We start from the raw sequence: 214,376 nt of genomic DNA on the forward strand, positions 1-214,376 counted from the left end.
CCCCCCCCCCCCCCCCCCCCCCCCCCCCCCCCCCCCCCCCCCCCCCCCCCCCCCCCCCCCCCCCCCCGCTCCTACAAAGAATCCCCTTTTTGCAGGAGCATCTATGTCCAATCCAAAGAAAGCCGCGCCAGAACCTCACGCCGAGGCCTCGCGAATCCGTGAAGGCTTGCCCTTCCCGCTGGGTGCGACCTGGGATGGTCTGGGGGTCAACTTTGCCTTGTTTTCCGCCAACGCCACCAAAGTCGAACTGTGCATCTTCGACGATGCCGGCGAGGTCGAACTCGAACGTATCGAACTGCCGGAATACACCGACGAGATCTACCACGGCTACTTGCCCGACGCCCACCCAGGGCTGATTTACGGCTACCGTGTCTATGGCCCCTACGACCCGGCCAACGGTCATCGGTTCAACCACAACAAATTGCTGATCGACCCCTATGCAAAACAACTGGTCGGCCAGCTGAAATGGTCCGAAGCGTTGTTCGGCTACACCATCGGGCATCCTGACGCCGATTTGAGTTTCGATGAACGCGACAGCGCACCGTTTGTCCCCAAGTGCAAGGTGATCGACCCGGCTCACACCTGGGGCAACGACCATCGCGTCAGTGTGCCGTGGGACAAGACGATCATTTATGAAACCCATGTGCGCGGCATCAGCATGCGCCACCCTTCGGTCCCCGAGAACGTGCGTGGCACCTTCGCCGGGTTGATGGTCGATGACGTGCTGGAACACATTCGCAAGCTCGGGGTGTCGTCGGTGGAGTTGCTGCCGATCCACGCTTTCGTGAACGACCAGCACCTGCTGCACAAAGGCATGACCAATTACTGGGGCTACAACAGCATCGCCTTCTTTGCCCCGGATCCGCGTTACCTGGCCAGCGGCAAAATCGCCGAGTTCAAGGAGATGGTCGCGCACCTGCACGAAGCCAATCTGGAAGTGATCCTCGATGTGGTCTACAACCACACCGCCGAGGGCAACGAACAAGGGCCGACCCTGTCCATGCGCGGCATCGACAACGCCTCGTATTACCGCTTGATGCCTGATGACAAGCGTTACTACATCAACGATTCCGGCACCGGCAACACCCTCGATTTGAGTCACCCTTGCGTGCTGCAAATGGTCACCGACTCCTTGCGCTATTGGGCCACGGAAATGCACGTGGACGGTTTCCGCTTCGACCTGGCGACCATCCTCGGCCGCTACCATGAAGGCTTCGACGAACGTCACAGCTTCCTCGTGGCCTGCCGCCAGGACCCGGTGCTGCGCCAGGTGAAGATGATCGCCGAGCCATGGGATTGCGGCCCCGGCGGTTATCAGGTCGGCGGTTTTCCACCGGGCTGGGTCGAGTGGAACGACAAGTTCCGCGACACCGTGCGCGCGTTCTGGAAAGGCGATGACGGCCAACTGGCCGACTTCGCCAGCCGCATGACGGCGTCCGGCGAGATGTTCAATCAGCGCGGCCGACGGCCCTATGCCTCGTTGAACTTCATCACTGCCCATGACGGCTTCACCCTCAATGACCTGGTGTCGTACAACGACAAGCACAACGAAGCCAACGACGAGAACAATCAGGACGGCAGCAATAACAACCTGTCCTGGAACCACGGCGTCGAAGGCCCGACTGACGATCCGGAAATCAATGAACTGCGTCAGCGGCAAATGCGCAATTTCTTCGCCACGCTGCTGCTGTCCCAAGGCACCCCGATGCTGGTGGCCGGCGACGAGTTCGCCCGGACCCAGGAAGGCAACAACAACGCCTATTGCCAGGACAGCGACATCGGCTGGGTCAATTGGGACCTGAGCGAAGACGGCAAGGCCCTGCTCAAGTTCGTCAAGCGCCTGATCAAGTTGCGCCTGGCCTATCCGATCCTGCGTCGCGGACGCTTCCTGGTGGGTAATTACAACGAGGACATCGGCGTCAAGGACGTGACCTGGCTCGCCCCGGATGGAAGTGAAATGTCCATCGAGCAGTGGGAAGAACCGCACGGCCGCTGCCTCGGCATGTTGATGGACGGCCGCGCCCAGGAAACCGGTATCCGCCGCAAAGGCGGTAACGCAACCCTGTTGCTGGTGGTCAACGCGCACCACGACATCGTCAACTTCACCTTGCCGGAAGTGCCGGACGGCTATCACTGGACGTGCATGGTCGACACCAATCAACCGTCGATTCGCGGACAGGAACGCTTCGAGTTCGGGCACGAGTACTCCGTCACCGGTCGTTCGCTGCTGCTGTTCGAATTGCAGCATGAGGAAGAAGAGTGAAATGGACCTTCAAGCGTTTCTCACTCGCCAGCCACCGGACTACGCCGATACTCAGGCGCTAGGCCGGTGCCTGCGGGCGTTGGTGGAGGCCGGGCTTGATCAGCTTCCGCTGCCAGGCAGTGGCCAGACGCTGGAACGCTTCCAGCGGTTGGCCGAGGTCGGCGGGCATGACCTCGGGTTATGCAAGTTGTACGAAGGCCATACCGATGCGCTGGCGATCATCCAGCAGTTGGGTGGCTCGCCGACACCGGGCAGCACGTGGGGGATGTGGGCCGCTGAACCGCCAAACGCCCGGGTGCGCGTCCGTCCGCAGGGACACATGGTCGAGTTGAACGGGCGCAAGGCCTGGTGCTCGGGCGCGGCGGTGTTGAGTCATGCGCTGCTCACGGCCTGGGATCATCAGGACTGCCAGCAATTGGTCGCGGTGGCGCTGGATCAACCCGGCGTGACCGTGACCGATCAAGGCTGGCAAGCGGTCGGCATGGGCGCCTCCGGCAGCGTCGAAGTGCTGTTCGAAGGCGCCGAGGGCCAAGCCATCGGTTCACCCGGCGATTACCTGAATCGGCCCGGTTTTTGGCAGGGCGGCATCGGCATTGCCGCCTGCTGGTACGGCGCGGCGCAAAGCATTGCCGAACGCCTGCGCAGCCATTGCGCGCACCATGAAGAACCCCACGCCCTCGCTCACCTCGGTGCCGTCGACAGTGCGCTGCATGCCGCCGCCGAGGTCTTGCGGGTCAGTGCACTGATGATCGACGCCGCCCCGCTGGACGACGCCGAATTGCTGGCCCGGCGCGCCCGTGCGGTGGTGGAACACACCGCCGAACAGGTCATGTTGCATGTCGGCCACGCCCTCGGCGCGGGTCCCTACTGTAGGGATCGGCAGTTCGCCCGATTGATCGCCGACCTGCCGGTGTTCCTGCGCCAAAGCCACGCCGAACGCGACCTCGCCGCCCTCGGCCAAACCGTCATTACCGGAACATGGACGTTATGAAAACCAATCCTATCGTCGGCCAGGGCACGCCGCTTCATCGGTGGCAGACCTCCAGCCACCTGGCGCAGTTACCGGTGATCGATATCCTGAGCCTGGTGCCGGAAGGTGCCCGCGCAGTGATCATCGCCCCGCACCCGGATGACGAAGTGCTGGGCTGCGGCGGTTTCCTGCAATTGCTCGCCGCCGCCGGTCGGCCCTTGCAACTGATCTCGGTCACCGATGGCAGCGCCAGCCATCCCGGCTCCGAGCGCTGGCCGGTGGAGCGCCTGAGCGCGGTGCGGCCACAGGAATCGGTCGAAGCCTTGCGACGTCTCGGTGTGCCCCTGCACAGCCTGAAATGGCTGCGCGGTGGATTCAAAGACAGCCAGGTCGCTGATCGAGAAAGCGAGCTGAGCGAGTTCATCGAACGTCACTTGCACCCCAACGACGTGGTATTCACCACGTGGCGCGAGGACGGCCATTGCGACCACGAAGCCGTGGGCCGGGCCAGCGCCACAGCGGCAAGACGAGCGGGTGCGACCGTCTATGAATTGCCCGTATGGACTTGGCACTGGGCGACACCTGAAGACAGTTTCGTGCCGTGGCACCGGGCGCGAAAAATCCTCCTGGCCCCGCACCTGGTCGCGCGCAAACGCCACGCGATCCACGCCTTTGCCAGCCAGTTGGAGGGTGACCCGCACATCGGCTTGCCGCCCGTGCTGGCGCCCTATGTGCTGGAACGGCTGCTGCAACCGTTCGAAGTGGTGTTTGTATGAGCGTCGACGACCGCTATTTCGACGGTCTTTTTACCGGCAACGATGATCCCTGGTCGTTCCGTCAGCGCTGGTACGAACAGCGCAAACGCGCAATCACCCTCGCCGCAATGCCCCGCCCTCACTACCGGGCGATCTTTGAGCCCGGCTGCGCCAACGGCGAGTTGAGCTTTGAGCTGGCCAGCCGCTGCGATCGTCTGCTGTGTTGCGACACCGCCGCCGCAGCCGTGACGCTGGCTCGCACCCGACTCGGCCCGTTCGACCACGCCGAAGTCCGCCACAGCCGCTTGCCTGCCGATTGGCCGGACGAGAAATTCGACCTGATCGTGCTCAGCGAGGTCGGCTACTACCTCGACGCCGATGATCTGAAACGCCTGATCGAACAGGCCGCACAATCGCTGACCGCCGACGGCCAACTGCTGGCCTGCCACTGGCGCCCGCCCATCGACGACTGTCCGTTGAACGCCCGGCAAGTCCATGACTTGCTCCACGAACATTTGCATTTGCCGCGACTGGCCCTGCATCAGGAAGCGGATTTTCTACTGGAACTCTGGAGTCGTGAACCACGCTCCGTGGCGGCTCTGGAGGGTTTGCGATGATCGGCATTCTGATCCCCGCGCATAACGAAGAAGACTTGCTCGAAGACTGCCTTGAGGCGGCCCTGCTCGCCGCGCAACACGAGCGGCTGGGCGGTGAAACCGTCGAGGTATTGGTGGTGCTCGACAGTTGCACCGACCGGTCCTCGGAGATCGTCAGCGCCTATCCGGTGCACAGTCTGGCGATCGAGGCACGCAACGTCGGTCAGGCTCGCGCCGCAGGCGCACGGTTTCTGCTGGAGCGCGGGGCACGCTGGATATCCTGTTCCGATGCCGACAGCCGTGTGGCGCACGATTGGCTGGTGGCGCAACTGGCCCTCGACGTCGATGCGGTGTGCGGCACGGTCACGGTGGAGGCGTGGCACGAGGCGTTCGATGAGTCGGCTCAGATTCGCTATCACCAGCACTATCAGGCCCGCGAAGGTCATCGGCACATTCATGGAGCCAATCTGGGCATCAGTGCTGACGCCTATCAGCGCGCCGGCGGTTTCGAACCGCTGGCCTGTGACGAAGATGTGCAACTGGTGCGACAACTCGAACGCTGTGGCGCAAACATAGCCTGGAGCCATCGCCCGCAAGTGCTGACCAGTGCTCGGCTGGACAGTCGCGCACGCGGTGGTTTCGGCGATTATTTGCGAGACCTGGTACAGCCTGGTTAAAAAATACCGTCTCAGATGCCAGCACCACGCGACGAATAGCGAGACTTGAGCAATACTCTCCTCGCGGCAATCCAGGGTATGGAGCGCTGCACATTGCTCTCAAACAGAACAAGGACGTAGCCCGATGAAACCCGTTTCCCTCATCGAAAGCAGCTTGCCGGGACAGGTCTGGAACAGCGCCCGGCAACTGGACAACATCCCCGTCATCAACACCGAGACCCTGGTCCCCACTGGCGCGCGTGCCGTGGTCATTGCGCCGCATCCTGGCGATGAAGTGGTCATGTGTGGAGGCTTGCTTCAGCTCCTATCCTCGTTGGGTCATCCCCTGCAATTGATCTCGATCACCGATGGCAGCGCCAGCCATCCGGGCTCGCAACAGTGGTCAGAGAAACGCCTGAGTGTGTTTCGCGGCCAGGAAAGCGTCGAAGCCTTGCGCCGGCTCGGTTTGCCGATGCACAGCCTGAAGTGGATTCGCGGCGGCTTTACCGACAACGCCCTGGCCAAGCATGAAACCCAATTGACCCAATTCATCGCCCGTTATTTGCGCCCCGGCGATGTGGTGTTCACTACCTGGCGCGAAGACGGCACCTGCGATCATGACGCCGTCGGCCGCGCCAGCGCCAATGCGGCGAGCATGGTCGGCGCGACGATCAACGAACTGCCGGTCTGGGCCTGGCACTGGCCGACCCGAGATCAAGGACTCTTTCCCTGGCATCGTGCGCGCAAAGTACGCCTCGACACCTGGACCGTCGCGCGCAAAAGCCACGCCACCCACGCCTACGCCAGCCAGCTCGACGGCGAACCGGCCATCGGCATCGCGCCACTGCTGCCCCGGGTGATATTGGAGCGCATGCGTTTGCCCTATGAAGTTGTCTTTGTCTGACCCAATTCCCCATCCAACCCAATCCCTGCGGGAGCGAGCCTGCTCGCGATATCGTTGGGTCAGTCGACATCCATGCTGGATGTCACTCCGCGATCGCGAGCAGGCTCGCTCCCACATGGAATGGGTGTCGCTCAAACTGAACTGCCCGCCGCTGCATCAGTCGCATGCATAAGCAGCCCAGATTCAGAGGAGTGAACGTGACCAGCGATTCCGAGCAGCGAGCCGTTGAATCAGTGCCCTTGGACTCGCCCCCGGCGATTCATCGATTGAGGGTGCTGACGGTCAACACCCACAAAGGGTTTACCGCCCTCAATCGGCGTTTCATCCTTCCGGAGCTGCGAGAAGCGGTGCGCAGTACGTCGGCCGATCTTGTATTCCTGCAGGAAGTGGTCGGCGAGCACGATCGGCATTCCTCCCGTTACAACGACTGGCCGCAGACCTCGCAATACGAGTTCCTGGCCGACAGCATGTGGAGCGATTTCGCCTACGGTCGCAACGCCGTTTACCCCAACGGCCATCATGGCAACGCGCTGCTATCGAAATACCCGATTCGCGAACACCGCAATCTCGATGTCTCGATCACCGGCCCCGAACGCCGCGGCTTGCTGCACTGCGTACTGGACGTGCCGGGGCACGCTGAAGTCCATGCGATCTGCGTGCACTTGAGCTTGCTGGAAAGTCATCGCCAGTTGCAGCTGCAACTGCTCTGCCTACTGCTCGAATCCCTGCCCGACGATGCGCCGGTCATCATCGCCGGCGACTTCAACGACTGGCAGCTGCAAGGCAACGCCGCCCTCTCCCGTCGCAATTACCTGCACGAAGCCTTCGAACGCCACAATGGCCGCCCGGCGAAAACCTACCCGGCGCGCTTTCCGCTACTGCGCCTGGACCGGGTCTACCTGCGCAACGCCAGCAGCCACAACCCGCGAATTCTCGGCAATAAACCCTGGACGCACCTGTCGGACCACTTGCCGTTGGCGGTGGAAGTGCACCTCTGAGCGATCAATGCATCAAGGTGCGTTGACCACAACATAGGTCACATTGCTGCCCTGATACTGCGGCTGGTACCAGGTTGAACCGCACTGCATGTACACCGTGTTGTATTGCATGACCTGCACGCAACTGGTGGGCATTTGTGCCGGCGTCAGGATCGAGCCAACCACCGCGGCTGTCACCGCGACCGTTGCGGTCACGGCCGCCGCCGTGGCGATCGGATGATAGTGATCGTCGTAGCCATAGCGGCCATGCCCGTCGACATCAATGTCGACGTCGCGATTGTTGTTGATGTTGACGTTACGAGTGCTGTTGTTGATGTTGGTACGGTTGCCGACAGTGTTCCCGGCATTGACCCGGCTGCCTGAGTTCACCCGATTGCCCGCATTGACGTTGCTCGCGCGCGGCGGGGTATTGATCCGCTGCGCCCGCTGGGCATTGGGGGCTGGCGCACGGTTGACTGACGCCCTTGCCTGCCCCTGGCCCCGTGGCCGGGCATCCGCTTCGGCGATCAGGCCGACAGTCAGCACTGCGGCAGAGGCTAGCGATACAAACAGGCTCCACGACATTGTCCGGTTCATGTCATTCCCCTCCCTGATCAACGGCTTTCTTCAGCGCAATCGCCACATCACCCTTGGCCGGTTTGAAGGTGAACATCGACTCCTGGAGGCCAGGCTTCAGGTTCCAGTGATACACCGCGCTGTATTCCGGAAAGCTTTGCTCATCGGTGGTGGTAATCACCAGTTTGCACGGCAGTGGCTTCTCGGACCGTGTGATCCACAATTGCCAGTCGACGCCCTCCTGCCGAAAGGCCAAGTGATCACAGAGTTGGCCCTTGATCGTCGACGGTCCCACGTACAGGGCTTCCTTGAGTGCATCGATCTGGGCCTGATCGCTGCCAAACAGAAACAAGTCTTCCATGGGGATCTGGATCCCGTAATGGTTTTCGATCATGTGCAGGGTTTCGGACACCCTGGGTGGGGCATCCACCGTGGTGTAGTACTTGAGGTACGGTGAGTACTGGGTCAGTTTCTTGCCGTTATAGAAGAACTCTCGCGTTCGGACATCGCCTTCTGTCCGGGCGTACATTCGGTCATGCCCCAGCACTTTCAGGGTAGTGGAAGCCTCGGACTTGATCTTCTGCCCGGTCTCCAGGACGGTATCCAGGGTCACTTCGGCATCTACCTGAAACTTCGACAGGCTGCGCAGGTAGTTGCCCATATCGATCAGCTTATCGACCACCTGCGGATTGATGATCGGGGTGGCGTCCGCCGCCGGTGCCTCTTCGGCGCGAGCCCCTGGGGCAAGGAGCAGGGGAAACATCAGGCAGAAAACACTGGGTTGGGTTTTCATCGATTTTGCTCCTGTCCCTGCGCCGGGCTGCCGCCCGAAACCTTGTGGCTGAATGTTCAGCCTAGTTGCGGCCAGTCCTGTTCGCCAGACAGACAAACCGATGTGAGGACAGCGATTCCCTTGCGTTCATTTCAGCGCAGCATTACTGACAGAATCGAGACATGGACATCGTCGGGCCAGCAGGCCCTGAACACCGTCCGGACAGACCGGTAGCCCACTATCCAAAGGCTCTGGCCCGAGGGTTTTTTGACGATTTTTCGAACAAACAAGTACTTAGATGCGCGGCAAAAATCAGTCACTTGCGAGCACTAAAATTCCATTACCGCCCATCGGCCATTTTCTTGACGCATTGTCAAGGGTCTTCTTAGCTTCACGTTACTACCCCCGGAAATCCACCAGGGGCAAACCTCCAGACACCCGCGAAATCGGGCGGCCAGCGGCTTGCCTCAATCCATTCGGTCGCCCCTCATTCGGGGTAGGAGAGACGCCAAAGCGAGATACGGCATGCGATTGCAAGGTAGACCCCCATGAAAACTTCATTCACCCAACAAGAGATCAAAATCACTTTTTGCACTGTCTCGAGTTCTCTGCTGCTGTGTTCGTCCATGGAGGTGCAAGCCGGCCACGCAGAGGATGAAACCGCCCCCTGGTATCGCCAGGATGTTCCGGCAATGACCTTGCCCACGATACACATCACCGCCCCCTACCCCGGCCATTTCAGCGCCGCCTCCGATACACGAAGTTCTCGCCTGACCATCGAAGATGCCGCGCCTTCGACCTGGGACCAGTTGTACGGACAGGCATCGCGACAAGCACAGACCGATGTAATGACCCAGGGGTTTTCCAGCCCTGGCAGCACCGAATTCAAAGGTCCGGCGATCCTGACCCTGCAAAGCGGTAGCGGCCATACCCAACGGGTCGGACTGATCGGCGGGATGACGCAGTTACAAGGCAACAGCAACGGCCTGTTGACCAGTCGCGCCCTCGCCGCCCCCGAGACCGACACCCTCAACCTTCAAGGCCAGAGCCTCGGCGCCTACTGGAGCCTGACCGGGCCACAAGGCTGGCACGTGGATCTGTCGGCCAGTGGTGGACGGGTCGCCGGTTTCAGCCGTAACGACCAGGGCGCGCGGATAGCAACCGAAGGCAGTGCGGTGACGTTGTCGGTGGAAGGCGGATTTCCGATTGGGGTCAGCGAAAACTGGGTAGTCGAACCACAAGCGCAGTTGATCAATCAGCGCATCACGCTGGATACGCCTTATGCCGGTTCAAGTAATGCATCGTCCAGCGACCTGACGTCCTGGAGCGGCCGGGTCGGCGCAAGGTTGAAAGGTAGTTACGACATCAACGGCCTGGGAGTCGAACCCTATGTGCGGACCAACTTGTGGCACACCGTGTACACCGGCAACACCGTGTCCCTCGATCAGGTCGACAAGATCAGCAGCAGTCGCAACTCATCGACGGTCGAAGTGGGGTTGGGGCTGGTTGCCAGAGTCACGCCCGCGGTGAGTTTCTACGTCAGCGCCGATTACAGCAGTGATGTGGATGAAAATGATTTGAATGGCTTGATCGGGAGTCTGGGTGTGCGGATGCGGTGGTGAAGTGATCGTTCCCACGCTCCGCGTGGGAATGCCTCCAGTGGCGCTCTGCGTCACATCGTAGGGACGCTCTGCGTCCCGAGGCTGCATTCCCACGCGGAGCGTGGGGAACGATCATGTCGGAGCGAGCCTGCTCGTGATGGGAGAGACCCCGTACTGGATCAACCCTCAGGACTCAGGATCAACACCGCCAACGGTGGCAGATTCAACACCAGTGAAATGTTCTGGCCATGGCTCGGCTCTTCCTCGGTAAACGCCCCGCCGCTGTTGCCATAATTGGACCCGGCATACATCGCCGCGTCGCTGTTGATCACCTCGCCCCAGCGCCCGGCGAACGGTACGCCGATGCGATAGGCCTGACGCGGCACCGGCGTGAAGTTCGCCACCACCAACACCGGCCGCCCTTCCTTGCTCCAACGCAGGAACGCGTAAACGCTGTTGATCGCATCATCGCCGATCAACCACTGGAAGCCTTGCGGCGCGTCGTCCTGGTCATGCATCGCCGGCTCTTCGCGGTACAGCCGATTGAGGTCGCCGACGAGTTTCTGCACACCCTTGTGTTCGGAGTATTGCAGCAGGTACCAGTCCAGTTGCTGATCGTGATTCCACTCGCGCCACTGGCCGAACTCGCAACCCATGAACAGCAGTTTCTTGCCCGGGTGCGCCCACATGAAGCTCAAATAGGCCCGCAGGTTGGCAAATTTCTGCCAGCGGTCGCCAGGCATCTTGTCGATCAGCGAGTGCTTGCCGTGCACCACTTCATCGTGGGAGATCGGCAGGATGAAACGCTCGGACCAGGCATACACCAGGCCGAAACTCAGCTCGTTGTGGTGATGGGCGCGGTACACCGGATCCTGTTGGATGTAATGCAGCGAATCGTGCATCCAGCCCATGTTCCATTTGTAGTCAAAGCCCAGCCCGCCCTGTTGCGTGCTCTGGCTGACACCCGGCCACGCGGTGGATTCCTCGGCAATCACCAGCGCACCGGGCGCTTCGATGTTGACCACGTCGTTGAGGTGACGCAGGAAGTCGATGGCTTCGAGGTTCTCGCGACCGCCGTGACGGTTTGGCACCCATTCCCCGGCCTTGCGCGAGTAATCGCGATAGAGCATCGACGCCACGGCATCGACCCGCAGGCCATCGACGTGGAAATGCTTGAGCCAGTGCAGCGCCGAGGCCAGCATGTAGCCGTGCACTTCGGTGCGGCCCAGGTTATAGATCAGCGTGTCCCAGTCCTGATGGAAACCTTCCTGCGGATTGCCGTATTCGTACAACGCGGTGCCATCGAATTGCGCCAGGCCGTGGGTATCGGTGGGGAAATGCGCCGGCACCCAATCGAGGATCACGCCGATGTCAGCCTGGTGACAGGCGTTGACGAAGGCGGCGAAGTCATCCGGCGAACCATAACGGGCGCTCGGGGCGAATTGCGACAGCAACTGGTAACCCCAGGAACCGCCGAACGGGTGTTCCATGATCGGCATCAGCTCGATGTGGGTGAAGCCCAGTTCCTTCACATAAGGAATCAGCCGCTCGCCCAGTTCGTGCCAGGTGTACTGGCGCGCCACTTCACCCAGATCGTCCAGCTCGCATTGCCACGAGCCGGCGTGCAACTCGTAGATAGACAGCGGCGCACTCGGCAGATGCCGCTCGCCACGAGACTCCATCCACGCCTGATCCTGCCAGTCGATGTTCAACGGTGAGGCGACTTTGGACGCGGTATCCGGCGGCAGCGAGGTGGCCAATGCCATCGGGTCAGCCTTGAGCGGCAGAATCCCGTGGGCGCCGAGGATTTCGTATTTGTAGGTTTCCCCTGCCTGCAAACGCGGGATGAACACTTCCCAGACCCCGGTGGGATGGCGCAAACGCATCGGGTGCCGACGACCGTCCCAGTTGTTGAAGTCACCAACCACCGACACCCGTTTGGCATTCGGCGCCCACACGGCGAAACGCACGCCGTCGACGCCGTCCACCGTCTTCAGCTGCGCGCCGAGGCAGGCGCTGAGGTCGCGATGATTGCCTTCGGCGAACAGGTACAAGTCCATTTCGCCGAGTAATGGGCCAAAGCTGTAAGGGTCCTCGGAAACCTGTTCGCCACCGGCCCAACGGGTGCGCAAAAGATACGGCTGCGCCCGATCGAAGTGCCCGACAAACAGGCCCGGCGTCTGGGTGGCTTCAAGGTTGCCGAGTTCTTCCCCGGAGTCCCTGGCCAGTACCTGCACGCTCAGCGCGTCTGGCAGATACGCTCGAATGAATTGTCCGCCGGCGTCATCGCCGTGGGGGCCGAGAATTGCAAAAGGGTCGTGATGTTCGGCGCGTACCAGCGCGTCGATATCCCGCGATCTGGGCAGCAACGCTTCTTTAGCGTGACCCTGTTCCTTGTTCGAGAAACTCATGACTACTCTCCACCAAGCTCGGAAAAGGGTTTAAGCCCACTCAATAATCCATACAAACCGTGCAATGGCACCGGCAACCACGTGGGGCGATTTTCAGCCTCATAAGCCACCTCATACGCCGCCTTCTCCAGCCCGAACAACGCCAACGCGGCGTCCTCGCCTTCCGGATCTTGCCACGCATGAGCAAGACTAGCTGCCGCCAGCCGATAAGCGTCGACAAATGCCTGTTTTGCTTCATTCAAATAACGGTCGGCTACCCGTTGCCGTGCCGCTCGGGCTTCGGCGGTGTTGTCGACGTTATGCACGTTGATCGCCATCGCCGCGGCGTAATCGAAGGAGCGCAACACGCCACTGACATCTTTGTACGGGCTGTGCTTGCCGCGTCGCTCGCTCAGCGGCCGTGCCGGCTCGCCTTCGAAGTCGATCAAGAAGGCGTCGCCCTTGATCACCAGCACCTGACCCAGGTGCAAGTCGCCGTGGACGCGAATGCGCAAACCACCGACGGCTTTTTCGCCCAGGTCCTGGACATGACTGAGGATGGCTTTTTTGTTGTCCAGTAAACGAGTGACCAGCGCTTTGTCCGCCGGGTTCAGTTCGCTTTGATGCTGTTTGAGCAACTTCAGCGAGTGCTCCAGTTGCGCCGCGACGTCCTTGGCCGAGGCCAGGGCCTCTTTTTGCGTGGTGACCTGCGGGGCGAAGTCCGGGTCATCGGTCGGGGCCGCCAGCACCTGGTGCATCTCACCCAGCCGTTGGCCGAGCATGCCGGCGAAGTCTTTGAGCTCACCCAGTGCGTTGTAGTGCTGCTCCTGCTCGGACATGGCGTCGGCCAGTTCGTCGCGCAGTGCCCGTTCGAGGTTGTTCTGGGTCCATTCCCAGGCATCGCCCTGATTGCTCAAATAGCCTTGGGCAATCATCAGCAGATTGTCCTCGCCCTTGGCGTCGCGGCGAACCACCGACCCCAGCAGCGGCGAGATGTTGCTAAAACCGGCGTTGGTCAGATAGGCGCTCATTTCCAGTTCCGGGTGCACGCCCGAGGCGACCTTGCGGATCAGCTTCAGCACCAGGCTGCTGCCAATCACCACCGAACTGTTGGACTGCTCGGCCGACAGGTAGCGCACTTCGGATTCGGCCGTCAGGCCCAGTTTGGCCAGCTCCTCGGTCGGTTCGAAACGGATCTCGCCGCCATCGGAAGGCAACACGGTGTTTTCCTGCATGCCTCGCAGCACCGCGCGGATGAAGTTTTCCAGGCTGAACGCATCGGTGATCAACCCCACCTGAGGGCCACGTCGCACTCGAGACAGCGCCAATTGCTGCGGCAGCGCCGGCCCGACCTGATCATCGGCAATGAAGCCGAAAGGCAACTGGTAACGGCTGGTCTGGCCGCCGCTGGTGACTTCGATTTCACTCAAAAGCACCGGATGCTGCGCATCGCCGAAGCGCACGCCATAGACCAGGTTGACCTTCTCGATGGCCGCGTCCTTGCCGGCGAACCAGCGACGGTTTTGCAGCCAGTTCGGCAAGATGCCCTGCTCCAGCGTGCCGCGTGACGGCGCTTCGAGCAGTTCTTCCATGCGTTTTTTCAACACCAGGGTGGTGAAATCCGGCAGGCTTTGCGCCGGTTCTACGTGCCAGCTGGGCATTTGATTCTCCGCAGCAAGTCCAAACCAATAAAAGCCGTAAGGCGCCAGCGTCAGGAGGAAATTCAACTGGCCGATCGGCGGGAAGGCGTTACCCCCGAGCATCTCCACCGGCACCATACCGGCGTAAGCCGACAGGTCCAGCTCCGCCGCTTGCGCACTGCGCGATACGTTGGCCACACACAGGATGATTTCGTATTTGCCGTCCGGCCCGTCGTATTCACGGGTGTAGGCCAGAATTCGCCGGTTGCTCGGCGAGAGCATTTTCAGCGTGCCACGCCCGAAGGCCTTGGACTGCTTACGAACGGCGAGCATGCGCCGGGTCCAGTTCAGCAGCGAATGCGGGTCGCCGGCCTGGGTCTCGACATTGACCGACAGGTACCCGTATTGCGGGTCCATGATCGGCGGCAGTACCAGGCTCGCCGGGTCGGCGCGGGAAAAACCGCCGTTACGGTCGATCGACCACTGCATGGGCGTGCGTACGCCGTCACGGTCGCCGAGGTAGATGTTGTCGCCCATGCCGATTTCATCGCCGTAATACATCGTCGGTGTGCCCGGCATCGACAGCAGCAGACTGTTGAGCAGTTCCACCCGACGGCGATCCCGTTCCATCAACGGTGCGAGGCGGCGGCGAATACCGAGGTTGATCCGCGCCCGACGGTCGGCCGCGTAGTAGTTCCACAGGTAATCGCGCTCCTTGTCGGTGACCATTTCCAGGGTCAACTCATCGTGGTTGCGCAGGAAAATCGCCCACTGACAGTTGGCCGGGATCTCCGGAGTCTGGCGCAGGATGTCGGTGATCGGGAAACGATCTTCCTGGGCCAGCGCCATGTACATGCGCGGCATCAACGGGAAGTGAAAGGCCATGTGGCATTCATCACCGTTGAGGCCTTTTTTATCGGTGTCACCGAAGTACAGCTGCGTGTCTTCCGGCCATTGATTGGCCTCGGCCAGAAGCATGCGGTCTGGATAGTTGGCATCGATCTCGGCACGGATCTGCTTGAGGACGTCGTGGGTCTCGGGCAGGTTTTCGTTGTTGGTGCCGTCGCGCTCGATCAGGTAGGGAATCGCGTCCAGGCGCAGGCCGTCGATGCCCATGTCGAGCCAGTAGCGCATCACCGACAGCACCGCTTTCATGACTTGCGGGTTGTCGAAGTTGAGGTCTGGCTGGTGCGAATAGAACCGGTGCCAGAAGTACTGGCCGGCGACCGGGTCCCAGGTCCAGTTGGACTTTTCGGTGTCGAGAAAGATGATCCGGGTGCCGTCGTATTTGTGGTCATCGTCGGACCAGACGTAGAAGTCCCGCGCCGCCGAACCGGGTTTGGCTTTTCGTGCGCGCTGGAACCAGGCGTGCTGGTCGGAGGTGTGGTTGATGACCAGCTCGGTAATCACCCGCAGGCCGCGTTTGTGGGCCTCAGAAATGAAACGTTTGGCGTCGGCCATGGTGCCGTAATCGGGGTGGACGCCACGGTATTCGGCAATGTCGTAGCCATCATCGCGCCGTGGCGACGGATAGAACGGCAAGAGCCAGATGGTGTTGACGCCGAGGTCGGCAATGTAATCGAGTTTGGCGATAAGGCCGGGAAAGTCGCCGATCCCGTCGTTGTTGGAGTCGAAAAAAGACTTAACGTGAACCTGGTAGATCACCGCATCCTTGTACCAGAGCGGATCCTTGATAAAGGTGGCTGCCTTGGGTTTCTTCGCCATTTGAAACTCCTGTTGAATTCAGTGCAGCCCCTGAGCCGAACGCCTACCTGTGGCGAGGGAGCTTGCTCCCGCTCGGCTGCGAAGCAGTCGCAAAACCTGTAAATCAGTTGACCCTGAAAAAACAGGGCCGCTGCGCGCCACAGCGGGAGCAAGCTCCCTCGCCACAAAAGTTCATCCCATCGCAAATCTGGGGGGCTTCAAGAAGTTGTGATTCGCCAGATACCGAACGGTTGATGCGCCGGGTCGATTCGCATGAACTGATACTTGCCGTACCAGGTCCAGCGATGGCCGCTCATCAAGTCTTCACCCTGAGTGCTGGCGTCATCGGGCAAGCCCATTTCCCACAGAGGCAATTCAAAATTCGCTTCCTGGACGTTATGCGGATCGAGGCTGACGGCCACCAGAATGAAGTTGCTGCCATCCGCGCTGCGTTTGCCGAAGTACAGAATGTTGTCGTTCCACGCGTTGTAGACCTTCAGGCCCAGGTGCGTGTGCAGTGCCGGGTTTTGCCGGCGGATGCGGTTGAGCTGGGCGATCTCGGCGATGATGTTGCCCGGCGCGGTAAAGTCCCGTGGGCGGATCTCGTATTTCTCGGAATTGAGGTATTCCTCTTTGCCCGGTACCGGCGCGGCTTCACAGAGTTCGAAGCCCGAATACATGCCCCACAGACCCGAGCCCATGGTCGCCAGCGCCGCGCGGATGAGAAAGCCGGCGCGTCCGGATTCATGCAGAAACGCGGGGTTGATGTCCGGCGTGTTGACGAAGAAATTCGGCCGGTAGCATTCGCGCCATGGCGACTCGTTGAGTTCGGTGAAATAGGTCGCCAGTTCCCGCTTGGTATTGCGCCAGGTGAAGTAGGTGTAACTCTGGGAGTAACCGACCTTGCCCAGCCGCGCCATCATCGCCGGCGTGGTAAAGGCCTCCGCCAGGAAGATCACCTCGGGATACAACGCCCGCACATCGGCGATCAGCCATTGCCAGAACGGCAGCGGCTTGGTGTGAGGGTTGTCGACACGAAAGATCTTCACGCCCTCTTCGACCCAACCGACCACAATGTCCCGCAGCTCGACCCACAGGCTGGGAATTGCATCGCTGGCATAGAAATCGACGTTGACGATGTCCTGGTACTTTTTCGGCGGGTTCTCGGCGTATTTGATCGTGCCGTCCGGGCGCCAGTTGAACCAGCCCGGGTGCTGTTTGAGCCACGGGTGATCCTGGGAACACTGGATCGCGAAATCGAGGGCAATTTCCAGTCCGTAATCCGCCGCCGCTGCCACCAGTCGACGAAAGTCTTCGCGGGTGCCGAGTTCGGAGTGAATCGCCTCGTGCCCGCCCTCTTCGCTGCCGATGGCATACGGGCTGCCCGGATCGTCGGGGCCGGCGCTCAGTGAATTGTTCGGGCCTTTGCGGAAGCTGCGTCCGATGGGATGAATGGGCGGGAAATACAGCACGTCGAAACCCATGTCCTGAATCATCGCCAACCGAGCATGCACGTCGTTGAACGTGCCGTGACGGTTTGGATCGTCGGTGATCGAGCGCGGAAACAACTCATACCAGCTGGCGAACTGGGCGAGCTCGCGCTCGACGTCCAGCGGAAATTCAGGACTGAGGCTCAAGTAGGCACGGTGATCGGCCTGAGCCATCAGGTCCGCACTGCGCTGGTGCAGAAACAAGGTGACTTGCTCGGCTTCGAGCAACCCGGACAATTCATGGTGCAACGCCGCCAGGTCTTCGCTCAGCGGCCCTTCCGAGCGCTCGGCCGCCTGTTTCACCTGATTGCGCCCTTCCTGCAACTCCAGGCTGATGGGCACGCCGGCAATGTGTTTCTTCTCGATCTCGTATAGAAAGCTGGCGTACTGATCGATCCAGGCTTCGATACAAAAGACGTAGCGGCCTTGATCCTCAACGCGGAACTGCCCTTCCCAGCCGTTATTGCCGAGTTCGGTCATGACCTCACTCTGCCAGGCCTCGTCGCCGTCGGCACGCCAGCGTATGCGTACGGCCAGTTTGTCGTGGCCGTCGGCGAACACTTTGCTGGTCACCACCACGTCCTGGCCCACCACGGCCTTGGCCGCGAACTGCCCGCCATCCAGAGTCGGCATCACGCTTTCAATCGCGATGCGCGGCAGCAGTAGCGCCTGTGACAGTGGCATATGAGGGTTGTAGTTCAGCTCTGTCGGTTTTTCAGCAGTCATCGAGCATCTCTCCTTAACGCCCCATGGACGCTCTTGTGTCTGGTCGTCTTTCACACGAAACCCGTCGGTCCCGAAATGAACTCACTTAGGTTCCGAGCGACAAGCGCGGGGAAAAGTTCACGCCCATTTGCTGCGGAATCAAATCCCTTGCGTGACGGTCAACTCACTTAAGCACGACTTACGCCATGTGCCACTGGAGGCTTCAACGATGAGTATTCCAATCCCTGCCGAGACACCCGATCCGAACATCGACACCCCGACCATTCCGCCGACCGAACCGCAACCGGTGCCTGAGAAGGAACCGCCTGGCACTACGCCGCCACCCCGGGAAGAACCACCGAGCACGATGCCGCCGGTGATCGTCTCGCCTGAGTGACGATGGCGATCTAGGGTCGTTCCTGCTCGTCTTTGTCCCTGTCGAGCATTTGCACGATCCTCGGCATCACGCTGAAAATCGCCAACGCCAGCAGCGTACTAAACACCGCCGTCGCCTCGCGGCCCAGCCCGGCCGAGACACCGATGGCGGCGGTCAGCCATAAACCGGCGGCGGTGGTCAGGCCTTTTACGTGGCCTTCATCGCCCTCCTGGTTTTTCAGAATGGTGCCGGCGCCGAGGAAGCCGATCCCGGCGATCACGCCTTGCACCACCCGGCTCATGGCATCGGCCTGGGAGCCGGACATCTGTGGCACCAGCACAAACAACGCAGCTCCCAGCGCTACCAGCATGTGCGTACGCACACCGGCGGCCTTGCCCTTTTGCTCACGCTCGAAACCCAGAATGCCGCCCAGGATCGCAGCCATCAGTAATCTCACGGTTATACGCGTCAGTTGTGACGCATCGCCGATGTCGGCGAACTCCGCTTGCAGCGTTACCCAAACCTCATGCCACCAGGCGTTCATGGTGCAATCCTTGTGATTGATCGTTATGGGAGGATGGACCGCGCCGACCATTAATCGGTTGCACAGAACGATGTCCGTCGGATGCGCCCTAACAGTTTAGAACCCGCTAAAAAAAGGACATCGCCATGACTGTGCGCATCGAAAGCCAGACCTGCTTCTTCATCACCGAGAACGGCGAAGAAATTCGTCTGTGCCCCGACGTCACGATCATCACCGACTCGGAAAAAGCCATGTCGGCGGTGGAACTCAACGGCCAGCGCGTGTACATCACCGAAGCAGAAGCCGATGCATTGACCGTAGCAGGCGCAGTGGACGGCCGTAAGCATTTGAAGGCTACCGACAGTGATTCGGTGATTTGACTGACCCCGATCAACAAGCCCCGCAGGCGCCTGATATAAGCGTCTGCGCCCTGCTGTGACGGGGTGCATCAAGTTGTCGCAGGCAGCGGATCAATCCCCATCTGATCCGCTTTTTATTGCAATACCTGAGTCTGTTATGCAAACAGATCGCTGGTCATAGTGCTCATGCCTGATGGAGGCTGATGAGCGAAAGACCATGAGCGAAAGAATCCCCGTCCGAATCGTAGAACCTGCCTCATTTATAAAAACCGAGCCTTTGCGTCCAAAGATAAAGGCCAAGTCCAGCGACAACCTGATTCACACCCGCAGCTTCACCGGCCTGTTCCGCACATTGCGCCTGAGCGGTGCGGGCGTTCTGTTTTTGCTGTTCTTCGGCACCGTGTGGCTCAACTGGGGTGACCGTCAGGCGGTGCTCTGGGACCTTTCCGAAAGCAAATTCCACATCTTCGGCGCAACTTTCTGGCCCCAGGACTTCATCCTGCTTTCGGCGCTGCTGATCATCGCCGCGTTCGGACTGTTCGCGATCACCGTGTTCGCCGGCAGGGTCTGGTGCGGCTACACCTGCCCACAGAGTTCCTGGACCTGGATCTTCATGTGGTGCGAGAAGATCACCGAAGGCGAACGCAACCAGCGCATCAAGCTGCAAGCCGCGCCGTGGGGCCTGAACAAACTTATTCGCCGCTCGGCCAAGCACACACTGTGGCTGGCCATCAGTCTGCTCACCGGGCTGACCTTTGTGGGGTATTTCACGCCGATCCGGCCCTTGGCCGAAGAGCTGCTGACCTTGCAGATGGGCGGTGTCAGTCTGTTCTGGGTGCTGTTTTTCACCGGCGCGACTTACATCAACGCCGGCTGGCTGCGTGAAGCGGTGTGCATGCACATGTGCCCGTATGCGCGGTTCCAGAGCGTGATGTTCGACAAGGACACTCTGACCATTTCCTACGACTTCGCCCGCGGTGAAAACCGTGGCCCGCGCAAACGCGAGGTGAAACCAGCCGAGGTGGGCCTGGGTGATTGCATCGATTGCCAGCTGTGCGTGCAAGTCTGCCCGACCGGGATCGACATACGCGACGGCTTGCAAATGGAGTGCATCGGCTGCGCGGCGTGTATCGACGCCTGCGATTCGGTCATGGACAAAATGGGCTATGCCCGTGGCTTGATCAGCTATACCTCGGAGCATGAGTTGCAAGGGGGCAAGACTCATCTGCTACGGCCGCGGCTGATCGGTTACACCGCGGTGCTGCTGGTGATGATCGGCGCCCTCGCCCTGGCGTTGGTCGAGCGGTCGATGGTGTCGCTGGACGTGAGCAAGGACCGCGGCCTGTTCCGAGAGAACAGCCAGGGGCAGATCGAAAACATCTACAGCTTGAAGGTCATCAACAAGACCCAGCTGCGTCAGGACTATCGGCTGAGCCTGGTGGACGGCGAAGGCTTCGTGCTGCAAGGCAAGACCGAGCTGAGCCTGGCGCCGGGTGAGATTGTCGATGTACCGGTGTCAGTGGCCATGACCGCCGAACGCCCCAGCAGCAGCTCGCAGACGATCAGTTTCAAGATTGCCGACAGCGACGAACCGGACATCTATAGCGTGGCCAAGAGCCGGTTTGTTGCGCCGATGAACCGTTGATCCCTTAGACTGCGGTGCTGCCATTCGCGGGCAAGCCTCGCTCCTACGGTTTCGTGCTGACTGTAGGAGCGGTGCTTGCCCGCGAAGAAGTCACCTCGATTTCACTGAAAAACACCAATCCAGGCACTCGATGAAACGCTACGAAAAATTCGCCGAAGACATCGCTGAACTGATTCGCTCCGGCGTCCTGGGCCCTGGCCAGCGCGTGCCGTCGGTGCGCTATGCCAGCCAGACTTACGGGGTCAGCCCGTCCACGGTATTCCAGGCCTACTACCTGCTCGAACGCCGTGGCCTGATCCGCGCCCGGCCGCGTTCCGGCTATTTCGTCAACACGCATGCGCCGAGCCCGTTCTCGGAGCCGGTGATCAGCAGCCAGGTCAATGAATCCACCGAAGTCGACGTCAGCGAGCTAGTGTTTTCGGTCCTCGACTCGATCAAGGACCCGACCACCGTGCCCTTCGGCTCGGCCTTTCCCAGCCCGACCCTGTTCCCGTTGCAGCGCCTGTCCCGCTCCCTGGCCAGCGCCGCACGGGACATGGACCCGCGCATGGTCGTCACCGACATGTCGCCGGGCAACCCGCAACTGCGGCGCCAGATTGCCCTGCGCTACATGGTCGGCGGCCTGATGTTGCCGATGGAAGAACTGCTGATTACCAACGGCGCGCTGGAAGCCCTCAACCTGTGCCTGCAAGCGGTCACCGAACCCGGCGACCTGGTGGCCATTGAAGCGCCAGCGTTCTATGCCTGCCTGCAAATCCTGGAACGGCTGAAACTCAAAGCCGTCGAGATCCCGGTGCACCCGCGCGACGGTATCGACCTGGGCGTGCTCGCGCAAACCCTGGAGCGCCACCCGATCAAGGCCTGCTGGTGCATGACCAGTTTCCAGAACCCGATGGGCGCGACCATGCCCGAGGCGAAGAAGCAGGAGCTGGTCGAGCTGTTGCGCAGCCACCAGGTGCCGCTGATCGAGGACGACGTCTACGCCGAACTCTATTACGGCCAGCAGGCGCCGAAACCGGCCAAGGCGTTTGATACCGAAGGGCTGGTGATGCATTGCGGTTCCTTCGCCAAGAGCCTCGCCCCCGGCTACCGCATCGGCTGGGTCGCCGCCGGGCGATATGCGCAGAAGATCGAACGGCTGAAACTGATGACTTCGCTGTGCGCCTCGATGCCGGCCCAGGCCGCTATCGCCGATTACCTGCAACACGGCGGCTACGACCGGCACCTGCGCAAACTGCGCTACGCCCTGGAAGAACAGCAAAGCGCCATGCTCGCCGCCATCGCCCGCTATTTTCCGGCGCAGACACGTGTCAGCCAACCGGCCGGCGGCTACTTCCTGTGGCTGGAACTGCCGCCGCAGATGGATTCGCTGAAGTTGTTCCAGATGGCACTGGCGCAAGGCATCAGCATCGCGCCGGGGCCGATCTTTTCACCGACGCAGCGGTTCAGGAATTGTATCCGGCTGAATTATGGCAGCCCTTGGACCGAGGATTCGGAGAAGGCGATGGAGACGTTGGGGCGGATAGTGCGGTCGTTCTGAAGCGTTGATGTCGTTTGGGCTACCGTCATCGCGAGCAGGCTCGCCCCCACAGGAATTTAGTGTCGTTCACAAATACTGTGTTCACATCAATCCACTGTGGAAGCGAGCCTGCTCGCGAAGGGGCCGGGCCGGACAATACAAATCTTAAGGATTAACGCCCACCGCCCAGGTCGACAAAAGTCCCGGTCGCATAAGAAGCCTTGTCCGACAGCAACCAGATAATCGCCTCAGCCACTTCGTCCGGCCGTCCACCGCGGGCCATCGGGATCGCCGATTCCAGCTTGCTGACCCGATCCGGATCACCGCTCAGCGCATGGAAGTCGGTGTAAATAAAGCCTGGCCGCACCGCGTTGACGCGAATGCCTTCGCCCGCCACTTCCTTGGACAGGCCGATGGTGAAACTGTCCAGCGCGCCTTTTGACGCTGCGTAATCCACGTATTCGTTGGGTGAACCCAGACGTGAGGCTACAGAGGACACATTGACGATGCTGCCGCCCTGCCCGCCATGCTTGGGCGACATGCGCATGATCGCGTGCTTGGCGCAGAGGATCGGTGCCAGGACATTGGTCTTGAGCGTTTTGAGAATGCGGAACTCGGACATTTCGTCGACGCGGGATTTTTGACCCACGGTGCCTGCATTATTCACCAGCGCCGTGACGCGACCCAGTTCGGTGTCCACGCGGTGGAACAGACTGATCACTTCGTCTTCGATGCTGACGTCGGCACGCACGAGAATGGCTTGAGCACCCAGAGCCCGAACTTGCTCCAGGACGCTTTGTGCAGCCGATTCGTCGGACTGATAGTTGATACAGACCCGATAACCAAGCCCTGCAGCCAACAGCGCGGTTGCCGCGCCGATACCACGGCCGCCGCCGGTGATGACAATGACTTTGTCCATGTTGACTTCCCCTTCACGCGTAAGCAATCGGGGGCAAGAATAACCTCCATTGCCGGCTTTTGCATGGACTCACATCAACTGAACTCGCCAACGCTGTGTGCATTGGGGTCTCTGTAGACGCCGTCGCCCCTCACGATCAGGCAGGTTCGACAGCGGCCACAGGCACCCATCGTTCACCACGAACTATGTCGGCCATGAAGCGATCCGCCGGCAGCGGGTGCCCGAGCAGGTAGCCCTGCAACGAATCGCAACCGAGTTTGGTCAGGAAGTCTTGCTGGACACCGGTCTCGACGCCTTCGGCGACAATGCGCAAGCCCAGCGCCTGGCCGAGCGCGACGATGGCGGACACGATGGCGGCGTCGTCACTGTCGTGTTCCAGATCGCGGACAAAACCGCGGTCGATCTTCAGCTCATTGGCCGGCAGGCGCTTGAGGTACATCAAGCTCGAATAACCCGTGCCGAAGTCATCGATGGACAGATCGACGCCCATTTCCGAAAGTTCCTGAAGCACCGTCATGCTCGCATCGGCATCGCTCATGGCGGTGGTTTCGGTGATTTCAAGGGTCAGGCTATTGGCCGGCAACTGATGCCGGGCCAAGGCGTTGGAGACGCTCTTGACCAGGCCCGTATGGCAGAACTGCAACGCCGAGAGGTTCACCGCAATGCGCCAGTCGGTGTAGCCGAGCACGTACCACTCGCGCATCTGGCGGCAGGCTTCGTTCAGCACCCATTCACCAATGGGAATGATCAGCCCGGTCCTTTCCGCCAGCTCGATAAACTTGTCCGGCAGCAGCATGCCCTGGGTCGGATGCTCCCAACGCAGCAACGCCTCAGCACCCACCGGACGACCATTGCCGGCGTCGAACTTGGGTTGGTAATAGAGGCTGAACTGCTGCTGATCGAGAGCATTGCGCAAATCCTGGAGCAGTTGCAGCTGTTTGCGCGCGTTGCTGTTCATCGAGGCGTCGAAGAAGCTGTAGCCGTTTTTCCCGGCGCCCTTGGCGTGGTACATCGCAGCGTCGGCGTTCATCAGCAATTCCTGGGCGGTCTGGCCGTTGCCCGGGTACAGCGCGATGCCAAGGCTGGCGGAAATCTGCAGGTCTTGCTCGGCGACCCGGAACGAACTGCCGATCAGCCCGACCTGCCGCGCGGCGACGTTCAGCGCGTCATTTGGCTCGCCGAGGCGTACCAGCAGGACGAATTCATCGCCGCCGATCCGCGCCAAGGTGTCCTGACTGCGCATGTCTTCGCGCAGACGTAAACCGACCTCGCGCAACAACTGATCGCCCATGTGGTGGCCGAAGGCATCGTTGACCGGTTTGAAGCCGTCGAGGTCGATAAACATCAGCGCAAAGCAACCGCCCTGCTCCTGAACCTTGGACATGGCCTGTTCGATACGGTCGGCCAGCAACATGCGATTGGGCAAGCCGGTCAGGGTGTCGTGCAGGGCCAGTTGGGTCAGTTCACGATTGGCTTGCGTCAACGAGCGCGCAAGATCCGCGGTACGGGCTTCCAGACGCGCATCGAGAACCGAGGTCAACAAGGCGATGCTCAACACCGCAAGCGTGGTGATCAGCACCAGGTTGTCGAGGCCTTTGCCGTTCAAGCCGCTGAGGGCGGCCCCACAGAAACTGCCGTCCGGGAAGCGTGCCGCGGCCATTCCGGTGTAATGCATGCCGACGATGGCCAGGCCCATGATCACCGCCGCACCGGCGCGAAACAGGCCCACATACGGCGTGTGCTGGCGCAGGCGGAAGGCGATCCATAACGCGGCGCCGGAAGCACCGACGGCGATGAGCAGCGATGCACCAAACAGCGTCGGGTCGTAATCGATGCCCGGCTGCATGCGCATGGCGGCCATGCCGGTGTAATGCATGGCACTGATCCCGGCGCCCATGATCAGCGCGCCGAACGCCAGTTGCCAGGACGGCAACCGGGGCTGACTGACCAGCCACAGGGCAAAACCGCAGGACAGGATCGCGGTCAACAGCGACAGGGACGTAAGGCTGAAGTCGTAACCCAGATCGATGGGCAAGGTGAACGCGAGCATGCCGATAAAGTGCATCGACCACACACCCACGCCCATGGCAAAGGCGCCGCCCGCGGTCCAAAGGAACACGGCACGGCCCTTGGCGGTGGCAATGCGTTCGGTCAGGTCGAGCGCGGTATAGGAGGCGAGAATCGCTACACAGAGCGAAATGATAACCAGCGTGGGGGAATAGCTACCGATGAGCATGTGACTTCTCGCGATCGCCCCCCGTACTGCTTCCGTTCTCGGCAGGGCAAATCGGGCGATTGTACTGATTGCGCAAAAGAACGCACTGACAAAGTAATCAAATGGCCATCAACCCGATGAAACGCTTGTTTGATCGCCCCAAAGGCTCAAGTTGATCGTTCCCAGGCTCTGCGTGGGAACGCAGCCTGGGACGCTCCGTGTCCCGTGTCAGGCCAGACGTGGAGCGTTCAGTAAGGCATTCCTACGCGGAGCGTGGGAACGATCAACAAAGGGGTTGGGTGTCAGGGCTATTTGTTTTCGCTGACTTGAAGCGCCCCGTCCCAACCACCGCCCAGCGCTGCAATCAACTGCACACTGGCGATCAAGCGGCTCTGTAACAGACTCAACACGTTACGTTCGTTATTCAACGCCGTGGCCTGGATGACCACCACGTCCAGGTAAGCAATCAACCCGGCCTTGTATTGATTTCGCGTCAACCGCAGGGATTCACGCGCAGCATCCAGTGCTTCCTGGCGCACGCCGGCTTCGTCTTCCAGCACCTTGAGCTGCACCAGATAGTTTTCCACCTCGCGGAAACCATCGAGCACGGTCTGGCGGTACTTGGCGACCGTTTCGTCGTAGGCCGCTTCACTGCGATCGACCTCGGCCGAACGCTGGCCGCCATCAAACAGGGTCATGGCCAGTTGCGGCCCTACCGACCAGAAGCGGTTCGGCACGCTGATCCAGTTGGCATAGGTGCTGCTGCTGTAACCGCCGTTCAGGCTCAGGGTCAGGTCCGGGTAGTAGGCGGCCTTGGCCACGCCGATGTTGGCGTTGGCCGCCATCACCGAACGCTCGGCGGAAGCGATGTCCGGGCGACGTTCGAGCAGCTGCGACGGCAGGCCCAGCGGCACTTCAGGCAATGCCGGGATGGTCTTGGTTTCGGCCAGGTTGAACTCGGCGGGTGGTAGCCCGATCAGCACGGCGATGGCGTTCTCGAACTGGGCACGCTGCCAGATCAGGTCGACCATGTCCGCCTGGGTGCTTTTAAGCTGGGTCTGCGCCTGGGCCACCGCGTCCTTGCCGGAGACACCGGCGCGGTACTGGTTTTCGGTCATTTTCAGCGAGCGCTGATAGGCCTCGACGGTCGCTTCCAACAGGCGTTTCTGTTCGTCGATCACCCGCAATTGCAGGTAGTTCTGCACCAGCTCCGATTGCTGGCTCAGGCGCATCGCTGCCAGGTCGGCGAAGCTGGCTTCGGCGTTGGCAGTGTCGGCTTCCAGGCCTCGGCGCAATTTGCCCCAGATATCCGCCTCCCAACTAACCCCGGCCTGCGCAGTGTAGGTGTCGCGAATCCCGCTGGAGGAACTAGTCAGGCTCGAACTGCTGCTGCCGGTGCCCTGGCTGGAACGATTTTTCCCGACTGTAAGGTCCACCGTCGGAAAAAACGCGCCCCGGGCACTGCGCACCAAGGCTTGGGCCTGACGGTACTGGGCTTCAGACTGGGCGACAGTCTGGTTGGAGCGGTTGAGTTTTTCGATCAGGCCGTTGAGCTGCTGATCGCCATACAACTCCCACCAGGCACCACGGGCCAGTGAATCACTCGGGCTGGCCTGACGCCAGCCGGCGGCTTCCTTGTATTGCACCGGCGCGGCGGCTGGCGGGCGCTGGTAGTCCGGGCCGACAGCGCAAGCGCTGAGCATCGCCACGCACAGCGCCAGGCTCAACAAACGCGAGCCCCGGGCGGCTGCCAGCGGCGTGGCCAGATTGATAAGCGAACGGTCAGTCATAGCGGAGTTTCCAGAGCAGCATCGGTACGCACGCCACGCCATTTGTTGAAGCGATGGCGCAGTTTGTCGAGATAGAGGTAAACCACCGGGGTGGTGTAAAGGGTCAGCACCTGGCTGAAAATCAGCCCGCCGATGATGGTCAGGCCCAGCGGCTGACGCATTTCCGCGCCTTCGGCACGGCCCAACAGCAACGGCAACGCGCCGAGGATCGCCGCCAGGGTGGTCATCAGAATCGGCCGCAGACGTTGCAGACAGGCACTGCGAATCGACTCCAGCGGTGCCAGGCCCTGCTGGCGCTCCAGTTGCAGCGCGAGGTCGATCATCAGGATGGCGTTTTTCTTGACCACGCCGATCAGCAGGAACAGCCCGAGCAACGAAATCAGGCTGAACTCGCCGCCCAGCGCGTAGATCGACAGCAACGCGCCAACCCCGGCCGACGGCAATGTCGACAAAATGGTCAGCGGATGAATGTAGCTTTCGTACAGCACGCCCAGCACCAGATAGACCGCCACCAGCGCGCCGAGAATCATCCACGGCTGGCTCTTCTGGGTGGCGGCGAAGGCATCGGCGGTGCCGGCCATTTTCGCAATGACATCTTCCGGCAGGCCCACCTTGGCAACTGCGCGCTCGATGGCGGCGCTGCCCTGCTCCACCGTGACGCCTTCCGCCATGTCGAAGGCAATGCTTTCGGAGGCGAACTGGCCTTCATGGCTGACCCGGTCATCTTCCAGACTGTTTTCATAGTGCGCGATGGTCGACAGCGGAATTCTCGCGCCGTCAGCGGTGATCACTTGCACCTGCTTGAGCGTGATCGGGTCCTGGGCGTATTTCGGATTGACCTCCATCACCACCTGGTATTGGTTGAGGCTGTCGTAAATCGTCGAGATCTGCCGCTGGCTGTAGGCGTTGTTCAACACCGAGGTGACCATGTCCATGTCGACCCCCAAGCGTTTCGCCTGATCGCGGTCGACGATCAGCGTCACTTGCTGGGCGCCCCGACCTTCACGGGCATCGATCGCCGTCAGCTCTGGCAACGCTTTCAATGCGGCGACGACTTTCGGGTACCACTGGCGCAATGCGCCCAGATCACCGCTTTGCAAGATGTAGGAATACTGCGCCGTGGTCTGTTCACGCCCCCCGCCGAACTGCAAGTCCTGGTCCGCCATCAGCATCAACTGCGCACCAGGGACTTTGGGCATTTCCTTGCGCAGGCGCTCGATGACTTTCTGCGCGGAAATGTTGCGTTCCTTGATCGGCTTCAAGCGCACCAGCATGAAGGCGTTGTTGGTGCCGTTGGTGCCGCCGATGAACCCGGCGACGCTTTGCACCGCATCGTCCTTGAGCACGGCACGGCGGAACGTTTCCATTTTCGGCTGCATGACGCTGAACGACAGACCGTCGTCGCCGCGCACGAAACCGATGAGCTGGCCGGTGTCCTGTTGCGGCATAAACGTTTTAGGAACAACGACATACAACGCAATGTTAACGCCGACTGTCACGATCAGGCTGAGCAAGGTCAGCCGGCGGTGACGCAGCACCCAGTCGAGGCTGGTAGCGTATTTTCCGACCATCCACTCGTTGGCCCGCTGGCTCCAGCGCTGCAAACGGTTTTCCTGCCCCGGCGTGTGCGGCTTGAGCCAACGGGCGCAGAGCATCGGCGTCAGCGTCAGCGAGACCACCAGCGAGACCACGATGGACGCTGCCAAGGTGATGGAAAACTCACGGAACAGGCTTTCGACAATCCCGCCCATGAACAGGATCGACAGGAACACCGCCACCAGCGAGACGTTCATCGACAGTAACGTGAAGCCGACTTCCTCAGCGCCGAGGTAGGCGGCCTTCATCGGCGGCACGCCTTCATCGATGTGCCGGGAAATGTTCTCCAACACCACGATGGCGTCGTCCACCACCAGCCCGGTGGCCAGGATCAGCGCCATCAGTGACAGGTTGTTCAGGGAGAACCCGTACAGGTACATCACCGCAAACGTGCCGACCAGCGACACCGGCACCGCCAGGGTCGGAATCAGTGAGGCGCGGAAGTTACCGAGGAACAGGAACACCACCAGAATCACCAGCGCCACGGCGATCAGCAGGGTCATTTCCGCTTCGTGCAACGTCGCCTTGATCACCGGCGAGCGGTCCATCGCCAGGTTCAGCTTGACGCTGGCCGGCAGCACCGCCTGCAACGCCGGCAGCTGAGCCTTGATTTCGTTGACCGTCTCGATGATGTTCGCACCGGCCTGGCGGTTGATCACCAGCAGCACCGCCGCGTCATTGTTGAAGAAGCCGCTGTTGTAACGGTCCTCGACGCCATCGCTGACCTTGGCCACGTCTTTCAGGCGCAATGCCGCGCCGTCGGCGTAGTGGATGATCAGCGATTCGTAATCCTTGGCCTTTTCCAGTTGATCGTTGGCCTGCACCTGCCACAGCCGCTGGCCGTCTTCGACCGAGCCCTTGGGCCGGCGCACGTTGGCATTGGCGATGGTGTTGCGCACATCGTCCAGGGCCACGCCGTACTGGTTGAGCGCCTGGGGTTCGAGTTCGATGCGCACCGCCGGCAGGGAGCTGCCGCCGATCTGCACCTCACCGACGCCCTGCACCTGGGACAGGCTCTGGGACAGGATCGTCGAGGCCAAATCATAGAGCTGGCCTTTTTCCAGCACGTCGGAGGTCAGCGACAGCACCATGATCGGCGCCTGGGACGGGTTGACCTTCTTATAGGTCGGCATGCTGCGCATCCCGCTCGGCAGCAGGTTGCGCGAGGCGTTGATCGCCGCTTGCACTTCCCGGGCCGCACCGTTGATGTCGCGGTCGAGGTCGAACTGCAAAATCACCCGGGTCGAGCCCTGGCTGGAGCGGCTGCTCATGGTGTTGACGCCGGCGATGGCGCCGAAGGAGCGCTCAAGCGGCGTGGCCACGGTCGAGGCCATAACCTCAGGGCTGGCGCCGGGCAAGCTGGCCTGGACCACGATCACCGGGAAATCCATCTGCGGCAACGGCGACACCGGCAACAGGCCGAAGCTCACGCCGCCCAGCAGCATGATCGCCAGGCTCAGCAGCATGGTCGCGACCGGCCGCTTGATGAAAGGTCCGGACAGGTTCATGGCTGCTCTACCGCTTCCGCGGCTTCAGACTTGCGACCCCAGCGCCGACCGAGACGGTCGAAATACAGGTAGATCACCGGCGTGGTGAACAACGTCAGCACCTGACTCAGCAGCAAACCGCCGACCATCACCAGGCCCAACGGCTGGCGCAATTCAGCGCCGGAACCGGTGGCCAGCATCAACGGCACCGCACCAAACAATGCCGCCAGGGTAGTCATCAGGATGGGCCTGAAACGCAGCAGCGCCGCTTGATAAATCGCGGTTTCCGGGTCCATGCCCTGATTGCGCTCGGCGTCGAGGGCGAAGTCGATCATCATGATCGCGTTCTTTTTCACGATGCCGATCAGCAAAATGATGCCGATGATCGCGATCATGCCCAGGTCATTGCCGCTCAACAACAACGCCAGCAAGGCGCCGACCGCCGCCGAGGGCAAGGTCGAGAGAATGGTGATCGGGTGGATGTAGCTCTCGTAGAGCACGCCAAGCACGATGTACATGGTCACCACCGCCGCCAGAATCAGCAGCAAGGTGCTCGACAACGATGCCTGGAATGCCTCGGCGGCGCCCTGGAACTGGGTCTGCACGCCAATCGGCATGCCGATGTCTTTTTGCACTTGTTCGATGATTTCCACCGCGTGCCCCAGCGCCACGCCGGGTGCTAGGTTGAAGGACATCATCACGGCCGGGAATTGGCCGATGTGAGTGATCGCCAGTTGCGCCTGACGCTCCTCTATGCGCGCCAGGCTGGACAGGCGCACTTGCCCGCCGTCGGTGGTCTTGACGTGAATCTGGTTCAGCGCATCCGGGCCGATCTTCTCGCCGGACTGCGATTGCAGCACCACGCGGTACTGACTGGCCTGGGTGTAAATGGTGGAAATCTGCCGCTGGCCGAAGGCGTCGTACAGCGCATCGGTGATGTTCGACACCGATACGCCGACCCGCGACGCTGCATCGCGGTCAATCACCAGATAGACCTGCAAGCCCTTGTCCTGCAAGTCGCTGGCGACGTCGGTCAACTCCGGGCGTTGCGTCAGTGCGTCCACCAGACGACCGCTCCACAGGCTGAGCAACTCGGAATCTGGCGAAGACATGCTGAACTGGTATTGCGTGCGGCTGACACGGTCTTCAATGGTCAAGTCCTGCACGGGCTGCATGAACAGGCGAATGCCAACCAGCTTGTCCAGTTCCGGTTGCAGACGGGCGATCACTTCGGTGGCGCTCAGGTCGCGGTTGCTGTGGGACTTGAGGTTGATCAGCAGGCGACCGCTGTTGAGCGTCGAGTTGTCGCCGTCGACACCGATGTAGGACGACAGGCTCTCCACCGCCGGATCGGCCAGGATCACCTTGGCCAGTTCCTGCTGCCGCTCGCTCATCGCCGCAAAGGAAATCGACTGCGGCGCCTCGGAAATGCCCTGGATAACGCCCGTGTCCTGCACCGGGAAAAAGCCCTTGGGCACGATCAAATACAGGAACACGGTCAGCGCCAGGGTGCCGATGGCTACCATCAGCGTCAGCGGTTGATGCTTGAGAACCCACTTTAACTTGCGGCCGTAAGCCTCGATCATCCAATCAATTGTCGCGCCGCTGGCCCGGTAGAAACGGCCCTGTTCTTCTTCCTTGGGTTCACGTTTCAACAACCGTGCGCACATCATCGGCGTCAGGGTCAGCGACACGACCAGGGAAATCAGGATCGCCACCGCCAGGGTGATGGCGAATTCGCGGAACAAGCGCCCCACCACGTCCGCCATGAACAACAGCGGGATCAGTACCGCGATCAACGACAGGGTCAGGGAAATCAGGGTAAAGCCGATCTGCTTGGCGCCCTTCAGCGCCGCATTAAGGGGACTGTCCCCTTCTTCGATAAACCGGGAAATGTTTTCCAGCATCACGATCGCATCGTCCACCACGAAACCGGTGGCGATGGTCAGGGCCATCAAGGTCAGGTTGTTGACCGAGAAGCCGGCGAGGTACATCACGCCGAATGTGCCGATCAACGACAGTGGCACGGCCACCGACGGAATGATCGTGGCGCTGAAGCGACGCAGGAACAGAAACGTGACCATGACCACCAGCGCGATGGCGATCAGCAATTCGTGCTGCACGTCGGTGACGGAGGCGCGGATAGTCTGGGTGCGGTCGGTGAGGACCGTAACGTCGAGGCCGGCCGGCAGGTTGTCGGTGATGCTCGGCAGCAAGGCCTTGATACGGTCGACCACCTCGATAACGTTCGCGCCGGGCTGACGCTGAATGTTCAGCAACACCGCCTGGTTTTCATTGGCCCACGCCGCCAGGCGTTCGTTCTCGGCACCGTCGACAATCTCGGCCACGTCCTTGAGGCGCAGCGGCGCGCCGTTGGCGTAGGCCAAAATCAGGTTGGCATAGTCTTTCGGCGACGTCAGCTGGTCGTTGGCATCGAGCATCGAGACCCGGGTCGGGCCGTCGAAGTTGCCCTTGGGCTGGTTGACGTTGGACGCGCCGATCAGGGTGCGCACATCCGACAGGTTCAAGCCATTGGCCGCCAACGCCTCCGGGTTGACCTTGATCCGCACCGCCTGGCGCTGGCCGCCGGCAATGCTGACCATGCCGACGCCGCTGATCTGGGCGATTTTCTGCGCCATGCGCGTATCGACCAAGTCGTTAAGCTTGGGCAACAGCATGGTTTTGGAGGTGATGGCCAGGGTCAGCACCGGGGTGTCCGCCGGGTTGACCTTGTTGTACACCGGCGGTGCCGGCAGGTCCTTGGGCAGCAGATTGGTCGCAGCGTTGATCGCGGCCTGCACCTGCTGTTCGGCGACGTCCATGTTGATGTCGAGGCTGAAACGCAGGGTCAGCACCGACGCGCCACCGGAACTGGTCGACGCCATCTGAGTCAGGCCGGGCATCTGCCCGAACTGACGCTCCAGCGGCGCGGTCACGGCGCTGGTCATGACATCCGGGCTGGCGCCGGGATACAGCGTCATGACGCGGATGGTCGGGTAATCCACCTGAGGCAATGCCGACACCGGCATTAGCCGATAAGCAATCACGCCGGCCAGGATAATGGCCAGCATGCTCAGCGTGGTGGCGACCGGGCGAAGGATGAACAGCCGCGAGATGTTCATGCGCCGCCCTTTTTCGCCTTGTCGGTGGTCGCCGGCTCAGCCGAGCTGGCTGCCGACTTGCCTTGCAGGTGCCCGGTCGGGGTGGTCGGCACGTCCTTGGTGTCGTTGACTACCTCCACTTCGCTGCCTTCCTTCAGGCGGTCGGTGCCTTCGAGGACCACTCGGTCCCCAGGCGCCAGGCCTTCGGTAATCACAGTGTTTTCACCGTCACTGGCACCGACTTTCAACTGGCGGATCGCGACTTTCTTGTCACCGTCCAAGGCGTAGACGAAGGTGCCGTTAGTGCCGAACTGAATCGCCGCCGATGGCGCGAGCACCACGTCTTTCAAGGTGTCGGCGAGCAGGTGGACGTTGACGAACTGATTGGGGAACAGCGCCTGATCACGGTTATCGTAGCGTGCCTTGAATTTCAGGGTGCCGGTGGTCACGTCGATCTGGTTGTCCAGGCTCTGCAACACACCGGTGGCCTGCAACTTGGTGTCACCACGGTCCCAGGCTTCGGCCGGCAATTTGGCGCCGGTGCGGTAGCGTGCCAGGACGATGTCGAGGCTGTTTTCCGGCAAGGTGAAGGCGACGCTGATCGGTTGGGTCTGGGTGATGATCGCCAGCGCCGTGGTGTCGTTGGCCGCCACCAGGTTGCCGACATCCAGCTGCCGCAGACCCACGCGCCCGGTAATCGGGGCGCGGATCCTGGTGAATTCGAGATTGAGCTTGGCGTCGTTGACCGCCGCCTGATTGGTCTTGACCGTGCCCTGGTACTGGGCGACCAGTGCTTCGGCGGTGTCCAGGGTTTGCTTGGCGATGCTGTCTTCCTTGAACAGGCCGCGATAACGCTCGACGTCGACCTGCGCGTTTTTCAGTTGTGCCTGGTTCTGCAGCAGCGTGCCTTCGGCCTGGAGCAAGGCGTTCTGGTAAGGGCGCGGATCGATTTCAGCCAGCAGGTCGCCGGCCTTGACCATCTGCCCTTCTTCGAAGGAAATCTTTATCAGTTCGCCGCCAACCCGACTGCGCACATTGATGGTGTTCAGTGCGGTAACGGTGCCCAGCGCCTTGTAGTACAGCGGAAAATCACCCTTTACCGCCGGCGCCACGCGCACCGGGATCGGTCCGGTCGCCCCGCCGAAGCCAGGACGCATCCCCCCCGACTTGCCGGTGTGGCCGGCCACGGCTTTCGGCGCAGCTCCGTCCTTATTGGCAGTGCCGGCGGGCCAGAATTTCCAGCACAGGCCCGCGATGACCAACAGGACAAGCAGGCCGAGCAGCCAGCGACGAGGATTACGGGAAGCGGAGGATTGCATGGAATGATCAACCATTGGGCGCGTGAGCTTCTTTCTACGGGAGGCTGAACGATAAGCACTGGTGGGCATTAAGCAAAGCGCCTTTACCGGCAATTTACCTTCGGCTTACGTAACAGGAGATTTATCTAAGACACTGAAGCACAAATGAAAACGGCCTGGACAGAGGGGGCGTTCTCAGCTAATTACCCCGCCGCGCCGGATCTGCTGTTGTGCAGGGCAAGACGCGAGAAGCGTGGTTTGGTCATTCCAAATAAGCTTCGAGCAACGCAGCCCTGCACAACAGCAGGCCCGGCCCTTCGGGTTGTGCCTTAAAGCGGGCCAGCCTGCGTTGCAGGCCTTGGAAAGGGAACAACCATTCCCGGCGGCCTGCGCCTTGCCTGGCCCGCTTTAAGGCGACAACGCGGCGGGGAAATTAACTGAGAACGCCCCCTCAGGCCGTTAACAATTGTAAAAGTAACCTTATTTCAGAACGGCGAGTGCCGCTTCGTAGTTCGGTTCTTCAGCAATTTCCTTGACCAGTTCGCTGTGCAGAACGTTGTCGTTTTCGTCCAGTACCACGACGGCACGGGCGGTCAGGCCTTTGAGCGGGCCGTCAGCGATGGCCACGCCGTAGTTCTCGATGAACTCGGCACCGCGCAGGGTCGACAGGTTCTGTACGTTTTCCAGGCCTTCGGCGCCGCAGAAGCGAGCTTGAGCGAACGGCAGGTCAGCGGAGATGCACAGCACCACGGTGTTGGCGATGTCGTTGGCCTGGGCGTTGAACTTGCGTACCGAAGTGGCGCAGGTCGGGGTGTCGACGCTTGGGAAGATGTTCAGCACTTTGCGCTTGCCGGCGAAGTTCGCCAGGGTCACGTCGGACAGATTGCCGGCAACCAGGGAAAAGGCTGGCGCCTTGGAACCGGCTTGTGGCAGTTGGCCGTTGACTTGAACCGGGGAGCCTTTAAGAGTGACTTGAGCCATGAACGGAGTCCTTCTGACGTTGTTGTGGAGAATTTTGAAGAGGCCGAAGTTAACCACGAAATGGCCCGACGACCTATGCCCGGATACAAATTGTGAAGTGTCGCCCCCTAAACTGGATACAACTCTTCCAAACGACACAGAAACCTGTAGGAGCGAGCCTGCTCGCGATAGCAGACGAACATTCAAAATGGATGTCGATTGGTACACCGCTTTCGCGAGCAAGCTCGCTCCCACAGGATCGGATGCGCACCCACTGTCTCAGCAACCGCAGCACATTTTGGTGCCGCGCCTCGAAAATCCGGCACATATCAACGCACCAGCGACAGCCGAACAGTTCGCGCAGCCGGTGTACAGCGTACCGCCCTCTCCCGCCTTCACCCGGTGTTCAAGATGAAAGGCAGCCACCGCCTCTATATTTCACACATTGCCTGTCGATTCGGCTCACGCCCATTCGACTAGACAGTGAATCACCCACCCTCCAGCGGAGATAAAACCATGCGATTCATGATCATTGTGAAAGCCAGCCCGGACTCCGAGGCCGGTGTGCTGCCCACCGAGGAATTGATGACAGCGATGGGCAATTACAACGAGGAACTGACCAAGGCCGGCATCCTCATCGACTGCGACGGCCTGCAACCGAGCAGCAAAGGCGCCCGGGTGCGTTTCTCCGGCGAAAAACGCACGGTCATCGACGGCCCGTTCGCCGAAACCAAGGAGCTGATCGCCGGTTACTGGATTTGGGAGGTCAAGTCGAAAGAGGAAGCGATCGAGTGGGTCAAACGCTGCCCCAACCCGATGCCGGGCACCGAAGCGGAGATCGAGATCCGCCCTATATACGGGGCGGAAGATTTCGGCGAGGAATTCACGCCGCAGCTACGCGAGCAGGAAGAGCGGATACGCGAGCAGATGAAAAAACGCTGAACATTGCAGGGGGTTAAGCGTCCAGCGCCACCTCATCAACACTTTTCTCGGGCAAGTCGATCACCACACCGCGCTCTCTTGCAGGTGCCAGGCTTGCCCGCGATGGCTTTTCTGCCACATCACCCAAGCCTCAGGTTTGCATTCAATTTCAATGCACAAAAAATACCGAAAACTGAACAAACATCCAAAGCCCCCGTCCGGCTGGCGAATCCGACGTTAGCTGCTAACTTCAACAAACATGTCATACAGGCTTGATAGGAAAGAGATTACGCAGCAGTGGCAACCGCGACACAACTGCCTTTCGGTAAATAGGAGTCTCGTATGCACTGTGCAATTCGCTTGGCCGGCTACAGCCTGATGACCATGTTCGTCAGTTGCGGCGTCGGTGCCCAGGACCTCGATACCCAAATCCGCAAGGCTGCGCTGGAAAACAGTCTGCCGGCCCAAGAAGCGATCCTTTGTTTCTACACGGGTTCTATGGCGATCGACCCCCCATCCCGTCCGGTACTCGACGCCGTCACAGCGGTGAAATGACGCCCAAGGGTTCACTATGACTAACCGCCTGTTGCTCACCGCGCTCTCGCTCGCCCTGAGCAACAGCGCCTGGGCCGACTTCACTGCTACTCCCGAAGACGCCCGGGGCATCGCCAAGGAGGCCTACCTGTATGGCTTCCCGGTGGTGGAAATGTACAAAACCCTTTACTCCCAAGCGGTTGACACAAAGAGCGCGAACTTCAAGGCGCCGTTCAATCGGATCGGCAACACCGCGAAGGCGTTCACCGCCAAGGACACCGCGTTCGTCACACCCAACGCCGACACGCCCTACTCCTTTGTGTGGATGGACCTGCGCGCCGAACCCGTTGTGCTGACCTTGCCGCCCATCGACGAGCACCGTTACTACTCCGTGCAATTGATCGACGCCTACACGCAAAACTTTGCGTACCTGGGCACCCGCAGTACGGGCAACAACGGCGGGCATTTCATGGTCGCAGGCCCCAACTGGCAGGGTCAGCAACCGGTAAAAATGGATCGCCTGTTGCGCAGTGAAACCGACATCGCCTACGCCCTGTATCGCACGCAGCTGTTCGATGAAAAGGACCTGGCCCAGGTCAAGAAGATTCAGAAAGGCTACAAGGTCGAAACGCTGAGCCACTACGTCAAGCAGAAGGCCCCACCCGCCGCGCCGAAGATTGCCTGGCCCAAACCCACCCCGACCATGAGCGATACCCCTGATCTGTTCCGCTACCTTAACTTCATGCTGGCCTTCGCCCCGGCGCAGGACGCGGAAACGGACTTGCTCGCGCGCTTCAAGACCATCGGCATCGAGGCCGGCGAGCCTTTCAACCTGCACGACTTCACCGCAGAACAACGCCAGGCCCTGGAAGACGGTATCAGTGATGCCAAGGCCGAATTCGCCCGATTCAAGAAAGACAAAGTCGATACTCACGAGGTCACCAGCGGCGATTTCTACGGCACTCGCGATCACCTCAAGGGCAACTACCTGTACCGCTACGCTGGCGCCAATATGGGGATTTTCGGCAACTCGGCCGAAGAGGCCAATTACATCGGCTATTTCGTCGACAAGGACGGCAAGCCGCTCGACGCCTCGAAACACGATTACACCCTGCACTTCGACAAAGGCGCCCTGCCCCCGGCCGATGCGTTCTGGTCGCTGACGATGTACGACAGCAAGAACAAGTTGCTGGTGGCCAACCCGCTGAACCGCTACCTGATCAACTCGCGAATGCTGCCCGATTTCAAGCCCGACGCCGACGGTGGCCTGACCCTTTACCTACAAAACGAGGCACCGGCCAAGGACTTGCAAAGCAACTGGCTGCCTGCGCCTGAAGGCCCGTTCTTTGGGGTGTTGCGCCTGTACCTGCCACAACCCGAAGTTGCCAGCGGCCAGTGGAAAATGCCGCTGCTAACCCCCGTGCCTGCTAAACCATGAATTCCCACCCCATAGACCGCAGGAGCACCCCGACCGACACACCCGGTGCAAAACTCCTGTGCAGATCGATGGCAAACCGGCACAACTGAGCGCCCTGTACCTCTGGGGCAGACGCAGCCGCCTGGGTCTGAAACCGGGCAACCTCGGCCCGCGCCTGCAAAACCTGTTGCGCGCCTGTTGCAGCCGGCAACCGACCGAAGATCAGGCGCTGCGCCAACTGAAGAAATCCTTGGCTACGCTGCATAGTCAGACCTGTCACCACCCGCCCCCGGCAGCTGACGCGTTGCGCCCACTCAACCCTATTCACGAGAAGGACTTCCCATGACAAACCTGATGTCGACCCGCCGACGCCACGGGCTGAGGCTGCTGTTTGCGCTGGTCTTGAGCATGCCCCTGCTGGCCTTCGCGGCCGAACCCCTGCCCTCGTGGAACGACGGCCCATCGAAGCAAAACATCATCGAGTTCGTCCAGGCAGTCACCGACCAATCCAGCAAGGACTTCGTCAAACCCGAGGAACGCATCGCCGTCTTCGACAATGACGGCACGTTGTGGAGCGAACAGCCGATGTATTTCGAGTTGCTGTTTGCCCTCGAAGAGGTCAAGCGCACCGCACCGCAACACCCGGAATGGAAAACCACCCAGCCCTTCAAAGCGGTGCTGGAAAACGATCACCAGGCCCTGGCTGCCACCGGTATGGACGGCATCCTGAAGATCTTCGGCGCCACCCACACCGGCATGACCACCGACGCCTTCGATGACTACGCCAAGACCTGGCTGAGCCAAGCCAAACATCCGAAAACCGGCAAGCCGTACACCGAGATGATCTTCCAGCCGATGCTGGAAATGCTCGATTACCTGCGCAGCCAGGACTTCAAGACCTACATCGTCTCCGGGGGCGACACCGCGTTCATGCGCGCCTTTGCCGAGAAGGTCTACGGCATTCCACCCGAGCAAGTGATCGGCACCACCTTTGTCACCGCGTTCCAGTTCAAGGACGGCAAGGCCTCGATCGTGCGCACCCCGAAACTGGCCCACAACGACGACGGCCCGGGCAAACCGGAAAGCATCGACGCGGTGATCGGGCGCCGGCCGATCCTCGCGTTCGGCAACTCCGATGGCGATCTGCAAATGCTGCAGTGGACCGCCGCCGGGCCGGGCAAACGCTTCATGGGGCTGGTGCACCACACCGACGCCAAGCGCGAATGGGCCTATGACCGTCAATCGCAGATCGGGCGTCTGGACAAGGCCCTGGACGAAGCCAAAACCCGTGGCTGGACGATTGTGGATATGGCATCCGAATGGCGCCAGATCTATCCGTTCGATGCGCCCGCTCCCGAGCAAGTGCAATAAAAAAAGCGTTACGCCGGACTGCAATAAACGTTTGTCGGTGACTGAAGGTAAGACCCGAGGACTTTTCGACGCGAAACAGGTAGGGTGCGCAAAAATCAAATTGCCACTAGTGGACGCGTCCCGGGTTTTCATGGAGTTGCACACGCAATGAGTTGCTGGACCACCCTTGGCCTCCCGGCCGATGCCGATACACGCAGTATCAAACGCCAATACGCAATCCTGCTCAAACAGACGCGCCCGGATGAAGACCCAGAGGGCTTTCAGCGTCTGCGTGAGGCGTATGAGCAAGCGCTGAGCATCAAGGAATGGGAGCAATTGCGCGAGGATGACTCGGGTAACGATGCCCCGTGGGACCTGAGCGGGCTGTCGGTGGTGGAAGTCGACACGCTGCAACGGGTCACCCGTTCGCTGGACGGTGTCAGCCGTGTCGAGCTCGAACAACGTTATGCCGCCGCCCTCGAACATGGCGCGGCCGATGTGATGGAAGACGCCGTGCTCAGGCATTGCGTCGAACACTTCGAGACCTGTGAAACACTGCTCGAATGGGCAATGGAAACCTTTCACTGGTTCAGTCTCTGGCAGCGCCTGGAACTGGACGAAGAACTGATTGTAGAACTGTCGCTACAGCGCGAGCGCTTGGCGGAGCGTCGTGAAGCGCCGATATTTCTGGCCCGGCAACAACGCCTCGCCGCAGAACCCGCTACCACGCCAGAGCATCGCGCCGCCCACTTGCTGCTGGCGCCGGGCCCATTCAGTCAGCGCCGAGCCCTGGCCCGACGCTTGCGCGAAGACGATTGGGTGCACTGTCGAAAGCTGAGCTCTGCGTTGTACGCCAACCACCCCGACATCTGCGCAGACCTGCCCGGCGGTACGCCGTTCTTCTGGCGTGACTGGGAACATACCTATGACAGCTGGCCGATTTACTTGGGTATTGTCCTGGCCTGTCTGGTCGGCACCTTTATTCAGTTCGCGCCGTTGGGCACGCGTCTGGGCGAATTGATCGGCGTCACGGTGTTCTGGTCGGTGATATTCGCGGTCGTCGGATGGGCACTCAACTGGCTGACGGCGCACGTTGCCCATCGCTTTTGGTGGCTGGACGATCGATTGAGTGTGCGCCTTTCGCCCTCGCTCATGCCCCTGCCGTTTGGAGTGCTGCGCGACTTGATTCCCTGCATTGCGATGGCGGCGGGCATTGGCACCGTGTATGGAGTGGTCGGCAGCATCGTTTACATCACAACACTGATGAGTGTCGGACTTATACGCCGACGGAAGGTCAAACCGCACGTTTCCTGGCAACACGCCAGCCCCTTGCTCAAACGCAGCCTGATGGGCGCGGGCATTTTGGTGCTGGTTTTAGTACTCGGCGTGTTCAAAGTGATCTCAAGCCAAAGTACGGTCAACCGCAACCAGGGCCTGCAACAGTGGACCGAACGCTTGTGCAGCCGGATGCCGGCCACCGCCAGCGAATGCAACGCACCGGCCACTGTTGAGCAGTGGTACGGCCAGGAGAAACAGCCATGAACCCGAAATGGCTGTTCCCGGTGGCGACCCTTGTGATGCTGATCCTGATGGGGCTGGCCGGCTCTTCGACATTCGTCGCCCGCATCGATTTGTGGCTGGATCAACACGACGCTCCGCTCACCGCGCAGGCCAATGCCCTGAGCCCGGTGATCGATTGCATCAACCGGGTCGACGTGCATTGGCGGGTGGCCTACGCACTGTACAAATCGCCGAAGCAACCTGCGGAACCGGTGCGAGACTGGATCGCCAACCAGCATGATTTCGACGACAACGGTGCCCGTGATGCGCCCGCCATTCAAAGGGATATCTGTTCGCCGAAAATCAGCGAAAAACTCAAGTTGCTGGACTACGACCCAACACTGGCGTTGAAAGCCGATGCCTACGCACAGGCATTACAGCAAGTGACGCCCTTTACGCAGCAAATCACCTTTTACCGACAGGCGCGTTTTTCGACCGCCATCAGTGAGGTGCAGCCCGCCTTTGCCGATCAATTCAGACCCAGGGCCGAGGACTACCTCACGGCGTCAACGGTACTGAGGCAGCAGGTTGAAGCGCTGGACCTTGAACAGCGGCGCGAGCAACTCAAACTGATCGAAGCGCGCTTGGGCAAGGACATTCACTGGTATTTGCTGGCCTACATGATCCAGGCCAGGGACACGCTGAACCTTGTAACGGAGGGCGTGAACAATCGAAGCCTGACGCCGCAGGCACTGGCTAAAGCCATCGCTGAACTGCAATTGGCCTGGGATTTCCTGCAGCAGTTCGGCCAACGCCATATGCAGGAAACGCAAAACCGTAACGAAGCACCCAGTTATCTCTGGTCGCACATCGCCAGGCCGACACAGAAGTATCTGGATGCCTTGAATGCGCTGCACAAGGACTGGAAGAACAAGGCTGAACCACAGCGGTTGAGTGATGATTTTTATGCGGTGACGCGTGGATATGATTCGCTGATCAGCCATTACAACCGGCTGGCGCGTGCTGAGTTTTGAGTGATGTGTTGTTCTTGAGGCCGCCTTCGCGGGCAAGCCTCGCTCCTACAGGATCAGGTCGTTCATAAAGTTGACTAACGACTCAATACCGTAGGAGCGAGGCTTGCCCGCGAAGCGACCATCAACCGTCAACGCATCACTTGGACTTAAGCTTTAGAAAAGACTGGTGCAAATCCGACGCCCAACCATCAATCACGCCCTTCACGTCATCGGCCTTCATCACCTGAGACTCGTTTTCCAGCGGCTTGCCGGTGCCCTTGCGCACGACCTGGGCTAACACATGGTTATTGCCGCCATCGAGGAACACCGCTTCGGTGGCCAGATCGGTCTCCTGATCACGAATACCGCTGGCCGTGCTGACCGCCGCGGCCACCAGCGCAATCGGGATCACTTCATAAGGTTTCAGCCCTTCTGTCTTGCTGCTTACCGCCGTAATCGCGGCACGCACCACCATCACGCCCGGGCCAGGACCTGCAGCCAATGGCAGGGATTTACCCACCTCGCGCTTCAGCGCCTGGTCGTAGTAACCGGTGATGCCGTTGAGGGTCGCCTGGGGGATTTTCACCGTCGGTTGTGGTTTCGGATAGAGCTGGGTCGGCTCAATGTAGACGCTGGTGTATTGACGGATGTCGAGCTTGGGATCGACCCAGCGCATCACTGTCGCGCCCGAGGGTGACTTGGCTTCCTTGAGTTGACTGTAGTCCTTGAGAAAACCTGAATACTGGTCCGGCTCTACGACTTTGCTGGCACAGCCCACCACCCCGATCGAGGCAATGCACAACGTGCCCATCATTAACGCAAGCTTCATGCTGTAACTCCTGTCAGAAGGCCGACAACGGTATTGCATATGGGAATTACAGTTATAGCCAACGCACAGCGTGTTGTTGTCAAAAAGCACACTATTTATCTATCGCTGCGCAATGGCTCACAAGCGCCATTTGACAGACACAGAACCTCCGGCAAAGCTGCATCAAGCTTCAACGCACGCCTGACGGCCAATGCACTGGACTATGGAAGCTGCAATGCCGAAATATAAAAATAAAGCAGCAACCCCAACCCCTGATTCACCACCGACATTGATTAACCGTTACCTGTTTCCCGTGACCATCGGCGTCTTGCTGGTGGCCGTGGCGGCAATCGGCTGGTTTCTGCTGTACAGCACGCCAGCGCCGATCAATACCGTGCCCGTCAGTACGCCGACGGTTCAGCCGGCCAAAGCGCAACCCGTCGTCGTGACACCGGCGAAGATGGTCGATGAGCAACAATGCCGGGGCTGCCACAGCGAACAGATGAAAGATTGGCAAGGCTCCCATCACCAGTTGGCGATGCAGGAGGCCAATGCAGAAACGATGCTGGGCGATTTCAATAACGTCACGTTCAAGGCGCAAAACGAAACCACCCGTTTCTCGCGCAAGGACGACGGTTTCTGGGTCAACACGCCCGGGATTGACGGCAAGAATGCCGACTTCAAAGTGGCCTACACCTTTGGCATCGCGCCGCTGCAGCAATACCTGATAGAGGTCGGCGAAGGTCGCTTGCAAGCGCTGGGTGTGGCTTGGGATACCGAGAGAAACCGCTGGTTCCACCTCTATCCGGGCCAGGGCGTGAATTTCAAGAACCCGCTGCACTGGAGCAAGCCCAGCCAGAACGCCAATTTCATGTGTGTCGAATGCCACACCACTGGTTACAAGCGCAATTTCGACGCGGCCAAAAACACCTTCGACAGCCAGTGGAACAGCCTCGGTGTCGGTTGTCAGGCGTGCCACGGGCCCGCGTCCAACCACCTGGAATGGACGGCGAAGAAAGGTGATCTGATCCACGCCGGCTTTGCGGTCGACCTCAAGGACAAGGACGCCACGGTCGAAATCGAAACCTGTGCCCGCTGCCATTCGCGCCGCGCACCGCTGGGCGACGGCTACACCGTTGGCAAGCGTTTGATGGACGACTACCTGCTGAGCCCCCTGACCCGCGAGCTGTACGCGCTGGACGGCAAGATCAAGGATGAAGTGTTCGAACACGGCTCCTTCGCCCAAAGCAAAATGTTCGACAAGGGCGTGCGTTGCAGCAACTGCCACAACCCCCACAGCACCGAACTCAAGGCCCCGGGCAACGGCGTTTGCCTGCAATGCCACAACACCGCCGGCAAGACTTCGGTGACAGGCGTCGACGGCAAAGGTTTGCAAGCCAAGAACTACGACTCCATCGAACACACCCGCCACACCCCGGGCCAGCCTGGCTCCCAATGCATGGATTGCCACATGCCCGGCAAGTTCTACATGGGCAACGACTTCCGGCACGACCACAGCTTCAGCATTCCCAACCCGGAGCGGGCAAAAAAACTCGGCACGCCGGACGCCTGCCTGACCTGTCACGAAGGCAAGGCCGGCGACAAGGTCACTGAGCAATTCAAACTCTGGAACACCGCCACCACGGCGCAGGCGCCACGCTACGACGAAAGCCTGTCGCTGATTCGCAACGGCCAGCCCGGCGCCGCGCAAGCCTTGTACGAACAGTTGCAGCGCAGCAACCTGCCGGCGATTCAGCGCGCCACCTTGCTGGCAGAACTGCCGCTGTACCCGAGCGAACAGGCCTTGAAACTCGCGACCAAGGACTTGAGCAACCCTGCACCGCAGGTGCGTGAAAGCGCAGTGCGGGCAATCAGTGCGTTCTTGCCGCCACCGGAGCGTGCGCCGCTGCTGACGCCGTTGCTGGACGATCCGGTGAAGGCGGTGCGGATCGTCGCGGCCCGAGACTTGCTGAGCGTCGCGCGTAACGGATTGGGCAGCGCCCAGGCCAACTGGAACGCGGCCATTGCCGAATACGAAGCGGTGCAAAAAAGCCTGGCCGAGCGCGCCGAGTCCAACCTGAACCTGGCGATGCTCTACCAGGCCAGCGGGCGCAACGACGAAGTCGAATCGCTGCTGCGCACCGCCCTCAAGCGTGATCCGGATTTCTACCCGGCGCTGGTCACGCTGGTGCAATGGCTGGAAGCCAATGGACGCGGCCAGGAAGCGCAGACGCTGTTGGAACAAAGCCTGAAAGAACACCCGGACACCGCCCTGCTGCAACACACCCAGGGCTTGGCGCTGGTGCGTGCGGGCCAGTCAGCGCAAGCCATGCCAGCCTTGCACAAAGCCGCGCAACTGGAACCGCAGAACGCCCAATACGGCTACGTGCTGGCGGTGGCGTTGCACGACAGCGGCAAGGTTGATGAGGCTTGCGAAGAGCTGGAGCGGTTGTTGAACGTGCAGCCGGCCAACCGCAATGCGCGGTTGTCGCTGATCCAGTACTACCTGGATAACGGGCAGGAACCGAAGGCGCAGGGGCTGTTGCAACGCTGGAAGAAAATGAACGGGGGCGATCCGGCGTTGAAATGACCGATGGTTGACCCGAAGGCCTCTTCACGGGCAAGCCTCGCTCCTACAGGGTTTATGCAATCCTGGTGGGAGCGTGGCTTGCCCGCGATGGCGTCAACCCGGTTTCAGATCAGATTTACCACGAAGAACCACTCTTCAACGCCAACTCCCGCCGGCTGTTCGCCCGCATCGCCTTGATCAGCGACACCGTGCCCACCAGGATAATCACCCCCGCGAACAAAAAGTCGATGGTGTACAGCTGGAAGTCCTTCATCGGCCCCACCAGCAACACCCGGATCGCGCCGATACTCACCAGCGTGGCGAGAAAATCGATCCCCGGTTCATCGCGATAGAACACGTGCAGCAGCGGCAGGCACAGCACCAGCAACAAGAGCAGCACGATCACCTTGAACGAGCCTTTGCGCTCAACGCTGAATGCGCACTCGTGGGCACCGTAGGCCTTGTAGTCTTCATCGCGGATCATCGCGTTGCGTTCGTTGATGTAGTCGACGCGGTTGTACTTCTGGACCGGCGTGAACGTGTTCGACATCTCCATCAGCGTGGTGATGTTTTTGAACCTCAAGTCGATGCGCTCGTTGCCCTTGAGGTAATACAGCACCGGTTTGTAGCCATAACGGTAGGTATCGAAGGGAAAATCCGTGGCCCGGCCCTGCACTCCGATGGGCCTTGGCTCAAGTTCGGCGTAGGCGCTTTTGTTGGCCGACGCGAGGTTGCGGCTCAGCGGCTGGACCTTGACCTGCTCAAGGAAAATCGGCGTGACGCCGAACGACCACTGCAAAGGTTCCAGGCGCAGGCGCAGTTCGTTGCGGCCAAGGTCATAGCGGTTGAAGGTGCGCTCGGACACCACCACGGCACCACTGAGCATGAACTCGCCGCGCACCGTGTTGGTGATGCGCAGCGTCAGTTGATCCTTGCCCAGTAGCGCGGCATCGCTGGCCGGTGGCGTGCCGCACCAGGCCGTGCTGTCGAAGGCTCCGCCCAACTGGCCGTCACGGTTTTCCTTGAACACGTAAAAATAACTGGCCCACAGCGCCAACATCAGCAACAGCGCAATCAGCCCCAAAGCCTTTTTGCCCACACTCAAACCAGACTCCTTTCTTTACCGACTCCCTGATGAGGCGTGGACTCTACCAAAATGCCATCAGCGGCCCAAGCAAAAATGCCGAGGGCGCGCCCGTAGCAGCTGTCGAGTTTGCGAGTCTGCGTTCGCCTGCGCAGCAGTCGAGAAATCAGTTTGCACGTTGTGTCATGAGTACCGCGTGCTCCGGGTTTACGACGGCTCCGCCGCCGAACGCAACCTCGTGCGGCTCGACCGTTGCTGCAAACATCGGTGTCGGTTTCAGCGTCTTCTGAATAACGGCCGCGGTTCAATCACTGAACGCCCATAGAGCACACTCATCCCGGCCAGTCCCTTCAGCGCATCCTCAGCGGATTTATCTTCGCGCACGGCAAAGCTATCGAACCCGCATTGGCGCATGTGGCTGAGCTGATCGCGCAGCACATCACCGACCGCGCGCAATTCCCCCGTCCAGCCCAATCGAGTGCGCAACAGGTACGCCTGGCTGTAACCGCGGCCGTCGCGAAAACTCGGGAAATCCAGGGCAATCAGCGGCAATGCGTCAAACCACGGCTTGAGACTTTCCACCTCGTCGTCAGGCCCCAGCCAGACCGCATGCTGTGCGGGCGCTTGAAGCCAGCGACTCAACGGTAAAATCACTGACCCGTCCGGCAATTCACCCTCTGCGTCCCTGACCAGCACCCAAGGATCGTCAGCCACAATCCGCGCCACACCCTCCACCAGTCGCAACAGATTGTTCATGCCGAGACCTCCAGCAACTTTGGATAAACCTGCTCCTTGAACGGCTCAAGACCAATGCGCTGCAAGGTGTCGACAAACAGTTCTTCGCTCTCGCGGTAATCGACGAACGTGGCGATGATCCGCTCGATCACCCCGGGCACCTCAGCCGCGCTGAACGATGGGCCGATGACTTTGCCCAGGGCGCTGTTCTTGCCCTGGCTGCCGCCGAGGGTGATCTGGTACCACTCGCTGCCGTTCTTATCGACGCCCAGAATGCCGATGTTGCCGATGTGGTGGTGACCGCAGGCGTTCATGCAGCCGGAGATGTTAAGGCTGATGTCGCCCAGGTCGTGGAGGTAATCCAGGTCTTCGAAACGTGCCTGGATCGCTTGGGCAATCGGGATCGATTTGGCGTTGGCCAGCGCGCAGAAATCGCCGCCGGGGCACGCGATGATGTCGGTCAGCAAACCGATATTGGCGCAGCCCAGGCCCTGCTCGCAGGCCAGGCACCACAGGGCGTAGAGATCAGCCTTGGGTACGTCCGGCAGCACGATATTCTGTTCATGAGCGATGCGAATTTCGCCGAACCCGAACTGTTCGGACCACTCGGCCACGGCCAACATTTGCTCGGTCGTCACGTCCCCCGGTGGTGAGTCGAAGCCCGGTTTGGTCGACAGCACCACGCTGGTGTAACCCGCGACTTTGTGCGGTTGAACGTTGCGCGTAACCCAACGTGCGAAGGCCGGGTTCTCGGCCAGGCGCGTGCCGAAATTCAGGTCCGTGTCGGACAGTGAACGGTAATCGGGAGCCACGAAGGCACTGGCGACCCGCTCATATTCGACGTCGGTCAACTGCGCCGGACCGTCCTTGAGGTACTGCCATTCTTCCTCCACTTCCCTGGCGAAAGCTTCGATGCCCAGGGCCTTGACCAGAATCTTGATCCGCGCCTTGTACTTGTTGTCGCGTCGGCCGTGACGGTTGTAGACCCGCAGCACCGCCTCGACATAGGAAAGCAAATGCTGCCAGGGCAAACCCTCGCGAATCTGCAATCCAAGAATCGGCGTGCGCCCCAACCCGCCACCGACAATGACCCGCAGCAGCATCTGCCCACTGTCATCGCGATAAAGATAAAGGCCAATGTCATGCATCATGATCGCGGCGCGGTCCTGCTCCGCCGAGCAGATGGCAATTTTGAACTTGCGCGGCAGGTACAGAAATTCCGGGTTGATGGTCGACCACTGGCGCAGGATTTCGGCCAGCGGTCGCGGGTCCATCAGTTCGTCCGCCGCCACACCGGCAAACGCTTCGGTGGTGATGTTGCGCACGCAGTTGCCGGAGGTCTGGATCGCGTGCATCTCGACCTGGGCAAGTCGTTCGAGGATATCCGGCACCTGCGCCAGTTCGATCCAGTTGAACTGCATGTTCTGCCGAGTGGTGAAGTGGCCGTAACCGCGATCATAGTCCCGGGCGATGCTCGCCAGCGTGCGCATCTGCCTGGCGCTCAGGGTGCCGTAAGGAATCGCCACGCGCAGCATGTAGGCGTGCTTTTGCATATACAGGCCGTTCTGCAGTCGCAACGGCAGGAACTCTTCCTCGCTCAACTCGCCCGTCATGAAACGCTCGACCTGATCGCGAAACTGCGCAACCCGCTCGAAGACCAAGGCCCGGTCATAGTCGTCGTACTGATACATGTAGCTACCTCATCAGGGTGGATCGCACGCTCTGCTACAGGGTGGCGGTGCTTGTGGCAGTGACTATGAACCTACGGCGCAGCGCGTTACAGATTCACCTGAGTGCTAAAAAACCGTATCAGAGTGCGTCAGATCACCGCAGGCAGGCCTCGTATCTGATCCGCATAAACTCGGTTTTTCTGAGTCTGTTTTGTTTCGGGCAGGGTTTCTACAGTGGACGACATGCCAGTCCGGGTGGCCTGGCAAGACTTTGCAACCGTGGAAGCATTGACCATGAGCACAGCAACAATCGGACAGGCCTATAACTACAAGGTCGTCCGCCAATTCGTCGTGGCAACCATCGTCTGGGGCGTCGTGGGGATGGCAATGGGGGTGTGGATCGCCTCGCAACTGGTATGGCCCGAGATGAACCTCGACCTGCCGTGGACCACCTTCGGCCGCTTGCGCCCGCTGCACACCAGCCTGGTCATTTTCGGCTTTGCCGGCAGTGCGCAGTTCGCCGCCAGTTACTACGCGGTGCAGCGCACGTGTCAGGTACGGCTGTACTCCGACAAACTGGCCGCGTTCACCTTTTGGGGCTGGCAGTCGGTGATTGTGGTGATGCTGATCACCCTGCCGCTGGGCTACACCACCACCAAGGAATACGCCGAGATCGAGTTCTCCGGCGCGGTATGGATGACCGTGGTCTGGGTCGCCTACGCCATCGTCTTCTTCACCACCGTGGTGCAGCGCAAGACCAGGCACATCTACGTCGGCAACTGGTTCTTCGGTGCCTTCATCGTCGTGATCGCGATGCTGCACGTGGTCAATCACCTGTCGATTCCGGTGGACTGGTTCAAGTCCTATCCGGTGTATTCGGGGGCCACCGACGCCATGGTGCAGTGGTGGTACGGGCATAACGCGGTGGGCTTCTTCCTGACCACCGGGTTCCTGGGGATGATGTATTACTTCGTGCCGAAACAGGTCGGGCGGCCGGTGTATTCGTATCGGTTGTCGATCGTGCATTTCTGGGCGCTGATCACCCTGTACATCTGGGCCGGTCCGCACCACTTGCACTACACCGCACTGCCGGACTGGGCGCAGTCGCTGGGCATGGCGATGTCGCTGATCCTGCTGGCACCGAGCTGGGGCGGGATGATTAACGGCATGATGACCCTGTCGGGCGCCTGGCATAAATTGCGCACCGACCCAATCCTGCGCTTTTTGGTGCTGTCGCTGGCGTTCTACGGGATGTCGACGTTCGAAGGACCGATGATGGCCATCAAAACGGTCAACGCCCTCTCCCATTACACCGACTGGACCATCGGCCACGTCCACGCTGGCGCCCTCGGTTGGATGGCGATGATCACCTTCGGGGCCATTTACCACATGGTGCCGAAAGTCTTCGGTCGTGAGCAGATGTTCAGTACGCCGCTGATCAACTTGCACTTCTGGCTCGCGACCATCGGCACGGTGTTGTATATCGCCTCGATGTGGGTCAACGGCATCACCCAAGGGTTGATGTGGCGTGCGATCAACGACGACGGCACCCTGACCTACTCGTTCGTCGAGGCCTTGCAGGCCAGCCATCCGGGGTTCGTGGTGCGCTTTGCCGGTGGGGTTTTCTTCCTCAGCGGCATGTTGCTGATGGCCTACAACACGTGGCGCACCGTGCGGGTTTCGGACATGGCGATGGCCGAACGTGAAGCGCAGATTGCGTGAGGTTTGAGATGACCGAGATAGTGCTGAATTTGTTCGGGGTCGTGGGGTTTTGGCTGGCAATCGAGTATTGCCTGAAACTCCAGACGGCCGAGAGCCTGGAGGACGCGAGCCTGATTCCGTTTGCCGATGACCCTGAGGTGGCGCGGCGGGTGGAGTTGGCGACGGGGAAGACTGTGAAGGCGGTAGCCCCCGAAGAAGCTAAACCCGGTTGGGTCAACCTGGAAATCTGACACACCACACATCCAAATGTGGGAGCGAGCCTGCTCGCGATGGCGCAGTGTCAGTCGATATTAATGCTGACTGATACACCGTCATCGTGAACAGGCTTGCTCCCACAGGATTATGTGTAAGGTCAGAGAATCAGCCGCGTTCGCGGGGGATCAGGCTCTGCAACTGCTGCGCCAGGAAGTTCGCGTCGAAGGCAAACGTATCCGGGTCTTTCAAACCATTGGTCTTGCGCCATTGCCAGCTCGTGGAAGGCGGCAGGCACACCAGCGAAATGCTGCCATACCGCGCGGCCGTCAAACCCATCACCGCCAACGAAATCTGACCACCGACGCCCATCACGTCCGGCACGAACTCCACCGGTTTGCCGGCAATGACAATGCTCAGTTTCTCGGTCTTGAACGTCGACGACTCGACCGGAACGCTCGGCCCTGAAGCGACATACACCTCGCGACTCACTTCCAGCAGGTTCGGCACCTGGATCGGCTCCAGCCATTGCTGGATCTGGTCGAACAGTTCACCAATGCGCGTCGCCCACACGGCCGATTGCGACTCAAACACTTGCTTCTTGTGCGCTTCGCTTTCTGCATAGTGGCGAAGCATCTCGCCCAGTTGCTGTACGTCGTCCATTGCGGTGTTCCTTTGGTTGAAGCGGTGCTGCGGACGTTGAGCATGGCAGATGCGCGCTGCCGGCGTACGACTAAAAGCGTGAACGGTATTGGCTGGGGGTCATGCCCAGGTATTTGCGAAACGCGCTGCCCATGTGCGACTGATGGGCGAACCCCGAATCCAGGGCGATATTGGCCAGGCTCAGGTCTGTGCGTTCGATCATGCGGCGTGCCGCTTGAAGGCGAACTTCCACCAGATAAGCATGGGGCGTCAGGCCCATGGCCTGGGTGAAATCGCGCAGGAAACGCAGCGGATTCTGCCCGTAAGTGTCGGCCAGTTGCGCAAGCGTCAGAGGCTGGTGGAACTGCTCGGCGATCTGCTCCAGCACCCGGACGAAGGACATGGACGTGATCCGCTGTGTGGTGTCGATTTTCTGCCGGGTCAAGCCAACGAGCCCCAGCGCACACTGCTCAAACGCCAGTGGATCGGGCTGCGGCGCGAGCAACAGACGCCGCACCGCTCGTGCCAGGGTCAGCGCACGTCGATTGCCTGAAGACTGCACACGGCGGGTGACACAGGGTAACTGTTCATCGGCAAACGGTTCGTCCAGGCGCATCAGCAGGTATTCACCACCGGTGACGGACTCGGAGAACACCTCGACGCCGATCGGCGTATACGCCAAGACGCCGGGCAAGGTATCGAAATCCACCCGACGGTCGGAATCGATGGCGTGTATGCCCTGCTGACGCTCCAGCGTGACCCCAAGCGTTTGCGACTGCGCCGCGTCACGCGCGCTGTACGCCGCACGGGGCAAGAGTTGCAGGCAGACTTTGCCGTCGAACAAACGCTGACTTATGACATCAGGCATGTGAAATTTCCTGATAGATCGAAACCGGGATCCACTGGACACTCTCTTGCAAAGGGTTGCCAACAACAGGAGCACGCCATGCGCACCATCGGCCTTATCGGCGGCATGAGCTGGGAGTCCAGCGCCGAGTATTACCGCCTCATCAACCAACAGGTTCGCGACCGGCTCGGGCCGTTGCGTTCGGCGAAATTGCTAATGTACAGCGTCGACTTCGGCCCTGTCGAACAGGCCCAGCATGCCGGGCGCTGGGACGACGCGGCGGCGATTCTGGTGGATGCGGCGCAGCGACTGCAGGCCGGTGGTGCCGAATGCGTGGTGCTGTGTACCAACACCATGCACAAGGTGGCCGGGCAGATTCAGGCCGCGATCAGTATTCCGTTCCTGCACATCGCCGACCCGACCGGTCAGGCCGCCGTGGAGGCCGGAACGCTGAAAGTCGGGTTGCTCGGGACAGCATTCACCATGGAACAGGACTTTCTCAAGGATCGCCTGAGCGCGACGGGGTTGACGGTGCTGGTGCCGGACGCCGAGGAACGCAACGCCGTGCACCGGATCATCTATGACGAGTTGTGCGTTGGGGTGATCAGCGAGGCATCACGCAGGATTTATCAGCAGGTCATCGAATCGCTGACCCGGCGAGGCGCCCAGGCGATCATTCTCGGCTGTACGGAAATCGGCCTGTTGATCAAGCCCGAGCACAGCGCGCTGCCCTTGCTCGACACCACCGCACTGCATGCGCAGGCGGCAGTGGCGTTCGCGTTGAGCGACTGAGTCAGTCGGACTTGAGTGAGCGGCGCAGGCGCGCCATGCTCAGGGTATCGACCAGTCGGCCGTCCCGCACGGCGTAGTCACGGAACAGGCCTTCGGTCTCGAAACCGAACTTGCGGTACAGCCCGATGGCCGCTTCGTTGTCGGCGTACACAGAAAGCTCGACCCGTTGCAGGTTCATCCAGTTGTCGGCGACGTCCAGCGCCGCTGCCAGCAGTTTTGAGCCCACGCCTTTGCCTTGCCATTGCACCGCGACCGCCATGCCGAGATTGCCGGCATGGCTGCGGCGGATCCGCGAGAACTGCTCCAGACCAATGTTGCCGATGACCGCGCCCTGATGCAGCGCCACCAGCTTCACCAGCCGCTCGTTATCCGAAGCCAGGCGTTGGCGCCAGATCTCGGTGGATTGAAACGGCATTTGCAGGACCTGACGGGTAATCGCCGGCTCGTTGTAGAGCGCGGTGACGCCGTCGATGTGGGATTCGCTGAAGCGTTCGAGGGTGATGACAGAATCGGTGGCGGGCATGGTTGACTCATCCTTGATGCAGACATGGCCGCTTACTCTACAACACCATCTCGCGATGTGACCAGAACCCGATTGCAGGACAAGCCCTGTAGGAGTGAGCCTGCTCGCGATGACGGCGTGACTGTCGACATTGATGTCACTGACATTCCCTCTTCGCGAGCAGGCTCGCTCCTACAGGGTTGGATAGGCGTTCAGGCTTCGAACCACTCCCGCCGCTCGTTGAAGGTGTTGTGAATCAGTTCGACGATCATCTGCACCTCGGCCTGCCCCGCAGACTCGGCATTGACCGCCATCCACACCTGGCGCTGCATCGGCTGGTCGAACAACCCCGATAACGCGACCAGCCCCCTGTCAAACTGGCTCATGTAATTGGGCAGCAAACCAATGCAGGCGCTGCAACGAATCATTTCCAGCATCAGCTCATAAGAATGCAACTGCACCACGCCGGCCAGGCGCTGATCGACCACGCCATTCCACGGCCGAAAACTCTCGATCTGACGATCAGGTTGCCATTGCACCAACATGAAGTCAGCGAGGTCATCGAGGCTGTCGGGGCGGGCCGCTACCCGTGAATAACGTTTGGCGATATGCGGCAGATAATCCAGTCGCGCCAAAGGCTGAGGCTCGCTGACAGGGAAACTCGGGCCCGGCAGCGGTGACTCGGTGCCTGCCAGCCACAGCACCACATCTGCACTGACCGCTCGCAGCGACAGTTCGCTGTCCAGCGTGATGATGTCCAGGCGCACGCTGGCGTTGCGTCGCAGCAACGAGACCAGATCGCGGCCCAGGATGTCGTGCAGGATCGACTCGGCCACAGCCAACCGAATCAGCGGCTGTTCGATCACCGGCACGTCGTGTTCATGGGCCAGGGCGATCAATTGCGCCTGAAGCTGCAACCCTTCACGGCTCAAGGCCAGGCCATTGTCCTGGTGATTGAACAGCGAACACTGCAATTGCGTTTCGAGCTGCGCGAGGTGTTTGCGCAACTGAGTTGATTTGATGTTGAGGCTGCGGGCCGCTTGCATGAAACAGCCGCAACGGGCGCTGACCCGGAAAGACTGCGCCAGTACCGGATCGATACCGGCGGCGTGGGTGGATTCCATGAATGACATCAATGACTCCTGTCGATCTATCCTTGAAGCCCTCATCCTGCGCAGCGTTTATGAACCTGACGTGACACCTACGGCGGAAAATCGATTCAGCTGCTGGGGCTTTGCCGAAAACTCACCGCCAGGCGATTCCAGCTGTTGATGGTGGTGACCGCGATGGTCAAGTCGACCATTTCGCTTTCGTTGAACTGCTCACGCGCCGCGGCGTAGACGTCATCCGGCACATGGCTTTCGGAAAGCAAGGTCACCGCTTCGGTCCAGGCCAGCGCCGCGCGTTCACGAGGGTTGAAGAAGCCGCTGTCGCGCCACACCACAATCGAATACAAGCGCCGATCCGTCTCGCCAAGGCGCCGCGCGTCCACTGAATGCATGTCGGTGCAGAAGGCGCAGCCATTGAGTTGCGAGGCGCGGATCTTGATCAAATGCAGCAAGGCTGGCTCGATACTGAGGTTGCTGGTCAAGGCCTCCATGGCAATCATCGCTTTCATCGCTTTGGGCGACGCACTGTAGTAATCCAGGCGGGAACTCATGGGGTGACCCTCTTGGATCAAATGAAGACCCCCAAGGTAGGCGCTGACGCAGCGGCGTTACAGATCCAATTCGGCGAAAAAGCCGTGGACCATTCGGCGGCAGACCAATCCCGGGTTTTTCGCCCACGTAACTTCTGCACGGCGGCTCATGCGGGTAATCTGGCGCGACGCACACGCGCCTCAATCGCTCCAGGAGCCTCGCCGGTATGGAACTTCATGTTGTCATCAACGGCCGCAAGGACCTGGCAGGCCAGTTGTACAACCAACTGCGCAGCGCCATTGAATCCGGCCGCCTGGCAGCCGGGACGCAACTGCCACCCAGTCGTTTGCTGGCCGAACAGCTGGGCATTTCGCGCAAGACCATTTCCGACACCTACGCGCAACTGACCTATGAGAACTTCCTCACCGGGGTGATCGGCAAAGGCACGTTCGTCAACGCCCGGACAGCCAAAGCCGCCCCCAAGCAAAGCCATTCACAGCTGGCGAGCTTCGAGGTGATCGAGTCCTGGCGCAACCTGCCGGTGTTTCTGCGCCACCCGCCCCTGGAGGGCTCGTTACGCTACGACTTCATCGGTGGCGCGACCAGCAAAGGCCAGTTTCCGCAGGACGATTGGCGGCGCTGCACCTCTCACGCGTTGCGTCAGATTGCCGGTTCCAAGGGCTTCTACAGCCTGCCCGAAGGCCTGCCGGCGCTGCGCAACGCGATCGCCCGGCACATCGCATTTTCCCGTGGGGTCAATTGCCAGGACGAAGACGTGGTGGTGTGCAATGGCGCGCAACAGGCGCTGGACCTGATCTCCCGGGTGCTGACCCGTCCGGGCAGCATTGTCGCCATGGAAGACCCCGGCTATCCGCCGGCTCGCCTGTTGTTTGGCACCCATGGGGCCACGGTGATCGGGGTGCCGGTGGATGCCGAAGGGATTGAAGTGGACAAGATCCCCTTGGGCACCCGGCTGATTTACGTCACGCCGTCCCACCAGTTTCCGCTGGGCATGCCGATGAGTCAGGCGCGCCGGGTTGCGCTGCTGGAACGGGCTTATGAGTTGGGCGCAATCATCATCGAGGACGATTACGACAGCGAGTTTCGCTACGAAGGCCGCCCGACCAATTCACTGCAAAGCATGGATGAGCGTGGCATCGTCGCCTACGTCGGGACCTTTTCGAAAACCATGCTGCCGGAGCTGCGCCTCGGTTATGCGGTGTTGCCGCCGGCGATTCTTGAAGCCGTCATCCGCGCCAAGCAACTGACCGACCTGCACACCTCCACCCTGCCCCAGTGGGCGCTGGCCAAGTTCATCGCCGCAGGTTGCCTGCTCAAGCACATCCGGCGCTGCCATACGATCTATGCCGGACGTCGCGAGCGGATCCTGTCGCGCATGGCGGGCGACCTTTCGCCCTGGCTTGAACCCGTGCCCACCACGGCCGGGTTTCACATGGTGGTGATGTGCAAAGTGCCTATCGATATTCCGTTGGTGATCGAACTGGCGAAAAAGGTCGAAGTCGGCCTCTACGCTATCGACAGCTTTTTCTACCAGCAAGCGCCACGGGCCGGGCTGTTCCTGGGCTTTGGCGCCATCGAAACCCTGGACATCGACATAGCCCTGGACCGTTTGCGCGACATTTTGCAGCAGGTGGCCTGATCGATTGGTCTGCGGCTTTATCCAGCGATTGGCTATTGGCGGTCCACAGGTGCAGGCCTATCCTGCATAAGCGTTATCCCTCAGTGAGCAGGATTCGTCCGGCCTGATTCAGGAGTGTGAGCAATGTCCAACGAAGTGATCAATACCGTACAGGTGCAGGCCGCCGCCGGCCGCTCGGAAGAACTGGGTAAGCAACTGCAAAAGATTGTCGACACCCTGCGTCAGCAACCGGGCTGTGATTCCTATATGGTCGACCGCTGCCCAGAGGACAGCAACCGCTGGACCGTCAGCGCCCGCTGGCAATCGGAAGCGGCCATGCAATCGCATTTCAACTGCCCTGAAGTACAAGGCTTTATTGGCCTGATCGACAATCGATTGGCAAATTCCGTCGACTTCAACAGCTTCCCGATCCGCTGAACACCCTGTAGCGGCCCTGTGGCGGAGGGCTTGTCCCCTCGCCACAGGGCCGCTACAGATTGGTCCCCTCACCTTCGCGAATATTGGCTGTTTGATTGGCCCCACCTGCGCACTACTGTTGTTTCTGACAACTAAACCAACCGCAGGTGAATGACCATGAAAGCTTTGCGTATCCTTGCTGCTCCCCTGGCTGCCCTCGCCCTGACCGTTTCTGCGACTGCCATTGCTCACGAAGGCCCTTCAGAAAAGATCACGGTATTGCAGGATGAAGCGCTGAAAAACGTGCCCGGCAAAAAAGCCATGATGATCGAGGTCGACTACAAACCCGGCCAATCGTCGATTGCCCATAAGCATGAAGGCACTGCCATGGCCTACGTGCTGTCAGGTGCGGTTATTTCTCAAGTGAAGGGTGAGAAAGCAATCACTTACAAGGCCGGACAGTATTGGTACGAACCCGCCGGTTCGGAACACCTGGTTTCGAAAAACGCCAGTGCAACCAAGCCTGCCAAACTGTTGGTATTCATGGTGTTGTCCCCCGACGAGAAAGTGTTGATCCCCTTGGAAAACTGATAGCTGAAGGGATAGCCATAAATAAAAAGGCGCGAATTAACATTTCGGGCCTTTTTATTTCCCGGCGTAATTACTGGGCCTCGCTTAAACCCAATTAAACTATCGCCCAGCCAAGAAGTGCAGCGACTGGCTATTTCATTGTGCAGCGACAGGTTTAGTCTGGATAACTCGCCGGATATTCCGACATTACAACTTCCGACTCATGTTGTTTCACTGGAGTAACACCATGAAACTTGCGCTTGTCAGTACATTAACAATGACCCTCATCCTGGCGGGCTGCTCTGTTCCCACTGCGCCCAAAGCCGGCTCTTCGCTGGAAGGCCTTTTTACTGGACCGGTTGGCCGCAGCAATGCCACGCACGTCCCTAACGGCCACCAGGTTTCGTTGGGTATCGTCTACAGCCGCAACACCCAGGCCAACCGCGACTACCTGCAACACTACCAGGCCAACGCCGGCACCGGCTTCGGCCAGAGCCTGCTGGTGCAATCGATCCACGACGCCTACGTGGCCACCTCCAGACCGGACCATGCCGTGGACTGGGTCAAGGCATCGTTACAACGCCAGTTCGGCTCGGTGACGGTGTATCCGGACATGCAAAGCCTCAGGGCGGCGAAGCCCGACGTGGTCGCCATTGTCGACACCCGCAGCCAATTGATCACATCGCGCAGTTCGGATATCGAAGCGCATGTGAGTGCGCAGTTCTACGACTCAAACTTCAATTACATCGGCACTGCTCAAGGGCATGATGCCAAAGCGTTGAGTCCGTTATGGGCCGATTACAAGCGCAGTGAAGAGATTGTGGCGGATATTAACGAGCAACAGAATGTGCAAATTCGGGCACTGCAAAAGTTTGATCAATCGCTCAACAATTTAGTGATGCAACCCACAGAGACACTATCAGCCATTGAGTCAAAACAACTTCAAGCGTCGTACTAGCGCTCAGCATAATCTTGCCTTTAATCACAATGAAATGAGCACGTCTACCCCAAAAAAAAACCCGCATCTCTCAATGCGGGTTTTTTTCATTCAACAGCCGATCAGGCAGCCGGTTCCAGCTCCGCAGCTGCTGTGACAGGCGCAGGCACTACCGCTTGCCCGCTCAACGCCAGATCCAGCAACTCACGGTTGGCCACCGCGTACATGGCGTAATCGGTGCCGCTGGCGGCACGGATTTCCACCAGCATGGCGCGCCAGCGTTCGATCATGCCTTCGTGCTCTTCCATCCACAGCGCCAGGCGGGTTTCCACGTCCTGAGTGCCGTCGCCCTGTTGCAGGACGGAGATGGTGATCGCACGTTGCTGCCAATCGACGTCATCACGGAACGCTTCACGGGCCAGGGCCTGCCAGTTGTTTTCAACCGGCAGAGCGCTGATCTGTTGCAGGTACCAGGTGATGTCCAGCGCGCTGCCCACGGCGAAGTAGGCCTTGGCCACGTCTGCAGGGTTCTGGCCGGTCACGTCGGAGGCCTCGATGATCGGCAGCAGGGTGTACAAGTGCGAAGTGCCAGCCACCATACGTGCGAGCAACTCCGGCACACCGGCTTCGACGTACGCCTGATAGCGGGCCTGCCAGGTGTCGCGGATCTCGCCACTGAGCAGTTCGTCGAGCTTCAGCCCCAGCTCCTTGAGGTGCGGACCGAAGTGCGCAACGTCACGGGCAGCGTTCTGCTCGTTGCGACGGGCACGCAGGAACCAGCGCGTGGCGCGACGGCCCAGGCGCATCAGCTCGTCCATCAGCTCCAGTTGCACGTCGGCGGAAACCTGATAATCCAGGGATTCGATCTGACGGAACCAATGCGGGAGATGGAAGATGTCACGCACGATCACATACGCACCGGCCACGTTCGCCGGGCTCATGCCGGTCGACTCTTTGAGTCGTTGAACGAAGGTAATGCCCATGTGGTTGACCAGATCGTTGGCGATCTGGGTGCTGACGATTTCGCGCTTCAGACGGTGACGGCGCATGGCTTGGGAGAACTTGCTCACCAGGCTTGGTGGGAAAGCGGTTTCCATGTCGCGCGTCAGGTAGTCGTCGTCCGGCACCTGGGAATTGAGCAGCGCTTCCTTGAGGTCGATCTTGCTGTAGGAGATCAGCACCGACAGCTCGGCACGGGTCAGGCCATGGCCTGCAGCGACGCGCTCGTTGATGGCTTCTTCGGCCGGCAGGAACTCGATGGCGCGATCCAGCTTGCCGCGACCTTCCAGATCGTTCATCAGGCGCTTGTATTCAGCGATCCGCGGCAAGGCACGACGCGCCGCCAGGGACAGGGCCTGGGTCTGCTTGTAGTTGTTGCCCAGCACCAGGTTGCCGACTTCGTCGGTCATGCTCGCCAGCAACTGGTTACGTTGCTTGTCGGTCATGTCACCGGCCTGAACCACTTCGTTCAGCAGGATCTTGATGTTCACTTCGTGGTCGGAGCAGTCCACGCCACCGGCGTTGTCGATGAAGTCGGTGTTGGAACCGCCGCCATTGAGGCCGAATTCGACACGACCCAGTTGGGTCATACCGAGGTTACCGCCCTCGCCCACCACTTTGCAGCGCAGTTCGTTGCCGTTCACGCGCAGTGCATCGTTGGCCTTGTCGCCGACATCGGCGTGGCTTTCGGTGCTGGCTTTGACGTAGGTGCCGATACCGCCGTTCCACAACAGGTCTACCGGTGCCTTGAGCAAGGCATTCAGCAGTTCGGTCGGGGTCAGTTTGTCCGCCTGGATGTCGAAGCGCTCTTTCATCTGCGGGGAAATCGCGATGCTTTTCGCGCTGCGGGAGAAGATCCCGCCGCCTTCAGACATGATGCTGGTGTCGTAATCCGACCAGGCCGAGCGCGGAAGGTCGAACAGGCGCTGACGTTCGGCGAAGCTGTTGGCCGGCTCCGGGTTCGGGTCAATGAAGATGTGCAAGTGGTTGAAGGCTGCGACCAGTTGCAGCTTGTCGGACATCAACAAGCCGTTACCGAACACGTCACCGGCCATGTCGCCGACGCCCACCACGGTGATGCTGTCTTCCTGGACATTGATGCCGCGCTCGCGGAAGTGACGTTGAACGCCCACCCACGCGCCTTTGGCGGTGATGCCCATCTTCTTGTGGTCGTAACCGGCAGAACCGCCCGATGCGAATGCATCGCCGAGCCAGAAGCCGTAGTCGATGGCAATACCGTTGGCGATGTCGGAGAAGGTGGCAGTGCCCTTGTCCGCAGCGACCACCAGGTACGGGTCATCGTCGTCATGACGCACGACGTTGGCCGGCGGAACCAGCGCACCGTCCTTCAGGTTGTCGGTGATGTCCAACAGGCCCGAAATGAAGATGCGGTAGCAGGCGATGCCCTCGGCCGCGATCTCGTCTCGGCTACCGCCCAGTGGCAGACGACGCGGCAGGAAGCCGCCCTTGGCGCCCACTGGCACGATGACCGAGTTCTTCACTTGCTGGGCTTTTACCAGGCCCAGCACTTCGGTACGGAAGTCTTCTTCACGGTCAGACCAGCGCAGACCACCGCGAGCGACGTTGCCGAAGCGCAGGTGCACGCCTTCGACGCGTGGCGAGTAAACGAAGATTTCGAACTTCGGTACTGGCTTGGGCAGCTCTGGAATCTGGTGCGGGTTGAACTTGAAGCTGAAGTAGGACTTGTTCTTGCCGTTCGCATCGGTCTGGTAGAAGTTGGTTCGCAGCGTGGCCTTGATCAGGTCCAGGTAGCGACGCAGGATACGGTCTTCGTTGAGCACCTGGACTTCGTCCAGCGCGGCAATGATCGCGTGTTCCAGGCGTTGCTGCTTGTCTTCCAGATCGTCGCTGGTCAGCTTGCGCGCCAGGTAGAAACGGGTCTTGAACAACCGGGTCAACTCGCGAGCGATGTCGGTGTGGTTGTTCAGGGTGCTGGCGATGTAACCCAGGTCGAAGCCCAGTCGAATCTGCTTCATGTAACGGGCGTAGGCACGCAACAGCGCCACATCGCGCCAAGGCAGGCCGGCGGTCAGCACCAGGCGGTTGAACGCATCGTTCTCGGCATCGCCACGCACGATGTGGACGAAGGCGTCCTGCAAGGTGTCGTTGAGTTGCTGGATGTCGAGTTCCAGGCCTTCAGCGGCGGTGAACGCGAAGTCGTGAATCCAGAACTCGCGGCCACTGTTGTGGCGCAGGCGATACGGGAATTCACCCAACACGCGCAGACCGAGGTTTTCCAGGATCGGCAACACGTCGGACAGCGCCAGCGGTGTATCGGCGTGATACAGCTTGCAGTGCAATTCGCGCTGACCAGACACCTGGCCCAGTGGTTGATAGAAGCTCATCACCAGCGGATTTTTTTCGGTCAGGCTCAGCAGGTGCTGCATATCGACCACGGCCGAATGGGCAGCGAAACGCTCGCGGTAACCGGCTGGAAAGCCTTTCGGGAAGTCAGCCAGCACGTTGGTGCCGTGGGCTTCGCCGAAGCTTTCGACTACCAGACTGGCGTAGTCGTCCTGCCAGCTGCGGCAGGCCTGGACCACTTCTTTTTCCAGCAGGACCGGGTCGATGTCGAGACGGTTCTTCGGATCGACGCGCAGAATCAGTTGCACGCGTGCCAGCACGGACTCGGAGAAGAAGGTCCAGAACTCGCAGTCCGAGGCTTTCAGGCGATCCATCAGCACTTGCTGGATCTTCTGGCGCACTTCGGTGGAGTAGATGTCGCGCGGCACGTAGGCCAGGCAGTAGCAGAAACGGCCATACGGGTCTTTGCGCAGGAACACGCGAATCTTGTTGCGCTCCTGGATCTGCACGATCGACATCACGGTGCTGAACAGCTCGTCCACCGGCGTCTGGAACAGATCGTCACGCGGCAGCACTTCGACCACCTGCGCCAGTTCCTTGCCCAGGTGAGCCTTGGGCTGGAAGCCGGAACGGCGTTCGATTTCTTCGACCTTGCGGCGGATGTACGGAATGACCCGCACGCTCTCGCCATACACCGAAGAGGTGTACAGGCCCATGAAACGGCATTCCTTGATGACTTTGCCGTCGGCGTCAATTTCGCGGATCGACACGTAATCCGGGTAAGCCGGACGGTGTACACGGCTTGGGTGCGCAGCCTTGGCAAACGACAGCAGGGTCGGTTCGCGCAGGTAGTTCACGGCGTAGTCTTCGATGCGCAGGTCATCGTAGGTCAGGCCGGTGCGCAGCAGTTTGGTCAGGCCCAGGAAGGAATCCTGGTCGTAGACGATGTGACCACCGTCGACTTCATCGCGAACCACGAACTCTTCATAGCCCAGGAATGTGAAGTGGTTGCCCACCAGCCATTCCAGGAAGCTTTTGATTTCGGCTTTTTCTTCTGGATCGACGGCGTACTGGCTGTTGTCCAGGCCGGAGAGAATTTCCTGGACCTTGTCTTTCATCGGTTCGAAATCGGTGACCGCGACGCGGACTTCACCGAGAACCTGCTCCAGCTCTTTGGTCAGGACATTGAGTTCGGCCGCGTTGGCGCAGCGGTCGATTTCCAGGTACATCAGCGATTCTTGCAGAATGCCTTCGCCCTGGGTGCCTTTCGGCAGGATTTCCAGCAGCTCGCCCTTGCTGCCGCGACGCACGCTCAGCACAGTGGTTTGCAGGGTGTGAATGCTGTAGCCGCGACGGTTCAGCTCGGTACGCACCGAGTCCACCAAAAATGGCAGGTCGTGGTGCAGCACTTCGACCGCGGTGTGGGTCGACTGCCAGCCGTGGCGTTCGTAATCCGGGTTGTAGACGCGCACTTGCGGTTGCGCGTGATCGAAGCGCTCAAGCAGGCGCCACGCAGAAAGGGTGCAGCCGGCGAGGTCGGACAACCGACGCTGGGTCAGCTCGTCCAGGGAAATGATGCCGAAGAATTGTTCAGCGAACAGCGCCACTTGTGGCAGTGCCTGTTCACTGATGTGCTGGGCCAGTGCCGCTTGCAGTTGGTGCTGGAAGTCGGCTTTGCTGGCTGCGGTGAAGAACGCCATCTGTGGTACTCCGCTTGGGCTTGTTATTGATGGAAGCGTCGCGTGCAAAACCCCTTTCGGGGCGATCCGTCACCCTGTTCCTGATTCTCGGGCAGAGGAAACAGGGTGACAGGTGGGTGAAGCTGGACGAGACACTCAGGTCACATTCACCTTCCATGAAGGGGTATCGGCAAAAACGCCTGTGCGATGAATTGCACACTGTCTTTACGGATATCCATTCGATGCGCAGCTTAACGAGTGCGGCAAGGCCTGTGCTTGCGGCGCTGCGACATATTCGGTCATCGGTACGCAGCTCACGACATGCGCCTCGAACAACACTAGCAGTCGTGCAGGAAAACGGGCGCTTTATCCCCGGTTTTGCGGCACATCCGTACCAGAAATGACCAGTAACACTCCAAGTGTTCACGACACATGATCTGACACTCAGACAAGCAGAAATTCCCGAGGGCTGGCAGAATCGCCTTTTATTGCGTTCACGATGCTCGCCGAGCCAGGATTTCCCCATGCAAATGACCACCGCACTCTTGATCGTCAACCCGTGCGATGACGAAGAAGACAACATGGCCATGCTCTGCTGCCACAGCGATCAGGGCGACATGTTCCTGATGACTCGTTACCCCGACGAGGACGCGCTGGACATCACCCTTGATGGCGAGCCTTCGACGCTGGATGGCGTGAAGGTGACCTTGAGCGCAACTCGCTTGCTGATTGAAATCGCCGCGGCGGATGCGGATGCGTTGAATGGGGATGATTCGCTGGAGATCACTCACAGCACCGATGCGAGCGATCTGGCTGAAGTGGAAGAAACCTTGCAGAACATCCTTAAGGGCACTGGCACCTATATAAGAGAGATTTGAGGGTGCCTTGACCGGCCCCATCGCGAGCAGGCTCACTCCTACAGTTGATCGTCGTACACCGTCAATGCAGGAGTGAGCCTGCTCGCGGTGGGGCCGGCACAGCCACCCAATCACTCCCCTGCTACAAATCTCCAACAATTTCCCCAACCATTTCCCACACTTTGCACAAAATGCCGTTAGTCGCCGCCCCCCGCGATGGATTAAAGTAACGCCCCCAGCCCTGGCGTTATTCGAACGTCTTCGGTCACCCTTTCCAGGAACAGTCATCGATGGAACATCGTGAAGCGCTGCTAGCGCTGCGAACCTTTCTTTCAACGCAGATTCTCGGCCAGGAAAAACTCATCGAGCGCTTGCTCATCGCCTTGCTCGCCGACGGCCACATGCTGGTTGAGGGCGCCCCGGGGCTGGCCAAGACCAAGGCCATCAAAGAACTCGCCGAAGGCATCGAAGCCCAGTTCCATCGCATCCAGTTCACCCCCGACCTGCTGCCGGCCGACATCACCGGCACGGAAATCTATCGCCCGGAAACCGGCAGCTTCGTGTTCCAGCAAGGCCCGATCTTCCATAACCTGGTGCTGGCGGACGAAATCAACCGCGCCCCGGCCAAGGTTCAATCGGCATTGCTGGAAGCCATGGCCGAGCGCCAGGTCAGTGTCGGGCGCAGCACTTACGAGCTGTCACCGCTGTTTCTGGTGATGGCCACGCAAAACCCGATCGAGCAGGAGGGCACCTATCCCCTGCCGGAAGCCCAGCTCGACCGCTTCCTGATGCACGTGAAAATCGGCTTCCCCGATGCCGCCGTCGAGCGCCGCATCCTGCAACAGGCCCGTGGCGAAGCCCTGAACGGCGAAACCAAGCCTGAGCGCCGGGTCAGCCAGCAGGCGATTTTTGCCGCACGCAAGGAAATCCTCGGCCTGTACATGGCCGACGCCGTGGAGGAATACCTGGTGCAACTGGTCATGGCCACGCGCACCCCGGCCAAGTTCGACCCGGAGATGGCCGAGTGGATCGCCTATGGCGCCAGTCCTCGCGGTTCGATTGCCCTCGATCGCTGTGCCCGGGCCCATGCCTGGCTGGCCGGTCGCGACTTCGTCAGCCCGGAAGACATCCAGGCCGTGCTGTTCGACGTACTGCGCCACCGCATCATTCTGTCCTTTGAAGCCGAAGCCGCTGGCATCGATCAGGACCGGGTGGTCCAGCGGATTCTCGACGTCGTAGCCGTCGCTTGACCCCCATGAACGCCCTCCTTCCGCCCGAGCCGGGCATCCGCGTCAGCCTCGCCGAGCTGATCGAGATGCGCCATCGCGTGCGCGAAGTGCAGCTGTTTTCCACGCCGAGCCAGCGCAGCCCCCTGATCGGCCTGCACCACTCCAAACTGCGCGGCCGTGGCGTGGACTTCGATCAGGTTCGGGTTTATCAGGCCGGCGACGACGTGCGCACCATCGACTGGCGCGTTACCGCCCGCACCCAGGAGCCCCACACCAAGCTGTTTCACGAAGAACGCGAGCGACCGATTTTCATCATGGTCGAGCAAAGCCGTCGGCTGTTTTTCGGTTCGGGGCTGATGTTCAAATCAGTGCTGGCCGCTCAGGCAGCGAGCCTGATTGGCTGGGCGGCCCTTGGCCATAACGACCGGGTCGGCGGGTTGGTGTTCGGCGACAACGAGCACTACGAAATCAAACCCCGGCGCAGCAAACAAAGCCTGCTGCAACTGCTTAACCGTCTGGTGCGGGTCAATCAGTCGCTGCACACCGAAAGCGAACAGAACCGCGATTCCCTCAACATGGCCCTGCGTCGTGCACGGGAGGTGCTGCGCCCCGGCAGCCTGGTGATTGTGATCTGCGATGAACGCGCCTTGACCGAAGGTTCTGAACAGCAACTGAGCCTGTTGTCGCGCCATTGCGACCTATTGCTGTTGCCGCTGTCCGATCCGCTGGACCACGCCCTGCCCGCCGCCGGGCTGCTTCGTTTCGTTGAACGTGGCGCGCAACTGGAACTCGACACCCTGAATTTCGACCTGCGCCAGACCTACCGCGCCCAGGCCGAAGCGCGCATCGCCCGCTGGGAATTGCTCGCGCAAAAACTGCGGGTATTGCTGATGCCGCTGAGCACCCAGAGCGAGATGGTCGAGCAACTGCGCGAGTACCTCAACCCACAGAAACCGGGGAAAGGTCGATGAGCAGCCTCGATCAACTGCAACCGCTGATTACCCCGCCGCCCATCGAGTTCTGGCCCCCCGCGCCCGGCTGGTGGCTGTTGCTGTTGTTGCTGCCGCTGATCGGTTTCGGCCTGTGGAAGGCGCGGCGATTCATTCCGAACAAGCGCCCGATCGTCCGTGCCGAACAACCGCTGGACCCGGTGCGTATCGCCGCACTCGCCGAATTGGCGCGGATGCCAAAGCCCTACGACGGCGCACCGGCCGGCGCCTGGCTGCAACAACTCAATGGGTTGCTCAAACGCCTGTGCCGCAACCATTACCCCTACAGCCAGAGCCACACCCTCAACGGGCGCAAGTGGCTGGCGTTCCTCGACAACCGCTGCCCGGCCGCCGGTCTGACCCGCTGGATGGTGCTGGTCGAAGGCGCCTACAAACCCGAATGCAAACTCGACGACAAGGCCATCGCCGGCCTCACTCAAGCCATCGACACCTGGATTCGCAAACATGTTTGAGTTCGCCTGGCCGTGGATCTTTGCCCTGCTGCCGCTGCCCTGGTTGATGCGCGTCCTGCTGCCGGTGGCCGACAGTGGCGAACCGGCGCTCAAGGTCAGTTTCCTCCATGACCTCGAAGGCCTCGCCCGCCGCCGTGCGCGCGCCAACCTGCCGGCCTGGCGCCAGCAAGCACCGTTCATTCTGTTGTGGCTGTTGTTGCTGATAGCGGCGGCGCGCCCGCAATGGCTGGGCGATCCCCTGCCGATTGCCGCCAGTGGTCGCGATCTGCTGGTGGCCGTGGACGTGTCCGGTTCCATGGATTTCCCCGACATGCAGTGGCAGGACGAAGACGTCAGCCGACTGTCGCTGGTTCAGCACTTGCTCGGTGACTTCCTTGAAAGTCGCGACGGTGACCGTGTCGGCCTGATCCTGTTCGGCAGCCAGGCTTACCTGCAAGCGCCCTTGACGTTCGACCGGCACACCGTGCGCGTGTGGCTCGACGAAGCGCGAATCGGTATCGCCGGCAAGAACACGGCAATCGGTGATGCCATCGGCCTGGCGATTAAGCGCATGCGCATGCGTCCGGCCCAGAGCCGTGTGTTGATCCTGGTCACGGATGGCGCCAACAATGGCGGTGAAATCGACCCGCTCACGGCGGCGCGCCTGGCGGCCAAGGAAGGCGTGAAAATCTACCCGATCGGCATCGGCGCTGACCCGGAGCAAAGCGGCACCTTGGGGTTCCTGGGGGTCAATCCGAGCCTGGATCTGGATGAACCGGCGTTGATGGCCATCGCCCAAGTCACCGGTGGTCAGTACTTCCGCGCCCACGATGGCAAAGAGCTGCAGACGATCAAGGACACCCTCGACACACTTGAGCCCGTGACCCAACAACCGACCCAGGCCCGCCCGGCGCAGGCGCTGTATCACTGGCCTTTGGCGCTGGCATTGTTGTTGAGCATGTTGTTGGTGGTGCGCGAGCGTTGGCCGGACAACCCGCTGCAACGGCTCTTTACCAAGGACCTGTTTTTGCAAACGCAATTGCCTGACTGGCGCCAGCGACTCAAACGCCTGCGCCTGCGGAGGCGCCGATGAGTGCGCTGTGGCCGTACTGGTTCCGCCCCTGGTGGTTGCTGTTGTTGCCGCTGTTGGGCTGGCTGCTCTGGCAACTCTGGCATCGACAAAAACGCGCCGGGCGCTGGCAGATGATCCTGCCACCGGCCTTCCACGCTGCTTTGCTGAGCGGTGGAAACGGGCGCGACAGCAAACTGCCGTGGGTCGTCCTCGGCCTGGCGTGGATACTGACCGTCCTGGCCTTGTTGGGGCCGAGTTGGCAGCGCGTCGAACAAATCAGTCAGAAACCCGCCGACCCGCTGGTGGTCGTGCTTGAGCTGACCCCGGAAATGCTCGCCACCGACGTTGCGCCGAACCGACTCGAACAGGCCCGGCGCAAACTGTTGGACCTGCTGCAAGTGCGCAGCGACGCCCAGACTGCAATCGTCGTTTACGCCGGCAGCGCCCACACCCTGGTGCCTCTGTCGGATGACCTGTCGACCAGCCGTAATCTGCTCGATGCGCTCAAGCCGTCGCTGATGCCCGAAGCCGGCCATCGCGCGGACCTCGCTGTGACCAAGGCCCTGGCACTGCTGAGTCAGGGGGGGTTGGGTGAAGGCCGGATCCTGTTGATCGGTTCCACCCTGACGGACCTGGAACGTGAAGGCATTCGCCAGGCACTGGATCGAAAATCGACGCAGTTCCTGATGCTCGGCATCGGCACCGCCGAAGGCGCACCGGTCGCACAGGAGGACGGCAGTTTTCTCAAGGACGACCAGGGCGCGATCCTTGTGCCGTACCTGGACAGTCCAAGCCTGAAAGCTTTTGCCAACGAGCTTGGTGGACGCTATCGCCCAGCGCGACTGGGCGATACCGACCTGCGCGGGCTCGGCCTGCTTGACGGTCCACGCACCCTGCGCAACGACGGCCAGACCTTGCGCCTGGACACCTGGGCGGATCAGGGTTACTGGCTGCTGCTGCCGCTGTTGCTACTGGCGGCGTGCGCCGGTCGCCGTGGCTGGTTGTTCTGCCTGCCTTTACTGTTCCTGTTGCCGCAACCGAGCTATGCCTTCGACTTTGAAGACTTGTGGTTGCGTCCCGATCAACGGGGCCTGCATCTGCTCAGGCAAGGCCATCCGGCGAAGGCGTCGCAGCATTTTGAGGATCCGCAGTGGCAAGGCGTCGCGCTGTATGAGGCCGGCGACTACAGCGGCGCCGCCCAGCGGTTCGCCGAAGGCAACGATGCCCACGCCCACTACAATCGTGGCAATGCCCTGGCCAAAAGCGGTGAGCTGGAAGCGGCGCTGGACGCTTACGATCAGGCGCTGGAACGCCAGCCGGATCTGCGCCCTGCGCAGACCAACAAGGCACTGGTAGAAAGTCTGCTCAAACAGAAAAACGCACCGCCACCGGTTGAGCCGCAGAAATCCGCCGATGACGAGACCAAGGACACCGAGCAAGAAACGCCACCGGGTGCCGCCACACAGCCCGCGGACAACAATCCACCGAAGTCCGACGCCGGGCAGACCACGCCGGACGCCGGGCAACAGGCCACAACACCGCCGAAACCGGGCGCCAATGAAGTCCCGGGCAGCGAGTTGGGGGACGAGCAAAGCACCACACCACCGATGCGGCCGGCCAGCGACAATATCGACGGCGAACAGCGTCAGGCGCTGGAGCAATGGCTGCGCAAGATCCCCGATGACCCGGGCGAATTGCTCAGGCGCAAATTCTGGTACGAACAGCAACAACATCAGGATCAGGAAAAAACGCGATGACCCGCTTCACCCTTTTCATGCTCGCCCTGCTGCTCAGCACCGTCCAGGCTCAGGCGGCGGCGCTGGTCGCCAGTGTCGATCGCAGTCGCCTGAACTCCGGCGAGACGGTCGAACTGACCCTGGAATCCAACGACGTCACCCAATTCGGCAAGCCTGACCTGGCACCGCTGGAACCGCTGTTCGAAGTGCGTGGCACCCGCCAGGTCAACCAACTGACCACCCTGAACGGCGATAACCGCGCTACCACGCGCTGGATCATCACCTTGCTGCCCAAGGAAAACGGCAGCGTGACGATTCCACCGCTGCAACTGGGCGAGGTGCAGAGCCAGCCGATTACCGTGCAAGTGGTCGAAAGCGAAACCCAGGACACCGCGAACAAACTGGCCCCGGTGTTTATCGACGCGAGCCTCGACCAGTCCAGTGTTTATGTGCAGGCCCAGGCCATCCTGACTTTGCGCATCTATCATTCGGTGTCGCTGTACGACGACAGCAGCCTGACTCCGTTGCAGATTCCCGACGCGCGCATCGAACAACTGGGCGAGTCGCGCACTTACGAGAAAGCCATCAACGGCCTGCGTCATGGCGTGATTGAAATGCGCTATGCGATCTACCCGCAACACAGCGGCGAATTGACCATTCCGGCGCAGATTTTCAGTGCCACGCTCGTCGACACCCAACCCACCCAGGACGCCCCCCAGGCGCCGAAGTCCGGGAAACTGATGCGTGTCAGCTCCACTCCGATTCTGCTGACGGTCAAGGCCAAACCCATTACCTACCCTGCCGACCTGCCCTGGTTGCCGGCCCGTAGCCTGAGCCTGAGCGAAAGCTGGAACCCGGAGCCGGACCATGCGCAGGCGGGTGATTCGCTGACTCGTAGCATGACCTTGAAGGCCGAAGGCTTGGCCAGTTCCCAACTGCCGCCGCTGCCGGCCACCGACGTCAACGGCCTGCGCCGTTACCCGGACCAACCGGTGCTGAGCAACCAAAGCACCGAGCGCGGCCTGATCGGCAGTCGTGAAGAGCGCGAAGCGCTGGTGCCGGGCCGCAGTGGCGCCATCGAGTTGCCTGCGGTGGAAGTGGTCTGGTGGAACACCTTCGAAGATCACCTGGAACACAGCAGCCTGCCGGCCCGAAGCCTGCAAGTGGCGAGTAATCCGAGCCTGGTGGTCGATACTCCGGCTGGCACGCCGTCGGTCATGTCCGCAGCCGACAGCGAAACCCTTTGGCGCTGGAAACTCAGCACCCTGATCCTGGCTTGCACCACCCTGCTCGGTTTCGGTCTCTGGTGGCGTGGCCGCTGGCAACCCGCCGTGCTGCGCGCCGCGCAGACCGGCCCGAGCCCACGCACCGTCCTCGACGAACTCAAGCGCGCCTGCCAGGCCAACGATCCCCACGCCACCCGCCAGGCCCTCGACGCCTGGGCCCGGCAACAACCGGAAACCCTCGCCGACATGGCCGCCCGCTTCGTGCCACTGTCCGACGCACTGGACGGCTTGAACGGCGCGCTCTACAGCGAAACCGGCCAGCACTGGCAAGGCGAAGAACTGTGGCGGGCGATCAAAGCGATCCCGATTGCCGAACGGGTTCAGGATCCGGTGGGAGACAGTGGCCTGCCGCCGCTGTATCCGAAGTAACACCGCATCATCGTTCATCGCGAGCAGGCTCGCTCCCACAAGGGACGGTACTGGACACAACATTGGAGTTAACGCAGGACCAATGTGGGAGTGAGCCTGCTCGCGATGACGGCCTAAAGATCGCCGAATACTTTAAGTCAGGGCAAAAATACCCCCCCTTGCCGCACCCAAACGACGGTTTGCCAGTAAACTCCCACTCTTTTCGCCGCCATCAATTTCCACGCGGCCATCACCTTATTTTCCTACGGAGTACGCCTTGCGTCTGTTTCACACCTCCGACTGGCACCTTGGGCAAAACCTGCATGGCCAGGACCGCGATTTCGAGCACGCCTGCTTTCTTGAATGGCTGTTGCGCCAGCTGAAGCTGGACCAGCCTGATGTGCTGTTGATTGCCGGCGATATCTTCGACACGGTCAACCCGCCGGTCAAAGCCCAGGAACGCCTCTATGAATTCATCGTCAGCGCCCACGAGCAGCAACCGTTGCTGACCATCGTGATCATCGCCGGCAACCACGACTCCGGCTCGCGGATCGAACTGCCCGCGCCGTTGATGCGCCGTTTGCGCACCCATGCGCTCGGCCGAGTGCTGTGGCTCGACGACGGTCAACTGGACGCCGAACGGCTGTTACTGCCGTTGCCGGATGCCAGCGGGGAAATCGCCGGCTGGTGCCTGGCGCTGCCGTTTTTGCGCCCGGCCGAAGTGACCGGCGCGCAGTTGGGTGACAACTACTTGCGCGGCATCGGTCAGGTGCACGAGTGGCTGATCGAAGCGGCCAATGCCAAGCGCAAGCCTGGCCAGGCGCTGATTGCGATCAGCCATGCGCACATGGCCGGTGGTTCTGTCTCGGAAGACTCCGAGCGCAGCCTGATCATCGGCAATGCCGAAGCCCTGCCCGCCAGCCTGTTCGGGCCGAGCATCAGCTACGTCGCGCTGGGGCATTTACACAAGCCGCAGAAGGTCAACGGTGAAGAGCGCATCCGCTACAGCGGCTCGCCGATTCCGTTGTCGTTCTCGGAAATCGGCTATCAGCATCAGATTCTCGACGTCACGCTCGACGGTGAAACTCTGGTCAGCGTCGAACCGAAACTGATTCCCCGTGCGGTCAACCTGCAACGCATCGGCCCGGCACCGCTGGCCGAGATTCTCTTGCAACTGGCCGACCTGCCGAACATCGATTTGCTGGCCGACATCCAGCGCCAGCCGTGGCTGGAAGTGCGGGTGCGTCTCGACGAACCACAACCCGACTTGCGTCACCAGGTTGAAAGCGCCCTTCAAGGCAAAGCCGTGCGCCTGGTGCGCATTGCCGCCGAATATGCCGGCAACGGCAGTCGCGAGGGTGTCGAAGACGGCACCACGTTGATCGAACTGGACCAGCTCACGCCGCAGGAATTGTTCAGTCGTGCCTGGCAGGACAGCTACGGCAGCGAGGTCGATGAGCAAACGCTGAAAGACTTTGCCGAGCTGTTGCAGGACGTGCAGATGGAGAGCGAACAACCATGAAGATCCTCGCGATCCGCCTGAAAAACCTCGCCTCGCTGGCCGGGCCCTTTGAAATCGACTTTACCGCTGAACCGCTGGCGAGTGCCGGCCTGTTCGCGATCACCGGGCCGACCGGCGCGGGTAAAAGCACCTTGCTCGACGCCTTGTGTCTCGCGCTGTTTGGCGCTGTTCCGCGATTAAGCAACGCTCAGGTGTCGGCCAAGGCACCGGACGCCGATGGCGAAATCAGCACCGGCGACCCGCGCACCTTGCTGCGGCGTGGCACCGGCGAAGGGTATGCCGAGGTGGATTTCGTCGGCATCGATGGCCGTCGTTACCGTGCGCGCTGGGAAGCCAATCGCGCTCGCGAAAAGGCCGGCGGCAAGCTGCAAGCCAGTCGCCAGAGTCTGCGCGACATCGATCAGGATCAGTTGCTGGCCAGTCAGAAAGTCGAGTTCAAAACCCAGCTCGAAGCCGTGCTGGGCCTGAACTTCGAACAGTTCACCCGCGCCGTGCTGCTGGCCCAGAGCGAGTTCAGTGCCTTCCTCAAGGCCAACGACAACGAACGCAGCGAACTGCTGGAAAAGCTCACGGATACCGCGCTGTACACCCGCCTCGGTCGCCGCGCCTTCGACAAAGCCAAAGAGGCGCGTGAAGCGCACAAGCTGTTGCAGGATCAGGCCACGGGGGTGACGCCACTGGCTCCCGAAGCCCGGGCCGAGCTCGATGCGCGCTTCAACGAAGCGCAGCAGCAACTCAAGACCCAGCAAGCGCAGCTCAAACAACTTGAATTGCAGCACACCTGGCTCAAGGACCTGCGGCAATTGCAGGACGAACAACAGAGCGCCACCGAACAGCTGACCAGCGCCCGGCAGCACTGGGAAAGCCTGGCTGGCGACCGGTTGAAGCTGACGCGCCTGGAACAACTGGCCCCGCAACGGCACCAGTTCGCCCGCAAGACCGAACTCACCGCCCAGCTCACCCCGCTGGCGGCGCAGATTCAGCAGCACATCCAACAGCAGGCCGAGTTGAACGAGCGGCAGGCGCAACTCGAACAGAGCTTGAGCGCTGCGCAGACCGCGCTGGTCGACGCCCAAAGCCAGCACACGAAAAAAGCTCCGTTGCTGCGCCAGGCCTTTGAAGAGCAAAGCACCCTCGCTCGGCTGGTCAAAGACGCCAGTGTGAGTGCAGAGCACAAGCAACAAGCGGAACTGGCCAGCACTCAAGGACAGCACACAATTCAGGGCCTGCTCGAGCAACAAAAACAGGTGGCTGCACGTCTGGAGCGGATTGCCGGGGAGCTTGAGCAAAGCACGCATTTAGCACCGTTGAGCGAGGCGTGGAACGCCTACCGTGATCGCCTGCAACAGCTGATGTTGATCGGTAATCGCTTGAACAAGGGCCAGGCTGAACTGGCGGCTCTGGAGCAAAGCGCCGCCCGCGCCGGCGAAGAACTGACGGCTCAAAAGCAGCATCTGGAAGTGCTCTACAAAGAAGCCGGTGCCGAGCCGGAAGCCGTGGCCGAACAAATCCAGTTACTGGGCAACTTGTTGCAGGACAACCGCAAACAACTGCGGGCGTTTGAAGAACTGACACGGCTGTGGGCCAGCCAGCAGGAGATCGACAAGCGCAGCGCCGAGCTGACGCAACGCCAGCTCAGCGCCCAGCAGGAACGTGATCGCCTGACCCAGGACGGCGTGAAGACCAAGAACGAGTTGGTCATCGCCGAACAGACCCTGACCGTCACTCGCGAACTGCTGGAGCGTCAGCGTCTGGCTCGCAGCGCCAGCGTCGAAGAACTGCGCGCACAGCTACAGGACGATCAGCCCTGCCCGGTCTGCGGCAGCCCCGACCATCCCTATCATCAACCCGAAGCGTTGCTGCAAAGCCTCGGTCGCCACGATGAAAGCGAGCAGGCCAATGCGCAGAAGGCCGTCGACCTGCTGAAAGAGAAACTCACCGATTTGCGCGGTGAAGTCGGCGGTTTGATTGCTCAGCAAAAAGAACTGCTGCAGCAACAGGAGCAACTCGCCAGCCAGCAACAAGGCCTGACGCCGAGCCTCGAAGCCCATCCGTTGTCGACGCAACTGCTGGCTCAGGACGCGAACAAGCGCGACAGTTGGCTGGCGCAGCAAAACAGCCAGTTAAACCAGAGCATCACCCAGGATGAACAACGGCAGACCGCCCTGCTCACCCTGCAGCAAGACGCGGCTCGCCTTCAGCAGCAACTGCGCAGTGCCGAGGCAGCTAGCCAGCAAGCGACGCAGCACCTGAGTAACCAGCAGCGTGAGCTGGGCAGTGATCGCCAGCGTCTCGACGAAGAGCTGAGCGCCTTCAGCACCCTGCTTCCGGCCGAGACACTGGAGGCCTTGCGCAACGAGCCGGCCGCGACCTTCATGCAACTCGACCGGCAGATCGCCCAGCGCCTGGAGCAACTCGAACAGCAACGCGATGAGCTCGGCGAACAGCAACAACGCCAGCAGACACTGGAAAAAGAACAGGACCGCCAACTGGCCCGCGCCCAGGCACTGGAATTGGCGCAGCAGCAATTCACCGTCCTCGCCGAGCAACAACAGGCTTGCCAGGAACGGCTGACGCAATTGCTGGGCGAACACAGCAGCGCCGAACACTGGCAGCAGCAACTGGATCAAGCCGTCGAACAGGCGCGCACTGCCCAGGCAACAGCCCATCAGGAACTGCAAACCGTGCGCACGCGGTTAGTCGAACTGGCCGCTGAACTCAAAGCCAGACAAGAGCGCCTGCTGGCCCTGGAAACCGAAGACCGCGAACTGAGCGCAAAGATCGCCGACTGGCGCGCCTTGCATCCAGAGCTCGACGATGGCGGACTGGAAGCGCTGCTGAGCGTCGACGACCAGCACGTCAGCGAACTGCGGCAGCACTTGCAGCAAAGCGAAAAAGCCATCGAACAGGCCAACGTGCGATTGCAGGAACGGGACCAGCGCCTGCTCAATCATCAGGCGCAACACAACGGCAATCTCGATGCCGAGCAACTCGCCACGGCACTGACAGACCTGCAAAACCTGTTCGCCGCCAGCGAACACCGTTGCGCCGAACTGCGCGCCGAACAGGCCGAGGATCAGCGTCGGCAGAATGCCAACCAAGCCCTGGCGCAGCAGATCGCCGACGCCTACAGCGAGTATCAACGCTGGGCTCGCCTGAATGCGTTGATCGGCTCGGCGACCGGCGACACCTTCCGCAAGATCGCCCAAGCCTACAACCTCGACTTGCTGGTGCATCACGCCAACGTACAGCTGCGACAACTGGTGCGGCGCTATCGCCTGAAACGCGGCGGCAGCATGCTCGGGTTGCTGGTGATGGACACCGAGATGGGCGATGAGCTGCGTTCGGTGCATTCGTTGTCGGGCGGCGAGACGTTCCTGGTGTCGTTGGCCCTGGCGCTCGGTTTGGCGTCGATGGCTTCGAGCACACTGAAAATCGAATCGCTGTTCATCGACGAAGGCTTCGGCAGCCTCGATCCGGAATCCCTGCAACTGGCCATGGACGCACTCGACGGCTTGCAAGCCCAGGGCCGCAAGGTCGCGGTGATTTCCCATGTGCAGGAAATGCATGAGCGGATTCCGGTGCAGATTCAGGTCCAACGCCAGGGCAATGGCTTGAGTACCCTGGAGGTCAAATGAATACGCTGTACTCGTTCCGCCGCTGCCCTTACGCCATGCGGGCGCGCATGGCCCTGCGCTATTCGGGCGTAGCGGTGCAGATTGTCGAGGTCAGCCTGAAAGCCAAACCTGCCGAAATGCTTGCGCTGTCGGCCAAGGGCACGGTCCCCGTGCTGAGTATCGACGGTCAAGTCATCGATGAAAGCCTGGCGATCATGCACTGGGCCTTGTCGCAGAACGATCCGCAGGATTGGTTGCTCAAGGGTGATCCTGCCGGACAGGCGCACATCGCCGCGCTGATTGAAGAGAACGATCAGACGTTCAAGGTGCATTTGAATCGCTACAAATACGCCGAGCGTTACCCCGAGCAGCCGATGGAAACCTATCGTGCTGAAGGTGAGGTGTTCCTGCGCAAGCTGGAGGTGTTGCTGGAGGGACGCGATTACCTGCTGGCGGCGCATCCGAGCCTGGCGGATGTGGCGTTGATGCCGTTCATACGGCAATTCGCCCATGTCGATCGCGAGTGGTTCGGGCAGACGCCTTATGTGCGGTTGCAGGGGTGGTTGCAGCGGTTTCTGGCGTCAGAGTTGTTTGTAGGCGTGATGCAGAAGTAACGCACAATCCCTGTGGCGAGGGAGCTTGCTCCCGCTGGGGTGCGAAGCAGCCCCTTCAATCTTTCTGACACACCGAGTCGCCCGATTTACGACTGCTTCGCAGCCCAACGGGGCGATGCGGCGTTCCGACAAACGCCCTCGCCACAATGGATCTCAATAGCCGCTCGTTTTCAGGCGAACACCTCGCACATCTCCACTACCGAGCAATCCACCTGGAACGGCCCGAAGAAATCGTCTTGCCGTTTCATGGGCGGATTGCCGGCCAGCAAGCCCAGAGCTTTTGCGGTTTCAATATTACGCGCCAGGTTGTGATTGGCTTCGATGGACCGCGCAACTGAACCCGCCGAGCCCTGCCCTATCCCCAACAGGGAAGCGCCATTGGTCATGAATGCCAGGAAGGCAATGACCCAGAGTTTGCTGCCTTTCATGCCCCTGCCACTCCCGCCGATGCGGCTTGATCGACCACGACGCTTTGAGCACGGTGTTCGAACTGGATGGCGGGATAAGCGACCTGAACCGGCGCTTCAAAGGTGTGCTGCAAATTGGACGAAACGCTGACGATCAGCACCAGGGCCACGTAAAGACCTATGGCCAGGTAGGCGCCGTATTTGGCAGAAGTGAGGATTGAGCTGGCCATGGTGTTCTCCGTGGGCATGTTTAAGTGCCCACAGAATCGATCAAAAAAGCGGTGACAACCACTCAGGGTTTTCCATAGTCACCATCAGCTTCATTGATCATTAAGCCCGTCTATCTCAGTCTTGAATAAAACTCATCAAGCGTTCGCGGGCCGCGTCCGGCTCTTGGGAAACGGGCTGAGCAGCCGAAAGAATGGGGGTTGAATAGAGGAACAGAAGAACCACTGCCAGACGCATCGCCATGCTGTCGATCCTTGTTATTAGATGTTGAGTCAAAAAATCAACGTCAAATCTAAATGCATGGCTATGTGATATCAAGCGATACATTGATGGCAATGTGATGCTGTCGTAAACGCGTTATGCAGGAGCGACATCACTCATCGACGTTCGACGTATTTCGATCGAACGGCGCAAGTGACTTCGCTCCTGCATAAAGGGTGCAGGGCTTGAATTTCAGGCTTGGGTCTTGTGATCCAGTGCCGCGTAGAAGTTGGCGCTCTGTTGCAGGTATTTCTGGGTGTAGCTCTGGGCGTGGGATTTTTTGTCGCTGATCTCAACGTTGGCGCTGGCTGGCAGAGCAACGGTGGCGGAGATGGCAGAAGCGGCGATGATGGAGAAGAGATTGAAGTTCATGGCGGTATTCCTCGGATTCAGTTGGCTTGTTTGCCCGATGGGGCCGTGGAGCAAACTTAACCTTCGAGGGTTGGCGCCTTGAAATCTTTTGTAGCATTAGCAGATATCAGCCTCATTAATACAAGGATGCAGGCCCCATCAACCGGGGCCTGCGGCCTATTGACGCACCAGAAACTTGAGGTCGCTCGGAGCATCCATCGGCAGTTTCTGTACGGTTTTACCCAACAAACCGCTCTTGGCATCGCGTTCGACCACAACAATCTGGTTGCTCTTCTGGTTGGCAATCAGCAAGAACTGGCCACTCGGGTCGAGGCTGAACTCGCGCGGGTGATCACCGTCCACCGAACGACGTTGTAGCTCCTTAAGATGGCCGGACGCAGGATCGATGGCAAACACCAGCACCTGATTGGCGGTGCCACGGTTGCTGACGTAAAGGAACTTGCCATCGGCCGAGGCGTGCAACGCAGCGGCGGCCTTGTCGGAAACAGGCTGGCCCGCCGCCAGATCAACCATCTGGGTTTGCTCAAGTTTGCCGTTCTGGTAATCGAACACCGCGACCTGCGCGCTCATTTCCATGGTCAGCCAGGCGTGTTTGCCATCGGCGCTGAACAGCAAATGACGCGGCCCGCTGCCGGCTGGCAACTGGACCGACGCCGGTGTGGCGGCAGTCAACGGTAGCTCCGGATTGGCCTTGGGATCGAAGCGGTAGACAAAGATCTTGTCGGCGCCCAAGTCATTGGAGAACACGTACTGTCCGTCCGGCGAGGAAACCGTCGAATGCACATGCGCCGACATCTGCCGCTCGGGATTGACCCGGCTCGACGGGTGACTGCTCATCTGCACCACGGGCTGGAGCTTACCGTCGGCGCCCACGGGCAACACCGCCAACGTGCCGCCCGGGTCTTCAACCACTGAATAGTTGCTGACGAACAAATGACTGGCCTCACCGCTGAGGCTCGAATGCGTCGGCTCGTTGCCCAGGCTCTGCACCTGATTGATCAGGCTCAGTGCATGGGTCTTGGGATCGATTGAATAACTGCTGACGCGCCCGACCGGGTCTTTCTGGCCGGGGCCGTTTTCATTGACCACGAACAAGCGCTGCTGATCTTTGGAAACGGTCAGCCAGGACGGGTTTTCACTGGTGACCACTTGCAGCGGCTTGGGGTTGATCTGCCCGGTGGCGCTGTCGAAGTTCAGGCGATAAATCCCCTGGCTCTGCCCCGCCGTGTAGGAACCGACCAGCAACTGATAGTCGTCGGCCGACGCGGCTTCAATGCCCATCGCGCCGATGCTGCCGGCCATCAACAGCGGCCAGAGCTTATGCATCCTCATTCCCTTCTTCCTCGTCGTCACCACCGCCGAACGCGTCCATAGGCACTAGTCGATGCTCACCGGAATCGCCGGTAATGATCCAGCTCTTCAAATCAGGATCGAAAGTCGCCGCTGTGATCTGCGCAATGCTGAACTCCCAACGTTTGAGTGCTCGGCCGTCCATGCATTCGATGTGCAGGTTTTCGTCTTCATCGAGGGAAAAATCGAAGGCGTGCAGCCCGTCGATTTCCAGCATGTCACAGTGTTCGAGGGCGTTGATCAAGGTGTCGGATGCGGCAGTCATGGCAGTCAATCTTTGAATGGGAAAGACGCAATGATAGCTCAATGTGAGGGTGGGTCTGTGTCGCTCATCCAACATGCTGGCGACACAAAATACTGTGGGAGCGAGCCTGCTCGCGAATGCGGAGTGTCAGTCGATATTGTTGTTGACTGATGCACCACTTTCGCGAGCAGGCTCGCTCCCACGGGGATTGCGGTGAGCTGTTAAAGGGCGTCGCGGGAAGGTTTGCCGTCCACCAGACGCTGGATGCGCAGGGGGTTGGCGTTCTTCAGCGGTTCCGGCAACAGGCTGTCGGGATAGTTCTGGAAACACACCGGCCGCAGGAATCGATCAATCGCCAACGTGCCGACCGACGTGCCGCGTGCATCGGAAGTTGCCGGGTACGGCCCGCCGTGGACCATCGAGTCGCAGACTTCAACGCCCGTCGGATAGCCATTGAGCAGGATCCGTCCAACCTTTTGCTCCAGCAACGCCGTCAGCTCGCCGAACTGTTCGAAGTCCGCCGGCTCACCAATGATCGTCGCCGTCAGCTGCCCGTGCAGGCCGTTCAACGCGGCACTGAGTTGCGCCTGATCCGCCACTTCGACGAACACAGTGGTCGGGCCGAACACTTCTTCCTGCAGCACTGCATCGCCATTGATCAGCAGGCTGACGTCAGCCTTGAACAACTGCGGTTGCGCCTGATTGCCTTGCTGCGGATTGCCAGCCAGATGCTCAATGCCCGGGTGAGCAAGGAGTTTTTGCAGGCCGTTGCCATAGCTGCTCAACGTCCCGGCATTGAGCATTGTTTGCGCCGCCTGATCGCCGATGAGGCCCGCGACCTGCTGCACAAACGCGGTGAATTGCGGCGAGCGAATACCGATGACCAGACCGGGATTGGTGCAGAACTGACCGCACCCCTGCACAACCGAAGCGGTCAGGTCACGGGCGACGGTGTCGGCCCGAGCAGCCAATGCCTTCGGCAACACGATCACCGGGTTGATGCTCGACATCTCGGCGAACACCGGGATCGGTTGTGGACGTGCGGCAGCCATGTCGCACAAGGCGCGGCCACCCTTCAGCGAACCGGTAAAACCGACCGCCTGAATCGCCGGGTGCTTGACCAGCGCTTCGCCGACTCCGCCGCCGTAGATCATGTTGAACACGCCGGCCGGCATGCCGGTTTTTTCCGCCGCGCGAATCAGCGCATCGGCGACCAGTTCGGCGGTGGCCATGTGGCCGCCGTGAGCCTTGAACACCACCGGGCAACCGGCGGCCAGCGCCGACGCGGTGTCGCCGCCCGCCGTGGAGAAGGCCAACGGAAAATTGCTCGCACCGAACACCGCAACAGGCCCAAGACCGATGCGGTATTGGCGCAGGTCCGGTCGTGGCAGCGGTTGGCGATCCGGCAGTGCCAGATCAATTCGCGCGCCGTAGAAATCACCGCGACGCAGCACTTTGGCGAACAGACGCATCTGCCCGCTGGTGCGCCCGCGCTCGCCTTGAATACGTCCGGCCGGCAATGCCGTTTCGCGGCAGACCACCGCGACAAAGTCATCGCCCAAGGCGTCGAGTTCATCGGCAATCGCATCGAGAAATTGCGCGCGACGTTCCGCGCTCAGACTGCGATAGGCCGGGTAAGCGGCGGCAGCAGCCTTGGCGGCGGCATCGACTTCCTCAGGCGTTGCCTGGAAGAAATCATGAGGCAAGGCTTCGCCGGTGCTGGCATCAACACTTTGCATTTTGACGGTGCCAGTCGCGCTGCGCTGACCGCCGATGTAGTTGTGACCAAGAATCTGAGGCATGCGTATCTCCTTAAAGGGTGCCGACGGTGCCGGGCTCGAAAGCGGCTTCAACCGGGGCGATCCCGTTGATCAACGGCGCGCCGAACTCGGCCTGACTGATCTCGAACACATCACCCTCCCGGGTGCGAATGCCGTCGGCAAAGGACAGGGTCGCGGTGCCGAAAAAATGAATGTGCACGTCCCCCGGACGCAAGAACTGGCTGTACTTGAAATGGTGGTACTCAAGGTTCTCGAAGCTGTGGCACATGTTGGCCTCGCCGCTGAGGAACTCGTTCTGCCACAGCACTTCACCGTCACGCAGGATGCGGCTGGTGCCAGCCAGATGTGCCGGCAATTCGCCGACCCGCAGTTCCGGGCCATAGCTGCAACTGCGCAATTTCGAATGCGCCAGGTAGAGGTAATTCTTGCGCTCCATCACATGGTCGGAGAACTCGTTGCCCACTGCGAAACCGAGGCGATACGGTTTACCGTCGTGGCCGATAACGTAGAGGCCGCTGAGTTCAGGCTCTTCACCCGCGTCTTCGGCAAAGGGTGGCAGCGGGAACGGCTGGCCCGGACGCACGACGATGCTGCCGTCACCCTTGTAGAACCACTCCGGTTGCACACCGGCTTGTCCGGTCGCCGGTTTACCGCCCTCCACGCCCCATTTGAAAATGCGCATGGTGTCGGTCATTGCCGCTTCGTCGCCGGCCTGCTGGTGCATCTTGTCGCGGGCCGAAGCGCTGCCCAGATGGGTCAGGCCGGTACCGCTGACCAGCATGTGCGCCGGGTCCGGGTGATCCAGCGGAGGGAGGATCCGCAGCTGCTCCAGCAGCTCCGTGTAGTCATGGCCGATGCCCAGGCCCAGGGTTTTCACCTGCTGCTGCAGATTGACGCCCGCCTCGATTGCCGCCAGGGCCAGGTCACGGACCGTGCGCGCGTCCTGCACTTCGCGCACCAGCCCCTCCTCGACCACGCCTACCCGGCGCTCGCCGTTACTCAGTTCGAACTGCACTAAACGCATGGATTTTCTCCTGTAAACAATCTTGAAGGCGGCATTGCACCCTGTGGGAGCGAGCCTGCTCGCGATGAGGCCGTCAAATCCAAAATCATTACCGACTGACACTCCGCCTTCGCGAGCAGGCTCGCTCCCACAGGGGATTTGTGTGATCTCTCAGGTGCGAGTCGCGCCGCGAGCACTGGCCGCGAACTGGTCGGCCGCCAGCACATGCTTGCGCTCCAGTAACCGATAGACCACGCCGGTCAACACCAGCCCGAACACCATCACCCCCGACAGGAAGTACAGCCCCGACGCCAGGTTGCCGGTGTACTCCTTCAGTGCACCGATCACGAACGGGCCAATGTAGCCGCCCAGGTTGCCCACCGAGTTGATCAACGCGATCCCGGCCGCGGCACTGGCGCCGGCGAAAAAACGACCGGGCAAGGTCCAGAACACTGCGGTGCAGGAAAACAGCGCAAACGCCACCAGGCACAACGCTGCAAGTTGCAGCACCGGCACCGTCAGCCAGGCGCTGAGGAACAGCCCGATGGCGCCCAGCACGTAAAGCACGGCGAGATGACCGTAACGATCATTCAGGCGGTCGGAACTGCGCGGAATGATCAGCAGCCCGATGATCCCGAAGATGTAGGGCACCGATGACACGAAACCGGTCACCAGGTCCGTACCACCAAACTGTTTGATCAAGGTCGGCAGCCACAGGCCCAGGCCATAAATGCTCAAGGTCACCGGCAGATAAAACAGCGCCAGCAGCAACACGCGTTTGTCTTTCAGGGCATGCAGCGGATTGCCATGACGGGTCTGGCCGTAGGCCTCCAGGTCCTTTTTCAGCTCGCCGGTCAGCCAGTCTTTCTCGGCCTGATCCATCCATTTCACTTGCTGGGGTCCGTCCGGCAGGTAACGCAGTACCGGCCAGGTCAGCAGGATCGCCGGGGTGCCGATGACGATGAACAGCCACTGCCAGCCATGCAAACCAAGGACGCCGTCCATGCCAAGCAAACCGCCGGACACCGGGCCGGTGATCATCATCGCGATGGGCTGGGAAAGAATGAACAGGCCAAGGATCTTGCCGCGATGGCGAACCGGGAACCATTGGGTGATGTAGTAGAGAACGCCCGGGAAGAACCCGGCTTCGGCCGCGCCGAGCAGAAAGCGCATGACATAGAAGCTGTGCGGCCCTTGGACGAACGCCATGCCGATGGTGATGGCGCCCCAGGTGACCATGATCCGTGCGAACCAGCGTCGGGCACCGAAGCGGTCGAGCATCAGGTTGCTGGGGATTTCCAGCAGGAAGTAGCCAATGAAGAACAACCCTGCACCGAGGCCATAGGCTGCGTCACCCAGGCCAATGTCGGCGCCCATGTGCAGCTTGGCGAAACCTACGGCGGAGCGATCCACATAGGCGATCAGGTACAGCAGGATCAGGAAGGGAATCAGTTTCAGCGTAATGCGACGAATAAGCCGCAGTTCCTGGCTCATGAGATCGGTCTCCGATTGTTGTTGTTATAGAACCTCGGGGGACGCCTCTCGCTGAAAACCGCCAGGGCAATCCCTCCGTTGAAAGCGACTATATAGTAATACTAATTAACCAACAACACTTCCAAACTGGCGAAATTGCGCTTATGTTACGCCTTAGCTCGAACAATATAGTCATACAATAAGAGAATCGATCATGTCCGATAAAAAACCCAACCTGCGCTCCGCCCAATGGTTTGGCACCGCTGACAAGAACGGCTTCATGTACCGCAGCTGGATGAAAAATCAGGGCATCGCCGACCACCAGTTCCACGGCAAGCCGATCATCGGCATCTGCAACACCTGGTCGGAACTGACCCCGTGCAACGCGCATTTCCGCCAGATCGCGGAGCATGTCAAACGCGGGGTGATCGAGGCCGGTGGTTTTCCGGTGGAATTCCCGGTGTTCTCCAATGGCGAATCGAACCTGCGCCCTACCGCCATGCTCACCCGCAACCTGGCAAGCATGGACGTTGAAGAAGCGATCCGTGGCAACCCGATTGATGGCGTGGTCCTGCTGACCGGTTGCGACAAAACCACCCCGGCGCTGCTGATGGGCGCGGCCAGTTGCGACGTGCCGGCCATCGTCGTTACCGGCGGGCCGATGCTCAACGGCAAGCACAAAGGCCAGGACATTGGCTCCGGCACCGTGGTCTGGCAGCTCAGCGAGCAAGTCAAAGCCGGCACCATCACGATTGACGATTTCCTCGCGGCCGAGGGCGGCATGTCCCGTTCGGCCGGCACCTGCAACACCATGGGCACGGCGTCGACCATGGCCTGCATGGCCGAAGCACTGGGCACGTCCCTGCCCCACAACGCGGCGATTCCCGCGGTGGATGCGCGGCGTTATGTGTTGGCGCACATGTCCGGCATGCGCGCGGTGGAGATGGTCCGTGAAGATCTGCGGCTGTCGAAGATCCTGACCAAGGAAGCCTTCGAAAACGCCATCCGCGTGAACGCCGCCATCGGCGGCTCGACCAACGCCGTGATCCACTTGAAAGCCATCGCCGGTCGTATCGGCGTCGAGCTGGACCTGGATGACTGGACCCGCATCGGTCGCGGCATGCCGACCATCGTCGACCTGCAACCGTCCGGCCGTTTCCTGATGGAAGAGTTCTACTACGCCGGCGGCCTGCCAGCGGTATTGCGTCGCCTCGGTGAAGCTAACCTGATCCCCAACCCGAACGCCTTGACCGTCAACGGCAAAACCCTGGGCGAGAACACCAAGGACGCGCCGATCTACGGCCAGGACGAAGTGATCCGCACCCTCGACAACCCGATCCGCGCCGATGGCGGCATTTGCGTATTGCGCGGTAACCTCGCGCCCCTCGGTGCAGTGCTCAAGCCATCCGCGGCCAGTGCCGAATTGATGCAGCATCGCGGGCGTGCGGTGGTGTTCGAGAACTTCGACATGTACAAGGCGCGGATCAACGATCCGGACCTGGACGTCGATGCCAACTCGATTCTGGTGATGAAGAACTGCGGGCCGAAGGGTTATCCGGGCATGGCCGAAGTCGGCAACATGGGTTTGCCGGCCAAGCTGCTGGCCCAGGGCGTGACGGACATGGTGCGCATTTCCGACGCACGCATGAGCGGCACGGCGTATGGCACCGTGGTTTTGCACGTGGCCCCGGAAGCAGCGGCCGGCGGGCCTCTGGCAACAGTGAAGGAAGGCGACTGGATCGAACTGGATTGCGCCAACGGGCGTTTGCACCTGGACATCCCGGATGCTGAACTGGCGGCGCGCATGGCAGATCTGCAACCGCCGCAAAATCTGATCGTGGGCGGTTATCGTCAGCTGTACATCGACCATGTGCTGCAAGCGGATCAGGGCTGCGATTTCGACTTTCTGGTTGGCTGCCGCGGTTCCGAAGTCCCGCGCCACTCTCACTGATCACATCAATCCCCCTGTAGGAGCGAGCCTGCTCGCGATAGCGGTCGAACATTCAACATTGATGTTGACTGAACGACCGCTATCGCGTGCAGGCTCACTTCCACATTGGCTCTTCATCTGATTCAGGACCGGGTCCGCGCCTGCTATCATGCGCGGCATCTCCATCGCACAGGATCGCGCCGTTCCCCATGGATTACCGCAAACCCTCCGACCGCAAAAGCATGCACTCGCGCATCGTCCAGGAATTGGGCATGCAGATCGTTTCCGGGCGCTTCAAACCGTGCGACAAACTGCCCGCCGAAGCCCTGCTGTGCGAGGAGTACGCGGTCAGCCGCCCGGTGCTGCGCGAAGCCACCCGGGTACTGGTTGCCAAAGGCCTGGTGTATTCCCGTCCTCGGGTCGGCACCGTGGTCAAGCAGCGTAAGGAATGGCACATGCTCGACCCGGATGTGCTGCACTGGCTAATGCAAAGCAGCCCGCAGAATGAATTTTTCGAGTTGCTGACCAGCGTGCGCAGCATCATCGAACCCGCTGCCGCCGCCCTCGCCGCGCAGTTCGCGACCGACGCAGACATCGCCTCCATCGGTGAAGCCTACCAGCGCATGGAAGCTGCGCCGACGCCGGAAGCGCTGTTGCAGCCAGACCTGGATTTTCACAGCCGCATCGCCGATGCGACCCACAACGATCTGCTGGCCAACCTGTGCAACATGCTGTCGGTGGCGATTGCTGAAGCGCTGAAACATTCCAACCAGCGGCCGAACCTGCATGAACTGGCGCTGCCCCGACACAAGGCGATCCTGACGGCGATCGAGAACCGCGATGCGCTGGGTGCGCGGCATGCGACCCTCGTTCAGCTCGACGATGCGCGCAGTGCGCTGAACGTCGTGCTCGGCACAGATCCCTCATAACCAACGCGATCCTTTTTAGGAGCCAGCAAGCCGGCTCCTGCAAAGGGTTGTGTTAATCCTCAGATGAAAAAAAGCCGCAACCCAGGTTGCGGCTTTTCTATTTCAGCCAGGGATCAGTGAGCGAACAACGAATTGCCCTTCTGCCCCGCCAGTTTCTCCGGCTTGATCAGGAAGCGAGCCAGCGCCGGCAGCAGCCAAAGCGCGCCGAACATGTTCCAGAGCAGCATGAAGGTCAGCATCAGGCCCATGTCGGCCTGGAACTTGATGGCCGAGAAGATCCAGGTGCACACACCGATCGCCAGGCACAGGCCGGTGAACAGCACGGCTTTACCAGTGGACTTGAGCGTCTGGTAGTAGGCTTCTTGCAACGGCAGGCCCGCACGCAGGAAGCTTTCCAGACGGCTATAGATGTAGATGCCGTAGTCCACGCCAATCCCCACCCCCAGCGCCACGACCGGCAGGGTCGCGACTTTCACGCCGATGCCCATGAAGGCCATCAGGGCGTTGCCGAGTACCGAGGTCAGCACCAGCGGCAGCACGATGCACAAGGTCGCCGCCCAGGAACGGAAGGTGATCATGCACATGGTCGCGACGCAGATGTAAACGAGGATCAGGATGGTCAGCTCGGATTCCTTGATCACCTCGTTGGTCGCCGCCTCGATACCGGCGTTACCCGCCGCGAGGATGAACTCCAGGCCGTCCTTGTTGTTTTCCTTGGCGAAGTCCTGCACCGCATGCACGGCGCGATCCAGGGTGGCGGCCTTGTGGTCGTTGAGGAACACCAGCACCGGCGCCAGGGAGCAACTGTTGTTGTACAAGCCATCGGCACGGGCAATGGAGTTGTTCAGTACGTCCGGGTTACGCGACAGGGTTTCCCATTTCAGGTTGCCCTCGTTCATGCCCTTGATCATCTGCTTGGACACGGTCACCAGGGAGATCGCCGACTGCACGCCCTCGGTGTTCTGCATCTTCCACATCAGTTCGTCGATCGGCGCCATGGCTTCGTAGCGCGAGCAACCTTCGGACTTGGTCTTGACCATCACCACCAATACGTCGGAGCTGGTCGAGTAGTTGCTGATGATGAAGTTGTTGTCCTTGTTGTAACGCGAGTCCGGCCGCAGTTCCGGGGCACCCTGGTCGAGGTCGCCGATTTTCAGGTTCTGGCTGTACCAGAGGCCGCCGCCGAAGGCCAGCAAGGCCAGGACGATCGACACCGGTGCGACTTTCGGGCTGGCAAAGCTCGACAGCAGGCGCCAGAACGGGTGTTCGCGGTGCGCGTCTTTCTTGCTGCGTTCGACAGCGCGCTTGCTGATGCCGACGTAGGAGATGGCGACCGGCAGCAGGATCAGGTTGGTGAACACGATCACCGCAACACCGATGGAGGCACCGATGGCCAGCTCACGAATCACACCGATGTCGATGATCAACAGCGTGATGAAGCCCACCGCGTCCGCAAGGATCGCGATCATCCCTGGCAGGAACAACTGGCGGAACGTGCGGCGTGCGGCGGTCAAGGCGTTGTCGGCTTCGCTGGACTGCAAGGCGATCCCGTTGATCTTCTGTACGCCGTGGGAAATACCGATGGCGAAGATCAGGAACGGCACCAGCATCGAATACGGATCAAGCCCGAAACCGAAGAAGTGCATCAACCCCAACTGCCAGACCACCGCCACCAGCGTCGTACTCAACACCGCCACGGTGCTGCGCATGCAGTTGGTGAACCAGTACAGCAGGATCAGGGTGATGACGAAGGCGACGCCGAAGAACATCACCACCATGACCAGGCCATCGATCAGGTCGCCGACTTTCTTGGCGAAACCGACGATGTGGATCTGCACGTTAGGGTTCTGCGCTTCAAACTTGTCGCGGATCTTTTCTTCCAGCTCGTGGGAGAACTTGCGGTAGTCCAGCGCCAGCAACTTGCCCTGATCCTGCGGGTCCGGGTAGGACTCCAGCAGCGGGATGTCGACGATGCTCGACTTGAAGTCGTTGGCCACCAGGCGCCCGACCTGACCGGACTTGAGCACGTTGTTGCGAAGCAGGTCGAGGCTTTGCTGGGAGCCGTTATAGCTCTGCGGGATCACTTCGCCACCGGCAAAGCCCTCCTCCGTCACCTCGGTCCAGCGCACGCTCGGGCTCCACAGCGACTTGAGGCCGGAACGGTCGACGCCGGAAATGTAGAACACTTCGTCGTTGATCTGACGCAGGGTCTCCATGTATTCCTTGGAGAATATGTCACCGTCGGTGGCTTCCACGGAAATGCGCACCGTGTTGCCCAGGTTCGCCAGATCGTTGCGGTGCTCCATCATCTTTTGAATGAAGGGATGATCCAGGGGGATCATTTTTTCGAAACTGGTGGACGGCCGTATCAGCGTCGCCTGCCAGAACAGGAAGATGCTGACCAGCAGGCAGATGACGATCACTGCCGGGCGGTTGTTGAAAATCAGGCGTTCCAGAAACGTCGCCTTGTCTTGGTGATGACTGCTCAAGGATGTCATAGACCCGCCTTCTTATTATTTGCCCGGCTCATTTGGACGACCCGTTTTTGCCATTCTCTGCGCCGGTTGGCGTGGTGACGCGAACGCCACCCTGTCCTGCCAGAATCAGATTGCCGTTGCCTGCCGCGGTCACCGCCGAAACGGAAATGCGATCCGGGCGGTTGAACACGCTGAAGGTTTCACCGTTATCGTTGCTGCGGATCACCGAGCCGCCGTTGCCGACGATGACAATCGAGCCGTCGTCGAGCAGCGTCGCGCCGGACAGACCGAACTCCAGCGCACCGCGAGCAGCCTTGAGTTCGACCGGTTCCCAGGTCGTGCCGAAATCGGTCGAGCGGAACAGATTGCCCCGCAATCCGTAGGCCAGCAGTGTGTTGGCCTGAGCGGTGCCGATCACGCCGAACAGCGAACCTTCGTATGGACCTTCAAGCTTCTCCCAGGTCTGGCCCCAGTCGGCGGAGCGGAACATGCTGCCCTGCTCGCCGACGATGAACAGCCCGGCATCCTTGACCGCCGCAATGCCATTGAGGTGGTATTGGTCTTCGTTGTCGAGGCGATCACTGGCATCTTCCCAGTGTTTGCCACCGTCGGTGGTGGCCAGCAACGCACCGTAGGCGCCTACGGCAAAGCCGCTGTTGACGTCCTGAAACCAGACGTCGAGCAGCGGCGATTCGCGTTTCAAATCTTCGAATTGCTTGGTCCAGGTGGCGCCACCGTCCTCGCTGGCGAGGATCTGAGCGTCATGGCCGACGGCCCAGCCGTGTTGGTCATCGGCGAAAAACACCGACGTCAACAATTGCCGGGTCGGCACTTTGGCCTGGGTCCAGGTTGCACCCTGGTCATCGGAATACAGAATGTGCCCGCGATCACCCACAGCCACCAGGCGCTTGCCGACGTGCACGACGTCGAGCATCAGGCTCTTGCTGGCTTTGGCAGATTCAACGGCATAAACAGTGTCGGACGCTGGCGCCGCAGCGGCCACCGCAGGTGCCGACAGCACGGCACAACCCAACAGCGAGAGCGCTGTGGCCAGCAACGCGAACTTGCGTAATGCCGGCGGGCGGCAGATACCCACACCCATGACAGGCTCACTCATAGACCTTCCCCCATTATTATTGTTAGGTCGTTCAACCTTTCAGGGCGCCGTAAGGGGTGCTCATCGGGATTGCCTGTTCTGGAGCATAGTCCTGAAATGCGCAATCTAGAGCCCCTTCGGAAGCTGGCTTATCCTATCGGGGTTTGGAAAGGTCTGACAATCGACGCCGCGTTATGTTTTGTTAACTGGGGGATAACGGTTGAGGGTGAATGGAGGCGTATTCGAGGGGATGATGGTCCGTGCATCATCCCGCCCGGTCATCGTGCCTAGCCGAACCAGCGCTTGATGAACACGCGCTTGATCGCTGGGGCCAGCGTTACCAGCAAAATGACACTGAGTGCAAATCCGCAAAACTTCATCCAGGTCAGCATGGCCAGTGCCCCGATCTGATCCACTGATGCATGACCATTGAGCCAGCTCAGTATCATGAAGTTTTCAGCATAGTCGCTCAACGCGGTAACCAGCGGAACAACTGCCAGCAACCACACTTTCCAGTGTTTCCCGCAACCGACCTTGTAACCGAGCAAAAAGACGCTGAGATAGAGGAGCACAAACAGATTATCCAGCGCGACCCGCCATTCTCCAGCGGTACTCTGCCCAGGCGACGGCACGCTATTGAACTGCTGTTGTGCAACGCCCATACAATCCGCCAGTCTGAAACAGAACTGGCTGGAGACGTTGAACAGCGTCCGATCCAACACGAAGAATATCCCAGCGGTTATCAGCGTTACCGCCAGCATTTCAAGAAACAGGTCAACCAGCGACCCATCTCGAGAGGGTCTCAGGCTAGGCGCACGCTTGAGGAGCCAACCGATGAAGTCAGTGAAATGGCTTCGTCCCTCCGTTATTGCTTTAGCCGGCACTGGCGGCGGTGCGGGCTTGCGGACACGCAGCAGTTGCTTGACCAAGGGGTCGTCAAAGCATTGTTCGCCGATCAGCTTCCCCAGCCGCCGGAAACTTTCAAACTGACTTTCATCAAAAAACTGATCAGCCGTGGTCTGGTGCGGAAAGGTCGGGTTTTGTATCGCGTAGTTCAGAACATCTGCCGGTTCATTACGCAGTGAGGCCAAGCTGGGCTTGATGAGCACGAGCTTGCCAACATTCTGCGCATCGTAATGTACTTCACCAATAAGGTAGCCCTGCGTACACAGTGCATTGGCATCTCCGCGAAAGTTGTTCAATTGGTTGAAACGAATATCAACCCCCAGATCGACCCGGCACTTGCGGATGGTGTCTGCCAGGTCGGTCATCTCGCGCTGCTCATCGGCACTGGCGTCGACCGCTATGATCACGGCACAGCGCCGTCGCACCAGTTCGTAGAGCCCCAGGTTATCGAAATGGCCGCCGTCAGAAAGATAAACGTAACGGCTGCGCTCATCGCTCAAGCCCAATAATTCATACAACAGCGCCAGCAAGCCGAATCGAGGGCTCGGCGAGCCCCACTGCGATTGCGCCGGATTTGGACTCCAGCGACCCAGACGAATGTTGAACAGCGTCAGGACGAAAGCCAGCATCGGCATGCTGGCACGCCCCATGTTCGGGCTGACGGCCGCGCCGGAGGTGGCCAGTGCCATCCCCAGCGTAAAGCCCTGTTCCTCCAGATCCAGTGCGGCATAAACATCGGTCGGGCGATAGGCCGGATCTGGCTGTTTTGAAGAATCAGTGACGCGCAAGGACGTTGTATCCCCTTGCGTACGCTCCAACGAGTAACCGCAAAACAACGGTGTGAACGCGAAAGAGGCCGCTTTTCTCTCCTGCCAGGCCAGGTCTGCCCCCTGGGTAATGTTCAGGGTGGTATTGATGATCTGGAGGGGAAGCTGCGGCACCCGCTCATCACCGCTTTTTCTGTTCAACAGGTGCAGGGAAAGGTCATCGTCATCGTCCAGGCCCACAAAGGGTTGTTCATTGCGGCCCTGCTGATTACTCGCACCCAGGTAGCACCTGACCAGGCGATTCTTGTACATGTTGTGCAGGGAGAATTTGTTGATGTCGACCCGCCAGGCAAACAGAAGGGTCACCCCCACCAGAACAACGATAGCCACCAGAAAAACCGGAATGCCCCACGTGTCCGGGTTATTAACGGTCAAGGCACCAATGGACGGCATCTTGCCTTGGAATATCGCCCAGAACGCAGGTAGATAATCTTTATCGAAAACGGGTGCCGGAGTCCGGTCGGCAATCGCCAGCAACGCTTTCTGTGTCGCCGCTGCAGCAACAAATACCAGGCCGACGACAAACACCGCCGAGGCGATATTCAAGTAATGCTCAATGCGTATCTGTTTCTTTACCGAAGCCGATTCCGGCTTGCGCAGAAACATCGACGCCAGCAGTGAGCCAATCCAGCCGGTGCCCAACAGGCTGATCCAGTTGCCCATGTGACTTTGCAGCCATTCCAGCAACGGTAACGAGAAAAACGTCAACAGGCACCAGATCGCCCAACCGAAGGCGATCGTCATCAGCCAGGCGTTCAGACGACTCCACCACTCTCGGCTGCGCTCGTAGTAAGCGCGTCCGACCATGCCGGTATAGACAGTTGTGGTGACGCCCAGCGCCGCGAGAAAAACCGGAACGGCCAGACACAGCAAGACGATTTTGTACTCAAGCGTATCGACTCTGCTGACCGGCAACAGGTAACTGGCTGCAGCGATGACCAATACGCCACAAATCAGCGCCACAGCACCTGCGAGGCACTGCACGATGGTGTCGCAGAGAAGCTGTTTCCAGGGTTTACGCTCAGCCAACTCAGCCAACACCCAGACCAATTGCAAGGCCAGCAGCAGACCTGCCAGATAACACACGTTGGCAAATGCCGTATCCCAGCCTGGCTGGGAGTCAATCCACCAGATAACCGCAAACACCACCGAGAAAACCCCGGGGACAATCACTGTCAGAATCACGCCGGGTACGGAGATCAAACCGTTTCGCTCGCGTTTGATTCGCAACCCCTGGTGCCAGAGGTTGTAGCCGATGCAGAACGTGAAAAACAATCCGCCCCAGGCCGCCGCATAACCCGAAATATGTCCGTAAGTGGCCAGTGCGTCATAGCCGCGAAGAAGGCCGTAAGGCAATGTGAACAACAATGCGAAAAAAGCCAGCAGGATGATCAGATTGAGCAGGACATTGCGCATCCAGGTGGCAAGCAATGTCAGCGTATCCATCGAGAACATGCCTACCCGAGGTGTCAGGTAGTTGCTGTATCGCCTCAACCAGACAATCTCGGCAGGCTCAGACGATGCAGGGGCCGTCGAGGTGTTGACGTTGTCGGCCTGCGCCAGGCTTTCCTGAACTTCGGCCAAGCCTTTACGATGAATCCAGGCGCTCAGCCAGCTGCCGATGTAGCCACCGCCAGAGACTGTTGACAGGTAGTCGAACGAGGCCAGCCGTTTGCGGCTCGCTAATGCCTGGAGCACGCCCAGGCAAAACGTCGCACTGCGTATACCACCACCGGAAAAGGCCAGGCCAACCGTCTGGGACGTCTCGCGCAGATGTCTTCCATTCCCTGTTTTGCCATGGAAGGCCGACTGTGGGTTTTTCGACATTGCGAGCGCCTCGGCATCTAGTGCCGCCTGCAGATTTTTGGCGGCGCTGTGGGGCTCTGGATTTTCGCTTTCCGGAAGGGCTTGCGAGGCTGTCATGGCCTGGGTCCTCAAACACTCGACTGCGCGCAAGGCGCGACTGTGACTCATCCGAGTTTTGACTTCCTGCGCGAATGCTCGCACGACAACCTGAACAAAGACGAGGTCTTTGGTATTGCGATCTCAGAGGAAACTGTAGGCAATCATCGTTTTTTTCGCCAGTTTCCGAGCGCCGAAGGAGCGCATCAAAAAACCACCTGGGAAATCGAGTGGGCTTGTACCGTGGGGCGATTCGATGAAACAAGCACCGCGGTCTGCCAGGCAGACCGCGGCATCAATATCAAGCCAGGCTTTTGCTGACCACTTCAAACACATCGCTGGACAGCTGACCCGAAGCACGAATCCGCTCCAGCTCGCCTTTCATCAACGCCTGACGGGCGTCGTCGTATTTGCGCCAGCGAGTCAGCGGCGCCAACTGGCGGGAAGCGATCTGCGGGTTGAAGCCATTCAACTCGATCACCAGATCCGCCAGGAAGCGATACCCGGAACCGTCCGCCGCATGGAAGTTGATCAGGTTCTGCCCGGCAAACGCGCCGACCAATGCCCGCACCTTGTTCGGGTTCTTGATGTTGAACGCCGGATGCTCCATCAACTGACGAACGCGCTCCAGACCACCGGGCAACGTGCTGCCCGCCTGGACACTGAACCACTGATCCATGACCAGCGGATTGTCCTTGAAGTGCTCGGCAAAACTCGCCAGCGCCAAGGCCTTCTGCTCTTCAAACGGCGAATTGACCAACACCGCCAGCGCGGTCAGGCGTTCGGTCATGTTGTCGCTGGTCTCGAATTGTTCCAGCGTCGCCGCCAACACTTCCGGCTTGCCGCTGAGCATCAGGTACGACAGCGCGATGTTCTGCAAGGCACGACGGGCGAAATGCTCGGCCTCGGCCACATACGGGGTTTTCTTCGACAGATCGCGGTTGGCCTGATAACGCAACCACAGCGCCTCGAACAAACCTTCAGCCAATTGCTTGCGGGCAAACTCGCGAGCGATATGGATGGCGTCGACGTCAGCCACGTCGCTGATTTCGGTCAGATACGCCTCGCCCGGCAGCGAAAGCATTTCCGCAACCATCGCCTGGTCCAGCGTCTCGTCGGACAGCACGGTGCGCAGAGCAGAAACCAGACGTTGATCCAGCACCAGTGCTTCGCCCTTCTGCTGCTGAGTGATCAGCTCTTGCAGCACCTGAACCGACAATTGCTGACCGGCATCCCAGCGGTTGAAACCGTCGCTGTCGTGCTGCATCAGGAACATCAGTTGATCGCGGTTGTACGGAAAGCTCAGTTTCACCGGCGCCGAGAAGCCGCGCAGTAATGAAGGCAGCGGCTGTTCAGCGATGTCGACGAAGGTGAAGGTCTGCTCGGCTTCGGTCACCGAAATCACCCGCGAAGCGCCTTGGGCGCGGTCTTCACCGGAAAGACGCAACGCAATGGCCGCCCCTTTCGAGTCAAGCAGGCCCAATTCCACAGGAATCACGAACGGCAGTTTTTCCACCTTGTCCGGGGTCGCCGGGCAGCTTTGGCGGAAAGTCAGGCTGTAGGTTTTCGCGGCGGCGTCGTAGGACTCGCTCACCGCCAGACGCGGGGTACCGGCCTGGCTGTACCAGCGTTTGAACTGGGCCAGGTCGACACCGTTGGCATCTTCCATGGCTTTGATGAAGTCGTCGCAGGTCACGGCCTGGCCGTCATAGCGTTCGAAATACAGGTCGCTGCCTTTGCGGAAGCCTTCGGCGCCGAGCAAGGTGTGGATCATGCCGACCACTTCCGAACCTTTTTCGTACACGGTCAGGGTATAGAAATTGGAAATCTCGATGAAGCTGTCCGGGCGCACGGCGTGAGCCATGGGACCTGCGTCTTCAGCAAACTGGTGAGTACGCAGGTAAGCCACGTCCTGGATGCGTTTCACGGTGGCCGAGTTCATGTCGGCGGAGAAGCCCGAATCACGGAACACGGTGAAGCCTTCCTTGAGCGACAACTGGAACCAGTCGCGGCAGGTCACGCGGTTGCCCGACCAGTTGTGGAAGTATTCGTGCGCGACGATCGCCTCGACACGCTGGTGCGCGGCATCGGTGGCGGTTTCGGCGCGGGCCAGTACGGCGCTGGAGTTGAAGATGTTGAGGCCCTTGTTCTCCATGGCGCCCATGTTGAAGTCGTTGACCGCGACGATCATGAAGATGTCCAGATCGTACTCGCGACCGTAGACCTCTTCGTCCCAACGCATCGACTTCTTGAGGCTGTTCATCGCGTGCTGGCACTTGTCGATGTTTTCCGGCTCGACGTAAATGCGCAGCGCCACCGAGCGTTCGCTCATGGTGGTGAAGCTGTCTTCGACGCACCACAAGTCACCGGCCACCAGCGCGAACAGGTACGCCGGCTTCTTGAACGGATCTTCCCAGGTCGCCCAGTGCCGGCCGTCTTCGCCGGGACCTGAGGCAATCGGATTGCCGTTGGACAGCAACACCGGATAGCTATGCTGCTCGGCAATGACCGTGGTGGTGAACGTGCTCATCACGTCCGGGCGGTCGAGGTAATAGGTGATCTTGCGGAAGCCTTCGGCCTCGCACTGGGTGCAGAACATCGTGCCGGATTTGTACAAACCTTCCAGGGCGGTGTTGGTTTCCGGGTGGATCTTGACGCTGGTATCGACCGTGAAGGTGGTGCTGGTCGGGTGCAGGGTCAGGTGGTTTTCCGTCAGCTGATAATCAGCGTCGCTCAGCTCGCGGTCAGCCACGGTGACCGACAGCAGCTCGAGTTGCTGGCCGTCCAGCACCAGCGGCGGCAGGCCCGGGCCGCGCTCGGGATTGCGGCGCATCACCAGTTGCGCATGGACCAGGCTGTGGTCCTCGAACAACTCGAAGGTCAGGTGCGTCTCGTCGATCAGGTACTCGGGCGCCTGATAGTCTTTCAAATAGATCATCTTCGGTTGTTCGGTGCGCATGCTGGAGTCCTTACTGATGCACGGCGAGCTGATAAGCCGTGTATTTACGAATATTGATGACGCCGGTGTCGAAAATCAGGTATTGGCCCTTGATCCCCAACAACGTGCCTTCGGCAATCGGATTCTTGTCCAGGTTGAAGCTGACGATTTTGGCCGGGTATTGCTCGACCGGATAGCGGATTTCGAGGGTTTCTACGTCGGCAATGGTCTGGATTGCTTGTAGGCCGAATCGTTCCTGCAAACCTTGCAACCCTTCGGCGCAGCTGTCGAACAACTGATCGCGAACCTCGGCCAGGTTCACCGACACCGCGTCGCCCTTGAGTAAAGCACGCCAGTTGGTCTTGTCTGCCACCTGACTGCGGAACAGGTCCTCGACAAACCCCGATTGCTGGCGGGTCGAAACGCGCATGATCGGCAACGCCTGACGGGCGCCCTGGTCGACCCAGCGAGTCGGCAGCTGGGTGGCGCGGGTAATCCCGACTTTCACCCCGGACGAATTCGACAGATACACAATGTGATCGGTCATGCAGAACTTCTCGCCCCACTCCGGCTCACGGCAGGTGCCAGCGTCGTAGTGGCAACGCTCCGGGCTCATGATACAGAGGTCGCACTGCGCCAGTTTGGTCATGCACGGGTAGCAATACCCCTGGCTGAAACTGGTTTTGGTCTTGCGCCCGCAATGGGTGCAATGAATCGCCCCCAGATATTCCAGACGCACCGTGCTGCCGATCAAGGGATTGACCGGCACCTCGACGTCATCCAGACGAAACGCGTACTGCACGTTCGGCCCGTCAAGGCGCGCCGACATTTTGCTGATTGCACCACGGCCAATCTCAATCAATGGATGGCATCCGATTTGAACAGGATGTTCGGCACGCTGATCGACTTCGAGCTGCATTCCTGCGGGCCCATGTAGCCGGTACGCTCTTCCTCGGGCAGGTTCTGGATTTCCCAGGCGATCATCGCTTGCAGCGACAATTCACGTTGTTCGGCGGTGAGTTTGCCACCGTCGGACCATTTGCCGATCTCCACCGCCAGCTTCAGGCTCTGGTAGATATCGGGGGTGATGTTTTGAATCATTTCGTTAAAAGAGGACATCAAGGGCTCCGCTCTTTAATACATAACTGATTAGACGGCCAGTTTACGGCGGTTGTACAAACCGCCCAACAAACCGGTCAAGCATCCGACGAGCAACCCGCTGACATGGGCTGCGTTGGCGATTTCACCGAAACCGATCATCGAGACCAGGCCCGACAGGCACAGCACCAGCCACACCAGCATCATCACCAGCACACCGCGCGGCAGGCGATATGCCGGGTTCGGCGACAATATCTGGAAAATCCAGCAATGCCCGAGCAGGCCGTAAAGCACCCCGGACAACCCGCCGAACAGGGTCGGGCCACTGAAAACAAACTGGGCGTAGTTCGACACCAGGCTGAAAAGCAAGGTCAAGCCGATCAGGTTGATGCTGCCCTGACGCGACTCGATGCGCCGCCCCAGCTCCCAATACCACATGCCGTTCATGGCCAGGTGCAGGATGCCGAAGTGGATCAGCATCGGCGTCACCAGACGCCACCACTGCCCCGCCGCCAGGCTGTCGGCCAAGGGCACAAAATGGATGTACTCGCCAACGATACGAAAATCGAGGAAGGTCAGCCAACGCAGCGTGTCGAGGTTTTCCCCCAGCAGCGTCACCGCACCGACGATCAGGCTCAGCAGCAACACCAAGCCGGTTGCCTTGGCATGGCGCAGTTGCTCGACAAAACCAGGCCGCCTGGTGGTTTGCGCGACCGGAATGTCCAGCTGCTGATCAGGGTCGCCCGCCGGGAAACGTTCATATAAGGAACGGACGTCTTCGCTGATATTGGCCGGCACCCACAGCACCTGTTCACCGGACTCTTCGCTGACCCGATGCGGCACCTGCATGCGTTGCAGCAGTTTGACGAACCCGCTCAAATCCACGGCCAGCGGCAGGCGTAAAACAGCAACGGTAGTCATCGCAACACCTCCGGCCGCTCGACATCGACCCAGACAAACTTGTGCGGGTCGAGGCGGGTTTCCTGATCCAGGCGATAGGCGACCAGTTTGCCGTAGAGCACCGCGCTGTAATCCAGGCAGGCCAGGTTCGGACGGATCGGCGCCGGTTTGCCGCTGCGCCAGTAATGGCCAACGAACAACAGCGGCTCATCGACGCCGTAACGCAGCAAGGTATTTTTTTCGGTGGACGACAGGGGCGTCTGGGCCACGGGTTCGGGCAAGGCGTCGGGCTGGAACACAATGTCTCCGTAGGTTTGCGGGTCGTCTTCCCAGAATTTGGTGCGGAAGAACGATCGCGTCAGGCCATCGCCGCTGGTCATGGTCAGCCCGTGGGGCAGGCGCATGTCGGTCCCGCGCAGCAAACGATCGAACACGGTGCAGGCGAAACTGCCCGGCACGGCCGAGGCCTGGAGGAAATGTTCGTCGACGCAGCCATCGGGGAACAGCGCGCGCAGCGGCTCGATCAGGCCGGCATCCCAGCAGGCGTGCACCACGCGGAAACGCCCGGCATCCACAAACAATGGCAGTTCGTAAAACCATTGCTGGAAGTCATGCCAGTCGCCGGGGTGATGTTCAAATTGCGTCAGGGTTTCACCGAGCAGGCGCGCATGGCGTGGCGTGTGTTCGCGCACGAACTGCTTGCCGCTGCCTGGCGGCGCCGGCGTGGCCCAGCCGAGGGCGTTGAATTCATGGTTGCCCATGATGCACAGCGCCTGACCGGCCTCGACCATGTCGTGGACGATATGCAGCGCCTCGCGAATCCGCGGGCCGCGGTCGATGATGTCGCCGACGAACACCGCCATGCGCGATGGATGCCGCCAGACGCCACCTTGTTTGTGATAACCGAGCCGGTCGAGCAAGTGCTCAAGGGTCAGAGCGCAACCGTGCACGTCACCGATCAGGTCGTAGCTACGCGCGGGATCGAGCATCAGTCGCCTCCACCACCCAACCGGCTGCCCCAGCCAAGCTTGGTCCGGCAGACCTCATAGTAGTTGTGGTCGAGCGGGTGGATCAGCCGCAGTTTCTGGGCTTTTTTGCTGATGGTGATGGTGTCGCCCGGCGCGCAGGTGAAATGGTTCTGCCCGTCACAGGAGACTTGCGGGTAAATCTGCATATCTTTGGACACGACGATTTTCAGCTCACTGTTGCCATCGACCACAATTGGCCTGCCCGACAAGGTATGGGGGTACATCGGCACAATCACAATAGCGTCGAGCTTGGGGTGCATGATCGGCCCGCCCGCCGACAGCGCATAGGCGGTCGAACCGGTGGGCGTTGCGACGATCAGGCCGTCGGCCTTCTGGCTGCAGACGAACTGGCCGTCGATGTACAACTCGAATTCGATCATCCGCGTCGATTTGCCCGGGTGCAGGACCACGTCGTTCAGCGCATCGCCCTGGCCGATGGCCTCGGCATGGCGCCGGACTTCGGCTTGCAGCAGGAAGCGGTTTTCCACCAGGTAATGGCCGTCGAGCACTTCGGCGACTTTGACTTCCAGTTCATCCGGGCGAATGTCGGTCAGGAAACCGAGGCTGCCCCGGTTGATGCCGAGCACCGGAATATTGTGTCGGGCCAAGGCACGCGCGGCGCCAAGCAGGCTGCCGTCACCGCCGACCACAATCACCATGTCACAGACTTCGCCGAGCATCTTGCGAGACGAGGTTTGCAGGCCATGACCGGGCAGGACTTCGGCGATGGTGTCTTCGAGAATCACGTGCAGGTGACGATCAAGCAGAAACCGTTTCAGTCGGCGGACGGTATCCAGCACCTGCGAACTGCCCAGGCGACCGATGATGCCGATATTACGAAATTGCTCCATGGGGTTCCTGCGCGACGGTGAAAAACACGATTATGGGCGAAAGCGCGGGATAGACAAAATCCTTTCAGCCACAAGGGTGTACTCATGTTTAGGGCTATGCTCGCAAGATGATCCTATTTCCCGATTTGCTCCAGTTACCCCACCAGTTGCGCCACCCCGAAGTGCGCGACCTTGCCTGGGTCATCCTCGCGCCGCCGATGCTCGACACCACTCCGTGGCCGCAACGCCATCCGCTGGCCGGCAGCGACTGGGTGCAGGCACCTGAGCAGCTGAAACGCTGGCTGAAGCAACTCGACCGCGACAGTTACGACTTGCTGCACTGGCTGGCGCAGGCCAGGACCCGGCGACTGGGCCTGTATTACGAACGCTTGTGGCAATACGCCGTGCGCCATGCGCCGGGTATCGAGTTGATTGCCGCCAACATGCCGATCCGCCGCGAAGGCCACACCTTGGGCGAGCTGGACATGCTGTTGCGCGATCGCGACGGCGTGCATCATCTGGAACTGGCGATCAAGCTGTATCTGGGTCCGCAGAATGGTGACGGACAGGACACGGCACAGTGGCTCGGACCAGGTTGTCATGATCGACTGGACCGCAAACTGGCGCATCTGACGCAACACCAACTGCCGATTTCCGCCCGCCCCGAGAGTCGCGAGGTACTGGCGGCGCTGGATATTCAGCAGTTCAGCGCGCATCTGTGGCTGGGCGGTTATCTGCTGTATCCGTGGCCAGGACAAGCCGAGCCCCCCCTCGGTGCCCATCCGCAGCATCTGCGCGGCAGCTGGCTGCATCAGAAAGACTGGGCGGACTTTGTCGTGCAGCGCCCGTTCGGCCGCTGGCAACCCCTGCCCCGCCATGCGTGGCTGGCGCCGGCGCATTACCCGGCGGAACAGACCTGGAACACCGGGCAGCTGGACGCATGGCTCAGTGACCTGGAGCCATTGGCCCCGGCGCAGTTGATGGTGCGCCTGATCGAGAACGCGGATGGGGATTGGGAGGAAGCGGAACGGTTGTTTCTGGTGGCGGATCTTTGGCCGAATGTGCCGGGCAGTGGTTGAGATTTGTAGTGCCTGGGTTGGCCCCTTCGCGGGCAAGCCTCGCTTCTACAGGTTTTGTATCGTTCGCTGAATTTGCATTCGTCATCAATCCTGTAGGAGCGAGGCTTGCCCGCGAAGAAGCCACCCCGTTCTAAATGGATAACCGCAAAGCCAAAGCCGCCAACGTCACCAACAACACCGGCACCGTCAACACCACCCCGACCTTGAAGTAGTACCCCCAGCCGATCTGAATGTTCTTGCGTTGCAGCACATGCAACCACAACAACGTCGCCAGACTGCCAATCGGCGTGATTTTCGGCCCCAGGTCGCTGCCAATGACGTTGGCATAAATCATCGCTTCCTTGACCACTCCCGTGGCCTGGCTGGCATCGATCGACAGCAAACCAATCAACACCGTCGGCAAGTTGTTCATCATCGACGACAACAGCGCGGTCAGCACGCCCGTGCCCATGGCCGCGCCCCAAACGCCGTACTGCGCGAACCCGTCCAGCCACCCCGCCAGATACCCGGTGAGCCCGGCATTGCGCAGGCCATAGACCACCAGGTACATGCCCAACGAGAAAATCACGATCTGCCACGGTGCTTCTTTCATCACCTTGCGCGTGGAGATCTTGTGGCCACGGGCGGCGATGGCCAGCAGCAACGCGGCACAGACAGCGGAAATGGCGCTGATCGGAATGCCCAGCGGCTCAAGGGCGAAGCAGCCAATTAACAGGATGGCCAGCACTGCCCAACCGGCATAAAACGTCGCCTTGTCATGGATCGCCGTCGACGGATGTTCCAGTTGCTCGGGGTCGTAAGCCTTGGGGATGTCACGACGAAAAAACCACATCAACATCGCCAGCGTGGCGGCGACGCTCACGAAGTTGACCGGAATCATCACCGCCGCATAGCGGTTGAAGGTGATATCGAAGTAGTCCGCCGAAACGATGTTCACCAGGTTCGACACCACCAACGGCAGGCTCGCGGTATCGGCGATGAACCCGGCGCCCATCACGAATGCCAACGTCGCCGCCGGGGAAAAGCGCAGCGCCAGCAGCATGGAAATCACGATCGGGGTGAGAATCAGCGCCGCACCGTCATTGGCGAACAACGCCGACACCAGCGCCCCGAGCAGCACCATATAAGCGAAGAGTTTGCGCCCGCTGCCCTTTCCCCAACGGGCCACATGCAAGGCTGCCCAGGCAAAGAATCCCGCCTCATCCAGCAACAGACTGATGATGATCAGCGCCACGAAGGTGCCGGTGGCGTTCCAGATGATCTGCCACACAATCGGGATATCAGCCAGGTGCACCACCCCGAAAATCAGCGCCAGCACGGCGCCGAATGTCGCACTCCAGCCAACCCCCAGGCCTTTGGGTTGCCAGATCACCAGGGTGATGGTCAGCAGGAAAATCAGCGACGCTATAAGCATGCGGGTACACGCCTCTGGAAAAACGAGGCGTGAATATATGGAATTCCGAATATGCAGTAAAGCAAAGACTGAACAACCTGGCAGCTGCTACAGGGGATGTGTTGCGTTCAGGTCACTCTTTCTTATGCTGCTCGACCCATTTGCCATACGCATTGATGAAATTCTGCAAGAACGGCCTCACCGATTCGGACAATTTGCCCGACTCATCGAACGCCGAACCTGCGCCCCCCAGATAGGCTTCCGGCTGCTGCATGCACGGCACGTCCAGAAACACCATTGACTGACGCAAGTGATGGTTGGCCCCAAACCCGCCGACAGCCCCCGGCGAAACGCTGATCACCGCCCCTGGCTTGCCGCTCCAGGCGCTCTTGCCATAGGGACGCGATCCCACGTCAATCGCATTCTTCAGCGGTGCCGGCACCGAGCGGTTGTATTCAGGGGTGACGAACAGCACTGCGTCGGATGAACTCACTTGTTGTCGGAAAGTGCTGTAGGCTGCCGGCGGTGAAGTCCCATCGATGTCTTCGTTGTAGAGCGGCAGATCGCCGATTTCGACGATGGTGAGCTTGAGATTGGCAGGCGCCAGGTCGGCCAGGGCGAGCGCAACCTTGCGGTTGATTGATTCCTTTCTCAAGCTGCCGACCAGTACGGCGATCGTGTAGACGTTGCTCATTGAAGACTCTCGACTGTTCGATGGGAAAGACTTGTAGTTATAGATGACGATTCACCCAGTGGGCTGTTGAATTCACCGCCCCTGACTATTTTTTTCCTGTAGGAAAACTTACTTCGCTTAACCACGGTCTACAGAACCGCAAATTGAGTGATTTATCTCCAGAGGTTCTAAGCAGATGGCAGCAGTACTCGTCGATCAGTTCCATGCAAGAGACGCGGAAGGCCGCGTTTATTCCGTGCATGAGTTCCAGGAATCCACCCCGTCGGCAGACGGCCTCGGCGACACGAAGCCTGTCACCACCTATAAGCTGGCCATTGGCGATCGCGTCAAGAAGCTCGATGACAACCAGTTTCTGCTGATTCAGTCGGATGTCACCATCGTTCGCGAACCCGACACTTACGTCGGCATCCGGCCGGAAATCACCACCGCCTCATAACCCCGCGTTATGAGCAGAAGTCATATGCGCGCACTTGAGTTAGGATTCAGTCACTGACTCCCTCACCTGCTGAACATGGACTTCACGCATGCGTTTACGTCATATCGAAGTGATCCACGCGCTCTTGCAGACCGGTCATCTGGGCACCGCCGCCGAATGGCTGCAGTTGCCGGTGGCCGAGGTCGAAGGCATTTTGCGCGATGCCGAGGATCAGTTGGGATTCATGCTGTTTTCCAGCGTGCGTGGACGTTTGCAGGCGACGCGCGAGGCGCGGGAGCTGCAGGTTGAAATCGCCCGCGTGTATGACGCGCTTGAACCGGTCCAGCGCCTGGCCAGCAGCCTCAAGCAGTATCAGGCGCACCCGCTGCGCATCATCTGCACCCCGCCGCTGGCCCAGCAGTTATTGCCCCACAGCATCGCCGCCCTGCGCCGACGCCTTCCCGATGCGGCTTGCACCCTGCTGAGCCAACCCACCCGCGAGATCGTCAGAAGCCTGCTGCTGCGTGAAAGCGATCTGGGGCTGAGCCTGCACGATCCCGACCACGCCGACATCTATTGCCAAGTGATTGCCCAAGGCAAGCTCCAGCTGTTGGCGCCCCATGGCTGGCTGCAACCGAAACAGAAGTACATTTCGTTGCAGGATCTGGCCGGCCAGTCGATGGTTGGCCTGGAAGGTCATGATCCGCTAAGCCCGGCGCTCGATAACAAATTGCATGCCTTGCGCCCTGCCCCGGTCATCCAGACGCGGGTGCAGACTCATCAGATGATGCGCAGCATGGTCGAGGCCGGCGAAGGCCTGGCGATTGTCGACCCATTCACCGCCCTTGGGGCCAAGTCGAGCGGCCTGGATGCCTGCCCCTTGGCGCCTGCGGTGCCGATCAGCCTCTATGCCCTGACCCTGAAGAACGGCGAGCCCATGCCCGCCGTTCAGGTGCTGCTGGACATCCTCACGGAACAAGCCGTGGCGATGTTGTCGAGCTGAGCGGGTTTTCCAGCGGATTATCGAACAGGCGATACCAGAACAGCGCGACTTCGGCGGTGTTCGGGTCGATGCCGCGATAACGCAGATGATCGATCCCGCCTATCACGAAACCACAGCGCTCATAGAGTCGACAGGCGCCCAGATTGTTGTTCTGGGTTTCGAGCATGATGCCCGGCAACTTCTTCTTGCGACTCCAGAACTGCGCCACATCCAGCAACGCCTTGGCCACACCGTGACGGCGCGCTGGCGCATGCACGGCCAACTCATCGATATGGGCAAAGCCGTTCCAGTTGGTGCTGACCACCAGATGACCGACGGGCTCGTCATCGAGATAGGCCATGAACACCGCACTGTCGGCGGCATCGCGAAAACTGCTGAACTCCTCGGGATCAATCCCGTAGCACTTTCGATAAGGGGTGATCGGCGTGACCCGCCACTGCTCCACCGGTTTGCCGATTTCAGCTGCACCATAGGCCGCGACTTCAAAACTGAAATCGCTGCCCCAGATATAGGGCGCAAACCCCTCATCGGCGACACGCACCGAGAGACCTGGGTATTTGGGATTCATGATCGGTTGCATGCTGGGAAAGGTCCTCATTCCTTGATGCAATCGACGGTGTAATGCCGTCCATTGCCCTCGTCTTCGTGTTGCAGTCCGTGCACATCAACGACAAACCCGGGGAAGCTGCTGTCAAACGTGCGAGCAAACGACAGGTAATCGATGATCGACCGGGTCGACTCGGTGAACCGCTCCCCCGGCATGATCAGCGGGATGCCGGGTGGGTACGGCACCAGCATCACCGCGGCAATTCGCCCTTCCAGGGCATCAATCGACACTGCCTCCACCTCTCCCCGCACCAAATGATCATAGGCGTCAGCCGGCTTCATGGCGATTTCCGGCAACACGGTGTACATGCGCTTGAGGTGTTTGGCCGTGGCATTGCTGCGATAACAGGCGTGCAGTTGATCGCACAGATCCCGCAAACCCATGCCCTGATAACGCGCGACGTTCTGTTGCGCCACGCATGGCAGGCACGACGCCAGACTGACATTGGCGTCGTAACTGCGCTTGAACTCCAACAATTCGGTCAGCAACGTGCTCCATTTGCCCTTGGTGATGCCCATCGAGAACAGCACCAGGAATGAATAGAGGCCGGTCTTCTCGACCACCAGCCCGCGCTCCCAAAGGAACTTGCTGACCACCGCCGCCGGAATCCCGCGTTCGCTCAGCGCGCCGCCCGCCGTCAGGCCAGGCATCACCAAGGTGACTTTAATCGGATCAAGCAACACGTAATCGTCAGTCACCCCACCAAAGCCATGCCAGTCGGCGTCGGGTTGCAGCAGCCAGTCTTCGGTGACCACGCGCTCGATGCCTTCCACCGACGGTGGCTGCCAGATGGAAAACCACCAGTCGTCCGCAGCGATGTGCTGGCGCAGATTGGCCAGCGCCCGGCGAAAACTCAGGGCTTCGTCGAACATTTCCTGCAACAGCGAACGCCCGGCCGGGCCTTCCATCATCGCCGATGCCACGTCCAGCGAAGCGATGATGCTGTACTGCGGCGACGTCGAGATGTGCATCATGAACGCTTCATTGAAGCGATCGCGATCCAGTTGCCGCGCACCTCCGTCCTGGACATGAATCATCGAGGCCTGGCTGAACGCGGCCAACAGTTTGTGTGTGGAATGCGTGGTGAATACCAGCGGGCTGTCTTCGCTACGGGACGTGCCCATGCCATAACGACCGGCGAAAAACTCGTGGAACGCCGCGTAGGCGTACCAGGCCTCGTCGAAATGCAGGACCTCGACGCTGTTGCCCAGGCTCTGCTTGATCAGTTCGGCGTTGTAGCAAAGGCCATCGTAGGTCGAATTGGTCACCACGGCCAACTTGACCTTGAGCTCACGCCCCTGGGTCAGCGGGCTGGCGTCGATCTTTGCCTGAATCGATTCGCGGCTGAACTCGCTCAGCGGAATCGGTCCGATGATCCCCAGTTCATTGCGCTCCGGGCACAGGTACAACGGAATCGCGCCGGTCATGATGATCGAGTGCAGTACCGACTTGTGGCAGTTGCGGTCCACCAGCACCAGGTCATCTCGAGCGACCATCGAATGCCAGACGATCTTGTTGGCAGTCGAGGTGCCATTGATCACGAAAAAGGTGTGATCGGCGCCGAAATTGCGCGCAGCCCTGGCTTCCGCCTCGGCTAACGGACCTGTGTGATCGAGCAAGGAGCCCAGTTCCGGCACCGAGACTGACAAGTCCGAACGCAGGGTGTTTTCCCCAAAAAACTGGTGGAACGCCTGGCCAACCGGACTCTTGTGGTATGCCACGCCGCCGCCATGACCGGGGGTGTGCCAGGAATAATTGGAATCGGCGGTGTGTTGCACCAGTGCCTTGAAAAAGGGCGGGAGCAAACCATCCAGGTATTTACGGGCCGCCCGGGCCACTTGCCGCGCCAGAAAGGGCACGGTGTCTTCGAACAGATAGAGAATGCCGCGCAGTTGATTGAGTTCGGCCATGGCATCGGCCGGGGCGTTTTCCAGCGTGACCTGCTCGCCCAGCGCAAAGATCGGCAAGTCCGGCGCCCGCACTCGCGCCAGGCCGATCAGCTCGGCCATATTGTGTAACAAATGAGAGTGGGCGCTGGCGTCTTCGGCGGCGATCAACATGCAGGAAAGGCCGTGATGGGTCGAAGCGACCAGCCGCCCTTCGGTGTAGTCCACCGCCGAAACGATGCTGAAGCCTTCCTGCTCCAGTTCCCGGGCGATGCCACGCACGCGATCACCGGCGACGGTGTCGGCCTTGATGTCGCGATGCACGATCAAGACCGGGAATTTCAAATCTTTATACATGAGGCTCAGTGTCCTGAGGCTGCAGACCGTGGCCTGCCAATATGCTCAGGGTAGAGGGTTGAAGTGGATGTGGCGAGCGACGATGCCCTGAAGCGGGTCAATGAGTGCACCATCATGTGGCCATCAACTCTCCAACATTCAGCAGGACTACTTGTGGCAAGGAAGCTCCCTCGCCACAAAAGCCCTGTTACATCTAATTCGCCTCAAGCCTGCGCCTTGGCCTCGACCAACTGCTGCCACAGCGACGGGGCGCCGGCGGACTTGGCGATGGCTTCCAGGCGTGCCACGTGCCGGGCCAGGTCATCTTCGCTGGCGGGGATGATCCGGGTCGGCTGGCGGTCGGCCGGCAAGCGGCGGATTTCGGTGGCGGAGTTGTCAGCGCCTTCGCCGGAACCGTTGCCGTCGGACGCATTACCGGCCAGTGACAGGCTGGTCTGGCCGCCGGTCATGGTCAGGTAAACGTCGGCGAGGATCTCGGAGTCGAGCAAGGCGCCGTGAAGTTCACGGCCAGAGTTGTCGACACCATAACGTTTGCACAACGCATCGAGGCTGTTGCGCTGCCCCGGGTGACGTTCCCGGGCCATCATCAGGGTGTCGAGGATCGAGCAGTGTTGCGTGATGTCCGCACGGTCGTGCTGGCCCATCAGGGCGAATTCGTTGTTGATGAAGCCAACGTCGAACGCCGCGTTATGGATGATCAGCTGTGCGCCTTTGATGAATTCGAAAAACTCATCGGCCACTTCAGTGAACCGCGGTTTGCCCACCAGGAATTCGTTGGTAATGCCGTGGACGCCGATGGCGCCTTCGTCACTCTCGCGATCCGGTTGCAGGTAAACGTGGAAATGCCGGCCCGTCAGGCGCCGACCGATCAACTCGACACAACCGATTTCGATAATCCGGTGGCCGTCGGTCACCGGCATGCCGGTGGTTTCGGTATCGAGTACAACGGATCTGGTGGCCATCAGTGCTCAGCTCTCAACGGGTCAATCGTGCAAAAGCGGCGATGTTAACACGCTCGCGGGATCCGGCGCGCGCACTGCCAGGTGACGGGCGCTCATGCAGTTTTTAACAATCATTAGCAATGTTCATAAAGTCTGGAAACCGATGGATTGCTAGCGTGCACCCCTTGCTTACCCAAGGTTTGAAATCGTCATGAAGACTGCACGGCTGGTTTTATTGAGTACCTGTTTGCTGGGTTCCGGCGCCCACGCCACCAGTTTTGTCATCAGCACAGACGTCACCGTCAGTCTGACGATGAGCTCCACCAAAGGCACCAGTGGCTCATTCAGCGACGACAAGATCGTACTGGCGGCCAAGGATGATGCGGCAGCGTTTGTGGCGAGCGAGGGGGTGATTCGCGGGGCGCGGATCCAGGCGGCGTTTTTGCGGATTCGCGGGGTGGTCAACGAACCGTATTCAGACCAACAACTGGCCACCGCGATCTTGATGCTGTGACGCCCCGCAAGAGCGAAGCTTGCTCGCGAAGAACGATAACCCGGTCTCTCAGTTACACCGCGGCGCTTTCTTCGCGGGCAAGCCTCGCTCCTGCATGGTTCTCCGGCAGACAGTGCTCGCGAAGGGCGGCACTACCGATCAAGCCTGCTTGTACCCGCGCACTTCATCCACGCCACGGTTGGCCAGTTGGTCAGCCCGTTCGTTGCCATGATGGCCGATGTGCCCGCGTACCCATTTCCAGGTGACGTTGTGGCGGTTGACCTGCTCATCCAGCAGTTTCCATAGGTCAGCGTTTTTGACCGGTTCCTTCGCCGCCGTTTTCCAGCCACGCTTCTTCCAGTTGTCCATCCACTCGTTGATGCCTTTCATCACGTACTGGGAGTCGGTCACCAGCAGCACGTCGCAGGAGCGCTTGAGTTCTTCCAGGCCACGAATCGCGCCCATCAGCTCCATGCGGTTGTTGGTGGTGTTGGCTTCGCCGCCCCACAGCTCCTTTTCAATGCCTTTGCACACCAGCAACGCGCCCCAGCCGCCAGGGCCAGGGTTGCCTTTGCAGGCGCCGTCGGTGAAGAGTTCTACGCTATCGCTCATGCCAATCTATCCAGAAAATGCGGTGGCTCGCCGATCAGTGACCGACGATGCCCGAGGCCGGGGCGAACCCGGCCGGGAAAATAAAGAGTGTATTACGGCTCGATGTTACGACGGTTGACCTTGGCCATCGGCAATGGAATCAGCTTGCCCATCGGTTCGCGCCGCTCCTGACGGACGGGTCGCAGGCCAACAACGATCTTGCGCGCCACCAATAAATAGAAGCCGCCGCCCGACAGTTGCCAGTCACCGGCCTTGCGCTCCCAACCGGCCAGGCGAGCCTGCCAGGCGGGTGACGCAAGCGGCGGACGATAGCACCCGAAGCGGCGTTTCTCCAGCGCGAAGCCCAGCAGGTTCAGCCAGTCGCCGACCCGCGACGGTGAGATGCAGCGCGCCTTGCGCAAGCCGTCGTGAGCGAACACATGGCGCAAGCCCCAGCTGCTCCAGGGGTTGATCCCGATGATCAGCAGATGCCCGCCGGGCCGCACGCTGCTCGCGGCTTCACGCAGCAAGCCGTGGGGCGACAGGCAGAAATCCAGGCCGTGCTGCATCACCACCACATCAGCGGCATGCTCGCTCAACGGCCATGCCTGCTCTTCGCAGACGATCTCGACCCCCGGCAACGGCGCGCCAAGTCGCACATTGCGCTGAACCTGGGGTGCCGACGGCGGTGTCTGGGCCGACGGGCCGTAATGCACCAGATAGCCACCGAAGAAGCGGCCCAGCTCGTCTTCGAGCATGCGCCGCTCTTCGTCCAACAGAAATTGCCCGATGGGCCCGGACAGCCATTCACGGGCCGCGCTGATCAAATTCAGCCACTCAGGATCGGCCTGAGCGAACGCTTTATCGGTCATTGCATTCTCCAACGCGCCAGGAAGTTCTAAGATGCGCCATTGTTTTCCGCTTGGCGAATCCGACGATGATACAGATCAGTGCCCTGCCCGCCTTCACCGACAACTACATCTGGTTGTTACAGGACCACAACACCCAGCGCTGCGCCGTGGTCGATCCGGGTGATGCCGCGCCCGTGCAAGCATGGCTGGCGGCGCATAAGGGTTGGGTACTGAGCGATATCCTGATCACTCACCATCATCATGATCATGTCGGCGGTGTCGAGCAGCTGAAAAAAGCGACAGACGCGAAAGTCTATGGTCCAGCCAGCGAAACCATCCCGGCGCGAGACGTGGCGCTCAAGGACAACGACCGTGTCAGCGTGCTGGGCTGGGACTTCGACGTCTATGCGGTTCCCGGACACACCCTGGGGCATATTGCCTATTATCACCACGGCCTGCTGTTCTGCGGCGACACCCTTTTCGCCGCCGGTTGCGGACGCTTGTTTGAAGGCACGCCCGAGCAGATGCACACCTCGCTGAGCCGCCTCGCTGCGCTGCCGGAAGATACGCTGGTCTATTGCACCCACGAATACACCCTGAGCAATCTGAAATTTGCCGCAGCGGTCGAACCCGGCAATCCTGACACCGCCGCACGTCTGGAAAAAGTTACCGAGCAACGTGCGGCCGGAATCATGACGCTGCCCTCTACTCTGGCGCTTGAAAAACTGACCAACCCCTTTTTGCGTGTCGACGAAACATCCGTTAAAGAAAAAGTGGACGAACGGAATGGAACCCAAAACCGGTCTCCGAGTGCGGTCTTTGCTGCTCTTCGGGCTTGGAAAGATAAGTTCTAAGTCGCCGCCCCGTTGGTACAAAAATTCTGAATGGTTGACCGCAGAGGGTGCGCTTTCTAGAATCGCCCGACATTTTTGCCCGGAACTTACTTCCAGCCAATGTCGTCATCTATTCGTAAAGCCATCAATTCAGACGCATTGACCCGCTTGGCTCAAGCCATAGCGGTGGCTGTGTCCGCCACTCTGGCGGGCTGTTCCAGCCATGTGCCGCAGACCGAAGCGACACACACTCCGAACATCGCCGCTCGCGCCAAGCAGAAACCTATCTGGCTCAGCGAAAAGCCGACTCCACAAATTCCACAGGATGTCTGGGAGCGCATGCGCCAGGGCTTCCAGTTGCAGGACAACCTGGGCGTCAACCCGCGCATCGAGCAACAGCGCCTGTGGTTCGCCAGCAACCCGTCCTTCCTTGAAAACGCCGGTGAACGCGGCAGCCTCTACATTCACTACATCGTCGAACGCCTTGAAGAACGCAACATGCCGCTGGAACTGGCGCTGCTGCCAGTGATTGAAAGCGCCTACAACCCGATGGCCTACTCCCGGGCCAATGCGGTGGGCCTTTGGCAATTCATTCCTTCCACCGGCCGTTACTTCAACCTGCGTCAGACCCGCTTCTATGATGGCCGTCGCGACATCACCGCCTCGACCACTGCGGCCATGGATTACCTGACCCGTCTGCACGACATGTTCAACGGTGACTGGTTGCTGGCCCTGGCGGCCTACAACGCCGGTGAAGGCACGGTCAGCCGTGCCATCGAGCGCAACGAGAAGCTGGGCCTGCCGACCGATTACTGGAACCTGCCGCTGCCAGCCGAAACCCAGGCTTACGTGCCCAAGCTGCTGGCCTTGTCCCAGGTTGTGCTGGCCCCCGAAGCCTACGGCGTGAACCTCAACCCGATCGCCAACGAACCTTATTTCCAGGTCGTCGAAATCAACCAGCGCATGGACCTGTCCAAGGTTGCCGCGGTGGCCAACATCGACGAAGACGAGTTGTTCCAGCTCAACCCGGCCTTCAAACAGCGCACCACCATCGACGGCCCCCAGCATTTGCTCGTGCCAACGTCCAAGGCGCAGTTGCTGACCGCCAGCCTCTCGACAATGCGTCCTGAAGAGTTGATCAGCAAGAAGTCGCTCAAGCCGGTCTTCGAAGGCGCCGATGAATCCGAAGTCGCCAGCCTGAAACGTGCCTACCGCGTCAAACGCGGCGACAACCTGGCCGCCATCGCCAAGGCGAACAAGGTCGCCGTCAAGGACCTGCAGCGCTGGAACAAGATGACCGGCAAGAACCTCAAGGTCGGCCAGACCCTGGTGATGCAGGACACTGCCAAACGTAGCGGCGGTCGCGTCAACACCGTTGTGGCGGCGAACAGCAAGACCAACAGCAAAGCCGACAAACAGAAGCCGCAGACCCAATACAAGGTCAAGCAAGGCGATTCGCTATACATGGTCGCCAAACGCTTCAACGTTGAAATGCAGCACCTCAAGCGCTGGAATCCGCGTGTTGGCCAGGCGCTCAAGCCTGGGCAGATGTTGACGGTGTCTTCGCCGCGCTAAAAACGAGCCCCTGAATCCAGGGGCTTTTTTTCGCCTGCAATTTGAGCTCTGCTGGAATCGGGGGATGCATGGGAACTGTGGCGAGGGAGCTTGCTCCCGCTCGGCTGCGAAGCAGTCGTAAACCCTGAACATGCGGTGTGTCAGGAATTATAAAAATTTTCAGGTTTTGGGGCCGCTTCGCAGCCCAGCGGCAGCAAGCTCCCTCGCCACAGGCACAGCACCTGCCGCATCGTCACCTCGGCAATTAACAGCGCATTAACCCCCTGTCTTTTTCCTGTCGATACAAGCTGTTACTGTACGGCCCACAAAGCCCAAGCCGCCTGGATCGGATCTCTGACTTGAAGCGTCCCCTCCTCCTCTTCCTGATCAGCCTGGCCTTGAGCTCCACCGCAAGCGCGACGATCAGCGAAAGCCATGGTTATGCGCAGTTCGGCACGCTCAAGTACCCGGCCAGATTTACCCACTTCGACTGGGTCAACCCGCAAGCGCCCAAGGGCGGTACGTTGCGGGTGATGGCGTTTGGCACCTTCGATACGCTCAACCCCTACACATTCAAGGGCTCAAGCCCGGTTTCCACCGCCAATTTCCTGCAATACGGCATCAACGAGCTCAACGAACCGCTGATGGTCGGCACCGGTCAATACGCGCCGTCCGGCGATGAGCCGACCTCCAGTTATGGCCTGATCGCGCAATCGGTGGAGTACAGCGAGGACCGCAGTTGGGTGGTGTTCAACCTGCGCCCCGAAGCGCGCTTTCACGACGGCACGCCGATTACCGCCTACGACGTGGCCTTTTCCTACCGCTTGCTGCTCAAGGAAGGTCACCCGCAGTACCGCACCAGCCTTCAGGAAGTGTTGCGGGTCGACATCCTCAACCCGCAGCGCATTCGATTCGTCTTCAAGCGGGCCGGCAATCCGTTGCAGATCCTGCGCCTGGGCGAATTGCCGGTGCTGCCGCAGCATTACTGGAAAGGTCGCGACTTCAAGGCTACAACCTTCGAACCGCCGCTGGGCAGCGGGCCTTATCGCATCACCTCGGTGACGCCAGGACGCCAGATCATTTTCGAGCGGGTCAAGGATTACTGGGGCAAGGACCTTCCGGTCAATCGTGGCAAGTACAACGTCGACCGCATGGAAGTCGAGTTCTACCGCGACAGCGATGTGGCGTTCGAAGCCTTCAAGGCCGGCGAATTCGACATTTACATCGAGCACCAGGCGAAGAACTGGGAAAACGGTTACAACTTCCCGGCCGTCCGTCGTGGAGACGTGATCAAGGCGCAGATCCCGCACCAGATCCCGACCCAGACTCAGGGTCTGTTCATGAACAGCCGGCGCCCGATCTTCTCCGAGACCAAAGTCCGTGAAGCCATGGGGCTGATGTTCGACTTCGAGTGGACCAACCGCACGCTGTTCAGCGGCGCCTACAAGCGCGCCATGAGTTACTACCCCAACAGCGAATTCTCCGCCACGGGCCTGCCGGTCGGTCATGAATGGCTGTTGCTCAAGCCCTATCGCGAGCAATTGCCCGCCAAGCTCCTCACCGAGCCGTTCAGCCTGCCAAAGACCGACGGACGCGGCATCCCTCGGGAAACCATGCGCAAGGCCCTGGCGCTGCTCGCCGAGGCCGGGTGGAAGCTCAATGGACAACGGATCGAGAACGCCAAAGGCCAACCGCTCAAGCTCGAGATCCTGCTGGTCAACCCGAACCTGGAGCGCATCCTTCAGCCTTACGTCGAGAACCTCGCCAACATTGGCATCGATGCGCGGCTGCGCACAGTGGATCGCGCGCAGTACAAACAACGCCTCGATCAGTTCGATTTCGACATGATCCTGATGACGCTCAACCAGACCCTCAGCCCGGGCCTGGAGCAATGGCAGTATTTCCATTCCGGCCAGGTCGGGGTCAAGGGCAGTAAAAACTACGCCGGCATCGCCAACCCGGTGGTCGATCACCTGCTCGAACAATTGCTCGCCGCGCAAACCCGCGACGAACAAGTGGCCGCCGGCAAAGCCCTGGACCGGGTCTTGTTGTGGCAGCACTACATGATTCCCAACTGGTACCTCAATTATCACCGCCTGGCCTACCGCAACCGGTTCGCCTTCGTCACCACGCCGCCCTATACCCTGGGCCTCTCCGCGTGGTGGCTGAAATCTTCGGAGAAAGATCGATGAAGCCCCTATGCGCACTGCTGATGCAGGCCAGCGGTCTGCTGTTCGCCGGGCTGGCCTGCGCCGCCCCGCAACACGCCGTGACCCTGTACAACGAGCCGCCGAAATATCCGGCCGACTTCAAGCATTTCGACTACGTGAACCCCGACGCCCCCAAAGGCGGAATCTTTCGCCAGGCCGGGTTCGGCGGCTTCGACAGCCTCAACCCGTTCATCAGCAAAGGCGTACCGGCCGACGACATCGGCATGATCTACGACACCTTGGCCAAACAGGGACTGGACGAACCGTTCACTGAATACGGGCTGGTCGCCGGCAAGATCGAGAAAGCCCCGGACAACAGCTGGGTGCGCTTCTACCTGCGTCCTGAAGCGCGCTTCCACGACGGCCATCCGATGCGCGCCGAAGACGTGGTGTTCAGTTTCCAGATGCTGACCAAAGAAGGCGCCCCGCTCTATCGCGGTTACTACAGCGATGTCGAGGAAGCGGTCGCCGAAGACCCGCTCACCGTGCTGTTCAAGTTCAAGCACAACAACAACCGCGAACTGCCGCTGATCCTCGGCCAGTTGCCGGTGTTGCCCAAACACTGGTGGGCCAATCGCGATTTCAACAAAGGCAACCTCGAAATACCGTTGGGCAGCGGCCCCTACAAGGTGACCGACGTGAAGGCCGGGCGTTCGATCCGCTACGAGCGGGTCAAGGATTACTGGGGCAAGGACCTGCCGGCCAACCGTGGTTTCTACAATTTCGACGTGATGACCACCGATTACTACCGCGACAACACGGTGGCGCTGGAAGCCCTCAAGGCGGGGCAGTTCGATTACTGGCTGGAAATGAGCGCGAAGAACTGGGCCAACGCCTACAACATCCCGGCGGTCACCGAAGGCCGATTGAACAAGGAACAGATCCCGAACGGCAACCCGACCGGCATGCAAGGCTTTGTGTTCAACCTGCGCCGTCCGGTGTTCCAGGACGTGCGCGTGCGCCAGGCATTTACGTTGCTGCTGGACTTTGAATGGACCAACAAGCAACTGTTCAACGGCGCCTACGTGCGTACCCGCAGTTTCTTCGAAAACTCGGAAATGGCCGCGACCGGCCTGCCCGACGCCGATCAGCTTGAAATTTTGAGTCCGTTCCGCGGCAAGATCCCCGAGCAGGTATTCAGCGAAGCGTTCCAGAACCCGATGACCGACGCCAGCGGCATGATCCGCGCCCAGCAGCGCAAAGCCTACCAACTGCTGCAAGAGGCGGGCTGGCGGATCGTCGACGACAAGATGGTCGACGCCAACGGCAAACCGGTGACCATCGAGTTCCTGTTGGCCCAGACCGAATTCGAACGCGTGCTGCTGCCGTTCAAACGCAACCTCAGCGACCTGGGCATTGACCTGGTGATTCGTCGGGTCGATGTCTCGCAGTACATCAACCGCGTGCGTTCACGAGACTTCGACATGATCGTCGGCAGCTTCCCGCAATCCAACTCGCCGGGCAACGAGCAGCGCGAGTTCTGGATGTCCGCCGCGGCCGACAAACCCGGCAGCCGCAATTCCATGGGCCTCAAGGACCCGGTGGTCGATCAACTGGTCGAACAACTGATCAACGCCGATTCGCGCAAAAGTCTGGTGGCTCATGCCCGGGCACTGGACCGCGTGCTGCAATGGGGCTATTACGTGATCCCCAACTGGCACATCAAAACCTGGCGCGTGGCGTACTGGAACCACATCGGTCGCCCGAAAGTCTCTCCCAAGTACGACATCGGCACCACTACCTGGTGGGTCAAGCCTGATGCGAAACCTGCGGTAGAAGTCGAAACCAAACTGCAAGCCGACCCTGCGGGCACGGAGTAATCAGATGCTGGCGTATATTTTTCGGCGACTGCTGCTGATCATCCCGACCTTGCTCGGCATTCTGCTGATCAACTTCGTGATCATCCAGGCCGCCCCCGGTGGGCCGGTGGAGCAGATGATCGCCAAGCTCGAAGGCTTCGAAGGCGCCACCAGCCGCATTGCCGGCGGCGGTGCCGAAGTCTCGGTGGCCGGCTCGGCCTATCGCGGCGCGCAGGGCCTGGACCCGATGCTGGTCAAGGAAATCGAGCACATGTACGGCTTCGACAAATCGGCGCCGGAACGCTTGTGGATCATGATCAAGAACTACGCCACCCTGGACTTCGGCGACAGTTTCTTCCGCGACGCCAAGGTCATCGACCTGATCAAGGAAAAGATGCCGGTGTCGATCTCGCTCGGGCTGTGGAGCACGCTGATCATGTACCTGGTGTCGATCCCGCTGGGGATCGCCAAGGCAACGCGACACGGCAGCCACTTTGACGTCTGGACCAGTTCGCTGATCATCGTCGGTTACGCGATCCCGGCGTTCCTGTTTGCGATCCTGCTGATCGTGGTGTTTGCCGGCGGCAGCTACCTGGACTGGTTCCCGCTCAGGGGACTGACGTCGAACAACTTTGATGAGCTGAGCACTGGCGGCAAGATTCTCGATTACTTCTGGCACCTGGCATTGCCGGTGACCGCGCTGGTGATCGGCAACTTCGCGACCATGACCCTGCTGACCAAAAACAGCTTCCTCGACGAAATCAACAAGCAGTACGTGGTCACTGCCAAGGCCAAGGGCCTGACCAATCACCGTGTGCTTTACGGTCATGTGTTCCGCAATGCGATGCTGCTGGTGATCGCCGGCTTCCCGTCGGCGTTTATCGGGATCTTCTTCACCGGCTCGCTGCTGGTGGAAGTGATCTTCTCCCTGGACGGTCTCGGTTTGATGAGTTTCGAGGCGGCGATCAACCGCGATTACCCGGTGGTGTTCGGCACGCTGTTTATCTTCACGTTGCTGGGGCTGGTGGTGAAACTGATTGGCGATTTGACGTACACCTTTGTCGATCCGCGCATCGACTTCGAAAGCCGGGAGCATTGAGATGAATCTGTCCCCGCTCAATCGCCGGCGTTTCGAACTGTTCAAGGCCAACAAGCGTGGCTGGTGGTCGCTGTGGCTGTTTCTGGTGCTGTTCGGCCTGAGCCTCGGCGCCGAACTGATTGCCAACGACAAACCGCTGGTGGTGCATTACGACAACGGCTGGTATTTCCCGGCGCTCAAGCGCTACCCGGAAACCGCGTTCGGCGGCGAATTTCCGCTGGAGGCCAACTACAAGAGCCCGTACATCCGTGAATTGCTCAAGGCCAAGGATGCCTGGGTGCTGTGGGCGCCGATCCCCTACAGCTACCAAAGCATCAATTACGATCTGAAAGTCCCGGCGCCGGCGCCACCTTCGGCCGACAACCTGCTGGGCACCGACGATCAGGGCCGCGATGTGTTGGCGCGGGTGATTTACGGCTTCCGCATTTCGGTACTGTTTGCGCTGACCCTGACCATTCTCAGCTCGATCATCGGCGTGATTGCCGGGGCCTTGCAGGGGTTCTATGGCGGCTGGGTGGATCTGGCCGGGCAGCGTTTCCTGGAAATCTGGTCCGGGCTGCCAGTGTTGTATTTGCTGATCATTCTCGCCAGTTTCGTGCAGCCGAACTTCTGGTGGCTGCTGGGCATCATGCTGCTGTTCTCGTGGATGAGCCTGGTGGACGTGGTGCGCGCCGAGTTCCTGCGCGGGCGTAACCTGGAATATGTGCGCGCGGCCCGTGCGCTGGGCATGCAAAATGGCGCGATCATGTTCCGCCACATCCTGCCCAACGCCATGGTTTCGACCATGACCTTCATGCCGTTCATTTTGACCGGTGCCATCGGCACCCTGACCGCCCTCGACTTCCTGGGCTTCGGTTTGCCGCCGGGTGCGCCGTCCCTGGGTGAACTGGTGGCCCAGGGCAAATCCAACCTGCAAGCTCCGTGGCTGGGCATGAGCGCGTTTGCCGTGTTGGCATTGATGTTGAGTTTGCTGGTGTTCATCGGCGAGTCCGCTCGCGATGCCTTCGACCCGAGGAAGTGAAATGAATCAGGACAATCTGATCGAAGTGCGCGACCTGGCCGTCGAGTTCGTCGTCGGCGATCACTGCCAGCGGGTGGTGGAAGGCGTCAGCTTCGACATCAAGCGCGGCGAAACCCTGGCCCTGGTTGGCGAAAGCGGCTCAGGCAAATCGGTGACCGCGCATTCGATCCTGCGACTGCTGCCCTACCCGCTCGCCCGGCATCCGTCCGGGACCATCGAGTATTCGGGGCAAGACCTGCTGAGTCTGAAAGAGAAAACCATCCGCCACATCCGCGGCAACCGGATCGCGATGATCTTCCAGGAACCGATGACCTCGCTCAATCCGCTGCACTCGATCGAGAAGCAGATCAACGAAGTGCTGGGTATTCACAAGGGCCTTGTCGGCAAAGTGGCGACCAAGCGCACCCTGGAATTGCTGGAAATGGTCGGCATTCCTGAACCGCACAAGCGCCTCAAGGCTTTACCCCACGAGTTGTCCGGTGGCCAGCGCCAGCGGGTGATGATTGCCATGGCCCTGGCCAACGAGCCGGAACTGCTGATTGCCGACGAGCCAACCACCGCGCTGGACGTGACCGTTCAGCTGAAAATCCTCGAACTGCTCAAGGAATTGCAAGCCCGCCTGGGCATGGCCTTGCTACTGATCAGTCACGATTTGAACCTTGTACGAAGAATTGCGCATCGCGTATGTGTCATGCAGCGCGGTTGCATCGTCGAACAGGCATCGTGCGAAGAGTTGTTCCGCGCGCCGCAGCATCCGTACACTCGGGAACTGCTGGCAGCGGAGCCCAGCGGGACGCCTGCGACCAACGTGATTGGCCCGCCGCTGCTGCAGGTCGAGGACCTGAAAGTCTGGTTCCCGATCAAGAAAGGCTTTCTGAAAAAGACCGTTGACCACATCAAAGCGGTGGACGGGATCAATTTCAGCCTGCCTCAGGGCCAGACCCTGGGGATTGTGGGAGAAAGCGGTTCGGGCAAGTCGACACTGGGTTTGGCGATTTTGCGGCTGATCGGCAGCAAAGGCGCCATCCGGTTTGAAGGCAAGCAGCTAGACTGCCTGACGCAGGCCGAGGTTCGGCCGTTGCGCCGGGAGATGCAGGTGGTGTTTCAGGACCCGTTTGGCAGCCTGAGCCCACGGATGTGCGTGAGCCAGATCGTCGGCGAAGGCCTGCGGATCCACAAGATGGGTACCGAGGCGGAACAGGAACAAGCGATTATTGCGGCATTGAAGGAGGTAGGCCTGGACCCGGAAACCCGGAACCGCTACCCCCACGAATTTTCCGGTGGGCAGCGGCAGAGAATCGCCATTGCCCGGGCATTAGTGCTAAAACCGGCGTTGATTTTGCTGGACGAGCCGACATCGGCCCTCGACCGCACCGTGCAACGCCAAGTGGTGGAGCTGCTGCGTTCACTGCAAACCAAGTACAACCTGACGTATCTGTTTATCAGCCATGACCTGGCTGTCGTCAAGGCGCTGAGCCACCAACTGATGGTGGTCAAGCAGGGCCAAGTGGTCGAACAGGGAGACGCGCAAAGTATCTTTGCCGCCCCCCAACATCCGTATACACAGCAGTTGCTGGAAGCCGCTTTCCTGGCTCCGGCCACTGCGCAATAACCTGAAAGAGAGGAGCAACACATGGGTTTTCTCGCCGGTAAGCGCGTACTGATCGTCGGTGTCGCCAGCAAGCTGTCCATCGCATCCGGCATCGCTGCCGCCATGCATCGCGAGGGCGCTGAGCTTGCCTTCACTTATCAGAACGACAAACTCAAGGGTCGTGTCGAAGAGTTCGCACAAAGCTGGGGTTCCAACCCTGACCTGTGCTTCCCGTGCGACGTGGCCAGCGATGAAGAAATCGCCAAGGTTTTCGTTGAGCTGAGCAAGAAGTGGGACGGACTGGATTGCATCGTGCACTCCGTCGGCTTCGCCCCGGGCGACCAACTGGACGGCGACTTCACCGAAGCCACCACCCGTGAAGGTTTCCGCATCGCTCACGACATCAGCGCCTATAGCTTCGTGGCCCTGGCCAAAGCTGGCCGCGAAATGATGAAAGGCCGCAATGGCAGCCTGCTGACCCTGTCGTACCTGGGTGCCGAGCGCACCATGCCGAACTACAACGTAATGGGCATGGCCAAGGCTTCGCTGGAAGCCGGCGTGCGTTACCTGGCCGGCTCCCTGGGCCCGGACGGCACCCGCGTCAACTGCGTATCGGCTGGCCCGATCCGCACCCTCGCCGCTTCCGGCATCAAGAACTTCCGCAAGATGCTGGCCGCCAACGAAGCGCAAACCCCGCTGCGTCGCAACGTCACCATCGACGAAGTCGGCAACGCCGGCGCCTTCCTGTGCTCGGACCTGGCGTCCGGTATCAGCGGCGAAATCATGTATGTAGACGGTGGCTTCAACACCACTGCGATGGGTAGCCTGGAAGAGTGATCTTCTGCTAGCCAATAAGAAACCCGCCTCGTCTGGCGGGTTTTTTATGCCTGCATTATCAATGCCCGACGCAAATCCCCTGTGGGAGCGAGCCTGCTCGCGATTGCGGTCTGACATTCAGTATTGATGTTGACTGACACACTGCAATCGCGAGCAGGCTCGCTCCCACAAGGATTTGTGGCTTGCGTGGTCGTAAAGACGCTATCAGCTCAGGATACCCAAGACTTTCGGACCTTGAGCTTCACTTGAGTCCAGATTAACCGCGAGGATGAGTCGATTGCCGGTGCGCGGGACAATAATGTCATTCACCCGGCCAGCTTGCTGTCGAACCACCCCAGAATCACCGAAAGAAGTGTCTAGCTCACCGCCCTCGGTGGTACGCAGCCAGTACAGGTTTTGCACAGGAAAATTCTCACTCCCTGCGACCACGATTTTTTTATCCGGCTGTACGGTGATGGACGGGATGTTTATAAAGCCGGAACCCAGATCAACCACCAACGGCGCTCCATTGTTAAAGGTCTTATCCGAGGTGCCATCACCCAATACCCGTTGCACGGAAACATAACGGTTGCCATCGTTATTAATCGACGTGACAGCGGCGATGATTATCTTGTCATCATCCACCACCATCGAGCCAAAACCAGCGTAGCTTTTGTCTTCCCAAAATCCGTCAATGCCGAAGGTTTTGTTCAACGTGCCGTCTCGGTTGTAGCAAGCCAAGACCGCGTTCGGCACTGATGTGCCTGATGCCGGGCGGTCAACAATCCCAAACACAACGATGCGCCCGTCTGACAGGACGCCGATACTATGAATCGTTGTAATCGGCCCCTTGAATCTGACTTCAAATCCAGTGTCGGGATGACCTTGGTCATCCAGGGTGTATACCCTACCTGCCGAATCAATAGTTGTGCCCTCGCTGTCCGCCAATTGGTAACTTGCGGCCACTAACACATGGTTGTCAGCAGTGAGGCATCCCGTAGGTCCGAATGTCTGCAAACCCTGCTCCGGAGGGACGGGGTCTACGGGTAAAGGCAGCATTTTTGTGCCAAAGACTAAATCAGGACTTCCTCCCTCGTTGAATCGCGTGATCGCAGCCTGCCGGATAAAGGGCTCATTACCCGAGTTACCAATCAACAGGAATTTGCCGTCTCTTCGAGCAAGTAAACGTGTGAAACTTTCGAATTGGCCTTTGGCGAAGTCCCACGCGAACGGTTGGAAGGTCGGATCGGAAGTGCCATCAGCCATGGCCCGATAAACCCATGAGACACGGCCTGTTTGAGCCACGTAAAGAAGTTTGCCGGCAGATGTTTCAACGACACACTGAGACGAACCTTGGGGAATATTGATCATACCGTTGTCAGCAAATCCCACATCCAGGTCACCTGGTGCTTGCTGCGTGTTGGCTTGCGCTGTCATGCCGTTATCCTCCTGAAGTAAGGGCTCCATGCAATCAGGGGAATGCCAACAAACATCCATCCCGACAGCCAGATCCGTTTGACAGCGCCACCCTAATGCGAAAGCCGACACGCATATCACTGTCATAAATAACAGTCTTACTGTCTTCAAGAGCCAAAATTCATTCTTTACAGCACATACACTGCCACGCCTGCGTTAGCCGGCAGGTTGCGCCAGGCACTTGGCAAACAACAGCTGGATCGGCTGCGTGCGTTGGCTGTAGCGCTGCAACAAGACAATCTCCCGATAAAACGTCAGCTCGCCCAGCGCGATGATCCTGACCTTCGCCCCATGTTCAAGCCATAACCCGGCCTCGGGCAGCAGTGAAACGCCAAACCCGCATTCAACCATTTTCACAATGGCTTCCAGCTCATCCATCTCCATCGCCACGTGCACATCAATCTGCTGTTCACGCAAAAATCGCGTAATCAGGCGCCCTCCGAATGAGTTACGGTCGTACCGCACGTGCGGCTGGCTCGCGAGGATCTGCAGCGGATCATCGCCCTCAAGATCCATCGGCACGATCAATACAAACGGTTCCCGGCGAATCACCTGCGCCGACAGCTCCTTGGGCAGTTCGAAGGGCGGCTTGATCAATATCGCCAGATCCACCTCACCCGTATCGACCTGACTCAGCAGGCTCAACGACACGCCCGGCACCAGTTTCGGTTCCAGCAGCGGTGCCTGCTCCCTCAAGCGCAAAAATGCCTGAGGTAGCAACCCGGTCTGGACCGTGGCCACCGCACCGATTTTCAACTCGCCACGGTACTCGCTGACGTCCTCACTGACGGCCATCCGGCTAAACGTGTCGAGGATCTGCTGTGCCATCGGCAATGCCCGTTGCCCTGCGGCATTCAGAATCGCCTGTCGCCCGGTGCGATCGAACAGGCGGATGCCCAGCGCCTTTTCCAGGTTGCGCATCTGCGCGCTGACCGCCGACTGCGTCAGACCGATGTGCATGCCGGCGGCGGCGAATGTGCCGTAGCGTGTGACGGCGACGAAGGTTTTCAATTCGCGCAGCATTGGACTTCTCGATTGATCGAAATAATTTGAGCTCGACGCAAAAACTATCGTCTTTCAATCAAAAATCATAGCGCTAAACTCAGGCTCATCTCCTGACAATCCGAGGCGAATCCGATGCAACTCTCCCCTTTTCACTTGGCTGTACCGGTTTACGATCTGGCCGCTGCCCGGCGTTTCTATGGCGAAGTCTTCGGTCTTGAAGAAGGCCGTTCCAGCGAGCATTGGGTCGACTTCAACTTTTTCGGTCATCAACTGGTGATTCACCTGGCACCGAAAAACGCTTCACAGGAAGCGGCGCACACCAATGCCGTGGACGGTCATGACGTACCGGTGCCGCATTTCGGTGTGGTGCTGGGGATGGCGGAATGGGAGGCGCTGGCCGAGCGCTTGAAAGGCCTTGGGACACGCTTCGTGATCGAGCCAGGCATCCGCTTTCAGGGATTGGTGGGCGAGCAGTCCACGATGTTTCTCTTCGACCCTTGCGGCAACGCGTTGGAGTTCAAGGCATTTAAAAACATCAGCCAGTTGTTCGCCAAATGAACCGCCCAGCCCTTGACGCGACCACCCTCAGTGAAGCGGTAGTCAATGGCGATACGACCGCTGCCGCCATCGCCGAATCCTTTCTTGAGTGCATTCAGGCGCGGGAGCCGGAGATTCAGGCGTTCGTCTCGTTCGACGACCGGCAGGTGCGTGCCGATGCTGCGCAGATCACCGGGCGCGGCCTGCTGGCCGGCGTCCCCGTCGGCATCAAGGACATCTTCGACACGGCCGCCTACCCCACGCAATTTTTCTCGCCCATCTACGCCAACCATCAACCGTCCCGGGATGCCCACGTCGTGACGCTGCTGCGCCAGGCCGGGGCGCTGATCATCGGCAAGACCCACACCACCGAATTTGCCTACATGCACACTGGCCCGACCCGAAATCCTCACGATCTCGCTCGCACGCCGGGCAGCTCCAGCGCGGGTTCGGCGGCGGGGATGGCAGCGGGTTTCTTTGCGGTGGCGCTGGGCACCCAGACGGCTGGCTCGCTGCTCAAGCCGGCGTCCTATTGCGGCCTCTTCGCCTACAAACCTTCCCTGGGACTGGTGTCGCTGGAAGGTGTAAAGCCGCTGGCGCCGAGCTTCGACACCGTGGGCTGGTATGGACGATCGGTGCGCGATCTGCACCTTGTGGCGCGGGTGTTGATTCCCGGTTTTGTAGTGCCGGACGTCGAGCGGCGTCCACTGCGGCTGGGTTTCTGCCGCACCTCACGCTGGGATCAGGTGGACGCCGAGGTGGCCTGCGCTCTGGAGCAGGCCACGGATCAGTTGCGCAGCGCCGGCCATTATGTGAGCGAACTGGAACTGCCCGATGAGTTTGCCGCAGTGTTCGACGACCATCAGCTGATCAACGATTGCGAAGGTGCCCGCTCGCTGGCCAAGGAATTCCAACGCCATCGTGCTCAACTGAGCCCATCGACACTGGCCATGTTCGAGCGAGCGGCGGCAACAACCTGGGAGCAGGAATCCGCTGCCAAGGCGCGCCTGGCCACCCTTGCGCCCCGTTTGAATGAGCTTTGCCAACCGTTCGACGCCATGCTCGGCGCCTCCTGCGGGATGGTCGCGCCGATGGGCCTGGAAAGCACCGGACCGTCGGATTTCATCAAGTTCTGGGGGGCGTTTGGCTGGCCGCAGGTGAACGTCCCGCTGGTGCGCGCCCACCCCATGTTGCCGGTCGGGCTACAGATCATCGGGAAGTTCAGGGACGATGGCCGGCTGTTGCGAACGGCCGCCTACGTTGCCGCAGCGTTGCAAGGCGCCGCTCAGCAATGATCCGTGTCGTGCATCGCCTTATCGGCCAGGGTCAACACGTCTTCCGCTGTCGGGTTTAGCCGAGCATCAAACTCGACCTGGCCAATGCTGAAGTGAATGGCAAAACTGCGATTCGCCGTGGCATTGCGCTCGGCGAGTATTTCTTCGAGCCGGGCCTTGATCGCGGACAGCTCGACAACGCTTGCACCCGTCAACAGGGCGACAAACTCATCGTTGCCCAGTCGACCAATCACATCGCTTTCGCGAAAGGCGATACGCAGCACGTCAGCGAAGGTCTTCAGGGCGTGATCACCCTCGGCGCGCCCGTACAGATAGTTGATTCGCTTGAAGTTATCGAGGTCGAAAAACAGCAGCGTTGCCGGCAGCCCCAGTTGCTGGCAGGCGTCCATCCCCTGTTGGGCCAGCGCTGTAAAACCGTGGCGGTTGGGCAGCAGCGTCAACTCGTCCATGCTCGCCATCTGCACGCCCATCAGTTCTTGCTCGGCCTTGCGGGCCAGGTCACGCAACAGCTCACGCTCCTGCAGTGGCGAACGTAACGGGTCTGTACAAGCACCGCGCTTGACCGGTTTGCCTGGGATCAGCATGACTCACTCCATTGGCGGGTATTTACTTTAGAGTCGTGCATACCCGGTTTGACTCCCTGTTAACGGACCGCCGGTCAACTGCCCTGCACCGGACACGGGCCTCCAGCGGTCGCCCACAGCTTGAATTGGGTGACGAAAATGTCGTGCGGCACCGGCACCGGCGCCCTTCCCTCACCCGGATTCCAGCCCCAGAGCACCAGTTTGTCCTCGGTGACGTGCTTGATCAGGGCCGCGAAATCACGGTCACCATTACTGGAGCGATCCTTGATCATCGCGCACAACTGGTCGGCCGGCAGCCCGATCCAGGCCATCTTGTGCGCCGCGGGCGGCAAGCTCCAGTGCGGCGCCCCCGGTGGTGTATGCGGCCCGTAGCTGGCGGGCGGATTGGCCTCGGCGTGACAGGTCGCGCAGGGCAAACCCGCTGCGCCCTTGCCGTCCATCCCGCGCACTACGCTCATGGCGTGGGGGATGCCTGCATCGAACTGCAACGGCGAATCGCCCGGGATATGACAGTTCTGGCAACGCGGACTTTGAAAGACCTTCTGCACCGTATCAAACGCCTTGATCGCTTCCTTATCGTCAGCAAACAGGTGCTCGGCATAGCTGACCAAGCCGATCAACACCACCGTCCCCAGAATCAGATGTCGTCTCATCTCACACCCCCGACAGTTGCAACGGCAGTTCCCGCAAGCGCTGCCCGGTCAGGGCGAACACCGCGTTGGCCACTGCCGGCGCCGTGGGTGGGACGCCGGCTTCGCCAATACCGCCGGACCGTTCAGTGCTTGGCACGATATGCACTTCGACCACCGGCATTTCGTTGAGCCGCAGCACCTGATAGTCGTGGTAATTGGATTGCACCACCTGACCGTCCTTGAACGTCAGTTTGCTGTGCAAGGTAAAGCCGAGGCCGAAGGTGATGCAGGACTCCATCTGCGCCGCGATGCTCATCGGGTTGACCGCAATCCCGCAGTCCACCGCGCACACCACCCGATGCACGCGGATTTTCAGGTTGTCCTGGGACACCTCAGCGACCTGCGCGACGTAACTGCCGAAAGACTCATGCACCGCCACACCCAAGGCATGGCCGTCCGGCAGTTCCGCCTTCCAGTTGGCTTTTTCGACGGCGAGGTTCAGAACACCCAAATGTCGCGGATGCGCCTTGAGCAAGGTTCGTCGGTATTCCACCGGATCCTTGCCAGCCGCCTCCGCCAGTTCATCAATCAACGACTCCATGACAAACGCCGTGTGGCTGTGCCCCACCGAACGCAGCCACAACACGCTGATGCCGGTAGTCGGCGAGTGCAGTTCCACCTGGTGATTGGCCAGGTCTTCAAGGTACGGGCTGTCGGCAACGCCTTCGACCGAGGTCTTGTCGATACCGTCCTTGACCATCGTCGCCTCCATCATGGTGCCGGCCATGATCGACTGACCGACCATCACATGCTTCCAGGCCACAGGCATGCCGCCAGCATCCAGGCCGATCCGTGCCTGATGCAGGAACGCCGAGCGGTAATAACCGCCGCGGACGTCATCCTCCCGGGACCAGACGGTTTTCACCGGCCCGCCTGCCGCCTTGGCGACCTGCACGGCTTCAGCGACAAAGTCCGAGGTCGGATTGGCCCTGCGACCGAAGCCGCCGCCGAGGAATTCGGTGTGGATTTCAACCTGCTCGGGTTTGAGCCCGGTGATCTTGCCCGCGATCATTTGATCCAGGGTCTGGAACTGCGTGCCGGTCCAGATCTCGCACTTGTCCTTGCTGATTTTCACCGTGCAATTGAGCGGCTCCATCGGCGCATGGGCCAGGTACGGCACGCTGTATTCGACATCGACGGTCTTGGCCGCCTTGCCCAGCGCGGCGGTGGTATCCCCGGCCTTGCTGGCAGAGACGCCAGGCGTGGTCGCGAGTTTGCGGAAGCTTTCCAGCAATTTCTGGCTGTCGAGGCCGGCATTCGGCCCCAGGTCCCACTCGACCTTCAGCGCATCGCGCCCCAGCTTCGCCGCCCAGTAATGGTCGGCAATCACCGCCACGCCGGTGGGCACCTGCACCACTTTATGCACGCCCGGCACGGCCAGCGCTTCGGCGCCTTCGAAAGATTTGACGCTGCCGCCAAACACGGGTGAGCGGGCGACCATGGCAGTCATCAAGCCATCGAATTGCACGTCCATGCCGAACTTGGCCCGGCCGGTGATTTTCTCCGGGGTGTCCAGGCGCTTGGTGGGTTTGCCGATCAGTTTCCAGTCCTTGGCCTCTTTGAACTTGATCGAAGCCGGATCCGGCACCGGCAGCTTGCCGGCGTCGTCCGCCAGTTCGCCGTAGGTCGCGCGATTGTCGCCGGCAATGACCACACCTGACTCGGTGTGAATCGCCGAGGGCGCGACGTTGAAACGCTTGGCGGCTGCGTCGACCAGCATCAGACGCGCTGCCGCGCCGGCCTGGCGATAACGATCGAACTCCATCCACGTCGAAGTCGAGCCGCCGGTGATCTGCATTCCGCCGAAACCCGCCATGCCGTAGTCAGCCGCCGAGGCGGGTGAATGTTCGACGCGGATTTTCGACCAGTCGGCGTCCAGCTCTTCTGCGATCAGCATGGTGAGGCCGGTCCAGATGCCCTGGCCCATTTCCGAGTGGCCGAGCAGTACGGTGACGACGTTGTCGTTGCCGATCCGTAAAAACGCATTGGGCGCAAACACGTTGCCTTCATTCTCCGCCCCCACGGCAAAGCGATGGGCGCCGGGAATGACGAACGCCACCACCAGACCTCCGCCCAACAGCGCGCTGCCCTTGAGAAAACCGCGACGTGACACCGGGTTGATGCTGTTCATGTTCAGACTCCCTTCAACGTGGCATCAATCGATCTCGGCGGCGCGTTTGACCGCGGCGCGGATCCTTGGGTAGGTGCCGCAGCGGCAGATATTGCCGGAGAGCGCCTGATCGATGTCGCTGTCGGTGGGTTTGGGGATTTTCGCCAGCAGCGCGGCGGCGGACATGATTTGCCCGGACTGGCAGTAACCGCACTGCACCACGTCGAGTTCGGCCCAGGCTTGCTGCACTGGGTGCGAACCATCCGTGGACAGGCCTTCGATGGTGAGGATTTTTTGCCCGTGGGCCACCGCGGTGGCGGGCGTGATGCACGAGCGCAGCGGCGCGCCGTCGACGTGCACGGTGCAGGCGCCACACTGGGCCATGCCGCAACCGAATTTGGTCCCGGTCAGGTGCGCGACATCGCGCAGGACCCAGAGCAGCGGCATGTCCGCGGGGACATCCAACTCCTGATCCTTGCCGTTGATATTCAGGGTCAGCATTGCGAATTTCCTCAGACTCACGGTGTTCTGAAGGGGCGTTGCTGTGACACGGAATGCCTACGCGCGCCTCCGGTTATCCCTACAGCTAAGCGCAAAATGCCGGGCGAGACCGGTTCATCGACCACCGGTCAAAAAAAGGCCACCTTGATGGGTGGCCTTGGAATGAGGTTTTGTAGTGATGGCGCTTGGGCGGCTAGCGGGCTTTTGTGCCTGGTGGGCATTTGTGGCGAGGGCGCTTGCTCCCGCTCGGCGGCGAAGCCGTCGCAAAACCAACACGGTTTTTCTGATGTACCGGGTTTGGAGGGCTTGGGGCCGCTTCGCAGCCCAGCGGGAGCAAGCTCCCTCGCCACAGCAGCTCCCTGGCCACAAAGATTGCGATCAGTAGTCGGTGGACACCGACACCTCGCGCCACGTCTGCAACTGATCAGCAACGAAGGCGTTCTTGGCTTCGATCGCCGCGACGCAATCACTGCCCAGCGGCAAGCGCAGCGGTGCCTTTTTTGCTTCCACCAGGATAATCATGGCCTGGGCGAGCTTGTCCGGGTCGCCCGGCTGGTTCAGGGTCACGGCCTTGGCAATTTTGCGCACCTCACCCGCCGTGCTGTCGTAGTCGGCAATCGTCGACGGGGATTCGACCAGGGAGTTACCCTCGAGGAATTCGGTCCGGAAGTATCCAGGCTCAACCACGGTGACTTTGACACCCACAGGTGCCAACTCGGCGTGCAACGCCTCGCTCAGGCCTTCGACGGCAAACTTGGTCGAGCAATAGACGCCAAACCCCGGCCCCGACGCGTAACCACCCACCGATGACAGGTTGATCACATGCCCACTGCGGGCGGCGCGCATGTATGGCAACACGGCCCGAGTGATGTTCAGCAAACCGAAGACGTTGGTTTCGTAGACGCGGCGTACTTCATCGGCGCTGGCTTCTTCCACCGCGCCCAGCAAACCAAAGCCGGCGTTGTTGACCAACACATCAATGCGCCCGAAGTGCTCGACGGCGGCCTTGGCGACCGCAACGCCTTGCGCTTCGTTGGTGACATCCAGGGACACGGCGAGCAACGCGGGTTGAGTGCCGAAACGTTGGGTGACGCTGCTGGCATCACGGGCGGTGGCCACCACGGCGTCGCCATTGGCCAGTGCAGCGGCCGCGATCCTGGCGCCGATACCACGGGAAGCGCCAGTGATGAGCCAGACACGTTTGAAGGTGTGGGAAGTGGTCATGAATCGAGTTCCTTGTTTGGGTTGGGGTGAGCACAAGGTACGCAGGAAGATTGGTCTGAAAAATGCCCTCGTGTTACAAGCACTATGAAACTGTCTTTCATAATGGCGCCGATATGAATCACGATCCTTTCGATGGCTTGACCGAGTTTCTGGCGGTGGCCGAGCACAAAAGCTTCACCCTCGCCGCCACCCGGTTGGCGGTGACGCCCACGGCGGTCAGCCACGCGATCAAACTGCTCGAGCGGCGCACCGGCGTGTTGCTGTTCCAGCGCACTACGCGCCGGGTGGCGTTGACCGAGGCTGGCGCCAGCCTGTTCGCCCGCTTGCGTCCGGCGGCCAGTGAAATCGACGAAGCCCTGGCGGTGCTCAGCGGTTTTCGCGACCAACCGATGGGCACGTTGCGCATCACCGCGCCACGCCTGTCCGGCGCCTTGTTGATCGAGCCGCTGATGCCGCTGTTTCGCCAGGCTTATCCGCAGGTCGGCCTCGACATTTCATTGGACGACGCCACAGTCGACTTGATGGAAAGCGGTTTCGATGCCGGGATCCGGCTGGGAGAGTCCATCGAGAAAGACATGATCGCCGTGCGCCTGACACCGGACCTGCAATGGTCGGTGGTGGGTTCGCCAGCGTACTTCGCCAAGGCCGGCAAACCGCTCAGCCCGGAAGAGCTGACCCGGCATGCGTGCATCGGCTTCCGCTTCGCCAGCTCCGGCAGCGCGCATCGCTGGGAGTTTCGCCGCGACGGGCGAGACTTCACGGTGGGCGTCGAGAGTGGCGTGCTCGTCAATGATCGCAAGCTACTGATCAGCGCCGCCCGAAACGGGCTCGGATTAGCTTACGCCTGCAACCTGGAGATCATCGACGAGCTGGCGAACGGTCAGCTGGAGCGAGTGCTGCAGCCGTTTGTGCCGCTGAGTTCGGGGTTGTACCTGTACTTCCCCAGCCGTACCCAGACTCAACCGAAACTGCGCGCTTTCATCGACATGGCCACGCAGTGGATCGCTGATCGCGGCGGCCTTGGGCATTAGAGTCTCGGCCTCAACAGGATGCCGGTGTAGTGCATGAGAAACAGGCCGAAAGCGCCGCTCCACAACAGCGCCGAGAGCCCAGCCCCCACCCGGAAAACGGTACCGGAAACACCCGGCTCGCACCGGTGATCGCCAGAAAGAAGGGTCGAACGCCGAGACTGAAAAGGGGTGCAGCGGCGAGTCTGCGCATCAGGCCAACGCCCTGACCAAACCTTTACTCAACCGATGCTGGGCCAGCAGGCGCATCACGTAGCCGATCTTGAGCAAGGTCGGCCCGACGATGGTCATGGCATGCATCATCACCAGCGCCACGATTGGCACATGGCCGCCGTAGAGATACGCGCCGTAGATGCCCGCCAAAAGCAGTGCCAGACCCGCGCCCAGCACGCGACTCGACAGGTTCAGAACGTTCTGAGGATTGTTGAAGAACTCGAACATTTTTCCGTACTCCTGAAGCAGTTCAGTTGTACGTTTTACGTATTAAGTCTCGTGCCAGTTTTTTAATCCTTACAAATCAGCGCCCTGAAGCCATATGAGTCATAACGACCATCCCCGCCAATGGTCTATATGACTCACACAGGTGTCATTTTGACTCATTCGCACACCAGGACCTGAGGGTAAATGTCGATCTACGGTCCAGCCAATCGACCACAAGCTGGCTACGCTGATAATCCAGCATGAATCACCCGTAGAGGAGCTTCATCATGCAACGCGTGCAAAAACTGACGCCCTGCCTCTGGTTCGACAATCAGGCCGAAGAGGCAGCGAAGTTTTACTGTTCGATCTTCGATCATTCGAAAATCACCGCCATCACTCACTACGGCAAGGCCGGCCAGGAGGTTCATGGCATGCCCGAAGGCTCTGTGATGACGGTCAGCTTCGAACTCGACGGGCAGCCCATGACAGGCCTCAATGGCGGCCCGGCGTTCACGTTCAGCGAAGCGATTTCGTTTCAGGTCAACTGCCAGACCCAGGAAGAAGTCGACTATTTCTGGGGCTCGCTTTCCGCCCATCCGCAGAACGAGCAGTGCGGTTGGGTCAAGGACAAGTTCGGCGTGTCCTGGCAGATCGTGCCGGTCGCCATGATGGACATGCTCAAAGACCCCGACACGAAGAAATCCCAACGCGCCATGCAAGCCATGATGCAGATGAAAAAGCTCGACATTGCCGCGTTGCGACGAGCCTTTGACGGCGAGAGCTAATACACTCCGTTGCTGGCCTGCCGAGGACATTGACGATGAAGCACACCGTTGCCAAAGACGCTGACACAGCACCCCGTTTCTGGCGAGACGATGCCCTGCCCTTCATCGAGGCCCGTTCCATCGCCGACGGCCGCGAGGTCTGCTACACCAGGCATTCCCACGAGCACTTTTCCATCGGTGCGATCACCGCCGGGCGCAGTACTTACCTTCATGAGCAAGCGCAGTTCCAGGTCAGCGCCGGCACCGTGGTGTTGATGAACCCTGATGATGTGCATGCCTGCAATCCGATCGACGACCAGCCGTGGTCATACTTGATGCTGTACGTCGAAACGCCCTGGCTGACCGATTTGCAGCGTCAGCTCGGCTTCAGCCAGGACTCCGCCTTCAGGCGGTTTTCCGTCACCCACACCCGCGATGGCAACCTGTTCGACGGCCTCAACAGCTTGTACGAAATACTGGTTGATCCCTGGCAGGACGTGTTGTGCAAACACAGTGCGGCGGTGGAGTTTTTTACCGATGTGCAACAGCGGCTAAACCCGGTCGATCAAGCGTTGCGCGAACCCAATTTCAAGCTGGAACGGGCCGCCGACTACATTCGTGACAACTGTACACACCCACTCAAGCTCGAGGATATTTGCGACGCGGCTCAACTCTCTCCGTCCTACCTGATTCGCGCCTTCAAGCACCATTACGGCATGACGCCCCATGCCTTTCTGGTCAACCGGCGTATCCAGTTCGCCCGTGATCAACTGCGCAATGGCAAGTTGATTGCGGAGGTAGCACTGGAAGCGGGATTTGCCGATCAGGCGCATTTCCAGCGGGTATTCAAACAGCATCTGGCAGCGACACCGGGACAGTATCGAGGCTAAGCACACCGTTGATAAAAAATGGGTTCAGTTTGCTGCACGGTCTCGATTGAGGTGAGTGACCCGGGGGCTAGGAAACCAGCAGATACACGGCACTCGCCCCCAGCAATAGCGCCATGACGCGGTTAAACAAGCGCATGCCTGCAGGGTTATTCAAATAACCCTGCAGGAAAGTTCCGGCATACGCCCAGCACCCCACCGACACGTAGCAAATCACCAGATACACCGCTGCAAACTGCCAGACCAACCGCGCCTCGCCGTCCGCGACGAAGGCGCCCATGCCCGCCACACACGCCAGCCAGGCTTTCGGGTTAAGCCATTGCATCACCGCGCCATACAGCATCGACGGTGCCCGGCGTGACTCTTTGGCGTCGATGCGACCATCGTCTGAAGCAAGCTTCCAGGCCATGAACAACAAAAACGCCACGCCCGCCAGTTGCACCACCTGTGTCAACGCGGGCCAGATGCGCAACACCTCATGCAGCCCCAGGCCCATCAACACCAGCAATAACACAAAGCCCAACGTGGCCCCGGCCACATGCCGCTGACTGGCGCGAAAGCCGAACTGCGCCCCCGAACTCAACGCGACAATGTTGACCGGACCCGGCGTTATCGACGCCACCAGGGCAAATGTGGCCATGGAGATAATCAGACTCATCGCACACCTTCTTCAATTCAGGAAAACCAGCGCCCAAGGTACTGAGCGCCCTGCCCTGCGTATTGAAGAAAACTGCCTAATCATCCTCATGCAACTTGATGCCCCGAGCGTGCAGCAGATGGGGCACGATCAACACCAACAGGGTCAGCGCGAGAAACGACGCGGCGATAGGTTGCGTCAGAAAGATCATCCAGTCACCTTCGCTGATGGACAACGCGTTGCGCAGCTGTTTTTCGGCCATCGGTCCCAGCAGCATGCCCACGATCACCGGCGCGACAGGGAAATCGAAGCGCCGCATCAGCACCCCGCCCCAACCGATTGCCAGCATCAGCAGCAGGTCGAACGAAGAGTGGCGCATGCCGTATACACCAATGGTGGCGAACACCAGAATGCCGGCGTTCAGGTACGGTCGGGGAATCTGCAACAATTTGACCCACAACCCCACCAACGGCAGGTTCAACACCAGCAGGATGACGTTGCCGATGTACAGCGAGGCGACAAGGGTCCAGACCAGATCACCCGAGGTCTGGAACAGCATCGGCCCCGGTTGCAGATTGTAGTTCTGGAACGCGGCCAACAGGATTGCAGCCGTGGCGGAAGTCGGAATGCCCAGCGTCAGCAGCGGCACCAGGGAACCGGTCGCGCTGGCATTGTTGGCGGCCTCGGGGCCGGCAACGCCTTCGATGGCACCCTCGCCCTTGCTGCCTGCAAACTCTTTGGGAAACTTGCTCAGTTTGCGTTCGGCCGAATAGGACAAAAAGGTCGGGATTTCAGCGCCACCGGCCGGAATGGAGCCGAAAGGAAAACCGATCAGAGTGCCCCGCAGCCAGGCGGGAATCGAGCGTTTCCAGTCGGCGCGCGTCATCCACAAAGACGTCAGCCGGTGCCGACCGGACGCTTCTTCTTTTTGATACAGCAAGCTGTACAACGCCTCGCCCACGGCAAACAAACCGACTGCCACGAGCACGACTTCAATGCCATCCACCAACTCCGGCACGCCCAGGGTGTAGCGGGCAATGCCCGAGGTCGAATCCAGGCCGATCAAACCAATCGTCAAGCCAATCCCCAGCGAGACGAAACCCCGCAGCATCGAAGCGCCGAGCACTGCCGACACCGTCGTGAAGGACAGCACCAGAATCGCAAAATACTCCGCCGGACCAAACTTCAGTGCCAACGTGGCAACGATGGGCGCAAACAAGGTGAGCAGGACCGTCGCGATGGTGCCGGCGACAAACGACCCGATAGCCGCCGTCGCCAGGGCCGGCCCTGCCCGTCCGTTTCGGGCCATGAGGTTGCCTTCCAGGGCCGTGACCATGGACGACGATTCCCCGGGGGTATTGAGCAGGATGGACGTGGTCGAGCCGCCGAACTGAGCGCCGTAATAGATCCCGGCGAACATGATCAGCGCCCCCGTGGGGTCGACCTTGGCCGTGATCGGCAACAGCAGCGCAACGGTCAGCGCCGGTCCGATCCCCGGCAACACACCGATGGCCGTGCCGAGCAGGCAGCCGATGAATCCCCACATCAGATTGATCGGGGTCAGCGCGGCGGCGAAACCGATGGCCAGGCTTGAGAGAATATCCACCGTGCTTTACCTCCTCAGATCCAGGCGTTGATCAGGGGCGGAAGGGACACGCCGAGCCCGGCGTTGAACAGCCAGTAAATCGGCAGCGTCAGGGCAATGCCGATGGCGAGGTCGCGCACCGGGCGACGACTGCCAAACCCCCGGGCCGAACAGGCGAACAACAACCCCGCCGACAGCACGAACCCGATGAGGTTGATCAGCACTGCCACGCCCACCAGGCCCGCGGTCACCCAGGCAGCCCCGAGTTTGCCGCCGGGCAGCGCCTTGGCAGACTCGTCTTCGTGATCGGCCAATTCGCGAAAACCACCGGTGACGGCCTGATAACACAGCAACAGACCGACCACACCGAGGAACACTGCTAATGCGTAGGGATAGACGTGAGCGCCGAGGATGACGAAACCCATTTCCTCAGGAAAGCGGTTGGCGCCGAGCGCCAACACTGTACTGATGGCGACCACACCGAGGCCGATCGCCAGTTGCACCGGCAGGATTCTACGAGTCGGGTTCATTTCGCAATCAACCCGACCTCGACCAGCATCGCACGCAACCGCACGTGTTCTTCGTCGACGAATTTGCCGAACTCATCGCCGGTCAGAAGGTTGGGCGCCCATTTATTGGTCTCGACATTGGCTTTCCAGCCGTCGCTGGCGGCGGCGGCCAGCACGGCGTCCGTCACTTCCTTGCGCTGCTCGGGTGTGAGGCCCGCGGCACCGTAAACACCGCGCCAGTTGCCGATAGTCACGTCGTAACCACTCTCTTTGAGCGTTGGCGCGTCGATGCCGGCAATGCGCTCGGGCGCGCCGATGGCGAGCACCCGGAACTGGCCGTTGCGGATGTATTGGCCCAGTTCGGCATAACCTCCGGTGATCACCTTGATCTGGCCTCCGAGTACCTGCGCCACCACTTCGCCCCCACCCGCGAACGCCACGTAGTTCACCTTGTTAACGGGGATTCCCATTTTGCCGGCCAGGTCGGCGATCCCGATGTGATCAATCGACCCCTTGGAACCTCCGCCCCACGTGATGCTGGAGGGTTTGTCCTTGAAGGCTTTGAGCAAGTCCTCCAGGGTTTTGAACTCGGACTCCTTGCGTACGGCAATGACGTTGTATTCGGTGAACAGCCGGGCAACCGGTGTCACGTCCTTCAAGGTGATTTGCGGTTTGTTCTGTTCAATACCTGCGACCATGATCGCCCCGACCACCAGCAGCGCATTCGGGTCGCCCTTGGTGCTGTTGGCAAATTGCGCCAGCCCGAGCGTACCGCCAGCGCCGCCCTTGTTCTCGAAGGTGACGGATTTGGCCGCCTTGGCCTCGACCAGGGCTTTGCCCAGATCCCGTGCGGTCTGGTCATAGCCGCCACCGACCGAGCCAGGGGCCATGAACTTGACGGTGTCCAGCGCAAACGCCGGTGCCGCGAGCGCGGCAGCGGTGACGGCAATTGCCATGAAGCGGCTTGATCGACGGAGCAAGGCAAGCATAGGGACTCTCCCGATATTATTTTTGTGGGGTGCCGATTGAATCGCGCTCAGGAGCAAACCCTGCTCTCTGAACATGCGTCTGTGAACAAGCGTAGGTCATGGTTGTGGTTATGGGTGTGTGGCTAGCGAAGTGATCACACCCGGGCAATGACTTCGCTACGTGTACGCCCCGACCACCCGCTTCACTTTCTCCAGTGCCACGGCAAGTGCGCCCAAGTCCACCGAACCCAGCGCCAGGCGGATCGCATGCGGCACATGGACAGAAGTCGCAAACGGTTCGGCGGTCGAGACCGCCACCTGCTCGCGCATCAATGCCATGGCAATCTGGTCGGCCCGTGCGTCTTCCGACAAGGGCAGCCAGATAAAGTAGGAGGATGGATGGCGCACGAAGTGCAGGCCGGCCAGGTGCTGATCGGCCACGGCCTGGCGGGCCTGTGCGTCTGCACGTTTTTGCGCTTCGAGCTGGCTGACGGTGCCGTCATCGATCCACGCACACGCAATCGCCGTCATCACCCCGGGGGTATTCCAGGTAGTCGCCCTGATCGTGCGCTCCAGTGCGGGCACGGTTTGCAGGGGCGCAGCGACGAATCCGACGCGTAGCCCGGTGGCGACGCTCTTGGAAAAGCCTGAAACGTACACCGTTCTTTCGGGGGCCAATTGTGCGAGCGGTGGCAGCGAGTCTTCGGCCAGGAACGCGTAGGCAGCGTCCTCGATGATGTGCAGGTCATGCTGGCGCGCAATCGCCACCAGGCGTTCACGCTGATCGGCGGCCATCACCCATCCCAGCGGATTGTGCAGCGTCGGCATGGTGTAGACGGCTCGCACCGATCGGATCCGGCAGAGCTTTTCCAGCGCCTCCAGATCCGGCCCGGTGTCGGTCCCGGGAATGGGCACGACTTCCAGATGCAGCGTTTCAGCCAGCACCTTGAACCCTGGATAGGTCAAGGCGTCGGCCGCGATCACGTCCCCCGGTTGCAGCAGCGCCATCAACGCCACCGTCAAACCATGCTGCGCGCCACTGACGAGCAACACCTGCTCGGCCTGTACCGTCAGCCCGCGCACCTCCAGATGGCGCGCGACCGATGCCCGCTCATGCAGGCGCCCCGCGTGCGGTTGATAGCGCAGATGGGATTCCAGGTCACCCGACAATGCGAGCTGACGCAAGGCATTGCGCAGCAGATCGGCCTGCCCCGGTACCGAGGGATAGTTGAAGTTGAGGTCGATCATCCCCGCCGCCACGCTGGGCTGATGAATGCCCAGGCTGGGCGGCAGCGAAGTCTCCCGGACGAAAGTCCCGCGCCCCGTTTCGCCACTGACGAGGCCCATGGCCTCCAGCTCTGCATAGACCCGGCTGGCAGTGACCAAGGCCAAGCCATGGCTGGCGGCGAGCAAACGGTGAGTCGGCAGGCGCGTACCGGGCGGCAAACGCCCTGAGCGGATATCGGCTGCGAAGGCGTCCACCAGCGACTTGTACCGGGAGCGAGGCATAGGGAAATGTATCCATGACAATTTTTTGATTGTATCGATAGTCGGTCATACGATGCGCTGAACGCAACCCCGCCCCTTGAGTGGACGCCAAATGGAACGCACATCGAAGCTGCAAAACCCGACCGTGGAAAAGAACACCAGCGGGTTGATCAATGGACTCATCGGCGTCCTGATCTTCAGCGGTTCGCTGCCCGCGACACGGGTGGCCGTCCTGGAATTCGAGCCGGTCTTTCTGACCGTCGCCCGAGCCACCATCGCCGGCGTGCTGGCGCTGTGCATGTTGTGGCTGTTCAAGGAAAAGCGCCCTGCGCGCCACCAGATGCTGCCCTTGGTCATCGTCGCGCTGGGCGTGGTGGTCGGGTTTCCGCTGCTGACGGCGCTGGCGCTTCAATATGTGACGTCCGCGCACTCCATTGTCTTCGTCGGCATGTTGCCGCTCGCGACCGCCGCGTTCGGGGTGTTGCGCGGCGGCGAGCGTCCCCGGCCGGCCTTTTGGTTCTTCTCGGTCCTGGGCAGCCTGCTGGTGGTCGGGTTCGCCGTTTCCCAGGGGCTCACCGCTTCGCCGGCCGGCGACATCCTGATGTTACTTGCCATTCTTGCCTGCGGCCTCGGTTACGCCGAAGGGGCAAAGCTTTCCAAAACCCTGGGCGGCTGGCAGGTGATTTCCTGGGCGCTGGTAGTGTCACTGCCGATCGTGGCGCCACTGACCTGGTGGCTGACGCCCTCTTCGTTCTCGGGCATCAGCGCACCAGCCTGGTTGAGCCTGGCGTATGTGTCGCTCTTCAGCATGCTGATCGGCTTCGTATTCTGGTATCGCGGATTGGCCCAAGGGGGGATTGCAGCCGTTGGGCAGCTGCAGCTGCTACAGCCGTTTTTTGGATTGGCGCTGGCGGCTACGCTGCTTCACGAGCAGGTTAGTCTCGGCATGCTCGGAGTTACTGTTGCGGTGATTTTGTGTGTGGTGGGTGCGAGGAGGTTTGCGAGGTAGACCGACGGTGCCCGGCGAAACCGGCCGGTCTTGTGGCCAACAACCCCCCCAGTGATTGGCAGACCACTGGGGGTTCTTCGCGTTTGAAACGCACGAGTCGCTGCTATGCCACTTCTGGCCCTGATGAACAGCCAAACATCCGTTAGCCACTCACCACAGCAAGCGGCACCTACTTGGGCAGATCAATCTTATCCAACACCCGGTTCGCCGTGATCTCCGCCGTCATGATGCTGTTGGATATACCCAGCAACGCGTAACGCGATTCACCCTCCAGATGATCCACCAACTGATGGACCATCACATCGACCGAGGCCAGGGTCTCGACCAGATAAACCGCCAGGGTTTCGGCCGAGGCCTCGGGGTCTACGGAAAACAGGGTGCTGCGTATTCGCGGGATAGCTTTGATATCGGCATTCGACGGGAAGTGGAAGTCGAGCGCTCGCTCGGCGGCTTCGTTGAGCTTTTTGGAATCGGCGGATTCGTAGGGGGAAACGTCGTCGGTTCCCGGGGGATTGGGTGTGGCCTTGAACATTGTGATGCTCCTTGATTAGTGGAGCTGCCACCATTCGCGGTCAAACGAATGAAGGTGGCAGCTGTACGCGGGTTGACCGACCGGAAATCAAGGAATCCGGCACACCCGAAGATGTCCCGCGCACAGCCACCGCAAAAAAGCCGGAAACTTTTCTTGGGCACTGGTGCGCCTTGATTGAGTCGGACGGTCAAATCCGGACGCTGAATTGGCAGCGACCCGGAAACGATAGAGCCCAGGCCCAAGGCGCACAAGCCGGCGGATTCTGGCGCAGCCGTAGGCAACGGCGCAAGGATTTGTAGCTTTCAGGAAGTAAACCCGACGGGTTTTAAACAAGCGCCCGCAAATCATGTTGAATAAGCAGGCGCGCACTCACGACAAACAACAAAAGTGTACGGCGACTTGCGTCCATCGCTGTACGGGGAAAGCCCCCCGCCGGCCATGATAAAAATAGCGCTCTCGTTACCGGAGACCTGTCATGGACCTCGCCACGCTCACGCTGTTTATCCCCGCCTGCTTCGCCCTGAACATGGCGCCGGGCCCGAACAATCTGCTGTCGGTCAGCAACTCGACCCGCTACGGCTACCGCATCTCCTGCGTGGCCGGGATCGGGCGGTTGCTGGCGTTTGCCGGGATGATTGCCTTGGCATCGGCCGGGTTGGCGGTGGTGCTGCAAACGTCCGAGTTGCTGTTCTACGGCATCAAGATCGTTGGCGCGGCGTATCTGTTTTACCTCGCATGGCAATTGTGGCGCGCCGATCCGGGCGTCGAAAAAGCCGCGACGGGTGCGTCGGTCGGCGTGTTGGCGCTGGCGCGACAGGAGTTTCTGGTGGCGGCCGGCAACCCCAAGGCGATCCTGATCTTCACTGCATTCCTGCCGCAGTTCGTCGACCCGACCCGCGCCGTGACGCCACAGTTTGCGTTGCTCGGCGCGTTGTTCCTGATGCTGGAATGGATCGCCATCAGCGCCTACGCCTACATGGGCCTGCACATGCGCCGCTGGTTTGCCGAGCCCCGGGGCAAGCGGCTATTCAACCGTTGCTGCGCGGGGTTGTTGTCGGCGGCGGCTTCGGTGCTGTTGATGGCGCGTCGGGCATGAGTTCCTGGGGTTGACGGGATGCAGCGCAGGTTCAAACTGCGCTGCATCACTAATCAATACTCGCCGAGCCTCGAATGAACCTGAACGTTGTCTATGCCCTGAGCGCAGCCGCGCTGTTTGGGGCGAGTACGCCGCTGGCCAAGGTGTTGGGCCTGGACGTCTCGCCGATCCTGCTGGCTGGATTGCTGTATCTGGGGAGCGGGCTGGGCTTGACCCTCGTCAGGCTGATCCGCGACCGGGGCTGGCAGCCCAGCGGCCTGAAAGCGTCTGAATGGCCCTGGCTGATCGGTGCCATCGTGTTTGGCGGCGTGCTGGGGCCGGTGGCGCTGATGTTTGGTTTGACCCTGACCTCCGGCGCCACGGCCTCGCTGATGCTCAACCTCGAAGCGGTACTGACTGCCGTGTTGGCGTGGGTCGTGTTCAAGGAAAATGCAGACCGACGCATCGTCGCCGGGATGCTGGCCATTGTCGCGGGTGGATTGCTCCTGGCGTGGCCGCACGATTCGGCTCAGCCACAAGGCTGGATCGGGCCACTGGCGGTCGCACTGGCCTGCGCCTGTTGGGCGATCGATAACAACCTCACGCGCAAGGTGTCGGCCTCGGATGCCGTGTTCATCGCCGGGATCAAGGGGCTGGCCGCAGGGTTGGTGAACTGCTCGCTGGCGTTGCTGCTGGGGGCAAAACTGCCGCACATCACGGTAATCGGGCCGACGTTGATCGTCGGCTTCCTCGGCTACGGCATCAGCCTGGTGTTGTTCGTGCTGGCGTTGCGCGGGCTGGGCACTGCACGTACGGGCGCCTACTTTTCCACGGCGCCTTTTCTCGGCGCCGCCATCGCCCTCCTGCTGTTCGGTGAGACGGTTTCCCTGACCTTCTGGATTGCGTCGCTGCTGATGGGCCTGGGCGTCTGGATACATCTCAGGGAGCATCATGCCCATGAGCATCAGCACGTGGCACTCACCCATGGCCATCGGCACGTGCATGACGAGCATCATCAACATGAGCATTCGTTCGAGTGGGACGGGACCGAGCCGCACAGCCACGAACATCAGCACACGCCGATCCGCCACAGCCATCCACACTTTCCGGACATTCATCACCGACACAAGCATTAGCGGGGGGAAAGTGCGTTGGTTTTGGTCGCGAGCCTGTCGATAACAAAGACTCTTCGGAATTCGCCGACACAAAAGCCATTGGGGACTGGCCGGCCCGTCGCGGGTGCATGGCACCGCACGTCGAACCGAAAATCGAATGGGACCGCATCGCCCCCCCTGTAACGAGTCAGCGAAATTCCCTGTCGATTTTCCGGTGGAGACGTCGCCCAACGCGCCTTATGCTCAGCCCATGAACCTACAAAACGCTTTGCTTCCGCCCCACGCCGAGATGGTTCGCGCCATGCTCGAACGAGACACCGCCTACGAGGGGGTGTTCTTTACTGCCGTGAAGACCACCGGAATCTTCTGCCGCCCCAGTTGCACGGCGCGCAAGCCCAAGCCGGAGAACGTCGAGTTCTTCGCCCACGCCGATGAGTGCATGTCGGCGGGCTATCGCGCTTGCCTGCGCTGCAAACCGCTGGACGCCGCGGCCATTGCGCCGGACTGGGTGCAGGGGCTGCTCAAATCGGTGGACAACGATCCCGACCTGCGCTGGACCGATGCCCAGTTATTGGCAGAGGGCATCGAGCCGCTGAAACTGCGCCGCTGGTTCAAGCAGCATTTCGGCATGACCTTCCACGCCTGGCTGCGCACCCGACGCCTGGGGATGGCGTTGGGCGGTATCAAACAGGGCGATTCCATCGACAATGTGGCGTTTGACTCGGGCTACGAATCCCTGAGCGGTTTTCGCGATGCGTTTCAAAAATCCTTTCACACCACGCCGGGCCGCGCGGCCAACAGCGAGCCGCTGTTGTTCACGCGCCTGACCACACCGCTTGGGCCGATGATCGCCATGGCCGAACGCCGTGGGCTGGTGCTGCTGGAGTTTCTGGATCGACCAGCACTGACCCGGGAAGTCGAAGAACTGCAGAAGCGTTATGGCTATGCCGTGGCGCCGGGACACAACGCCCATTTGCAGCAGATTGAAGCCGAGCTGACCCAGTATTTCGCCGGAAAACTCACTGAATTCACCGTCGCACTGCACTTGCCCGGCAGCGAATTTGCGCGGCAGGTCTGGGCTGAACTGGCGAAGATCCCCTACGGCCAGACCAGCACCTACGGCACCATCGCCGCAACACTGGGCAAGCCCGGCGCCAGTCGCGCCGTGGGCCTGGCCAACGGGCAGAACCGTCTTTCGATTGTATTGCCCTGCCACCGGGTGATCGGTGCAGACGGCTCGTTGACGGGCTATGGTGGAGGGCAACCGCGCAAGGCGTTTTTGCTCCGGCTGGAAAAAGCCGCGGTGCAGCTGACCGGACAACTCGCATTCTGATCCCCTGATTTTCTGCAAACGTCATAAGGAACGACATTCGATGGACACTCGATTTCATCAACTGCACCACGACGGCTTGTTGATTCTGACCAACGTCGCCGACGCCACCGGGGCGCGCATCGTCGAGCAACTGGGCTGCAAGGCCGTGGCCACCAGCAGCGCGGCGGTGGCCTGGGCGCATGGATATGCGGACGGCAATGCCCTGCCCCTCGAACGCCTGATATCGACCGTCGAGTCCATCGCCCGGGTGATCTCGGTGCCGTTGACCGTCGACATCGAGGCCGGTTATTCCGACGACCTGACGCGGGTGGCCGAAGTCGTTGATGCGGTAATCGCGGCCGGTGCGGTGGGGATCAATATCGAGGACGGTGCCACTGCGCCAGAGCTGCTGGTGCGCAAGATCGAAGTCGCCCGGCAGGTGGCCGATCGGCGCAAGGTGAAGCTGTTCATCAATGCCCGCACCGACGTGTACTTAAGGGGCCTGGTGCCTGCCGAAGACCGCGTCGCCGAAACGCTCAAGCGTGCCGCGTTGTATCAGGCGGCGGGGGCTGACGGGCTGTTTGCGGCGGGCGTCACGGCGGAGTATGAAATCGCAGCGCTGTGCCAGGGCACACCGCTGCCGGTGAATGTGCTCGGGTTGCCGGGATTGCCATCGCCTGAAGCGCTGCAAGCACTCGGCGTGCGACGCCTGAGTGCCGGCTCGGGCATCGCCGAATTTCTGTATGGCGCCATGGCGTCCCTGGCCAAAGGTTTTCTGGAAACTGGCAAACTCGACAGCAGCCACCTCAAGGCCTTCACGTATGGGGAAATCAATGCCCTGCTGAAACCTGCCGGGAACGCTTGATCGTCATGCCCGATCCCTATCTGCCCGCGACCGGGTTTCTGTCATCAATCGATGACGACTGGCGGCGCCACATCGCCGCCGTTGGCCCCTGCCTGCATGAGCCCCACGCAGCTCGCGATCCTTATGAATCGCTGGTGCGGGCGATTGCCTATCAGCAACTGCACGCCAAGGCCGGGGATGCGATTATCGGCCGGCTGCTGGCGTTGTTTCCGGCGACGACGTTTCCAAGGCCTGAGCAGATTCTGGCGACAGGCTTTGATCCACTGCGCAGTTGCGGGTTTTCCGCGGGCAAGATCGCGACCATTCAAGGGATTGCGCAGGCGGCTCTGGACGGTGTCGTACCGGATTACGCCACCGCACTGGCGATGGACGATGAGGCGCTGATCGAGCGGTTGATTACCTTGCGCGGGGTTGGCCGCTGGACGGTCGAGATGCTGCTGATTTACAGCCTGGAGCGACCGGATATTTTGCCGGCGGATGACTTTGGGGTGCGTGAGGGGTATCGCCGGCTGAAGGGTCTGGAGGTGCAGCCGACGCGTAAGCAGATGGTGGAGATTGGCTTGGCGTGGCGTCCGTATCGGACGGTGGCTTCCTGGTATTTGTGGCGGATGACCGGCAAGTAGACCGCGTCATCGTTCATCGCCAGCAGGCTGGCTCCCACACTGGAGCTCGAGTGTTCACAAAACCCCTGTGAGAGCGAGCCTGCTCGCGATGGCGATTTCACACTCACCCCATCACCCAAAGCCAATCACAACCCGGATTTCAACCGAGTAAACGCCCGAATCAGCGCCCGGTTGAACGCCTTGCCATTGTCATTCTTGCTATACAACGAAGCCCTCACCTGCGCCGACGGATACGTCCCTGGATCGTTACGAATCGCCGGATCAATCAACCCATCCGCCGCCGTAATCGCATTGGCGTAGTGAATGGTGTCCGTGATCGGCGCAATCACTTCGGGTGTCATCAGGTAATCCATCAACGCCAGCCCGGCCTCGGGGTGCGGTGCATCCTTGGGAATGACCATGGCGTCAAACCAGATCAACGTGCCCTCCTTTGGTATCCGGTAACTGAGCTTGAACGGTTTGTTCGCCGCCTCGGCCTGCCCGGCCGCGATGGCCACGTTGCCGTTCCACGACATCGCCACGCAGGTATTGCCGTTGGCCAGATCGCTGATGTTCAGGTCATTGTCGAAGTAGCGGATGTACGGCCGGATCTTCGCCAATTGTTGTTCGGCCAGTTTCAGGTCATCGAGGTTCTGGCGGTTGATGTCCAGGCCCATGTACTTCATGACCGCGGCAAACACCTCGTTCGGGTCGTTGAGCAGACTGACCCCGCAATCGGCAAATTTCGACACCACGGCCGGGTCGAACAGCATCGCCCAGCTGTCCCGTGGCGCATCGGGCAAACGCTGTTTGATCGCCTCTTCCTGATAGCCGACCCCGGTAGTGCCCCAGGCGTAGATCCCGGCATAACGATTGCCCGGATCGAACGCCGCCATGTGCTGGCGGAACTCTTCGCCGACGCCAGCAAAGTGCGGCAGCCGTTGCAGGTTCAGTGTTTGAATCGCCCCGCTCTGGATTGCCCGGGACAGGTGCTGCCCCGCCGTCAGCACCAGGTCATAACCGCTGCGGCCGGTCAGCAGTTTGGTCTCGGCAGTTTCAAGGGAGTCGAAGTGATCGACCACCACATGGATGCCGGTTTTCTTCTCGAAATTGGCCAGGGTATCCGGGGCCAGGTATTCGCCCCAGATGTACAGGTTCACCACCGGTTTCGCGGTGTCGGCGGCCTGCACACACATGGGTGCAAGCACCAGCAATAACGCTTGAGTCAGTTTGTGCAGGCCCATGATTAAACTCCCTTCCTGTTATTGGCGGGGGCGGCGTATTGCGGCATGGTGATGCACGCGACGTTGCCGCCACCGAGGAGGATTTCCCGGGAGTTTTCGATGCCGACAATTGTGTGCTGCGGGAACAATTCGGCCAGCGTCGCCTGCGCCGCCTGATCGTTGCGATCACCAAACAGCGGCACCACGATCGAGCTGTTGCCGGCGTAGTAGTTGATGTACGACGCGCAGATTTGGGTTCCGGCCTGACGGGTATGGGTGCTGTCTTGCTGGTCCAGGCCTTCGGCTTCTTCAGCGGTCCACTCCAGCACATCCGGTTGCGGCAGCTTGTGCACGATCAACTCGTGGCCACGGCTGTCGCGGGTGCTGCGCAAAATGTCGTAGGCCTCTTGATAGATTTCCCACTGCGGGTCATCGCGATTATCGGTCCATTGCAGCACCACTTCGCCGGGGCGCACGAAGCAGGCGAGATCGTCGACGTGGCCGTCGGTTTCGTCGAACTTGCAACCCCGTGGCAGCCAGATGATTTGCTCGGCACCGAGGTAATCGGTCAGGCGACGGGTCACTTCTTCCTTGCCCAGATGTTGGTTGCGATTGCGGTTGAGTAGGCATTGCTCGGTGGTGAGGATGCTGCCCTGGCCGTCACTCTGGATCCCGCCCATCTCGGCAATCAACGGCGCGCGATAACGGTCGAAACGCTCGATTTCGAGGATCTTGCTGGCGATCTGATCGTCCTTGTCCCACGGGTAGTACAACCCGCCGTCGAGACCGCCATAGGCGTTGAACTCGAAGTCGACGCCGCGCACTTCACCGCTGTCGTCGTTGACCACAAAGCACGGGCCACTGTCGCGGAACCAGGTGTCGTTGCAGGTCATTTCCACCACGCGAACCTCAGGCGGCAACTGGCGGCGAGCGGTGGCGAACTGGGCGGCGGAAGCACACACCGTCACGGGTTCGCTCTGGGCAATGGCGGTGACGATCTGCACCCAGACTTTCTGCGCAGGCTTGGCACCGTTGCGCCAGACGTCAGTACGTTCCGGCCAGCCGAGCCAGCAACCGGCCTTGGTTTCGAATTCGCCGGGCAGGCGGAAGCCGTCGAGTTTCGGGGTGGAATCGAGCAAACGTGCCATGGTCAGACCTCATCAGCGGGGATTGGAATGACCACAGGCTAAGGTCGTCGGCGCCCTCCTCGCCAACGATGATTATTTCGGAATACTTGAATTCAACTCATCAATCGATCAGCTGATCGTTGAACCACTCCAGCATCTGCGCCACGGCCGGACGCTCCAGACGCACCCGCTCACACACCAGTGCATATTGCCCGAGCGCGGTCATGCTGGCGGTGAATGGCCGGACCAGACGACCGCTGAGCAAGTCTTCCTGAACCGTCAGATTGTCGCCCATGGCCACGCCCTGCCCTTGCGCCGCCGCTTCCAGCGCCAGGCCCGCGTGGGCGAAATACAGTTGGCGTTCGGGACGCTGATCGCCGGCATGACTGGTGAGCCAGGCGGTCCAGGTCTTGCCGTCCTGATCGTCGTGCAGCAGGCAATGGCGCGCCAGGTCCTTCGGGGTTTTCAGGGTGCCTTGGTTGAAGAGGCCGGGGCTGCACACCGGGAAAAATTGCAACGCCGGCAAGGGACGGACGAAGTACGCGCTGCTGTCGACCGGGCCCGTTCCATACGTGATCGCCAGGTCGATGTCCTCCCCCGGCGCCGTGGCGTCGATCGGTTGTTCGTAGAGGTGCAGCGTGATGTGCGGATAGCGCGCGTAGAAGTCCGTGAGCCGACTCATCAGCCACTTTTGCGCCAGCTCGGCGGTGACCGCCAGGCGCAACACCGCCAACGACGACGGGTCGCGCAATTCATCGCAGGCCTCGCCGATCAGTTCGAAGGCGTGCTGCAGGCTTTGCATCAATCGCCCCGCGGCCATGGTCGGGCGGATTTGCCGACCTTCGCGGATGAACAAAGAGACGCCCAAGTGCTCTTCGAGCTGACGGATCTGATGGCTGACGGCGCTGTCGGTGACGCACAGCTCGGCGGCGGCCCGGCCGAAATGCGCGTGGCGGGCGGCGCATTCGAAGGTTCTGAGTGCTGCTAAGGAAGGCAGTCGTCGCATGAATTCAGCCCCGGTGATGAAGGCGACCATGCTGCCTTGGGCATGGGTGGGCGTCCAGCGGGACCGCGCTATCGTTCTTCGCGAGCAGGCTCACTCCTACAGGGGAATGCATTTCAACTGTAGGAGCGAGCCTGCTCGCGAAGGCGGCACATTCACCACAAATCCTGCGGCCCATCACCCTCCCTTATCCACCATGACATCCCCCAAAACCCGGCGCATGTTGGTGTCTCAACCGGAGGGATTCGACATGCTCGACGCACTCAAACACATCAATTCAACCTCAGCCTTCAACCGCTGGGCAGGCTTCGAAGTGACCGCAGCCGCGAGCGGTGAAGCCGAGCTGACCCTGGCTTTTCGCGAGGCCGACATGGCGCAATACGCAGGCTTTCTGCACGCCGGCCTGATCGGCGCGCTGCTCGACACGGCCTGCGGATTCGCCGCCGGGACGGTTGCCGGCAACGTGCTGGCTTCACATTTTTCGGTCAACTGCCTGGCACCCGCCATTGGCGAAGTGTTCATCGTGAGGGGCCGGGTGGTGAAGGCCGGCAAAAAGCAGGTGTTTGCCCGCGCCGAGTTGTTCGCGCAAACCGGCGACCAGCTGAAGCTGGTGGCGACCGGTGATGCGATTCTGGTGCCGGTCGACGTCCGCTGACGGTCTAGGCTGTCTGGGGTAAACCCAACCCTTGTCGGAGGTTCCCATGCAGCTCGAAGGTTCCTGCCATTGCAGCGCTGTGTCGTTCAGTTTGACCAGCGCCCACCCCTATCCTTATCAGCGTTGCTACTGCTCGATCTGCCGCAAGACTCAGGGCGGTGGCGGTTACTCGATCAATATTGCCGGTGATGCCGCCAGCCTGAAAGTCCGCGGCCGCAAGCACATCGCGATTTATCATGCACGACTCAAGGACGAAGGCGACAAACGCGCCCACAGCAGCAGCGCCGAACGGCATTTCTGCAGCCTTTGCGGATCAGGTTTGTGGCTGTTCAGCCCTGAGTGGCCGGAGCTGATCCACCCGTTTGCCTCGGCCATCGACACGCCATTGCCGGTGCCACCGGAACACACGCACTTGATGCTCGGCTCCAAGGCGCCGTGGGTGGAAGTCGAGGCGCATCCTGCAGACCAGCAATTCGACGTCTATCCCGAGGAGTCCATCGCCCAATGGCATGAGCGCCTGGGTTTGAGCCGCTAAAGCCGCTTCACAGTCTTTGACAGTTTCCCGACAAAGCTCTCAAAGATTGCCGCCCGGCGGCCGCCTAGCATGGGCGCATCCAACCTCCCCTCGGGTGCTCCCATGTTACGTTCGATGTGTCTGTCGTTGACTTCGTTTTGCCTGCTGCTTCCCACCGACTCATTACGCGCTGAAGACTGGCAATACACCTTGCGCGCCGGTGCCGCCAGCGCGCCGCGGTACAGCGGCAGCGACGAGCGCGTAGTGGCGCCGCTGCTGGGCGCCAAGGTTATCAGCCCCTATGGCCTCTTTCTGGACACGGAAAAGGGTTTGGGCTGGGCTTTTGATGAGGACGACTTCGGCCTGAGCGTGTACATCGGCGCGAGCGATGTGCGCAAGGATCGCAAGAGCGGGTTCAAAGGCTCGGACGAGCTCAACGGCATGGGCTCGATCAAGTCGCGGCCGGCGTTGGGTCTGGACGGCACTTACCACATGGGCCCGATCATTCTCGGGGCCCGTTTCGAGCATGCGCTGGAAAAGGACGATGACGATCACGACACCGGTTCATCCTGGAATCGCCTGAAGCTGAGCATCAGCGCACCGTTTTATGAGGGTGACTACGGCAAGGTCGTGGGCAGCCTGAACAGTCAGTTTGGCGACAGCCATTACGTGCGCACCTGGTATGGCGTCAGTGCGGCGCAGGCTTCGCGCAGCCGGTTCAGGGCGCATGACACTCGCGGAGGTTTGGTGAGTCGAGGGGCGGAGTTGAGCTGGTCGATGCCGATTGATGATCAGTGGAGTGTGTCGACGGTGCTGGCCGCGCAGTATCTGGCAGGTGATGCCGCCGACAGTCCGATTGTCGAGCGGCGCATGCAGACCTCTTTGGCTGGGCAGGTCGTGTACACCTTTTAACGATCCGGTGTTGCGGATGGCCCCATCGCGAGCAGGCTCACTCCTACACTTGGAATGCATTCCCTTGTGGGAGACTTCGGTGGGTGGGCAGGTCGTGTACACCTTTTAGCTCTTCGGTGGTGCGGATGGCCCCATCGCGAGCAGGCTCGCTCCCACACTTGGAATGCATTCCCCTGTGGGAGACTTCGGTGGGTGGGCAGGTGGTGTACACCTTTTAGCTCTTCGGTGGTGCGGATGGCCCCATCGCGAGCAGGCTCACTCCTACACTTGGAATGCATTCCCCTGTGGGAGTGAGCCTGCTCGCGATGGGGCCGGTGAGATCAACGCAATCAATCCAGATGCGCCCACGTCATGCGAAACGACGCCCCACCCCAAGGCGAATCCCCCACTTCCACCTGCCCGCCATGGGATTGCGACACCCGCCGCACCAACGCCAACCCCAAACCAAACCCACCTGTGCGGCGATCACGGCTGGCGTCCAGGCGCGAGAACGGTTCGAAAATTTTCTCGCGCCCGTCCACCGGCACACCCGGCCCATCATCGTTGACCCGCACTTCGTAGTGATCACCGGTACGGACCAACGACACTTCCACCCGCTCATCGGCATAACGAATGGCATTGCGCAGCAGGTTGATCACCGCCCGGGCCATAAAGCGTGGCTCAATGCGAACCTCATCGACCTGACACTCGACAATCAACAACTGCACCCCGGCAGCCTCAGCCTCAAGGGCCACGCTGCCGACCACGCTGTCCAGCCAACTGTTGGCCTGGATGTTTTCCCGGCTGATGACCGTAGCGCCGCGCTCAAGGCTGGCGTAGGTCAGCAGCTCGGAAACCATTTCTTCCAGCTCGCCCAGGTCGGCGTACATGTCGGCAATCAGTTCGAGGTTCTGGGTCGGATCGGGTTGTTGCTTGAGCTGATCGAGTTCGAATGACAGCCGGGCAATCGGCGTGCGCAACTCGTGGGACACCGCGTTTGTCAGTTCGCGCTGATTGGCGATCAAGCCTTCGATGCGCGCCGCCATCAGGTTGAAGTGCTCGGCCAGGTCACGAATATTCGAGCGTTTGGACAGCTGGATCCGCGACGACAGGTCGTTATCGCCAAAACGTTCGGCCGCCAGGCGCAGTTTCTCCAGATCTCGCCAATGCGGGCGTACCCAGAACATCAACACAAAACCGATCATCACCGCGATCATCAGATACGCCGCGGCAATGTAGAACGGCATCAGACTGGGCTCGGCCGGCAGCTTGATGCTGAGCAACTGCGAACCCTCGTCAATGCGCGAGATGAACTGCGTGTACTTGTCACGGATCACCAGCAGCCCTTGGGCCAACTCGGCTTTCTCCTGATCGGTCAGGGACAGTTGACGGCTCTCGACCAGCGTCAGGCCCAAGCCATAATGCGGGCGCACCGCTTCCAGTTCGCGCTCCCGGTCCGACCCGTCCAGATCGCGTAATTGCTCGGCCAGCGACCAGGCCTGGCCACGCACCGCCTCGCGGTTGTAGCTCTGCATCTGATCATCGAGAAGCGCATCGAACGTGCGCTCGACCGTTTGCAACCCCAGTACCAGGCCGACCGTCATCACCAGAAACAGCCCAAGAAATAACCGCAGCATTTACAGCTCCCACGCAAACGGATTGAACAGGTAACCCTTGCCCCAGATGGTCTTGATGCACACCGGTTCGCGCGGGTTGTCCTTGAGCTTGCCGCGCAATTTGCTGATGTAGACGTCGACACTGCGGTTGAGGCCGTCAAACGCAATACCGCGCATGCGGTTGAGGATGTCGTCGCGGGACAGAACCTTGCCGGCAGCGCTGGCCAGCAACCACAGCAGTTCGAATTCCATGGTGGTCATTTCGATGACCTCCCCCGCCAACCGCACTTCGCGACAGCTGCGGTCGATGCTCAGGTTGCCGAACTCCAGGGCACTGCACACGCCGCTGTCCGGCGCCTGACGCCGTTGCAACGCACGCAGGCGGGCCAGCAATACAGGCGGTTTGATTGGTTTGATCACGTAGTCGTCGGCACCGGACTCCAGGCCGAGGATGTGATCGAGGTCATCTTCCTTGGCCGTCAGGATGACGATCGGCGTGTCGGACACGCTGCGGATCTCGCGGCACACATGCAGGCCGCTCTGCCCCGGCAGCATCAGGTCGAGCACGACGATTTTCGGTTTGAATTCGAGGAACTCGGCCAACGCGAGGTCGCCGCGGTGAACCTGGCGGACCTCAAAGCCATGTTGGGACAGGAAATGCGCGATCAGCCCGGCGAGCTTCTCGTCGTCTTCCACCAGCAATACTTTGCCAAAACCCAGGTTATCCATAACGACCGTCTGCCAACCCTTGTGAGAAGTGGGCGGCATTATGGCGCCAATCGGTGACGGGACGGTGATGACGGGCAGCAAAAACCGGCATCGAGGGCCGGTTTTCAGTGATCTTTCATACTCTTAAGAGTTTTTAACAATTCAGTCGCAAAAGATTGCAACGTGCGGAGGGTGAATCACGCCGATGCCGGGACACCGCTGTGAAAACGGAACTCCACGTCCGGCGATTCGATCAGTTCCTGCTCGGCGGCGCGGACCCGGTCAATGACTTGCACAACATCCTTGGCATCACCGTACTGGTAAGCCAGTTTCAGGTAACCCTGGAAATGCCGCGCTTCGCTTTTCAGCAAGCCGAAATAGAACTTGCCCAGTTCTTCGTCCAGATGCGGTACCAGCGCCTCGAAACGCTCGCAGCTGCGGGCTTCGATAAATGCGCCGACCACCAGCGTGTCCACCAGCTTGACCGGCTCGTGGCTGCGCACCACTTTGCGCAGGCCCGAGGCATAACGCCCGGCGGACAGCTGACGCAGCTCGATCTTGCGCTTTTTCATCAGGCGCATGACCTGCTCGTGGTGCACCAGCTCTTCCCGGGCCAGGCGCGACATCAGGTTGATCAGGTCGACATGGGAGTGATACTTGGCGATCAGGCTCAACGCCGTGCTGGCCGCCTTGAACTCACAGTTCTTGTGGTCGATCAGCAAGGTGTCCTGATCGGCAAGCGCGGCCTGGACCCAGCCATCGGGGGTTCGGCAGCCGAGGAACTCGTGAATTTCGGGAAGGATCATGGGGCTCACGGAATAAAAGGTCTGAATCGAAGGGCGCCGATTATACCGGCCTGCCGCCAGACCACCAGTCGCCGCCGTTGATATGCATCAAGTACCGGGTTGGCGGCGACCAACTATAGTTGTCCAACGCAGTATTTTTTACCTTCCTGGAGATCCCGATCATGCAAGCCATTCGCAGCATCCTGGTGGTCATCGAACCCGAACACTCGGAAAGCCTGGCGCTCAAACGGGCCAAACTGATTGCAGGCGTGACCCAGGCGCATCTGCATCTGCTGGTGTGCGATCGCAAGCATGACCACAGCGGCATGTTGGGCGTGCTCAAGGCGGCACTGTTACAGGACGGCTACAGTGTCACCACCGAGCAGGCCTGGAATGAAAGCCTGCATGAAACCATCGTCGATGTGCAGCAGGCGGAAGGCTGCGGGCTGGTGATCAAACAGCATTACCCCGACAGCCCGTTGAAAAAAGCCCTGCTGACCCCGGCGGACTGGAAACTGCTGCGTTATTGCCCGACGCCGGTGCTGCTGGTGAAAACCTCTAAACCGTGGACCGGCGGGGTCATTCTCGCGGCCATTGACGTCGGCAATGCCGATGGCGAACACCGCACGTTGCACGCCACCATCGTCGATCACGGTTACGACATCGCCAGCCTGGCCAAGGCCAAACTGCACGTGGTCAGTGCCCATCCGTCACCGATGCTGTCGGCGGCGGACCCTACGCTGCAGCTCAGCGAAACCATCGAGGAGCGCTATCGCGAGCAGTGCAAGGCCTTTCAGGCCGAGTTCGATATCGATGATGATCACCTGCACATCGAGGAAGGTCCGGCGGATGTATTGATTCCGTTCATGGTGCACAAGCTGCAGGCGGCGGTGACGGTGATTGGCACTGTTGCGCGGTCCGGGTTGTCCGGAGCGTTGATCGGGAATACGGCGGAAGTGGTGCTGGATGCGGTGGAGAGCGATGTGCTGGTGCTGAAGCCGGATACGATCATGGATCATCTGGAGGAGATTGTGACGCAGCATTGAGATTTGCGGCGTCGGGTAGTACGCCTTCGCGGGCAAGCCTCGCTCCTACAGGGTTTGTGTTGATCACACCCGTTGTGTACGACACACCCCCTGTAGGAGCGAGGCTTGCCCGCGAAGCACTTAATGTTCAGCCGCCAAAAGCGTCTTTCAGAAACCCCGGCGCAATGTAGCGCTGATAATGCGCCTCAGAGAGCAAAAAGAATTCCCGATCAATGGCGTCACGCAATTCCGGCAGGTTCCAGTCGCGAAACTCCGGCATCAGCACCATCCCGTAGGCTTCCAGGTTATTGATGACCCGCGCACCACGGGCGATCAGCTGATAAGCCCAGCAATACTCGGATTGATGCGGCACAAAGCGGATCTTGCGCTGCTCCAGTTGCAAGCGCAGGCGCTGCGGGTCGAAAATTTCCAGCTTGCTGGCCATCACCTGGGACAACAACTGCTCAAGACGCAGCCATACCGCGCGCTTTTCCTCCTCGTTGTAACCATTCCAGTTGATCACTTCATGGTGGAAACGCTTGCAGCCACGGCACACCAGATCACCGTAAACAGTGGAACAGAGGCCGACGCAGGGGGTCTTGATGGTCTGATTGGGCATAGGTCAGGAGGACACGGGAAAGCAGAACAGGCCGGCATGTTAGCCCTTTGTCTAACATTGATCACCCCTCAATCTTGAGGGGCCAACTTACCTTTAATTTTTTTTTGCCGTAGAATCAGCCAGCCTTTTAAGGCGCCAATGTCCGTTAGAAGCTGTTTTCAAAGCGTCACGAGCACAGTCGTTCCTTCAGAGCGGAGTTGGCGAAGGGTTTTTCCAGCGGGGAAAAGCTCTACGCCAACCCTCATCAGCTCCCCGTTCTGCAGGCGTAAAACTTTGAAAGCAGCTTCTGTAAGGAATTGTCGGTAATTCTGGCTAAGTGGCCCACAACGCCACGCAGCGCATGAGTACGGCAATTTCGGGATGAGCGTCCCGGACACCCATTTGGGACCACTGATGAGGGTAATAACTGTGCTTGAAGCCTACCGCAAACATATCGAAGAGCGTGCAGCACTGGGTATCGTTCCCCAGCCGCTAAACGCCGAACAAACTGCAGGCCTGGTCGAGCTGCTGAAGAATCCCCCGGCTGGCGAAGAAGCTTTCCTCGTTGACCTGATCACCAATCGCATTCCGCCAGGCGTGGACGAAGCAGCCTATGTAAAGGCCGGTTTCCTGTCTGCCCTCGCCAAAGGCGAAGCAACCTCCCCTCTGATCGACAAGAAACGCGCTGTTGAACTGCTCGGCACCATGCAGGGCGGCTACAACATCGTGACCCTGGTCAATCTGCTGGACGACGCCGAACTGGCGCCAGTCGCTGCCAAAGAACTCAAGCACACCCTGCTGATGTTCGACGCGTTCCACGACGTCGCTGAAAAAGCCAAGAACGGCAACGTACACGCTAAAGGCGTGCTGCAATCCTGGGCTGACGGCGAGTGGTTCAAGAACCGCCCTGTACTGGCCGACAAGATCAGCCTGCGCGTGTTCAAGGTCACCGGCGAAACCAACACCGACGACCTGTCCCCTGCTCCGGACGCCTGGTCCCGCCCGGACATCCCGCTGCACGCCCTCGCCATGCTGAAAATGGCCCGTGAAGGCATCGTGCCTGACGCCCAGGGCGTCACCGGTCCGATGAAGCAGATCGAAGAAATGCGCGGCCAAGGCTTCCCGATCGCCTACGTCGGTGACGTGGTCGGTACCGGTTCTTCGCGTAAGTCCGCCACCAACTCGGTGCTGTGGTTCTTCGGTGACGACGTGCCTTTCGTGCCGAACAAGCGTGCCGGCGGTTTCTGCTTCGGCAGCAAAATCGCTCCGATCTTCTACAACACCATGGAAGATGCCGGCGCACTGCCAATCGAATTCGACGTGACCAACATGCACATGGGCGACGTGATCGACCTGTACCCGCATGCTGGCAAAGTCTGCAAACACGGCACTGACGAAGTCCTGACCACCTTCGAAATGAAGACCCCGGTACTGTTGGACGAAGTTCGTGCTGGCGGCCGTATTCCGCTGATCATCGGTCGCGGCCTGACCGACAAGGCGCGTGCCGAACTGGGCCTGGGCCCTACCGACCTGTTCAAACTGCCTGAAGCGCCTGTCGACACCGGCAAAGGCTTCACCCTGGCACAGAAAATGGTCGGCAAGGCGTGCGGTCTGCCAGAAGGCAAAGGCGTTCGTCCTGGCACCTACTGCGAACCGAAGATGACCACCGTCGGCTCTCAGGACACCACCGGTCCTATGACCCGTGACGAACTGAAAGACCTGGCGTGCCTGGGCTTCTCGACCGATCTGGTGATGCAGTCCTTCTGCCACACCGCGGCCTATCCAAAGCCGATCGACGTGACCACCCACCACACCCTGCCAGACTTCATCATGACCCGCGGCGGCGTTTCCCTGCGTCCGGGCGACGGCATCATCCACAGCTGGCTGAACCGCATGCTGCTGCCGGACACCGTCGGTACCGGTGGTGACTCGCACACCCGTTTCCCGATGGGCATTTCGTTCCCGGCCGGTTCTGGCCTGGTAGCGTTCGCCGCCGCCACTGGCGTCATGCCGCTGGACATGCCGGAATCGATCCTGGTGCGCTTCAAAGGCAAAATGCAACCGGGCGTCACCCTGCGTGACCTGGTTCACGCCATTCCTTACTTCGCGATTCAGGCTGGCCTGTTGACCGTCGAGAAGAAAGGCAAGAAGAACGCCTTCTCCGGTCGCATCCTGGAAATCGAAGGCCTGGACAACCTGAGCATCGAACAAGCTTTCGAGCTGTCCGACGCCTCGGCTGAACGTTCGGCTGCCGGTTGCACCATCAAGCTGTCGAAAGAATCCATCACCGAGTACCTGAACTCCAACATCACCCTGCTGCGCTGGATGATCGGTGAAGGCTACGGCGATGCGCGTACCCTGGAACGTCGTGCTCAAGCGATGGAAGCCTGGGTTGCCAACCCTGAGCTGATGGTTGCCGATGCTGACGCCGAATACGCTGAAATCATCGAAATCGACCTGGCCGACATCAAAGAGCCTGTGCTCTGCGCGCCAAACGATCCGGACGACGCCCGTCTGCTGTCCAGCGTTGCTGGCGAGAAGATCGACGAAGTGTTCATCGGTTCGTGCATGACCAACATCGGTCACTTCCGCGCTGCCGGTAAACTGCTGGATCAGGTCAAAGGTCAGCTTCCAACCCGTCTGTGGCTGTCGCCGCCGACCAAGATGGACGCTCACCAGCTGACCGAAGAAGGCTACTACGGCATCTACGGCAAGGCCGGCGCTCGCATGGAAATGCCAGGCTGCTCGCTGTGCATGGGTAACCAGGCACGTGTAGAGCCGAACTCCACCGTGGTGTCGACATCGACCCGTAACTTCCCGAACCGTCTGGGTGACGGCGCGAACGTCTACCTGGCCTCGGCCGAGCTGGCGTCCGTTGCTTCCATCCTGGGTCGCCTGCCGACCGTCGAGGAGTACATGGAATACGCTGGCAAGATCGACAGCATGGCGGCCGACGTTTACCGCTACCTGTCCTTCGACCAGATCGCCGAGTTCCGTGAAGCTGCTGCGAACGCCAACATCCCGGTCGTTCAAGCCTAACGCTGCAACGCAATAAAAAACGCCGCCCATCGTGAGATGAGCGGCGTTTTTTTATGCCCGCAAGCCCTCTACCACAGGGGTTATGTGGATGGCTTGAGGGCTTGTTGCACCGCGCCGTCGACGCTCAGGCCACTCAGAATCACCTGCTCCATTTCCTGCGTAGGTAACCGTGCGAGCACCGCTTTGGCTTCGTGCTTGAGCCGCGCCAGGATCAACAGCATGTCCAGCGCCCGCACCTGCAAAAAGAACGCTTCCAGCGCTTCGATACTGGTGCCGTCCAGATCGGGGGATTCTTCCAGGCTGAGAATGATCGTATGCACCGGTGGCTCCGCGTGCCGGGCCAGGTGCAGCGCGCCACCCAGAATGCGCTCCACGTTCGCGAAAAACAGCGCCTCGCTGGGCCTCACGATCAGCACGCCAGGGATTGCCCGGGCATCGGGATGGCGCTGCAGGTCGACATAATCATGGCCGTTACCCATTTGCCCCAGCACTTGAATATCCGCCGAAGACATCTGTTTGAGCATCAGCACCACGCTGATCACCACCGCCACCAGCAAGCCGTCCAGCACGCCAAGCACCAACACGGCGGCCACCGCGCAGATCACCAGCAAGCGGTCGCGACGCCAGATGAAATACCGACCCAATGGCTGCAGGCTCAAGCCGCGCGCCAGTGCATGAATGACGATGGCCGCCAGCACCGGTTCGGGCGTCAAGGCAATCCAGGGCAACACGGTCAAGACAATCAGCAACACCACCCCCGCCGCAACCACACCGGCCAGGCGTGAACCGGCACCGGCCGCCTCATTGGCCGACGTCGCGGAGTAACCGGCGCCGCTCGGCATGCCGTGGAACAGGCCTGACAGCAGATTGGCCGCCCCGAGGGCCAGCAGATCGCGGTTCGAGGAAACCCGGTCACCATGCTTGAGTGCAAACGAGGTAATCGATCCATAGGATTCGGCATACAGAATCATCACCATGGCAAACGCCAATTCCCCCAGGTGCAGCCAGTCGGCAAACGGCAGCACCGGCAGCCGGGGCACTTCAAGGCTCAGGTCGATCACACCGATCAGTTTCACTCCGTAGCCCGGCAGGTTCAGCCATTGGCCGGCGGCAATGCCGAGCGCCACCACCAGCAAGCCTCCCGGTAATCGCCGAAAACGTGCACACACCCACAACACCAGCAGCGCCACCGCGGCGACCAGCAAGCCAACCCGATTCCACTGCGCCCACTGCTCCAGCAGTTGCGGCAGGAAACGGATCAGGTTGCCGTTGCTCAAGTGCACGTCAACGATGCTCGCCAGTTGCTTGAGGATGATGGTCACGGCCAGGCCCAATGCAAAGCCGCGCAGTACCGGTTTGGCGATAAATGACGTCACGCGGCCAAGCTTGAACAGTCCGGCCAACAGGAAGAAACCACCCGTCACCAGCACCAGCCCGATCGCCAGCGTCATGCGCAGCCCTGAATCACCGTTGGCCAGCGTGGCGGTGGCGGCGGCCAGCACCGCTGCCGAAGATGAAGTCGCGGAAACAATGGCAAAACGGCTGGTGCCGAACAGTCCGTAGCACAGCAACCCGGCAAACAGCGCAATCACCCCGGCCTGGGGCGGCAACGCCGCAATGCTGGAATAGGCAACGGCCTCGGGCAACAACAAACCGGCAATCGACACACCGGCCATAACGTCGAGCCAACGGTTGGGCGTATCGGCACGGGGTTGCACCGATGCGCCGGGGGCACCTGCCATAAAGCGTCTCCAGAGAAAGGGTCAATCTGCGGCAAACGGTCTACGACGCGCTGATGCAGCCGCAAGCTTAGCCGCTAATCCCGGGGGACGGGTGCGCTGGATCAGGGGTGTGCGTTCTTCTACGCAATAAAAAACGCCGCCCATCGAAAGATGAGCAGCGTTTATTTATGCCTGATCGTTCCCTGATCGTTCCCCCGCCCCGCGTGGGAATGATCAAAGCAGTGCTCAGGCCGTCAGCGAATAGATCAACGCCGAAATCGCCACCAGCCCCACCGCCGTCACGAAGACGTTGGACGCCTGACCTCGGAAGCGCGCCATCGCCGGCACTTTGCGGATCGCGTACATCGGCATCAGGAACAGGATCGCGGCGATGATCGGGCCACCGAGGGTTTCGATCATGCCGAGGATGCTCGGGTTCAGGGTCGCGACAATCCAGCACACCACCAGCATGAACGCGGCGGTCATGCGGTCCAGGGTCTTGGGCGCCGGGCGTTTGCCGCTTTTTACGATCAAGCCTTTGAGGCCTTCGCTGGCGCCGATGTAGTGGCCCAGGAATGACTTGGAAATGGCCACGAACGCAATCAACGGCGCCGCAAAGGCAATGGTCGGGTTGCTGAAGTGGTTGGCCAGGTACGACAGGATCGACAGGTTCTGCGCCTTGGCTTCCGCCAGTTGCCCCGGCGACAGGGTCAGCACGCAGCTGAAGACGAAGAACAGCACCATCGCCACCATCAAGAGGTGGGCGCGGGAGAGGATCTGCGAGCTGCGCTCTTCAGCGTGTTCGCCGTAACGACGCTTCTGGTCCACCGCGAACGCCGAAATGATCGGCGAGTGGTTGAACGAGAACACCATGACCGGAATGGCCAGCCACAGCGTGTGCAGCAGCGCCGACGGTTCAGGCAGGGTCGACGCCGTGGCCAGGATGCCACCGTTCCAGTGCGGAATCAGGAACACCGCGAGAAACAGCAGCGCCACGATGAACGGGTACACCATCAGGCTCATGGCCTTGACGATCGCCTGCTCGCCACAACGCACCACCGCCAGCAGGCCGAGGATCAGCACCAGCGACAGCACGGCGCGCGGGGGCGGCATGATGTGCAGTTGATGTTCAAGGAAACTGCCCACGGTGTTGGTCAGAGCCACGCTGTAGATCAGCAGGATCGGGAAGATCGCGAAGAAGTACAGCAAGGTGATCAACGCACCGGCCTTGATGCCGAAGTGTTCTTCCACCACTTCGGTGATGTCCGCGCCTTCGCGGCCGGACAACACGAAGCGGGTCAGGCCACGGTGCGCATAAAAGGTCATCGGGAATGCCAGCACCGCCAGGATCAGCAACGGCCAGAAACCTCCCAGGCCTGCGTTGATCGGCAAAAACAGGGTACCGGCTCCGATGGCCGTGCCAAACAGGCCGAGCATCCAGGTGGTGTCATGGCGATTCCAGCTAGTGAGAGTCGCTGGTGTCGCCGCTACATAGCGTTCGTCGACGCTATTGGCCTGATCATTCATCCGGTGGGATCTCCGCATTCCGGTCATTTGCTACCCGGTCAGGACGAGTCGGAAAAATCCGACGGGCAGCGCCCTGGCCGAAACAGGGGCGCGATTGTCCGGGATTAATGAACAGAAGCAAAGACTTAGCTGAGGAGTGGTTGTGCGGATCAGATCCAGACCCCGTGGGCGCGTGCCTTTGTGGCGCTCTCCTACACTTGCTCCCGTGGCGCTCTTGCATCAAATTAAATAGATGTCTTGATAAATCTATTCGGTGAAGGATTAGCGTCATGTATTTTCGAATCACCTGCTGACCGGCAGCCCTCTTTTACGGAGACCTCCCATGCCACTCGTTCGCGTCGATATCAAAAAGAACCAGGACCCGACCTTCGCCAAGCGCATCGGCAAACTGATCTACGCTGCCATGCATGCCACCATTGGCGTCCCCGAGAACGATAACTTCCAGATCCTCGCCGAACACGACGAGAACCACTTCATCTTTGACCCCGTTTACATGGGCATCAATCGCACGGACAACCTGGTGATCATCCAGATCACCTTGCGGGAAGGCCGCACCCTCGAGCAGAAAAAACTGCTCTACAAGACCATCGCCGAAAGCCTCAACGCTGAACTGGGTGTTCGCCTGGAAGATGTCTTCATCAATCTGGTGGAAGGCAAACCCGAGAACTGGTCATTCGGCAATGGCATCGCTCAATACGCCAACTGATTGCCGCCACGCCTGGCGTTTTACAAGGTCTCGGAGGACATCTCTCAATCGGGATAGAAACATCCTTCGACCGGGCCGACTGTTGCCGCGAAAGTCATTCACTGACACGCGCCCGACAGTTCCTTATGATGCCAGTCATCTAAACACCTTCCCTACCTGTGAGCCGCCATGCCTCGAGTCTCTCGCAAACAAGCCGAACTCAACCGCGAGATCATCGTCGAAGCCGCCACGCGACTGTTTCGCGAGCGCGGCCTGCACGGGATCAGCGTCGTTGATGTAATGGGCGCGGCCGGCTTGACCCATGGCGGGTTCTACGGTCATTTCGACTCTAAGGAAGCGCTGGCGAAAGAGGCCTGTACCCGGGCGTTCACCCAGTCGATGGAACGCTGGAAGCAGAAAATCGACGCCAACGATAACCGCGTCTCGGCCCGCACGAGCATCATCGCGCCCTACCTGTCGGCGGCCAACCGCGATAACCCGGGCGAAAGCTGCCCGGTCACGGCGTTTGCCGGCGACATGTGCCATGAAACCGCCGAAAGCGGTTTGCACCAGACCTATACCCAGGGGCTGGAAGCCTTGTTGCAGATGCTCACCCCTTTGATGGGTTCGGATCAGCCCCAAGCCAATCGCCAGCAAGCCTTGGTGGATTATTCCTTGATGGTCGGCGCGCTGACCCTGGCTCGCGCCACGCGGGGGGATGAACTGTCTGATGAGATTCTCGCCGCCGCCCGCCATTTTCTGACCTCCCAAGGTGAATCAGTCTGATCAACGGCGTGTGCAATCCCCGGTCGTTGCTAAACTCCTCTGGAATCAGCAATCTGAAGCAACATTCGAGATCCGACATTCAATCCCCACAGGAGCTCAGCATGCCTGCAACCGTTCTGGTACTGGTTGAAACCATCAACGATTACTTGCCGATTCTCGAACATCAGGGCTTTCACCTGATTCTGGCCCCGACGCCGGCCGAGCGCGCCGCCGCCATCTCACGGCATGGCCCGCAGATTGATGCGGTACTGACTCGCGGTCCATTGGGCTTGTACGCCGATGAAATTGCCGCCCTGCCCAACCTCAAAATCATCTGCGTGATCGGTGCCGGTTACGAGCACGTCGACCTGCAAGCCGCCGCCAACCGGGACATCACCGTCACCAATGGCGCCGGCGTCAACGCCTCTTCAGTCGCCGACCATGCCATGGCGATGTTGCTGGCGCTGGTTCGCGACATTCCCCGTTGCGACGCAGCGGTACGCCGCGGCGAGTGGCCGAAGATCATGCGCCCCTCCCTGGCCGGCAAGCGCCTGGGGATCCTCGGCCTCGGCGCGGTCGGCATGGCCATCGCCAAACGCGCCGCCGCCGGCTTCGACATGACCGTGAGTTACCACAACCGCCAGCATCGCAGCGACGTCCCCTATACCTTCTGCTCGACACCGACCGAACTGGCTCGTGCCTCGGACTTTTTGATCGTTGCCACCCCTGGCGGCCTGGGCACCAAACACCTGATCAATAAACACGTCCTTGATGCCTTGGGCCCCAAAGGGTTCGTCGTGAACATCGCCCGAGCCTCGGTGATCGCCACGGCAGACCTGGTCACTGCGCTTGAGCAACGACGCATTGCCGGTGCCGCCCTGGATGTGTTCGATGCCGAGCCTCACGTGCCGGAGGCACTCAAGGCGCTGACCAACGTGATCCTGACGCCGCATGTCGCTGGGTTGTCTCCGGAGGCAACGCAAGGCACCGTGGAGTTGGTGGGTCGCAATCTGGTGGCATTCTTCTCCGGCAGTCCCGTGTTGACGCCCATTGCCCTGCCGGCCTCACTGAGCAAGGTTGCGCCTTGAGGGTCATTCAAACAGGTGTATCAAAAGCAATGATTGCCCGGCAACACGCTCACCTATAAGGGCCGTTCGTGGTTGTGGGTGCCGGGTGCGCGCATTAGATTAGCCAATAATCGCAGGCCTCCAGAATAAGCAGAAGGGATAAGCATGGCGCTTACTGACCAGTCCACCCGTATCCGCACCGGCGAAGAACTCGATGCCAGCCTGATCGATCCGTACCTCAAGGCCCACATTCCGGGCTTGAGTGGCTTGCCTCAGATCAGCCAGTTTCCAGGCGGTGCGTCGAACCTGACCTACCTGCTGGAATACCCGGAGCAGGAGTTCGTCCTGCGTCGGCCGCCGTTTGGCCACAAAGCCAAGTCCGCACACGACATGGGCCGCGAATTTCGCATTCTCAATCAACTGCGCGACGGTTTTCCGTATTGCCCCAAGGCCTATGTGCACTGCACCGACGAATCGGTGATCGGCGCCGAGTTCTACGTGATGGAACGGGTCAACGGGATCATCCTGCGCTCGGAACTGCCACCGGAACTGGGCCTGGATTCGGCGAAAACCGAAGCCTTGTGCAAAAGCTTCATCGACAAGTTCGTTGAACTGCATCGTGTCGACTACAAGGCCTTTGGCCTGGGCGATCTGGGCAAGCCCGAAGGTTATGTGGCACGGCAGATCAAGGGCTGGAGCGATCGCTACGAAAAAGCCCTGACGCCGGACGCGCCGAAGTGGGAGGCGGTCAAGGCCTGGCTCAACGACAAGATGCCGGCCGACCACCCGACCTCCAGCATCGTCCACAACGACTACCGCTTCGACAACGTGATCCTCGACCCGAACAACCCGATGCAAATCATAGGCGTGCTCGACTGGGAACTCACCACCCTCGGCGACCCGCTGATGGACCTCGGCAACACCCTCGCCTACTGGATCGAAGCCACAGACCCGGCGCCGGTGCAACTGATGCGTCGCCAGCCGAGCCACGCCCCGGGCATGCTGACCCGTCGCGAATTCGTCGATTACTACGCCCAGCGCTCTGGCATCCAGATCGACAATTTCGACTTCTATTACACCTACGGCCTGTTCCGCCTGGCCGGCATCGTGCAGCAGATCTACTACCGTTTCTTCCACGGTCAGACCCAGGACAAACGCTTCGCGCAGTTCATTCACATGAACAAACTGCTGGAGCAGATGAGCCTGCAAGTCATCCAGAAATCTACGCTCTGATCGCGGCTTTAACTACATTCCGGGCCCTAATAACAAGGAAACCTCATGTCCAAGACTCACTTGTTCGACCTCGACGGCAAAATCGCCTTCGTCTCCGGCGCCAGCCGCGGTATCGGTGAGGCCATCGCCAAACTGTTGGCCCAGCAAGGCGCCCACGTCATCGTCTCGAGCCGCAAGCTCGACGGCTGCCAGCACGTGGCCGACGCCATCATCGCCGCCGGCGGCAAAGCCACCGCCGTCGCGTGCCACATCGGTGAAATGGAACAGATCAGCCAGGTCTTCGCCGGCATCAAGGAACAGTTCGGGCGCCTGGACATCCTGGTCAACAACGCCGCGACCAACCCACAGTTCTGCAACGTACTGGACACCGACCTAGGCGCTTTCCAGAAAACCGTCGACGTCAACATCCGTGGCTACTTCTTCATGTCGGTCGAAGCCGGCAAACTGATGCGCGAAAACGGCGGCGGCAGCATCATCAACGTCGCGTCGATCAATGGCATCTCGCCGGGCATCTTCCAGGGCATCTACTCGGTGACCAAGGCCGCCGTGATCAACATGACCAAGGTGTTCGCCAAGGAATGCGCGCAGTTCGGCATCCGCTGCAACGCCCTGCTGCCGGGCCTGACCGACACCAAGTTTGCGTCGGCATTGGTGAAGAACGACGCGATCCTGAAGACCGCGTTGCAGCAGATCCCGCTCAAGCGCGTAGCGGATCCGAGCGAGATGGCCGGCGCGGTTCTGTACCTCGCCAGCGATGCGTCGAGCTACACGACCGGGGTTTCGTTGAATGTGGATGGCGGATTCTTGTCCTGATTCACTGCTCAGGATGAACAAAAGGCAGCCTCAGGGCTGCCTTTTGCCGAGCGGACTCCGGCTTACTTTTTACGCAATCGCACCCTCGTCACTCGTCGTTCTTCGACCTCCACAACGGTCATGCTCCACTCCTGCCAATCGAGCTTGTCGCCAATGACCGGCAGACGATCCAGCAAGCTCATGACCAACCCTGCGAGCGTCTGATAGTCATCAGTCGCTTTAGCCTGGAAGCCAATGTGTTCGCGAATCTGGCTGAGATTCAGCGCACCACTGACGAGGAAGCCTCCCTCCTCGACAACGATGTTCGGGCCTTCAATTTCACTGGCATCCGGCAACTCACCCGCGATGGATTCGAGAATGTCGGTCATGGTCAGAATACCCATGAAGTCGCCGAATTCGTTCACCACGAACGCGATGTGAGTCGACTCTTTGCGCATCTGTTCCAGTGCGTTGAGAATCGAGAAGTTGTCCAGCAAGTTGATGGCCTGGCGGGCAATGGTTTCCAGGTTGGGCTGGTGCCCGGCCAACAGCTCTTTGAGCAGCTCCTTCTTGTGGACGAACCCCAAAGGTTCATCAACGCGCCCACTGCGGATCAACGGCAATCGGGAGTACGGCGAGTGCATCAGCTGGGTGCGGATTTTTTCCGCAGAATCGGCCAGGTCAATATGGTCGATTTCCGCACGCGGAGTCATGACGCCGCGTATCGGGCGTTCCGCCAACTGCAGCACGCCACTGATCATGACGCGCTCCCGTCGATGGAAAACCTGCTCGGCCTCTGCACCTGACAGCATGTCAGCGATTTCCTCGCCGACTTCATCGGCCCCCAGCTTGTGGCCACCCAGCAAACGCAAAACGGCATGCGCAGTACGCTCACGCATAGGGCGATGACCTTGCACACTCTTCTTGCGGCGTGAGCGAGCCACCTGATTGAACAACTCGATCAGGATCGAGAAGCCGATCGCTGCGTAGAGATAGCCTTTCGGAATGTGGAAGCCAAGGCCCTCAGCGGTGAGGCTGAAGCCGATCATCATCAAGAAACCCAGGCAGAGCATGATGACGGTGGGGTGCCCGTTGACGAAATTGGTCAATGGCTTGCTTGCGATGATCATCAAGCCAATGGAGAAAATCACAGCGATCATCATGACCGACAAGTGCTCCACCATGCCCACGGCAGTGATCACAGCGTCCAGCGAGAAGACGGCATCCAGCACCACAATTTGCGCAACGATAGGCCAGAACATCGCATAGGCCGCATTGCCTGTGCGTTGTGTCACATGCCCTTCAAGTCGCTCATGCAATTCCATGGTGGCCTTGAACAACAAGAACACACCACCGAACAGCATGATCAAATCCCGGCCCGAGAACGTCTTGTCGAAGACCTCGAACAAAGGTTCGGTCAGGGTGACCATCCAGGAGATGCTCGCGAGCAAGCCAAGACGCATCAGCAATGCAAGGGACAGCCCGATGACACGCGCGCGATCTCGCTGCTCTGGCGGTAGCTTGTCAGCCAGGATGGCAATGAACACAAGGTTGTCGATGCCGAGCACCAGCTCCAGCACGATCAGGGTCAGCAGGCCAAGCCAGGCCGTGGGATCAGCAATCCATTCCATAGGAATTATTCAGTCTCTCGTAGAGTGGGGGCGAATGAGTGAATGGCAGAAACACACGAACGCCTGCTCGACGGAGCGGATGCGATGTTCAGGGCACAAGGCGCAAGAAAGAAAGGTTTCACCGAGCGCAGGCAAGGAAGTGAACCCTTCGAGATGGCACGGTCAGTCCTGGAGAAGGACATCACTGAGCAACCTGCCGCCGGGATTTCGAGGTTAAGCGATATTAGAAAGCGAGACCTGCGCCGAATAGCGGAGGCCAAATGGATACAGGGTGTGGATTGAAAAAAGCGACTGGGAGGCTCCAGGAGGGTGTTCATATAGACCTGAAAGAAATGGGGGATGAAATCCTACAATGTTTCGGAGCACCTCATACGAGACGAGTTATTTCAGAATCTGACAGAGCGGTAAAAGAGACCAGCAAGAGCGGTCCACCGAATACTCCACCAATGACTCGCCCCCTCACCTTCCAGCACCGCTTACTGAGCGCATAGCGTTGTTGTCATTTCGCTGACCCCACACACATAACGAATTATTATTCCATCAATTGCATTTTAGGAATTTATATTCCATAAATAGCGTCCCAACAACAAAAATCCCAAAAGGCCCCCAGCTATGCGCGAACTCGGTATCGGACTCATCGGCACAGGTTTCATGGGTCGCGCCCACGCCCTGGCCTTTCGCAATGTCAGCGCGGTGTTCGAACTCCCGCTGAAGCTCAGGCTGGCGGCCCTCGCCGACGTCGATCCACATCGTGCACGGCACTGTGCCGACGCCTGGAGTTTCGAAACCGCTCACACCGACTGGCAACAGCTGATCGATGATCCCAAGGTCAATCTGGTCGCCATCACTACGCCCAATCACCTCCACTACCCCATGGCCATGGCCGCCCTCGCGGCGGGTAAAGCGGTGTATTGCGAGAAGCCTCTGGCGGTGAATCTGCAGCAAGCCAACGCGATGCGTCAGGCCGCCAACGCAGCGGGCATCGTGACGCGGGTGGGTTACAACTATCAGCACAATCCGATGATCGGGCTGGCCAGGGAACTGATCGACAGCGGCAAACTGGGGCAGCTCATCAGTTTTCAGGGCGAATTCAGCGAAGACTTCATGGCCGATCCAGCTTCGCCGTGGTCGTGGCGCTGCGATGCCGATCACGCGGGCGGCGCGCTGGCGGATCTGGGCAGTCATTTACTGGCGATGGCGCGCTATCTGATGGGCGATATCGAATCGGTGTGCGCCGACGCTCAAACCGTGCACCGGCAGCGTCCTGCGACGTCAGGCAGCCAGGAGCAACGGCCCATTGCAGTCGACGATCAGGTCCACGCGCTGCTGCGGTTTGCCAACGGCGCACGCGGTACGTTCAGCAGCAGTTGGCTCAAGCATGGCTACAAGAACCACCTGAGCTTCGAGATCAGCGGCACTGAAGGCACGCTGACGTTCGACCAGGAGCGCTTGAACGAGCTGCGGCTGTATCGCGCCGGCCAGGACGGTTTCCAGCGCTTGCTCGCCGGACCGAACCTGCCGGGTTACGCGGCGTTCAGCCCGGCGGCGGGTCATCAGCTGGGATACAACGAACTCAAGACGCTAGAGGTACATGACCTGGTGATGGCCCTGGCCGGCCTTTCCCAGGGCGGGACTGACTTTGAGCAAGCATGGGAAGTTGAACGTCTGGCGACGGCGATCCGGTTGGCGGCAAGCGAGTCACGCTGGGTCAGGATCGAGGATGTCTGAGGTTCAGGCCCCCAGGTGTCGGCACCCGTGAGGGTGCCGGATCATTGCGCATTCAACACATGAAGAAAGCAACGAAGAAAGCAACGAAGCAGTCACTCAGACCTACTGAGTGACACAACGGGTCACTTTCGTTTGCCGGGTCACTTCCTCGGTCACTCTTGCATCGCCCATCACATCCGTTTGTTCAGTGGTTTCGCAGGTGCGCTGCGGAACAGGCGGTGGTGCGGCGGGCGGTGGAGGTGGCGGACTGGCGCAACCGCTGAGCATCGCTATGCAAAAGGCGAGCGACAGGGGCGAAAAAGCACGTTTCCCAAGACTGTTCATAGGCTGTCCCGCGATAAGTCATCGACACTTTCCGCGACCCGACACCCCTACCGCGTAGCCGCGGATTGGTCACAGAAAATAATACCCTCGCATTTCTTATAGCCTAGCCCGCCGCCAATGCCAGTCAATAAGGCACTTAACTCGTTTTCAACACTGAAAAACGACAGCTACGAAACCGAGTCCTGCCTCTGATGCAAATTGTTGCTTTCGAGCTCGTAACGCAGCTCTTCAATCAACGAAGCGACCGCTTCCGGCGTTCTGAGGTGAGCGACACTCAGCCCACTGACCACCAGATCCACCTGCCCCGACGCCGGGTGATACAGCTTCACCGTCACCGAGTTGTCCCCTGACACGCTGCAATCACAAGCCAGCGGGGAAAAGTGCTGTTCCAGTTGCGCACGCAATTGCGCCAGATAAATCATTGCGATTCACCCATGGGCCGGCTGACCCCGTCGACTGAAAACTGGTTGAATTGGCCGAGCATACGACTGTTCCTTAAGCTGTTCCGTAGAGGACGCGATACCGACCAAAGGCCCGTTTCGCACCCTGACAGGTTAGGAACTGCTGCACCCCGCCAGAACCTCCATTTGCACTGCCTCGTCTAGTGCATTTGCACCTTAACGCTGGCCTTTTGGACGCCACTCACTGGAGAACAAACCTCGCTCCCGCGCCCACACAATTGCTTCGCTGCGACTGTGCACATCCAGCTTGGAATACACCGTCGACACGTGGTTGCGCACAGTGTTGGGCGCCAGTTTCAGGCGTGCCGCGATTTCCTTGTCCGCCAGGCCTTCGCAGATCAGGCCGAGCACATCGCGCTCGCGGGCGGTCAGGTCGGTGAAGGACACGCTGGGTAACTGCGGCGAGTTAATGTTCTTCACGTTGGCGAGTTTTTCGATCAACGTACGGGTGAACCAGGAAGCGTCTTTCATCACTTCTTCGATCGCCGCCACCAGTTCCAGCTCGGTACGTTTGCGTTCGGTGATGTTCATCAACACCAGCAGGTAGCAAGGGTTGTCCTGAATGTTCACGGTGTCGGCCGACACCGTGCAGTCAATCACGCTCGAGTCTTTCCTGCGGATTCTGACATCGACCCGATCCAGGCTTCCCGCCTTCTCCAGCGCCGCGAACAGCCGTGTGCGCGCGCCCTTGTCATCGATAAAGTCGAGTTCGGCAACGGTTTTTCCGAGCACTTCTTCACTGGGGTACGCGAGGGTATCCAGGAAGGCTTCGTTGACGTCGATCACCACCTGATCCTGTGCACCACAGACCAGCGTCGGCACCGGCGTCAGGCGAAACGCCTTGGCGAACCGCTCCTCGCTCTGGCGCAGGGCAACCTCGGCCTTGTGCCGCGGCTCCATGTCGACGAAGGAAAACAGCATGCAGTCTTCCTCATTGAACTCCAGCGGTTGACCGGCGACGATCACCTGCTTGCTGCCGCCTTCAGGCAGTTTCAGCTCAGCCTGCATCTGCGGGATCGTGGCGTGCTCGCGCAGACGCTCGATGGCCAGGTCCCTGTTTTCGGCGCCGTCCAGAATGTCCAGCTCATAGGTCGAAGTCCCGATCACCTGATCGCGGGCATAGCCGGTCATTTCCAGGAAGCCCGAATTGACTTTGATGTAACGCAAATCGCTGAGACGACAGATCACCGCCGGTGCCGGGTTCGCATTGAACGTCTTTTCGAAACGCTGCTCGGCGCTCGCCCATTCCGTGACATCGTCCATGATCAACACCAGCGACTCCGCCTCGCCGGCGCTGTCGGCGAGGACCATGCTGCGCACGTTATGAACCCACATGCGTTCCTCATCGTCGACCGGCGTCACCTCGACCAGCACATCGGCGAAGGTCTCGCCCTTGGCGACGCGGCTGATCGGGTAGTTCTCTGGCGGCACCGGGTGATTATTGCGATAGCGCAAGGCGAAGCGCTTGGCGTACTCCTTGGCATTGGCGCCCAACTCGCCGATCTGACTGACGCCATGCATGGCCAGCGCGGCTTCATTGGCCCACACAATGGTCTGGTCGAGTTCCAGCAAAATCACCCCATCGGACAAACCGGCGATGATTTGCTGCAACTGACGGCGATTGGCTTCGGTGGTCAGGACGTCCTGGCTCATTGGATCTCCAAGGTTGCGGCGGCGCAGTGACGCGCCGCCCTGTGAAGATTACGACCGCAGGGGGTTGGGATAGTGCAAAGCACCTGAAGCTGCACTGACTGCGCAGCCTCACAGGCTCGATAGCCGCTACAGCGGCCGGGCAAGGCGTTCGGCGAGGGCTTTGGCCTGACTGGCGACGTCGGTGACGGCCGTGCTTTCCCACCACATGCCGCGCAACGGCGGGCCCATGGCGAACAGCCGTTGGGCGACCTGTCCGTCAGCGTCCAGCACCGCGCCATCAACCGCCGCCGCAATCCCCAACGCCAACGGCCCCGGACGAATCAGCCCGCGCGCCAGCAGTTGCTGCGGCAGCGGTCGGGCCACCCGGCGCCAGTCGTATTCGATGCCGCTGGAATTGATCAACGCTGCGCCGCTGACCACCGTTGTTTCAACCTCGCCACGACGGCGGATGCGGATGCTCACTTGCCCCTCGACCGTCGATTCCAGCCCTTTGAACGACGCCGCCTGGATCCGTAACCGCCCTTCCTCGTGCAGCCGCGCCACCAACTCGGCACTCAACGGTGGCGAGCGGTGGTGATGGCTTTCCCACCAGGGCCGCACATGCCGCACAAACTGCCGGCGCTGCACGTCCGTCGCCTGACTCCACAACCGGCCGATATGCGCCCGCACGGTATCGAGCGGCGCCTGCCAGTCGATGCCCTGAGCGATAGCGTCCCGGCAATGCCGGCGCAGTTCGCGCACCAGCTGTCGAGGCGTGCGAATGCGCTGATCATCGGCGAGAAAATCCACCCAGGCCGGCGGTTGCCGGCGCACGTGCGGCAGCAAGCCGTGGCGAGAAAACACTTCGATCGGCCCGCGATGCCCGGCCTGCTCCAGCGACACCACGGCGTCGACCATAGTCAGGCCCGAACCGATGATCAACACCGTCGACTGCGGGTCCAGCCGGCGCATGGCCGCGACATCCCAAGGATCCAGCGCCGCAGCGTTCAAACCGCTGGATTCGGTCTGCGGGGTGCGCGCAGCGGGAAACATCCCCGTGGCCAGCACCGCGTAAGCGCCTTGCAAGCGCTGCCCATTACTCAAGGTCAGCCATACCGAATCATCCCCGGTTTGCAGATCGACCACCTCGGCCCGCACGTGCTCGACCGTCGAACCGTCCACCGCCCCCACCGCCTGCGCTTGCGCCAAGCGCTGCTGCACGTACACCCCGAACAGGCCCCGGGGCGGGAACAGCTCACTGATCGGCACATGCTGCTCATCGGACTCCGGCCAGCCACCGGCCGCGATGTGTTCGGTAAGCCATTGGGTCAGGTCGTCAGCGTTGTCCGGGTCAACGCTCATGCGCGCAGCGTTGCCGTTGAGCGTATGGCCCAGCTCGACCGCGCTGTACGCCTCGCCCCGCCCGAGTTCCGCGCGCGGCTCGATCACCAGCACCGAACGCTTGCCAGGCAATCGCAACAGCTGCGCCGCCAGCATCGCGCCGCTGAGGCCGCCGCCGACGATCAGGATGTCCGCGTGGCGGATGGCGTCGGGCGCCTGTGCGCGCTGGGTTTGAGTCATGGCGTTCTCACTGGTCAATGTTTACCTGAATAGAAACCAAGCAGGTCGCCCCGCGCCAGCAACGACTCGGCCGGTATCGAGAACGTAGGCCGTCGATGCGTAGTTGAGTGCCACGTTAATGTTTTGCTCGGCAATCAGAAAGCTCACCTGCTCGGCACGATTGAGTTGCGCGACGATCTCGACAATCTCCTGGACGATAATAGGCGCCAAATCCATGGAGGGTTCATCAAGCAGTACCAAAGTAGGACGTGTCATCAACGCCCGGCCGATGGCGACCAGGTAGCTCATCGTTTCCGCTGAGCGATAGTCCGCAGTCAAATCACCACATTGCGCACAAACCGCGTCGCCACAACCCCATCATTGCGGTAGGCGTGCGGCTGGTTGCTGGGGAACATGTAGAACTCGCCGGCGGCGATCTCATGCGGCGTGTCGCCCAGCATCAAGGTCAGGCAGCCTTCAAATACAAAGATCTGCTCACTCCAGCCCTCGGCATCCGGTTGCGAGGGGTAGATTTCTCCTGGTTGCAGGCACCACTCCCATTGCTCCACTTCGCGAGTAGCGGTGGCTTTGGACAGCAGAACGGCTTTGCTCCCGGGGATCGAACCGGCCCAGGCCACTTCGTTGATACGGCTCGGATCTCGGGCATCCGGCGCCTGGATCAAATCACTGAACGCCACGTCCAGCGCTTCGGCCACGCGATCGAGGGTGGTCAAGCTGACGTTTTTCTCGCCAGCCTCGATCGCCACCAGCATGCGACGGCTAACTCCGGACTTTTCGGCCAGCGCGGTCTGGCTCATGTCGGCGGCATGGCGCAGGCGTCGGACGTTCTGGCTGACGTGCTGGAGGACCGAAGCCCGCGGGGTAGAATCTTTGTGCACTATATTGCTCACTCGGTGGGGTTGGGCAGTATACTGCGCAACATTCGACGCATTGTGCGTCGCCCTCAGGTAGCGCGCAAGGTCATGACGTCTGTGAACCCCTCTCACACTTCTCCCCGTTTCTCTCGGTTCAGCAAGGCTGAGTGCGTGCTGGTGCTGATCACCATGGTCTGGGGCGGGACATTCCTGCTGGTGCAGCATGCAATGACCGTCAGCGGGCCGATGTTTTTCGTCGGCCTGCGCTTTGCTGCGGCGGCAATCATTGTTGCGTTGTTCTCATGGCGTCACCTGCGGGACCTGACCCTGTTCGAACTCAAGGCCGGTGCCTTTATCGGCGTGGCGATCATGCTCGGTTACGGCTTGCAGACCGTGGGTTTGCAAAGTATTCCCAGCAGTCAGTCGGCGTTTATTACCGCGTTGTACGTGCCCTTCGTGCCGTTGCTGCAATGGCTGGTGCTGGGGCGGCGTCCGGGGCTGATGCCGAGCATCGGGATCATGCTGGCGTTTACCGGGTTGATGTTGCTGTCCGGGCCTGCGGGCACTTCCTTTAATTTCAGCCCCGGTGAAATCGCCACGCTCATCAGCGCGGTCGCGATTGCGGCAGAGATCATTCTGATCAGCACCTATGCCGGTCAGGTCGATGTGCGCCGGGTGACGGTGGTGCAACTGGCGACCACGTCGGTGCTGGCGTTCCTGATGGTGGTGCCGACCCAGGAAGTGATTCCGGATTTCTCGTGGTTGTTGCTGTGCAGTGCACTGGGCCTGGGCGCCGCGAGCGCGGCAATCCAGGTGGCGATGAACTGGGCGCAGAAGAGCGTATCGCCGACTCGGGCGACGTTGATCTATGCGGGCGAGCCGGTGTGGGCCGGGATTGTCGGGCGGATCGCCGGGGAGCGGTTGCCAGCGATTGCTCTGGTGGGTGCGGGGTTAATTGTGGCGGCGGTGATAGTGAGTGAGTTGAAGACCAAGGGTAAGGCAGCTGCGACCGAAGAAGAGTTGGAACGGGAAACCCAAGGTTAAGCTTTAAGATTTTCAGTGCCTGGCGGATTGCCTTCGCGGGCAAGCCTCGCTCCTACGGGTTTTGTGTCGATACCCGAACTTGCGAACGACACAAAACCCGTAGGAGCGAGGCTTGCCCGCGAAGGGGCCGGACCTGCTAAAACAGTCCTTCGCAACACTGTAAATCCGGCTTTTCCCGTCTACCTTGAAGGATTCTGCGACAGCTTGGCGTTTGGTGATCCGAGAGCTGGCACGTATGATGCTTCACAAACTTCCGCAGATTAGAAGCCTATGTCCCTGATAGTTCTACTGCTTCTGCCTTTTATTGGCAGCTGTCTGGCGGCTTTGCTGCCACACAACGCGCGTAATACCGAATCTTTACTGGCTGGCCTGGTGGCTTTGATTGGCACCGTCCAGGTTGCCCTCTTGTACCCGCAAATCGCCGATGGCGGCGTCATTCGTGAAGAGTTTTTCTGGCTGCCCAGCCTGGGCCTGAACTTCGTCCTGCGCATGGACGGCTTCGCCTGGCTGTTCTCGATGCTGGTGCTGGGCATCGGCACGCTGGTTTCTTTATACGCCCGCTATTACATGTCGCCGGACGATCCGGTGCCGCGTTTCTTTGCGTTTTTCCTGGCGTTCATGGGTGCGATGCTCGGGTTGGTGATCTCCGGCAACCTTATCCAGATCGTGTTTTTCTGGGAGCTGACCAGCCTCTTTTCATTCCTGTTGATCGGCTATTGGCACCACCGCGCCGATGCGCGACGCGGCGCCTATATGGCGCTGATGGTCACCGGCGCGGGCGGTTTGTGTTTGCTGGCGGGGGTGATGCTGCTCGGCCATGTGGTCGGCAGCTATGACCTGGACAAGGTCCTGGCCGCCGGCGACCTGATTCGCGCGCATCACCTCTACCCTATCCTGCTGCCCCTGATCCTGATCGGCGCCCTGAGCAAAAGTGCGCAATTCCCCTTCCACTTCTGGCTGCCCCACGCGATGGCGGCGCCGACACCGGTTTCGGCTTATCTGCACTCGGCGACCATGGTCAAGGCCGGGGTGTTTCTGCTCGCGCGGCTCTGGCCGTCGTTGTCCGGCAGTGAAGAATGGTTCTACATCGTCAGCGGCGCAGGGGCTTGCACCCTGTTGCTTGGCGCGTACTGCGCGATGTTCCAGAACGACCTCAAGGGTTTGCTGGCCTACTCGACCATCAGCCACCTCGGCCTGATCACCTTGTTGTTGGGACTTAACAGTCCGCTGGCCGCCGTGGCCGCCGTGTTTCACATCCTCAACCACGCCACGTTCAAGGCCTCGCTGTTCATGGCCGCCGGGATCATCGACCATGAAAGCGGCACCCGTGACATCCGCAAGCTCAGCGGCCTGATCAAGCTGATCCCGTTCACCGCCACCCTGGCCATGGTCGCCAGTGCCTCGATGGCCGGTGTGCCGCTGCTCAACGGCTTCCTGTCCAAAGAGATGTTCTTCGCCGAAACCGTGTTCATCAACGCCACGGCCTGGGTCGAGATGACCTTGCCAATCGTGGCGACCATCGCCGGTACTTTCAGCGTCGCCTATTCGCTGCGCTTCACCGTTGATGTGTTCTTCGGCCCGACCGCCACCGACCTGCCCCACACCCCGCACGAACCGCCACGCTGGATGCGCGCGCCGGTGGAGTTGCTGGTGTTCGCCTGTCTGGTCGTGGGGATTTTCCCGGCGCAAGTGGTCGGCCCGTTGCTGTCCGCTGCGGCCCTGCCGGTGGTGGGCGGCACCTTGCCGGAGTACAGCCTGGCGATCTGGCACGGCTGGAACGCGCCGATGATCATGAGCCTGATCGCCATGTCCTGCGGCATCGTGCTTTACCTGCTGCTGCGCAATCTGCTCAAGCGCGGGCGTTTCAAATACCCGCCGATCATTGGGCGTTTCAACGGCAAGCGCCTGTTCGAACGCAGCCTGGTGGTCATGATGCGCCTCGCCCGTCGGCTGGAGCGGCGAATCAACACCAAGCGCCTGCAAACCCAATTGTTCCTAGTGGTCCTCGCGGCGGTGTTCGCCGGATTGATTCCGATGCTGCACAGCAGCCTGAGCTGGGGTGACCGGCCGAAGATTCCGGGCTCGATCGTGTTCGTGACCTTGTGGCTGCTGGCGATTGCCTGTGCCCTCGGCGCGGCTTGGCAGGCCAAGTATCACCGGCTCGCCGCCCTGACCATGGTCAGCGTCTGCGGCCTGATGACCTGTGTCACCTTTGTCTGGTTCTCGGCGCCGGACCTGGCATTGACGCAACTGGTCGTGGAAGTGGTGACTACGGTGCTGATCCTCCTCGGTCTGCGCTGGTTGCCACGGCGGATCGAAGAGGTGGCGCCCCTGCCGAGCACCCTGCGCAAAGCGCGCATCCGCCGGATCCGCGACTTGCTGCTGTCGAGTGTCGTCGGTGGCGGCATGGCGTTGCTGGCCTATGCGATGCTGACGCGCCAGACGCCCAACCACATTTCCTCGTTCTACCTCAGTCGCGCTCTACCCGAAGGCGGCGGCAGCAACGTGGTCAACGTGATGCTGGTAGACTTCCGTGGTTTCGATACCCTCGGTGAAATAACTGTGCTGGCCGCCGTGGCCCTGACCGTCTTCGCCCTGCTGCGCCGCTTCCGCCCGCCGAAAGAAAGCCTGCAATTGCCGGCTCAGCAACGCCTGCTGGCACCCGACGTCGTCACCGACCTGGTCAACCCGCGCCATGCCAGCGACACCGCGCTCGGTTTCATGATGGTCCCGGCGGTGCTGGTGCGCCTGCTGTTGCCGATTGCGGTGGTGGTGTCCTTCTACCTGTTCATGCGCGGGCACAATCAACCGGGTGGCGGTTTTGTCGCCGGGCTGGTGATGTCGGTCGCCTTCATCCTGCAATACATGGTTGCCGGCACCCAGTGGGTCGAGGCACAAATGAGCCTGCGACCGTTGCGCTGGATGGGCACCGGCCTGTTGTTCGCCACGATCACCGGGCTCGGCGCGATGGCAGTCGGGTATCCGTTCCTGACCACCCACACCTGGCATTTTGAACTGCCGGTGCTGGGCGACATTCACATCGCCAGTGCGCTGTTCTTCGACATCGGCGTGTACGCGGTGGTGGTCGGTTCGACGCTGTTGATCCTCACCGCCATCGCTCACCAATCGGTCCGGGGTCACAAGACCGCTGCCCTGCCCAGATCCGTCGCCACCAAAGGAGCCGTCTGATGGAAGAAGTCATCGCAATCGCCATCGGCGTGCTCGCCGCGTCCGGCGTCTGGCTGATCCTGCGGCCACGGACGTTTCAGGTGGTGATGGGCCTGTGCCTGCTGTCCTACGGCGTCAACCTGTTCATCTTCAGCATGGGCAGCTTGTTCATCGGCAAGGAGCCGATCATCAAGGACGGCGTGCCGCAGGACCTGTTGCACTACACCGACCCACTGCCGCAAGCGCTGGTGCTGACCGCGATCGTGATCAGCTTCGCCATGACCGCGCTGTTTCTGGTGGTGTTGCTGGCCTCGCGCGGCTTGACCGGGACCGACCACGTCGATGGCCGGGAGCCTAAAGAATGAATGCGATGACGCACCTGATCGCGGCACCGATTCTGCTGCCGCTGCTGACCGCCGCCCTCATGCTGATGCTCGGCGAGAAACACCGCCCGTTGAAAGCCAAGATCAACCTGTTCTCCAGCCTGCTGGGCCTGGGGATTTCCGTACTGTTGCTGCAGTGGACGCAAGCCACTGGCGTGCCCGGTTCGATCGGCGTCTACCTGCCGGGTAACTGGCAAGTGCCGTTCGGAATCGTGCTGGTGGTCGATCGCCTGTCGGCGTTGATGCTGGTGCTGACCGGGATCATCGGCGTCAGTGCCTTGCTGTTCGCCATGGCCCGTTGGGACGGCGCCGGTTCGAGTTTCCACGCGCTGTTCCAGATTCAGATGATGGGCCTTTACGGCGCGTTCCTGACGGCGGATCTGTTCAACCTGTTCGTGTTTTTCGAAGTGCTGCTGGCGGCCTCCTACGGCCTGATGCTCCACGGTTCGGGCAGGGCGCGGGTCTCCTCGGGCTTGCATTACATCTCGATCAACCTGCTGGCGTCGTCGCTGTTCCTGATTGGCGCGGCGCTGATTTATGGCGTCACCGGCACGCTGAACATGGCCGACCTTGCGCTGAAAATCCCGCTGGTGCCGGAAGCCGATCGCGGCCTGCTGCACGCCGGCGCGGGGATTCTCGCGGTGGCGTTCCTGGCCAAGGCAGGGATGTGGCCGCTGAACTTCTGGCTGGTGCCGGCCTATTCCGCCGCCAGCGCACCGGTGGCGGCGATGTTCGCGATCATGACCAAGGTCGGCGTCTACACCTTGCTGCGCTTGTGGACCTTGTTGTTCTCCGGCCAGGCCGGGGCGTCGGCGTACTTTGGTGGCGACTGGCTGATTTACGGCGGCATGGCGACCATCGTCTGCGCCGGCGTGGCTATCCTCGCCGCACAACGACTGGAACGCATGGCCAGCCTGAGCATTCTGGTGTCGGCGGGGATTCTTCTGTCGGCCATCGGCTTTGCCCAGCCGAACCTGATCGGCGCGGCGCTGTTCTATCTGGTCAGCTCGACCCTGGCGTTGAGCGCGTTGTTCCTGTTGGCCGAGCTGATCGAGCGCTCCCGTTCGGCCAATGAAATGCCGCTGTTCGACGACGGCGACCTGCTTCCACGGCCGATGGAATCCCTGCAACCGCCCAAAGGCATCAACCTCGATGACGAACAGAAAGCCGTGGTCGGCCAGGTGATTCCCTGGACCATGGCCTTCCTCGGCTTGAGCTTCATTGCCTGCTCGCTGCTGATTATCGGCATGCCGCCGTTGTCCGGGTTTATCGGCAAACTCAGCCTGTTGAGTGCCCTGCTCAACCCGTTGGGGTTGGGCAATAGCACCGATGTGCCGATATCGAACGCGGCGTGGGGCTTGCTGGCGTTGCTGATCCTGTCCGGGCTGGCGTCGTTGATTGCCTTCTCGCGGCTGGGCATCCAGCGTTTCTGGACACCCGAAGAACGGCCATCACCGTTGCTGCGACGCTTCGAGTGCGTGCCGATCATCGTCCTGCTGGGGCTGAGTGTTGCGCTGACCTTCAAGGCCGAACCGCTGATGCGCTACACCCAGGCGGCCGCTGATGCCTTGAACAATCCGCAGCAATACGTGATGGCGGTACTGGGCACGCGTGTGGTGCCGAGCCCGGAAGCCAGGGCGGCGATGCTGGAGGTGCAGCCATGAAGCGTCTGTTTCCGGCACCGTGGTTGTCCCTGGCATTGTGGCTGTTGTGGCTGGTGCTGAACCTGTCGATAAGCCCCGGCAACCTGTTGCTCGGCGCGGTGCTGGGGTTCTGCGCGCCGCTGATGATGCGCAAGCTGCGGCCGCTGCCGATCCGCATTCGTCGACCGGGGGTGATCCTGCGTTTGTTCTTCCTGGTCGGTCGTGACGTGCTGGTGTCCAACCTCGTCGTGGCCTGGGGCGTGCTCAATGCCGGTCGCCGTCCACCGCGCTCGCGCTTCATCAAGGTCCCGCTGGACTTGCGCGATGCCAACGGCCTCGCGGCACTGTCGATGATCTGCACGGTGGTCCCCGGGACGGTCTGGTCGGAACTGGCGCTGGACCGCAGCATTCTGTTGCTGCACGTGTTCGATCTGGAGGATGAAACGCTGTTTATCGAACACTTCAAGGCGACCTACGAGCGCCCCTTGATGGAGATCTTCGAATGAGCGAATTGCTGTCGAACGCGATCCTGCTGAGCCTGTTCATCTTTTCGCTGGCGATGATCCTGACCCTGATTCGCCTGTTCAAAGGCCCGTCGGCCCAGGACCGGGTTCTGGCACTGGACTACCTGTACATCATCGCGATGCTGATGATGCTGGCGCTTGGCATTCGGTATGCCAGTGACACTTACTTCGAGGCGGCGCTGCTGATCGCCCTGTTCGGCTTCGTCGGCTCGTTTGCCCTGGCCAAATTCCTGCTGCGTGGCGAGGTGATCGAATGAACGCGGAACTGTCTCTGTGGGTTGAAATACCCGTGGCGATCCTGCTGGTGCTCGGCAGTCTGTTTGCGCTGATCGGCGCCATTGGCCTGGTGCGGATGAAGGATTATTTCCAGCGTATGCACCCGCCGGCACTGGCCTCGACCCTGGGGGCGTGGTGTGTGGCGCTGGCCTCGATCATATATTTTTCGGCGCTGAAGTCCGGGCCGGTGCTGCATGCCTGGCTGATTCCGATCCTGTTGTCGATTACGGTGCCGGTGACCACATTGCTGCTGGCGCGGGCGGCGCTGTTTCGCAAGCGCATGGCGGGGGATGATGTGCCGGCTGAGGTGAGTAGTCGGCGCACAGAAAGCGGGAGTTAGTTCGGAAGATTTGTGTTGGATGTCAGGGCCTCTTCGCGGGCAAGCCTCGCTCCTACAGGTTTTGGGTCGATCACACGTTGGTGATTTCCCACGATCCTGTAGGAGCGAGGCTTGCCCGCGAAGCTTGTCAGATCCAGGCAACAGCCAACAATCCGGCCCCCAACACCACACACAGCGGCGAATAAGCCCAGGTGTCGAGTCGGGCAAACTTCGAATCCTTGACCTGCTTGAAAAACCCGACCAGATTCGAATCGCCGATTGCCCGGGCAAACATCAGCATCGCAATGGCGCTGATTACCCATTGCAGCGACCAGTGATACACCGTCGGCAAATACAGGCCGACCCGCAGGCATACCAGCATCGCGATCAACAGCAATCCCACCGCGACCAGCAACGTGGCAAACCCCGACGGCTTGAAGGCCGGCCTGGATTCCCCTCCCCCCTCTGGCGATATTCGCGGGACCGCCGCCTCGCTACCTAACTTGCCGCCTGCCGCCCAGTACAGGTGGATCAGGCTGATCAACAGGAAGATGGCAGCCATCCATTGCGCGATCAATAGGCTCATGTTCAGACATCCAGCGTGAAATGTCGCAGCAGGATGAACTTCATTGAACGATTTTGTAAGGGTATTCGTCATCGACGATGATAAAGTGCCGCTCCATGAAACTCGCCCGAACTGATCGCACATTGATGGCATGGATGCTTTATTGCTGCGTCCTGTTCAATGTGTTCGCCTGCAGTATCGGTCACGGGCAAATGGTCGGGATGCAGCTCAACGGCATCGGCGGCCCGTTCTGTTCGGTTGATCCGGCGACCCAGGCGCCAGTTTCCTCGAACTCCTCGGACGACAACCTGCCGACCCTGTCCAAAGCCTTTGGTTGCCCGCTGTGTTCCACCGGTGGCATGAGCCCGGCGCTCAACTCCAGCCTGACCCTGGCGATACTCCCGGAGCAGCACAGCCCGCCTCTGGCTGTCATCGCCAACGCTGACCTCCCCGCCCGTTTCACCTGGCCCTCGGCCAATCCTCGCGCTCCGCCTGTCGCCTGAATTTCTTCGCCTTTCCCGATCAGCCCACTGCGCCAACGCGTGGCGTTCGCTCGTGCGCTGCTTCTTAGCCAGGAATTCAGGATTCATCGATGAAACATGCTGCTTTGTTAGTAAGCCCTTTGCTGGCCAGCCTGTGCGGCTGCCTGTCTGTTAACGCTTGGGCGCAATCCACCGTCGACCTCGCACCGATTACCATTGATGGCGAAGCGACGACCGAGCCAGGGCTGAGCCTCGACCAGTCCAGCGGCATGGCCTCGCATCTGGGCCTGAGCGTGCGGGAAACCCCGGCATCAGTCGCCATCGCCAACCGCCACGACATCGAGCGCCACGGCGCGCAAAACTTCCAGGATGCCGCCAACACCTTGCCGGGTGTCAACGCCAGCGCACCGCCGGGTTTCGGCGGGTTCGTTTCCTACCGCGGTTTCACCAGCGGTCAGATCACACAGATGTTCAACGGCATCAACGTCTCTGGCGGCCTCGCCCGGCCAGTGGATGCATGGATATACGATCGGGTCGAACTGGTGGGTGGCCCCTCGTCGCTGATCAATGGCGCCGGCTCCGTGGGTGGCTCATTGAACTACGTGACCAAACTTGCGACCCGAGAAGAGCAAGCGGTCGAAGGTCGTGTCAGTTACGGGACTTATGACACGACCGAGACCGCGTTCGGCCTTAACCACGCACTCAGCGAGGCCGGGGATGATGTGCAGCACTACGCGCGCCTCGACGTCAGCCACAACACCGGCAATGGCTACATCGACCGCCAGGAGCGCGATGCCTGGAGTGTCGCGTTTTCGCTGCTCAGCGACCTGACGCCCAATCTGTCCCACACCCTCGCGCTGGAATATCAGGACGAACACGAAGACAGTCCTTACTGGGGCACACCCGTGCTCAATCCCAAGGCGGGCGAGCTGAAAATCGACAAACACAATCGTTTCAACAATTACAACGTTGAAGACGGGCGTTACGAGCAGCGCACGATCTGGGCTCGCTCGATCATCGACTACAGGATCACCGACAGCACCACCCTGCGCAACACGCTTTACCACCTCGACAGCCAGCGCGATTACCGCAACCTGGAAACCTATCAGTACAACGCCGACAACAGCGCGGTGAATCGCTCCACGGCGTATCAGGTCCGGCATCAGGGCGAACAGAACGGCAACCAGTTCGAACTGCGCCACGACAACACGCTATTGGGTCTGGAGACCACCTGGTCTGGCGGTTTCGAGTACAAGGTCAACCAGACCACCAACTCGCCGTTGAACGTCAAAGGCGCAAGCACCGTTGACCCGAATAACTTCCAGCCGGGGCACTTCTACGACATTCCCGGCACCCGACCGGGATTTGTCAGCGACAAGACCAACGAGGTCACCACCAAAGCCCTGTTCGCCGAAAACCGCCTGGCGTTGACCGACAAACTGGCGTTGCTGACCGGCCTGCGTTACGACGATATCGACCTGAACGTGACCAATCACCGGCAAGTGACCGCCAGCAATCCCCGCCATTTGAAACGCAGCTGGGAGCCGGTGACTGGAAGGCTCGGCCTGACCTACCAGTTCATTCCCTCCGCCAACGTCTACGTGCAATACAGCACCGCTGCCGAACAACCCAACGGCACGCAGGATTTCGACGTGTCCACCGGCAAGCAATGGGAAGTCGGCAGCAAGTTCGATTATCTGGACGGGCGCGGTTCGGCAACGGTGGCGGCGTACACGATTGAGCGCAAGGATTTCGCAGTGACCGATCCGCTGGACCCGACCCTCAGCATTCCAGTGGGTCAGCAGACGTCGAAGGGGATTGAATTGGCCAGTTCGTTGCAAATCACCGACAAGCTGTTGGCCGAGGGCAACTTCGCGTGGGTTGACGCACAGTACGACGCGTTCACCGAGAAAAATGCGGCGGGCGTGGTGGTATCACGCAAGGGCAACACGCCGACCAATGTGCCGGACCGGGTCGGCAATGTGTGGCTGACCTATGACTTCGCACCGCAGTGGCAAGGGGGTGTCGATGCGCGCTATGTGGCCTCAGTGTTTGCCGACAGCGCCAACACCATGACGGTGCCGTCGTACACGATCTACGGCACGTTTCTCCGTTACGAGGTCGACCGCCACACCACCGTCACCGGCCGAGTGCGAAATCTGACCAACGAGGTGTATGCCGAGTTTGCGCATGTATCGCCGGCGTATTACCTCGGAACACCGCGAACGTTTGAGCTTGCGGTGCAAACGCGTTTTTAACCCTGCACATGTCTTGTGGCGAGGGAGCTTGCTCCCTAGCCACAATAGTCACTGGAGACTGGCGGAGACTTTATCCGCCACATCCTTCGGCACCCATGCCTGCCAGACATCAGGATGCGCCTTCATGAACGCCTCCGCCGCTTGCCGTGGCGGGGTGTGTTTTTCGCTCATTTGGGCCAGTGCCTTGTTCAAGGGGTCGATCGGAAAATCGACCTTGCTGAAGAAGTCGGCAATCTGCGGGTACTGCTTTTGAAAAGGTGTGGACACGCCAATCGACAGCTTCGAGGCTAGCGAGCGAGTCGGTTTCGGATTAGGGTTATCAGCGTCCGTCAGGGTTTTCCAGGCTTCGGCATCAAAGGGCGGTTCCTCCAGCTGAATCAGCTTGAAGCGCCCAAGCAACGGCGTCGGTGACCAGTAATAAAACAGCACAGGCTTGCCACGACGGATCGACGAACTGATCTCTGCATCCAGCGCCGCCCCGGAACCGCTGCGGAAATTCACATAACTGTCGTTCAGGCCATAAGCCGTGAGCTTCTGTTTGTTCACCACTTCCGATGTCCAGCCAATCGGACTGTTGAGGAAGCGTCCCTTGCCCGGGCTTTCCGGATCGCTGAACACATCCTTGTACTTGGGCAGGTCGCTGACACTGCGCAGATCTGGAGCCAGTGGCTTGATGCCCTTGGCCGGGTCGCCCTTGATCACATATTCCGGCACCCACCAGCCTTCAGTGGCACCCTTGACCGTGTCGCCCAGGCTCACGACCTTGCCCTCGGCTTCAGCCTTGACCCAGACCGGGCTGCGACCGGCCCACTCTTCGCCAATGACCTGAATGTCATTGTTGGCCAAGGCGGTTTCCAGGGTGATGGTGGTCCCGGGCAAGGTGTCGGTCGGCAGGCCGTAGCCCTTCTCGACGATGATCCGCAGGATGTCGGTGATCAGGCTGCCACTTTCCCAGTTCAGGTCGGCAAAATGGATCGGCGCCTGGGCAGCGGATACCGGAATGGGTGAACTCAATACACCCAATGCGGCCAGTGCACCAACCAACAACCGTCGAAATCCTTTCATGCTTTTGCACCTCGTGCTGTTCACAGCAAATAGCAGGATGGCCTGACAGAAGACCGCAAGCCTCTGAATACTCAGTCAACTGACTGTAGTAGAGGTTCCTGCTTTCGAGAGGGGCGATTTAATTTTCGGAAGTTTCCTGCAAGCGTGCCAGCTCTCTTCTGACCATGCTGGCGTAAGCCGCCGGGCGCAGCGTGTAAATCTGTGACGCCACCCACGTCAGCCAGCCTCCCTGCAGAACAGCCTTGTGCTCGAACAGCCGTCGGGCTTCGAGGTGTGCACTGGCCTGGTTCTGTTCGTGGAAGTCGGCGCGGGTCAGGGTCATTACTCGCTGGCCTTGAACGTGATCAGTTCGCCTTTGCGCCACTTGGCGGCTTTGGCGGTCACGGCTTTCAGGGTTTTGGTCAGGCCTTCCTGCAACTGCTGGTGCGCGGCGAAGACCATCACCACGCTATGGCCTTCCTTGAACACAATCGCGTGACCCTCTGCGGTGGTGACAAAGGCGTAATCGCCCAGCCCGTAAACCGTCAGTTTGATTTCACGGAACTTGATGTCGAGCTTGCCGCCTTCACGACTGGGCAGAACCGAAGCGCTGAAATGATCGCCGACCTTGAGCTTCAGCCCTGGCTTGTCGTCGACCACCAGCGCCTCTTCGGTGTCGATCTCGGCAATGTAAATGCCTTCAGCGTTCTGTTCGGTGATGTAAACGAAACGTGACTGAAACTGTTTAACCAGCTTTGCGCGCAAATCACCCAGCACGAACAAAGCATGCATATCGAGATTACTTACTGCCAAGGAAACATCCCCACATCTGAAAATGATGCCGCACGCAGAAAAAGCGCACAGCAGAAAAAAGCGGCCATGCCGAAGTGTTGCCGTAAGACCCGGGTTGAAATCCTGAGCCGAGCAGAGCGCTCATGCCTCGCGAGGTCAGTGAGATTACTGGAATATCACTCGCGCCGTCCTCTGTGAAAGTCGTCAGATGTTGAAGGAAAAAGCCCTTCTCACAGCCAGAGGAAACCGGATTACCAACTTTAGGGAAAAAACTCTTTAAAAAAAGCACTTTTCCGACATATCGCAAATAAAAAATTGCTTTAGATGAACACCGTTCGCTAACCAGTGCGGGTGATTCTAGAGCAGCGATGCTCACCGAGACTACCCAAAACGATGTACACACGTCGGTAAAACAATGAAAAGGACTTCACATGTGCACCATGACTCACTTCGCTTCCCCCCAGACAACGCGCGCAAACAATTACGCCCCGTTGCACCCTGCGGTGTTCCAGCCGCATGAATTGCAGCCTGAAAGCCTGCTGCTGCCACGCTTTCAGGTGGTGCTGGCCGGTAATGCCTTCTTCCATATCAAGGAAATTTCTACGGGTCGTGTAAGAGGTTTCCGTGGCTGCCATAACGAAGCCTGCGCACTTGCCCGCTCACTTGAGTCTCGCATCTGACGCGTTCGCCTGCCTTCATGCCTATAGACGTTTCGTCATGCCGGCGACTTAACTCAGCCGCCGGCAGGCAACTACTGCCATACTGCCCGACCAATGAAATTCGTCCCCAGGACGGACGGCATTCAACACAACAATATATTTCCAAGGGAAGGCAGCTACGTGACGGAATTTGATATCGGTGAATTTTTTATCCGGGGCGAAGCCAGAGAGGTCGAAGGCGAATTCCAGGCAGTCATTGTCATGCGTGCCAAACCACCGTTGACCACGGTGACGTATCACCAAGTCGAGAAGGATCGCTGGTTCAAGACCTCGGACGTCGCTGCCATCGCCGCCAAAGAAGCTGCCCAGGCTCTGAAAACTGCTGTCGATGAAGGTGCATTGAAAGCCTGATCGTCGGATTTGCCGTCTATGCTCTCTCCTGCTTCCCCACATCGCAATCGAACTCCTGAAGCGCGGCCCGCTCAGATGCCATGAAGCCGCACCTCAGATCGCGACCCGCAAGGAGATGAAGATGGATTCACCTATACACGACTTGAAAGGTTTGTTCGACCAGCTCGGTCTGGACTCCAGTCAGAAAGCCATCGATGAATTCATCGCCAGCCATTCACCTTTGGCCGACGACAAGAAACTCATCGATGCGGAGTTCTGGACGCCGCAACAAGCCGGCTTCCTCAAAGAACAATTGCGTGAAGACGCCGATTGGGCGCGGGTGGTCGACGACCTGAACCTGCGCATGCATCAGATTCACTAGCCCGCCTGTCTTCCGTCAGCGATAAACCTGTGGCGAGGGAGCTTGCTCCCGTTGGACTGCGCAGCAGGCCCATCTTGGGGCCGCTACGCAGCCCAGCGGGAGCAAGCTCCCTCGCCACAGTTGAGTTTCAGGCTTGCTCACCGGTTATCATGTTGAGCATCTAGCGAGGACTTTGCGGTTTGTACCCCAACCGCAACCCACCCCAATGCCGCCCCTTGAGCATGATCGGCACCGAAAGGTCGTGCATCAGTTCGCCTGTGTCGCGGGTGTAAGTCTGCAACAACACCGGCTGTTGATGGCTGCCACAGCGGATGCCGGTGCGGTCGGCAAATTTGCGCTTGGTGCGGTTTTGGACCGTATCGACCTGCGCATCGCCGGTCAGCGGTTGGCTGAAGATTTTGTTATGGGTGGGCACGTAACCCTGCTGGGTGCAGGCGATGGCAAACACCAGGCCTTCATGGCGCGGCAGCAACGGTTCCTGGATGGCGGGCAAGACCTGATCGGTGTAACGATCAAAACGCGTCTGAAACTTGGCCGGGCTGGTGTTGGGGATCGCCTGGTAATTGCGATCAAACAGATCATCGAGGCTGACACGGCCCTGATCAATATCCGCTTCGAAGCGCGCGGCAATCTGGCTGGCGCCTTCGCGGGCCAGGTCATAGATGCGTTGGTGGTAGTCATCCAGCCCGACTTCGGCCAGACGCTCGCTGATGGTTTCGGCCTGGCCTTCCATTTGCACCGCAGCCTGGGCCAGGCGCTGGGTCTGTTGGTCGCTGATCGCCAGGTCGCTGCGCATCTGTTCAATGGCATGGAACAGGCTGTCGAGTTGTTCGCGGTTGGTGTCCGCCCCCTTGGCGATTTCCCCGACCTGATGCTCGACGCCGGCAGCCAGGCGCGCGATGTTTTCCAGGTGCTGGCCGGTGTGCTCGACCTGCTTGACGCCAATGTCGAGGTCGCTGGACAGTTGGCGGATCTGCTCCACCACCTGCGCCGTGCGTTGCTGGATATCGGCGACCATCTCCCCGACTTCGCCAGTCGCCGTCGCCGTGCGCGCCGCCAGGCCGCGAACCTCATCCGCCACCACCGCGAACCCGCGACCATGTTCCCCGGCCCGAGCCGCTTCAATCGCGGCGTTCAAGGCCAGCAGGTTGGTCTGACTGGCGATGGACTGAATCACCAGGGTGACCCGTTGAATATCGTCGCTGCGCAGGCTCAGGGCTTCGATCAGTTCACGGCTGTTATTGGCGCGCTGACTGAGCTGATGCATGCGGCTGATGGACTCGATCAGTTCCGTGCGCCCTGCTGCGCTGCTCTGATGAGCTTCGCTGGCGGCACTGAGGGCTTCGCGGCTGAGTTTCGACGTGGCTTGTTCGGTCCCGATCATCACTTCGGCGTTGCTGACGATTTGCGCCGCCGCGTCGAGTTGCGATTGCAGTTTGTCCGCCAGTTGCTTGACCGAAAAGGCCACGCCCGCGGCCGACAAAGCGTTATGACTGGTGGTGTAGGAAAGATCGCGAGTCAACTCGGCGATGGCGATGGCGCCGTCGGCGGGCGCTGCTTCGGGCGTGGCGCGCGAGCGCAGGCGAGGCAGCCAGATCACCAGCACCGCCAGTGGCAGGCAAAGGTAAAGCGACCAGCCACCCAACGCCATGCCGCACAGCAAGAGCATCAGGGCGATGCTTTGCAGAGTTGGCGTCAGCCAAAGGTTTTTCGGCAAAAACACTGGTGCAGGCACTGCCGCAACCAGAGATCCGTCTCTCGTCATCTTCGTCACCCCAAGGCTCTTCTAATTGTTGTGCATGCATTAAACGCCACCACAAGGCCATTATCTATGGTCCATTAGTAGTGGGCGTTGCAGCAGATCAATAGAAGTGCCTGAGGTTTTCGCAGACGGCAAAAAGCATCGCGGGCAAGCCTCGCTCCTGCAGGTTCATCGTGAACCGTGGGAGCGGGCTTGCCCGCGATGCGGGGCGCTACGAAATCAGGCCTGACGCTGGTGCTTGTCGATCTGTTCGTGACGCTCTTGAGCTTCGATGCAGTACTTGGTGGTCGGGCTGATCAGCAGGCGTTTCAGGCCGATGGCCTCGCCGCTGTCATCGCACCAGCCGAAGCTGTCTTCTTTGATGCGTTCCAGAGCCTGTTCCAACTGAGGCAGCATGCGCTGGTCGCGATCGATCGCGTTCACCAGCCAGGTGCGCTCTTCTTCGACAGAAGCAGCGTCGGCCGGATCGGCTGGAGTGTCCAGGCTCTCGATGGCGATGCGGTTCTGTTCGATGCGCTCATGGGTTTCGACTTTCATGTTCTGCAACAGCTCATAGAAAAAAGCATGTTGCTCGGCATTCATGTAGTCATCCGCCGGCATGGCCAGCAACTTGTCCTTTGTCATTGATATCTCTATAAAAAAACGTGCATTAAGGCGAATTAGGGAGCGTTCCGGTGGACCAGGTCTGGCCATCGGAAAGGCGCCGTTTATTCCAAGCGCCACCCGGCACTCAATTTACGAGGGCCGGCAGTCTAAGGCCGACTTGAGGCCTCAGCAACTGAAAAGACAGCGAATTTGTCCGACAAAGCCCGGAAAGTGCTCTATGGCAGCCTCTGCGGTGGTTATCGGAGTGCGTTTATAGCAAGAAATTCAATCGAGCGGCTGTATAGAGAAGACAAATGGTTGCGCCACGCGGGTCAGGCGTGGCGCATTGGCTGTCGGTTCTACGACTCAGCGCTTGAGTTTACGCTTGTTGCGGTATTGGTCGATCACCACCGCCACCACAATAATCAGTCCCTTGATGATGTCCTGAATATACGCATCAACACCGACAAAGGTAAACCCACTGGCCATCACTCCGAGAATCAAGGCACCGATCACGGTGCCGGTAATGCGCCCGACGCCACCGGCCAGGCTGGTGCCGCCGATGACCGCCGCGGCAATCGCGTCCAGCTCATAAGACATGCCCATCCCCGCCTGCCCGGTCGCGGCACGCGCCGAGGCCACGACGCCCGCCAGGCCGGCCAGCAACCCGGCGATACTGTAGACGATCACCAGATGACGCTTGACGTTGATCCCCGAGGTGCGCGCCGCCTGCATGTTGCCGCCGATGGCGTAGGTGTACTTGCCGTACTTGGTGTAGCGCAGGGCGATGTGAAAGATCACCGCGACCACCAGGAAAATGATCACCGGCATGGCGCCATGACCGATGGCCGTGTAGGAATCCGAGAGCATGCTCACCGGCTGGCCTTCGGTGTAATAACGCGCCAGGCCACGCGCCGAGACCATCATGCCGAGGGTGGCAATGAACGGCGGAATCCCGGTGATGGCAATGATGCTGCCATTGATCGCGCCCGCCAGCAGCCCGACGCCGAGCCCGGCGATCACTGGAATCCATACGGGCAAGTCGGTCAACGACGGAAACACCGCCCGGGCGAAATCCGAGGTCTGGGCCAGACTCGCAGCGATCATCGCTGACAGCGCCAGCACCGAACCGGAGGACAGGTCGATCCCGGTGGTGATGATCACCTGGGTCACGCCAATCGCCAGCAGGCCGATGATCGACACTTGCAGGATCATCAGCACCAGGCGCTGGGAGTTCATCAGGAAGCTCTGGTCGCGCACGATCCAGCCAAAGACTTCGAAGACCAGGCCGATGCCAATCAGCACCAGGAAGATACTCAACTCGGTCGGAAAGCGCCGACGACTCTTGACCGGTGCCGTTGCTGGCTTGTTTTCCAGTATCGCGTTCATAACCATTCACCCTTCTAATGAATTCCGGCATCGACTACATACCTGTGGCGAGGGAGCTTGCTCCCGCTCGAGTGCGCAGCGCTCGCCAGTTCTACGGTATGTTCGAGACATTGGGGCCGCTTCGCAGCCCAGCGGGAGCAAGCTCCCTCGCCACAGAATCCCGGTTCACCCCTGGACTCTGCTCACCCTTGGACTCTGTTTGCCCTTGACTCAATGGCGTACGGACATGCCCGAGGCCAGTTGCATGACTCGTTCCTGGGTCGCTTCGCTGCGGTCGAGGGTGCCCATCAGGTCGCCCTCGTGCATGACCATCACCCGGTCGCTCATGCCGAGCACTTCCGGCAGCTCCGAGGAAATCATGATCACCGCCATGCCTTCGCTGGCGAGGTAGGAGATCAGCCGGTAGATCTCGGCCTTGGCGCCGACATCGATGCCACGAGTCGGTTCGTCGAGGATCAGGATGCGTGGATTGGTCATCAGCCAGCGCGCCAGCAAGGCTTTCTGTTGGTTGCCGCCGGACAAGGTGTCGATGCACTGCTCAAGCGACGGGGTTTTGACCCGCAGCTTCTTGCACATGTCTTCGCACAAGACCCGCAGGGCTTTCTGCTGGATGAACCCGTGGCCGGCGTAATGCGGCAGCACCGCCATTTCCATGTTCTCCAGCACCGACAGGCACGGGAACAGGCCGCTGAGCTTGCGATCCTCGGTCAGCAAGGCGAAGCCCTTCTCGATCGCCATGTGCGGATCGCTGATGCGCACCACCTGGCCGTCGAGGCGAATCTCGCCACCGTCGCTCGGAGTGATGCCAAAAATCGCTTCGGCAACGTTGGTGCGGCCCGAGCCCATCAGCCCGGCGATGCCGAGGATCTCGCCCGCATGCAGGTCGAAGGACACCCCTTTGAAAATGCCGTCGAGCTTGAGGTCGCGCACCGACAGCAGCAGATCGCCAATCGGTTTCTCGCGCACCGGGAACAACTGGCTCAGCTCGCGGCCGACCATCATCGAAATCAGGCTGTCGCCGTCCATGCTGTCAGCCCGTTGCAAACCGATGTAGGCGCCGTCGCGGAACACCGCTACTTCATCGGCGATCTCGAACACTTCGTTCATTTTGTGGGTGATGTAGATGATGCCTTTGCCCTGGCTCTTGAGGTCGGCAATGATCGAGAACAGGTGCGCGACTTCCTTGTCGGTAATGGCCGAGGTCGGTTCGTCCATGATCAGGATGTCGGAGTCGTAGGACACCGCTTTGGCGATCTCGACCATCTGCCGCTCGGCGATGCTCAGGTTGCCGACCTGCTCCTCCGGGTCGAGGTTGATCCGCAGGCGTTCGAGCAGTTTCGCAGTGCAGCGGTGCATTTCGCGGTGGTCGATCATGTGCAGGCTGTTGAGCTGCTCGCGGCCGATCCAGATGTTCTCGGCGATGCTCATGTGCGGCATCAGGTTGAGTTCTTGGTGGATCATTGCGATCCCGGCCTGCAGCGCGGCCAGCGGCGTATCGAACACCACCGGCTGGCCGCGAAGGCGCAACTCGCCGGCGTCCGGCTGGTAGATGCCGGCGATGATTTTCATCAGGGTGGACTTGCCCGCACCATTCTCGCCCATCAGCGCCAGGACGGAGCCGGGGCGCACCCGCAGCTGCACGTCCGACAACGCCACCACACCGGGAAAACCCTTGCTGACGTTGATGATCTCCAGCAGGTACGGCTCATCGACAGGTGTTGCGGTTGGCTGGATACCCACCAACGGGGTGCTCGAAGCAGTCGCTGAAGCGAACATGATCAGGTACTCCATCAGCAAGGTCGCGGTGGCAACCTTGCGTGCTTATTGTTGTTATGGGGCGGACGGGCTATTTGAACGTGTCGACGTTTTGCGGCGTGATCAAACGGTATGGCACCCACACGGCCTGTTCAACCGGCTCGTTTTTGGCCATTTTCACTGCCGTGTCGATGGAGCCGTCGGCCTGACCTTTCGCATCCTGGAACACCGAGACCGCCAGACTGCCTTTCTTGATTGCGTTCAAGCCGTCCGGCGTACCGTCGACACCCGCGATCAGCACACTGCCCTTGTCGACGCCGGCCTGTTGCAGGGCCATCGCGGCACCAATGGCCATTTCGTCGTTGTTGGCCACCACTGCATCGAACTTGCGGCCCTGGGTCAGCCAGTCGTTGACCAGGGTCATGCCTTTATCCCGCAGCCAGGTGCCGGTCTGTTCTTGCTCGATCTTGATGTTCGGGTATTTGGCCAGCACCTCTTTCACGCCCTTGGTGCGGTTGGTGGTGGAGTTGTTCGCGAGGTCGCCCAGCAAAATCACGATGTCGCCCTTGCCGCCCATTTTGTCGGCCAGGTATTGCATCTGCATTTCACCGGCTTCCAGGTCGTTGGAGGCCACCGTGACCACGCCTTTGGGCAGTTTCAGGTCATCGGGACGACGGTTGACGTAGACCAGCGGGATGCCGGCCTTGACGGCGGCTTCGGTGATTTTTTTGGTGGCGGCGGTGTCCACCGGGTTGACCACGATGGCATCGACTTTCTGGCTGATGAAGCTTTCGACCTGGCTCAACTGCTTGACCACGTCGCTGCGCGCATCTTCGAATTGCAGCTGCACGCCGTCGGGGTAGGACTTGGCTTTCTTGTCCATGGATTCGCGCAGGTAGGTCAGCCAGGTGTCATCGAACTGGGACATGCTGACGCCGATCTTCATGTCGGCGAGTGCAGCGCCACTGGCGAACATCAGGGACAAGGCCAGTGAGGCAAAACGGATCTTGGTCTTCATGAAAAGTCTTTCTCCACATTCTTGTTGGTTTTATGGATGAGGCGTGACGATTTTCAGTAAGCAGGCAAGCGGGAAAAGCTGTGAAAACGAGCGAGAGGCAGTTCGCTGGAAATGACTTTATTGGAATATTATTTCTATATCAACTCATTTTAGAATTTTATCCTGATTTTGTTCCATGGCTCTCAAACGGGCTCAATTCCACGACCTGACGCCGTTCGAAACTCAAGCGCGCAGCGTCTAGAACGCGGGTGGTCGCCAGTGCATCACGGGCTTCGACAGGCAGTGGGCCACCGCTCTGTAACGCGGTTTGTAGCTGCAAATAGAACTGATTCCAGCATCCGCGTTCCGACGGCACCCGCTCACGCACTTCGCCCTGTTCAAACCAGCCCCAGCGGCGATGCTCTTCCCCGCCCCAGCGCTCACCCTCGGATTTCGGCGATAGCCCGGCGAGCGCTGAAGCTTCCTGCCCGTCCAGACCATCGACGCTGTAACAACCTTGAGTGCCGGTCACGCGAAAACGCGGGCCAGGGGTGTTTTGCAGGCAACTGCCGCCCAGGTGCGAGATCACTCCGTTAGCGTGGGTCAGGGATACAAAGAAGCCATTGTCGAAGGCCTGGTCTTTTTCCAGGTAATCCAGTTCGGCGTACACCCGGTTCACCGGGCCGAACAGCAGTAACGCCTGATCCACCAGGTGGCTGCCCAAATCGCGCAGGAAGCCGCCGCCACTGCTGTTGTTCACCGATTGCGGCGAGTAACGCTCGATCCGCGAATCGAAACGGGTGACACGGCCCAGAGCGCCGGACTCGATGAGTTTGCGCACGGTGAGGAAGTCCGAGTCCCAGCGACGGTTCTGGTAGACGCTGAGCCGCACGCCCTGGCGCTCGGCCATGGTGATCAGGGTTTGCGCTTGCTGCGCATCGGCGGCAAACGGCTTGTCGCTAACCACCGCCACGCCGTGTTCGATGCCGTCGAGCACCAGCGCCGGTCGGCCCTTGAGCGGCGTCGATACCACCAGCACATCGATCCCGGCTTCGACCAATTGGCCGATGCTGTCGAAGGCCGGTACACCGGGGTATTCGGCCGCCAGCAATTGTCGGCGTTCCGGGGAACGGGTGACCACGCCCACGAACGTAACCGCCGGCAGGCTGCTGATCAGCGGAGCATGGAAAAACCGGCCGCCATGGCCGTAACCGACAAGTCCGATGCGCATGAAAATGTTCTCCTTATAAATAGCTGCCGGATATACACGCCCCCTGTGGGAGCTAGCCTGCTCGCGATAGCGGAGTGTCAGCCGACATTAATGTTGAATGTGCTGGCGCTATCGCGAGCAGGCTCGCTCCCACAGGGGACGGTGCTCAACCGTAGAAACGGGGGCGGTCAGGGAGTGTGACTTTGATGATCGCTCCGCTGTTTTGTGCTTCGATGCAGGCATCTGCTGCGACGGCGGCAGCGAAGCCATCCCATGCTGACGGGCCTCCGACCTGCCCCGCTCGCACGCCATCAATGAACGCCTGCAACTCAACGTCATACGCCGCAATGAAGCGATCCTTCCAGTCCATCAAAATCGCGTTCGACAACTTCGCGCCACTGCGCAGTTGAACCTGCGAAGGCTCCGGCAGTTTGGCGATGCCGGTCTCCCCCACCACTTCGCACTGGATGTCGTAGCCGTACTGGCAATTGACGAACACCTCGACGTCGATGCGTGTGCCCTTGGCGGTTTCCAGCAAAACAATCTGCGGGTCTTTCAAATGCGCGAGGGCCTTGCTGCTCTTGCGTGGGAACACCACTTGCACGGACACGTAATCGTCATCGAGCAACCAGCGCAGCACGTCGAGTTCGTGGATCAGCGTATCGGTGATGGCCATGTCGGTCTTGTAGTTCTCGCCCACGGTCGGGTTGCGGTGCGCGCAATGGAGCATCAGCGGTTCGCCGATCTGACCGCTGTCGATGACCGATTTGAGTGCGCGATAGCCTTCGTCATACGGCCGCATGAAACCGACCTGCACCAGGCGCTTGCCGTGGGCCACTTCGGCCTCGACGATGTTGCGACAGCCTTCGGCGGTGACGGCCAGGGGCTTTTCACAGAACACTGGTTTGCCCGCCGCAATCGCCGCCAGCACAAACGCTTCGTGGCTCGGGCCCCAGGAGGTGACGAGGATCGCTTCGACTTCTGGCGCGTTGATCAGCGCCAGGCCGTCGGGGTAGACCTCGGCGGTCAGATTCAGGTCGGACACGACTTTGGCCGCTTGCTGCAAATTGATGTCGGTGACGGCGACCACCTGGCTGTTGAGCAAGGTCTGGCTGCAACGACGGATGTGGTCCTGGCCGATGGCCCCGGTGCCGATGACGCCTAACTTTAATGACATGTAAGGACTCCTTATTGTTCGATTCAGGGCAATCAGTACTGACGGGCCTTGGCCAGTCGTTCATTGAGGGTCTTGGCCACCGCGTTGGTGCGGGCGCTGGTGGAGACTTGCGCCACGCCGACCCGCCACCACGACAGGTAGCCATGAATCATGGTCTTGGGCAGGACCTTGATGTCGATCAGCGTCGACACGGTCTGCAAACGCGCATCCGCCAGCGCGGCTTTCAGCTCGTCAGCGGTGTTCACTTTGTAAGTCTTGCAGCCATAGGCCGCAGCGCTCATGGCGAAATCCACCGGCACAAAACCGCCATCGAGCTTGCCGGTGTCCGGGTTGCGGAAACGGAACTCGGTGCCGAAGCTGTCCATGCCGTTGCCCATCTGCAAGTTGTTGATGCAGCCGAAGGTCATGTTGTCGAGCAGCACCACGTTGATCTTGCGGCGCTCCTGGATCGAGGTCGCCAGCTCCGAGTGCAGCATCATGTAAGAGCCGTCGCCGACCAGCGCATAGACCTCGCGCTCCGGCTCGGCGAGTTTCACGCCCAGTGCGGCGTTGACCTCGTAACCCATACACGAATAACCGTATTCGACGTGATAGGTGTTCACGCCCTTGCTGCGCCAGCTGCGCTGCAAGTCACCGGGCAGACTGCCGGCGGCGGCGACGATCACGGCGTCATCAGCGAGTGTTTCGTTGAGCACGCCGAGCACGCGGCTCTGGGTCAGACAGGAACCGGTCAGTTCGATGAATTCGCGCAGGACCGCCGGGTCCATGTGGTCGTTGATTTCCGGGGAGAAGTCTTGAGTCTGGTACTCGATCTGATAGAGACGATCGACCTCCTCATCCAACTGAGCCTTGGCCTGATTCGGTTGATCACCCCAGCTGGAACGGTAATCGCCCAGTGCTTCGGCCAGCGCCAGCAAACCGGTTTTCGCATCCGCGAGCAGTTGCACGCCATCCAGCTTCAGGGCATCGCACGGACTGATATTGAGGTTGAGAAACTGCACGTCCGGATGCTGGAACAGGGATTTCGACGCGGTGGTGAAATCGCTGTAGCGGGTGCCGATACCGATGATCAGATCGGCGTCTTTTGCCAACAGGTTCGCCGCCAGGCACCCGGTTTCGCCAATCCCGCCGACGTTCAGCGGATGGCTGGACACCACCGCGCTCTTGCCGGCCTGGGTTTCGGCGAAGGGAATGTCGAAGCGCTCGGCAAACGCCTGTAACGCCGCGTTGGCCCCGGAGTATTTGACCCCGCCACCGCAAATGATCAGCGGTTTGCGCTTGCCTTTGAACAGCGCCAGCGCATCACCCAGCATCGCGTCGGTGGCCGGACGACGTTCGATGCGGTGCACGCGTTTTTGCAGGAAGTAATCGGGATAGTCGTAGGCCTCGCCTTGCACGTCTTGCGGCAAGGCCAGGGTCACCGCGCCGGTTTCGGCAGGGTCGGTGAGCACCCGCATGGCGTGGATCGCCGCGGTCATCAACTGCTCGGGACGGTTGATGCGGTCCCAGTATTTGCTCACGGCCTTGAACGCATCGTTGGTGCTGATGCTCAGGTCGTGGAACTGTTCGATTTGCTGCAACACCGGGTCCGGCTGGCGGCAGGCGTAGACGTCGCCGGGCAACAGCAGCAAGGGAATGCGGTTGGCGGTGGCCGTCGCGGCGGCGGTCAGCATGTTCGCAGCGCCTGGGCCGACGGATGAGGTACAGGCGTAGATTTTGCGCCGCAGGTGTTGCTTGGCGAAACCGATGGCGGCGTGGGCCATGCCTTGTTCGTTGCGGCCTTGATGAACGATCAGGTCACCGCTGTCCTGCTCCAGGGCTTGCCCCAGGCCCAGCACGTTGCCGTGGCCGAAAATGGTAAAGATCCCGGCGACGAATTTGCTCTGGACCCCGTCGACCTCGATGTACTGGTTATCGAGGAATTTCACCAGGGCCTGGGCCATGGTCAGTCTTGTTGTGGTCATAACTGATCCTTCAATACACGCAGAAAACTTGTAGGAGTGAGCCTGCTCGCGATTGCGCAGTGTCCGTCGACATTGATGCTGCCTGACACTGCGCAATCGCGAGCAGGCTCACTCCTACAGGGGTTCTTCATTAGCCTTGGGATTTTTGTAGGTGATTCATGCTTGCTCCAATGGCCTGCTCGATGTTGGCCAGGCCATGGACGCTGTCGGCAAACGGCTCGAATGACAGGTAGCCGCTGTAACCGCCGCTGAGCAAGGTGTCGATCTGTGCGGCATTGCCAAGAATGTCGCCCTCGCCCACCAACACTCTATGGTCGTCGCGGATCGTCGCCAACGGCGCCTCGGCATCCTCGACACCGGAGATATGCACCAGCCCGGTCAGCTCGGGGAAAAACTCCTGCTCACACGCCAGGTGATGGTGAAAGGTGTCGTGGACGAGCCGGAACACATCCAGCCCACCGACAACCTTGATCGCTTCCACCGCCGTGCGTTTAAGCCGCAGCGAGCATTCTTCGAAACCCAACGGCTCGATGAAACCGAGAATGCCGTGATCGCGCAGGATCGGCGCCAGTTCACTCAAGGCGGTACGCAACCCTGAAGCGCGCTCGGCTTCGCTACGAGTATCCGCGCGATCATTCAGCGGGCACATGACCACCCCCTGCGCGCCGCAATCACGAGCATAAGCCGCCAGTTTCAAGGCCAGCGTCCGGCGCTCGTCATTCCACACATCAAACGGGTACAGCGCGTTGATCGACAGCACGCTGATGCCTTGGGCCGCGCACAACTCACGGACGCGCTCGGGCGCGGTGCCGTCTTCTATCTCGACACCCTTGAGGTCATTGCGAATCTCGATGGCGTCAGCCTTGAGGGCCACCGCCAGGTCGATGAACGCGGGCAGGGACAAACGTGGGGCGACCATACGGTTCAGGGCGAAACGCAGGGGTTTGCTCATTATTGTTGTTCTCCGCACAGGTGAATCACTTGGCTGTCGGCATGCTGAATTCAGGGCCCTTGGCGATGCTGTCGGGCCAGCGTTGCATCACGCTTTTGTAGCGGCTGTAGAAACGGATGCCTTCTTCGCCATAGGCGTGATGGTCGCCGAACAGCGAGCGTTTCCAGCCGCCAAACGAGTGCCAGGCCATGGGCACCGGAATCGGTACGTTGATGCCGACCATGCCGACCTTGATAGTGCGTGCAAACGCTCGGGCGATGCCGCCGTCGCTGGTGAAACATGACACGCCGTTGCCGAATTCGTGGGCGTTGATCAACGCCACGGCGCTGGCGAAATCCGGGACGCGGACGATGCCCAGCACCGGGCCGAAGATCTCTTGCTGGTAAATGCTCATCTCGGTAGTGACGTGATCGAACAACGTCGCGCCGACGAAGAAGCCGTTCTCCGCCCCCGGCACCTTGAACCCACGACCATCGACAATCAGCTGCGCGCCTTGCGCCACGCCCTGGTCGATAAAGCCTTCGACCTTGGCCTTGTGTTCGGCCGTCACCAACGGCCCCATGTCACTGTCGCCCTGCATGCCGTTGCCGACCTTGAGTTGATCGATGCGCGGCAGCAGTTTGGCAATCAGTTGGTCTGCAACATCGCCCACCGCCACGGCAATCGAGATCGCCATGCAGCGCTCGCCGGCCGAGCCGTAAGCCGCGCCGATCAAGGCGTCTGCGGCCTGATCCAGATCCGCGTCGGGCATGACGATCATGTGATTCTTCGCCCCGCCCAGCGCCTGCACCCGCTTGCCGCGCGAGGTGGCTTGCTGGTGGATGTACTCGGCAATCGGCGTCGAGCCGACAAAGGAAATCGCCTCGATGTTCGGGTGTTGCAGCAGCGCATCGACCGCTGTCTTGTCGCCCTGAACCACGTTGAACACGCCGTCCGGCAAACCGGCTTCGGTCAGCAAACGGGCCATCAGCAAACTGGCGGACGGGTCGCGTTCGGAGGGTTTGAGAATGAAGCAGTTACCGGTAACCAGCGCCAGCGGGATCATCCACAGTGGCACCATCACCGGGAAGTTGAACGGCGTGACACCGGCGCATACGCCCAGCGGCTGGCGCAGGTTCCAGTTGTCGATGCCGCCGCCGATGTTGTCACTGAATTCGGTTTTCAGCAGGCTCGGCGCGCCACAGGCGTATTCGACGATTTCGATGCCACGGGTGACTTCGCCCTTGGCGTCGGAGAACACCTTGCCGTGTTCGCGGCTGATGATTTCGGCCAGTTCGTCGTGATGACGGTCGAGCAATTCCTTGAACTTGAACATCACCCGCGAACGGCGCAAGGACGATTGCTCGGACCAGGCCGGGAATGCTTTCAGGGCCGAGGCAACGGCGGCGTCCACGGTCTTTGCGCTGGCCAGCCCGACACGCGCTTGCACCTCGCCAGTCGCCGGGTTGAAGACATTGCTGAACCGCTCGCTGCCACTGTCTTGCACGTGACCGTCGAGGTAATGGCCGATGACCGGGGCGTCGCTCATTGTTCTTGTTCTCCGTTCGAATAGTGGAATTCAGGCTTTTTAGATCAGAGATCAAGCAGCCAACTGTGCTGCGGATCGTTGTGGAACTGCCAGACCCGTTTCGGGCCGGCCATCACGTTCAGGTAATACGACTCGTAGCCGTAGGGCACGCTGACCGGGTGATAGCCCTTGGGCACGACCACGAGGTCGCTGTTTTCCACGGCCATGGCTTGATCGATGCTGCGGTCGTCGGTGTAGACGCGCTGGAACACGAAACCCTGGGGCGGGTTGATCTGGTGGTAATAGGTTTCTTCAAGAAAGCTCTGGTGCGGCAAATCGTCGGTGTCGTGCTTGTGCGGCGGGTAGCTCGACGAGTGTCCCGACGGCGTGCGCACTTCCACCACCAGCAGCGAATGGGCGGGCTCGGTGTCCGGCAGGATGTCGCAGACGTAACGGGTGTTGGCGCCCTTGCCGCGCACGCTGCGTTTCATGGTGTCGGGTTTGATCAGCCGTGGACCGAGGCCCTTTTCGGCGGAGCCCGGTGCGGCGCAGACGGCGATCTGCACATCGCTGAGCGCAACCACTTGCGCCTGACTGCCGGGCGGCAAGTACGCGGCGAAGGGTGATTTGTCTTCGAACACCGACTGGCGATCGCCGAGGTTGCCCCAGTCGAAGGCGCCCTGCCCCGGCGCTTCGCCCTTGATGCTGACCCGGCCGCTGAGCAGCACCAGGCACAGTTCTTTATCGCCCGCCGCCACCGGCAAGGTTTCGCCGAGGCTCAAGCGGTAAGCGGCGAAGCCAACGTATTCCAGTTCACCTTTGCCCAACTCGACCATGGTCCGGCCACGGGCATTGCTTTTGACCAGCAGGCTCATAGCGCAATCCTCTCGTCGAGCAACGCGCGCAAGGTGTCGTAGCCTTTTTTCGCGTAGACGTAACTCGGCGCCACGGCCGGGTCTTGCTCAGCTTCGACCACCAGCCAGCCGTGGTAATCGTTGGCCAGCAACACATCGAGCAGCGCGGCGAAGTCGATGTCGCCATCGCCGGGCACGGTGAACGTGCCGTTGATGATGCAGTCCGGAAAGCTCCACAGGTTGTTGCGCGCCAGTTGCACCACCGGTTTGCGCACGTCCTTGAAATGCACGTGGCAGATGCGTTCGATGTGTTTGCGCAAGACGTGCAACGGCTCGCCGCCGCCCATGTAGCAATGGCCCGAATCGAACAGCAGACCGACTTCGCTGCCGGTCAACGCCATCAACTTGTCGATGTCGGCCGGGGATTCGACGTAAGCGCCCATGTGGTGGTGATAGGCCAGGCGCACGCCTTGGGACAGGGTGAAACGCGCCAGTTCGGTGAGCTTGTCGGCGTATTCCTGCCAGGCCTGTTCGGTGTGGAAACGCGGGCGTTCAACCAAGGGGATGCGCTGGCCCTGAATCGAGTCCGCCACTTCGCCGTAAACCAGCACCTTGGCGCCGTTCTTCGCCAGCAACTCGACGTGACTGCCAATGGCGTCGATTTCTTCGGCCACGGAACGGCGCGCCAGACGGCTGGAATACCAACCGGACACCAGCGCCAGATCGTAAGGCCGCAGCACGTCACCGACGCCTTTGGCATCCTTGGGGAATTTGCCGTTGAGTTCAAAACCTTCGTAACCGATCTCCTTGCCTTCGCTCAACGCGGTGCTCAACGGCGTCTCGCCACCGAGGGACGGCAAGTCGTCGTTGCTCCAGGAGATCGGGTTGATGCCAATTCGGATAGCGGGCATGGCTGCACCTTTTTGTTGTTTTCTAAATTTCCGTTGAGTCTGAGGCCGACTTCGCGGGCAAGCCTCGCTCCTACAGATCAACGCGGCTTCCCGTAGGAGCGAGGCTTGCCCGCGAAGAACGATAACGCGGTGTCGCGTCAGGCGCGGGCCGTGCGCCAGGCGTCGATGAGTTCGACGAAGGTGCCCTGCACCTGAGCAATCAGCGCCTCATCATCGATTTCACCGGCCAGCCACGCGCGGCTCGGTTCCTGGAAGATCGTCCTCCCCACCGCGAACCCGCGACAGGTCTGGCTCTGGCTCGCTTGCTGAAACCCTTCGGCCAGTGCCGCCGCCGGCGCATTCAGCCCCAGCAACACCACGCCCCGGCAATACGGATCTCGTTCCTGAATCAACTCATCAAGCTGCTTCCACTCCTCGGCACTCTGCGCTTCGATCTTCCACCACGCCGGGTAAATCCCCAGGTTGTAGAGGCGTTTCAGCGCGCGATACAGCACGTCCGGATGGGTCGACGGATGATCCTTGGGCGGGATGATTTCCAGCAGCAGTTCATGACCGCTGACCTGGGACGCCTGATACAAACCCTTGATCTGCGCTTCCTGTTCCAGGCGCAGCAACGGCTCATCATCAGGATGAAATTGCACCAGGCACTTGATGATCTGCTCTTGCGGCCAGGCAATCAGGTTGCTGCCGATCGAGCGCCCATGTTCGAAGGCCAACGGCCGCGAGCCCTGCACTTCCACCGGCCGCGCCACCCACCAGCCTCGACCGGTGGCGGCGTTCAGCGAGTCCTGGCCGAAACGCTGATCGGCCAGCAAGCCGACATCCGCCTCGATCCCTTGCTCGCGCAAATCCGTTTCGACCCGCTCCACGGCTTTGATAAAGAGTTGCTTGAGTTCGCAGATGGCGTTGAGGTCGCGACCGCCCTTGTGCGCCAGCTCCACCAGTTGCCCACGGTGATCAAAGGCAAAAATGAACAGCTGCTTCCACTGTTTGCGCGGCACGCTGACCTGATGCAGACGCTGCAGCACTTCGTCCTGATCCGGCCGGGTGATCGGCACCGGGCTGTTGAACAGGTAATCGAGTTCGGCACGGGTCGGCATCGCCGGGGCGCAGGCATGGCGCGACACCACCAGCCCGCCGCAAGCATTGGCCAACTGGCAGCAGCGCTCATCGCTGGCGTCTTCCAGCCAACCGCTGAGGAAACCCGACATGAATGCATCGCCGGCCCCCAACACGTTGAGCACTTCCACCCGGACGCCGGGGTAAATCGCCCCGTCTTCAAGCCGCACCGGAATCACCCCGTGAATCACCGTGCAACCCTGCGGCCCGAGCTTGACCACCAGCGTCGCGTCGCTCAAACGCCGAACATTGCGCAACGCCGTGAGCAAATCCTCGGAACCGCCCGCAATCAAAAACTCTTCTTCAGTGCCGACAATCAGGTCAAAACGCGGCAGGATTTTCTGCACATGCTGGCTGACGTTCTGATCGGCAACAAACCGGGTTTCCCCGTCCGCCTTGCCCGCCAGCCCCCACAGCACCGGGCGATAATCGATATCGAGCACCCGTTTGACGTTGTGCTTCTCGGCGTAATCCAGCGCCTGGATGCTCGCCTTATAGACGCCGTCGGTGGAGAAATGGGTGCCGGTGATCAGCAAGGCTTTGCTGGAGGCAATAAAGGCTTCGCTGATGTCCTCGGCCCGCAGCGCCATGTCGGCGCAGTTTTCGCGGTAGAAGACTAAAGGAAAGGTTTCACGGTCCTTGAGACCGAGCAGGACCATGGCGGTCAGGCGTTCCGGATCGACCTTGACGCCGCTGACGTCACAGCCTTCACGCGCCAGGGATTCCAGGAGGAACCGCCCCATGTGGTCGTCCCCTACCCGGCTCAACATCGCCGATTTCAGGCCCAGTCGAGCGGTGCCGAACGCAATGTTGGCGGACGATCCCCCAAGGTATTTGGCGAAGCTTGAAACATCTTCCAGCCGCGCTCCGACTTGCTGCGCATAGAGGTCGACGCCAAGGCGCCCCAGGCAAATCAGATCCAATTGACGCCCACTGGCAAAACGAGTCTGGCCCATGCTGGCTCCTGTTATTTTTATCAGCCTGCGTTCGGGGCGATGGAGGCGCCGAACGCTCTTGGTGGGATGCAGACTAAAACGACCGGGACCGAACAATCAATAATTATTCCAAATAATTTTTACGTGGAATATTTTTTCCAATAAACTTCTACAAAAGCATTCCAGACACAGTGCATCGTTTCAGCAAACCGCACGCCGGCCGCAAGCTCAAGATTTTATTCCGGCCTACCCTGTAGACTGCGCACAGCCAACCTATTGTCAGGGGCCGACACACCAGTCAGCCCTATAAGAACAAGCCAGAAGGATTCCCTATGTCCCGCACCGATCAGCCGGCTACGACCGAGAGCACGCCCGACAGCGATCTCGCCAGCCCCCCGATCAATGCCGAGCGTCTGTTGCAGCTGATCACCAACGAATACGAAAGCCTGCCGCGCCAGCTCAAACGCATCGCCAGCTACATGAGCCAGCAAAGCGACCGGATCATGGTCGACCGCATCAGCGACATCGCCCGCGAGTGCGAAGTGCACCCGTCGGCCATCGTGCGGTTCTCCCAGCGCTTCGGGTTCAGCGGTTTCAGCGAAATGCAGGCCCTGTTCCGCGAGGCGTACACGCACAAAACCACGCCGGTGCAGAACTACCAGCAGCGCATTCGCAGCATGATCGCCAACAAATCGCAGAAAGCCAGCGGCGGCGACCTCGCCCGCGAGTGCATCGACGCGACCCTGTCGGGCATCGAACGGCTGGGGCTGGAACTCGATGACCAGGCCTTCGACAAAGCCGTGGACCTGGTGGTCAACGCCGACAACATCTACGTGGTCGGCGTGCGCCGCTCGTTCGCGGTGGCCGATTACCTGGTCTACAACCTGCAACACACCAACAAGCGCATCCACCTGGTCTCCGGCCTCGGCGGCAGCTACCGCGAGCAGATGCGCAGCGTGCGCGCCAATGACCTGGTCATCGCCATCAGCTTCACGCCCTACGGCAAGGAAACCCAGCACTGCCTGCGCATCGCCCAGCACAACCAGGCGAAAACCCTGATCATCACCGACAGCAACCTCTCGCCCCTGGCCAAACGCGCCAACACCGTGCTGCTGGTCAACGAAGGCAGTTCGTTCGCCTTTCGCTCGTTGAGCGCGACGTTGTGCCTGTGCCAGGCGCTGTTTATCGCCGTGGCCTATCGACTGGAATTGAAGGTCGACGAGATACACGAGCAAGTCGGTTTCGAAGATTAACCAAGGCCGTTTGCAGGTCGCCGAACCTCAGCTAAGGTAGTCCATCCCGACATGGACACCTGAAGGAGCGGCTCAATGAAACTGATCGGCATGCTGGATTCGCCCTACGTGCGGCGCGTGGCTATTTCCGCCAGACACCTGGGCATCGACCTGGAGCACGAATCGGTTTCCGTGTTCCGCCACTTCGAGCACTTCCAGCAGATCAACCCCGTGGTCAAAGCGCCGACCCTGGTGCTGGACGACGGCGAAGTGTTGATCGACTCGACCCTGATCATCGACTACCTCGAAGCCCTCGCCGGCCCTGGCAAAAGCCTGATGCCCGACGACCTCAAGCAACGACTGCGCGCATGGCGCCTGATCGGGCTCGGGTTGGCGGCGTGCGAAAAGTCCGTTCAGCTTTACTACGAACGCAACCTGCGCCCCGCCGAAATTCAATACCAGCCTTGGGTCGAGCGCGTCGAAGGGCAACTCGCCGCAGCCTATTCAGCGCTTGAACGCGAACTGGAAAAACAGCCTCTGGCAAACGGTGCCTTGATCGAACAAGACGGCATCACCCTCGCCGTCGCCTGGAGCTTCACCAACCTGGTGACACCGGACCAAGTCGACGCCTCACGCTTCCCGCGCATCGCCGAATTCACCGCGCAGGCGGAAAAGCTTGAGGCCTTCATCAGTACCCCGATAACCTGACCGGCCCCCTAGAACGGCCCCGACCATGACCGCCGCCGAACAGCCTGCCCCGGCGCTGCACGACGGGTCCGCTAGGCACTTTCTGCGACTGGCGACGAGTACGCGGGATAATCGATGTAGCCATGCGCGCCCCCGCCGTAGTAAGCCTCCCTTCCCGCTTCGGCCAGTGGCCAGCCATGGCGCAAGCGATTGACCAGATCGGGGTTGGCTATAAACGGCCGGCCAAACACCACCAGGTCGCTTAATCCTTCTTCGATGGCCTGCTGCGCGGTTTCAAGGGTGAACCCGCCCGACACCATCAAGGTGCCGTCGTAAGCGGCGCGGAAGTCTTTTTGAAAGTCCGGCGTGCCGAGATGGCTCGCATGCAAGTAGGCAATCTGGCGTTGGGACAATGCTCCGGCCAGAGCGAGCCAGGTGGCCTCTTCGCCATCGAACGGGTGCAGGTCCGCCAAGTGGGCAAAAGGCGACACGCGCACACCCACCTTCGCACTGCCGATCTGCGCACTCACCGCATCGACCGTCTCAAGCAGCAATCGCAGGCGATTCGCGATCGGTGCACCACCGTAGCGGTCTTCACGTGTGTTGAAGCCGCCGTTGATGAACTGTTCAAACAGATAGCCGTTGCCGGCGTGAATTTCGACGCCGTCAAAACCTGCCGACAGGGCATTGGCCGAGGCCAGGCGAAAGTCTGCAATGACCTGCCGGATCCCCTCGGCATCCAACGCCACGGGCGCACTCACCGCAACTTGCCCAGGCTTGCCGTCGCTGTCGTAAGCATGCACCAACGTTTGACTGGTGGGCATGGCCACAGGCGCGACAGGCGAGCGTCCGTCCAACAGCGAAGAGTGCGAGACGCGCCCCACATGCCAGAGCTGGAGGAACATGCGTCCCCCGGCTTGATGAACCGCATCAGTCACGCGCTTCCAGCCTTCAATTTGCGCTGCGCTGTGGATCCCCGGGGTGTACAGGTAGCCACGTCCCTGCGGAGAAACCTGCGCGCTTTCACTGATGATCAGGCCGGCTCCGGCGCGCTGGGCGTAGTAGGTCGCCATGTCTTCAGACGGCACGGTGCCCTCGACGCGAGCGCGGGTCATCGGCGCCATGACGATGCGATTGGGCAGCACCTGACCCGCGAGGTCATAAGAGTCGAAAAGTGATGACATGAGTGATTCCTCCGCGTGATCTCAGGCGTGTGACGGGAAGTACGGCAGAACGTACTCGCCGAGTTCGTCGAGGATTTCGCCATAGGGTTGACGGCTGACCTTGGGGTTGAGCGCGATGTGCGAAACACCGGCAGATTGCGCGTGCTCCAGGTAATTGCGCAGGCCGTTGCGCCCTGCCCGGAAGCCACCCTGGATGCGCTGGAATGGCTGGTCCGGGTTGTCGCTGAGGTCGAAATAGCCGCCCAGGCCCAATGGTTTGAAAGCGTTGCGGTTCTCCGCCTCCTGCACGGCGGCGTGCCAGCTCTCGCCCAACGCTGCCAACCGCTCCGGGCTTTGGACGCCGGCAAGATAGCCATCAAGGTGCTGAGCCAACCATTCAACGCTCTGTTGCGCCTGGCCGACAGCAATGGACGGGACGCGGCCATACGGCGCTTTCGGCACCAGGTCCAGGTTTCCGTGTGAGCCACCGAATCGCTCGGAGCGGAAACGCGGAAAGCTCTGCTCGATCAGGGTTCGAAACACCGAAAAGGCATCACGGTAACGATCGCCACGGGATTCATAATCGATGCCCAGCATCGGGTAATCACTGTATCGATCACCCGAGGACAGCCCCAACACCAGTCGACCTTCACTGAGTTGATCGAGGGACGTCGCTTGCTTGGCCAGATACATCGGATCACGGGTCGGCAGCACAATACCCGTGGTGCCCAAGACAATGCTGCGGGTGGCGGCGGCCAGGTAACCGATGTAGACCAGCGGCTCAAAGATCTGCGCCACATCACCATAATCCGGGTCGTAGAAAGGTATGTCGCGCATCCATAAGGCACCAAAGCCAAGCGCTTCGGCGCGTTGCGCCATCTCCACGTGATCACGCATGGTCGGCGCCGGTCTGCCCGGGTGGGTTTCGAGGGGCAAAATCAGGCCAATCGTGAGCGCCTGCGGTTTAAACAAACGTTGAAACCCGGGATGGCGCTCAAGCGAAGGATGGGCGGTCGGTAACGTGGTCGGTTGAGCTGGCGGCGAGAAGTGGGTGGCGGTAGTCATAATGGCAGTCCCGTGAGTGACGATGACTGACATATTTATTGATTCCCCAGACTGGATAAACAGCAGTTCGCGCCCATTACACGGTCCGCTGAGTCCCCAATACCGCTATTTTTCCCAAGGCACGCCTGATTCCCAACGCTCGATCAACAGGTCAATAAACCTGCGAACGCGGGGGGACAGGTGACGCTTGCTGGTGTAGACGACTCTGATGGGATCAGGAGGTGCGCGATAGGGTTTCAACACTTCCACTAACGTGCCATCGCGCAGGTCGTTACCCGTAATGTAGGTCGGCAGATGAATCAGGCCGATGCCTGCCAGCGCCGCTTCTCGCGTGGCTTCTGAACTGTCGATGTTCAGTCGCCCTGGCTGTTCGTAGAGATGAAGGCCGGCAGGTGTCTGGTAACGCCAGACGGTCGGCCGCTCCCCACTGAACAACGCGATGGTGTCATGCCCGACAAGGTCAGCGGGCGTTTGCGGCACGCCGCGTTGGGCCAGATAAGCAGGCGATGCACACGTCGCGAATTGCTGCCAAGCCACGGTACGGGTGAATAATTGAGAGTCATCTTTGGGCATGCCAATTCGTATGGCGATGTCGATGCCCTCCTCGATCAGATCAACAAAGCGATCGGTAAACCAGACATCCGCCCGCAGTTCAGGCCACTGCTTCAGATAAGCATCCAGAATCGGCAGAATGTGGCGCTGACCAAAGGACAGCGGTGCCGTGAGCTTAAAGGTCCCGGTGGGCCGCCCACGACGCAAGGCCATGGTCGCTTCCACTTCATCCAGATCTTCGAGAATCTGACGCCAGCGCTCATAGGCGACCTGCCCCTCGTCAGTCAGACTCAGTTTGCGCGTCGTGCGATTGAGAAGCCGTGCGCCCATCCGGCTTTCCAGGCGAACTATACTTTTCCCCACCGCCGACCGGGTCAGGCCAAGAGAAGCCGCCGCAGCGGTAAAGCTTCCAGCCTTTACGGCGCAGACAAATGCAGCGATGTCACCCAATCGGTTGGCTTCCATGGGTCGCTTTACTCCAGGACATGCATAGAGTGTATGTGGAGCGTGAGGCCCATAAAATTTCCTGTTCATTTATCAATAGAACCGGATCATGATCCTCAAGCGCGCAGGCTCGCAACCCTCGATAAAAGGCCCAGAAGCGTACTTCACAGGCACCGTCCGTATGGACCCACTCAACTCCCCTCCCGAACCGGCCCGAGCGTCCATCGTCAGCGTCAGCGAACGTCGATCCCCCGGGGGAATGATTTGACCCGTGAGCCTGCCACTATCACGGAATTCGCCGCACAGACAGAAAAGCTTGAGGCTTTCATCAGTACCCCGATAACCTGACCGGCCCCCTCGAACGGACCCGACCATGACCGCCGCCGAACAACCTGCCCCGGCCCTGAAGGAAATCTTCAACGCCGAACGCCTCAAGCACATCGCCACCGAAATGACGGCGGTCTACCCGGCCTTCAACGCCAAAGCCTTCCTGAAAATGGCCAACGACGGCCTCGCCGACCTGTCGATCATGCAACGCATGGCCCGCGTCAGCGAATGCCTGCACGCCGTGCTGCCGCTGGATTACGACGAATCCCTCGAAGTGCTACGCGCCCTCGCCCCCCGCCTCAACAGCGGCTTCGTCAGCATCTCGCTGCCGCATTACGTGGCGATGTATGGCACGCATGACTTCGAGCAATCGATGGACGCGCTCAAATACTTCACCGCGTTTGGCTCTGCAGAATTTGCGATCCGGTATTTTCTGCGCAGCGATCTGCAACGGTCATTGGCGCTGATGCAGGCATGGTCTCGGGATGAGAACGAGCATGTGCGGCGCCTGGCCAGCGAAGGCAGTCGACCGCGTTTGCCATGGTCGTTTCGGTTGGAGCAGATTCAGAGCGACCCGACGTTGGCGGCGGCGATTCTCGACAACCTCAAGGCAGATGACAGCCTTTACGTGCGCAAGTCGGTGGCCAATCACCTGAATGACATCACCAAGGACCATCCGGAGTGGGTGTTGGACTTGATTGAGGGGTGGTCGCTGGAGAACAAGCACACAGCGTGGATTGCCAAGCATGCGTTGCGCAGTTTGATTAAGCAGGGGAATCAGCGGGCGTTGGCGATTATTGGGGCCAGTGGGAAGGCTGAGGTTGAGATTGTTGAGGTGAAGGTGGAGCCGGCGGTGATTCGGTTGGGGGAGAAGATTACGTTGTCGTTTGCGGTGAAATCCACGGTGGCGGAGAGTCAGCGGTTGGTGATTGATTATGCGATTGATTATGTGAAGGCCAATGGCAGCACTTCGGCGAAGGTGTTCAAGCTGAAGGCGTTGACGTTGGCTGGCAAGGCGACTGAGCGGGTTAGTCGTGGGCAGCAGATCAAGGAGCTCACCACTCGGAAGCATTATCTGGGCGTTCATGCTGTGCATATTCTGGTGAACGGCGAGCGCCTTACCAGTACGTCATTCGAAATCCTTGCATAACCTAGGGAAACTCTGAAAAAGACTTCCAAATCTGGTGAGATACGGCTGTCCCACGAACTGAACGGTTGAGCCCCGATGA

At 60.3% G+C, this 214,376-nt stretch carries 186 protein-coding genes and 2 pseudogenes; 90 read left to right on the forward strand and 98 right to left on the reverse strand.

What is annotated here, in order from left to right:
- The first annotated feature begins 103 nt into the window (after positions 1-103).
- From glgX to AC1ROI_RS21695, 7 genes are all read left to right on the forward strand, one after another.
- On the forward strand, positions 104-2,263 hold the full coding sequence (gene glgX, locus AC1ROI_RS21665) for a glycogen debranching protein GlgX (protein ID WP_010459951.1): 2,160 nt from the start codon (positions 104-106) through the stop codon (positions 2,261-2,263).
- A 1-nt stretch (position 2,264) separates the two neighbouring features.
- A complete protein-coding gene (locus AC1ROI_RS21670) occupies positions 2,265-3,254 on the forward strand; it encodes an acyl-CoA dehydrogenase family protein (RefSeq protein WP_102593618.1) in 990 nt (329 codons plus the stop codon).
- Positions 3,251-4,009 (forward strand): PIG-L deacetylase family protein, encoded by a 759-nt coding sequence (locus AC1ROI_RS21675; RefSeq protein ID WP_010459946.1) that lies wholly within the window; start codon positions 3,251-3,253, stop codon positions 4,007-4,009. The genes AC1ROI_RS21670 and AC1ROI_RS21675 overlap by 4 nt, the downstream gene beginning before the upstream one ends.
- Entirely contained in the window at positions 4,006-4,605 is a 600-nt protein-coding gene (locus tag AC1ROI_RS21680) for an SAM-dependent methyltransferase (RefSeq protein WP_102593617.1), read from the forward strand. Before AC1ROI_RS21675 ends, AC1ROI_RS21680 begins: the two co-directional genes overlap by 4 nt.
- Entirely contained in the window at positions 4,602-5,261 is a 660-nt protein-coding gene (locus tag AC1ROI_RS21685) for a glycosyltransferase family 2 protein (protein ID WP_010459942.1), read from the forward strand. The genes AC1ROI_RS21680 and AC1ROI_RS21685 overlap by 4 nt, the downstream gene beginning before the upstream one ends.
- Positions 5,262-5,385: 124 nt before the next feature.
- A complete protein-coding gene (locus AC1ROI_RS21690) occupies positions 5,386-6,144 on the forward strand; it encodes a PIG-L deacetylase family protein (protein WP_077749963.1) in 759 nt (252 codons plus the stop codon).
- A gap of 197 nt (positions 6,145-6,341) precedes the next feature.
- Positions 6,342-7,142, forward strand: a complete 801-nt coding sequence (locus AC1ROI_RS21695; RefSeq protein WP_010459937.1) for an endonuclease/exonuclease/phosphatase family protein — start codon at positions 6,342-6,344, stop codon at positions 7,140-7,142.
- Between the two features lie 12 nt (positions 7,143-7,154).
- Here AC1ROI_RS21695 and AC1ROI_RS21700 read toward each other — a convergent pair whose 3' ends face one another.
- Together AC1ROI_RS21700 and AC1ROI_RS21705 are read right to left on the reverse strand one after the other, a co-directional pair.
- Positions 7,155-7,718 (reverse strand): hypothetical protein, encoded by a 564-nt coding sequence (locus AC1ROI_RS21700; RefSeq protein WP_102593616.1) that lies wholly within the window; start codon positions 7,716-7,718, stop codon positions 7,155-7,157.
- A gap of 1 nt (position 7,719) precedes the next feature.
- A complete protein-coding gene (locus AC1ROI_RS21705; RefSeq protein WP_102593615.1) occupies positions 7,720-8,490 on the reverse strand; it encodes a DUF2092 domain-containing protein in 771 nt (256 codons plus the stop codon).
- 527 nt (positions 8,491-9,017) lie between these two features.
- On the opposite strand from AC1ROI_RS21705, the gene AC1ROI_RS21710 reads away from it, so the two are divergent.
- Entirely contained in the window at positions 9,018-10,091 is a 1,074-nt protein-coding gene (locus tag AC1ROI_RS21710; RefSeq protein WP_102593614.1) for an autotransporter domain-containing protein, read from the forward strand.
- 158 nt (positions 10,092-10,249) lie between these two features.
- Here the strand turns inward: AC1ROI_RS21710 and glgB are convergent, their stop codons facing one another.
- From glgB to AC1ROI_RS21725, 3 genes are all read right to left on the reverse strand, one after another.
- On the reverse strand, positions 10,250-12,481 hold the full coding sequence (gene glgB / locus AC1ROI_RS21715) for a 1,4-alpha-glucan branching protein GlgB (protein WP_010459929.1): 2,232 nt from the start codon (positions 12,479-12,481) through the stop codon (positions 10,250-10,252).
- A 2-nt stretch (positions 12,482-12,483) separates the two neighbouring features.
- On the reverse strand, positions 12,484-15,825 hold the full coding sequence (treS, locus tag AC1ROI_RS21720; RefSeq protein WP_102593613.1) for a maltose alpha-D-glucosyltransferase: 3,342 nt from the start codon (positions 15,823-15,825) through the stop codon (positions 12,484-12,486).
- Between the two features lie 197 nt (positions 15,826-16,022).
- Complete coding sequence (locus tag AC1ROI_RS21725) at positions 16,023-18,020, reverse strand: alpha-1,4-glucan--maltose-1-phosphate maltosyltransferase (protein ID WP_077749968.1); 1,998 nt, start codon at positions 18,018-18,020, stop codon at positions 16,023-16,025.
- 208 nt (positions 18,021-18,228) lie between these two features.
- Here AC1ROI_RS21725 and AC1ROI_RS21730 point away from each other — a divergent pair, with 208 nt between their 5' ends.
- Positions 18,229-18,396 carry a hypothetical protein gene (locus AC1ROI_RS21730; RefSeq protein ID WP_167362284.1) on the forward strand — a complete coding sequence of 56 codons (168 nt, stop codon included), beginning with the start codon at positions 18,229-18,231 and terminating at the stop codon, positions 18,394-18,396.
- A 10-nt stretch (positions 18,397-18,406) separates the two neighbouring features.
- On the opposite strand, the gene AC1ROI_RS21735 is transcribed toward AC1ROI_RS21730, so the two are convergent.
- A complete protein-coding gene (locus tag AC1ROI_RS21735) occupies positions 18,407-18,919 on the reverse strand; it encodes an MgtC/SapB family protein (RefSeq protein ID WP_010459923.1) in 513 nt (170 codons plus the stop codon).
- Between the two features lie 125 nt (positions 18,920-19,044).
- Here AC1ROI_RS21735 and AC1ROI_RS21740 point away from each other — a divergent pair, with 125 nt between their 5' ends.
- From AC1ROI_RS21740 to mapR, 3 genes are all read left to right on the forward strand, one after another.
- Positions 19,045-19,278 (forward strand): DUF3203 family protein, encoded by a 234-nt coding sequence (locus tag AC1ROI_RS21740; RefSeq protein WP_010459921.1) that lies wholly within the window; start codon positions 19,045-19,047, stop codon positions 19,276-19,278.
- A 196-nt stretch (positions 19,279-19,474) separates the two neighbouring features.
- Complete coding sequence (gene ccoG / locus AC1ROI_RS21745; protein WP_102593612.1) at positions 19,475-20,902, forward strand: cytochrome c oxidase accessory protein CcoG; 1,428 nt, start codon at positions 19,475-19,477, stop codon at positions 20,900-20,902.
- 130 nt (positions 20,903-21,032) lie between these two features.
- Positions 21,033-22,442, forward strand: a complete 1,410-nt coding sequence (mapR, locus tag AC1ROI_RS21750) for a GntR family transcriptional regulator MpaR (RefSeq protein WP_102593611.1) — start codon at positions 21,033-21,035, stop codon at positions 22,440-22,442.
- 151 nt (positions 22,443-22,593) lie between these two features.
- Here mapR and AC1ROI_RS21755 read toward each other — a convergent pair whose 3' ends face one another.
- The 7 genes from AC1ROI_RS21755 to tpx all read right to left on the reverse strand — a co-directional run bounded on the left by AC1ROI_RS21755 (position 22,594) and on the right by tpx (position 35,808).
- Complete coding sequence (locus tag AC1ROI_RS21755) at positions 22,594-23,340, reverse strand: SDR family oxidoreductase (RefSeq protein ID WP_010459916.1); 747 nt, start codon at positions 23,338-23,340, stop codon at positions 22,594-22,596.
- Positions 23,341-23,476: 136 nt separating this feature from the next.
- Positions 23,477-25,576, reverse strand: a complete 2,100-nt coding sequence (locus tag AC1ROI_RS21760) for a putative bifunctional diguanylate cyclase/phosphodiesterase (RefSeq protein WP_102593610.1) — start codon at positions 25,574-25,576, stop codon at positions 23,477-23,479.
- 287 nt (positions 25,577-25,863) lie between these two features.
- The gene (locus AC1ROI_RS21765) at positions 25,864-27,345 is read right to left on the reverse strand and encodes an efflux transporter outer membrane subunit (RefSeq protein ID WP_102593609.1); all 1,482 of its coding nucleotides are present in this window, start codon (positions 27,343-27,345) and stop codon (positions 25,864-25,866) included.
- The gene (locus AC1ROI_RS21770; RefSeq protein WP_010459913.1) at positions 27,342-30,449 is read right to left on the reverse strand and encodes an efflux RND transporter permease subunit; all 3,108 of its coding nucleotides are present in this window, start codon (positions 30,447-30,449) and stop codon (positions 27,342-27,344) included. Before AC1ROI_RS21770 ends, AC1ROI_RS21765 begins: the two co-directional genes overlap by 4 nt.
- On the reverse strand, positions 30,446-33,550 hold the full coding sequence (locus AC1ROI_RS21775) for an MdtB/MuxB family multidrug efflux RND transporter permease subunit (protein WP_102593608.1): 3,105 nt from the start codon (positions 33,548-33,550) through the stop codon (positions 30,446-30,448). The genes AC1ROI_RS21770 and AC1ROI_RS21775 overlap by 4 nt, the downstream gene beginning before the upstream one ends.
- A complete protein-coding gene (locus AC1ROI_RS21780; RefSeq protein WP_102593607.1) occupies positions 33,547-34,863 on the reverse strand; it encodes an MdtA/MuxA family multidrug efflux RND transporter periplasmic adaptor subunit in 1,317 nt (438 codons plus the stop codon). The genes AC1ROI_RS21775 and AC1ROI_RS21780 overlap by 4 nt, the downstream gene beginning before the upstream one ends.
- Positions 34,864-35,307: 444 nt before the next feature.
- Positions 35,308-35,808, reverse strand: a complete 501-nt coding sequence (gene tpx, locus AC1ROI_RS21785; RefSeq protein WP_010459910.1) for a thiol peroxidase — start codon at positions 35,806-35,808, stop codon at positions 35,308-35,310.
- Positions 35,809-36,303: 495 nt separating this feature from the next.
- On the opposite strand from tpx, the gene AC1ROI_RS21790 reads away from it, so the two are divergent.
- The 7 genes and pseudogenes from AC1ROI_RS21790 (at position 36,304) to AC1ROI_RS21820 (ending at position 42,543) form a co-directional block, all read left to right on the forward strand.
- The gene (locus AC1ROI_RS21790; RefSeq protein WP_010459909.1) at positions 36,304-36,729 is read left to right on the forward strand and encodes a YciI family protein; all 426 of its coding nucleotides are present in this window, start codon (positions 36,304-36,306) and stop codon (positions 36,727-36,729) included.
- A 321-nt stretch (positions 36,730-37,050) separates the two neighbouring features.
- Positions 37,051-37,263: a hypothetical protein gene (locus tag AC1ROI_RS21795; RefSeq protein ID WP_077749976.1), complete on the forward strand. Its 213-nt coding sequence runs from the start codon at positions 37,051-37,053 to the stop codon at positions 37,261-37,263.
- Positions 37,264-37,279: 16 nt separating this feature from the next.
- On the forward strand, positions 37,280-38,680 hold the full coding sequence (locus AC1ROI_RS21800; RefSeq protein WP_102594864.1) for a DUF1254 domain-containing protein: 1,401 nt from the start codon (positions 37,280-37,282) through the stop codon (positions 38,678-38,680).
- Positions 38,681-38,735: 55 nt separating this feature from the next.
- Positions 38,736-39,005 (forward strand): annotated as a pseudogene (locus tag AC1ROI_RS21805) (BatD family protein); the annotation flags it as partial.
- Positions 39,002-40,030: an HAD family hydrolase gene (locus AC1ROI_RS21810; RefSeq protein WP_102594863.1), complete on the forward strand. Its 1,029-nt coding sequence runs from the start codon at positions 39,002-39,004 to the stop codon at positions 40,028-40,030. The pseudogene AC1ROI_RS21805 and the gene AC1ROI_RS21810, both read left to right, overlap by 4 nt.
- 147 nt (positions 40,031-40,177) lie before the next feature.
- Positions 40,178-41,551 (forward strand): J domain-containing protein, encoded by a 1,374-nt coding sequence (locus tag AC1ROI_RS21815; RefSeq protein WP_102594862.1) that lies wholly within the window; start codon positions 40,178-40,180, stop codon positions 41,549-41,551.
- Positions 41,548-42,543: a DUF3829 domain-containing protein gene (locus AC1ROI_RS21820; protein WP_102594861.1), complete on the forward strand. Its 996-nt coding sequence runs from the start codon at positions 41,548-41,550 to the stop codon at positions 42,541-42,543. Before AC1ROI_RS21815 ends, AC1ROI_RS21820 begins: the two co-directional genes overlap by 4 nt.
- A 136-nt stretch (positions 42,544-42,679) precedes the next feature.
- Here the strand turns inward: AC1ROI_RS21820 and AC1ROI_RS21825 are convergent, their stop codons facing one another.
- Entirely contained in the window at positions 42,680-43,351 is a 672-nt protein-coding gene (locus tag AC1ROI_RS21825) for a DUF3313 domain-containing protein (protein ID WP_102594860.1), read from the reverse strand.
- Between the two features lie 214 nt (positions 43,352-43,565).
- On the opposite strand from AC1ROI_RS21825, the gene AC1ROI_RS21830 reads away from it, so the two are divergent.
- The gene (locus tag AC1ROI_RS21830; protein ID WP_102594859.1) at positions 43,566-45,920 is read left to right on the forward strand and encodes a tetratricopeptide repeat protein; all 2,355 of its coding nucleotides are present in this window, start codon (positions 43,566-43,568) and stop codon (positions 45,918-45,920) included.
- 115 nt (positions 45,921-46,035) lie between these two features.
- Here the strand turns inward: AC1ROI_RS21830 and AC1ROI_RS21835 are convergent, their stop codons facing one another.
- The 3 genes from AC1ROI_RS21835 to AC1ROI_RS21845 all read right to left on the reverse strand — a co-directional run bounded on the left by AC1ROI_RS21835 (position 46,036) and on the right by AC1ROI_RS21845 (position 49,409).
- Positions 46,036-47,004, reverse strand: a complete 969-nt coding sequence (locus AC1ROI_RS21835) for a hypothetical protein (protein ID WP_102599733.1) — start codon at positions 47,002-47,004, stop codon at positions 46,036-46,038.
- A gap of 255 nt (positions 47,005-47,259) precedes the next feature.
- On the reverse strand, positions 47,260-47,739 hold the full coding sequence (locus AC1ROI_RS21840; RefSeq protein ID WP_083376860.1) for a DUF934 domain-containing protein: 480 nt from the start codon (positions 47,737-47,739) through the stop codon (positions 47,260-47,262).
- Positions 47,736-49,409 carry a nitrite/sulfite reductase gene (locus AC1ROI_RS21845; RefSeq protein WP_102594857.1) on the reverse strand — a complete coding sequence of 558 codons (1,674 nt, stop codon included), beginning with the start codon at positions 49,407-49,409 and terminating at the stop codon, positions 47,736-47,738. The genes AC1ROI_RS21840 and AC1ROI_RS21845 overlap by 4 nt, the downstream gene beginning before the upstream one ends.
- Positions 49,410-49,682: 273 nt before the next feature.
- Between AC1ROI_RS21845 and ccoN the strand changes: the two genes are divergently transcribed.
- Both ccoN and AC1ROI_RS21855 read left to right on the forward strand, forming a co-directional pair.
- Positions 49,683-51,110 (forward strand): cytochrome-c oxidase, cbb3-type subunit I, encoded by a 1,428-nt coding sequence (ccoN, locus tag AC1ROI_RS21850; protein WP_102594856.1) that lies wholly within the window; start codon positions 49,683-49,685, stop codon positions 51,108-51,110.
- Positions 51,111-51,118: 8 nt separating this feature from the next.
- Positions 51,119-51,340: a CcoQ/FixQ family Cbb3-type cytochrome c oxidase assembly chaperone gene (locus AC1ROI_RS21855; RefSeq protein ID WP_102594855.1), complete on the forward strand. Its 222-nt coding sequence runs from the start codon at positions 51,119-51,121 to the stop codon at positions 51,338-51,340.
- Between the two features lie 130 nt (positions 51,341-51,470).
- Here the strand turns inward: AC1ROI_RS21855 and AC1ROI_RS21860 are convergent, their stop codons facing one another.
- Entirely contained in the window at positions 51,471-51,965 is a 495-nt protein-coding gene (locus AC1ROI_RS21860; protein WP_010459894.1) for a hypothetical protein, read from the reverse strand.
- A 70-nt stretch (positions 51,966-52,035) separates the two neighbouring features.
- Complete coding sequence (locus tag AC1ROI_RS21865; protein ID WP_102594854.1) at positions 52,036-52,812, reverse strand: helix-turn-helix domain-containing protein; 777 nt, start codon at positions 52,810-52,812, stop codon at positions 52,036-52,038.
- 78 nt (positions 52,813-52,890) lie between these two features.
- Here AC1ROI_RS21865 and AC1ROI_RS21870 point away from each other — a divergent pair, with 78 nt between their 5' ends.
- Positions 52,891-53,583, forward strand: coding sequence for an aspartate/glutamate racemase family protein (locus AC1ROI_RS21870; protein ID WP_102594853.1), 693 nt, complete (start codon positions 52,891-52,893; stop codon positions 53,581-53,583).
- A gap of 1 nt (position 53,584) precedes the next feature.
- Here the strand turns inward: AC1ROI_RS21870 and AC1ROI_RS21875 are convergent, their stop codons facing one another.
- The 3 genes from AC1ROI_RS21875 to AC1ROI_RS21885 form a co-directional block, all read right to left on the reverse strand.
- Positions 53,585-54,106 carry a GNAT family N-acetyltransferase gene (locus AC1ROI_RS21875; RefSeq protein WP_083376864.1) on the reverse strand — a complete coding sequence of 174 codons (522 nt, stop codon included), beginning with the start codon at positions 54,104-54,106 and terminating at the stop codon, positions 53,585-53,587.
- A gap of 191 nt (positions 54,107-54,297) precedes the next feature.
- Complete coding sequence (locus tag AC1ROI_RS21880) at positions 54,298-55,218, reverse strand: LysR family transcriptional regulator (protein WP_169857979.1); 921 nt, start codon at positions 55,216-55,218, stop codon at positions 54,298-54,300.
- A gap of 86 nt (positions 55,219-55,304) precedes the next feature.
- A complete protein-coding gene (locus tag AC1ROI_RS21885; RefSeq protein ID WP_102594851.1) occupies positions 55,305-55,745 on the reverse strand; it encodes a carboxymuconolactone decarboxylase family protein in 441 nt (146 codons plus the stop codon).
- 206 nt (positions 55,746-55,951) lie between these two features.
- Here AC1ROI_RS21885 and pdxR point away from each other — a divergent pair, with 206 nt between their 5' ends.
- The 4 genes from pdxR to AC1ROI_RS21905 all read left to right on the forward strand — a co-directional run bounded on the left by pdxR (position 55,952) and on the right by AC1ROI_RS21905 (position 59,309).
- A complete protein-coding gene (gene pdxR / locus AC1ROI_RS21890; protein ID WP_102594850.1) occupies positions 55,952-57,385 on the forward strand; it encodes a MocR-like pyridoxine biosynthesis transcription factor PdxR in 1,434 nt (477 codons plus the stop codon).
- A gap of 123 nt (positions 57,386-57,508) precedes the next feature.
- Complete coding sequence (locus AC1ROI_RS21895) at positions 57,509-57,802, forward strand: antibiotic biosynthesis monooxygenase family protein (protein ID WP_010459887.1); 294 nt, start codon at positions 57,509-57,511, stop codon at positions 57,800-57,802.
- Positions 57,803-57,958: 156 nt separating this feature from the next.
- The gene (locus AC1ROI_RS21900) at positions 57,959-58,372 is read left to right on the forward strand and encodes a cupin domain-containing protein (RefSeq protein WP_010459886.1); all 414 of its coding nucleotides are present in this window, start codon (positions 57,959-57,961) and stop codon (positions 58,370-58,372) included.
- Between the two features lie 226 nt (positions 58,373-58,598).
- Positions 58,599-59,309: a hypothetical protein gene (locus AC1ROI_RS21905; RefSeq protein WP_010459884.1), complete on the forward strand. Its 711-nt coding sequence runs from the start codon at positions 58,599-58,601 to the stop codon at positions 59,307-59,309.
- 101 nt (positions 59,310-59,410) lie between these two features.
- On the opposite strand, the gene AC1ROI_RS21910 is transcribed toward AC1ROI_RS21905, so the two are convergent.
- Positions 59,411-64,312 carry an NAD-glutamate dehydrogenase gene (locus AC1ROI_RS21910; RefSeq protein ID WP_102594849.1) on the reverse strand — a complete coding sequence of 1,634 codons (4,902 nt, stop codon included), beginning with the start codon at positions 64,310-64,312 and terminating at the stop codon, positions 59,411-59,413.
- Between the two features lie 503 nt (positions 64,313-64,815).
- Between AC1ROI_RS21910 and AC1ROI_RS21915 the strand changes: the two genes are divergently transcribed.
- From AC1ROI_RS21915 to AC1ROI_RS21960, 10 genes are all read left to right on the forward strand, one after another.
- A complete protein-coding gene (locus AC1ROI_RS21915) occupies positions 64,816-65,169 on the forward strand; it encodes a hypothetical protein (RefSeq protein WP_102594848.1) in 354 nt (117 codons plus the stop codon).
- A gap of 269 nt (positions 65,170-65,438) precedes the next feature.
- Complete coding sequence (locus AC1ROI_RS21920) at positions 65,439-66,398, forward strand: AAA family ATPase (protein ID WP_003218556.1); 960 nt, start codon at positions 65,439-65,441, stop codon at positions 66,396-66,398.
- Between the two features lie 5 nt (positions 66,399-66,403).
- Positions 66,404-67,348 (forward strand): DUF58 domain-containing protein, encoded by a 945-nt coding sequence (locus tag AC1ROI_RS21925; protein ID WP_010459867.1) that lies wholly within the window; start codon positions 66,404-66,406, stop codon positions 67,346-67,348.
- Positions 67,345-67,839 (forward strand): DUF4381 domain-containing protein, encoded by a 495-nt coding sequence (locus AC1ROI_RS21930; protein WP_102594847.1) that lies wholly within the window; start codon positions 67,345-67,347, stop codon positions 67,837-67,839. Before AC1ROI_RS21925 ends, AC1ROI_RS21930 begins: the two co-directional genes overlap by 4 nt.
- The gene (locus AC1ROI_RS21935) at positions 67,832-68,911 is read left to right on the forward strand and encodes a vWA domain-containing protein (protein ID WP_102594846.1); all 1,080 of its coding nucleotides are present in this window, start codon (positions 67,832-67,834) and stop codon (positions 68,909-68,911) included. The genes AC1ROI_RS21930 and AC1ROI_RS21935 overlap by 8 nt, the downstream gene beginning before the upstream one ends.
- Positions 68,908-70,647, forward strand: coding sequence for a tetratricopeptide repeat protein (locus AC1ROI_RS21940; RefSeq protein ID WP_010459861.1), 1,740 nt, complete (start codon positions 68,908-68,910; stop codon positions 70,645-70,647). Before AC1ROI_RS21935 ends, AC1ROI_RS21940 begins: the two co-directional genes overlap by 4 nt.
- Positions 70,644-72,281 carry a BatD family protein gene (locus tag AC1ROI_RS21945; RefSeq protein WP_102594845.1) on the forward strand — a complete coding sequence of 546 codons (1,638 nt, stop codon included), beginning with the start codon at positions 70,644-70,646 and terminating at the stop codon, positions 72,279-72,281. The genes AC1ROI_RS21940 and AC1ROI_RS21945 overlap by 4 nt, the downstream gene beginning before the upstream one ends.
- 256 nt (positions 72,282-72,537) lie before the next feature.
- Positions 72,538-73,782, forward strand: coding sequence for an exonuclease SbcCD subunit D C-terminal domain-containing protein (locus tag AC1ROI_RS21950; protein WP_010459857.1), 1,245 nt, complete (start codon positions 72,538-72,540; stop codon positions 73,780-73,782).
- Positions 73,779-77,420, forward strand: a complete 3,642-nt coding sequence (locus AC1ROI_RS21955; RefSeq protein WP_102594844.1) for an SbcC/MukB-like Walker B domain-containing protein — start codon at positions 73,779-73,781, stop codon at positions 77,418-77,420. The genes AC1ROI_RS21950 and AC1ROI_RS21955 overlap by 4 nt, the downstream gene beginning before the upstream one ends.
- Complete coding sequence (locus AC1ROI_RS21960; RefSeq protein ID WP_102594843.1) at positions 77,417-78,013, forward strand: glutathione S-transferase; 597 nt, start codon at positions 77,417-77,419, stop codon at positions 78,011-78,013. Before AC1ROI_RS21955 ends, AC1ROI_RS21960 begins: the two co-directional genes overlap by 4 nt.
- 170 nt (positions 78,014-78,183) lie before the next feature.
- Here AC1ROI_RS21960 and AC1ROI_RS21965 read toward each other — a convergent pair whose 3' ends face one another.
- The 9 genes from AC1ROI_RS21965 to AC1ROI_RS22005 all read right to left on the reverse strand — a co-directional run bounded on the left by AC1ROI_RS21965 (position 78,184) and on the right by AC1ROI_RS22005 (position 85,153).
- Positions 78,184-78,441, reverse strand: a complete 258-nt coding sequence (locus AC1ROI_RS21965) for a hypothetical protein (protein WP_077749656.1) — start codon at positions 78,439-78,441, stop codon at positions 78,184-78,186.
- The gene (locus tag AC1ROI_RS21970) at positions 78,438-78,650 is read right to left on the reverse strand and encodes a hypothetical protein (protein ID WP_010459849.1); all 213 of its coding nucleotides are present in this window, start codon (positions 78,648-78,650) and stop codon (positions 78,438-78,440) included. Before AC1ROI_RS21970 ends, AC1ROI_RS21965 begins: the two co-directional genes overlap by 4 nt.
- A 115-nt stretch (positions 78,651-78,765) precedes the next feature.
- Positions 78,766-78,891, reverse strand: coding sequence for a hypothetical protein (locus AC1ROI_RS21975; protein ID WP_255311789.1), 126 nt, complete (start codon positions 78,889-78,891; stop codon positions 78,766-78,768).
- A gap of 210 nt (positions 78,892-79,101) precedes the next feature.
- A complete protein-coding gene (locus AC1ROI_RS21980; RefSeq protein WP_010459844.1) occupies positions 79,102-79,281 on the reverse strand; it encodes a hypothetical protein in 180 nt (59 codons plus the stop codon).
- A 156-nt stretch (positions 79,282-79,437) separates the two neighbouring features.
- Positions 79,438-80,613, reverse strand: coding sequence for a lactonase family protein (locus tag AC1ROI_RS21985; RefSeq protein WP_042932104.1), 1,176 nt, complete (start codon positions 80,611-80,613; stop codon positions 79,438-79,440).
- Positions 80,600-80,896 (reverse strand): DUF5629 family protein, encoded by a 297-nt coding sequence (locus tag AC1ROI_RS21990; protein WP_010459840.1) that lies wholly within the window; start codon positions 80,894-80,896, stop codon positions 80,600-80,602. Before AC1ROI_RS21990 ends, AC1ROI_RS21985 begins: the two co-directional genes overlap by 14 nt.
- A gap of 200 nt (positions 80,897-81,096) precedes the next feature.
- Positions 81,097-82,677 (reverse strand): aldehyde dehydrogenase (NADP(+)), encoded by a 1,581-nt coding sequence (locus AC1ROI_RS21995; RefSeq protein ID WP_077749653.1) that lies wholly within the window; start codon positions 82,675-82,677, stop codon positions 81,097-81,099.
- 10 nt (positions 82,678-82,687) lie between these two features.
- Entirely contained in the window at positions 82,688-83,680 is a 993-nt protein-coding gene (araD1, locus tag AC1ROI_RS22000) for an AraD1 family protein (protein ID WP_102594842.1), read from the reverse strand.
- Between the two features lie 150 nt (positions 83,681-83,830).
- Positions 83,831-85,153, reverse strand: coding sequence for an MFS transporter (locus AC1ROI_RS22005; RefSeq protein WP_083376877.1), 1,323 nt, complete (start codon positions 85,151-85,153; stop codon positions 83,831-83,833).
- A 193-nt stretch (positions 85,154-85,346) separates the two neighbouring features.
- Between AC1ROI_RS22005 and AC1ROI_RS22010 the strand changes: the two genes are divergently transcribed.
- On the forward strand, positions 85,347-87,083 hold the full coding sequence (locus AC1ROI_RS22010; protein WP_010459835.1) for an IlvD/Edd family dehydratase: 1,737 nt from the start codon (positions 85,347-85,349) through the stop codon (positions 87,081-87,083).
- A gap of 188 nt (positions 87,084-87,271) precedes the next feature.
- Complete coding sequence (locus AC1ROI_RS22015; protein ID WP_010459832.1) at positions 87,272-87,991, forward strand: FadR/GntR family transcriptional regulator; 720 nt, start codon at positions 87,272-87,274, stop codon at positions 87,989-87,991.
- Positions 87,992-88,104: 113 nt separating this feature from the next.
- Here the strand turns inward: AC1ROI_RS22015 and AC1ROI_RS22020 are convergent, their stop codons facing one another.
- The 3 genes from AC1ROI_RS22020 to AC1ROI_RS22030 all read right to left on the reverse strand — a co-directional run bounded on the left by AC1ROI_RS22020 (position 88,105) and on the right by AC1ROI_RS22030 (position 95,220).
- Positions 88,105-90,489, reverse strand: a complete 2,385-nt coding sequence (locus tag AC1ROI_RS22020; protein ID WP_042932105.1) for an efflux RND transporter permease subunit — start codon at positions 90,487-90,489, stop codon at positions 88,105-88,107.
- Between the two features lie 28 nt (positions 90,490-90,517).
- Entirely contained in the window at positions 90,518-91,585 is a 1,068-nt protein-coding gene (locus AC1ROI_RS22025; RefSeq protein WP_083376878.1) for a WD40/YVTN/BNR-like repeat-containing protein, read from the reverse strand.
- A gap of 266 nt (positions 91,586-91,851) precedes the next feature.
- The gene (locus AC1ROI_RS22030) at positions 91,852-95,220 is read right to left on the reverse strand and encodes a patatin-like phospholipase family protein (RefSeq protein WP_158243844.1); all 3,369 of its coding nucleotides are present in this window, start codon (positions 95,218-95,220) and stop codon (positions 91,852-91,854) included.
- Positions 95,221-95,262: 42 nt separating this feature from the next.
- On the opposite strand from AC1ROI_RS22030, the gene AC1ROI_RS22035 reads away from it, so the two are divergent.
- Complete coding sequence (locus AC1ROI_RS22035; protein WP_102594394.1) at positions 95,263-95,520, forward strand: hypothetical protein; 258 nt, start codon at positions 95,263-95,265, stop codon at positions 95,518-95,520.
- On the opposite strand, the gene pepN is transcribed toward AC1ROI_RS22035, so the two are convergent.
- Genes pepN through AC1ROI_RS22065 form a run of 6 tightly spaced genes read right to left on the reverse strand, consistent with a single transcriptional unit; the run spans position 95,501 to position 102,014 of the window.
- Positions 95,501-98,158, reverse strand: a complete 2,658-nt coding sequence (pepN, locus tag AC1ROI_RS22040; protein WP_102594393.1) for an aminopeptidase N — start codon at positions 98,156-98,158, stop codon at positions 95,501-95,503. The genes AC1ROI_RS22035 and pepN overlap by 20 nt on opposite strands.
- A 10-nt stretch (positions 98,159-98,168) precedes the next feature.
- Complete coding sequence (locus AC1ROI_RS22045) at positions 98,169-98,999, reverse strand: DUF2797 domain-containing protein (RefSeq protein WP_102594392.1); 831 nt, start codon at positions 98,997-98,999, stop codon at positions 98,169-98,171.
- Positions 98,996-99,256, reverse strand: coding sequence for a YeaC family protein (locus AC1ROI_RS22050; protein WP_010459822.1), 261 nt, complete (start codon positions 99,254-99,256; stop codon positions 98,996-98,998). Before AC1ROI_RS22050 ends, AC1ROI_RS22045 begins: the two co-directional genes overlap by 4 nt.
- A 30-nt stretch (positions 99,257-99,286) precedes the next feature.
- Positions 99,287-100,156: a rhomboid family intramembrane serine protease gene (locus AC1ROI_RS22055; protein ID WP_077749648.1), complete on the reverse strand. Its 870-nt coding sequence runs from the start codon at positions 100,154-100,156 to the stop codon at positions 99,287-99,289.
- On the reverse strand, positions 100,153-101,127 hold the full coding sequence (locus tag AC1ROI_RS22060) for a metallophosphoesterase (RefSeq protein WP_370654424.1): 975 nt from the start codon (positions 101,125-101,127) through the stop codon (positions 100,153-100,155). Before AC1ROI_RS22060 ends, AC1ROI_RS22055 begins: the two co-directional genes overlap by 4 nt.
- A complete protein-coding gene (locus AC1ROI_RS22065) occupies positions 101,124-102,014 on the reverse strand; it encodes an NAD(+) kinase (protein ID WP_010459816.1) in 891 nt (296 codons plus the stop codon). Before AC1ROI_RS22065 ends, AC1ROI_RS22060 begins: the two co-directional genes overlap by 4 nt.
- A gap of 107 nt (positions 102,015-102,121) precedes the next feature.
- On the opposite strand from AC1ROI_RS22065, the gene AC1ROI_RS22070 reads away from it, so the two are divergent.
- Positions 102,122-103,072, forward strand: a complete 951-nt coding sequence (locus AC1ROI_RS22070; RefSeq protein ID WP_102594391.1) for a DUF1853 family protein — start codon at positions 102,122-102,124, stop codon at positions 103,070-103,072.
- A gap of 130 nt (positions 103,073-103,202) precedes the next feature.
- Here AC1ROI_RS22070 and AC1ROI_RS22075 read toward each other — a convergent pair whose 3' ends face one another.
- Together AC1ROI_RS22075 and AC1ROI_RS22080 are read right to left on the reverse strand one after the other, a co-directional pair.
- Positions 103,203-104,486 (reverse strand): arsenic transporter, encoded by a 1,284-nt coding sequence (locus AC1ROI_RS22075; protein ID WP_010459813.1) that lies wholly within the window; start codon positions 104,484-104,486, stop codon positions 103,203-103,205.
- A 112-nt stretch (positions 104,487-104,598) separates the two neighbouring features.
- Complete coding sequence (locus AC1ROI_RS22080) at positions 104,599-105,159, reverse strand: NADPH-dependent FMN reductase (protein WP_083376880.1); 561 nt, start codon at positions 105,157-105,159, stop codon at positions 104,599-104,601.
- Between the two features lie 175 nt (positions 105,160-105,334).
- On the opposite strand from AC1ROI_RS22080, the gene AC1ROI_RS22085 reads away from it, so the two are divergent.
- Together AC1ROI_RS22085 and AC1ROI_RS22090 are read left to right on the forward strand one after the other, a co-directional pair.
- On the forward strand, positions 105,335-105,595 hold the full coding sequence (locus AC1ROI_RS22085) for a hypothetical protein (protein ID WP_010459809.1): 261 nt from the start codon (positions 105,335-105,337) through the stop codon (positions 105,593-105,595).
- 88 nt (positions 105,596-105,683) lie between these two features.
- Positions 105,684-106,577 (forward strand): LysR substrate-binding domain-containing protein, encoded by an 894-nt coding sequence (locus AC1ROI_RS22090; RefSeq protein ID WP_010459807.1) that lies wholly within the window; start codon positions 105,684-105,686, stop codon positions 106,575-106,577.
- On the opposite strand, the gene AC1ROI_RS22095 is transcribed toward AC1ROI_RS22090, so the two are convergent.
- From AC1ROI_RS22095 to dnaQ, 3 genes are all read right to left on the reverse strand, one after another.
- On the reverse strand, positions 106,543-107,157 hold the full coding sequence (locus AC1ROI_RS22095) for a GNAT family N-acetyltransferase (protein ID WP_010459805.1): 615 nt from the start codon (positions 107,155-107,157) through the stop codon (positions 106,543-106,545). The genes AC1ROI_RS22090 and AC1ROI_RS22095 overlap by 35 nt on opposite strands.
- 14 nt (positions 107,158-107,171) lie before the next feature.
- On the reverse strand, positions 107,172-109,427 hold the full coding sequence (locus tag AC1ROI_RS22100; RefSeq protein WP_102594390.1) for an Orn/Lys/Arg family decarboxylase: 2,256 nt from the start codon (positions 109,425-109,427) through the stop codon (positions 107,172-107,174).
- 203 nt (positions 109,428-109,630) lie between these two features.
- Entirely contained in the window at positions 109,631-110,389 is a 759-nt protein-coding gene (gene dnaQ, locus AC1ROI_RS22105; protein ID WP_010459800.1) for a DNA polymerase III subunit epsilon, read from the reverse strand.
- Positions 110,390-110,579: 190 nt separating this feature from the next.
- Here dnaQ and AC1ROI_RS22110 point away from each other — a divergent pair, with 190 nt between their 5' ends.
- Complete coding sequence (locus tag AC1ROI_RS22110; protein WP_049870729.1) at positions 110,580-110,882, forward strand: DUF2388 domain-containing protein; 303 nt, start codon at positions 110,580-110,582, stop codon at positions 110,880-110,882.
- A 138-nt stretch (positions 110,883-111,020) separates the two neighbouring features.
- On the opposite strand, the gene rnhA is transcribed toward AC1ROI_RS22110, so the two are convergent.
- Both rnhA and AC1ROI_RS22120 read right to left on the reverse strand, forming a co-directional pair.
- Positions 111,021-111,473, reverse strand: a complete 453-nt coding sequence (gene rnhA, locus AC1ROI_RS22115) for a ribonuclease HI (RefSeq protein ID WP_008152099.1) — start codon at positions 111,471-111,473, stop codon at positions 111,021-111,023.
- 92 nt (positions 111,474-111,565) lie between these two features.
- Positions 111,566-112,324, reverse strand: coding sequence for a class I SAM-dependent methyltransferase (locus AC1ROI_RS22120; protein WP_010459795.1), 759 nt, complete (start codon positions 112,322-112,324; stop codon positions 111,566-111,568).
- A gap of 65 nt (positions 112,325-112,389) precedes the next feature.
- Here AC1ROI_RS22120 and gloB point away from each other — a divergent pair, with 65 nt between their 5' ends.
- The 8 genes from gloB to fabI all read left to right on the forward strand — a co-directional run bounded on the left by gloB (position 112,390) and on the right by fabI (position 123,247).
- Positions 112,390-113,157: a hydroxyacylglutathione hydrolase gene (gloB, locus tag AC1ROI_RS22125; protein ID WP_010459793.1), complete on the forward strand. Its 768-nt coding sequence runs from the start codon at positions 112,390-112,392 to the stop codon at positions 113,155-113,157.
- 99 nt (positions 113,158-113,256) lie between these two features.
- Positions 113,257-114,711, forward strand: coding sequence for a transglycosylase SLT domain-containing protein (locus tag AC1ROI_RS22130; RefSeq protein ID WP_010459791.1), 1,455 nt, complete (start codon positions 113,257-113,259; stop codon positions 114,709-114,711).
- 362 nt (positions 114,712-115,073) lie between these two features.
- A complete protein-coding gene (locus AC1ROI_RS22135; RefSeq protein WP_370655179.1) occupies positions 115,074-116,882 on the forward strand; it encodes an extracellular solute-binding protein in 1,809 nt (602 codons plus the stop codon).
- Positions 116,879-118,720 carry an extracellular solute-binding protein gene (locus AC1ROI_RS22140; RefSeq protein WP_010459787.1) on the forward strand — a complete coding sequence of 614 codons (1,842 nt, stop codon included), beginning with the start codon at positions 116,879-116,881 and terminating at the stop codon, positions 118,718-118,720. Before AC1ROI_RS22135 ends, AC1ROI_RS22140 begins: the two co-directional genes overlap by 4 nt.
- Positions 118,721-118,724: 4 nt before the next feature.
- Positions 118,725-119,798, forward strand: coding sequence for a microcin C ABC transporter permease YejB (locus AC1ROI_RS22145; protein WP_010459785.1), 1,074 nt, complete (start codon positions 118,725-118,727; stop codon positions 119,796-119,798).
- A 1-nt stretch (position 119,799) separates the two neighbouring features.
- A complete protein-coding gene (locus AC1ROI_RS22150; RefSeq protein WP_010459784.1) occupies positions 119,800-120,819 on the forward strand; it encodes an ABC transporter permease in 1,020 nt (339 codons plus the stop codon).
- Between the two features lies 1 nt (position 120,820).
- A complete protein-coding gene (locus AC1ROI_RS22155) occupies positions 120,821-122,431 on the forward strand; it encodes an ABC transporter ATP-binding protein (RefSeq protein WP_010459782.1) in 1,611 nt (536 codons plus the stop codon).
- Between the two features lie 21 nt (positions 122,432-122,452).
- Positions 122,453-123,247: an enoyl-ACP reductase FabI gene (fabI, locus tag AC1ROI_RS22160; RefSeq protein WP_077749640.1), complete on the forward strand. Its 795-nt coding sequence runs from the start codon at positions 122,453-122,455 to the stop codon at positions 123,245-123,247.
- 204 nt (positions 123,248-123,451) lie between these two features.
- On the opposite strand, the gene AC1ROI_RS22165 is transcribed toward fabI, so the two are convergent.
- Both AC1ROI_RS22165 and AC1ROI_RS22170 read right to left on the reverse strand, forming a co-directional pair.
- The gene (locus tag AC1ROI_RS22165; RefSeq protein WP_102594389.1) at positions 123,452-124,663 is read right to left on the reverse strand and encodes an NHL repeat-containing protein; all 1,212 of its coding nucleotides are present in this window, start codon (positions 124,661-124,663) and stop codon (positions 123,452-123,454) included.
- A 195-nt stretch (positions 124,664-124,858) separates the two neighbouring features.
- Positions 124,859-125,725, reverse strand: coding sequence for a LysR family transcriptional regulator (locus AC1ROI_RS22170; protein ID WP_010459776.1), 867 nt, complete (start codon positions 125,723-125,725; stop codon positions 124,859-124,861).
- 114 nt (positions 125,726-125,839) lie between these two features.
- Here AC1ROI_RS22170 and AC1ROI_RS22175 point away from each other — a divergent pair, with 114 nt between their 5' ends.
- Together AC1ROI_RS22175 and AC1ROI_RS22180 are read left to right on the forward strand one after the other, a co-directional pair.
- Complete coding sequence (locus AC1ROI_RS22175) at positions 125,840-126,265, forward strand: VOC family protein (protein WP_010459775.1); 426 nt, start codon at positions 125,840-125,842, stop codon at positions 126,263-126,265.
- On the forward strand, positions 126,262-127,539 hold the full coding sequence (locus AC1ROI_RS22180) for an amidase (protein ID WP_102594388.1): 1,278 nt from the start codon (positions 126,262-126,264) through the stop codon (positions 127,537-127,539). Before AC1ROI_RS22175 ends, AC1ROI_RS22180 begins: the two co-directional genes overlap by 4 nt.
- On the opposite strand, the gene AC1ROI_RS22185 is transcribed toward AC1ROI_RS22180, so the two are convergent.
- The 5 genes from AC1ROI_RS22185 to AC1ROI_RS22205 all read right to left on the reverse strand — a co-directional run bounded on the left by AC1ROI_RS22185 (position 127,530) and on the right by AC1ROI_RS22205 (position 132,650).
- Positions 127,530-128,123, reverse strand: coding sequence for a GGDEF domain-containing protein (locus AC1ROI_RS22185; RefSeq protein ID WP_010459770.1), 594 nt, complete (start codon positions 128,121-128,123; stop codon positions 127,530-127,532). The genes AC1ROI_RS22180 and AC1ROI_RS22185 overlap by 10 nt on opposite strands.
- A 74-nt stretch (positions 128,124-128,197) precedes the next feature.
- Complete coding sequence (locus tag AC1ROI_RS22190; protein WP_010459768.1) at positions 128,198-128,776, reverse strand: hypothetical protein; 579 nt, start codon at positions 128,774-128,776, stop codon at positions 128,198-128,200.
- Between the two features lies 1 nt (position 128,777).
- Positions 128,778-130,946 carry a xanthine dehydrogenase family protein molybdopterin-binding subunit gene (locus AC1ROI_RS22195; RefSeq protein ID WP_010459766.1) on the reverse strand — a complete coding sequence of 723 codons (2,169 nt, stop codon included), beginning with the start codon at positions 130,944-130,946 and terminating at the stop codon, positions 128,778-128,780.
- Between the two features lie 24 nt (positions 130,947-130,970).
- A complete protein-coding gene (locus AC1ROI_RS22200) occupies positions 130,971-131,426 on the reverse strand; it encodes a (2Fe-2S)-binding protein (protein WP_102594387.1) in 456 nt (151 codons plus the stop codon).
- Positions 131,427-131,804: 378 nt separating this feature from the next.
- Entirely contained in the window at positions 131,805-132,650 is an 846-nt protein-coding gene (locus AC1ROI_RS22205) for an oxidoreductase (protein ID WP_102594386.1), read from the reverse strand.
- A 113-nt stretch (positions 132,651-132,763) separates the two neighbouring features.
- Here AC1ROI_RS22205 and AC1ROI_RS22210 point away from each other — a divergent pair, with 113 nt between their 5' ends.
- Entirely contained in the window at positions 132,764-133,681 is a 918-nt protein-coding gene (locus AC1ROI_RS22210) for a LysR family transcriptional regulator (RefSeq protein WP_083376909.1), read from the forward strand.
- A gap of 189 nt (positions 133,682-133,870) precedes the next feature.
- Here the strand turns inward: AC1ROI_RS22210 and AC1ROI_RS22215 are convergent, their stop codons facing one another.
- Positions 133,871-134,119, reverse strand: a complete 249-nt coding sequence (locus AC1ROI_RS22215; protein ID WP_077750507.1) for a transmembrane sensor/regulator PpyR — start codon at positions 134,117-134,119, stop codon at positions 133,871-133,873.
- Positions 134,120-134,385: 266 nt separating this feature from the next.
- On the opposite strand from AC1ROI_RS22215, the gene AC1ROI_RS22220 reads away from it, so the two are divergent.
- Positions 134,386-134,883, forward strand: coding sequence for a VOC family protein (locus AC1ROI_RS22220; protein ID WP_102594385.1), 498 nt, complete (start codon positions 134,386-134,388; stop codon positions 134,881-134,883).
- 35 nt (positions 134,884-134,918) lie between these two features.
- Positions 134,919-135,752: an AraC family transcriptional regulator gene (locus tag AC1ROI_RS22225; protein ID WP_102594384.1), complete on the forward strand. Its 834-nt coding sequence runs from the start codon at positions 134,919-134,921 to the stop codon at positions 135,750-135,752.
- Positions 135,753-135,819: 67 nt separating this feature from the next.
- Here the strand turns inward: AC1ROI_RS22225 and AC1ROI_RS22230 are convergent, their stop codons facing one another.
- The 5 genes from AC1ROI_RS22230 to AC1ROI_RS22250 all read right to left on the reverse strand — a co-directional run bounded on the left by AC1ROI_RS22230 (position 135,820) and on the right by AC1ROI_RS22250 (position 140,957).
- Positions 135,820-136,407, reverse strand: coding sequence for a LysE family translocator (locus AC1ROI_RS22230; protein ID WP_102594383.1), 588 nt, complete (start codon positions 136,405-136,407; stop codon positions 135,820-135,822).
- Positions 136,408-136,483: 76 nt separating this feature from the next.
- The gene (locus tag AC1ROI_RS22235) at positions 136,484-137,992 is read right to left on the reverse strand and encodes a tripartite tricarboxylate transporter permease (protein WP_010459748.1); all 1,509 of its coding nucleotides are present in this window, start codon (positions 137,990-137,992) and stop codon (positions 136,484-136,486) included.
- Between the two features lie 14 nt (positions 137,993-138,006).
- The gene (locus tag AC1ROI_RS22240) at positions 138,007-138,501 is read right to left on the reverse strand and encodes a tripartite tricarboxylate transporter TctB family protein (RefSeq protein WP_077750510.1); all 495 of its coding nucleotides are present in this window, start codon (positions 138,499-138,501) and stop codon (positions 138,007-138,009) included.
- Positions 138,498-139,469, reverse strand: a complete 972-nt coding sequence (locus AC1ROI_RS22245) for a tripartite tricarboxylate transporter substrate binding protein (protein ID WP_102594382.1) — start codon at positions 139,467-139,469, stop codon at positions 138,498-138,500. Before AC1ROI_RS22245 ends, AC1ROI_RS22240 begins: the two co-directional genes overlap by 4 nt.
- Positions 139,470-139,625: 156 nt before the next feature.
- The gene (locus AC1ROI_RS22250) at positions 139,626-140,957 is read right to left on the reverse strand and encodes an aminotransferase-like domain-containing protein (RefSeq protein WP_102594381.1); all 1,332 of its coding nucleotides are present in this window, start codon (positions 140,955-140,957) and stop codon (positions 139,626-139,628) included.
- A gap of 91 nt (positions 140,958-141,048) precedes the next feature.
- Here AC1ROI_RS22250 and AC1ROI_RS22255 point away from each other — a divergent pair, with 91 nt between their 5' ends.
- Positions 141,049-141,945, forward strand: a complete 897-nt coding sequence (locus AC1ROI_RS22255) for a DMT family transporter (protein ID WP_102594380.1) — start codon at positions 141,049-141,051, stop codon at positions 141,943-141,945.
- Between the two features lie 169 nt (positions 141,946-142,114).
- Here the strand turns inward: AC1ROI_RS22255 and AC1ROI_RS22260 are convergent, their stop codons facing one another.
- Complete coding sequence (locus AC1ROI_RS22260; RefSeq protein ID WP_010459737.1) at positions 142,115-142,477, reverse strand: DUF6124 family protein; 363 nt, start codon at positions 142,475-142,477, stop codon at positions 142,115-142,117.
- Between the two features lie 475 nt (positions 142,478-142,952).
- On the opposite strand from AC1ROI_RS22260, the gene AC1ROI_RS22265 reads away from it, so the two are divergent.
- The 5 genes from AC1ROI_RS22265 (at position 142,953) to AC1ROI_RS22285 (ending at position 147,467) form a co-directional block, all read left to right on the forward strand.
- On the forward strand, positions 142,953-143,573 hold the full coding sequence (locus tag AC1ROI_RS22265; RefSeq protein ID WP_010459735.1) for a LysE family translocator: 621 nt from the start codon (positions 142,953-142,955) through the stop codon (positions 143,571-143,573).
- A gap of 74 nt (positions 143,574-143,647) precedes the next feature.
- Positions 143,648-144,688, forward strand: a complete 1,041-nt coding sequence (locus AC1ROI_RS22270; RefSeq protein WP_102594379.1) for a DMT family transporter — start codon at positions 143,648-143,650, stop codon at positions 144,686-144,688.
- 229 nt (positions 144,689-144,917) lie between these two features.
- On the forward strand, positions 144,918-146,000 hold the full coding sequence (locus tag AC1ROI_RS22275; RefSeq protein WP_102594378.1) for a bifunctional transcriptional activator/DNA repair enzyme AdaA: 1,083 nt from the start codon (positions 144,918-144,920) through the stop codon (positions 145,998-146,000).
- Between the two features lie 40 nt (positions 146,001-146,040).
- The gene (locus AC1ROI_RS22280; protein ID WP_102594377.1) at positions 146,041-146,844 is read left to right on the forward strand and encodes an isocitrate lyase/PEP mutase family protein; all 804 of its coding nucleotides are present in this window, start codon (positions 146,041-146,043) and stop codon (positions 146,842-146,844) included.
- Positions 146,845-146,849: 5 nt separating this feature from the next.
- Positions 146,850-147,467 (forward strand): DNA-3-methyladenine glycosylase family protein, encoded by a 618-nt coding sequence (locus AC1ROI_RS22285; RefSeq protein WP_010459727.1) that lies wholly within the window; start codon positions 146,850-146,852, stop codon positions 147,465-147,467.
- Positions 147,468-147,592: 125 nt separating this feature from the next.
- Here AC1ROI_RS22285 and AC1ROI_RS22290 read toward each other — a convergent pair whose 3' ends face one another.
- The 3 genes from AC1ROI_RS22290 to AC1ROI_RS22300 all read right to left on the reverse strand — a co-directional run bounded on the left by AC1ROI_RS22290 (position 147,593) and on the right by AC1ROI_RS22300 (position 150,802).
- Positions 147,593-148,690 (reverse strand): extracellular solute-binding protein, encoded by a 1,098-nt coding sequence (locus AC1ROI_RS22290; protein ID WP_077750491.1) that lies wholly within the window; start codon positions 148,688-148,690, stop codon positions 147,593-147,595.
- Between the two features lie 2 nt (positions 148,691-148,692).
- The gene (aguA, locus tag AC1ROI_RS22295) at positions 148,693-149,817 is read right to left on the reverse strand and encodes an agmatine deiminase (protein ID WP_102594376.1); all 1,125 of its coding nucleotides are present in this window, start codon (positions 149,815-149,817) and stop codon (positions 148,693-148,695) included.
- Between the two features lie 100 nt (positions 149,818-149,917).
- Positions 149,918-150,802: a LysR substrate-binding domain-containing protein gene (locus AC1ROI_RS22300; RefSeq protein ID WP_102594396.1), complete on the reverse strand. Its 885-nt coding sequence runs from the start codon at positions 150,800-150,802 to the stop codon at positions 149,918-149,920.
- On the opposite strand from AC1ROI_RS22300, the gene AC1ROI_RS22305 reads away from it, so the two are divergent.
- The 3 genes from AC1ROI_RS22305 to AC1ROI_RS22315 all read left to right on the forward strand — a co-directional run bounded on the left by AC1ROI_RS22305 (position 150,801) and on the right by AC1ROI_RS22315 (position 152,880).
- A complete protein-coding gene (locus AC1ROI_RS22305) occupies positions 150,801-151,454 on the forward strand; it encodes a PaaI family thioesterase (RefSeq protein WP_256580120.1) in 654 nt (217 codons plus the stop codon). The two genes, AC1ROI_RS22300 and AC1ROI_RS22305, sit on opposite strands and share 2 nt — an antisense overlap.
- 46 nt (positions 151,455-151,500) lie before the next feature.
- A complete protein-coding gene (locus AC1ROI_RS22310) occupies positions 151,501-151,989 on the forward strand; it encodes a GFA family protein (protein ID WP_010459717.1) in 489 nt (162 codons plus the stop codon).
- Between the two features lie 102 nt (positions 151,990-152,091).
- Complete coding sequence (locus tag AC1ROI_RS22315) at positions 152,092-152,880, forward strand: MipA/OmpV family protein (RefSeq protein ID WP_102594374.1); 789 nt, start codon at positions 152,092-152,094, stop codon at positions 152,878-152,880.
- Between the two features lie 329 nt (positions 152,881-153,209).
- On the opposite strand, the gene AC1ROI_RS22320 is transcribed toward AC1ROI_RS22315, so the two are convergent.
- The 3 genes from AC1ROI_RS22320 to AC1ROI_RS22330 form a co-directional block, all read right to left on the reverse strand.
- Complete coding sequence (locus AC1ROI_RS22320) at positions 153,210-154,496, reverse strand: ATP-binding protein (protein ID WP_102599717.1); 1,287 nt, start codon at positions 154,494-154,496, stop codon at positions 153,210-153,212.
- On the reverse strand, positions 154,497-155,204 hold the full coding sequence (locus AC1ROI_RS22325; RefSeq protein ID WP_102595519.1) for a response regulator: 708 nt from the start codon (positions 155,202-155,204) through the stop codon (positions 154,497-154,499).
- A gap of 176 nt (positions 155,205-155,380) precedes the next feature.
- Positions 155,381-155,989, reverse strand: a complete 609-nt coding sequence (locus AC1ROI_RS22330; protein ID WP_102595518.1) for a MiaE family protein — start codon at positions 155,987-155,989, stop codon at positions 155,381-155,383.
- Between the two features lie 161 nt (positions 155,990-156,150).
- On the opposite strand from AC1ROI_RS22330, the gene AC1ROI_RS22335 reads away from it, so the two are divergent.
- Positions 156,151-157,014, forward strand: coding sequence for a universal stress protein (locus tag AC1ROI_RS22335; protein WP_010459707.1), 864 nt, complete (start codon positions 156,151-156,153; stop codon positions 157,012-157,014).
- A gap of 127 nt (positions 157,015-157,141) precedes the next feature.
- On the opposite strand, the gene AC1ROI_RS22340 is transcribed toward AC1ROI_RS22335, so the two are convergent.
- On the reverse strand, positions 157,142-157,612 hold the full coding sequence (locus AC1ROI_RS22340) for a DUF1289 domain-containing protein (protein WP_010459705.1): 471 nt from the start codon (positions 157,610-157,612) through the stop codon (positions 157,142-157,144).
- 408 nt (positions 157,613-158,020) lie between these two features.
- Here AC1ROI_RS22340 and acnB point away from each other — a divergent pair, with 408 nt between their 5' ends.
- The gene (gene acnB, locus AC1ROI_RS22345; RefSeq protein WP_010459703.1) at positions 158,021-160,630 is read left to right on the forward strand and encodes a bifunctional aconitate hydratase 2/2-methylisocitrate dehydratase; all 2,610 of its coding nucleotides are present in this window, start codon (positions 158,021-158,023) and stop codon (positions 160,628-160,630) included.
- Between the two features lie 80 nt (positions 160,631-160,710).
- Here acnB and AC1ROI_RS22350 read toward each other — a convergent pair whose 3' ends face one another.
- Together AC1ROI_RS22350 and AC1ROI_RS22355 are read right to left on the reverse strand one after the other, a co-directional pair.
- A complete protein-coding gene (locus AC1ROI_RS22350; RefSeq protein WP_102595517.1) occupies positions 160,711-162,372 on the reverse strand; it encodes a SulP family inorganic anion transporter in 1,662 nt (553 codons plus the stop codon).
- Between the two features lie 225 nt (positions 162,373-162,597).
- Entirely contained in the window at positions 162,598-163,878 is a 1,281-nt protein-coding gene (locus AC1ROI_RS22355) for a serine/threonine transporter (protein WP_010459699.1), read from the reverse strand.
- Positions 163,879-164,200: 322 nt separating this feature from the next.
- On the opposite strand from AC1ROI_RS22355, the gene AC1ROI_RS22360 reads away from it, so the two are divergent.
- The 5 genes from AC1ROI_RS22360 (at position 164,201) to AC1ROI_RS22380 (ending at position 168,441) form a co-directional block, all read left to right on the forward strand.
- Positions 164,201-164,584, forward strand: a complete 384-nt coding sequence (locus AC1ROI_RS22360) for a tautomerase family protein (RefSeq protein WP_010459697.1) — start codon at positions 164,201-164,203, stop codon at positions 164,582-164,584.
- Between the two features lie 168 nt (positions 164,585-164,752).
- Positions 164,753-165,349: a TetR/AcrR family transcriptional regulator gene (locus tag AC1ROI_RS22365; protein WP_102595516.1), complete on the forward strand. Its 597-nt coding sequence runs from the start codon at positions 164,753-164,755 to the stop codon at positions 165,347-165,349.
- Between the two features lie 101 nt (positions 165,350-165,450).
- Positions 165,451-166,416, forward strand: coding sequence for a 2-hydroxyacid dehydrogenase (locus AC1ROI_RS22370; RefSeq protein WP_010459693.1), 966 nt, complete (start codon positions 165,451-165,453; stop codon positions 166,414-166,416).
- Between the two features lie 144 nt (positions 166,417-166,560).
- Entirely contained in the window at positions 166,561-167,628 is a 1,068-nt protein-coding gene (locus AC1ROI_RS22375) for a phosphotransferase family protein (RefSeq protein WP_010459691.1), read from the forward strand.
- Positions 167,629-167,673: 45 nt separating this feature from the next.
- On the forward strand, positions 167,674-168,441 hold the full coding sequence (locus AC1ROI_RS22380; RefSeq protein ID WP_010459689.1) for an SDR family oxidoreductase: 768 nt from the start codon (positions 167,674-167,676) through the stop codon (positions 168,439-168,441).
- A gap of 62 nt (positions 168,442-168,503) precedes the next feature.
- Here the strand turns inward: AC1ROI_RS22380 and AC1ROI_RS22385 are convergent, their stop codons facing one another.
- Positions 168,504-170,051, reverse strand: coding sequence for a TerC family protein (locus AC1ROI_RS22385; RefSeq protein ID WP_010459687.1), 1,548 nt, complete (start codon positions 170,049-170,051; stop codon positions 168,504-168,506).
- A gap of 42 nt (positions 170,052-170,093) precedes the next feature.
- On the opposite strand from AC1ROI_RS22385, the gene AC1ROI_RS22390 reads away from it, so the two are divergent.
- Complete coding sequence (locus tag AC1ROI_RS22390) at positions 170,094-170,333, forward strand: hypothetical protein (protein WP_010459685.1); 240 nt, start codon at positions 170,094-170,096, stop codon at positions 170,331-170,333.
- Between the two features lie 330 nt (positions 170,334-170,663).
- Positions 170,664-171,779, forward strand: a complete 1,116-nt coding sequence (locus AC1ROI_RS22395) for a Gfo/Idh/MocA family protein (RefSeq protein WP_102595515.1) — start codon at positions 170,664-170,666, stop codon at positions 171,777-171,779.
- A 491-nt stretch (positions 171,780-172,270) separates the two neighbouring features.
- On the opposite strand, the gene AC1ROI_RS22400 is transcribed toward AC1ROI_RS22395, so the two are convergent.
- From AC1ROI_RS22400 to AC1ROI_RS22420, 5 genes and pseudogenes are all read right to left on the reverse strand, one after another.
- Positions 172,271-172,525, reverse strand: coding sequence for a DUF1652 domain-containing protein (locus AC1ROI_RS22400; protein WP_010459680.1), 255 nt, complete (start codon positions 172,523-172,525; stop codon positions 172,271-172,273).
- A 195-nt stretch (positions 172,526-172,720) separates the two neighbouring features.
- Positions 172,721-174,217, reverse strand: a complete 1,497-nt coding sequence (locus AC1ROI_RS22405) for a helix-turn-helix transcriptional regulator (protein WP_077749707.1) — start codon at positions 174,215-174,217, stop codon at positions 172,721-172,723.
- 126 nt (positions 174,218-174,343) lie between these two features.
- On the reverse strand, positions 174,344-175,777 hold the full coding sequence (locus tag AC1ROI_RS22410; RefSeq protein ID WP_102595514.1) for an FAD/NAD(P)-binding protein: 1,434 nt from the start codon (positions 175,775-175,777) through the stop codon (positions 174,344-174,346).
- A 14-nt stretch (positions 175,778-175,791) separates the two neighbouring features.
- Positions 175,792-176,056: pseudogene (locus tag AC1ROI_RS22415) on the reverse strand (ABC transporter ATP-binding protein); the annotation flags it as partial.
- A 35-nt stretch (positions 176,057-176,091) separates the two neighbouring features.
- Complete coding sequence (locus AC1ROI_RS22420) at positions 176,092-176,655, reverse strand: helix-turn-helix domain-containing protein (RefSeq protein WP_010459672.1); 564 nt, start codon at positions 176,653-176,655, stop codon at positions 176,092-176,094.
- Between AC1ROI_RS22420 and AC1ROI_RS22425 the strand changes: the two genes are divergently transcribed.
- From AC1ROI_RS22425 to AC1ROI_RS22455, 7 genes are all read left to right on the forward strand, one after another.
- Positions 176,650-177,675 (forward strand): DMT family transporter, encoded by a 1,026-nt coding sequence (locus AC1ROI_RS22425; RefSeq protein WP_102595513.1) that lies wholly within the window; start codon positions 176,650-176,652, stop codon positions 177,673-177,675. The genes AC1ROI_RS22420 and AC1ROI_RS22425 overlap by 6 nt on opposite strands.
- 270 nt (positions 177,676-177,945) lie before the next feature.
- A complete protein-coding gene (locus AC1ROI_RS22430) occupies positions 177,946-180,864 on the forward strand; it encodes a monovalent cation/H+ antiporter subunit A (protein ID WP_083376929.1) in 2,919 nt (972 codons plus the stop codon).
- Positions 180,864-181,208, forward strand: coding sequence for a Na+/H+ antiporter subunit C (locus tag AC1ROI_RS22435; protein WP_007986256.1), 345 nt, complete (start codon positions 180,864-180,866; stop codon positions 181,206-181,208). The genes AC1ROI_RS22430 and AC1ROI_RS22435 overlap by 1 nt, the downstream gene beginning before the upstream one ends.
- Complete coding sequence (locus AC1ROI_RS22440) at positions 181,205-182,890, forward strand: monovalent cation/H+ antiporter subunit D (RefSeq protein ID WP_102595422.1); 1,686 nt, start codon at positions 181,205-181,207, stop codon at positions 182,888-182,890. The genes AC1ROI_RS22435 and AC1ROI_RS22440 overlap by 4 nt, the downstream gene beginning before the upstream one ends.
- Complete coding sequence (locus AC1ROI_RS22445; protein ID WP_010459665.1) at positions 182,887-183,375, forward strand: Na+/H+ antiporter subunit E; 489 nt, start codon at positions 182,887-182,889, stop codon at positions 183,373-183,375. The genes AC1ROI_RS22440 and AC1ROI_RS22445 overlap by 4 nt, the downstream gene beginning before the upstream one ends.
- Complete coding sequence (locus tag AC1ROI_RS22450) at positions 183,372-183,650, forward strand: K+/H+ antiporter subunit F (protein ID WP_007935991.1); 279 nt, start codon at positions 183,372-183,374, stop codon at positions 183,648-183,650. Before AC1ROI_RS22445 ends, AC1ROI_RS22450 begins: the two co-directional genes overlap by 4 nt.
- Complete coding sequence (locus AC1ROI_RS22455; protein ID WP_010459660.1) at positions 183,647-184,009, forward strand: Na+/H+ antiporter subunit G; 363 nt, start codon at positions 183,647-183,649, stop codon at positions 184,007-184,009. The genes AC1ROI_RS22450 and AC1ROI_RS22455 overlap by 4 nt, the downstream gene beginning before the upstream one ends.
- A gap of 127 nt (positions 184,010-184,136) precedes the next feature.
- On the opposite strand, the gene AC1ROI_RS22460 is transcribed toward AC1ROI_RS22455, so the two are convergent.
- The gene (locus AC1ROI_RS22460) at positions 184,137-184,574 is read right to left on the reverse strand and encodes a DUF3995 domain-containing protein (protein ID WP_102595421.1); all 438 of its coding nucleotides are present in this window, start codon (positions 184,572-184,574) and stop codon (positions 184,137-184,139) included.
- A 95-nt stretch (positions 184,575-184,669) separates the two neighbouring features.
- On the opposite strand from AC1ROI_RS22460, the gene AC1ROI_RS22465 reads away from it, so the two are divergent.
- Positions 184,670-185,056: a DUF2946 domain-containing protein gene (locus tag AC1ROI_RS22465; protein WP_102595420.1), complete on the forward strand. Its 387-nt coding sequence runs from the start codon at positions 184,670-184,672 to the stop codon at positions 185,054-185,056.
- 89 nt (positions 185,057-185,145) lie between these two features.
- Positions 185,146-187,293: a TonB-dependent receptor gene (locus AC1ROI_RS22470; RefSeq protein ID WP_102595419.1), complete on the forward strand. Its 2,148-nt coding sequence runs from the start codon at positions 185,146-185,148 to the stop codon at positions 187,291-187,293.
- Between the two features lie 48 nt (positions 187,294-187,341).
- On the opposite strand, the gene AC1ROI_RS22475 is transcribed toward AC1ROI_RS22470, so the two are convergent.
- The 4 genes from AC1ROI_RS22475 to AC1ROI_RS22490 form a co-directional block, all read right to left on the reverse strand.
- Positions 187,342-188,358 (reverse strand): ABC transporter substrate-binding protein, encoded by a 1,017-nt coding sequence (locus tag AC1ROI_RS22475; protein WP_010459651.1) that lies wholly within the window; start codon positions 188,356-188,358, stop codon positions 187,342-187,344.
- Between the two features lie 118 nt (positions 188,359-188,476).
- Positions 188,477-188,680, reverse strand: coding sequence for a hypothetical protein (locus tag AC1ROI_RS22480; RefSeq protein WP_010459649.1), 204 nt, complete (start codon positions 188,678-188,680; stop codon positions 188,477-188,479).
- Positions 188,680-189,150 carry a hypothetical protein gene (locus AC1ROI_RS22485; protein WP_042932119.1) on the reverse strand — a complete coding sequence of 157 codons (471 nt, stop codon included), beginning with the start codon at positions 189,148-189,150 and terminating at the stop codon, positions 188,680-188,682. Before AC1ROI_RS22485 ends, AC1ROI_RS22480 begins: the two co-directional genes overlap by 1 nt.
- Positions 189,137-189,505 carry a hypothetical protein gene (locus AC1ROI_RS22490; RefSeq protein WP_146012942.1) on the reverse strand — a complete coding sequence of 123 codons (369 nt, stop codon included), beginning with the start codon at positions 189,503-189,505 and terminating at the stop codon, positions 189,137-189,139. Before AC1ROI_RS22490 ends, AC1ROI_RS22485 begins: the two co-directional genes overlap by 14 nt.
- A gap of 55 nt (positions 189,506-189,560) precedes the next feature.
- Here AC1ROI_RS22490 and AC1ROI_RS22495 point away from each other — a divergent pair, with 55 nt between their 5' ends.
- From AC1ROI_RS22495 to AC1ROI_RS22505, 3 genes are all read left to right on the forward strand, one after another.
- Positions 189,561-189,809 carry a hypothetical protein gene (locus AC1ROI_RS22495; protein WP_010459645.1) on the forward strand — a complete coding sequence of 83 codons (249 nt, stop codon included), beginning with the start codon at positions 189,561-189,563 and terminating at the stop codon, positions 189,807-189,809.
- Between the two features lie 159 nt (positions 189,810-189,968).
- A complete protein-coding gene (locus AC1ROI_RS22500) occupies positions 189,969-190,199 on the forward strand; it encodes a hypothetical protein (RefSeq protein ID WP_010459643.1) in 231 nt (76 codons plus the stop codon).
- Positions 190,200-190,320: 121 nt separating this feature from the next.
- On the forward strand, positions 190,321-190,560 hold the full coding sequence (locus AC1ROI_RS22505) for a DUF2789 domain-containing protein (RefSeq protein WP_010459641.1): 240 nt from the start codon (positions 190,321-190,323) through the stop codon (positions 190,558-190,560).
- Positions 190,561-190,720: 160 nt separating this feature from the next.
- Here AC1ROI_RS22505 and AC1ROI_RS22510 read toward each other — a convergent pair whose 3' ends face one another.
- The 13 genes from AC1ROI_RS22510 to AC1ROI_RS22570 form a co-directional block, all read right to left on the reverse strand.
- Positions 190,721-192,325 carry a methyl-accepting chemotaxis protein gene (locus tag AC1ROI_RS22510; RefSeq protein WP_102595423.1) on the reverse strand — a complete coding sequence of 535 codons (1,605 nt, stop codon included), beginning with the start codon at positions 192,323-192,325 and terminating at the stop codon, positions 190,721-190,723.
- Positions 192,326-192,541: 216 nt separating this feature from the next.
- The gene (locus AC1ROI_RS22515; protein ID WP_010459637.1) at positions 192,542-192,946 is read right to left on the reverse strand and encodes a TraR/DksA family transcriptional regulator; all 405 of its coding nucleotides are present in this window, start codon (positions 192,944-192,946) and stop codon (positions 192,542-192,544) included.
- Between the two features lie 327 nt (positions 192,947-193,273).
- Positions 193,274-194,296 (reverse strand): ABC transporter permease, encoded by a 1,023-nt coding sequence (locus AC1ROI_RS22520; RefSeq protein WP_008153855.1) that lies wholly within the window; start codon positions 194,294-194,296, stop codon positions 193,274-193,276.
- A 210-nt stretch (positions 194,297-194,506) separates the two neighbouring features.
- Entirely contained in the window at positions 194,507-196,072 is a 1,566-nt protein-coding gene (locus AC1ROI_RS22525; RefSeq protein WP_010459632.1) for a sugar ABC transporter ATP-binding protein, read from the reverse strand.
- Positions 196,073-196,142: 70 nt separating this feature from the next.
- Complete coding sequence (locus tag AC1ROI_RS22530) at positions 196,143-197,069, reverse strand: sugar ABC transporter substrate-binding protein (protein WP_010459630.1); 927 nt, start codon at positions 197,067-197,069, stop codon at positions 196,143-196,145.
- A 157-nt stretch (positions 197,070-197,226) separates the two neighbouring features.
- Positions 197,227-198,279, reverse strand: a complete 1,053-nt coding sequence (locus AC1ROI_RS22535) for a Gfo/Idh/MocA family protein (protein WP_102595418.1) — start codon at positions 198,277-198,279, stop codon at positions 197,227-197,229.
- A 145-nt stretch (positions 198,280-198,424) separates the two neighbouring features.
- Positions 198,425-199,435 (reverse strand): bifunctional inositol 2-dehydrogenase/D-chiro-inositol 1-dehydrogenase, encoded by a 1,011-nt coding sequence (iolG, locus tag AC1ROI_RS22540; RefSeq protein WP_083376937.1) that lies wholly within the window; start codon positions 199,433-199,435, stop codon positions 198,425-198,427.
- Between the two features lie 32 nt (positions 199,436-199,467).
- Positions 199,468-201,399 carry a 3D-(3,5/4)-trihydroxycyclohexane-1,2-dione acylhydrolase (decyclizing) gene (iolD, locus tag AC1ROI_RS22545; protein WP_102599593.1) on the reverse strand — a complete coding sequence of 644 codons (1,932 nt, stop codon included), beginning with the start codon at positions 201,397-201,399 and terminating at the stop codon, positions 199,468-199,470.
- Positions 201,400-201,529: 130 nt separating this feature from the next.
- On the reverse strand, positions 201,530-202,351 hold the full coding sequence (locus AC1ROI_RS22550) for a TIM barrel protein (protein WP_102599592.1): 822 nt from the start codon (positions 202,349-202,351) through the stop codon (positions 201,530-201,532).
- Positions 202,352-202,376: 25 nt separating this feature from the next.
- Positions 202,377-203,879: a CoA-acylating methylmalonate-semialdehyde dehydrogenase gene (locus AC1ROI_RS22555; RefSeq protein ID WP_102595416.1), complete on the reverse strand. Its 1,503-nt coding sequence runs from the start codon at positions 203,877-203,879 to the stop codon at positions 202,377-202,379.
- Positions 203,880-203,923: 44 nt separating this feature from the next.
- The gene (iolB, locus tag AC1ROI_RS22560) at positions 203,924-204,733 is read right to left on the reverse strand and encodes a 5-deoxy-glucuronate isomerase (RefSeq protein WP_102595415.1); all 810 of its coding nucleotides are present in this window, start codon (positions 204,731-204,733) and stop codon (positions 203,924-203,926) included.
- The gene (iolE, locus tag AC1ROI_RS22565; protein WP_077749727.1) at positions 204,730-205,623 is read right to left on the reverse strand and encodes a myo-inosose-2 dehydratase; all 894 of its coding nucleotides are present in this window, start codon (positions 205,621-205,623) and stop codon (positions 204,730-204,732) included. The genes iolB and iolE overlap by 4 nt, the downstream gene beginning before the upstream one ends.
- A gap of 137 nt (positions 205,624-205,760) precedes the next feature.
- A complete protein-coding gene (locus AC1ROI_RS22570; protein ID WP_083376943.1) occupies positions 205,761-207,698 on the reverse strand; it encodes a bifunctional 5-dehydro-2-deoxygluconokinase/5-dehydro-2-deoxyphosphogluconate aldolase in 1,938 nt (645 codons plus the stop codon).
- 311 nt (positions 207,699-208,009) lie between these two features.
- Here AC1ROI_RS22570 and AC1ROI_RS22575 point away from each other — a divergent pair, with 311 nt between their 5' ends.
- Positions 208,010-208,930 (forward strand): MurR/RpiR family transcriptional regulator, encoded by a 921-nt coding sequence (locus tag AC1ROI_RS22575; RefSeq protein ID WP_077749729.1) that lies wholly within the window; start codon positions 208,010-208,012, stop codon positions 208,928-208,930.
- Between the two features lie 75 nt (positions 208,931-209,005).
- Complete coding sequence (locus AC1ROI_RS22580; RefSeq protein WP_010459617.1) at positions 209,006-209,617, forward strand: glutathione S-transferase; 612 nt, start codon at positions 209,006-209,008, stop codon at positions 209,615-209,617.
- Between the two features lie 71 nt (positions 209,618-209,688).
- Here the strand turns inward: AC1ROI_RS22580 and AC1ROI_RS22585 are convergent, their stop codons facing one another.
- The 3 genes from AC1ROI_RS22585 to AC1ROI_RS22595 all read right to left on the reverse strand — a co-directional run bounded on the left by AC1ROI_RS22585 (position 209,689) and on the right by AC1ROI_RS22595 (position 212,841).
- Positions 209,689-210,780: an alkene reductase gene (locus AC1ROI_RS22585; RefSeq protein ID WP_102595860.1), complete on the reverse strand. Its 1,092-nt coding sequence runs from the start codon at positions 210,778-210,780 to the stop codon at positions 209,689-209,691.
- Between the two features lie 21 nt (positions 210,781-210,801).
- The gene (locus tag AC1ROI_RS22590) at positions 210,802-211,824 is read right to left on the reverse strand and encodes an LLM class oxidoreductase (protein WP_256580186.1); all 1,023 of its coding nucleotides are present in this window, start codon (positions 211,822-211,824) and stop codon (positions 210,802-210,804) included.
- A gap of 105 nt (positions 211,825-211,929) precedes the next feature.
- Entirely contained in the window at positions 211,930-212,841 is a 912-nt protein-coding gene (locus tag AC1ROI_RS22595; protein ID WP_102595862.1) for a LysR family transcriptional regulator, read from the reverse strand.
- A gap of 352 nt (positions 212,842-213,193) precedes the next feature.
- Here AC1ROI_RS22595 and AC1ROI_RS22600 point away from each other — a divergent pair, with 352 nt between their 5' ends.
- The gene (locus AC1ROI_RS22600; protein WP_102595863.1) at positions 213,194-214,297 is read left to right on the forward strand and encodes a DNA alkylation repair protein; all 1,104 of its coding nucleotides are present in this window, start codon (positions 213,194-213,196) and stop codon (positions 214,295-214,297) included.
- The last annotated feature ends 79 nt before the right edge of the window (positions 214,298-214,376 follow it).

It is taken from the genome of Pseudomonas sp. GW823-FHT02C02, assembly GCF_058797635.1.

Coding starts and splice junctions, on each gene's coding strand:
- AC1ROI_RS22220 (WP_102594385.1), top strand. CDS start 134,386: ATGCAACGCGTGCAAAAACTGACGCCCTGCCTCTGGTTCGACAATCAG.
- AC1ROI_RS22185 (WP_010459770.1), bottom strand. CDS start 128,123: ATGCTGATCCCAGGCAAACCGGTCAAGCGCGGTGCTTGTACAGACCCG.
- AC1ROI_RS22175 (WP_010459775.1), top strand. CDS start 125,840: ATGCAACTCTCCCCTTTTCACTTGGCTGTACCGGTTTACGATCTGGCC.
- AC1ROI_RS22460 (WP_102595421.1), bottom strand. CDS start 184,574: ATGAGCCTATTGATCGCGCAATGGATGGCTGCCATCTTCCTGTTGATC.
- AC1ROI_RS22310 (WP_010459717.1), top strand. CDS start 151,501: ATGCAGCTCGAAGGTTCCTGCCATTGCAGCGCTGTGTCGTTCAGTTTG.
- AC1ROI_RS22350 (WP_102595517.1), bottom strand. CDS start 162,372: ATGGCAGGTGCCCCCGGCGCATCGGTGCAACCCCGTGCCGATACGCCC.
- AC1ROI_RS22205 (WP_102594386.1), bottom strand. CDS start 132,650: ATGACCACTTCCCACACCTTCAAACGTGTCTGGCTCATCACTGGCGCT.
- AC1ROI_RS22120 (WP_010459795.1), bottom strand. CDS start 112,324: ATGACCGATAAAGCGTTCGCTCAGGCCGATCCTGAGTGGCTGAATTTG.
- AC1ROI_RS22340 (WP_010459705.1), bottom strand. CDS start 157,612: ATGCCCAATCAGACCATCAAGACCCCCTGCGTCGGCCTCTGTTCCACT.
- AC1ROI_RS21920 (WP_003218556.1), top strand. CDS start 65,439: ATGGAACATCGTGAAGCGCTGCTAGCGCTGCGAACCTTTCTTTCAACG.
- AC1ROI_RS22510 (WP_102595423.1), bottom strand. CDS start 192,325: ATGACGAGAGACGGATCTCTGGTTGCGGCAGTGCCTGCACCAGTGTTT.
- AC1ROI_RS22155 (WP_010459782.1), top strand. CDS start 120,821: ATGAATCAGGACAATCTGATCGAAGTGCGCGACCTGGCCGTCGAGTTC.
- AC1ROI_RS22585 (WP_102595860.1), bottom strand. CDS start 210,780: ATGTCATCACTTTTCGACTCTTATGACCTCGCGGGTCAGGTGCTGCCC.
- AC1ROI_RS21775 (WP_102593608.1), bottom strand. CDS start 33,550: ATGAACATCTCGCGGCTGTTCATCCTTCGCCCGGTCGCCACCACGCTG.
- AC1ROI_RS21820 (WP_102594861.1), top strand. CDS start 41,548: ATGAACCCGAAATGGCTGTTCCCGGTGGCGACCCTTGTGATGCTGATC.
- AC1ROI_RS22025 (WP_083376878.1), bottom strand. CDS start 91,585: ATGAGTGAGCCTGTCATGGGTGTGGGTATCTGCCGCCCGCCGGCATTA.
- AC1ROI_RS21765 (WP_102593609.1), bottom strand. CDS start 27,345: ATGACTGACCGTTCGCTTATCAATCTGGCCACGCCGCTGGCAGCCGCC.
- AC1ROI_RS21875 (WP_083376864.1), bottom strand. CDS start 54,106: ATGCCCGCCACCGATTCTGTCATCACCCTCGAACGCTTCAGCGAATCC.
- AC1ROI_RS22450 (WP_007935991.1), top strand. CDS start 183,372: ATGAGCGAATTGCTGTCGAACGCGATCCTGCTGAGCCTGTTCATCTTT.
- AC1ROI_RS21960 (WP_102594843.1), top strand. CDS start 77,417: ATGAATACGCTGTACTCGTTCCGCCGCTGCCCTTACGCCATGCGGGCG.
- AC1ROI_RS21975 (WP_255311789.1), bottom strand. CDS start 78,891: ATGGCGATGCGTCTGGCAGTGGTTCTTCTGTTCCTCTATTCAACCCCC.
- AC1ROI_RS22100 (WP_102594390.1), bottom strand. CDS start 109,427: ATGTATAAAGATTTGAAATTCCCGGTCTTGATCGTGCATCGCGACATC.
- AC1ROI_RS21725 (WP_077749968.1), bottom strand. CDS start 18,020: ATGACTGCTGAAAAACCGACAGAGCTGAACTACAACCCTCATATGCCA.
- AC1ROI_RS22190 (WP_010459768.1), bottom strand. CDS start 128,776: ATGAGACGACATCTGATTCTGGGGACGGTGGTGTTGATCGGCTTGGTC.
- AC1ROI_RS21795 (WP_077749976.1), top strand. CDS start 37,051: ATGCACTGTGCAATTCGCTTGGCCGGCTACAGCCTGATGACCATGTTC.
- AC1ROI_RS22065 (WP_010459816.1), bottom strand. CDS start 102,014: ATGGAGCAATTTCGTAATATCGGCATCATCGGTCGCCTGGGCAGTTCG.
- AC1ROI_RS21940 (WP_010459861.1), top strand. CDS start 68,908: ATGAGTGCGCTGTGGCCGTACTGGTTCCGCCCCTGGTGGTTGCTGTTG.
- AC1ROI_RS22320 (WP_102599717.1), bottom strand. CDS start 154,496: ATGCTGCGGTTATTTCTTGGGCTGTTTCTGGTGATGACGGTCGGCCTG.
- AC1ROI_RS22505 (WP_010459641.1), top strand. CDS start 190,321: ATGGATTCACCTATACACGACTTGAAAGGTTTGTTCGACCAGCTCGGT.
- AC1ROI_RS22440 (WP_102595422.1), top strand. CDS start 181,205: ATGAATGCGATGACGCACCTGATCGCGGCACCGATTCTGCTGCCGCTG.
- AC1ROI_RS21885 (WP_102594851.1), bottom strand. CDS start 55,745: ATGAGTTCCCGCCTGGATTACTACAGTGCGTCGCCCAAAGCGATGAAA.
- glgB (WP_010459929.1), bottom strand. CDS start 12,481: ATGAGTTTCTCGAACAAGGAACAGGGTCACGCTAAAGAAGCGTTGCTG.
- AC1ROI_RS22495 (WP_010459645.1), top strand. CDS start 189,561: ATGTGCACCATGACTCACTTCGCTTCCCCCCAGACAACGCGCGCAAAC.
- AC1ROI_RS22225 (WP_102594384.1), top strand. CDS start 134,919: ATGAAGCACACCGTTGCCAAAGACGCTGACACAGCACCCCGTTTCTGG.
- aguA (WP_102594376.1), bottom strand. CDS start 149,817: ATGGCACGTTTGCTCGATTCCACCCCGAAACTCGACGGCTTCCGCCTG.
- AC1ROI_RS22325 (WP_102595519.1), bottom strand. CDS start 155,204: ATGGATAACCTGGGTTTTGGCAAAGTATTGCTGGTGGAAGACGACGAG.
- AC1ROI_RS22195 (WP_010459766.1), bottom strand. CDS start 130,946: ATGAACAGCATCAACCCGGTGTCACGTCGCGGTTTTCTCAAGGGCAGC.
- AC1ROI_RS21810 (WP_102594863.1), top strand. CDS start 39,002: ATGACAAACCTGATGTCGACCCGCCGACGCCACGGGCTGAGGCTGCTG.
- AC1ROI_RS21860 (WP_010459894.1), bottom strand. CDS start 51,965: ATGGACGACGTACAGCAACTGGGCGAGATGCTTCGCCACTATGCAGAA.
- ccoN (WP_102594856.1), top strand. CDS start 49,683: ATGAGCACAGCAACAATCGGACAGGCCTATAACTACAAGGTCGTCCGC.
- AC1ROI_RS22055 (WP_077749648.1), bottom strand. CDS start 100,156: ATGACTACCGTTGCTGTTTTACGCCTGCCGCTGGCCGTGGATTTGAGC.
- AC1ROI_RS22430 (WP_083376929.1), top strand. CDS start 177,946: ATGTCCCTGATAGTTCTACTGCTTCTGCCTTTTATTGGCAGCTGTCTG.
- AC1ROI_RS22200 (WP_102594387.1), bottom strand. CDS start 131,426: ATGCTGACCCTGAATATCAACGGCAAGGATCAGGAGTTGGATGTCCCC.
- AC1ROI_RS21935 (WP_102594846.1), top strand. CDS start 67,832: ATGTTTGAGTTCGCCTGGCCGTGGATCTTTGCCCTGCTGCCGCTGCCC.
- AC1ROI_RS21675 (WP_010459946.1), top strand. CDS start 3,251: ATGAAAACCAATCCTATCGTCGGCCAGGGCACGCCGCTTCATCGGTGG.
- AC1ROI_RS22030 (WP_158243844.1), bottom strand. CDS start 95,220: ATGACAGCCTCGCAAGCCCTTCCGGAAAGCGAAAATCCAGAGCCCCAC.
- AC1ROI_RS22250 (WP_102594381.1), bottom strand. CDS start 140,957: ATGCCTCGCTCCCGGTACAAGTCGCTGGTGGACGCCTTCGCAGCCGAT.
- araD1 (WP_102594842.1), bottom strand. CDS start 83,680: ATGCGTTTAGTGCAGTTCGAACTGAGTAACGGCGAGCGCCGGGTAGGC.
- AC1ROI_RS22465 (WP_102595420.1), top strand. CDS start 184,670: ATGAAACTCGCCCGAACTGATCGCACATTGATGGCATGGATGCTTTAT.
- AC1ROI_RS21870 (WP_102594853.1), top strand. CDS start 52,891: ATGCGCACCATCGGCCTTATCGGCGGCATGAGCTGGGAGTCCAGCGCC.
- AC1ROI_RS21700 (WP_102593616.1), bottom strand. CDS start 7,718: ATGAACCGGACAATGTCGTGGAGCCTGTTTGTATCGCTAGCCTCTGCC.
- AC1ROI_RS22070 (WP_102594391.1), top strand. CDS start 102,122: ATGATCCTATTTCCCGATTTGCTCCAGTTACCCCACCAGTTGCGCCAC.
- AC1ROI_RS22095 (WP_010459805.1), bottom strand. CDS start 107,157: ATGCAACCGATCATGAATCCCAAATACCCAGGTCTCTCGGTGCGTGTC.
- AC1ROI_RS22290 (WP_077750491.1), bottom strand. CDS start 148,690: ATGGGCCTGCACAAACTGACTCAAGCGTTATTGCTGGTGCTTGCACCC.
- AC1ROI_RS22535 (WP_102595418.1), bottom strand. CDS start 198,279: ATGCGCATCGGACTTGTCGGTTACGGCCATGGCGGCCGGTTTTTCCAT.
- AC1ROI_RS22180 (WP_102594388.1), top strand. CDS start 126,262: ATGAACCGCCCAGCCCTTGACGCGACCACCCTCAGTGAAGCGGTAGTC.
- AC1ROI_RS21670 (WP_102593618.1), top strand. CDS start 2,265: ATGGACCTTCAAGCGTTTCTCACTCGCCAGCCACCGGACTACGCCGAT.
- glgX (WP_010459951.1), top strand. CDS start 104: ATGTCCAATCCAAAGAAAGCCGCGCCAGAACCTCACGCCGAGGCCTCG.
- AC1ROI_RS22400 (WP_010459680.1), bottom strand. CDS start 172,525: ATGATTTATCTGGCGCAATTGCGTGCGCAACTGGAACAGCACTTTTCC.
- AC1ROI_RS22360 (WP_010459697.1), top strand. CDS start 164,201: ATGCCACTCGTTCGCGTCGATATCAAAAAGAACCAGGACCCGACCTTC.
- AC1ROI_RS22140 (WP_010459787.1), top strand. CDS start 116,879: ATGAAGCCCCTATGCGCACTGCTGATGCAGGCCAGCGGTCTGCTGTTC.
- AC1ROI_RS21760 (WP_102593610.1), bottom strand. CDS start 25,576: ATGCTCATCGGTAGCTATTCCCCCACGCTGGTTATCATTTCGCTCTGT.
- AC1ROI_RS22315 (WP_102594374.1), top strand. CDS start 152,092: ATGTTACGTTCGATGTGTCTGTCGTTGACTTCGTTTTGCCTGCTGCTT.
- AC1ROI_RS22270 (WP_102594379.1), top strand. CDS start 143,648: ATGAACCTGAACGTTGTCTATGCCCTGAGCGCAGCCGCGCTGTTTGGG.
- AC1ROI_RS22445 (WP_010459665.1), top strand. CDS start 182,887: ATGAAGCGTCTGTTTCCGGCACCGTGGTTGTCCCTGGCATTGTGGCTG.
- AC1ROI_RS22230 (WP_102594383.1), bottom strand. CDS start 136,407: ATGAGTCTGATTATCTCCATGGCCACATTTGCCCTGGTGGCGTCGATA.
- AC1ROI_RS22455 (WP_010459660.1), top strand. CDS start 183,647: ATGAACGCGGAACTGTCTCTGTGGGTTGAAATACCCGTGGCGATCCTG.
- AC1ROI_RS22300 (WP_102594396.1), bottom strand. CDS start 150,802: ATGCGACGACTGCCTTCCTTAGCAGCACTCAGAACCTTCGAATGCGCC.
- AC1ROI_RS22330 (WP_102595518.1), bottom strand. CDS start 155,989: ATGATCCTTCCCGAAATTCACGAGTTCCTCGGCTGCCGAACCCCCGAT.
- rnhA (WP_008152099.1), bottom strand. CDS start 111,473: ATGAGCGATAGCGTAGAACTCTTCACCGACGGCGCCTGCAAAGGCAAC.
- AC1ROI_RS22215 (WP_077750507.1), bottom strand. CDS start 134,119: ATGTTCGAGTTCTTCAACAATCCTCAGAACGTTCTGAACCTGTCGAGT.
- AC1ROI_RS22165 (WP_102594389.1), bottom strand. CDS start 124,663: ATGACAGCGCAAGCCAACACGCAGCAAGCACCAGGTGACCTGGATGTG.
- AC1ROI_RS22260 (WP_010459737.1), bottom strand. CDS start 142,477: ATGTTCAAGGCCACACCCAATCCCCCGGGAACCGACGACGTTTCCCCC.
- AC1ROI_RS21680 (WP_102593617.1), top strand. CDS start 4,006: ATGAGCGTCGACGACCGCTATTTCGACGGTCTTTTTACCGGCAACGAT.
- AC1ROI_RS21845 (WP_102594857.1), bottom strand. CDS start 49,409: ATGTATCAGTACGACGACTATGACCGGGCCTTGGTCTTCGAGCGGGTT.
- AC1ROI_RS22015 (WP_010459832.1), top strand. CDS start 87,272: ATGGATTACCGCAAACCCTCCGACCGCAAAAGCATGCACTCGCGCATC.
- AC1ROI_RS21740 (WP_010459921.1), top strand. CDS start 19,045: ATGACTGTGCGCATCGAAAGCCAGACCTGCTTCTTCATCACCGAGAAC.
- AC1ROI_RS22525 (WP_010459632.1), bottom strand. CDS start 196,072: ATGTTCGCTTCAGCGACTGCTTCGAGCACCCCGTTGGTGGGTATCCAG.
- AC1ROI_RS22575 (WP_077749729.1), top strand. CDS start 208,010: ATGTCCCGCACCGATCAGCCGGCTACGACCGAGAGCACGCCCGACAGC.
- AC1ROI_RS22395 (WP_102595515.1), top strand. CDS start 170,664: ATGCGCGAACTCGGTATCGGACTCATCGGCACAGGTTTCATGGGTCGC.
- AC1ROI_RS21895 (WP_010459887.1), top strand. CDS start 57,509: ATGTCCAACGAAGTGATCAATACCGTACAGGTGCAGGCCGCCGCCGGC.
- AC1ROI_RS21965 (WP_077749656.1), bottom strand. CDS start 78,441: ATGAAAGGCAGCAAACTCTGGGTCATTGCCTTCCTGGCATTCATGACC.
- AC1ROI_RS22385 (WP_010459687.1), bottom strand. CDS start 170,051: ATGGAATGGATTGCTGATCCCACGGCCTGGCTTGGCCTGCTGACCCTG.
- AC1ROI_RS22390 (WP_010459685.1), top strand. CDS start 170,094: ATGGCAGAAACACACGAACGCCTGCTCGACGGAGCGGATGCGATGTTC.
- AC1ROI_RS22170 (WP_010459776.1), bottom strand. CDS start 125,725: ATGCTGCGCGAATTGAAAACCTTCGTCGCCGTCACACGCTACGGCACA.
- AC1ROI_RS22550 (WP_102599592.1), bottom strand. CDS start 202,351: ATGAGCAAACCCCTGCGTTTCGCCCTGAACCGTATGGTCGCCCCACGT.
- AC1ROI_RS21780 (WP_102593607.1), bottom strand. CDS start 34,863: ATGGTTGATCATTCCATGCAATCCTCCGCTTCCCGTAATCCTCGTCGC.
- AC1ROI_RS22580 (WP_010459617.1), top strand. CDS start 209,006: ATGAAACTGATCGGCATGCTGGATTCGCCCTACGTGCGGCGCGTGGCT.
- AC1ROI_RS22595 (WP_102595862.1), bottom strand. CDS start 212,841: ATGGAAGCCAACCGATTGGGTGACATCGCTGCATTTGTCTGCGCCGTA.
- AC1ROI_RS21925 (WP_010459867.1), top strand. CDS start 66,404: ATGAACGCCCTCCTTCCGCCCGAGCCGGGCATCCGCGTCAGCCTCGCC.
- AC1ROI_RS21800 (WP_102594864.1), top strand. CDS start 37,280: ATGACTAACCGCCTGTTGCTCACCGCGCTCTCGCTCGCCCTGAGCAAC.
- AC1ROI_RS21705 (WP_102593615.1), bottom strand. CDS start 8,490: ATGAAAACCCAACCCAGTGTTTTCTGCCTGATGTTTCCCCTGCTCCTT.
- treS (WP_102593613.1), bottom strand. CDS start 15,825: ATGGCGAAGAAACCCAAGGCAGCCACCTTTATCAAGGATCCGCTCTGG.
- AC1ROI_RS22285 (WP_010459727.1), top strand. CDS start 146,850: ATGCCCGATCCCTATCTGCCCGCGACCGGGTTTCTGTCATCAATCGAT.
- AC1ROI_RS22570 (WP_083376943.1), bottom strand. CDS start 207,698: ATGGGCCAGACTCGTTTTGCCAGTGGGCGTCAATTGGATCTGATTTGC.
- AC1ROI_RS22150 (WP_010459784.1), top strand. CDS start 119,800: ATGAATCTGTCCCCGCTCAATCGCCGGCGTTTCGAACTGTTCAAGGCC.
- iolB (WP_102595415.1), bottom strand. CDS start 204,733: ATGAGCCTGCTGGTCAAAAGCAATGCCCGTGGCCGGACCATGGTCGAG.
- AC1ROI_RS22010 (WP_010459835.1), top strand. CDS start 85,347: ATGTCCGATAAAAAACCCAACCTGCGCTCCGCCCAATGGTTTGGCACC.
- AC1ROI_RS21905 (WP_010459884.1), top strand. CDS start 58,599: ATGAAACTTGCGCTTGTCAGTACATTAACAATGACCCTCATCCTGGCG.
- mapR (WP_102593611.1), top strand. CDS start 21,033: ATGAAACGCTACGAAAAATTCGCCGAAGACATCGCTGAACTGATTCGC.
- AC1ROI_RS22280 (WP_102594377.1), top strand. CDS start 146,041: ATGGACACTCGATTTCATCAACTGCACCACGACGGCTTGTTGATTCTG.
- AC1ROI_RS22130 (WP_010459791.1), top strand. CDS start 113,257: ATGTCGTCATCTATTCGTAAAGCCATCAATTCAGACGCATTGACCCGC.
- AC1ROI_RS22110 (WP_049870729.1), top strand. CDS start 110,580: ATGAAGACTGCACGGCTGGTTTTATTGAGTACCTGTTTGCTGGGTTCC.
- AC1ROI_RS22410 (WP_102595514.1), bottom strand. CDS start 175,777: ATGACTCAAACCCAGCGCGCACAGGCGCCCGACGCCATCCGCCACGCG.
- AC1ROI_RS22355 (WP_010459699.1), bottom strand. CDS start 163,878: ATGAATGATCAGGCCAATAGCGTCGACGAACGCTATGTAGCGGCGACA.
- AC1ROI_RS21910 (WP_102594849.1), bottom strand. CDS start 64,312: ATGGCGTTCTTCACCGCAGCCAGCAAAGCCGACTTCCAGCACCAACTG.
- AC1ROI_RS21790 (WP_010459909.1), top strand. CDS start 36,304: ATGCGATTCATGATCATTGTGAAAGCCAGCCCGGACTCCGAGGCCGGT.
- AC1ROI_RS21770 (WP_010459913.1), bottom strand. CDS start 30,449: ATGAACCTGTCCGGACCTTTCATCAAGCGGCCGGTCGCGACCATGCTG.
- AC1ROI_RS21855 (WP_102594855.1), top strand. CDS start 51,119: ATGACCGAGATAGTGCTGAATTTGTTCGGGGTCGTGGGGTTTTGGCTG.
- AC1ROI_RS22240 (WP_077750510.1), bottom strand. CDS start 138,501: ATGAACCCGACTCGTAGAATCCTGCCGGTGCAACTGGCGATCGGCCTC.
- dnaQ (WP_010459800.1), bottom strand. CDS start 110,389: ATGGCCACCAGATCCGTTGTACTCGATACCGAAACCACCGGCATGCCG.
- ccoG (WP_102593612.1), top strand. CDS start 19,475: ATGAGCGAAAGAATCCCCGTCCGAATCGTAGAACCTGCCTCATTTATA.
- AC1ROI_RS21995 (WP_077749653.1), bottom strand. CDS start 82,677: ATGCCTCAGATTCTTGGTCACAACTACATCGGCGGTCAGCGCAGCGCG.
- AC1ROI_RS21685 (WP_010459942.1), top strand. CDS start 4,602: ATGATCGGCATTCTGATCCCCGCGCATAACGAAGAAGACTTGCTCGAA.
- AC1ROI_RS22520 (WP_008153855.1), bottom strand. CDS start 194,296: ATGAACGCGATACTGGAAAACAAGCCAGCAACGGCACCGGTCAAGAGT.
- iolE (WP_077749727.1), bottom strand. CDS start 205,623: ATGCCCGCTATCCGAATTGGCATCAACCCGATCTCCTGGAGCAACGAC.
- AC1ROI_RS22370 (WP_010459693.1), top strand. CDS start 165,451: ATGCCTGCAACCGTTCTGGTACTGGTTGAAACCATCAACGATTACTTG.
- AC1ROI_RS21930 (WP_102594847.1), top strand. CDS start 67,345: ATGAGCAGCCTCGATCAACTGCAACCGCTGATTACCCCGCCGCCCATC.
- AC1ROI_RS21915 (WP_102594848.1), top strand. CDS start 64,816: ATGCAAATGACCACCGCACTCTTGATCGTCAACCCGTGCGATGACGAA.
- AC1ROI_RS21900 (WP_010459886.1), top strand. CDS start 57,959: ATGAAAGCTTTGCGTATCCTTGCTGCTCCCCTGGCTGCCCTCGCCCTG.
- AC1ROI_RS21840 (WP_083376860.1), bottom strand. CDS start 47,739: ATGAACAATCTGTTGCGACTGGTGGAGGGTGTGGCGCGGATTGTGGCT.
- AC1ROI_RS21825 (WP_102594860.1), bottom strand. CDS start 43,351: ATGAAGCTTGCGTTAATGATGGGCACGTTGTGCATTGCCTCGATCGGG.
- AC1ROI_RS22145 (WP_010459785.1), top strand. CDS start 118,725: ATGCTGGCGTATATTTTTCGGCGACTGCTGCTGATCATCCCGACCTTG.
- AC1ROI_RS22255 (WP_102594380.1), top strand. CDS start 141,049: ATGGAACGCACATCGAAGCTGCAAAACCCGACCGTGGAAAAGAACACC.
- fabI (WP_077749640.1), top strand. CDS start 122,453: ATGGGTTTTCTCGCCGGTAAGCGCGTACTGATCGTCGGTGTCGCCAGC.
- AC1ROI_RS21730 (WP_167362284.1), top strand. CDS start 18,229: ATGAGTATTCCAATCCCTGCCGAGACACCCGATCCGAACATCGACACC.
- AC1ROI_RS22375 (WP_010459691.1), top strand. CDS start 166,561: ATGGCGCTTACTGACCAGTCCACCCGTATCCGCACCGGCGAAGAACTC.
- AC1ROI_RS21735 (WP_010459923.1), bottom strand. CDS start 18,919: ATGAACGCCTGGTGGCATGAGGTTTGGGTAACGCTGCAAGCGGAGTTC.
- AC1ROI_RS22245 (WP_102594382.1), bottom strand. CDS start 139,469: ATGCTTGCCTTGCTCCGTCGATCAAGCCGCTTCATGGCAATTGCCGTC.
- AC1ROI_RS22335 (WP_010459707.1), top strand. CDS start 156,151: ATGCAAGCCATTCGCAGCATCCTGGTGGTCATCGAACCCGAACACTCG.
- iolG (WP_083376937.1), bottom strand. CDS start 199,435: ATGTCATTAAAGTTAGGCGTCATCGGCACCGGGGCCATCGGCCAGGAC.
- gloB (WP_010459793.1), top strand. CDS start 112,390: ATGATACAGATCAGTGCCCTGCCCGCCTTCACCGACAACTACATCTGG.
- AC1ROI_RS22080 (WP_083376880.1), bottom strand. CDS start 105,159: ATGAGCAACGTCTACACGATCGCCGTACTGGTCGGCAGCTTGAGAAAG.
- AC1ROI_RS22265 (WP_010459735.1), top strand. CDS start 142,953: ATGGACCTCGCCACGCTCACGCTGTTTATCCCCGCCTGCTTCGCCCTG.
- AC1ROI_RS22090 (WP_010459807.1), top strand. CDS start 105,684: ATGCGTTTACGTCATATCGAAGTGATCCACGCGCTCTTGCAGACCGGT.
- AC1ROI_RS22075 (WP_010459813.1), bottom strand. CDS start 104,486: ATGCTTATAGCGTCGCTGATTTTCCTGCTGACCATCACCCTGGTGATC.
- AC1ROI_RS22380 (WP_010459689.1), top strand. CDS start 167,674: ATGTCCAAGACTCACTTGTTCGACCTCGACGGCAAAATCGCCTTCGTC.
- AC1ROI_RS22515 (WP_010459637.1), bottom strand. CDS start 192,946: ATGACAAAGGACAAGTTGCTGGCCATGCCGGCGGATGACTACATGAAT.
- AC1ROI_RS21830 (WP_102594859.1), top strand. CDS start 43,566: ATGCCGAAATATAAAAATAAAGCAGCAACCCCAACCCCTGATTCACCA.
- AC1ROI_RS22590 (WP_256580186.1), bottom strand. CDS start 211,824: ATGACTACCGCCACCCACTTCTCGCCGCCAGCTCAACCGACCACGTTA.
- AC1ROI_RS22005 (WP_083376877.1), bottom strand. CDS start 85,153: ATGAGCCAGGAACTGCGGCTTATTCGTCGCATTACGCTGAAACTGATT.
- AC1ROI_RS22405 (WP_077749707.1), bottom strand. CDS start 174,217: ATGAGCCAGGACGTCCTGACCACCGAAGCCAATCGCCGTCAGTTGCAG.
- AC1ROI_RS22480 (WP_010459649.1), bottom strand. CDS start 188,680: ATGACCCTGACCCGCGCCGACTTCCACGAACAGAACCAGGCCAGTGCA.
- AC1ROI_RS21980 (WP_010459844.1), bottom strand. CDS start 79,281: ATGAACTTCAATCTCTTCTCCATCATCGCCGCTTCTGCCATCTCCGCC.
- AC1ROI_RS22085 (WP_010459809.1), top strand. CDS start 105,335: ATGGCAGCAGTACTCGTCGATCAGTTCCATGCAAGAGACGCGGAAGGC.
- AC1ROI_RS21955 (WP_102594844.1), top strand. CDS start 73,779: ATGAAGATCCTCGCGATCCGCCTGAAAAACCTCGCCTCGCTGGCCGGG.
- AC1ROI_RS22555 (WP_102595416.1), bottom strand. CDS start 203,879: ATGAGCGACGCCCCGGTCATCGGCCATTACCTCGACGGTCACGTGCAA.
- AC1ROI_RS21865 (WP_102594854.1), bottom strand. CDS start 52,812: ATGCCTGATGTCATAAGTCAGCGTTTGTTCGACGGCAAAGTCTGCCTG.
- AC1ROI_RS21710 (WP_102593614.1), top strand. CDS start 9,018: ATGAAAACTTCATTCACCCAACAAGAGATCAAAATCACTTTTTGCACT.
- AC1ROI_RS22365 (WP_102595516.1), top strand. CDS start 164,753: ATGCCTCGAGTCTCTCGCAAACAAGCCGAACTCAACCGCGAGATCATC.
- AC1ROI_RS21990 (WP_010459840.1), bottom strand. CDS start 80,896: ATGACTGCCGCATCCGACACCTTGATCAACGCCCTCGAACACTGTGAC.
- tpx (WP_010459910.1), bottom strand. CDS start 35,808: ATGGCTCAAGTCACTCTTAAAGGCTCCCCGGTTCAAGTCAACGGCCAA.
- AC1ROI_RS22435 (WP_007986256.1), top strand. CDS start 180,864: ATGGAAGAAGTCATCGCAATCGCCATCGGCGTGCTCGCCGCGTCCGGC.
- AC1ROI_RS21880 (WP_169857979.1), bottom strand. CDS start 55,218: ATGTCATTCATGGAATCCACCCACGCCGCCGGTATCGATCCGGTACTG.
- AC1ROI_RS22210 (WP_083376909.1), top strand. CDS start 132,764: ATGAATCACGATCCTTTCGATGGCTTGACCGAGTTTCTGGCGGTGGCC.
- AC1ROI_RS21985 (WP_042932104.1), bottom strand. CDS start 80,613: ATGAGGATGCATAAGCTCTGGCCGCTGTTGATGGCCGGCAGCATCGGC.
- AC1ROI_RS21945 (WP_102594845.1), top strand. CDS start 70,644: ATGACCCGCTTCACCCTTTTCATGCTCGCCCTGCTGCTCAGCACCGTC.
- pdxR (WP_102594850.1), top strand. CDS start 55,952: ATGGAACTTCATGTTGTCATCAACGGCCGCAAGGACCTGGCAGGCCAG.
- AC1ROI_RS22305 (WP_256580120.1), top strand. CDS start 150,801: ATGAATTCAGCCCCGGTGATGAAGGCGACCATGCTGCCTTGGGCATGG.
- AC1ROI_RS21755 (WP_010459916.1), bottom strand. CDS start 23,340: ATGGACAAAGTCATTGTCATCACCGGCGGCGGCCGTGGTATCGGCGCG.
- AC1ROI_RS22020 (WP_042932105.1), bottom strand. CDS start 90,489: ATGACATCCTTGAGCAGTCATCACCAAGACAAGGCGACGTTTCTGGAA.
- AC1ROI_RS22050 (WP_010459822.1), bottom strand. CDS start 99,256: ATGTCCTCTTTTAACGAAATGATTCAAAACATCACCCCCGATATCTAC.
- AC1ROI_RS21815 (WP_102594862.1), top strand. CDS start 40,178: ATGAGTTGCTGGACCACCCTTGGCCTCCCGGCCGATGCCGATACACGC.
- AC1ROI_RS21690 (WP_077749963.1), top strand. CDS start 5,386: ATGAAACCCGTTTCCCTCATCGAAAGCAGCTTGCCGGGACAGGTCTGG.
- AC1ROI_RS21970 (WP_010459849.1), bottom strand. CDS start 78,650: ATGGCCAGCTCAATCCTCACTTCTGCCAAATACGGCGCCTACCTGGCC.
- AC1ROI_RS22275 (WP_102594378.1), top strand. CDS start 144,918: ATGAACCTACAAAACGCTTTGCTTCCGCCCCACGCCGAGATGGTTCGC.
- iolD (WP_102599593.1), bottom strand. CDS start 201,399: ATGACCACAACAAGACTGACCATGGCCCAGGCCCTGGTGAAATTCCTC.
- AC1ROI_RS22475 (WP_010459651.1), bottom strand. CDS start 188,358: ATGAAAGGATTTCGACGGTTGTTGGTTGGTGCACTGGCCGCATTGGGT.
- pepN (WP_102594393.1), bottom strand. CDS start 98,158: ATGCGCACCGAACAACCGAAGATGATCTATTTGAAAGACTATCAGGCG.
- AC1ROI_RS22530 (WP_010459630.1), bottom strand. CDS start 197,069: ATGAAGACCAAGATCCGTTTTGCCTCACTGGCCTTGTCCCTGATGTTC.
- AC1ROI_RS22600 (WP_102595863.1), top strand. CDS start 213,194: ATGACCGCCGCCGAACAACCTGCCCCGGCCCTGAAGGAAATCTTCAAC.
- AC1ROI_RS22470 (WP_102595419.1), top strand. CDS start 185,146: ATGAAACATGCTGCTTTGTTAGTAAGCCCTTTGCTGGCCAGCCTGTGC.